196 protein-coding genes, 7 tRNA genes, 7 pseudogenes and 1 riboswitch (2 of these 211 running past the window's edge) are annotated in these 230,686 nt (G+C 71.9%); of the genes and pseudogenes, 145 read left to right on the forward strand and 65 right to left on the reverse strand.

Features of this window, described 5'->3' with window-relative positions:
- The 5 genes in view from U5640_RS36725 to U5640_RS36745 are tightly spaced (at most 60 nt apart) and all read right to left on the reverse strand, a layout consistent with a single transcriptional unit that may run on beyond the window.
- A protein-coding gene (locus U5640_RS36725) for an FAD:protein FMN transferase (protein WP_340385545.1) crosses the window boundary here: on the reverse strand, nt 1-630 show its 5' portion. 111 nt of this gene lie to the left of the window's left edge; 630 of the gene's 741 nt are visible here — the first part of the coding sequence; it begins with the start codon at nt 628-630; the stop codon falls past the left edge of the window.
- Between the two features lie 55 nt (nt 631-685).
- On the reverse strand, nt 686-1,825 hold the full coding sequence (locus tag U5640_RS36730; RefSeq protein ID WP_340382441.1) for an FMN-binding protein: 1,140 nt from the start codon (nt 1,823-1,825) through the stop codon (nt 686-688).
- Between the two features lie 59 nt (nt 1,826-1,884).
- The gene (locus tag U5640_RS36735) at nt 1,885-3,267 is read right to left on the reverse strand and encodes a ferredoxin reductase family protein (RefSeq protein ID WP_340382443.1); all 1,383 of its coding nucleotides are present in this window, start codon (nt 3,265-3,267) and stop codon (nt 1,885-1,887) included.
- A gap of 60 nt (nt 3,268-3,327) precedes the next feature.
- Complete coding sequence (locus U5640_RS36740; RefSeq protein ID WP_340385547.1) at nt 3,328-3,771, reverse strand: FMN-binding protein; 444 nt, start codon at nt 3,769-3,771, stop codon at nt 3,328-3,330.
- A gap of 55 nt (nt 3,772-3,826) precedes the next feature.
- Complete coding sequence (locus tag U5640_RS36745) at nt 3,827-5,179, reverse strand: ferric reductase-like transmembrane domain-containing protein (RefSeq protein WP_340382445.1); 1,353 nt, start codon at nt 5,177-5,179, stop codon at nt 3,827-3,829.
- Between the two features lie 151 nt (nt 5,180-5,330).
- Between U5640_RS36745 and U5640_RS36750 the strand changes: the two genes are divergently transcribed.
- Nucleotides 5,331-6,071, forward strand: coding sequence for a response regulator transcription factor (locus U5640_RS36750; protein WP_340382447.1), 741 nt, complete (start codon nt 5,331-5,333; stop codon nt 6,069-6,071).
- Nucleotides 6,068-7,525 carry an ATP-binding protein gene (locus U5640_RS36755; RefSeq protein ID WP_340382449.1) on the forward strand — a complete coding sequence of 486 codons (1,458 nt, stop codon included), beginning with the start codon at nt 6,068-6,070 and terminating at the stop codon, nt 7,523-7,525. Before U5640_RS36750 ends, U5640_RS36755 begins: the two co-directional genes overlap by 4 nt.
- Nucleotides 7,526-7,527: 2 nt before the next feature.
- On the opposite strand, the gene U5640_RS36760 is transcribed toward U5640_RS36755, so the two are convergent.
- The gene (locus U5640_RS36760) at nt 7,528-8,112 is read right to left on the reverse strand and encodes a pyridoxamine 5'-phosphate oxidase family protein (protein ID WP_340382452.1); all 585 of its coding nucleotides are present in this window, start codon (nt 8,110-8,112) and stop codon (nt 7,528-7,530) included.
- 154 nt (nt 8,113-8,266) lie between these two features.
- The gene (locus U5640_RS36765; protein ID WP_340382454.1) at nt 8,267-9,136 is read right to left on the reverse strand and encodes a hypothetical protein; all 870 of its coding nucleotides are present in this window, start codon (nt 9,134-9,136) and stop codon (nt 8,267-8,269) included.
- A gap of 188 nt (nt 9,137-9,324) precedes the next feature.
- On the opposite strand from U5640_RS36765, the gene argH reads away from it, so the two are divergent.
- From argH to U5640_RS36785, 4 genes are all read left to right on the forward strand, one after another.
- Nucleotides 9,325-10,755, forward strand: a complete 1,431-nt coding sequence (argH, locus tag U5640_RS36770) for an argininosuccinate lyase (protein WP_340382456.1) — start codon at nt 9,325-9,327, stop codon at nt 10,753-10,755.
- Between the two features lie 151 nt (nt 10,756-10,906).
- Entirely contained in the window at nt 10,907-11,878 is a 972-nt protein-coding gene (locus U5640_RS36775) for an aldo/keto reductase (RefSeq protein ID WP_340382458.1), read from the forward strand.
- Nucleotides 11,879-11,988: 110 nt separating this feature from the next.
- Nucleotides 11,989-12,555, forward strand: coding sequence for a TetR/AcrR family transcriptional regulator (locus tag U5640_RS36780; RefSeq protein ID WP_340382460.1), 567 nt, complete (start codon nt 11,989-11,991; stop codon nt 12,553-12,555).
- Nucleotides 12,552-14,063 (forward strand): MFS transporter, encoded by a 1,512-nt coding sequence (locus U5640_RS36785; RefSeq protein ID WP_340382462.1) that lies wholly within the window; start codon nt 12,552-12,554, stop codon nt 14,061-14,063. Before U5640_RS36780 ends, U5640_RS36785 begins: the two co-directional genes overlap by 4 nt.
- Before the next feature lie 58 nt (nt 14,064-14,121).
- Here U5640_RS36785 and U5640_RS36790 read toward each other — a convergent pair whose 3' ends face one another.
- Entirely contained in the window at nt 14,122-14,793 is a 672-nt protein-coding gene (locus tag U5640_RS36790; protein ID WP_055631585.1) for a lysophospholipid acyltransferase family protein, read from the reverse strand.
- Between the two features lie 360 nt (nt 14,794-15,153).
- On the opposite strand from U5640_RS36790, the gene U5640_RS36795 reads away from it, so the two are divergent.
- The 3 genes from U5640_RS36795 to U5640_RS36805 all read left to right on the forward strand — a co-directional run bounded on the left by U5640_RS36795 (nt 15,154) and on the right by U5640_RS36805 (nt 17,470).
- Complete coding sequence (locus tag U5640_RS36795) at nt 15,154-16,341, forward strand: glycerophosphodiester phosphodiesterase (RefSeq protein ID WP_340382464.1); 1,188 nt, start codon at nt 15,154-15,156, stop codon at nt 16,339-16,341.
- Between the two features lie 67 nt (nt 16,342-16,408).
- On the forward strand, nt 16,409-16,927 hold the full coding sequence (locus tag U5640_RS36800; RefSeq protein WP_340382466.1) for a sigma-70 family RNA polymerase sigma factor: 519 nt from the start codon (nt 16,409-16,411) through the stop codon (nt 16,925-16,927).
- Between the two features lie 45 nt (nt 16,928-16,972).
- The gene (locus U5640_RS36805) at nt 16,973-17,470 is read left to right on the forward strand and encodes a GNAT family N-acetyltransferase (protein WP_340385550.1); all 498 of its coding nucleotides are present in this window, start codon (nt 16,973-16,975) and stop codon (nt 17,468-17,470) included.
- Here the strand turns inward: U5640_RS36805 and U5640_RS36810 are convergent.
- Nucleotides 17,460-17,876, reverse strand: coding sequence for a hypothetical protein (locus U5640_RS36810; protein ID WP_340382468.1), 417 nt, complete (start codon nt 17,874-17,876; stop codon nt 17,460-17,462). The two genes, U5640_RS36805 and U5640_RS36810, sit on opposite strands and share 11 nt — an antisense overlap.
- A 1-nt stretch (nt 17,877) precedes the next feature.
- Nucleotides 17,878-18,237: a hypothetical protein gene (locus U5640_RS36815; RefSeq protein WP_340382470.1), complete on the reverse strand. Its 360-nt coding sequence runs from the start codon at nt 18,235-18,237 to the stop codon at nt 17,878-17,880.
- Between the two features lie 395 nt (nt 18,238-18,632).
- Between U5640_RS36815 and U5640_RS36820 the strand changes: the two genes are divergently transcribed.
- From U5640_RS36820 to U5640_RS36855, 8 genes are all read left to right on the forward strand, one after another.
- Nucleotides 18,633-19,649, forward strand: a complete 1,017-nt coding sequence (locus tag U5640_RS36820; RefSeq protein ID WP_340382472.1) for an ATP-binding cassette domain-containing protein — start codon at nt 18,633-18,635, stop codon at nt 19,647-19,649.
- Nucleotides 19,646-20,383, forward strand: coding sequence for a methionine ABC transporter permease (locus tag U5640_RS36825; protein ID WP_340382475.1), 738 nt, complete (start codon nt 19,646-19,648; stop codon nt 20,381-20,383). The genes U5640_RS36820 and U5640_RS36825 overlap by 4 nt, the downstream gene beginning before the upstream one ends.
- Nucleotides 20,384-20,452: 69 nt before the next feature.
- Nucleotides 20,453-21,283: a MetQ/NlpA family ABC transporter substrate-binding protein gene (locus U5640_RS36830; protein ID WP_340382477.1), complete on the forward strand. Its 831-nt coding sequence runs from the start codon at nt 20,453-20,455 to the stop codon at nt 21,281-21,283.
- A gap of 177 nt (nt 21,284-21,460) precedes the next feature.
- Nucleotides 21,461-22,099, forward strand: coding sequence for a GNAT family N-acetyltransferase (locus U5640_RS36835; protein WP_340382479.1), 639 nt, complete (start codon nt 21,461-21,463; stop codon nt 22,097-22,099).
- A 94-nt stretch (nt 22,100-22,193) separates the two neighbouring features.
- Nucleotides 22,194-23,405, forward strand: a complete 1,212-nt coding sequence (gene cbiE / locus U5640_RS36840) for a precorrin-6y C5,15-methyltransferase (decarboxylating) subunit CbiE (RefSeq protein ID WP_340382482.1) — start codon at nt 22,194-22,196, stop codon at nt 23,403-23,405.
- Nucleotides 23,406-23,772: 367 nt separating this feature from the next.
- Nucleotides 23,773-28,089, forward strand: coding sequence for a nicotinate-nucleotide--dimethylbenzimidazole phosphoribosyltransferase (gene cobT, locus U5640_RS36845; RefSeq protein ID WP_340382484.1), 4,317 nt, complete (start codon nt 23,773-23,775; stop codon nt 28,087-28,089).
- Nucleotides 28,090-28,358: 269 nt separating this feature from the next.
- The gene (gene cobA / locus U5640_RS36850; protein WP_340382486.1) at nt 28,359-29,585 is read left to right on the forward strand and encodes a uroporphyrinogen-III C-methyltransferase; all 1,227 of its coding nucleotides are present in this window, start codon (nt 28,359-28,361) and stop codon (nt 29,583-29,585) included.
- Nucleotides 29,586-29,713: 128 nt separating this feature from the next.
- The gene (locus U5640_RS36855; RefSeq protein WP_340382488.1) at nt 29,714-30,532 is read left to right on the forward strand and encodes an RNA methyltransferase; all 819 of its coding nucleotides are present in this window, start codon (nt 29,714-29,716) and stop codon (nt 30,530-30,532) included.
- A gap of 68 nt (nt 30,533-30,600) precedes the next feature.
- On the opposite strand, the pseudogene U5640_RS36860 reads toward U5640_RS36855, so the two are convergent.
- Together U5640_RS36860 and U5640_RS36865 are read right to left on the reverse strand one after the other, a co-directional pair.
- Nucleotides 30,601-31,362 (reverse strand): annotated as a pseudogene (locus U5640_RS36860) (transposase family protein); the annotation flags it as partial.
- Between the two features lie 16 nt (nt 31,363-31,378).
- The gene (locus U5640_RS36865; protein WP_340385552.1) at nt 31,379-32,833 is read right to left on the reverse strand and encodes a serine/threonine-protein kinase; all 1,455 of its coding nucleotides are present in this window, start codon (nt 32,831-32,833) and stop codon (nt 31,379-31,381) included.
- Between the two features lie 587 nt (nt 32,834-33,420).
- Here U5640_RS36865 and U5640_RS36870 point away from each other — a divergent pair.
- The 3 genes from U5640_RS36870 to U5640_RS36880 all read left to right on the forward strand — a co-directional run bounded on the left by U5640_RS36870 (nt 33,421) and on the right by U5640_RS36880 (nt 35,307).
- A complete protein-coding gene (locus U5640_RS36870) occupies nt 33,421-33,600 on the forward strand; it encodes a hypothetical protein (RefSeq protein WP_067250166.1) in 180 nt (59 codons plus the stop codon).
- Nucleotides 33,601-33,969: 369 nt separating this feature from the next.
- Entirely contained in the window at nt 33,970-34,902 is a 933-nt protein-coding gene (locus U5640_RS36875; protein ID WP_340382493.1) for an aminoglycoside phosphotransferase family protein, read from the forward strand.
- Between the two features lie 96 nt (nt 34,903-34,998).
- Nucleotides 34,999-35,307: a zf-TFIIB domain-containing protein gene (locus U5640_RS36880; RefSeq protein WP_079062138.1), complete on the forward strand. Its 309-nt coding sequence runs from the start codon at nt 34,999-35,001 to the stop codon at nt 35,305-35,307.
- A 71-nt stretch (nt 35,308-35,378) separates the two neighbouring features.
- On the opposite strand, the gene U5640_RS36885 is transcribed toward U5640_RS36880, so the two are convergent.
- The 5 genes from U5640_RS36885 to U5640_RS36905 all read right to left on the reverse strand — a co-directional run bounded on the left by U5640_RS36885 (nt 35,379) and on the right by U5640_RS36905 (nt 35,856).
- Nucleotides 35,379-35,450, reverse strand: a tRNA-Val gene (locus tag U5640_RS36885).
- A 43-nt stretch (nt 35,451-35,493) separates the two neighbouring features.
- Nucleotides 35,494-35,565: transfer RNA gene (locus U5640_RS36890), tRNA-Val, on the reverse strand.
- A 34-nt stretch (nt 35,566-35,599) separates the two neighbouring features.
- Nucleotides 35,600-35,671, reverse strand: a tRNA-Val gene (locus tag U5640_RS36895).
- Between the two features lies 1 nt (nt 35,672).
- Nucleotides 35,673-35,746 (reverse strand) — tRNA-Cys (locus tag U5640_RS36900).
- Nucleotides 35,747-35,783: 37 nt separating this feature from the next.
- Nucleotides 35,784-35,856: transfer RNA gene (locus U5640_RS36905), tRNA-Gly, on the reverse strand.
- 246 nt (nt 35,857-36,102) lie between these two features.
- Between U5640_RS36905 and U5640_RS36910 the strand changes: the two genes are divergently transcribed.
- The 3 genes from U5640_RS36910 (at nt 36,103) to U5640_RS36920 (ending at nt 38,893) form a co-directional block, all read left to right on the forward strand.
- Nucleotides 36,103-37,146 carry a chorismate-binding protein gene (locus tag U5640_RS36910; RefSeq protein WP_340382497.1) on the forward strand — a complete coding sequence of 348 codons (1,044 nt, stop codon included), beginning with the start codon at nt 36,103-36,105 and terminating at the stop codon, nt 37,144-37,146.
- The gene (locus U5640_RS36915; RefSeq protein ID WP_340382499.1) at nt 37,143-37,964 is read left to right on the forward strand and encodes an aminodeoxychorismate lyase; all 822 of its coding nucleotides are present in this window, start codon (nt 37,143-37,145) and stop codon (nt 37,962-37,964) included. Before U5640_RS36910 ends, U5640_RS36915 begins: the two co-directional genes overlap by 4 nt.
- Nucleotides 37,965-38,068: 104 nt before the next feature.
- Nucleotides 38,069-38,893 carry a GNAT family N-acetyltransferase gene (locus U5640_RS36920; RefSeq protein ID WP_340382501.1) on the forward strand — a complete coding sequence of 275 codons (825 nt, stop codon included), beginning with the start codon at nt 38,069-38,071 and terminating at the stop codon, nt 38,891-38,893.
- 37 nt (nt 38,894-38,930) lie between these two features.
- Here U5640_RS36920 and U5640_RS36925 read toward each other — a convergent pair whose 3' ends face one another.
- Nucleotides 38,931-39,473: a DsbA family protein gene (locus U5640_RS36925; RefSeq protein WP_340382503.1), complete on the reverse strand. Its 543-nt coding sequence runs from the start codon at nt 39,471-39,473 to the stop codon at nt 38,931-38,933.
- 222 nt (nt 39,474-39,695) lie between these two features.
- Here U5640_RS36925 and U5640_RS36930 point away from each other — a divergent pair, with 222 nt between their 5' ends.
- Complete coding sequence (locus U5640_RS36930) at nt 39,696-40,133, forward strand: hypothetical protein (RefSeq protein WP_340382505.1); 438 nt, start codon at nt 39,696-39,698, stop codon at nt 40,131-40,133.
- Nucleotides 40,134-40,281: 148 nt separating this feature from the next.
- Nucleotides 40,282-40,449, forward strand: a complete 168-nt coding sequence (locus tag U5640_RS36935; protein ID WP_340385723.1) for a hypothetical protein — start codon at nt 40,282-40,284, stop codon at nt 40,447-40,449.
- A 629-nt stretch (nt 40,450-41,078) separates the two neighbouring features.
- Here U5640_RS36935 and U5640_RS36940 read toward each other — a convergent pair.
- Nucleotides 41,079-41,639, reverse strand: a complete 561-nt coding sequence (locus U5640_RS36940) for a CGNR zinc finger domain-containing protein (RefSeq protein WP_340382507.1) — start codon at nt 41,637-41,639, stop codon at nt 41,079-41,081.
- Between the two features lie 307 nt (nt 41,640-41,946).
- Entirely contained in the window at nt 41,947-42,360 is a 414-nt protein-coding gene (locus U5640_RS36945; protein WP_004002642.1) for an SsgA family sporulation/cell division regulator, read from the reverse strand.
- A gap of 191 nt (nt 42,361-42,551) precedes the next feature.
- Here U5640_RS36945 and U5640_RS36950 point away from each other — a divergent pair, with 191 nt between their 5' ends.
- The 7 genes from U5640_RS36950 to U5640_RS36980 all read left to right on the forward strand — a co-directional run bounded on the left by U5640_RS36950 (nt 42,552) and on the right by U5640_RS36980 (nt 51,899).
- Nucleotides 42,552-43,013 carry a TIGR02611 family protein gene (locus U5640_RS36950; protein ID WP_340382920.1) on the forward strand — a complete coding sequence of 154 codons (462 nt, stop codon included), beginning with the start codon at nt 42,552-42,554 and terminating at the stop codon, nt 43,011-43,013.
- A 78-nt stretch (nt 43,014-43,091) separates the two neighbouring features.
- Nucleotides 43,092-43,163 (forward strand) — tRNA-Val (locus U5640_RS36955).
- 2,073 nt (nt 43,164-45,236) lie between these two features.
- Nucleotides 45,237-46,526, forward strand: a complete 1,290-nt coding sequence (locus tag U5640_RS36960) for an extracellular solute-binding protein (RefSeq protein WP_340382922.1) — start codon at nt 45,237-45,239, stop codon at nt 46,524-46,526.
- 14 nt (nt 46,527-46,540) lie between these two features.
- Nucleotides 46,541-47,497, forward strand: a complete 957-nt coding sequence (locus U5640_RS36965; RefSeq protein ID WP_340382924.1) for a sugar ABC transporter permease — start codon at nt 46,541-46,543, stop codon at nt 47,495-47,497.
- Entirely contained in the window at nt 47,494-48,366 is an 873-nt protein-coding gene (locus U5640_RS36970; protein WP_340382926.1) for a carbohydrate ABC transporter permease, read from the forward strand. Before U5640_RS36965 ends, U5640_RS36970 begins: the two co-directional genes overlap by 4 nt.
- 65 nt (nt 48,367-48,431) lie before the next feature.
- The gene (locus U5640_RS36975; protein WP_340382928.1) at nt 48,432-49,046 is read left to right on the forward strand and encodes a hypothetical protein; all 615 of its coding nucleotides are present in this window, start codon (nt 48,432-48,434) and stop codon (nt 49,044-49,046) included.
- Nucleotides 49,047-49,163: 117 nt separating this feature from the next.
- Entirely contained in the window at nt 49,164-51,899 is a 2,736-nt protein-coding gene (locus U5640_RS36980) for a Tat pathway signal sequence domain protein (RefSeq protein WP_340382930.1), read from the forward strand.
- Nucleotides 51,900-51,906: 7 nt separating this feature from the next.
- On the opposite strand, the gene U5640_RS36985 is transcribed toward U5640_RS36980, so the two are convergent.
- Nucleotides 51,907-54,228 carry a hypothetical protein gene (locus tag U5640_RS36985; protein ID WP_340382932.1) on the reverse strand — a complete coding sequence of 774 codons (2,322 nt, stop codon included), beginning with the start codon at nt 54,226-54,228 and terminating at the stop codon, nt 51,907-51,909.
- A 102-nt stretch (nt 54,229-54,330) separates the two neighbouring features.
- Here U5640_RS36985 and U5640_RS36990 point away from each other — a divergent pair, with 102 nt between their 5' ends.
- Together U5640_RS36990 and U5640_RS36995 are read left to right on the forward strand one after the other, a co-directional pair.
- Nucleotides 54,331-54,777, forward strand: coding sequence for an SRPBCC family protein (locus U5640_RS36990; protein WP_340382934.1), 447 nt, complete (start codon nt 54,331-54,333; stop codon nt 54,775-54,777).
- Nucleotides 54,778-54,816: 39 nt separating this feature from the next.
- Nucleotides 54,817-54,888: transfer RNA gene (locus tag U5640_RS36995), tRNA-Val, on the forward strand.
- A 54-nt stretch (nt 54,889-54,942) separates the two neighbouring features.
- On the opposite strand, the gene U5640_RS37000 is transcribed toward U5640_RS36995, so the two are convergent.
- Entirely contained in the window at nt 54,943-55,668 is a 726-nt protein-coding gene (locus U5640_RS37000) for a 3'-5' exonuclease (protein ID WP_340382936.1), read from the reverse strand.
- A gap of 215 nt (nt 55,669-55,883) precedes the next feature.
- Here U5640_RS37000 and U5640_RS37005 point away from each other — a divergent pair, with 215 nt between their 5' ends.
- From U5640_RS37005 to thrS, 3 genes are all read left to right on the forward strand, one after another.
- Nucleotides 55,884-56,450 (forward strand): DUF4365 domain-containing protein, encoded by a 567-nt coding sequence (locus tag U5640_RS37005; protein ID WP_055633424.1) that lies wholly within the window; start codon nt 55,884-55,886, stop codon nt 56,448-56,450.
- Complete coding sequence (locus U5640_RS37010) at nt 56,447-57,673, forward strand: hypothetical protein (protein WP_340382938.1); 1,227 nt, start codon at nt 56,447-56,449, stop codon at nt 57,671-57,673. Before U5640_RS37005 ends, U5640_RS37010 begins: the two co-directional genes overlap by 4 nt.
- 130 nt (nt 57,674-57,803) lie before the next feature.
- The gene (thrS, locus tag U5640_RS37015; RefSeq protein WP_340382940.1) at nt 57,804-59,780 is read left to right on the forward strand and encodes a threonine--tRNA ligase; all 1,977 of its coding nucleotides are present in this window, start codon (nt 57,804-57,806) and stop codon (nt 59,778-59,780) included.
- Between the two features lie 28 nt (nt 59,781-59,808).
- Here thrS and U5640_RS37020 read toward each other — a convergent pair whose 3' ends face one another.
- On the reverse strand, nt 59,809-60,477 hold the full coding sequence (locus U5640_RS37020; protein WP_340382942.1) for an ion channel: 669 nt from the start codon (nt 60,475-60,477) through the stop codon (nt 59,809-59,811).
- A gap of 67 nt (nt 60,478-60,544) precedes the next feature.
- Between U5640_RS37020 and U5640_RS37025 the strand changes: the two genes are divergently transcribed.
- Nucleotides 60,545-61,102, forward strand: coding sequence for an HIT domain-containing protein (locus U5640_RS37025; protein WP_340382944.1), 558 nt, complete (start codon nt 60,545-60,547; stop codon nt 61,100-61,102).
- A 120-nt stretch (nt 61,103-61,222) separates the two neighbouring features.
- Here U5640_RS37025 and U5640_RS37030 read toward each other — a convergent pair whose 3' ends face one another.
- Nucleotides 61,223-62,875 (reverse strand): hypothetical protein, encoded by a 1,653-nt coding sequence (locus U5640_RS37030; protein WP_340382946.1) that lies wholly within the window; start codon nt 62,873-62,875, stop codon nt 61,223-61,225.
- 186 nt (nt 62,876-63,061) lie between these two features.
- Nucleotides 63,062-65,257 (reverse strand): elongation factor G-like protein EF-G2, encoded by a 2,196-nt coding sequence (locus U5640_RS37035; protein ID WP_340382948.1) that lies wholly within the window; start codon nt 65,255-65,257, stop codon nt 63,062-63,064.
- Between the two features lie 292 nt (nt 65,258-65,549).
- Here U5640_RS37035 and U5640_RS37040 point away from each other — a divergent pair, with 292 nt between their 5' ends.
- The 15 genes from U5640_RS37040 to U5640_RS37110 all read left to right on the forward strand — a co-directional run bounded on the left by U5640_RS37040 (nt 65,550) and on the right by U5640_RS37110 (nt 80,749).
- Nucleotides 65,550-66,290: a CDP-alcohol phosphatidyltransferase family protein gene (locus tag U5640_RS37040; protein ID WP_340382950.1), complete on the forward strand. Its 741-nt coding sequence runs from the start codon at nt 65,550-65,552 to the stop codon at nt 66,288-66,290.
- Complete coding sequence (locus U5640_RS37045; RefSeq protein ID WP_340382952.1) at nt 66,287-67,207, forward strand: phosphatidylinositol mannoside acyltransferase; 921 nt, start codon at nt 66,287-66,289, stop codon at nt 67,205-67,207. The genes U5640_RS37040 and U5640_RS37045 overlap by 4 nt, the downstream gene beginning before the upstream one ends.
- Nucleotides 67,204-68,376, forward strand: a complete 1,173-nt coding sequence (locus U5640_RS37050; protein WP_340382954.1) for a glycosyltransferase family 4 protein — start codon at nt 67,204-67,206, stop codon at nt 68,374-68,376. Before U5640_RS37045 ends, U5640_RS37050 begins: the two co-directional genes overlap by 4 nt.
- 68 nt (nt 68,377-68,444) lie before the next feature.
- Nucleotides 68,445-68,987 carry a hypothetical protein gene (locus U5640_RS37055; protein ID WP_340382956.1) on the forward strand — a complete coding sequence of 181 codons (543 nt, stop codon included), beginning with the start codon at nt 68,445-68,447 and terminating at the stop codon, nt 68,985-68,987.
- A gap of 129 nt (nt 68,988-69,116) precedes the next feature.
- The gene (gene pdxS, locus U5640_RS37060) at nt 69,117-70,022 is read left to right on the forward strand and encodes a pyridoxal 5'-phosphate synthase lyase subunit PdxS (protein ID WP_067250098.1); all 906 of its coding nucleotides are present in this window, start codon (nt 69,117-69,119) and stop codon (nt 70,020-70,022) included.
- Between the two features lie 5 nt (nt 70,023-70,027).
- Nucleotides 70,028-70,633 (forward strand): pyridoxal 5'-phosphate synthase glutaminase subunit PdxT, encoded by a 606-nt coding sequence (gene pdxT, locus U5640_RS37065; RefSeq protein ID WP_340382959.1) that lies wholly within the window; start codon nt 70,028-70,030, stop codon nt 70,631-70,633.
- Nucleotides 70,634-70,710: 77 nt separating this feature from the next.
- Nucleotides 70,711-71,463 carry a YebC/PmpR family DNA-binding transcriptional regulator gene (locus U5640_RS37070; protein WP_067250093.1) on the forward strand — a complete coding sequence of 251 codons (753 nt, stop codon included), beginning with the start codon at nt 70,711-70,713 and terminating at the stop codon, nt 71,461-71,463.
- A gap of 105 nt (nt 71,464-71,568) precedes the next feature.
- A complete protein-coding gene (ruvC, locus tag U5640_RS37075; RefSeq protein WP_340382962.1) occupies nt 71,569-72,099 on the forward strand; it encodes a crossover junction endodeoxyribonuclease RuvC in 531 nt (176 codons plus the stop codon).
- Nucleotides 72,096-72,701, forward strand: a complete 606-nt coding sequence (ruvA, locus tag U5640_RS37080) for a Holliday junction branch migration protein RuvA (protein WP_340382964.1) — start codon at nt 72,096-72,098, stop codon at nt 72,699-72,701. Before ruvC ends, ruvA begins: the two co-directional genes overlap by 4 nt.
- Nucleotides 72,702-72,737: 36 nt before the next feature.
- On the forward strand, nt 72,738-73,805 hold the full coding sequence (ruvB, locus tag U5640_RS37085) for a Holliday junction branch migration DNA helicase RuvB (RefSeq protein ID WP_340382966.1): 1,068 nt from the start codon (nt 72,738-72,740) through the stop codon (nt 73,803-73,805).
- A gap of 181 nt (nt 73,806-73,986) precedes the next feature.
- Complete coding sequence (yajC, locus tag U5640_RS37090) at nt 73,987-74,511, forward strand: preprotein translocase subunit YajC (RefSeq protein ID WP_340382968.1); 525 nt, start codon at nt 73,987-73,989, stop codon at nt 74,509-74,511.
- 130 nt (nt 74,512-74,641) lie between these two features.
- Nucleotides 74,642-76,432 carry a protein translocase subunit SecD gene (gene secD / locus U5640_RS37095; protein ID WP_340382970.1) on the forward strand — a complete coding sequence of 597 codons (1,791 nt, stop codon included), beginning with the start codon at nt 74,642-74,644 and terminating at the stop codon, nt 76,430-76,432.
- Nucleotides 76,433-76,435: 3 nt separating this feature from the next.
- Nucleotides 76,436-77,539: a protein translocase subunit SecF gene (secF, locus tag U5640_RS37100; protein WP_340382972.1), complete on the forward strand. Its 1,104-nt coding sequence runs from the start codon at nt 76,436-76,438 to the stop codon at nt 77,537-77,539.
- Nucleotides 77,536-78,084 carry an adenine phosphoribosyltransferase gene (locus tag U5640_RS37105; protein WP_340382974.1) on the forward strand — a complete coding sequence of 183 codons (549 nt, stop codon included), beginning with the start codon at nt 77,536-77,538 and terminating at the stop codon, nt 78,082-78,084. The genes secF and U5640_RS37105 overlap by 4 nt, the downstream gene beginning before the upstream one ends.
- A 169-nt stretch (nt 78,085-78,253) precedes the next feature.
- Nucleotides 78,254-80,749 (forward strand): bifunctional (p)ppGpp synthetase/guanosine-3',5'-bis(diphosphate) 3'-pyrophosphohydrolase, encoded by a 2,496-nt coding sequence (locus tag U5640_RS37110; protein ID WP_340382976.1) that lies wholly within the window; start codon nt 78,254-78,256, stop codon nt 80,747-80,749.
- 80 nt (nt 80,750-80,829) lie between these two features.
- Here U5640_RS37110 and U5640_RS37115 read toward each other — a convergent pair whose 3' ends face one another.
- Both U5640_RS37115 and U5640_RS37120 read right to left on the reverse strand, forming a co-directional pair.
- A complete protein-coding gene (locus tag U5640_RS37115) occupies nt 80,830-82,059 on the reverse strand; it encodes a DUF349 domain-containing protein (protein WP_340382978.1) in 1,230 nt (409 codons plus the stop codon).
- A gap of 142 nt (nt 82,060-82,201) precedes the next feature.
- Nucleotides 82,202-83,023, reverse strand: coding sequence for a peptidylprolyl isomerase (locus U5640_RS37120; protein WP_340382980.1), 822 nt, complete (start codon nt 83,021-83,023; stop codon nt 82,202-82,204).
- Between the two features lie 153 nt (nt 83,024-83,176).
- Here U5640_RS37120 and U5640_RS37125 point away from each other — a divergent pair, with 153 nt between their 5' ends.
- The 18 genes from U5640_RS37125 (at nt 83,177) to nusB (ending at nt 101,834) form a co-directional block, all read left to right on the forward strand.
- The gene (locus U5640_RS37125; protein WP_340382982.1) at nt 83,177-83,887 is read left to right on the forward strand and encodes an MBL fold metallo-hydrolase; all 711 of its coding nucleotides are present in this window, start codon (nt 83,177-83,179) and stop codon (nt 83,885-83,887) included.
- A 12-nt stretch (nt 83,888-83,899) separates the two neighbouring features.
- Nucleotides 83,900-85,162, forward strand: a complete 1,263-nt coding sequence (hisS, locus tag U5640_RS37130; protein ID WP_340382984.1) for a histidine--tRNA ligase — start codon at nt 83,900-83,902, stop codon at nt 85,160-85,162.
- 283 nt (nt 85,163-85,445) lie between these two features.
- Complete coding sequence (locus U5640_RS37135; RefSeq protein ID WP_340382986.1) at nt 85,446-86,111, forward strand: vitamin K epoxide reductase family protein; 666 nt, start codon at nt 85,446-85,448, stop codon at nt 86,109-86,111.
- A 91-nt stretch (nt 86,112-86,202) separates the two neighbouring features.
- Nucleotides 86,203-87,558 carry a replication-associated recombination protein A gene (locus U5640_RS37140; RefSeq protein WP_340382988.1) on the forward strand — a complete coding sequence of 452 codons (1,356 nt, stop codon included), beginning with the start codon at nt 86,203-86,205 and terminating at the stop codon, nt 87,556-87,558.
- A 298-nt stretch (nt 87,559-87,856) separates the two neighbouring features.
- Nucleotides 87,857-88,471: a 30S ribosomal protein S4 gene (rpsD, locus tag U5640_RS37145; protein WP_055633391.1), complete on the forward strand. Its 615-nt coding sequence runs from the start codon at nt 87,857-87,859 to the stop codon at nt 88,469-88,471.
- 156 nt (nt 88,472-88,627) lie between these two features.
- Nucleotides 88,628-89,068: a DUF948 domain-containing protein gene (locus U5640_RS37150; RefSeq protein ID WP_067250056.1), complete on the forward strand. Its 441-nt coding sequence runs from the start codon at nt 88,628-88,630 to the stop codon at nt 89,066-89,068.
- Nucleotides 89,069-89,077: 9 nt separating this feature from the next.
- Complete coding sequence (locus U5640_RS37155) at nt 89,078-89,422, forward strand: hypothetical protein (RefSeq protein ID WP_340382993.1); 345 nt, start codon at nt 89,078-89,080, stop codon at nt 89,420-89,422.
- On the forward strand, nt 89,422-92,094 hold the full coding sequence (alaS, locus tag U5640_RS37160; protein ID WP_340382995.1) for an alanine--tRNA ligase: 2,673 nt from the start codon (nt 89,422-89,424) through the stop codon (nt 92,092-92,094). Before U5640_RS37155 ends, alaS begins: the two co-directional genes overlap by 1 nt.
- 8 nt (nt 92,095-92,102) lie before the next feature.
- Nucleotides 92,103-92,567, forward strand: coding sequence for a Holliday junction resolvase RuvX (gene ruvX / locus U5640_RS37165; RefSeq protein ID WP_340382997.1), 465 nt, complete (start codon nt 92,103-92,105; stop codon nt 92,565-92,567).
- A gap of 123 nt (nt 92,568-92,690) precedes the next feature.
- Nucleotides 92,691-94,520 (forward strand): endolytic transglycosylase MltG, encoded by a 1,830-nt coding sequence (gene mltG, locus U5640_RS37170; RefSeq protein WP_340382999.1) that lies wholly within the window; start codon nt 92,691-92,693, stop codon nt 94,518-94,520.
- Nucleotides 94,501-95,355 carry a shikimate dehydrogenase gene (locus U5640_RS37175; protein WP_340383001.1) on the forward strand — a complete coding sequence of 285 codons (855 nt, stop codon included), beginning with the start codon at nt 94,501-94,503 and terminating at the stop codon, nt 95,353-95,355. The genes mltG and U5640_RS37175 overlap by 20 nt, the downstream gene beginning before the upstream one ends.
- Before the next feature lie 193 nt (nt 95,356-95,548).
- Complete coding sequence (gene aroC / locus U5640_RS37180) at nt 95,549-96,733, forward strand: chorismate synthase (protein WP_340383003.1); 1,185 nt, start codon at nt 95,549-95,551, stop codon at nt 96,731-96,733.
- On the forward strand, nt 96,730-97,245 hold the full coding sequence (locus tag U5640_RS37185; RefSeq protein WP_340383005.1) for a shikimate kinase: 516 nt from the start codon (nt 96,730-96,732) through the stop codon (nt 97,243-97,245). Before aroC ends, U5640_RS37185 begins: the two co-directional genes overlap by 4 nt.
- Nucleotides 97,242-98,339 carry a 3-dehydroquinate synthase gene (gene aroB, locus U5640_RS37190; protein ID WP_340383007.1) on the forward strand — a complete coding sequence of 366 codons (1,098 nt, stop codon included), beginning with the start codon at nt 97,242-97,244 and terminating at the stop codon, nt 98,337-98,339. Before U5640_RS37185 ends, aroB begins: the two co-directional genes overlap by 4 nt.
- A gap of 167 nt (nt 98,340-98,506) precedes the next feature.
- A complete protein-coding gene (locus U5640_RS37195; protein ID WP_340383009.1) occupies nt 98,507-99,415 on the forward strand; it encodes a Pro-rich N-terminal domain-containing protein in 909 nt (302 codons plus the stop codon).
- Between the two features lie 91 nt (nt 99,416-99,506).
- Nucleotides 99,507-100,619, forward strand: a complete 1,113-nt coding sequence (locus U5640_RS37200; RefSeq protein ID WP_340383011.1) for an aminopeptidase P family protein — start codon at nt 99,507-99,509, stop codon at nt 100,617-100,619.
- Between the two features lie 211 nt (nt 100,620-100,830).
- A complete protein-coding gene (efp, locus tag U5640_RS37205; protein WP_055634988.1) occupies nt 100,831-101,397 on the forward strand; it encodes an elongation factor P in 567 nt (188 codons plus the stop codon).
- A gap of 2 nt (nt 101,398-101,399) precedes the next feature.
- A complete protein-coding gene (gene nusB / locus U5640_RS37210) occupies nt 101,400-101,834 on the forward strand; it encodes a transcription antitermination factor NusB (protein ID WP_340383014.1) in 435 nt (144 codons plus the stop codon).
- A 142-nt stretch (nt 101,835-101,976) separates the two neighbouring features.
- Here nusB and bldD read toward each other — a convergent pair whose 3' ends face one another.
- Complete coding sequence (gene bldD / locus U5640_RS37215; RefSeq protein WP_020128858.1) at nt 101,977-102,477, reverse strand: transcriptional regulator BldD; 501 nt, start codon at nt 102,475-102,477, stop codon at nt 101,977-101,979.
- A 253-nt stretch (nt 102,478-102,730) separates the two neighbouring features.
- Between bldD and pyrR the strand changes: the two genes are divergently transcribed.
- The 14 genes from pyrR (at nt 102,731) to U5640_RS37285 (ending at nt 119,383) form a co-directional block, all read left to right on the forward strand.
- A complete protein-coding gene (pyrR, locus tag U5640_RS37220; protein WP_340383020.1) occupies nt 102,731-103,297 on the forward strand; it encodes a bifunctional pyr operon transcriptional regulator/uracil phosphoribosyltransferase PyrR in 567 nt (188 codons plus the stop codon).
- Nucleotides 103,298-103,383: 86 nt separating this feature from the next.
- A complete protein-coding gene (locus U5640_RS37225) occupies nt 103,384-104,364 on the forward strand; it encodes an aspartate carbamoyltransferase catalytic subunit (protein WP_067250022.1) in 981 nt (326 codons plus the stop codon).
- 6 nt (nt 104,365-104,370) lie between these two features.
- The gene (locus U5640_RS37230; protein WP_340383023.1) at nt 104,371-105,657 is read left to right on the forward strand and encodes a dihydroorotase; all 1,287 of its coding nucleotides are present in this window, start codon (nt 104,371-104,373) and stop codon (nt 105,655-105,657) included.
- Nucleotides 105,654-106,244 carry a hypothetical protein gene (locus tag U5640_RS37235; protein ID WP_340383025.1) on the forward strand — a complete coding sequence of 197 codons (591 nt, stop codon included), beginning with the start codon at nt 105,654-105,656 and terminating at the stop codon, nt 106,242-106,244. The genes U5640_RS37230 and U5640_RS37235 overlap by 4 nt, the downstream gene beginning before the upstream one ends.
- Nucleotides 106,241-107,395, forward strand: a complete 1,155-nt coding sequence (gene carA / locus U5640_RS37240) for a glutamine-hydrolyzing carbamoyl-phosphate synthase small subunit (protein ID WP_340383027.1) — start codon at nt 106,241-106,243, stop codon at nt 107,393-107,395. The genes U5640_RS37235 and carA overlap by 4 nt, the downstream gene beginning before the upstream one ends.
- Nucleotides 107,388-110,696, forward strand: coding sequence for a carbamoyl-phosphate synthase large subunit (gene carB / locus U5640_RS37245; RefSeq protein ID WP_340383029.1), 3,309 nt, complete (start codon nt 107,388-107,390; stop codon nt 110,694-110,696). Before carA ends, carB begins: the two co-directional genes overlap by 8 nt.
- A 64-nt stretch (nt 110,697-110,760) precedes the next feature.
- Nucleotides 110,761-111,867, forward strand: a complete 1,107-nt coding sequence (locus U5640_RS37250) for a quinone-dependent dihydroorotate dehydrogenase (RefSeq protein ID WP_340383031.1) — start codon at nt 110,761-110,763, stop codon at nt 111,865-111,867.
- Nucleotides 111,864-112,706, forward strand: coding sequence for an orotidine-5'-phosphate decarboxylase (gene pyrF, locus U5640_RS37255; RefSeq protein ID WP_340383033.1), 843 nt, complete (start codon nt 111,864-111,866; stop codon nt 112,704-112,706). The genes U5640_RS37250 and pyrF overlap by 4 nt, the downstream gene beginning before the upstream one ends.
- A gap of 312 nt (nt 112,707-113,018) precedes the next feature.
- Nucleotides 113,019-113,342, forward strand: a complete 324-nt coding sequence (locus U5640_RS37260) for an integration host factor (protein WP_003977346.1) — start codon at nt 113,019-113,021, stop codon at nt 113,340-113,342.
- Nucleotides 113,343-113,402: 60 nt separating this feature from the next.
- On the forward strand, nt 113,403-113,960 hold the full coding sequence (gmk, locus tag U5640_RS37265; RefSeq protein WP_340383146.1) for a guanylate kinase: 558 nt from the start codon (nt 113,403-113,405) through the stop codon (nt 113,958-113,960).
- Between the two features lie 50 nt (nt 113,961-114,010).
- On the forward strand, nt 114,011-114,283 hold the full coding sequence (gene rpoZ, locus U5640_RS37270) for a DNA-directed RNA polymerase subunit omega (protein WP_067250001.1): 273 nt from the start codon (nt 114,011-114,013) through the stop codon (nt 114,281-114,283).
- A gap of 143 nt (nt 114,284-114,426) precedes the next feature.
- Nucleotides 114,427-115,629 (forward strand): bifunctional phosphopantothenoylcysteine decarboxylase/phosphopantothenate--cysteine ligase CoaBC, encoded by a 1,203-nt coding sequence (coaBC, locus tag U5640_RS37275; RefSeq protein WP_340383148.1) that lies wholly within the window; start codon nt 114,427-114,429, stop codon nt 115,627-115,629.
- Between the two features lie 239 nt (nt 115,630-115,868).
- Nucleotides 115,869-117,077 (forward strand): methionine adenosyltransferase, encoded by a 1,209-nt coding sequence (gene metK / locus U5640_RS37280; RefSeq protein ID WP_067249997.1) that lies wholly within the window; start codon nt 115,869-115,871, stop codon nt 117,075-117,077.
- A 152-nt stretch (nt 117,078-117,229) separates the two neighbouring features.
- Complete coding sequence (locus U5640_RS37285; RefSeq protein ID WP_340383151.1) at nt 117,230-119,383, forward strand: primosomal protein N'; 2,154 nt, start codon at nt 117,230-117,232, stop codon at nt 119,381-119,383.
- A 143-nt stretch (nt 119,384-119,526) separates the two neighbouring features.
- Here the strand turns inward: U5640_RS37285 and U5640_RS37290 are convergent, their stop codons facing one another.
- Nucleotides 119,527-120,078 (reverse strand): hypothetical protein, encoded by a 552-nt coding sequence (locus U5640_RS37290; RefSeq protein WP_340383153.1) that lies wholly within the window; start codon nt 120,076-120,078, stop codon nt 119,527-119,529.
- Between the two features lie 235 nt (nt 120,079-120,313).
- Between U5640_RS37290 and fmt the strand changes: the two genes are divergently transcribed.
- Nucleotides 120,314-121,246, forward strand: coding sequence for a methionyl-tRNA formyltransferase (gene fmt / locus U5640_RS37295; protein ID WP_340383155.1), 933 nt, complete (start codon nt 120,314-120,316; stop codon nt 121,244-121,246).
- A gap of 76 nt (nt 121,247-121,322) precedes the next feature.
- Nucleotides 121,323-122,750, forward strand: a complete 1,428-nt coding sequence (locus U5640_RS37300; protein ID WP_340383157.1) for a transcription antitermination factor NusB — start codon at nt 121,323-121,325, stop codon at nt 122,748-122,750.
- A gap of 34 nt (nt 122,751-122,784) precedes the next feature.
- Here U5640_RS37300 and U5640_RS37305 read toward each other — a convergent pair.
- Both U5640_RS37305 and U5640_RS37310 read right to left on the reverse strand, forming a co-directional pair.
- Nucleotides 122,785-122,886, reverse strand: a pseudogene (locus U5640_RS37305) (IS5/IS1182 family transposase); the annotation flags it as partial.
- Nucleotide 122,887: 1 nt separating this feature from the next.
- A pseudogene (locus tag U5640_RS37310) lies at nt 122,888-123,019 on the reverse strand (AbfB domain-containing protein); the annotation flags it as partial.
- A gap of 380 nt (nt 123,020-123,399) precedes the next feature.
- Between U5640_RS37310 and U5640_RS37315 the strand changes: the two are divergent.
- From U5640_RS37315 to U5640_RS37325, 3 genes and pseudogenes are all read left to right on the forward strand, one after another.
- Nucleotides 123,400-123,858: a hypothetical protein gene (locus U5640_RS37315; protein ID WP_340383159.1), complete on the forward strand. Its 459-nt coding sequence runs from the start codon at nt 123,400-123,402 to the stop codon at nt 123,856-123,858.
- 74 nt (nt 123,859-123,932) lie between these two features.
- A pseudogene (locus U5640_RS37320) lies at nt 123,933-125,924 on the forward strand (S8 family serine peptidase); the annotation flags it as partial.
- Between the two features lie 24 nt (nt 125,925-125,948).
- Nucleotides 125,949-126,140, forward strand: a complete 192-nt coding sequence (locus U5640_RS37325) for a hypothetical protein (protein ID WP_340383161.1) — start codon at nt 125,949-125,951, stop codon at nt 126,138-126,140.
- Nucleotides 126,141-126,969: 829 nt separating this feature from the next.
- Here U5640_RS37325 and U5640_RS37330 read toward each other — a convergent pair.
- The 6 genes from U5640_RS37330 to U5640_RS37355 all read right to left on the reverse strand — a co-directional run bounded on the left by U5640_RS37330 (nt 126,970) and on the right by U5640_RS37355 (nt 134,253).
- Nucleotides 126,970-127,908: an alpha/beta fold hydrolase gene (locus U5640_RS37330; RefSeq protein ID WP_340383163.1), complete on the reverse strand. Its 939-nt coding sequence runs from the start codon at nt 127,906-127,908 to the stop codon at nt 126,970-126,972.
- Nucleotides 127,909-128,416: 508 nt separating this feature from the next.
- Complete coding sequence (locus U5640_RS37335; RefSeq protein WP_340383165.1) at nt 128,417-129,013, reverse strand: TetR/AcrR family transcriptional regulator; 597 nt, start codon at nt 129,011-129,013, stop codon at nt 128,417-128,419.
- A 110-nt stretch (nt 129,014-129,123) separates the two neighbouring features.
- On the reverse strand, nt 129,124-129,954 hold the full coding sequence (locus tag U5640_RS37340; RefSeq protein ID WP_340385554.1) for an ABC transporter ATP-binding protein: 831 nt from the start codon (nt 129,952-129,954) through the stop codon (nt 129,124-129,126).
- Nucleotides 129,955-129,965: 11 nt separating this feature from the next.
- Nucleotides 129,966-131,711, reverse strand: a complete 1,746-nt coding sequence (locus U5640_RS37345) for a dipeptide/oligopeptide/nickel ABC transporter permease/ATP-binding protein (protein WP_340383167.1) — start codon at nt 131,709-131,711, stop codon at nt 129,966-129,968.
- The gene (locus U5640_RS37350; RefSeq protein ID WP_340383169.1) at nt 131,708-132,649 is read right to left on the reverse strand and encodes an ABC transporter permease; all 942 of its coding nucleotides are present in this window, start codon (nt 132,647-132,649) and stop codon (nt 131,708-131,710) included. The genes U5640_RS37345 and U5640_RS37350 overlap by 4 nt, the downstream gene beginning before the upstream one ends.
- A 53-nt stretch (nt 132,650-132,702) precedes the next feature.
- Nucleotides 132,703-134,253: an ABC transporter substrate-binding protein gene (locus U5640_RS37355; protein ID WP_340383171.1), complete on the reverse strand. Its 1,551-nt coding sequence runs from the start codon at nt 134,251-134,253 to the stop codon at nt 132,703-132,705.
- A 784-nt stretch (nt 134,254-135,037) separates the two neighbouring features.
- Between U5640_RS37355 and U5640_RS37360 the strand changes: the two genes are divergently transcribed.
- The 4 genes and pseudogenes from U5640_RS37360 (at nt 135,038) to U5640_RS37375 (ending at nt 140,872) form a co-directional block, all read left to right on the forward strand.
- Complete coding sequence (locus U5640_RS37360; protein ID WP_340383173.1) at nt 135,038-137,560, forward strand: hypothetical protein; 2,523 nt, start codon at nt 135,038-135,040, stop codon at nt 137,558-137,560.
- A gap of 47 nt (nt 137,561-137,607) precedes the next feature.
- Nucleotides 137,608-137,733 (forward strand): annotated as a pseudogene (locus tag U5640_RS37365) (LacI family DNA-binding transcriptional regulator); the annotation flags it as partial.
- Between the two features lie 35 nt (nt 137,734-137,768).
- On the forward strand, nt 137,769-139,979 hold the full coding sequence (locus U5640_RS37370) for a Mu transposase C-terminal domain-containing protein (RefSeq protein ID WP_340383175.1): 2,211 nt from the start codon (nt 137,769-137,771) through the stop codon (nt 139,977-139,979).
- A 284-nt stretch (nt 139,980-140,263) separates the two neighbouring features.
- On the forward strand, nt 140,264-140,872 hold the full coding sequence (locus U5640_RS37375) for a hypothetical protein (RefSeq protein ID WP_340383177.1): 609 nt from the start codon (nt 140,264-140,266) through the stop codon (nt 140,870-140,872).
- Nucleotides 140,873-141,100: 228 nt separating this feature from the next.
- Here U5640_RS37375 and U5640_RS37380 read toward each other — a convergent pair whose 3' ends face one another.
- The gene (locus tag U5640_RS37380; RefSeq protein ID WP_340383179.1) at nt 141,101-141,496 is read right to left on the reverse strand and encodes a helix-turn-helix transcriptional regulator; all 396 of its coding nucleotides are present in this window, start codon (nt 141,494-141,496) and stop codon (nt 141,101-141,103) included.
- Between the two features lie 152 nt (nt 141,497-141,648).
- Between U5640_RS37380 and U5640_RS37385 the strand changes: the two genes are divergently transcribed.
- From U5640_RS37385 to U5640_RS37395, 3 genes are all read left to right on the forward strand, one after another.
- Nucleotides 141,649-142,470 carry a hypothetical protein gene (locus U5640_RS37385; protein ID WP_340383181.1) on the forward strand — a complete coding sequence of 274 codons (822 nt, stop codon included), beginning with the start codon at nt 141,649-141,651 and terminating at the stop codon, nt 142,468-142,470.
- A gap of 225 nt (nt 142,471-142,695) precedes the next feature.
- On the forward strand, nt 142,696-143,622 hold the full coding sequence (locus U5640_RS37390) for a hypothetical protein (RefSeq protein WP_340383183.1): 927 nt from the start codon (nt 142,696-142,698) through the stop codon (nt 143,620-143,622).
- Nucleotides 143,619-145,664, forward strand: a complete 2,046-nt coding sequence (locus U5640_RS37395) for a hypothetical protein (protein WP_340383185.1) — start codon at nt 143,619-143,621, stop codon at nt 145,662-145,664. Before U5640_RS37390 ends, U5640_RS37395 begins: the two co-directional genes overlap by 4 nt.
- A 96-nt stretch (nt 145,665-145,760) precedes the next feature.
- On the opposite strand, the gene U5640_RS37400 is transcribed toward U5640_RS37395, so the two are convergent.
- The 7 genes from U5640_RS37400 to U5640_RS37430 form a co-directional block, all read right to left on the reverse strand.
- On the reverse strand, nt 145,761-146,510 hold the full coding sequence (locus U5640_RS37400; RefSeq protein WP_340383187.1) for an SDR family oxidoreductase: 750 nt from the start codon (nt 146,508-146,510) through the stop codon (nt 145,761-145,763).
- Entirely contained in the window at nt 146,507-147,478 is a 972-nt protein-coding gene (locus tag U5640_RS37405; protein ID WP_340383189.1) for a fumarylacetoacetate hydrolase family protein, read from the reverse strand. Before U5640_RS37405 ends, U5640_RS37400 begins: the two co-directional genes overlap by 4 nt.
- A gap of 125 nt (nt 147,479-147,603) precedes the next feature.
- Nucleotides 147,604-148,542 carry a VOC family protein gene (locus tag U5640_RS37410; RefSeq protein ID WP_340383191.1) on the reverse strand — a complete coding sequence of 313 codons (939 nt, stop codon included), beginning with the start codon at nt 148,540-148,542 and terminating at the stop codon, nt 147,604-147,606.
- Nucleotides 148,543-148,556: 14 nt separating this feature from the next.
- Nucleotides 148,557-149,555, reverse strand: a complete 999-nt coding sequence (locus U5640_RS37415) for an amidohydrolase family protein (protein WP_340383194.1) — start codon at nt 149,553-149,555, stop codon at nt 148,557-148,559.
- Nucleotides 149,552-150,724: an FAD-dependent oxidoreductase gene (locus U5640_RS37420; RefSeq protein ID WP_340383196.1), complete on the reverse strand. Its 1,173-nt coding sequence runs from the start codon at nt 150,722-150,724 to the stop codon at nt 149,552-149,554. Before U5640_RS37420 ends, U5640_RS37415 begins: the two co-directional genes overlap by 4 nt.
- Before the next feature lie 190 nt (nt 150,725-150,914).
- Nucleotides 150,915-151,877 (reverse strand): cyclase family protein, encoded by a 963-nt coding sequence (locus U5640_RS37425; RefSeq protein ID WP_340383198.1) that lies wholly within the window; start codon nt 151,875-151,877, stop codon nt 150,915-150,917.
- Complete coding sequence (locus U5640_RS37430) at nt 151,874-152,860, reverse strand: fumarylacetoacetate hydrolase family protein (RefSeq protein ID WP_340383200.1); 987 nt, start codon at nt 152,858-152,860, stop codon at nt 151,874-151,876. The genes U5640_RS37425 and U5640_RS37430 overlap by 4 nt, the downstream gene beginning before the upstream one ends.
- A gap of 152 nt (nt 152,861-153,012) precedes the next feature.
- Between U5640_RS37430 and U5640_RS37435 the strand changes: the two genes are divergently transcribed.
- Nucleotides 153,013-153,978, forward strand: coding sequence for a LysR family transcriptional regulator (locus tag U5640_RS37435; RefSeq protein WP_340383202.1), 966 nt, complete (start codon nt 153,013-153,015; stop codon nt 153,976-153,978).
- A gap of 653 nt (nt 153,979-154,631) precedes the next feature.
- On the opposite strand, the gene U5640_RS37440 is transcribed toward U5640_RS37435, so the two are convergent.
- The gene (locus U5640_RS37440; RefSeq protein WP_340383204.1) at nt 154,632-155,924 is read right to left on the reverse strand and encodes an MFS transporter; all 1,293 of its coding nucleotides are present in this window, start codon (nt 155,922-155,924) and stop codon (nt 154,632-154,634) included.
- A 380-nt stretch (nt 155,925-156,304) separates the two neighbouring features.
- Here U5640_RS37440 and U5640_RS37445 point away from each other — a divergent pair, with 380 nt between their 5' ends.
- Nucleotides 156,305-156,955, forward strand: a complete 651-nt coding sequence (locus U5640_RS37445) for a carbonic anhydrase (RefSeq protein WP_340383206.1) — start codon at nt 156,305-156,307, stop codon at nt 156,953-156,955.
- Nucleotides 156,956-156,981: 26 nt separating this feature from the next.
- Here U5640_RS37445 and U5640_RS37450 read toward each other — a convergent pair whose 3' ends face one another.
- Nucleotides 156,982-159,126 carry an MMPL family transporter gene (locus tag U5640_RS37450; RefSeq protein ID WP_340383209.1) on the reverse strand — a complete coding sequence of 715 codons (2,145 nt, stop codon included), beginning with the start codon at nt 159,124-159,126 and terminating at the stop codon, nt 156,982-156,984.
- Between the two features lie 127 nt (nt 159,127-159,253).
- On the opposite strand from U5640_RS37450, the gene rpe reads away from it, so the two are divergent.
- The 6 genes from rpe (at nt 159,254) to U5640_RS37480 (ending at nt 165,500) form a co-directional block, all read left to right on the forward strand.
- Nucleotides 159,254-159,940 carry a ribulose-phosphate 3-epimerase gene (rpe, locus tag U5640_RS37455; RefSeq protein ID WP_340383211.1) on the forward strand — a complete coding sequence of 229 codons (687 nt, stop codon included), beginning with the start codon at nt 159,254-159,256 and terminating at the stop codon, nt 159,938-159,940.
- Between the two features lie 149 nt (nt 159,941-160,089).
- Nucleotides 160,090-161,133, forward strand: coding sequence for a sugar-binding domain-containing protein (locus U5640_RS37460; RefSeq protein WP_340383213.1), 1,044 nt, complete (start codon nt 160,090-160,092; stop codon nt 161,131-161,133).
- 285 nt (nt 161,134-161,418) lie between these two features.
- Nucleotides 161,419-161,727, forward strand: coding sequence for a barstar family protein (locus tag U5640_RS37465; protein WP_340383215.1), 309 nt, complete (start codon nt 161,419-161,421; stop codon nt 161,725-161,727).
- A 194-nt stretch (nt 161,728-161,921) separates the two neighbouring features.
- Nucleotides 161,922-163,361, forward strand: coding sequence for a GuaB1 family IMP dehydrogenase-related protein (locus tag U5640_RS37470; RefSeq protein ID WP_340385557.1), 1,440 nt, complete (start codon nt 161,922-161,924; stop codon nt 163,359-163,361).
- Between the two features lie 200 nt (nt 163,362-163,561).
- A complete protein-coding gene (locus U5640_RS37475) occupies nt 163,562-165,037 on the forward strand; it encodes an amino acid permease (RefSeq protein ID WP_340383217.1) in 1,476 nt (491 codons plus the stop codon).
- 10 nt (nt 165,038-165,047) lie between these two features.
- A complete protein-coding gene (locus U5640_RS37480) occupies nt 165,048-165,500 on the forward strand; it encodes an Lrp/AsnC family transcriptional regulator (RefSeq protein ID WP_055638498.1) in 453 nt (150 codons plus the stop codon).
- Between the two features lie 93 nt (nt 165,501-165,593).
- On the opposite strand, the gene U5640_RS37485 is transcribed toward U5640_RS37480, so the two are convergent.
- A complete protein-coding gene (locus U5640_RS37485) occupies nt 165,594-166,334 on the reverse strand; it encodes a GntR family transcriptional regulator (protein WP_340383222.1) in 741 nt (246 codons plus the stop codon).
- Between the two features lie 222 nt (nt 166,335-166,556).
- Here U5640_RS37485 and U5640_RS37490 point away from each other — a divergent pair, with 222 nt between their 5' ends.
- The 8 genes from U5640_RS37490 to U5640_RS37525 all read left to right on the forward strand — a co-directional run bounded on the left by U5640_RS37490 (nt 166,557) and on the right by U5640_RS37525 (nt 175,968).
- Complete coding sequence (locus U5640_RS37490) at nt 166,557-167,702, forward strand: extracellular solute-binding protein (protein ID WP_340383224.1); 1,146 nt, start codon at nt 166,557-166,559, stop codon at nt 167,700-167,702.
- The gene (locus U5640_RS37495) at nt 167,699-168,595 is read left to right on the forward strand and encodes an ABC transporter permease subunit (protein ID WP_340383225.1); all 897 of its coding nucleotides are present in this window, start codon (nt 167,699-167,701) and stop codon (nt 168,593-168,595) included. The genes U5640_RS37490 and U5640_RS37495 overlap by 4 nt, the downstream gene beginning before the upstream one ends.
- Nucleotides 168,583-169,395 (forward strand): ABC transporter permease subunit, encoded by an 813-nt coding sequence (locus U5640_RS37500; protein WP_340383227.1) that lies wholly within the window; start codon nt 168,583-168,585, stop codon nt 169,393-169,395. The genes U5640_RS37495 and U5640_RS37500 overlap by 13 nt, the downstream gene beginning before the upstream one ends.
- Nucleotides 169,396-169,398: 3 nt before the next feature.
- Nucleotides 169,399-170,472 (forward strand): ABC transporter ATP-binding protein, encoded by a 1,074-nt coding sequence (locus U5640_RS37505; protein ID WP_340383229.1) that lies wholly within the window; start codon nt 169,399-169,401, stop codon nt 170,470-170,472.
- Between the two features lie 78 nt (nt 170,473-170,550).
- Entirely contained in the window at nt 170,551-172,017 is a 1,467-nt protein-coding gene (locus U5640_RS37510; RefSeq protein WP_340383231.1) for an HAD-IA family hydrolase, read from the forward strand.
- Between the two features lie 55 nt (nt 172,018-172,072).
- Entirely contained in the window at nt 172,073-173,215 is a 1,143-nt protein-coding gene (locus U5640_RS37515) for an MFS transporter (protein WP_340385559.1), read from the forward strand.
- A gap of 226 nt (nt 173,216-173,441) precedes the next feature.
- Entirely contained in the window at nt 173,442-174,221 is a 780-nt protein-coding gene (locus tag U5640_RS37520) for a carbon-nitrogen hydrolase family protein (RefSeq protein WP_340383233.1), read from the forward strand.
- Between the two features lie 43 nt (nt 174,222-174,264).
- Nucleotides 174,265-175,968 carry an NAD(P)/FAD-dependent oxidoreductase gene (locus tag U5640_RS37525; protein WP_340383235.1) on the forward strand — a complete coding sequence of 568 codons (1,704 nt, stop codon included), beginning with the start codon at nt 174,265-174,267 and terminating at the stop codon, nt 175,966-175,968.
- Between the two features lie 6 nt (nt 175,969-175,974).
- Here the strand turns inward: U5640_RS37525 and U5640_RS37530 are convergent, their stop codons facing one another.
- Nucleotides 175,975-176,721 carry a DUF5995 family protein gene (locus U5640_RS37530; protein WP_340383237.1) on the reverse strand — a complete coding sequence of 249 codons (747 nt, stop codon included), beginning with the start codon at nt 176,719-176,721 and terminating at the stop codon, nt 175,975-175,977.
- Nucleotides 176,722-176,912: 191 nt separating this feature from the next.
- Here U5640_RS37530 and U5640_RS37535 point away from each other — a divergent pair, with 191 nt between their 5' ends.
- Complete coding sequence (locus U5640_RS37535; protein WP_340383239.1) at nt 176,913-177,371, forward strand: thioesterase family protein; 459 nt, start codon at nt 176,913-176,915, stop codon at nt 177,369-177,371.
- On the opposite strand, the gene U5640_RS37540 is transcribed toward U5640_RS37535, so the two are convergent.
- Complete coding sequence (locus U5640_RS37540; RefSeq protein ID WP_340383241.1) at nt 177,331-178,542, reverse strand: MFS transporter; 1,212 nt, start codon at nt 178,540-178,542, stop codon at nt 177,331-177,333. The two genes, U5640_RS37535 and U5640_RS37540, sit on opposite strands and share 41 nt — an antisense overlap.
- Before the next feature lie 126 nt (nt 178,543-178,668).
- Here U5640_RS37540 and U5640_RS37545 point away from each other — a divergent pair, with 126 nt between their 5' ends.
- From U5640_RS37545 to U5640_RS37590, 10 genes are all read left to right on the forward strand, one after another.
- The gene (locus U5640_RS37545) at nt 178,669-179,934 is read left to right on the forward strand and encodes an ROK family transcriptional regulator (protein WP_340383243.1); all 1,266 of its coding nucleotides are present in this window, start codon (nt 178,669-178,671) and stop codon (nt 179,932-179,934) included.
- Nucleotides 179,935-180,090: 156 nt separating this feature from the next.
- A riboswitch (FMN riboswitch) is annotated at nt 180,091-180,221 on the forward strand.
- A 148-nt stretch (nt 180,222-180,369) separates the two neighbouring features.
- Nucleotides 180,370-180,978, forward strand: a complete 609-nt coding sequence (locus U5640_RS37550) for a riboflavin synthase (RefSeq protein ID WP_340383245.1) — start codon at nt 180,370-180,372, stop codon at nt 180,976-180,978.
- Nucleotides 180,975-181,616 carry a nicotinamide riboside transporter PnuC gene (gene pnuC / locus U5640_RS37555; RefSeq protein WP_340383247.1) on the forward strand — a complete coding sequence of 214 codons (642 nt, stop codon included), beginning with the start codon at nt 180,975-180,977 and terminating at the stop codon, nt 181,614-181,616. The genes U5640_RS37550 and pnuC overlap by 4 nt, the downstream gene beginning before the upstream one ends.
- A complete protein-coding gene (locus tag U5640_RS37560; RefSeq protein ID WP_340383249.1) occupies nt 181,613-182,902 on the forward strand; it encodes a bifunctional 3,4-dihydroxy-2-butanone-4-phosphate synthase/GTP cyclohydrolase II in 1,290 nt (429 codons plus the stop codon). Before pnuC ends, U5640_RS37560 begins: the two co-directional genes overlap by 4 nt.
- A 24-nt stretch (nt 182,903-182,926) precedes the next feature.
- Nucleotides 182,927-183,412: a 6,7-dimethyl-8-ribityllumazine synthase gene (gene ribH, locus U5640_RS37565; protein WP_067249912.1), complete on the forward strand. Its 486-nt coding sequence runs from the start codon at nt 182,927-182,929 to the stop codon at nt 183,410-183,412.
- Nucleotides 183,413-183,446: 34 nt separating this feature from the next.
- On the forward strand, nt 183,447-183,719 hold the full coding sequence (locus U5640_RS37570) for a phosphoribosyl-ATP diphosphatase (protein ID WP_055636932.1): 273 nt from the start codon (nt 183,447-183,449) through the stop codon (nt 183,717-183,719).
- A gap of 49 nt (nt 183,720-183,768) precedes the next feature.
- A complete protein-coding gene (gene hisG / locus U5640_RS37575) occupies nt 183,769-184,623 on the forward strand; it encodes an ATP phosphoribosyltransferase (protein ID WP_340383254.1) in 855 nt (284 codons plus the stop codon).
- Nucleotides 184,624-184,661: 38 nt separating this feature from the next.
- Nucleotides 184,662-185,144 (forward strand): PH domain-containing protein, encoded by a 483-nt coding sequence (locus U5640_RS37580; protein ID WP_340383256.1) that lies wholly within the window; start codon nt 184,662-184,664, stop codon nt 185,142-185,144.
- Between the two features lie 206 nt (nt 185,145-185,350).
- The gene (locus U5640_RS37585) at nt 185,351-186,715 is read left to right on the forward strand and encodes a hemolysin family protein (RefSeq protein WP_340383258.1); all 1,365 of its coding nucleotides are present in this window, start codon (nt 185,351-185,353) and stop codon (nt 186,713-186,715) included.
- On the forward strand, nt 186,712-187,797 hold the full coding sequence (locus tag U5640_RS37590) for a hemolysin family protein (protein ID WP_340383260.1): 1,086 nt from the start codon (nt 186,712-186,714) through the stop codon (nt 187,795-187,797). The genes U5640_RS37585 and U5640_RS37590 overlap by 4 nt, the downstream gene beginning before the upstream one ends.
- 131 nt (nt 187,798-187,928) lie before the next feature.
- On the opposite strand, the gene U5640_RS37595 is transcribed toward U5640_RS37590, so the two are convergent.
- Together U5640_RS37595 and U5640_RS37600 are read right to left on the reverse strand one after the other, a co-directional pair.
- Entirely contained in the window at nt 187,929-189,794 is a 1,866-nt protein-coding gene (locus U5640_RS37595; RefSeq protein WP_340383262.1) for an AAA family ATPase, read from the reverse strand.
- A gap of 443 nt (nt 189,795-190,237) precedes the next feature.
- A complete protein-coding gene (locus U5640_RS37600) occupies nt 190,238-190,879 on the reverse strand; it encodes a hypothetical protein (protein ID WP_340383264.1) in 642 nt (213 codons plus the stop codon).
- 149 nt (nt 190,880-191,028) lie between these two features.
- Between U5640_RS37600 and U5640_RS37605 the strand changes: the two genes are divergently transcribed.
- The 6 genes and pseudogenes from U5640_RS37605 (at nt 191,029) to U5640_RS37630 (ending at nt 197,143) form a co-directional block, all read left to right on the forward strand.
- The gene (locus U5640_RS37605) at nt 191,029-192,459 is read left to right on the forward strand and encodes a peptidase C39 family protein (RefSeq protein WP_340383266.1); all 1,431 of its coding nucleotides are present in this window, start codon (nt 191,029-191,031) and stop codon (nt 192,457-192,459) included.
- Between the two features lie 47 nt (nt 192,460-192,506).
- Nucleotides 192,507-192,647 carry an SCO1431 family membrane protein gene (locus tag U5640_RS37610; RefSeq protein ID WP_340383268.1) on the forward strand — a complete coding sequence of 47 codons (141 nt, stop codon included), beginning with the start codon at nt 192,507-192,509 and terminating at the stop codon, nt 192,645-192,647.
- Between the two features lie 94 nt (nt 192,648-192,741).
- Nucleotides 192,742-193,398: a TetR/AcrR family transcriptional regulator gene (locus U5640_RS37615; RefSeq protein ID WP_340383270.1), complete on the forward strand. Its 657-nt coding sequence runs from the start codon at nt 192,742-192,744 to the stop codon at nt 193,396-193,398.
- A gap of 189 nt (nt 193,399-193,587) precedes the next feature.
- Nucleotides 193,588-194,760, forward strand: a complete 1,173-nt coding sequence (locus U5640_RS37620) for an acyl-CoA dehydrogenase family protein (RefSeq protein ID WP_340383272.1) — start codon at nt 193,588-193,590, stop codon at nt 194,758-194,760.
- A 150-nt stretch (nt 194,761-194,910) separates the two neighbouring features.
- A pseudogene (locus U5640_RS37625) lies at nt 194,911-196,036 on the forward strand (hypothetical protein).
- 3 nt (nt 196,037-196,039) lie between these two features.
- Entirely contained in the window at nt 196,040-197,143 is a 1,104-nt protein-coding gene (locus tag U5640_RS37630; protein ID WP_340383274.1) for a phosphotransferase family protein, read from the forward strand.
- A gap of 46 nt (nt 197,144-197,189) precedes the next feature.
- On the opposite strand, the gene U5640_RS37635 is transcribed toward U5640_RS37630, so the two are convergent.
- Nucleotides 197,190-197,624: a hypothetical protein gene (locus U5640_RS37635; RefSeq protein WP_340383276.1), complete on the reverse strand. Its 435-nt coding sequence runs from the start codon at nt 197,622-197,624 to the stop codon at nt 197,190-197,192.
- A gap of 240 nt (nt 197,625-197,864) precedes the next feature.
- On the opposite strand from U5640_RS37635, the gene U5640_RS37640 reads away from it, so the two are divergent.
- From U5640_RS37640 to fxsA, 4 genes are all read left to right on the forward strand, one after another.
- Nucleotides 197,865-198,305 carry an Lrp/AsnC family transcriptional regulator gene (locus U5640_RS37640; RefSeq protein ID WP_067249881.1) on the forward strand — a complete coding sequence of 147 codons (441 nt, stop codon included), beginning with the start codon at nt 197,865-197,867 and terminating at the stop codon, nt 198,303-198,305.
- A 122-nt stretch (nt 198,306-198,427) separates the two neighbouring features.
- Complete coding sequence (locus U5640_RS37645; protein ID WP_340383278.1) at nt 198,428-200,044, forward strand: amidohydrolase; 1,617 nt, start codon at nt 198,428-198,430, stop codon at nt 200,042-200,044.
- Nucleotides 200,045-200,612: 568 nt separating this feature from the next.
- Nucleotides 200,613-201,545: a polyprenol monophosphomannose synthase gene (locus tag U5640_RS37650; RefSeq protein ID WP_340383280.1), complete on the forward strand. Its 933-nt coding sequence runs from the start codon at nt 200,613-200,615 to the stop codon at nt 201,543-201,545.
- A gap of 46 nt (nt 201,546-201,591) precedes the next feature.
- A complete protein-coding gene (fxsA, locus tag U5640_RS37655; protein ID WP_340383282.1) occupies nt 201,592-202,137 on the forward strand; it encodes an FxsA family membrane protein in 546 nt (181 codons plus the stop codon).
- A gap of 296 nt (nt 202,138-202,433) precedes the next feature.
- On the opposite strand, the gene U5640_RS37660 is transcribed toward fxsA, so the two are convergent.
- From U5640_RS37660 to U5640_RS37675, 4 genes are all read right to left on the reverse strand, one after another.
- Entirely contained in the window at nt 202,434-202,808 is a 375-nt protein-coding gene (locus tag U5640_RS37660) for an RNA polymerase-binding protein RbpA (protein WP_055637205.1), read from the reverse strand.
- 278 nt (nt 202,809-203,086) lie between these two features.
- Complete coding sequence (locus U5640_RS37665) at nt 203,087-204,445, reverse strand: MFS transporter (protein WP_340383285.1); 1,359 nt, start codon at nt 204,443-204,445, stop codon at nt 203,087-203,089.
- 54 nt (nt 204,446-204,499) lie between these two features.
- A complete protein-coding gene (locus U5640_RS37670; protein ID WP_340383287.1) occupies nt 204,500-205,267 on the reverse strand; it encodes a glycerophosphodiester phosphodiesterase in 768 nt (255 codons plus the stop codon).
- Nucleotides 205,264-205,968: a hypothetical protein gene (locus U5640_RS37675; RefSeq protein ID WP_340383289.1), complete on the reverse strand. Its 705-nt coding sequence runs from the start codon at nt 205,966-205,968 to the stop codon at nt 205,264-205,266. The genes U5640_RS37670 and U5640_RS37675 overlap by 4 nt, the downstream gene beginning before the upstream one ends.
- A gap of 64 nt (nt 205,969-206,032) precedes the next feature.
- Between U5640_RS37675 and U5640_RS37680 the strand changes: the two genes are divergently transcribed.
- Complete coding sequence (locus U5640_RS37680; protein ID WP_340383291.1) at nt 206,033-207,532, forward strand: PLP-dependent aminotransferase family protein; 1,500 nt, start codon at nt 206,033-206,035, stop codon at nt 207,530-207,532.
- 235 nt (nt 207,533-207,767) lie between these two features.
- Here the strand turns inward: U5640_RS37680 and U5640_RS37685 are convergent, their stop codons facing one another.
- Together U5640_RS37685 and U5640_RS37690 are read right to left on the reverse strand one after the other, a co-directional pair.
- Nucleotides 207,768-209,336, reverse strand: a complete 1,569-nt coding sequence (locus tag U5640_RS37685; protein ID WP_340383293.1) for a hypothetical protein — start codon at nt 209,334-209,336, stop codon at nt 207,768-207,770.
- A 52-nt stretch (nt 209,337-209,388) separates the two neighbouring features.
- On the reverse strand, nt 209,389-209,583 hold the full coding sequence (locus U5640_RS37690) for a hypothetical protein (protein ID WP_055638461.1): 195 nt from the start codon (nt 209,581-209,583) through the stop codon (nt 209,389-209,391).
- Nucleotides 209,584-209,859: 276 nt separating this feature from the next.
- Here U5640_RS37690 and U5640_RS37695 point away from each other — a divergent pair, with 276 nt between their 5' ends.
- The 5 genes from U5640_RS37695 (at nt 209,860) to U5640_RS37715 (ending at nt 215,530) form a co-directional block, all read left to right on the forward strand.
- Nucleotides 209,860-210,267 (forward strand): ankyrin repeat domain-containing protein, encoded by a 408-nt coding sequence (locus tag U5640_RS37695; RefSeq protein WP_340383295.1) that lies wholly within the window; start codon nt 209,860-209,862, stop codon nt 210,265-210,267.
- Between the two features lie 330 nt (nt 210,268-210,597).
- On the forward strand, nt 210,598-212,019 hold the full coding sequence (locus tag U5640_RS37700) for a HEAT repeat domain-containing protein (RefSeq protein WP_340383297.1): 1,422 nt from the start codon (nt 210,598-210,600) through the stop codon (nt 212,017-212,019).
- 228 nt (nt 212,020-212,247) lie between these two features.
- Nucleotides 212,248-213,375, forward strand: a complete 1,128-nt coding sequence (locus U5640_RS37705; RefSeq protein ID WP_340383298.1) for a glycosyltransferase family 1 protein — start codon at nt 212,248-212,250, stop codon at nt 213,373-213,375.
- Nucleotides 213,376-213,446: 71 nt separating this feature from the next.
- Complete coding sequence (locus U5640_RS37710) at nt 213,447-214,610, forward strand: glycosyltransferase (RefSeq protein WP_340385561.1); 1,164 nt, start codon at nt 213,447-213,449, stop codon at nt 214,608-214,610.
- Complete coding sequence (locus tag U5640_RS37715) at nt 214,607-215,530, forward strand: SGNH/GDSL hydrolase family protein (RefSeq protein WP_340383300.1); 924 nt, start codon at nt 214,607-214,609, stop codon at nt 215,528-215,530. Before U5640_RS37710 ends, U5640_RS37715 begins: the two co-directional genes overlap by 4 nt.
- Before the next feature lie 141 nt (nt 215,531-215,671).
- Here U5640_RS37715 and U5640_RS37720 read toward each other — a convergent pair whose 3' ends face one another.
- The 5 genes from U5640_RS37720 to U5640_RS37740 form a co-directional block, all read right to left on the reverse strand.
- Nucleotides 215,672-216,541, reverse strand: coding sequence for a biotin-dependent carboxyltransferase family protein (locus tag U5640_RS37720; protein ID WP_340383302.1), 870 nt, complete (start codon nt 216,539-216,541; stop codon nt 215,672-215,674).
- Entirely contained in the window at nt 216,538-217,164 is a 627-nt protein-coding gene (locus U5640_RS37725) for an allophanate hydrolase subunit 1 (RefSeq protein WP_340385563.1), read from the reverse strand. The genes U5640_RS37720 and U5640_RS37725 overlap by 4 nt, the downstream gene beginning before the upstream one ends.
- A 2-nt stretch (nt 217,165-217,166) precedes the next feature.
- Nucleotides 217,167-217,925 (reverse strand): 5-oxoprolinase subunit PxpA, encoded by a 759-nt coding sequence (locus U5640_RS37730; protein WP_340383304.1) that lies wholly within the window; start codon nt 217,923-217,925, stop codon nt 217,167-217,169.
- A gap of 93 nt (nt 217,926-218,018) precedes the next feature.
- A complete protein-coding gene (locus tag U5640_RS37735; RefSeq protein WP_340383306.1) occupies nt 218,019-218,873 on the reverse strand; it encodes a putative hydro-lyase in 855 nt (284 codons plus the stop codon).
- Nucleotides 218,870-220,171: an MFS transporter gene (locus U5640_RS37740; RefSeq protein ID WP_340383308.1), complete on the reverse strand. Its 1,302-nt coding sequence runs from the start codon at nt 220,169-220,171 to the stop codon at nt 218,870-218,872. The genes U5640_RS37735 and U5640_RS37740 overlap by 4 nt, the downstream gene beginning before the upstream one ends.
- Nucleotides 220,172-220,314: 143 nt before the next feature.
- Between U5640_RS37740 and U5640_RS37745 the strand changes: the two genes are divergently transcribed.
- From U5640_RS37745 to U5640_RS37760, 4 genes are all read left to right on the forward strand, one after another.
- Nucleotides 220,315-221,028 carry a GntR family transcriptional regulator gene (locus U5640_RS37745; protein WP_340383310.1) on the forward strand — a complete coding sequence of 238 codons (714 nt, stop codon included), beginning with the start codon at nt 220,315-220,317 and terminating at the stop codon, nt 221,026-221,028.
- 94 nt (nt 221,029-221,122) lie between these two features.
- Entirely contained in the window at nt 221,123-222,649 is a 1,527-nt protein-coding gene (locus U5640_RS37750) for a hypothetical protein (RefSeq protein WP_340383312.1), read from the forward strand.
- A gap of 76 nt (nt 222,650-222,725) precedes the next feature.
- Nucleotides 222,726-223,604, forward strand: a complete 879-nt coding sequence (locus U5640_RS37755) for a hypothetical protein (RefSeq protein WP_340383314.1) — start codon at nt 222,726-222,728, stop codon at nt 223,602-223,604.
- Nucleotides 223,605-223,685: 81 nt separating this feature from the next.
- Nucleotides 223,686-228,326: a hypothetical protein gene (locus U5640_RS37760; protein WP_340383316.1), complete on the forward strand. Its 4,641-nt coding sequence runs from the start codon at nt 223,686-223,688 to the stop codon at nt 228,324-228,326.
- A 56-nt stretch (nt 228,327-228,382) separates the two neighbouring features.
- Here the strand turns inward: U5640_RS37760 and U5640_RS37765 are convergent, their stop codons facing one another.
- Nucleotides 228,383-228,841 (reverse strand): hypothetical protein, encoded by a 459-nt coding sequence (locus U5640_RS37765; RefSeq protein WP_340385565.1) that lies wholly within the window; start codon nt 228,839-228,841, stop codon nt 228,383-228,385.
- Nucleotides 228,842-229,261: 420 nt separating this feature from the next.
- On the opposite strand from U5640_RS37765, the pseudogene U5640_RS37770 reads away from it, so the two are divergent.
- Nucleotides 229,262-230,686: pseudogene (locus tag U5640_RS37770) on the forward strand (nitrate- and nitrite sensing domain-containing protein) (it continues 1,498 nt past the right edge of the window).

The following is a 230,686-nucleotide window of genomic DNA, read 5'->3' on the forward strand; positions in this document are numbered from 1 at the left end:
ACCCATCGCGAACGCCGCCGTGGCCCAGCAGTCCGCCCAGGTGAGGCGAGGCGCGACCACCGTGACGGCGACGAGGTCGGTCACCGCGGACCGCCCCGTGCGCGGGTCGACGATGTGCGCACCCCGCTCGGCGGTGCCCGAGGTGGCGACGGCCAGCTCGTCGGCCCCCGCCGCCGACACGACCGCAGCGAGACCACCCGGCCGCAGCGGGTCGGACACCCCGACCCGCCAGGGCCGCTCCGCCCCGGGCACGCCCAGCAACTGCACGTCCCCGCCGCCGTTGACGCTGACGCCGCTCACCCCCGGCACCCCGGAGATCAGCCGCGCCGCCCGCTCCGTGGCCCAGCCCTTGACGATCCCCGTCGGGTCGAGCCGGCCCTCGTACCGCATGCTGAACCAGCCGTCGCTGGCCCGCTCCGCCTCGGCGCCCAGCTCCAGCACCTCGGCCACCTCGGGATCGCACTCCCCGACGGTCAGCTCGCCCCGCGCCATCCGGGAGACCTGGCTGTCCTCGCGGTAGGTGCTGAACACCTCGTTCACCCGGTGCAGCGAGCCCACCGCCGCGTCGAGCGCCGCGCGCACCGCCTGTGGTTCCCCGCCGCGGATGTCGAAGGAGAAGACCGTCCCCATGACCTCCTCCGCGTGACGCACCGCGGCGGGAGCTGCTGCCGACTCGGCCACGGTGTCAGTCACCGGCCTGGTCCAGCGCCGACTGCAGGGACTGCTTGTAGCCCTCGCTGGTGTAGGTGGCCCCGGACACGGTGTCGATGTCGGCGCTGCCGGCCTTCACCGCGGCCTGGTTCAGCTTGGGGACGGAGAGTTCGGTCTTCTGCGTGCTGGTCCCGCCCGAGGGCGCCTGGACCGCCTCCGCCTTGGTGATCTTGCCGCCCGCGACGGTGATCCGGACCTGCACCGGGCCGTACTGCGTCTGCGCCACCGCGCCGGTGAAGGTACCGGAGGCCTGCGCCGCACCCGAGCCGGCGCCCGCGCCGGAGCCGGACCCCGAGCCCGAGCCCGAGCCCGAACCCGACCCCGACCCGGAGGCCGACCCCGAACCCCCGCTCGCCTTCGCCTTGTCCAGCGCCGACTGGAGCGACTTCTTGTAGCCCTCGCTGGTGTAGGTCGCGCCCGAGACGGTGTCGATGTCGGCGCTGCCGGCCTTCACCGCCGCCTGGTTGAGCTTCGGGACGGCGAGTTCCGTCTTCTGCGTGCTGGTCCCGCCGGACGGCGCCTTGACCGCGTCCGCCTTGGTGATCTTGCCGTCGGCGAGCGTGATCCGGACCTGGACGTCGCCGTACTGCGTCGTCGCCGCGTCCCCGGTGAAGGTGCCCGAGGCCTGCACGGCGCCCGAACCGGAGCCCTGGGAGGAGCCCGCGCTCGCGTTCGCCTTGTCGATCGCCGACTGGAGCGACTTCTTGTAGCCCTCGCTGGTGTAGGTCGCGCCCGAGACGGTGTCGATCTGCACGCTCTGCTTGGCGACGACGGCCGCGTTCAGCTTCGGGATCGCCAGCTCGGACTTCTGGGTGCTGGTGCCGCCCGACGGTGCCTTGACGGCCTCCGCCTTGGTGATCTTGTTGTTGACGACGGTGATCCGGACCTGGACGTCGCCGTACTGCGTCTTGACGGCGTCACCGGTCATCGTGCCCGTCACGGGCGCCCCGGCTCCGCCCTGGGCCGCCTCCTGCGCCGCCGTTCCGCCGGCCGCCCCCGCCGCCTGCGTGGACGTCGGGTCGGTCGTCGGCTTCAGCGACAGCAGCAGCACGATCCCCGACACGGTGGCGGCACTGGCCAGCACGACCCGCCGAAGAGGGTGGCTCTTCCTCATCTGCTCCTGAGCTCCTGATTCCTGTAGAAGGCCACGTCACGGGCCGGGAGTCGTGCCGGTCACATCTCGAACGACTCGTGATGGATACGGCGGGCCGGGACCCCGGCGCCGCGCAGTGCCTCGTACACGCCCTGGGCGAAGCCGTTCGGCCCGCACATGAACACGTCGTGGTCGTCGATGTCGGGGATCTTGCGCTGGAGGGACTCCGCCGAGATGTCGGGGCGTTCCCCGTCGGGGCTGTTGACCGCGTACATCAGCCGCGCCCCGCGCTCGTCGGCGATCTTCGCCAGCTCGTCCCACAGGGCCAGGTCCTGGGTGCTGTTGGCCCGGTAGAGGAGCGTGATGTCACCGGGCGCGCCCGGCAGCGTCTCGAACAGCGTCCGCATCGGCGTGATGCCCACACCGCCCGCGACCAGCAGCACCTTGCCGCGGCTGCGCCGGGAGGCGGTCATCGCGCCGTACGGGCCCTCGGCCCACACCTTGGTACCGGGCCGCAGTTCGCGCAGCGCCGCGGTGTGGTCGCCGATCGCCTTGACCGTGATCCGCAGCAGCTCGGGGCGCGGGTTCGCCGACAGCGAGTACGGGTGGGAGCTGAACCGCATCCCCGGCGCGAGGAACCGCCACCGGAAGAACTGCCCCGCCTCCGCGCCGATCCGGTGCAGCTTGCGGCCGCCGATCAGGACGGACACGATGCCCGGCGTCTCCTCGATGACCGCCTCGACGTACATACGGTGCCGCAGGTTCAGCCGGAGCGGGGTGAGGATGCGGTACCAGATCACCAGCGCGGTGACCGAGCCGTACAGCCCGTACCAGACGGTCTTGGCGGTGGGCTCGACGGCGAACTCGTTGCCCGTGGTGAGCTGGTGCCAGAAGGTCAGGAACACCGCGGCGTACGTCAGCAGGTGGATGTGGTACCAGGTGTCGTACGGCATCTTCCGCCGGACCGGGCCGATCGACACCAGGCCGATGACCAGCAGCAGACCGGTGCCGATCGCCGCCTTGCCCATGTCGGGAAGCTGGTTGATGGAGTCGATCGTCTGCTGGACGATGTCACCGAGCGACTTGCCGGCCTGGAGCGCGTACCCCCACATGATGAGGAACACGTGCGCGAACGTCAGACACAGCGTGTACCGGCCGCTCATCGCGTGCCAGCGCGCCACCCGGTCCGAGCCCACCCGGCGCTCCAGCGCCGGCACCCGGGCCATCTGGAGCACGACGAGCGCCATCAGATAGCCGGCGAGCAGACCGGTGATCCGCCCCGCGTTGAGAATCTTGCTGTCGTTGTCCGCGATGTTCGGCGTATTGCTCCACCACAGCCACAGCACGCCCGCCGCGCCCGCCCATACGGCGAGCAGCAACGGAACGGCGGGGGATCGGCGCGGGCGGATGCGGCGCATCGTCTGGCGGCGGGCGGCGCGTCCGCCTGCGATCGTGGTGGTCACGGTTCCTCCGTGGGGACTTGACCCTGGCGCCCAGAGATACGTGCCTCGACCGCTTTGTGTTCAGAGCCCCGCCGAGTCCAGTGCGGACTGGAGTGACTGGCGGTAACCGTCACTCGTGTACGTCGCCCCGGAGACGGTGTCGATGTGCGCGCTCTGCGCCTTCAGCGCCTCGCTGCGCAGCTGGGGGAGGGCGTACGAGTTGATCTGCTGGTCGCGCGGATTGTCCTGGGGGTAGGTCACCGCGGTCACGTCCGTGATCTTCCCGTTCTGTACGGTGATCCGGACCTGGACCGGCCCCCAGCGGGTCTGCACCGCGTCGCCGGTGACGGTCGCGCTTCCCTTGCCCGGGGAGACCGAGCTGCCGGCGGAGGGCACCGGGGACGCCACGGCCGGCTCGGGCGCCGTGTGCGGCTTGAGCGCCAGCAGCATCACCACCGCGGAGACGGTGGTCGCGCTCGCCAGCATGATCCGGCGCAGGGGGCGGTTCTTCTTCAGCGGGTGCACGGCCACGACCTCACCACTCTCACGACTCCTACGGCTCTCACAGCACTCACGGCTCTCACAGCTCGAACGACTCGTGGTGGATGCGCCGGTCCGGCACCCCGGCGGCGCGCAGGGCCTCGTACACGTCCCGGGCGAAGCCGTGCGGCCCGCACAGGTAGACGTCGTGCCCGGCCAGGTCCGGCACCGCCGCGCGCAGCGACCCGGCGCCCAGGTCCGGGCGCTGTCCCCCGGGCCCGTTGAGCGCGTACAGCACCCTCGCCCCGCGCCAGCGGCCGATCGCCTCCAGTTCCGATCCCAGCGCGAGGTCCTCCGCCGAACGCGCCCGGTACAGCACGGTGACCTCGCCGGGCAGCGTCTCGAACAGCGCCCGCAGCGGGGTGATGCCCACCCCCGCCCCGATCAGCAGCGCCTTCGGCGCCCCCCGCCGGTCGGCGGTCATCGCGCCGTACGGCCCCTCGGCCCACACGCGCGTGCCCGGCCGCAGCAGCGCCACGCGCGCGCTGTGCCCGCCGAGCGCCTTGACCGTGATCCGCATCCGCCCGGCCCGGGGCGGCGCCGACAGCGAGTACGGCGTCGAGGTCCACGCCAGCCCCGCCCCGAGGAACCGCCACCGGAAGAACTGCCCGGCCACCGCGCCGAGTGCGTCCAGCCGCCGCCCCCGTACGACGACGGAGTACACGCCGGGAGCCTCACGCTGCACGGACTCCACCCGCAGCCGGTGCCGCAGGTTCAGCCGTACGGGGACCAGGACCCGGAACCACAGCACCAGCCCCGCCGCCCCGAGGTAGAGCGCGTACCAGGCGGCCGTGGCCACCGGCCTGCCGTTGAGGTCGTTGCCGAGGGCCAGCTGATGACCGAAGGCGAGGAAGACGGCCGCGTAGGTGAGCAGGTGGACGTAGTACCAGAACTCGTAGCCCGTGCGGCGGCGCACGGCCCGCGCCGAGGTCACCCCGACCGCGAGGAGGAGCACCGTGCCGGCGGTCGCCTTCAGCATCTCGGGGTAGTCCAGGACCACCGTCAGTGTCTCGTGGACGATCGACCGGCCGTCCTGGGCCGCGTACCCGGCGAGGATCAGCGCGATGTGCGCCACCAGCAGACAGATCGTGTAGCGGCCCGCCATCGCGTGCCAGCGCGCCACCCGGTCGGAGCCGATCCGGCGCTCCAGCAGCGGCACCCGCGCCATCAGGGCGACGACCACCGCGCAGGCGTACCCGCACAGCAGCCCGGCGATCCGCCCGGCCCCGGTCAGCCAGCCCGCCGCCCCGACGACCGAGCCGGTGCCGGACCACCACAGGGCGAGCACGGCGGCGGCCCCCGCCCACAGCACGGCGAGCACCGGGCCCGCGGGGGAGCGCGGGGGAACCGGCGCCACCGGGGGTGCCGCCCGCCGCTCGTACATGGTGGTCATGAGGAGGTCCTTTCGCCGGTCGGGCAGCCCACTGTGCGGGGCGAACCTCTCAGACCGCTCTGAGCGGCCGCCCCGGCCGGCCGACTCAGAGGAAACTCAGAGCGGTCGCAGAGCCCGTTCCGCCCGGCCGGGAGCGATCCTGGAAGCAGCCATGAACACCACCCGCTCCGGCCGCCCCGCCCTCACCCGCCCCGACGGCACCCCGCTGCGCGTCCTCGTCGTCGACGACGACCCCGACCTCGCCGAGGTCCTCTCCGGCGCCCTGCGCTACGAGGGCTGGCAGATCCGCACGGCCGGCGACGGCGCCTCGGCCCTCACGGCGGCCCGGGAGCTGCTGCCCGACGCGGTCGTGCTCGACGTCATGCTCCCCGACACCGACGGCTTCGCCGTGCTGCGGTCCCTGCACGCGGTGAAGCCGGACGTCTGCGTGCTGTTCCTCACCGCCCGGGACGCGGTGGAGGACCGGATCGCCGGCATCACGGCGGGCGGCGACGACTACGTCACCAAGCCCTTCAGCCTGGAGGAGGTCGTCGCCCGGCTGCGCGGACTGCTGCGCCGCGCCGGCATGGCCCGCCAGCAGGAGGAGGGCCCGAGGCTGGTCGTCGGCGACCTGGTCATGGACGAGGAGGCCCGCGAGGTGACCCGTGCGGGCGAGCTGATCGAGCTCTCCCCGACCGAGTTCGAACTCCTGCGGTTCCTGATGCGCAACCCGCGCCGGGTGCTCAGCAAGACCCAGATCCTCGACCGGGTCTGGTCCTACGACTTCGGCGGCCGCGCCCATGTCGTCGAGCTGTACATCTCCTACCTGCGCAAGAAGGTCGACGCCGGCCGCGAGCCGATGATCCACACCGTGCGCGGGGCCGGGTACGTGCTGAAGCCGGCCGCGTCATGAGCCGTCTGCTGCCGCGCACCCTGCGCGCCCGCCTCACCGCCGGTCTCGTGGTCCTGCTGGCGCTCGGCTGCGCGGCGGTCGGCGTGGCCGCGGTCGTGGGCCTGAACGGCTTCCTCACCGGCCGCCTCGACGAACAGCTCGCCGAGGTCGGCAACCGCTTCCCGGCCAGCCTGGAACACGGCGGCGTACCGCCCGTGGGCCACGACGACCACGACGGCGACGAGCACGGTGACACCCGCCGCCAGTCGGCGGGCACCCTCGGCGTCCGGCTGCTGGACGGCAAGGTGACCAACGCGGCCGTGGTGCCCTCCTCCGGTGCCGCGACCGCGGACCTCACGGTCGCCCTGACCGCCGCCGACCGGCGCGCCCTCGCCGCAGTCCCGGTCGACGGCCACTCCCACACCGTCCACCTGTCCACGCTCGACGAGTACCGGGTCCGGGCCACCGGGGGCCTGGACGGGGACGTCCTGATCACCGGTCTTCCGATGGAACCGGTGGAGTCGACGGTCCACCGCCTGGCACTGGTCGCGGGGATCGTCTTCGGCGTGACCCTGGTCATCGCCGGTGTGGCCGGAGCCCTGTGGGTCCGCTGGTCGCTCCGCCCGCTGAGCCGGGTCGCGGCGACGGCCACCAGGGTCAGCGAACTGCCCCTGGCCTCGGGCGAGGTGGCCCTGCCGCCCCGGGCGCCCGAGCCGGATCCCCGCAGCGAGGTCGGACGGATGGCCGGGGCCTTCAACCGCATGCTGGGCCATGTCGAGGACGCCCTCACCAAACGTCACGCCAGCGAGGAGAGGCTGCGCAGCTTCGCCGCCGACGCCAGCCACGAACTGCGCACCCCGGTCGCCTCGGTGCGCGGTCACGCCGAACTGGCCCTGCTCCACCCCGGCCCGGTCCCGCCGGACGTGACCCGGGCGCTGGAACGCATCGCGGCGGAGTCCTCCCGGATGGGCGAGATGGTCGACGACCTGCTCCTGCTGGCCCGTCTGGACGCGGGCCGCCCGCTGGAGCGCCGCCCCGTGGACCTCACCCGGCTCGTCCTGGACGCGGTGACCGACGCGAGGGCGGCGGGCCCCGGCCACCGCTGGACCCTGGAGCTGCCCGAGGAGCCGGTCACCGTCACCGGCGACGCGCACCGCCTCCACCAGGTCCTCGCCAACCTCCTGGCCAACGCCCGCCTGCACACCCCCGAGGGCACCCAGGTCACGGTCACCCTGGAGACGGACCCCGCGGCGACCCGCCTCAGCGTCCACGACGACGGCCCCGGCATCCCCGAGGACCTCCAGCCGAGGATCTTCGACCGCTTCACCCGAGCCGACCACCGCCGCACCAAGACGGGCACCGGCCTCGGCCTGTCGATCGTGTCAGCGGTGGCGGAGGCCCACGGGGGACGGGTGACGTTGACGAGCAGCCCCGGCTCGACGACCTTCACCGTCGAACTCGGGGCGATGACCTAGGCTCACGGGGTGGGCGGCAGGGGCAGTGGCAGTCCGGGCAGGCCGTCGATGCTGCTGGCGATGTGCTCCTTCTTGCCGAAATAGGCGTCCAGCGAGGCGTCGTCCTCCCGCGCGAACCGCTTGCCGTGCAGATCCCGGTCCTGTTCGTACGTCATGAAGGGCACCGCGTATCCGCAGGTGTCCCGGACCAGTTCGGCGTGGACGACGATGATCGCCCGCAGTCCGTGCGGGGTCGGGTCGATGCCGGGGAAGTGGCGCAGGAGTTCCTTGAAACGGGGGTCGTCCCGGAACACCGGCTCCCCGCGGCCGTGCACCCGCACGATGTTCGGCGGCCCCTGGAACGCGCACCACATCAGGGTGATCCGTCCGTTCTCCCGCAGGTGGGCGACGGTCTCCGCGTTGGATCCGGCGAAGTCGAGGTAGGCCACGGTGCGTTCGTCGATCACCGCGAACGAGCCCTTGAGGCCCTTGGGGGAGAGGTTGACCGTGCCGTCGCCGGACAGCGGAGCGGTCGCGGTGAAGAAGAGCGGCTGCTCCTCGATGAAGGTGCGGAGCCTGCCGTCGATGCGCTCGTAGGTCTTTCCCATGGCTGACGATTATTCGGGAACGTGTTCACCCGCGAAAGCGCGCACCCGGGGCATCGGTCCGGGAAGGTGTTCGTCCGGGCGGAGTGCCCGGACACACCGCGGCGGCCGCCCCGGCCGGCGCTTCCTCGGGGCGGCCACCACGCCTGTCACGTCGTCACTTGTTCAACGTGCAGGCGGCCAGCGAGTTCAGCCCGGTGGGCTTGGCGGCGGTACGGCCGATGGAGATGGCGATACGGTCGATCGTCGACGAGCGCTTGTCCTTCAGCGGGCCGAGGATCGCGTTCTGGACGAAGTTCGGGCCGCCCTGGCCGACCGTGTTCTTCAGGCGGGTGTTGGCTTCCTGGATCTGGGTCTGCAGCAGCGCGAGGTTGCGGTCGACCTCGGCCTTCGCGGTGGCGGGGATCGCCGGCAGCTTCGAGGCGACGTCCGGGCAGGTGATCGTGCCGACCGCGCCCGCGTTGCCCGCGTTGCCGTTGTTGGCGCCCGCGTTCGCGTTGTTGCCCGCGTTGCCCTTGTTGCCGTTGCCCGCGTTCGCGTTGTTGCCGGCGTTCGCGTTGCCGGCGGCCGCGCCGCCGCCCGCGTTCAGGGCGCAGGGCGCGAGGGCGTCCAGACCGGTCGGCTTGGCAGCGGTGCGGCCGATCGCCGTGGCGATGCGGTTGACGGTCGCCACGCGCTTGTCCTTGAGGGGGCCGAGGATCGCGTTCTGGACGAAGTTCGGGCCGCCCTGGCCGACCGTGTTCTTCAGGCGGGTGTTGGCTTCCTGGATCTGGGTCTGCAGCAGCACGAGGTTGCGGTCGACCTCGGCCTTCGCGGTGGCGGGGATCGCCGGCAGCTTCGAGGCGACGTCGGGGCACACGATCGTGCCGGGGCCGGCGGCCAGCGTCTGGGCGTTGGTGCTGCTGCTCTTGGACGACTCTCCGGCGAGGGCCTGGTTCACGACCACCGCACCGGTCAGGGCCAGAGCGGCGGCGCCGCCGATGATCGCCACACGACGCTTGTTGTACTTGGGAAGAGCCCTGGACATGCGGATGCCTCACTTGGGTCAGGAGTGGTTTACAAACGCGGCGCCAGCGTTCAGGCGTGAGTACGGGCAAGCGGTTGCCGTTGTTCAAGGTGACTTCAAAAGTCTTGAGAACCCTCCAAAATTGACGAATCATGCAATGCACTGCATACTCATGCATGACCTTGAGTGCAGCGGTGAGGAGCAACGCAGTGAGCAGCAACAGCGGTGACGTCCGGCTCTGGGGCGGCCGGTTCGCCGACGGTCCCGCCGAGGCCCTGGCCAAGCTGTCCGCGTCCGTCCACTTCGACTGGCGGCTCGCGCCCTACGACATCGCCGGTTCGCGGGCCCACGCGCGCGTGCTGCACAAGGCGAACCTGCTCACCGAGGACGAGCTGACCCGCATGATCGCGGGCCTCGACCAGCTGGAGGCCGACGTCGCCGCCGGCACCTTCGTCGGCACCATCGCCGACGAGGACGTGCACACCGCGCTGGAGCGGGGTCTCCTGGAGCGTCTCGGCCCCGACCTCGGCGGCAAGCTGCGCGCCGGCCGCTCCCGCAACGACCAGGTCGCCACCCTCTTCCGCATGTACCTGCGTGACCACGCCCGGATCATCGGCGGCCTGGTCGCCGACCTGCAGGACGCCCTCGTCGGCCTGGCGGAGGCCCACCCGGACGTGGCGATGCCCGGCCGCACCCACCTCCAGCACGCCCAGCCGGTCCTCTTCGCCCACCACGTCCTGGCCCACGTCCAGTCCCTCTCCCGGGACGCCGAACGGCTGCGCCAGTGGGACGCGCGCACGGCCGTGTCGCCGTACGGCTCGGGCGCCCTCGCCGGCTCCTCCCTCGGCCTGGACCCGGAGGCGGTCGCGGCGGACCTCGGCTTCGAGCACGGCAGCGTCGGCAACTCCATCGACGGCACGGCCTCCCGTGACTTCGTGGCGGAGTTCGCCTTCATCACGGCGATGATCGGGGTGAACCTCTCGCGGATCGCCGAGGAGGTCATCATCTGGAACACGAAGGAGTTCTCCTTCGTGACCCTGCACGACGCCTTCTCCACCGGCTCCTCGATCATGCCGCAGAAGAAGAACCCGGACATCGCCGAGCTGGCGCGCGGCAAGTCCGGCCGTCTGATCGGCAACCTCACCGGCCTCCTGGCCACCCTCAAGGCGCTGCCCCTCGCCTACAACCGGGATCTCCAGGAGGACAAGGAGCCGGTCTTCGACTCCTGCGACCAGCTCGAGGTCCTGCTCCCCGCCTTCACCGGCATGATGGCCACCCTCACCGTCCATCGCGAGCGCATGGAGGAACTGGCCCCGGCCGGCTTCTCCCTCGCCACCGACATCGCCGAGTGGCTGGTCAAGCAGGGTGTCCCCTTCCGGGTCGCCCACGAGGTCGCCGGCGAGTGCGTCAAGGCGGCCGAGGCCGAGAACAAGGAACTGGACGAACTGACGGACGACCAGTTCGCGAAGATCTCCGCCCACCTGACCCCCGAGGTCCGCACGGTCCTGAACGTCCCCGGCGCGCTGGCCTCCCGCAACGGCCGGGGCGGCACCGCCCCGAGCGCGGTCGCCGTCCAGCTGGCCGAGGTGAAGGCGGACGTCGCGGCCCAGCACGCCTGGGCGACCGCCAAGCAGGTGTGACGGCAACCCCGTAAGGGCGCGGGGGACTGTGCGAACAACCACGACGCACCCGCACCCGCCACCCCACCGCACCACCCGAGCCCGGAGGCGCGGGGCGTCGCGGGTTACGTTGGTCAGCAGCCGTACCGGAGCCGACCCGACGGAGCCCGCGATGCCCTTCGCACGACTGGCGACAGCGACCACCCCCACCTGCCACATCGGCCTCGGCCTCGCCGCGGTCGGCCGCCCCGGCTACATCAACCTCGGCCGGGACGAGGACCTGGGGGAGGACCGCAGCGTGGAGACGCTGCGCGCCCGCACCCACGACCTCCTCGACGCCGCCTACGCCCAAGGCGTCCGCTACGTAGACGCCGCCCGCTCCTACGGCCGCAGCGAGGAGTTCCTCGCCGACTGGCTCAAGGCGAGGCCGGACGTCGACGATGTCGTCGTGGGCAGCAAATGGGGCTACACCTACACGGCCGGCTGGTCGACCGACGCCGAGACGCACGAGGTGAAGGACCACAGCGTGCGGACCTACGACCGGCAGCGCGCCGAGACCGCCGGCCTCCTCGGCGACCGCCTCGACCTGTACCAGATCCACTCGGTGACCCCGGACAGTCCCGCGCTCACCGACAAGGAACTCCACGCCAGGCTCGCGGAAGCCGCCGCCCAGGGTGTCACCGTGGGCTTCTCCACCAGCGGCCCCGCCCAGGCGGACGCGATCCGTGCCGCCCTCGCCGTCACGGTCGACGGCGAGCCCCTCTTCCGTACCGTCCAGTCGACGTACAACGCCCTGGAGACCTCGGCCGGACCCGCCCTCGCCGAGGCCCATGACGCGGGTCTCACGGTGATCGTCAAGGAGGGCATGGCCAACGGCCGCCTCGCCGGCCCCCACGCCCCGGACCTGCTGAGGACCGTGGCCGCCGAGACGGGCCTCGGCTGCGACGCGGTCGCCCTGGCGCTGGTGCTGCGCACCCCGTGGGCAGGCGTGGTCCTCTCCGGTGCGGCCACCGCGGCCCAGCTCGCCTCCAACCTGCACGCGGCGGTCGTGGACCTGGACGAGGACCAGCTCGCCCGGCTCGCCGCGCTGACCGAGGACCCGCAGACGTACTGGAACCGCCGGGCCGCCCTGCCCTGGCACTGACCCCGGCGCCCCCCGCCGACGGCACCGAACCGCACCTGACTCACGCCCCCACGTGAGTCAGCCATGCCTCCAGTGAGACAATGATGTCTCAAATGGTCTAGGGTTGTCTCATGGCCGTCGACCGTGACCACGTACTCCGCAGCGCCGCCGCCCTGCTGACCCGCAAGTCCACCGCCACCATGGACGAGGTCGCCAAGGCCGCCGGGATCAGCCGCGCCACCCTGCACCGGCACTTCGCCGGCCGCGACGCGCTCGTCCGCGCCCTGGAGTCGCTCGGCATCGAGGAGTGCGAGACCGCGCTGGACGCGGCCCGCTTGGACGAGGGCCCGGCGAGCGACGCCGTGGAGCGACTGGTGCGCGAGATCGAGCCCGCCGCCGGACTCCTCGCCTTCCTCTACACCGAGAACCAGCTGTTCGAGGGCGAGGAGGTGCACCAGGGCTGGACCCGCATCGACGACCGCATCTCCGCGCTGTTCCGGCGCGGACAGCTCACCGGTGAGTTCCGTATCGACCTCACGCCCGCCTGGCTCACCGAGGCGCTCTACGGCCTGCTGGCCTCCGGCGCCTGGCTGGTGCAGTCCGGCAAGGGCGCCCCCAGGGACTTCCGTCCCATGGTCGTGGGCCTGCTGCTCGGCGGCGCGCTACGACAACCCGCACAACCGAGAGAGGAATCATGACCAGCACCCTGCAGCCGGCGGCCACGACCGAGGCGGTGAAGCGTCCGGACCGTTGGCTCGCGCTCTCCGTCCTCGTCCTCGCCGTGCTGCTGGTGGCCGTCGACGCGACCGTCCTCGGCCTCGCGACCCCGTACATCAGCGAGGACCTCCACCCCACCGGCACCCAGCTCCTGTGGATCGGCGACGTCTACTCCTTCGTCATCGCCGGCCTGCTGGTCTCCATGGGCAGCCTCGGCGACCGCGTCGGCCGCAAGCGGATCCTGCTCGGCGGCGCCACGGCCTTCGGACTGATCTCCGTCCTCAACGCCTACGCGACGACCCCGGAGCTGATGATCGCCGCCCGCGCCCTGCTCGGCGTGGCCGGCGCGACCCTCATGCCCGCCACCCTCGCCCTCATCCGCAACCTCTTCCACGACCCCCGCGAACGCAGCCTCGCCGTCGGCATCTGGGGCGCCACCGCCTCGGCGGGCACCGCCGTCGGCCCCATCGTGGGCGGGTTTCTCCTCGAACACTTCTGGTGGGGCTCGGCCTTCCTGATCAACGTGCCGGTGATGCTGGTCCTGGTCCTGGTCGGCCTCAAGACGCTCCCGGAGTCCAGGAACCCCGACCCGGGCCCCTGGGACCTGATGAGCGTGGCGCTGTCCCTGATCGGCATGATCGCCGTCGTGTACGCGGTGAAGGAGGCCGCGAGCCACGGCCTGACCTGGGAACCCCTGGCGGCGGCCGCGCTCGGCCTCACCGCGCTGTACGGCTTCGTACGCCGTCAGCTCACGCTGCCCGAGCCGCTGCTCGACATGCGCCTGTTCCGCAGGCGGGGCTTCAGCGGCGCGGTCCTGGCCGACATGCTGACCGTGCTCGGCATGTCCGGGCTGGTCTTCTTCCTCTCCCAGTACCTGCAACTGGTGCAGGGCCGACGCCCCCTGGAGGCGGGCCTGGCCGAACTCCCCGCCGCGGTGGGCGCGGTGGTGGCCGGTCTGCTGGCCGGCCGCGCGGCGCGGCGCCTCTCGGTGCGCACGGTCGTCTCCGGCGGCCTGGCGGCCATCGGTCTGGCGCTCGCGGCCCTGACCCTGATCGACACCACGACCGGCTACCCGGTCCTCGGCGCGGCCCTCCTCGTGGTCGGCGCCGGCGCCGGCTTCTCCTTCACGGTGACCGCCGACGTCATCCTGTCCTCGGTCCCCAAGGAACAGGCGGGAGCGGCCTCCGCGGTCTCCGAGACGGCGTACGAACTCGGCGCGGCCCTCGGCATCGCCGTGCTCGGTTCGATCGTGACGGGCGTGTACCGGGGTTTCCCCGCTCCGCCGGGCACACCGCAAGGGGCCCACGAGAGCCTGGGCGGCGCGGTCGAGGCGGCGTCGGGGATGCCCACGGCCGACGCGCAGGCCATGCTCACCTCGGCCAGGGAGGCCTTCGTGAACGGCCTGAGCATCGCATCGGGCGCAGGCGCGGCGGTCCTGCTGGCGACGGCGGCGGCAGCTTGGTACCTACTGCGCGGGCAGCGTCTCTAGGGGCGCGGGGAACTGGGCGACCGGCCCCCACCCGCAAGACGGCCGACCGCCGGAGGCGTTACGCCGCCTTCGCCTTCGTCGCATACATGTCCACGTACTCCTGCCCCGACAGCCGCATGACCTCGGTCATCACGGAATCGGTCACGGCCCGCAGCACATACCGGTCCCGGTCCATCCCGTCATAGCGGGAGAACTCCATCGCCTCACCGAAGCGGACCGTCACCCGCCCGGGCCGAGGCATCCCTGCCCCGCCCGGCTGCAGCTTGTCCGTGCCGATCATCGCGAACGGGACGACGGGCGCCCCGGTCATCAGCGTCAGCCGCGCGATACCGGTGCGCCCCCGGTACAGCCTGCCGTCGGGGGAGCGGGTCCCCTCGGGGTAGATCCCGAAGACCTTCCCCTCCTCCAGCACCCGACGCCCGGTCATCAGCGCGGCCACACCCCCGCGGCCGCCGTCCCGGTCCACCGGGATCATGCCGACGCCGGTGAAGAACCACGCCATCAGCCTGCCCTTGAGGCTCTTGCCGGTGACGTACTCGTCCTTGCCGATGAAGAAGACCTGCCGGTCGCAGACGAGCGGCAGGATCATCGAGTCGATGAAGGTCAGGTGGTTGCCGGCCAGGATGACCGGACCGTCGCCCGGGATGTGCTCCACGCCCTCGACCCGGGGGCGGAACATCAGGCGCATGACCGGTCCGAGCACTGCCTTGATGAGCGCGAAGCGGGACAACGGGCCCTCCGATGCCAAGGAAAAACGGTATGAGTCTGTGCAGGTGAGGACGATACTCGCGGCCCCCCGGGTGATGCACATCGGGTTCACCGAGGCCTTACGCACTGTTGACGTACGTTTACCTGGATGGCGGCACCGTCACCCGCCCGTCACCTGCGCGGAACGGGCGGGGTGACCGCGCGAAACGTGCCCCTGCGGACCGCCTTCCCCCTCCCCCGCGCGGGCATTCCGACGTCCCGTCACCTCCGGGTCCGCAGCTGCCATCCACCGTCACCCGCGTGTTGGGGCCGACGTCTCCCGACCGTCATGTCCACGCCCCTACGATCGGGCGCACGAAGGACCGACGGCAGGAGGGCCGCAATGGGATCGCAGGACGCGTGGGAGCCGAACGAGCGGATGACGACGGGCGGGACGACCGGACGCCGGGCGCTGCTCGGCGCGGCCGTGCTCGGTGCCACGGGAAGCGTCTTGGGCCTGGCCGGCACCGCCCGCGCCGCCGGGGCGGGCCGCTCCGCCAGGGGCGGGCTCCACAGCCTCCCGGTGCCGACCATCATCGGCCACCGGGGCGCCAGCGGCTACCGCCCCGAGCACACCTTCGGCTCCTACGAGCTGGCCCTCGACCTCGGCGCCGACATCGTCGAGGCCGGCGACCTGGTCCCCACCAGGGACGGCCATCTGGTCTGCCGCCACGAGCCCGAGATCGGCGGCACCACGGACGTCGCCGACCGCAAGGAGTTCGCCGACCGCAGGACCACCAAGGTCCTCGACGGTGTCTCCACCACCGGCTGGTTCACCGAGGACTTCACGCTCGCCGAGCTGAAGACCCTGCGCGCGATCGAGCGCATCCCGGCCAACCGCCCGCACAACACGCTCTACAACGGCCGCTGGGAGATCCCCACCTTCGAGGAAGTCCTGAAGTGGCAGGACGAGCAGACCCGCAGGCGCGGCAGGCAGGTCTGGATCTACCCCGAGACCAAGCACCCCACCTACTTCCGCAAGCTGGGCCTGGGCCTGGAGGAGCGGGTGGCCAAGCTGCTGCACAAGCACGGCAAGGACCGGAAGAACTCGCCGGTCATCGTCCAGTCCTTCGAGCCGAGCAGCATCCAGCGCCTGAACAAGCTCGTCGACAACCCGCTGGTGGTTCTGCTGTCCGCCGCGAACACCCGCCCCTGGGACTTCGTCGAGGCGGGCGACCCGCGCACGGTCGCCGACCTGATCACCCGGACCGGGCTGCGCGAGATCGCCGGCTACGCCCAGGGCATCGGCCCCACCCTCGACCTGGTCATCCCGAAGGACGCGAGCGGCAACCTCACCACCCCCACCACCCTGGTGAAGGACGCCCACGCCGTCGGCCTGATCCTGCACCCGTACACCATGCGCAACGAGAACCCGTTCCTCCCGGCGAACTTCCGCAAGGGCACGGACGCGGACGCGTACGGCGATGTCTTCGGCGCCTTCCGCACCTACTTCGCGACCGGCATCGACGGGGTCTTCACCGACAACGCCGACACGGGCGTCCTGGCCCGTGAGGACTTCGTCAACGGCTGAGTCCCCGTTGGAGTGACATCCGGCCGTGCGGGCAACCAGCCGCCCGCGCGGCCGCATCGTCCGGCACATGACGCACGACCCGCTCACCGGCCTGCTCACCGACCTGCGCCCCCTGCTCACCGCCGAGACCGCCGCCGAGGCCCACGCCACCGGCACCGAACCGGGAGACCTGGAACAGGCGGTCTGGCTCCGCCTCCTGGAGCGCCTCGCCACCGACGGCCCCCCGCTCGACCCGCCGGGCTGGCTGCGCCGGGCGGTGCGCGCGGAGGCCCGCCGCACCCGCCGCTCCGCCCGCTTCGAGCAGCCGTACGGGACCGAACCGGCCGACGACCGCGACCGCGGCCCCGAGCAGCTCGCCCTCGCCGCCGCCCGCCGCCGCGCCCTGCGCGAGGCGGTGCGCCGCCTCCCCGGCCGCTGCGCCCCTCTCCTCGAGGCGCTCCTGTCCCCGGAGGACCCCACCTACCGCCAGATCGCCGGTGAGTTGGGTATCTCACAGGGCAGTATCGGCCCGGAACGTTCCAGATGTCTGGCATGTCTGAGGCGTTTGCTCGCACCGGAGGTTGCGGCCCGGCAACTGCGGGGATAGGAGTGAAGGACCCAAGGCGATCAGGTGAGCGGGAGGCGTGCGCACATGGGCATGAGCGTGACCATCTCGGTGGCGACCGAGCAGGATGCCGAGCAGATCTTCGTGCTGCAGTACCTGTGTTTCCAGAGCGAAGCCGCGCTGTACGGCAACTACCGCATCGCCCCGCTCGTCCAGACCCTGGACTCGGTCAAGGAGGAACTCGCCTCCGACTGCGTCTACGTGGCACGGCTCGGCGACGAGGTGGTCGGCTCGGTCCGCGGTCACATCACCGAGGACGGCGCCGCCTCCATCGGCCGTCTCTGCGTCCACCCCCGCCTCCAGGGGCACGGCATCGGCGCCCGTCTCCTGCGCGCCGCCGAAGCGGCCCTCTCCGAGGAGCGCGGCGCCAAGAAGTTCCGCCTCCACACCGGCCACCGCAGCGAGGGCAACCTCCGCCTCTACCGCAGGGTCGGCTACGAGACGGTGGGCACGGCCGAGGGCACGGACGGCGTCCCGATGATCGTCCTGGAGAAGGTGGCCGGCGAGTACGCGGCTACGGCTTAGCCGTACGGGCCCGGCGCAGCCAGTACAGCGCGGAGAGCGGCAGCAGCACCGGAATGAACACGTAGCCCATTCCGTAGTCGGACCAGACCGTCGCGTCCGGGAAGGCCGACGGCTCGATCAGGGTCCAGGTGCCGACCACCAGCACGCCCGCGAGTTCGGCGGCACAGCACAGCTGCGCCGCCCTGCGCGCCGTCTCCCCGCCCCGCACCAGCGAGTACGTGATGAACCCGTACACCAGGCCCGCGACCGCCGACAGCGAGTAGGCGAGCGGCGCCCGGTCGAACTCCGTGGCGATCTGGTACGCCGAGCGCGACACCGCCCCGACCACCATCACGCCGTAGAACCACACCAGCACCAGGCCGGGCCCGCCGATCAGGCGGGCCGGCTTCTCCTGAACGGCCGTCATCTCAGCCTCCCCAGATGTCGTAGAGCCGCACTTCCAGGACCGCGAGCACGACCGCCGACGCGGCGACCGTCACCGAGCCCCACCGGGTCCGCTCGGACAGCGACATCAGACCCGCCGCCGGCACGCACGCGAAGGCGCCCAGCAGATACGCCACGAAGATCGTCGTGCCCTGTACCGGCTTCTGGCCCCAGGCCAGCAGCACGACGCCGATCACCAGCTGCATCAGCGCCAGCACCGAGACCACGGCCATCCCCATGAAGTGCCAGTCCTTCGTCGGCTGGTCACGATGGGCCGCCCAGCCGCACCAGGCGGCGAGCAGCAGCGCGGCGACGCCGGTCACCAGCGTCAGGACATCAAGCATGCAGCGACCTTATTACGCCGTAATCGACACCCCGCGCCGGGCCCCGGGCCGTCCGGGCCGTCCGGGCCGTCCACGGCAGGGTGTCCACGCATGTCCAGCATGCGGACAGGCGTTTCTTTGTCAGTACCGTACGTCTGCTTTACTGATGCACATGACCACGACGAGCAGCCGCACCCCTGCGACCGAGGCGAACCTGACGCCCGGCGTGCGCTGTATGTGTCGTATGTGTCGCATGTGCGCCTGCTAGCCGGCCCCCGCACCACCCCGAGCCTCCGCTCCGCGCACCCGTCCTCCCCGGGAGTCCCCGGCCAAGGACGTGCCGCGTCCTGAACGAACGCATCCGTGCGCCCGGGCACACCCACGCCCCGCGCACTCGACAGTGACGGAAAACCCACGTGATCACCACCACGGCCTTGACCAAGGTCTACCGCTCACGCGGCCGTGAAGTCACCGCCCTCGACGGTGTCGACCTGCACGTCCGCGAAGGCGAGGTGTACGGCGTCATCGGCCAGTCCGGCGCCGGCAAGTCCTCGCTGATCCGCTGCGTCAACCTCCTGGAGCGCCCCACCGCCGGCACGGTCACCGTCGCCGGCCAGGACCTCACCGCCCTCGCCGGCCGCGGACCGCGGGCCGGCCGGGAACTGAGGCAGGCCCGCAGCCGGATCGGCATGGTGTTCCAGCACTTCAACCTGCTGTCCTCGCGGACCGTCCAGGACAACGTCGAACTCCCGCTGGAGATCCTCGGCGTCTCGGGCAAGGAGCGCTCCCGCAAGGCGCTGGACCTGCTCGACCTCGTCGGACTCGCCGACAAGGCACGCTCCTACCCGGCCCAGCTCTCCGGCGGCCAGAAGCAGCGCGTCGGCATCGCCCGCGCCCTCGCCGGCGACCCCAAGGTGCTGCTGTCCGACGAGGCGACCAGCGCCCTCGACCCGGAGACCACCCGCTCCATCCTGCAGCTGCTGCGCGACCTGAACCGGCAGCTCGGCCTCACCGTGCTGCTCATCACCCACGAGATGGACGTGGTCAAGTCGGTCTGCGACTCCGCCGCCCTCATGGAGCGCGGCCGGATCGTGGAGTCCGGCACGGTCGGCGAACTGCTCGCCACCCCCGGCTCCGAACTGGCCGCCGCCCTCTTCCCGGTCGGCGGCGAGGCCACCGGCGAGGACCGCACCGTGGTCGACGTCACCTTCCACGGCGAGAGCGCCACCCAGCCGGTCATCTCCCAGCTCTCGCGCACCTACAACATCGACATCTCCATCCTCGGTGCCGCCATCGACACCGTCGGCGGACTGCAGGTCGGCCGGATGCGCATCGAACTGCCGGGCCGCTACGAGGACAACGTCGTACCGATCGGCTTCCTGCGCGAACGGGGCCTGCAGATCGACGTACTGCTCGCGGAGGGCGCCAAGTGACCTGGTCGGAGACGCAGCCCCTGCTGGCGCAGGCCTGCTGGGACACCCTCTACATGGTCGGCTGGTCGACCCTCATAGCCGTCGCGGGCGGACTCCCGCTCGGCCTTCTTCTCGTCCTCACCGACAAGGGCGAACTCCTGCAGAACGTCGTCGCCAACAAGGTCATCGGGCAGATCGTGAACATCGCCCGCTCGATGCCGTTCATCATCCTGATGGTGGCGCTGATGGGCTTCACCCGCACCGTCACCGGCACGACCATCGGCCGCGAGGCCGCCATCGTCCCGCTCGCCATCGGCGCCGTACCGTTCTTCGCCCGCCTGGTCGAGACGGCCGTCCGCGAAGTGGACGGCGGACTCGTCGAGGCCGTGCAGTCGATGGGCGGCAACACCTGGACCGTCGTCCGCAAGGTCCTCGTCCCCGAGTCGCTGCCCTCGCTCATCTCCTCCACGACCACCACGGTCGTCGCCCTCATCGGCTACTCCGCCATGGCCGGCACGGTCGGCGCCGGCGGCCTCGGCGACATCGCCATCCGCTACGGCTACCAGCGCTTCGAGACCGACCTGATGTGGATCACCGTCGCGATCCTCGCCGTCGTCATCTCCCTCATCCAGTTCGCCGGCGACTGGGCCGCCCGCTCCCTGCACCGCCGCGGCGGCCGCTCCGGCCCCGCCCCGAAGCTGCGGCTGCTCAGGACCGGGGAGCCGGCCGCCACCGACGTCGGCAAGGTCGCCTGAGCGCCCCTCCCCCTGAACTCCCCGCACACCCACCGCGGGGCCGCACCACCCCTAGGAAAGGCACTTTTCGTGCGTAACACCGCCAAGATCACCACCGCCGTGCTCGCCGCCGGAGCCCTCACCCTCGGGCTCACCGCCTGCGGCTCGGACAAGGACTCGGCCGGCGCCGGCGCCCGGCTGACCGTCGCGGCCACCCCCACCCCGCAGGGCGAGATCCTCACCTACATCAAGGACAACCTCGCCAAGAAGGCCGGCCTCGACCTCGAGGTCAAGGAGTTCACCGACTACGTGACCCCCAACACGGCCGTCCAGCAGGGCGAGGTCGACGCCAACTACTTCCAGCACCAGCCGTACCTCACCGACTTCAACAAGAAGAACGGCACCGACATCGTCGCCGTGCCCGGTGCCACCGTGCACCTGGAGCCGCTCGGCCTGTACTCCCAGGGCGTCAAGAAGCTCGACGACCTGAAGAAGGGCGCCACCGTCGCCCTGCCGAACGACACCACCAACGAGGCCCGCGCGCTGAAGCTGCTGGAGGCCAACGGCCTGATCGAGCTGAAGTCCGGAGTCGGCTACGACGCCACCCCCAAGGACGTCACCGCCAACCCCCGGAAGCTCGTGTTCAAGGAGCTGGAGGCGGCCCAGCTGCCCCGCTCCCTGGCCGACGTCGACGCCGCGGTGATCAACGGCAACTACGCACTGGAGGCCGACCTCAGCCCCGCCGAGGACGCCCTCGCCGCCGAGTCCGCCAAGGACAACCCGTACGCCAACTTCCTCGCCGTGAAGAAGGGCGACGAGGGCGACCCGCGGATCCGGAAGCTGGCCGAGCTGCTCACCTCGCCCGAGGTGAAGAAGTTCATCGAGGACAAGTACGACGGCGCCGTCGTCGCCGCGTTCTGACCGTCCGCGCCGCACACCACCGCAACCCACGGGGTCCGCTCCCTCACGAAGGGTGGGGACCCCGTGGTGCCGCTGGGCCCCCTCATGCTGCATGCTGGGCAGTTCAGCGGGTCCTGACGGTCCGGTAGGTACAGGACCGTCCGGGCACCGAGGTTTCGAAGGCTACGGAGCGGCTTCATGACGAGCACCTTCCCCACCATCTCCATCAGCACGGAGCGGTTGGTGCTGCGGCCCTTCGACGAGGACGACGTGCCCGCCCTGGCCGAGATGATGAACGACGAGCAGATCGGCGCCTGGACAGACGCCCCGCAGCCCTACAGCCAACAGGCGGCCCACCGCTGGATCACCGAGGACGCACCCGACGAACGCACGGCCGGACGCGGCCTCTCCCTCGCCGTCACCGAGTTCCTCACCCAGCGGCTCGTCGGTGTCATCCAGCTCGCCAGGACCGACTGGCACGTCCGGTCCACCGAACTGTCGTACATCGTCGCCTCCTGGGCCCGCGGCGAGGGCTACGCCTCCGAGGCCGCGCTCGCCACCGCCCAGTGGCTGTTCACCGACCAGAAGTTCGAACGCATCGAGCTGCGCACGGCCGCCGACAACACCGCCTCCCAGCAGGTCGCGCAGAAGATCGGCTGTATCAGCGAGGGCGTCCTGCGCGGCGCCTGCATAGCCCGGGCCCGCGCCGAGGACGAGACCTGGACCGAGGTGCGCACCGACTACATCGTGTGGAGCCTGCTGCCCGAGGACATCGAGGGCGCGGGCGACCAGCTCGCCGAGGGCGGCGGCTTCACCTCGTACACCGACTGGAACTGACCCCGGCCCGACGATCGGGCGGCAGCCCGCCCCGTCCGACCGGGTACCCTCACGGAGCCCGCTGCCTGCGCGAACCCCCGGGAGACTGAGGACGATGGCCGACCGCGTCACCGTGATCGGCTGGGACGGCTCGCCGCTGACCGCAGCGGCCCGCTCGGCACTCGGCGCCGCCACGCTCGTGGCCGGCGCCGCCCACCACCTGGCGCTGCCCGAGGTCCCGCCCGCCGCCGAGCGCATCCGTCTGGGCAGCGTCTCCCTCGCCGCGCGCCGGATCGCCGGCCACCGCGGCACCGCGGTCGTCCTCGCCGACGGGGACCCGGGCTTCTTCGGCGTCGTACGCACCCTGCGCGCACCCGAGTTCGGCCTGGAGGTCGAGGTCGTCCCGGCCGTCTCCTCCGTCGCCACCGCCTTCGCCCGCGCCGGCATGCCCTGGGACGACGCCGAGGTCGTCGTCGCCCACCGGCGCACCCTGCGCCGCGCCGTCAACGTCTGCCGCGCCCACCCCAAGGTCGCCGTCCTCACCTCGCCCGGCGCCGGCCCCGCCGAGCTCGGTCTGCTCCTGGAGGGCGTGCACCGCACCTTCGTGGTCTGCGAGGAACTCGGCACCGACCGCGAGCGGGTCAGCGTCCTCACCTCCGACAAGGCCGTCGACCACACCTGGCGCGACCCCAACGTCGTCATCGTCATCGGCGGCCCGGTGACCGTCGGCGACGGCGGCGGCTGGCTCGCCGGACGCGACCCGGCCGCCGGACCGCGCGGCTGGGCCCTGCCCGCCGAGGCCTACGGCGGCGACCTCGGCGAGGGCGAGTCGGACCTGCTGCGCGTGGCCCAACTCGCCCGGCTCGGCCCCCGCGTCGGCGACCTCGTCTGGGACATCGGCTGCGGCAGCGGTGCCTTCGCCACCGAGGCCGCGCGGGCCGGCGCGGCCGTCCTCGCCGTCGACCACGACCTGCACGCCTGCGCCCGCACCGACGCCGCCGCCCGCCGCCACGGCGTCCAGCTCCAGATCGTCCGCGGCACCGCCCCGCACGTCCTGGAGAACCTGCCCGAGCCGGACGTCGTCCGGGTCGGCGGCGGGGGAGCGGCCGTGGTCTCCGCCGTCGCCGACCGCCGCCCGCAGCGCATCGTGACCCACGCGGCGACCCGCGACACCGCCGAACGCGTCGGCCGCGACCTCACCGAGCACGGCTACCTCGTCGAGTGCGCGCTCGTGCAGTCCGTCCAACTCGACACGCGGCGCTGGACGGAGACCGAACGGAGCGTCGCGTTCCTGCTCAGCGGGGTTCTTCCGGACCGCCGGACGTGACCCGATTCGCGCTCCCCGTGATCCTGTTGTCGTACCGCTCGCGGTAGGCTGAACGATCGTCGTACCGCTTCCGTTCGCCCGGCTGTTCGTCGGCCAATGTCCGGAAAACGCATCCCTTTTGGGGTGAGCCGTGGTACGGCAGAACCGGAGGGCGCGCAACGTGGCGCAGTCCACAGCGGAGCGACGGAGATCGACCTGTCGCGAGGCGGCGACGGCCGGGACAATGCCACTGAATGGCTTTGTCGCTTTTTCGGGCGGTCGTTCGTGCCGCTGGGCACGGACGCTCGTTCTTCACTACGGGGCGATCGGTGCGCCGTTCCGGGTGAGCTGGTCGTAGGAGCACTAAACCGATGGGCGAGGGGTACGCATGACCGACACCGGCCAGGTCCCGGGCGAGGGGCTGCCGGAGAACGCAGGCACGGTGGAACAGCCGGGCGCCTCCGCGCACGGCGCGTACACCTACCTCTCCGAGACCACCGCCGAGGACGAAGACCTGTTGCTGCTGCCGGGCGCCCAGAGCGCCTGGGGCAACGAGGTGGCGCCACCCGCGCCCGAGCCGGTCGTCGAGACGGTCCACGAGCCCGGCCCGCACGAGCTCTCCGGCCGCGACAGCGGCTCGGTCGACCTCAGCGGCGTACGGCTGCCCGGCCCCGCCGCGCCTCCGCAGCCGGCCCCGCGCCGGCCCCTCCACCTGGGCCCGCCCATCCCCGACGCCTCCGCCAGCCCCGTCCGCTCCCTCGCCGACCGCGGCCCGGCCGGCGCCCCCGTGCGCCAACCGGCCCAGCCCGTGACCGGCCCCGAGTACCTGGACGTCCCGCCCCTGCGCGAGACGCCCCCGCAGGGGGCCGCGCCCTGGGGAGCCGCGGCCCAGGCTCCTTCTCCCGTTCATGCCGCCGCTCCCGTCGAGGCCCAGGAACCCGCGGTGCTCGGAGTCGCCGACGCCGTCGTGGCGCGCGTGGCGACCGAGGCGATCGCCACGCAGGGGGCACTCCAGGCCGAGGCCGCGTACGGCGGAAGCGGCGGCGGTGCCGGCGACGTCACGCCCGCCCCGGCGGCACCGGCCGAGCCCGGCCCGTTCTCCCCGACCGCGACCGGGGTCGTCGACCCCGGCCAGCTGCTCGGCGCCGCGCTGATCGCCGAGGGCGAGCAGGATGTCGCCGACGAGGTGCTGGAGACGGGGCCTGCCGAGCCGGTGGCCGCGCCGCCCGTCGAGGCGACGCCCGCCCCCGAGCCGCCCGCGGCCGTCGTCGCGGAAGCGGTACCGGCGGACGTGCCTGCGGCGAGCGGGCCGACGGTCGCGGCGGAGGTCGCGGAGGCGGTGGTCAAGGCCGCGCAGGAGCCGCAGGCACCCGAGGTGAGCGTGTCCGAGGCGGCCCCGGCTGCCGAGGCGGAGCAGTCCGCGGCGGTGACCGAGGTTGTTGCCGAGTCAGTGACCGAGTCCGTGACCGAGGCCGTACAGGCTCCGGAAGAGGCCGTATCCGACGTCGCGGCGGTTGCCGAGGCCGTCGAGGCCACCGACGCCGCAGTTGCCGAGGTCGCGGAGACGCCCGCGCCCGAGCTGGACGAGACTCCCGCGGCGCCCGAGCCCGGGCCCCAGCCCGAGGTGGCGCAGGCGGAGGAGGCGAGCCACGTCGGGACGCCCCAGGCGGCCGAAGCACCCGCATCCGCACCCGAGGCCGAGACCGTCGAGCCGGTGTCCGAGGTGCCGGTCACGGACGCGCCTGCGGTGCCGGAGGAGGTACCCGCCCCGGTCGAGGCACAGGTCGCCGATGCTGCCGGGGCCGCCGAGACCGTGGTGGAGTCTCCTGCGCCCGAGGTTCCGTCTCCCGAGACCGAGGTCCCGTCTCCCGAGACCGAGGTCCCGTCTCCCGAGACCGAGATCCCGTCTCCCGAACCGGTCGAGGCCCCTGTTCCTGCGGTCGAGGCCCCGGTCGCGGTCGCGGCCCCCGTGTCCGTCGAGCCGGTGCAGGAAGAAGCCGTGGTGGTGGAGCAGGACTCCCCGGTCACCGAGGAGCCCGCCGAGGCGGCGCAGCCCGCCGAAGCCGGTGAGACGCCCGCCGCCTCCCAGCCCGTCGAGGCGCCCGCCGCCCCCACCGCCCCCGCCGAGGCCGAAGCGGCGCAGCCCGCGGAGCCGGTCGAGTCCGCCGTGACCCCGCCCGCCGCACCCGAGGAACCGCAGCCGCAGCCCGAGCCCGTCGCAGAGGTCCAGCCCGCCGCCGGGCAGGTGGACACGGCCCCCGAGCAGGCGGAGGCCACCGAGCCGGCCCCGAACGCGCAGCCGGAACCGCAGCCGGAACCGCAGGAAGCCGCACAGCCGGAACCGCAGGAAGCCCCGCAGCCGGAACCGCAACCGGCCGCCCACCCGGAACCGCAGGAAGCGACCACGGAGCAGACGGCAGCCCCCGAGCTGCGGCTCGCCCCCGCCGCCGCCCATCAGCCGGACACGGTGTCTCAGGGCTCGGACGCTCCGGCCCCTGCCCCCGCACCGGCTTCCGAACAGGAGACCCCGACCGCCGTGGCCGTGGCGGCGACCCCGGCGGAGACCCCCGCGGAGCCCCAGGCGGTCCCCGTGCCCCCCGCGCCGCAGCCGGACCAGTCCGTGGGCCCGTCCGCACCGGTCGAGGGGACCGCGCCGACGGCTCCGCTCCTCGCCCCGGTGCCGTCGCAGGCCGCGCCCCTCCCCACGGAGGACCGGCAGCCCGCCGCGGCACCGGCGGAGGTGCCCCCCGTCGCCGTGACTCCCGAGCAGCCCGCCGCTCCCGCTCCCACCGTCCCCGCCCCCCGCGCGGCCGACCCCGCTCCCGCCCCGGCGACCCCGGACCCGGAGCCCCCGGCCGACGCGCAGGCCGACCCCGACCCCGAGGTCGCGCAGAGCCCGGAGGACCTGGAAACCAGGGCCGCCGACCAGGAAGAGAGCCCGGCCACCGTGGAAGAAGCCAGAAAATCCACCGGCCCCGCCGCGCCCGGGTACGACGACGCCGAGCGCGAGGCCGTCCTGAAGGTCATGCGCGAGCGCCGTGACATCCGCAACGGCTTCCGCGGCGACCCCATCCCGCACGAGGTGCTGCTGCGCGTCCTGGAGGCCGCCCACACCGCTCCCTCCGTCGGCCACTCGCAGCCCTGGGACTTCGTCGTCATCCGCTCCGCCGAAACGCGGCGCGCGATGCACGAACTGGCGACGCGTCAGCGCGACGCCTACGCCAAGTCCCTCCCCAAGGGCCGGGCGAAGCAGTTCAAGGAACTGAAGATCGAGGCCATCCTCGAGACCCCGGTGAACATCGTGGTCACCGCCGACCCGACGCGCGGCGGCCGGCACACCCTGGGCCGGCACACCCAGCCCCAGATGGCGCCGTACTCCTCGGCGCTCGCGGTGGAGAACCTCTGGCTCGCGGCGCGCGCCGAGGGCCTCGGCGTCGGCTGGGTCAGCTTCTTCGACGAGCGCGAGATGGTCCGCGCCCTCGGTCTGCCCGAGCACCTCGAAGTGGTCGCCTACCTCTGCGTCGGCTACGTCGACGAGTTCCCGTCGGAGCCCGAGCTGATGCAGGCCGGCTGGGCCAAGCGCCGCCCGCTCTCCTGGGTCGTCCACGAGGAGACGTACGGCCGTCGCGCGCTGCCCGGCGAGGAGCCGCACGATCTGCTCGGCGAGACCGTCGCCAGCGTCCGCCCGCTGGACGCCAAGGCGCTCGGCGAGGCCTGGGAGCGGCAGAAGCGGATGACGAAGCCCGCCGGGGCGCTCGGCATGCTGGAGATCATCTCCGCCCAGCTGTCCGGACTGTCCCGGCAGTGCCCGCCCCCGATCCCGGAGCCCGCGGCCGTCGCGATCTTCGCGGGCGACCACGGTGTCCACGCCCAGGGCGTCACCCCCTGGCCGCAGGAGGTGACGGCCCAGATGGTCGCCAACTTCCTCGGCGGGGGAGCGGTCTGCAACGCCTTCGCGAGCCAGGTGGGCGCGGAGGTCTGCGTCGTGGACGTCGGTGTGGCCACCGACCTCCCGGCGACCCCCGGCCTCCTGCCCCGCAAGGTGCGGGCCGGCACGTCCGACATGACCACGGGTCCCGCGATGACCCGCGAGGAGGCCAAGCAGGCCATCGAGGTGGGCATCGAGACCGCCCGCGACCTGGTGGCGGCCGGCAACAAGGCTCTGCTGACAGGTGAGATGGGCATCGCCAACACGACCGCCTCGGCGGCGCTGATCTCCGTCTTCACCGGCGCGGACCCCTCCGAGGTCACCGGCCGGGGCACCGGCATCAACGACGAGACCCTCGCCCGCAAGACCGAGGTGGTCCGCCGCGCCCTCGAACTCCACCAGCCGGACCCGGCCGACCCGATCGGCGTCCTCGCCGCGATCGGCGGTTTCGAGCACGCGGCGATGGTCGGCCTCCTGCTGGGCGGCGCGTCCCTGCGGACACCGGTGATCCTGGACGGCGTCAGCGCCGGCGCGGCCGCCCTGGTCGCCCGGGCGATCGCCCCCGAGGTCCTCGCCGCCTGCATCGCGGGCCACCGCAGCGCGGAGCCGGGCCACGTTGCCGCCCTGAACAAGCTGGGCCTGCGCCCGCTGGTCGACCTGGACCTCCGCCTCGGCGAGGGCACGGGCGCCCTCCTGGCCCTTCCCCTGGTCCAGAGCACGGCCCGGGCCATGCACGAGGTCGCGACCTTCGACTCGGCGGGAGTCACCGAGAAGTAGCAGAGGGGGGCCGGCCGTCCCGCGGCAGCCGGGTCGCGAAGCGGCGGACGGTCCCCCCGGCACCACGGCCGTGCGGTTCCGGACGGCCCCTCGCCGGCCGACCGTGGTGGTGGGCAGCCTTCCGCCGGGGCGGAACGGGCCGGCACCACCACCCACGACCCGCGCCCGGCGATGACGCCCAGCCACCGGACACCCGACCCACCACAGCCCGTCGCAGCATAAAATCCGCACGTCAGGGCCACCCACGCCGCAAAGGGAGCCGCACCCTCATGGCCGAACACCCCGCCTACCCCGTAGGCCTCCGCCTCACCGGCCGCAGGGTCGTCGTCCTCGGCGCCGGGCAGGTCGCCCAGCGCCGCCTCCCCGCTCTCATCGCGGCGGGCGCGGACATCCACCTCGTGTCCCCCGAGGCGACCCCCTCCGTAGAGGCGATGGCGGACGCCGGTGAACTCACCTGGCACAGGCGCCCCTACGCCGAAGGCGACCTCGCGGACGCCTGGTACGCCCTGATCGCCACCGACGACCCCGAGGCCAACACCCACGCCTCGGCCGAGGCGGAGCGCCACCGCGTATGGTGCGTCCGCTCCGACGACGCCGACCGCGCGACCGCCTGGACCCCGGCCACCGGCACCAGCGAGGGTGTCACCGTCGCCGTCCTCACGACGGACGCCAGGGGCCGCGACCCCCGCCACACCGCCGCCATCCGGGACGCCGTCGTGGCGGGCCTGCGCGACGGCACGCTCGTCGCCCCCCACCACCGCACCCGCACCCCCGGCGTCGCCCTCGTCGGCGGCGGCCCCGGCGACCCCGACCTGATCACGGTCCGCGGCCGCCGCCTCCTCGCCGAGGCCGACGTCGTCATCGCCGACCGCCTCGGCCCGCGCGACCTCCTCGCCGAACTCCCCCCGCACGTCGAGGTGATCGACGCGGCGAAGATCCCGTACGGCCGTTACATGGCCCAGGAGGCCATCAACAACGCGCTGATCGAGCACGCGAAGCAGGGCAAGTCGGTGGTCCGCCTCAAGGGCGGGGACCCTTATGTGTTCGGCCGCGGCATGGAGGAGCTCCAGGCGCTCGCCGAGGCGGGCATCCCCTGCACCGTCGTGCCCGGCATCTCCAGCTCCATCTCCGTCCCGGGCGCGGCCGGCATCCCGGTCACCCACCGCGGCGTGGCCCACGAGTTCACCGTCGTCAGCGGTCATGTGGCCCCCGACGACGAGCGCTCCCTCGTCGACTGGGCGTCCCTGGCCAAGCTCACCGGCACGCTCGTCGTCCTCATGGGCATCGACAAGATCGGGAAGATCGCCGAGACCCTGGTCGCGCACGGCAAGCCCGCCGGCACGCCCGTGGCCCTCGTCCAGGAGGGCACGACCGCCGCCCAGCGCCGCGTCGACGCGACCCTGGCGACGGTGGCCGAGACAGTGCGGACCGAGGAGGTCAAGCCGCCCGCGGTCGTCGTGATCGGCGAGGTGGTCGCCGTGGGCCCGCGCGCCTAGGGCCTGCCGTTGGATCATGCCGCGCGTCGCGGAACCGGGGCGCCCCCGACCGAGCTTGGCGTAACCCCGGGTAACACAACCCGTTCACAGCCGTTGGCACGACACCCAGGACAAGGCAGTATCACCCTGTGGCCGATCTCATCACCGTTGACGACCCCGACGACCCGCGCCTGCGCGACTACACCGGTCTGACCGACGTGGAGCTGCGGCGCAAGCGCGAGCCCGCCGAGGGCCTGTTCATCGCGGAGGGCGAGAAGGTCATCAGACGGGCCAAGGACGCCGGGTACGAGATGCGCTCGATGCTGCTCTCCGCCAAGTGGGTGGACGTCATGCGCGATGTCATCGACGAGCTCCCGGCCCCGGTCTACGCCGTCAGCCCGGAGCTCGCCGAACGCGTCACCGGTTATCACGTGCACCGGGGCGCCCTCGCCTCCATGCAGCGCAAGCCGCTCCCGACGGCCGCCGAACTCCTGCAGACCGCACGCCGGGTCGTGATCATGGAGTCGGTCAACGACCACACGAACATCGGCGCGATCTTCCGCTCCGCCGCGGCCCTGGGCATGGACGCGGTCCTGCTCTCCCCGGACTGCGCCGACCCCCTCTACCGCCGCAGTGTGAAGGTCTCGATGGGGGCGGTCTTCTCCGTCCCGTACGCCCGGCTCGACACCTGGCCCAAGGGCCTGGAGTCGGTCCGCGAGGCCGGCTTCACCCTCCTCGCCCTCACCCCGGACGAAAAGGCGCGCTCCCTCGACGAGGCCGCCCCGCACCGCATGGACAGGGTGGCCCTGATGCTGGGAGCGGAGGGGGACGGCCTGTCCACCCAGGCCCTGGTCGCCGCCGACGAATGGGTCCGCATCCCCATGTCCCACGGCGTCGACTCCCTCAACGTGGGCGCGGCGGCGGCGGTCGCCTTCTACGCCGTGGCGACGGGCCGCCCGCGCGGCTGAGGGCCCCTCAAGCGTGTTGCAGAAGGCTGGGAGTTTGCAGGTCGGAGCTGCTCTGGGAGCGGTCTGATCACGCTGCGAGTGTGCATGCGGGCGACGGCTTGCACTGCGTGGTGGAGTCCGTTGCCGCGCTGGCGGCAGTCGCGGAGGACCTTGCAGTGCTTCATGCGAGCGAAGGCGTGCTCAACGCGGGCTCGGACTTTGCGGTGCTCTGCGTTGTCCTCCTCCTCGCCGGGCAGCAGGGTCCGTCCGGGGCGTTTGCGGTGCGGGACGACGAGCCCGGTGTTGATGTACGCGCCGTCGCCGAGGACGGTCACCCCTTCGCAGTGCGCGGCCAAGCCGGAGTCGCGCCATGCCTTCGCGTCCGCGGTGTTGCCGGGGACCGGGCGGGCCGCGGCGACGACCAGCTTGGTGTCGGCATCGATGATGACCTGCACGTTCGCCGAGAACCGGGAGTTACGGCTCGAGGCGCCGACCTTGCGGTCTCGGACCGGGATCAGCGTGCCGTCGACGATCCACAGCCGTTCGGCCACGTCTGCCGGAGCCGGAGCCGGCTCGATGGCCAGCAGCGGCCGCAGCCGTTGGATGACCCGGCACACCGTCGCCGGCGAGCATCCGAACAACGGGGCGAGCTGCCGCATAGTGAGGTTCGTGCGGTAGTACACGGCGACCAGCAGCACACGATCGGCCAGTGGCAGGCACCACGGACGGCCGCCACCGGGCCCGTCCCCGCCCCGTTCCCGGACCACCTTCAGCAGCCGCTCGAACTGCCGCATCCGCAGTCCCGTGAACGTCTCCACCCACCACGGCTGAGCCCTCAACACCCCACGCATGCAGGGGAAATGCCCGCTACCCAGCCTTCTGCAACACGCTTTGGTCCGCGTCGCCGCGGGGAGCGGGAACGTACCCCTGCGCGTGCGGAGTCTGCTGCCGTACGACGCCGTCCTGGCCGCCGAGGCCACGGGCGGGCCCCTCGCAGCCCTGGACGACGGCGATGCCCAGCGCGACCAGCAGCGTCACGACCACGAAGACGAACAGCCGTTGGCGCAGCAGCCGCGGATTGGCGGGCCGGCGCCCGGTTCCCGTGTTCCTCGGCCCGGGCCGTCCGGCCCCGCTGCGCGGCGCGGGCCGGCTGCCGCTGCCTGCGGGACGGCCGCCGCGCGAGGCGGGTACGGGACGGCTCCCGGAGCGTGACGAGGAAGCGCCGCCACCGCGAGAGGCGCTGCCGCCGCGTGAGGGGGCTCCACCCCGAGAGGGAGCCGATCCCCGGGAGGGTGCTCCACCCCGAGGCGGAGGAGTACCGCCCCCGGTCCCGGATCCCGGTCCGTGCCCCGGCCCTTGTCCGGCGCCCGTCCCGGTGCCGGACGGGCCCGGCTGGCGCAGGGTGCGCTCCGGGTAGCTGGAGTGGCTGAGCCGGCCGGTGGGCCGGTCCGCCTCCGCCGCTCTCGGCACGGGCGGCCGGGCGTCGCCCGTGCCCTGGGCCTCGCGGGCGGCGATCTCCTTCAGCCGCAGCGAGAGATCGAGGGTGCTGGGCCGTTCCTCGGGGTCCTTGGCCAGACAGGCCCGGATCAGCGGGGCCAGCGCGTCGGCCACGCCGTGCAGCTGGGGCTCCTCGTGCACCACGCGGTAGAGCATCACCTCGGAACTGCCGTGTCCGAAGGGGGAGTCGGCCGTGGAGGCGTAGGCGAGGGTGGCACCGAGCGAGAAGACGTCGGTGGCCGGGGTGACGGCGGCCCCCCGCACCTGCTCGGGCGCGAGGAAGCCGGGCGAGCCGACGGCCGTACCGACATGGGTGAGGGTCGAGGCCCCGGTCGCCCAGGCGATACCGAAGTCGATGATGCGGGGGCCCTTGGGGGACAGCAGGATGTTGGACGGCTTGAGGTCCCGGTGGACGACCCCGGCCTCGTGGACGGCGACGAGCCCCTCGGACAGCGCGGCCCCGATCGCCGCCAGCTCGGCCGCCGCGACCGGCCCCTCGTCGTTGACCTTGTCGTGGAGGGAGGGACCGGGAACGTACTGGGTGGCGAACCACGGCCGTTCGGCGTCGAGATCGGCGGCGACCAGGCGGGCCGTGCAGCCGCCCCGGATCCGCCGTGCGGCCGACACCTCGCGCGCGAACCGTGACCGGAACTCCTGGTCCTCGGCCAGATCGGGCCGGATCACCTTCAGGGCGACGCGCTGCCCCTTCTTGTCGGAGCCCAGGTAGACGACGCCCATCCCGCCCGCACCGAGCCGTCGGTGAAGCCTGAACGAGCCGACGACGCGCGGGTCCTCGCGCCTCAGGCGCATCATCGCCATGTTCATCCCCGCTGCCCGGTCCGTGTGACGTGGCACAGCTTACGTTTCCACGGCCGTTCGCGCGCAGAGGCCGCGCCCTCCGGTCCCGATCGATTGTCCGCGCCGGGCGGGAGACATGAGGAGTGGTCAGAGAGCCTGGGACCAGGCGCCCCTTGGCCGCGCAGTGACCTCAACCAACCTTCGGCGAAGGGAGATTGGATCAGTGAAGGGGGACGGGAGGGAGCGGGCGGTGGACTCCGCGGGAGCGGTGCGCGCCTACCCGTTGGTAGCCGGGCGGGCGGGCCGCAGGGGGGAGGCGCCGGTCCGCCGAGGGGTGGTGGAAGTGAGCGAAGTCACGCCCGCCGGGGAGAAACCGGCCCGCAGCGGGCACCCCCTCCGGGAAGACCCCGAGACCTGGGACCTCGTCTCCAACCAGCGGAGTACTCCCCACCTCGTGGCTCATCCTCCGGGAGGCCCGGCAATCGGTACGAGGGCATGACGTGCTCCGCCCGCCGCACGCCTAGATTTGAAGTCAAGCGGCGGGTGCAGCACTCGTCCCCCGAGGTCAGACACCCGCCGCTGCCAGAACGACCAAGACGGTCAGGAGAGGGACCATGGCCCACACGGCACCGCGCACGCAGTTCCGCACCCGCACGCGCCGTACGGGCCGTCGCCACCCGCTGGTGGCGACGCTGATGGCCCTTCCCCTGGCGGCCCTGCTCCTCGTCGTCTTCGACGGCTGGGAGACGGTGGCCACACAGGCGTCGTCCGTGGGTGTGATGCTGGGGCGCTGAGCGGCGACCCCAGGCCCGGAAGAGCGGTCCGGGCGGGGACATCCATCCATGAAACCCCGTGGGGACGGGGGTGCGGCGGACGGCACAAGATGCCGGCGCAGCTGGGGAGCTGCGCCGGCATTGTTCTGCCCGGACATCACCGGGGACGCGCCGGGACACCGATCGTGGACCCGACCGGATGTGCTCCGACGCCCCCTTTCCACGAGTCCCAGTGCCTGCCCGACTGCGCGCTCACGCCGTTCGCCGTCCAGCCCGGCCGGAGACTGCTCCCGGAGCGCCGCGCGGCTGACCCCGCGCATCGACGGCTCCCTCGGCATACGCCCCGATGGCTACCCTCACCCCAAAGCCCCGTGCCGCCCAGGGAGCCCCGTGACCGCCACCCCCTTGCTCGCCGCCCTCACCACCCGGGCCAGGGCCACGGCACACCCACGCTCCCCCCGTCCCCACCGCTGCGCCTGCCCCGACGGCACCCTCGCCGACCGCCCCGACGCCACCGTCGTACGCCATGCGGACACCGTCGCGAAGGCGCACGCCCCCACCACCCGCGCCGCCGATCTCGCCCCGCGTCTGGCCCTGGCCGCCCGGCACCCGGACCTCCTCCTCCCGCCCCTCACCCCGACACCCGTCCCGCTGCACGGCCGCCTCGTCACCTTCTGGCCCTACGGCACCCCCGTGGACCCCGAAGACCCCGACTCCGCCCCCTGGGAGGAGGCCGCCACCCTGCTGGCCCGTCTCCACCGCAGCCCCGCCCCGCCCGGCCTCCCGCCGATGCGGGGCCCGGTCAAGGCCGCCCAGGCCGTGGCCCGCCTCCGTGCGGCCGCCCCGCCCGCCGCCACTCTCGCCCCGGTCCTGCGCGCCTGGTCCACCCTGCCCGCCTGGGCCCGTGCCGAGGCCCCCCTGCCCGACACCGCCACCCTCTGCCACGGCGACCTGCACCTCGGCCAGCTCGTCCGCCATCCCGCACCCGACGGCCCCTGGCGCCTGATCGACGTGGACGACCTGGGCGGGGGAGTCCCCGCCTGGGACCTCGCCCGCCCCGCGGCCTGGTACGCCTGCGGCCTGCTGCCGCCCGAGGAGTGGACCCGTTTCCTGCACGCCTACCGCGCGGCCCGGGGCCCGGCGGTGCCGGCGGCCGGCGACCCCTGGCCCGCGCTCGACGTCCCCGCCCGCGCCCTCACCGTCCAGACCGCGGCCCGCGCGGTGACGAAGGCCGCGGCCGCGGGCCGGCCGCTGGACGAGGTCGAGCAGTCGCTCGTCGACGCATGTGCCCGAATGGGTTCGGTACCTCCGCAGTTGCCGTGAAGCTCCGCGAAGTAGGGTGCAACCGACCGCAGCCGGACAGAGTCTGTCCTGGCGGTACGCGAAACAGGACCGACCGGCGAGGAGTTGAGCCGAATCATGCAGTGCCCGAAGTGTCACGGACAGATGCAGACGTACAACCGCAATGGTGTGCAGATCGAACAGTGCGCCAACTGTCGGGGGATCTTCCTCGACTACGGCGAGCTGGAGGCCCTGACCCGTCTGGAGTCCCAGTGGACCCAGCCGGCACCCCCGCCGCCGGCCCCGCAGGCGTACCCGCCCGCGCCGCCGGCTCCGGCCTGGGGCGCCCCGCACGGCGGCCACGGCGGTCATGGCGGCCACGGCGGTGGGCACTACGGCGGACACCACCGTCACAAGAGCTTCGGCCACATGCTGTTCTCCAGCTGAGCCGGACCATCGGCGCCGCGCACACAGCGAAGCCCCCGGCCGTACGAGACGGACGGGGGCTTGCCGGTGTGTGGACGATACTGGGATTGAACCAGTGACCTCTTCCGTGTCAGGGAAGCGCTCTCCCGCTGAGCTAATCGTCCTCGGGACCGCGACCACTCCGAGGAGCGGATCACGAACACTGCGTGCGCGATACTGGGATTGAACCAGTGACCTCTTCCGTGTCAGGGAAGCGCTCTCCCGCTGAGCTAATCGCGCGGGACGGATCCAGTGCCTCACGGCGAAGATCCAGTGGACGATACTGGGATTGAACCAGTGACCTCTTCCGTGTCAGGGAAGCGCTCTCCCGCTGAGCTAATCGTCCTTGGAGGTGGAGACGGGATTTGAACCCGTGTAGACGGCTTTGCAGGCCGTTGCCTCGCCTCTCGGCCACTCCACCAGGAGTGTAGGGGACCGGGAGTCCCCACTTTCCTTCGAGCGGACGACGAGGCTCGAACTCGCGACCTCAACCTTGGCAAGGTTGCGCTCTACCAACTGAGCTACGTCCGCTTGTCGTTTCCGTTCCGCTCTCGCGGCCCGGCGACGAGTTGAACTCTAGCGGATTCCTGGGCCAGTACAAAAACGCGTTTGTGCAGCGTGCGCCCCTGCGGCCCCGCCCGGACCCGCGCCGGACACGTCCCGGTCGGCCCGGCGTCGTACCCCGGACCTGCTCGGGGTCGTACTGCGGACCTGCTCAGGGCCCCGTCGGCGACATCCCCGGACCGCCCCGCCGGCACCCGACCTAGACTCGACACCGTGCTCGACCTCTCTCCTCTCGCCCGCTTCGGCGGCCGTGTCGCCACCGGCCTCCTGGACGTCACCGACGACCCCGCCGCCCTCGAGTCCACCGGTTTCTGGGCGGTCTGCGCGGACTTCGAGGGCCGTGTCGTCTGCGCCCGCTTCGCCGACGTACGGGACGCACCGGTGCCGGCGCCCGTGCCGGGGGAGTGGCGCGGGCCCGCCGCGGGGGACTGGACGTCGTCGCTCGACCGCGCCGCGTACACCGCGGGGGTGCGCCGGATACGGGAGCACATCGCGGCCGGCGAGGTCTACCAGGCGAACCTCTGCCGTGTCCTCACCGCACCGGTCGCGCCCGGCGCCGACGTCGACGCGCTGACCGCGCTGCTGGCCCGAGGCAACCCTGCACCCTTTGCAGGAACGATCCGCCTGCCCGGTCACGGCGTGGAGATCGCCACTGCCTCCCCCGAACTCTTCCTGCGCCGCGACGGCCGCGTCGTCGAGTCCGGCCCCATCAAGGGCACCGGCCGCACCGAGGCCGACCTCCTCGACAAGGACTACGCCGAGAACGTGATGATCGTGGACCTCGTCCGCAACGACATCGGGCGCGTCTGCGCCACCGGCAGCGTCACCGTCCCCGACCTGTGCGCGGTCGAGAAGCACCCCGGACTCGTCCACCTCGTCTCCACGGTCCGCGGTGAACTGCGCGACGGCGCGGGCTGGCCCCACCTCCTCGACGCCGCCTTCCCGCCCGGCTCGGTCACCGGCGCCCCCAAGTCCAGCGCGCTGCGGATCATCGACGCGCTGGAGACGGCGCCGCGCGGACCGTACTGCGGCGGCATCGGCTGGGTGGACGCCGACCGCGGCACCGCCGAGCTGGCCGTCGGCATCCGCACCTTCTGGATCGACCGCGCCGAAGGCGTGCTGCGCTTCGGCACCGGCGCCGGCATCACCTGGGGCTCCGACCCCGAGGCGGAATGGCAGGAGACCGAACTGAAGGCGGCACGCCTGCTCGCGATAGCGTCGGGCACGTACGAGGTGAGGGAAGGGACCCTGAGGTGAAGATCTGGCTCGACGGCACCCTGCAGGACGGCGAGGCCGCCCGCGTCTCCGTCTTCGACCACGGACTGACCGTGGGCGACGGCATCTTCGAGACCGTGAAGGCGACGCACGGGCGCCCCTTCGCCCTGACCCGCCACCTCGACCGGCTGACCCGCTCCGCGCGGGGCCTCGGCCTGCCGGACCCCGACCTCGACGAGGTCCGCGCGGCCTGCGCCGCCGTGCTGGAGGCCAACCCCATGCCGCTCGGCCGGCTGCGCCTCACCTACACCGGAGGCCACGGCCCCCTCGGCTCCGACCGCGGCGACCGGGGACCCACCCTCCTCGTCGCCCTCGGCGAGACCACCCGCCGCCCCGACTCCACCGCCGTGATCACGGTCCCCTGGACCCGTAATGAGCGCGGCGCGCTGACCGGTCTCAAGACGACCTCGTACGCCGAGAACGTCGTCGCCCTGGCCCGCGCGCACGAGGCCGGCGCCTCGGAGGCCCTCTTCGCCAACACCGTCGGCCAGCTCTGCGAGGGCACCGGCTCGAACGTCTTCGTCGTCCTGGACGGCGAGATCCACACCCCGCCGCTCACCTCGGGCTGCCTCGCGGGCATCACCCGCCGGCTGACCGTGGAGTGGACCGGCGCCAAGGAGACCGACCTTCCGCTCGACGTGCTGGAGCACGCCGACGAAGTCTTCCTCACCTCCACCCTCCGCGACGTCCAGGCCGTCCACCGCGTCGACACCCGCGAACTCCCCGGCGCCCCGGGCCCGGTGACCGCCAAGGCGATGCGCATCTTCGACGAGCGGGCCGGGGACGACCTGGACCCGTAGGGCGCGGGCGGGGCGCCGCCCGGAACGACGTACGGCGCGGAGCGGGACCGCAGCGCGGTAAAACGGGCTGACTCCGGGGCCCGCGCACGGGTAGAAACCCCCTGATGACCACGACCCTGCGGCCGACCGAGCCGCTTCAGCGCGCTGCCGACGGAGCCCTCTCCCGCCACTTCCGGGTGTGCGTGAACAGCCGCCCCGTCGGAGCGGTCCGGCTCTCCACCGATCCCCTCTTCGGGCTCGCCGTCGCCCACCTCGACGACCTCCACATCGAGGAGCCGGACCGGGGCCGGGGCCGGGGCGCGGTGGCCGCGCTCGCCGCCGAGGAGGTGGCCCGCGGCTGGGGCTGCCGGCAGATCGAGATCAGGGTGCCGGGCGACTCCGTGGCCGGGCTGCGGCTCGCGACGGCCCTCGGCTACGTCCACCGCAACCGCGGCATGGAGAAGCGGCTCGCCACCGTGGCGCCCGCACTGCCGCGGGGCAGCCGGGCCCGGCCCATGACGGAGGCCGAGTACGGCCCCTGGGCCCGGCGCGGCACCGAGGAGTACGCGCAGGACTGGATCGACCGCGGGGTGCCCGCCGAACCCGCCCGGGCCAAGGCCCGCGCGGACTACGCGCGCTCCCTGCCGCAGGGCCTCGCGACGCCGGACGTCCGGATCAGCGTCCTGGAGCACGAGAGCGTCCCCGTCGGCGACCTCTGGCTGGCCTTCACCGGCGACAAGGCGTTCGTCTACAACGTCGAGGCCTACGAGGAGCATCGCGGCCGGGGCCACGGCCGCTCCCTGATGCTGCTGGCCGAGGCCCAGACACTGGCCGCAGGCCGACCGGTGCTCGGCCTCAACGTCTTCGCGGGCAACGCCCCCGCCGAGCACCTCTACGCCTCACTGGGGTACGTCACCGTCGGCTACTCGATGTACAAGAACCTGCTCTGAGGCGCCGGCTCCCTCCGGTGGCCCCGGACGGCCTGCCTCACGCGCTCCCGGCCAGCAGCCGGTCCGCGATCTCCTCGATGCGCGCGCGGAGCCCTTCCTGGCTCTTGCCGCCGTCGAGCCGCTCACCGCCGATGACATAGGTCGGGGTGCCGGTGACACCGATCGCCTTGCCCTCGGCCTGGTCGGCGTCCACGATCAGGATGTGCCGGCCGTCGATCAGGGCCGTGTCGAACTCCTCGGCGTCCAGACCGAGTTCACCGGCGATCTCGACCAGGAAGGGTTCCCCCCGACGGTCCAGTTCCTCGACCCGCTCCAGGACGGCCTCGACGTACGCCCAGCCCTTGCCCTGCTCCAGCGCCTCCTCGGCGGCCTGCGCGCCGGCGAAGGCGTGCCGGTGCTTCTCCAGCGGGAAGTGCCTGAGGCGCGGCTGCAGCCGGTCGCCGTACCGCTCACGCAGGGCGCGCAGATCGCCGAGGGCGCTGCGGCAGTCCGGGCACTGCACCTCGCACCAGACGTCCAGGACGACGGCGGCAGGGGCGGACGCGGGCTCGGACACGAAGGCCGGGGAGGAGTCGCTCATGGCGCCAGTCTCCCAGTCGGCGCCCGCCCGCCCCAAACCCGGACCTCCCTGGTGCCGACCGGGACCTGCGGAGGAGTCGACCCGGAGATGTCCCTGATGTCCCGCTCGGAGCATGGCCCGGGAGGGGGCCCGAGGTGCAGGATGGAAGGGACGAAGCGCCTGCCTGCGTGAGGCGTGCAGTCATGGTGTCCCTGCCCGAGTGAGCCCCGCCTGGAGGACCGGATGATTGCCGAGACCGTCTGTTCCGCCGTCGCCGTGGCCGGTCTGGGCATCGCGGCGGTCACGGCCTATCGCAGGCGTTTCCTGTCGGCCGCCCGCATCGCCGCCTACGCGCTCGTGCCGCTCGGGCTGGTGATGACCGGTGTCGTCCAGTGGCTCGCCGACACCGCCTTCAGCCCGACCGCCTGGGCCGGTTTCGGGGTGCTCGGCTGTGCCTGGGCGCTGTTCGCGACCACCCGCGCGGTGGAGCGCCGCCGGGGAGGTGGCCGCGGCACCCGGAAGGAGCGCAGGGCGGCGGCCCGCTCCGCCCGCCCCGACGCCGTGGCCCCCGGGGCCTCGGCCCCCTCCCTGGGCCCGGCGGCCCCCCGCCCGGCGTCGCGCCCCGCTGCCACCGACGACTTCAGCGACATCGAGGCGATTCTGAAGAAGCACGGCATATGAAGCCCGCGCGCCTCTGACTCCGGTCGAAACGACACAGTCGGCCCGACCCCGCGCGGAAACGATCACGGCCTGAAACCGACGTCACGGAATACGGCGAACACCCGCTCAATCCGGGCGCGCTGATCGCGCGGAACGGCCGGTCTGCGCCATGATCGGCCCCGAGATGCTGGACACCAGACAAGGCGACCCCGCGCCGCCTCAGGACGAGCCCCGCGGGTGCCTCTTCGCCCTTTCCCAGCCACCGCTGATGATCTTCCTAGCGGTGATCGGCTGTCTTCTGCTCATTGCGTCGCTGCACGACCTGCTGCTGCTCTGAGCCGTACCCGCGGTACCCGGCGCCACCCGCCGGGCCCGCGTCGGCACCGAGACGCCTGCGAGCAGGCGGTCTTTGACACCAGGGGTCCCGGACCGGCCGTCCCTGACCCCAGCCGTCCCGGCGCCCGGCCGTCCCCGGCACCAGCTTGGCCGGGACCCCAGCCGTCCCGGATCGGCCGTCCTCGACGACACCAACCGTTCCTGACACCAGCCCTTCCGGACCGGCCGTTCCCGACTCAAGCTCTTCCGGACCGGCCGTCCCTGACATCAGGTGTCCCGGAGCGGCGTCCTCGACGACACCGGCCGTCCCTGACACCAGCCCTTCCGGACCGGCCGTTCCCGACTCAAGCTCTTCCGGACCGGCCGTCCCTGACATCAGGCGTCCCGGACCGGCGTCCTCGACGACACCGGCCGTCCCTGACGCCGGCGGTCCCGGACCGGGCGTCCCGGACCGGCCTCCTCGACGACCCCGGTCCTTCCTGACACCGGCGGTCCCGGACCGGCGATCCCCGGCACCAGCCCTGCCGGACCAGCCGTCCCCGCACGCCAGCGCTCCCGGACCGGCCGTCCCCGGCACCAGCCGTCCTCGACACCCGGCGCCCCTGCACCGGGAGTCACCCACCGGTCCTCTCAGCCGGCCGCTTCCTTGCGGCGGGCCCGGTAGGCGGCGACGTGGAGGCGGTTGCCGCAGGTGCGGCTGTCGCAGTAGCGGCGGGAGCGGTTGCGGGAGAGGTCCACGAAGGCGCGCCGGCAGTCGGGGGCCTCGCAGCGCCGCAGCCGTTCCTGCTCCCCGGACACCACGAAGAAGGCCAGCGCCATGCCGCAGTCGGCCGCGAGATGGTCGGCGACGGACGCGCCCGGCGCGAAGTAGTGGACGTGCCAGTCGTAGCCGTCGTGATCCGTGAGCCGGGGTGTGGTGCCCGCCGCGGCGACCAGTTCATTGATCAGCCCGGCGGCCGTCCGCGCGTCACGGGCCGCGAAGATCCCCGCGAACCGCCCCCGGATCTTGCGTACCGCGGAGAGGTCGAACTCGGACAGCACCCCGACGTCACTGATGTCGTGCTTGTGTACGAACTCCGCGAGGGCGGCGACATCCGGCAGCGCGTCCGGGGTGGTCTCGTCCTCCGGCGCGGTGTTCACCAGATCCACCACGGCATCAAGCGCACACCGGGTGTCGTGGGTGATCAGCACGTTTCGCTCCCTGGCCTGGTGGTCGGGCGGGCGCCCTCCGATGCTGGCCGATGGTAGCCGCCCCGAGCGCGGAAGCCACGGGGCTCCCGCCGCGGACTGCCCGCCCAGGGGCCGGGACCGCCGCCCGGAGCGACCGCGGCGCTGCCCCCGGACCGCACGGCGAGCGGGCCCCGGCCCGGTCCCGCACGCGCCGACGCCGCCCCACGGGGGACCGTGGCGCGGCGTCGACGTATTCCCTGTGCGATTGTTTCAGCCCGAGCCGTCTCCCCGAGTGGACGGCGCCGGGCAGCTCGGTATGAGCCCCGTCCTAGCTTTCCGCCAGGATGTGCGAGAGCTCTTGATCGAGATCGAAGTGCCGGTGTTCCGTGCCGGGAGGCACGGCCGCGTCCGTCCGCTTCAGGAAGGACTCCAGGGCCCGCGCCGGGGCCTCGAGCAGGGCCTCGCCCTCGGGAGAACTGAGGGCGATGCAGACGACGCCCTGACCGTGACTGCGTGACGGCCAGACGCGGACGTCGCCGGTGCCGGTCGGCCGGTGCAGGCCTTCGGCGAGGAGGTCGCGGGCGAACACCCACTCGACGGTTTCCTCGGCTCCGGTGTGGAAGGTGGCGTGCACGGCGTAGGGGTCGGCCGTGTCGTACCGCAGGCCTGCGGGGACAGGCAGGGAGGACTCGCTCGACACAACGAGGCGCAGGTGCAGCTCGCAGCTGACCGTGGTGTTCATAAGCGCCAGGGCCTTTCGCTCAGTGTGCGCTCGGGGATTCGCACGTCGGCGAAATCGACATGCCACCTACGGTGGCGTTGTAAACCCCTCTGAGTGTTTTGCGTGTCTTTACGTAACTCTTCCGGCCGAGAGCCTGTTCGCGAAGTACCACCATTCCGGTGACTGGAATCTCTCGGGTAGGGTCTGGCTGTATGAATACGGGGAGTAACGAGCCTGGCGAGGTAGCCGTGGCGGCGAACGGAGCGAAGTCGGGTGAGGCGGCGGAAGGGCCTCAGGACCAGGGGCTCGGCTCCCGGGCGCCCGAGTTCGTCAAGGCGCGCCGCCTGCTGCACCTGAGCTGGCAGGTCGGTGTCTTCGTGCTCGGCCTGGCCGTGGTGGTCGCCGGCATTATCATGCTTCCGCTGCCCGGACCCGGCTGGATCGTGATCTTCGGCGGTATGGCGATCTGGGCGACCGAGTTCGTCTGGGCCCAGCTGGTGCTGCGCTGGACCAAGCGCAAGGTCACCGAGGCGACCGCGCGCGCTTTGGACCCCAAGGTGCGCCGCCGCAACATCATCCTCACGTCGATCGGCCTGGTGATCATCGGCGTGCTCATGGGTGTCTACGTGTGGAAGTTCGGTTTCGAGATGCCGTGGAACATCAAGGACCAGTGAGCGGCCGCGAGGGCGGGGGAGCCGGGCTGCCGTGGTCACAGGCGGCGCCTGACATGGGGTAATGTTCTTCCTGCGTCCGGGCGATTAGCTCAGTGGGAGAGCGCTTCGTTCACACCGAAGAGGTCACTGGTTCGAACCCAGTATCGCCCACACCGGATCGTTGGCCCGTCTGCGACAGAGCAGACGGGCCAACGTCGTCTCCGGCCACGCGAGCACCTCGGGGCGCCTCCCGGCGGCCCCGTGCCTCCCTGCACCGGAGGTCGGCGGGCCAGCCTGCGCCCCACGTCAAGGGCCCGTACGGCCGCCTGCGAACATCAGACGGCGTCGGTCCGCGCGGCACGGCCTCGGCAGAAGCCCGGCTCAGCGGCGCGCAGCGGCAAGCACGACCACCACGCAGACAGCCTGAGGCTCCTCCACCCATCGTCCGGCCGACCAGGCCCCGGGTAACCAGCCCACCGCCCGCAGCCGCCTCGACCCCGGCCCCAGCCCGGCTCGAGCTCCCGCCCCGGCCCCGACATCCAGCCGCTGCCGACGTCCCAGCGGGCCCCGGCCCCAGCCGGGTCCTGCCCCCCGGACCCCGATGGCACGGCGGTGGCCTGCGGTGCAGGGGCCCAACCCCCAGCCGGGCTCCTCTCGCGCGGTCCCGATGCTCGGCTGCGGCCTGCGCGGTCCATGGGGCGCAGCGCCAAGTGCAGCCGGACTCGGCCTCCTGCCCTGCGGCCCTGATGCTCGGCCGTGGCCTGGGCCCCCAGGGGCACAGCCCCAGCCCCGGCCGGCGGCAGGCTCTTGCCTCGCGACCCCGCGCGGCTGTGGCCTGCGGTGCAAGGGGCGCAGCCCCAGGTGCAGGCGGGCTCGGGCTACTGCCTCGTGGCCCCGGCGCGGGCGCGGGCGCGGGCTCGGGCTTCTGTCTGAGAGGCCCCGACGCCTGGCCGTGCCCTGCGGTCCGGCGGGGCCGGCTTTCAGCCGGGCACATGTTTCGCCGGCCCGATGCTCGGCCGTGGCCTGGGCTCACGGGGGCACAGTCCGAGCCCCAGCCGACTGCGGGCTCGTGCCTCGCGACCCCGATGTTGGGCTGTGACCTGCGGTCCAGGGCTCCAGCCTCCAGCCGGGCTTCTGTTTCGCCGGCCCTGATGCTTGGCAGTGGCCTGGGTCCCCGGGGCAGAGCCCGAGCCCCAGCCGGCCGCAGGCTCTTGCCTCGCGACCCCGCGCTCGGCTGTGGCCTGCAGTCCTTTGAGGGCACAGTCCCAGCAGCCGCAGCCGCAGCCGCAGCCGCAGCCGCAGCCGCAGCCGCAGCCGCAGCCGCAGCCGCAGCCGCAGCCGCAGCCGCAGCCGCAGCCGCAGCCGCAGCCGCAGCCGGACCCGGGCTCCTGTGTCGCACGCTCGGCTGTGGCCTGTGGCCTGTGGCCTGTGGCCTGTGGTCCAGGGCCCCGGCCTCCAGCCGGGCTACCGTCTCGCGGCCCCGACGCTCGGCCGTGGCCCGGGCCCCCGCGGGCACAGTCCGAGCCCCCAGCCCACCGCGGGCTCCTGCCCCGCGTCCCCGAGGCTCACCCCTGGCCGGCGGCCCGGCGAGCCCCACCCGGCCCCACCCGGCTCCGGCCCACGGCCCGTCCCCTGAGCCCCGCCCCGCCGCCCAGCCCTATCGCCCCCGGCGCGCACCCGGCCCCCTCTCCCCACCGCAACAAGTCGCCCGCCCCCAGCGCCCGCACCCCCACCCCCTCACCCACCCCACCCCAAGCGTGACCGTAAGCAATCACCCCTCCCCCTCACCCCCTCCCACCAGCCCCCGCCCACTCACCACCCCCACAAGCCGCAAAACCCCAGTCCGGCACCCCCACCTCCGCACACTCCACCCCCTCCACGCCCCCCACCCCCTCCATCAGCCGCGTCCCTAAACCCCCTCGCCCCACCCCCCTCCTCCGCCTCACCCCCCACCTCTCCCCTCACCCACCCCTTACCTCCACCCAGGCGGATTCGCGCCGTCGAGGGCATCCGCCTCCCACCCACCCCCCGTCCGACATCCCGAACGCAACCCACCTCACCTGCAACTTCCGCACCACAGGCCCGACTTGACCGACCGTCGGCCCCCTCCGTCGCCCCGCCGCCGCGTAAGAAATTCCTGTCCGAATCATTGACGCTCCCTCAACCCCCTCGTACCTTTTGCCAGCAAGCGCTTTCTTGAAACGATTCACGCAGCGGCCGCGATGCCGCGGGGAGGGCCGGACTGTGGGGACGAGCGGGAATGTTGAGAGGCGAACGATCCTGAAGGCGGCCGGGGTGACTGCGGCGACGCTGGGGCTGGCCGCGACGACCGGGTGCGGTGGCGGCAGTGGCAGTTCCGGGGACGGTACGGTGACGCTGCGTTATGCGTGGTGGGGTGGCGAGCCGCGCACCATCGCCATCAAGAAGAGCATCGCGCTCTTCGAGAAGAAGTACCCGAAGATCAAAATCAAGCCTGAATTCACCGACTACGCGGCGTTCTGGGAGAAGTTCCAAACCCAGGCGTCCGGTGGAAATCCGCCGGACGTTTTCCAGAATGCGGTCGGTTTCCTGCGCAAGTACGACAAGCGCGGGGTTCTCATGGATCTCAAGTCCCAGGCGGACGCCGGGAACCTCAGCCTGGAGAACTTCCGCAACGGTGTCCTGGCGAACGGTCAGGTCGACGGCAAGCAGCTCGGCATTCCGGTCGGCGCCAACACCATGGCGCTCGTCATCGACCTCAACGCCTTCAAGAAGGCCGGCGTGGAGGCGAAGTTCGGCTGGACCTGGAACGACTACTTCGACGCGCTGCAGACGATCCAGGACAAGCTGAAGATCGCCGGTGACACCGGCTACTTCGGCATCATGTACCTCTACGACCTGTATCTGCGTCAGAACGGCAAGGCGTTCTTCACCGACTCCGCGCTCGGCTTCACCGAGGACGATCTGACGCAGTGGTGGGAGGACGGCTACAAGCGCGTGAAGTCCGGGCTCGTCGCCGACCCGAAGAAGATCGAGCAGGTCAGCCCCAAGTCGGGTCTCTCGGCCGGGCTCGCCGCCTCCGAGTTCACCTGGGACAACTTCTCCATCCGTTACCAGGGCGAGGGCGATTCGGACTACGGGCTCGCGCCGATCCCCACCACCGACGGCAAGGACACCGGCCAGTACCTCGGCTCGCTGATGCTCAGCGGCTTCTCCGGGACCAAGCACCCCAAGGAGGTCGCCCAGTTCATCGACTTCATGGTCCACGACCCGGAGGTCGGCAAGATCATGGGGTACGACCGCGGCATCCTCTCCACCACCGAGCAGTACGACGCCTTCGTGCCCACCGACGACAACAACAAGGGCGTCAAGGCGTACGAGGAGGAGGTCGCCAAGGCCGGCGTGCTCGGGAAGATCACCCCGCACCCGTCCGGCGCCGATGTCGTCGAAGCGGCCTTCCTGCGCCTCGGCGCCGAGGTCGCCCAGGGCAAGACCAAGCCGGCCGACGCCGCCAAGGCCCTGTTCAGCGAGGCCAAGGCCGCGTTCGCGGGCTGAGGGGACGTACCACCATGACGCTCGTCAAGGAAGCGCCCGCGCGCCCGGCCGGGAAACGGTCCGCCGTCCCCGCCGCCGGGCGGCGCGGGCGGCGCCGCGAGAACCTCGCCGGATATCTCTTCATGTCGCCGTGGATCGCGGGATTCCTGCTGCTCACGGCGGGGCCCATGATCGCGTCGCTGTACTACGCGTTCACCAGCTACAACCTGTTCACGCCCCCCCAGTGGGTCGGGCTCGACAACTTCACGACGATGTTCCAGGACCCGCGCTGGCAGAAGTCGGTCGAGGTGACCCTGAAGTACGTCGTCGTGGCCACCCCGCTGAAGCTGCTGCTGGCGCTCGGTGTGGCGCTGCTGCTCGCCCAGAAGCGGCGGGGGCAGGGCCTGTACCGGGCAGCGTTCTACATGCCCTCGCTGATCGGCGCCAGCGTCTCCGTCGGGTTCGTGTGGCGGGCGCTGTTCTCGGACGACGCGATCGTGGACCGTACGCAGAAGATCTTCGGTCTGGACGTGGGAGGCTGGATCGGCAACCCGGACTACGTCCTCTACGCGCTGGTGGCCCTGAGCATCTGGCAGTTCGGTGCGCCGATGGTCATCTTCCTGGCCGGTCTCAAGCAGGTCCCGCAGGAGCTGTACGAGGCGGCCGAGATGGACGGGGCCGGCCCCTTCCGGCGGTTCTGGAACATCACGCTGCCGATGATCTCCCCGGTGCTGTTCTTCAACGTGCTGCTGGAGTCCATCCACGCGTTCCAGGTGTTCGGCTCCGCGTACGTCGTCTCCGACACCCGGTGCGGGCCCGCCGACGCCACCCTCGTCTACACCTGTTACCTCTACCAGAAGGGCTTCAAGGAGGCCCAGATGGGCTTCGCCGCCGCGATGGCCTGGACGCTGGTGGTCGCGGTGGCGCTGGTCACGGCGGTCCTGTTCTGGTCGCAGAAGAAGTGGGTGCACTACGAGGAGGCCGTCAAGTGACCACCGCCACCAGCCCTGTCGCGCGCACCGCGAACGAGCGGCGGCGCGGCGGCTCGATCGCCTGGCACGTCGGCGCGCTCGCCGTCCTCGCGGTCGTCCTGTATCCGGTGATCTGGGTGCTCGGCGCCTCGTTCAAGCCGAGCAAGGACATCGTCGCCAGCCTCGACCTGCTGCCCGCCGAACCGGTCTGGGCGAACTTCTCCGGCCTCGCCGACGGCATCTCCGGCATCTCCGTCAGCAGTTTCTTCGTCAACTCGCTGACGTACGCCGCCCTCGCCGTGGTCGGTGTCGTCCTGTCCAGCTCGCTGACCGCCTACGCCTTCGCCAAGATCCGGTTCGCCGGACGAAACCTGCTGTTCACGCTGATGATCGGCACCCTGCTGCTCCCGTACCACGTCCTGCTCATCCCGCAGTACGTGCTGTTCCGCAAGCTGGAGCTGATCGACACCCTGGTGCCGCTCGTGGCGGGCAAGTTCCTGGCCGTGGAGGCGTTCTTCGTCTTCCTGATGGTGCAGTTCATGCGCGGGCTGCCGCGCGAGCTGGACGAGGCCGCCCGGCTCGACGGCTGCGGGCACCTGAGGATCTACTGGTCCGTCGTGCTGCCCCTGTGCCGGCCCGCCCTCATCACCAGCGCCATCTTCACCTTCATCAACGCCTGGAACGACTTCATGGGGCCGTTGATCTACCTCAACACCCCGTCCAAGTACACCGTTTCACTCGGTCTGATGATGTTCCGCGACCAGGAGGGCATCTCCGACTACGGCAGCATGATCGCGATGTCGCTGGTGGCGCTGGTGCCGGTCATCGCCTTCTTCATGGCCTTCCAGCGCTATCTCATCGACGGTATGGCCACGTCCGGCCTGAAGTGAACCGAGTGGACCGAGCGAACCGAGTGGACCGAGTGGACCGAAGCGAAAGGGCCGAGGCGGTCGCCATGGCGCAACCACGGGTGAGGGCACAGGGGAAGGCGCGGGTGAAGACGCGTGGGGAGTCCGTGTTCGGCGAGCGCTTCGCGCTCTTCGCCGAGACGCTGCTCACCGGCGTGTGGACCGCCGTGGCCTGCCTCGGCGTCGTCACCTACCCCGCGGCCCTCGCGGCCGGCACCCGGCACCTGCGGCGTCGTGTCCGCCACGAGGGCGGCGGGCTGCGGGAGTTCGTCGCCGACTTCCGCTCCGCCCTGCGCGGCGGCTGGCTCGTCGGACTCGCCGGCTGGGGGGCGGCGGCCGCCGTCCGGGTGGACGTCCAAGCCGCGCGGGCCGGGATCCCCGGCGGGCCGCTCGTCGGCGCCGTGGGGCTGTTCGCGCTGCTCGCTCTCGTGGTGACGCTGCTGCGGGCCGCGGCGGTGTGGGAGCCGGGCCGGTCCTGGCGCCCGCTGCTCGCCGAGGCGGGCCGACGGACCGCGCAGGACCCGGCCGGATCGTTTCTGCTCGTGGCCGGACTGGCCGTGGTGGTCCTGTCCGGCCGGCTGGTCGCCCCGCTGGCCGTCCCGGTGCTGGGGGCGGTCGTGGCCGCGGCCGTCGCCGTGGAGGAGCGCCGGCGCACTCGCTGAACCCCCGGGGCCGGCGCCGCTCCCGTGGTCGCCGTACTCGCCCTGTCATGCCCCTGACTAGTTGACCAGTTGACCAGTCGACCAGTTGTCCCCGTCAGACTCGGGAAAGGAAAGACCATGTCTCCCATCCCCCGCAGGTCCCTCCTCAAGGCGGCGGCCGTCGCCGGCGCCGCCGCCCAGTTCTCCTGGGCGCTCGGGACCAAGGACGCCGAGGCCGCGCCCCGGGCCGCGGCGGCCGACGCGGATCCGGTGACCCTGGACTGGCTGGAGGACGGCGGTCTCGGCGCCGCCCCCGGCTCCACGCTCGGCGTGCCCTGGCCGATGGGCGCCTTCCGGGAGGATCAGACCTTCGCGCTGACGGACGCCGACGGCAAGGACGTGCCCGTCCAGTCCTGGCCCCTCGCGTACTGGCCGGACGGCTCCCTCAAGTGGACCGCGCACGCCGTCAGCAAGGGCAGCGGCAAGCTCACCCTCGCGGCCGGCACCCCCGCCGCCCCCGACAAGAAGGTCACGGTCGACAGGAGCGGCGGCACGATCGACGTCTCCACCGGTGTCATCACGGTGCGGATCGGCAAGGACGGCGCCTCGCTCATCAAGTCCGTCCGACGCGGCTCCACCGAGATCGCCAGGAACGGGCGGCTGGTCCTGATCCGCCAGCCCGAGATCGAGGACGAGGACCAGGGTACGGTCAGGACCGAGCGCTTCGAGGGCGCCGTCGGCGAGGTCACCGTCGAGCAGGACGGCCCGGTCCGCGCGGTCGTCCGCATCGACGGCAAGCACCGCAGGGGCAGCCGCAGCTGGCTGCCGTTCTCCATCCGCCTGTACTTCTACGCGGGCGCCGACTCCTTCCGCATGGTCCACACGATCACCTACGACGGGAACCAGGAGCCCGGCAAGGCCTCCGGCGACTTCGTCCGCGGGCTGGGGGTCCGCTTCACCGTGCCGATGCGCGACGCGTCGTACGACCGCCACGTCCGCATCGGCGGCGAGGGCACCGGTCTGCTGAGGGAGGCGGTCAAGGGCGTCACCGGTCTGCGCCGCGACCCCGGTGCCGCCGTGCAGGCCGCCCAGTACGCGGGGCAGAAGCTGCCCGACCCCGCCACCTGGGACCAGCGGGTCACCACCCGTCTGCAGTACATCCCCGAGTGGGGCGACTACACCCTCTCCCAGCTCTCCGCCGACGGCTTCACCCTGCGCAAGCGCACCAAGAAGGGGCACGGCTGGATCGGCGCCGGCGGCGGCGGGCGGGCCTCCGGCTTCGGGTACGTCGGCGGGGCGAGCGGGGGATTCTCCTTCGGGCTCCGGGACTTCTGGGAGCGGCACCCCTCCCAGCTCGACATCCGCGACGCGCACACCGATGCCGCCGAGGTCACCCTCTGGCTCTGGTCCCCCGAGGCCCAGCCCATGGACCTGCGCTTCTACCACGACGGCATGGGCCAGGACACCTTCGCCGAGCAGCTCGAAGGCCTCAACATCACCTACGAGGACTACGAGCCGGAATTCGGCACCCCCTACGGGATCGCCCGTACCTCCGAACTGCTCTTCTGGGCCAACGAGTCCACGCCGACACCCGCGAAGCTCGCCGAACAGGTCGAGGCCGTACGGGTGCTCCCGCAGCTCGCGGCTCCACCCAGGCAGCTCATCAGGGCGAAGGTCTTCGGCCCCGGCCTGTACTCCGAGCCCGACCGCTCCACCCCCGCCAAGGCGAAGATCGAGGACCACCTCGACTTCCTCTTCACCTACTACAAGGACCAGGTGGAGCAGCGCCGCTGGTACGGCTTCTGGGACTACGGCGACATCATGCACACCTACGACACCGTCCGGCACCAGTGGCGCTACGACATCGGCGGCTACGCCTGGGACAACTCCGAGCTGTCCCCGGACCTCTGGCTCTGGTTCGCGTATCTGCGCTCCGGCCGCGCGGACATCTTCCGCTTCGCCGAGGCGATGACCCGGCACACCGGCGAGGTGGACGTCTACCACATCGGCCAGTGGGCGGGCCTGGGCACCCGGCACGGCGTCCAGCACTACGCCGACAGCGCCAAGCAGCAGCGCATCGCCAACACCACCTACCGCCGCTACTACTACTTCCTCACGGCGGACGAACGCGTCGGCGACCTCATGCACGCCAACGTCGACTCCGACGAGACCTTCCTCGCCCTGGACCCGCTGCGCAAGATCCGCACCGAGCCGTACACCCCCGACCGGCACGCCCTGTCGATCGGCTTCGGCACCGACTGGAGCGGCCTGGTCTCGGCCTGGCTCACCGAGTGGGAGCGCAAGGGCCCCAAGTGGGAGAAGGCCAGGGCCCGCGTGCTGTCCACCATGGAGACGATCGCCGCCCAGCCCAACGGATTCGTCCAGGGCAGCGGCCTGTACGACCTCGACACCGGCAAGTTCGCCGTGGCCACCACCCCGGTGGTCGGCGTCTCCCACCTGTCCGCGGTCTTCGGCCTCAACGAGCTGTGCGCCGAACTCATCCACCTGGTCGACATGCCGGCCTTCAACGCGGCCTACTTCGACTACTGCCGCTACTTCAACGCCACCAAGGCCGAGCAGGCGGCCCGCTACGGCTCCAACTTCGGCACCCTGCTGCTGTTCCAGGGCCACTCCCGCCTCGACGCGTACGCCGCCGTGCAGACCGGCGACGAGGCGCTCGCCAAGCGGGCGTGGACGAAGTTCTACAGCTCCGACGGCTACACCGAGTCCTCGCCGTGGCGGACGGAACCGGTGAGCGGCCCCGCCGCCCTGGTCGCGGGCAGCGAGGCCGCCTGGGTGTCCACCAACGACACCGCCCTCTACGGCCTCGCCGCCATCGAGAACCTGGCCCTCCTCGGCGACAAGATGCCGTAACCGGGGCTCAGTTCATCCGCCCCAGGACCTCCCGCACCTTCCGGACGTTCCGCAGCCGCCGCTCGTACGTCGCCCCGAGTGCGAGCAGCAGCAGCCCGGCCAGGGCGGGAGGCACCCAGCGGGGGAGCGCGTCGGCGGCCTGGACGAGATACGGGGCGAGTTCGTGCAGCGCGTCCAGGACCAGCACCGAGCCGCCCAGTACCAGGAGCGACTGGAGCCGGTGGCGGGCGCCCAGCAGGGTGACCAGCAGCGCGGCCGCGCCCAGCAGCAGGGGGCGCGTCCACTCCGGGTCGCCCCAGGCCGCGGCCAGGCTCGGCACGAGGGTGGCCGCGAGTCCGGGGCCGTACGCCGTCCAGGACGACGCCTCGCGGTCCCGGCGCCGGCGCAGGACGCCGACCAGCAGCGCGGGGGCCGTGGCCGGCAGGGTGTACGCCTCCGGGACACCGACGTGCCAGGCCGCCAGCCGCACCCAGGCGGCCAGCACGAAGAGGACCACGGCCGCGTACCCGACACGGCGCCGGTCCGGACGCACGGCCGTGCCCGCGGCGATCACCGCGCACAGGGACAGCACCAGGGCGAGCAGAGGCAGGTCGGGGAGGGCCAGGCCGACGGCGACCAGGGCCGCCACGGCACCGGTGATCTCCACCGCGAGCGTGGTGGCGGCGTCGGCGGGCCGGGGCGCCAGCAGGGCCGCCGTCGCCGGGACCACCAGGACCAGCAGGGCGATGTGCTCGGGTCGCCACCCGGCCGAGGCGCCCACCGCGCAGGCCAGCGCCGTGGCGTGGCCGAGGGAGGCGGCGGCCGGCACCGGGCCGGACCGTCCGCGCAGGGCGGCGACCGCGAAGAGGGCGGTCAGCGAGGCCAGGACGGTCAGCGTGGCCGGCTCGGCGGCCAGGGACAGCAGGCCGAGGCTGAGCGAGGTCGCCACGGCGAGACCGGCGGCCTGCGGCGTGCCCCGCCCCAGGAGGGCCGCGACCAGCAGCCCGAGCAGCGTCAGACCCGCCGCGTAGGGCAGTTCGAGCGCGGCCGGGAGGGCGATCGCCGCCGCCCACGCCGGCACGAGCGCACAGGCACGCCACCGCGCGTCGCCGCGGACCGCGAGCAGCGCGGCGACCACGACCAGCACCAGGGGAGCGGTGGCCGCGTGCGGCGGCCAGAACGCGTCGACCGTCACGGCAGCCCGCGCGTCCTCGGGCGCTCCCGTCCAGACACGGGCCAGCCAGGCCGCGGGCCCCAGCAGCGCGACACCCGCCGCGGGCACCGCCCACAGCACGGCGCCGCCCTGCACGACGTACGAGGCCAGCGCGAGCCCCCGGTGGACCGGCGCCGTGCCCCGTGCGGCCGCGAGCAGCGCGACCCCGCAGGCCAGGCACGCGGGCACCACCCACGCACCGGGCAGCGACATCCGCAGCACACCGCCGGCCCCGGTGACCAGGCACAGCCCGGCCGCCGTCGCCGTGCCCAGGGCGAGCCCGGTCACCGGTGCGCGCCGTGCGACACCCAGCGCGATCGCCGCCGCGAGCAGGAGGAGCGCCGCCGCACGGGCGGCTGCGCCCGGACCGGACGCGTCGAGCGCGAGCAGGGCGGACGCGAGCACGCCGCAGCCGCCCACGGCGAACGCGCCGACCAGCGCGACCGGCCGCAGGGGCCGCGCCGATACCCGCAGCGCGACCAGGGCGTCGCCCGCCGCCGTCAGCAGCAGCGCCGCCGTCACCGCGTACGTCCCGCCGTCCGCCGCCAGCACCCAGAGGGGCAGCGGGAGTTGACCGGCCACCAGGGCGGCCGGACGGGGCAGCCGCAGCCCGCCGAGGGCCGTGCCGTACGCCGCCCAGAGCGCCATGAGCACCGTGGAGGCCAGAGCCGTGTACGTGACGCCGTCCGCCGTCGCGAACGCGGCCTCGTGCAGCGCGTAGGCGTCCAGGACCGTGAGGGCGAGGCCGAGCCCCGCGACCGACTCGGCGGTCGAGTCCAGCCCGCGCCGCAGCAGCGCCACCGGCGCGCCCAGCACGGCCAGCGTGACCCCGGCCAGCACCAGGGAACGGCCCGTGATCCCCAGATGACCCCAGCTGACCAGGGTGAACACCATGGCCGCCACGGTGAGCAGCACGCCACCGAGCAGCAGCAGGACGTTCTGGACACCGGGTGCGGTGGCCTCCGGGTGACCCGGGCGAGGAGAGGGGGACGGCGGGGCGGGCAGCGGCCGTACCGGCTGGAGCACGGAGACCAGCCAGGCCCGTCGGGCCAGCAACTGGGCGCGCCGGGCGTCCAGTCGGTACAGCTCGGCGTCGAGGATCCGCAGTACCTCGGCCGGGGGCGGAAGGGACGTCATGCCAGGAGTGTGGGTCGCGTCACTCCCGGACGGCATGCGTACGGGTACTCACAACGTACTCAAATGCCGTCCGGCGGGCCCCCGTACCGGCACACTCACCCCATGGATCGCACCCGCTACCGCTTCCTCAGCCTGTGGGCGCTGCCCGCGCCGCCCGCCGCCGTGTACGCCGAGCTGGAGCGGATCGAGGACTATCCGCGCTGGTGGCGCCAGGTCCGCGAGGTGAACCGGCTCGACGGCACCACCGGGACCCTGCGCATCCGCTCGTTCCTGCCGTACGACATCACCTGCACCGTGCGCGAGACGCGCCGCGACCCGGCGGCGGGCCTCCTGGAGATCGCGGTCTCCGGCGACATCGAGGGCTGGGCCCGCTGGACGCTCACCGCGGGCGGCCCCGGCACCCTCGCCCGCTACGAGCAGGTGGTCGAGGTGCACAAGCCGCTGCTGAGACGGTTCGCCCTGCCCGGGCGCCCGCTGTTCCGGGCCAACCACCGGCTGATGATGCGGGCCGGGCGGCGCGCACTGGCCGCCCGTCTGCAAGCGGTTTGAAGGAAGCGTGCGGGGACCTGTATTGTTCAGTGCGTTCCCGGGCGATTAGCTCAGTGGGAGAGCGCTTCGTTCACACCGAAGAGGTCACTGGTTCGAACCCAGTATCGCCCACCGGGAAAGAGCCGGTCCGCCTGTCGCGGGCCGGCTCTTCGCGTATCCACCCCCCTAGGCCGCCGCCGGCAGCTCCGGGCGGACGGGCCAGGACGTGTCCACCGTCTCCGGGTTCCCGCTGCGCGCGAACCACGCCTGCAGACCGCGCGCCTGCGCCGCGAACCACGTCGTCTGCAGCGCGTGCAGCTCCGCGGGGGAGAGCCGCTCCAACCGCGCCGAGAAGCGCCGGCCCACGGCCCGCACGACCTCCAGCGCGGCCAGCGCGTCCGCCGCCGCGTCATGCGCGTCGGCCAGTGACACGCCGTAGTGCCCGCACAGGTCGGTCAGCGTGCGCCGGCCCTTGCGGTAGCGGTCCAGGTGCTTGTCCAGCACCCGGGGGTCCAGCACCCGCAGCGGCGCCGGTTCCAGCCAGTGCCCGAGCGACGAAGCCCGGTGCCGACGCAGCTCGCGGTCCAGCAGGGTCAGATCGAACGGCGCGTTCATCACGACCAACGGCCGTCCCGCCGCCGCCTGTTCGGCGAGCAGCTCGGCTATCTCGAACATCACCGGCGCCGGCCAGCGGCCGTTGCGCTGGAGATGGTCGTCCGTCAGCCCGTGCACCGCCGTCGCCTCGGCGGGCACCGGCACGCCCGGGTTCACCAGCCAGCGGCTCACCCGCGGCCGTGCCCCCGGCGCGTCCTGGACGACGAGGGCGGCCGACACTATCCGGTCGGCCTCCACGTCGACGCCCGTCGTCTCCGTGTCGAATGCGGCCAGCGGGCCCTCGTACCAGTACGACATACCAACACAACCCCTCGTTCACCCACGGCAGCTGACGCACCGTCTTCTGCCCGTTTGGTGATACCCGGGCTGTTTGCGCCGTACGCCGGAAGGACACAACAGGAGTACGGGTCTTTGCAGTTCAGCGGCCCGCGGCGGGATTCTCACCGGGGTTCACCCGGCATGTCGTTCGGCCCGGTTCCGGGCATCTCTCTTGTCGTGGAAGGCAGTTGGTCATGGCGATAGCGCAGCCCGAGCGGGGCGGGCTGCTGCCCGAACAGACGGGCCCCCATCGCGGCACACTCGCCACCACCGCCTGCATGGAGACACTGCAGGTCGGGTACTTGCACGCGGTCGCGGCGGCCGCCGGCTGCTCGCTGTCCCAGCCGTTCCCGGACAACGGCATCGACTGGCACGTCAGTCACAGCGCACCCGGGCACACCGTGGACGACGAGGTCACCATCAAGGTGCAGCTCAAGGCCACCTACCAGATACCGCCCGGTCCGCCGGGCCGGTTCTTCTCCTTCACCCTCGACAACGACCACCTGCGCAAGCTCGCCCGCACCCCGGTGTCGGTGCACAAGATCCTGGTCGTGATGATCGTGCCCCGCTCGCAGGACCAGTGGCTGCGCGCCGGACACGACCGCCTCGACCTGCGGCACTGCTGCTACTGGGTCAATCTGGCCGGCCACCCGATCACCGGGCGGACCCGGACCACCGTGCGGATACCGACCTCACGCATCTTCGACGACCGGGCCCTGTGCGAGATCATGACGCGGGTCGGGACGGGAGGCAGACCATGACCCACCGGCCCCTCGACGAGCCTGTGAGGGCGGTACGCCCGCACCCGGAGGTCTGCTGGGACCGGGCCCCCGAGCCCGGCGAGGTCGACCCGGCCGTCCTCGGCGCCCTGCTGCGCCGCCACGGCTGGCAGCGGCGCGGCGGCGCCGCCGGACGCTACGGCCGCTGGACCCCACCCGGGCCCGGCGCGGGCGGCACGAGTCTCCTCGTCCCCGAGAGCCGGGCCTTCCCCGACAGCGACGACCTGCTCGGCGAGGCGCTCCAGGCGCTCGCCCGCAGCGGCACGCCCTCCGCGCGCGAGGTGCTCGTCGCTCTCGCCGTGCCCAGCGACGAGATCCGCTGGTGGCGCGACACCCCGCACGGACCCGCCGGGGCCGCGCCCTGGACGGTCGAGGAACAGCTGCGCGGCGCCGCCCGCCAGATGCTCCTCGCCGGCGCGCTCGCCACGCGCGCGCGGGCCGGCTACTACGGTGCCCGGCACCGCAGGGCCGCCTCCGCGCTGCTCGACCAGGTCCTGGTCGGCTCCGGGGCGGGCGGCCGCCGACTGACCGCCTTCGTGCCGGCCGCATCGATCCGCCCCCTCGCCGTCCGTCTCCACCAGGCCCTCTACGCCGTCCGCGAGGCCATCGACTACCAACGGGCCACCGGCGGCATGGACGCCTTCGACGGCGCCGTGGAGGCCGGGGCGAGCCGTGAGCTCACCGACGCGTTGATCGCCCTCGTCCGCGGCACCGAGGGCGCCCGGGTCGGGGTGGAGTGGTCCCCGGCCGCCGGAGTGCCCGAGGACTGCGCCGCCACCGACGAGCCCGTCGAGTTCTCGCCCGGCGACCTGCCCGTGCTGCGCGAGGCCGGCGCCCGCTATCTGCGCGAGGAACCCGCCGTGTCCGTGCGGATCACCGGCACCGTGGTCCGGCTGCGCAGGTCGGGGCCGCGCGGCGAGGGCAGCGTACGGCTGCGGGTGCTCGCCGGCGCCGAGATCCCGCACGTCCGGATCACCCTCGACGAGGAGGACTACCGCACCGCCGGACAGGCCCACCTCGTCGGCCTGCCGGTGCGGGTGCAGGGGCGGCTGGAGAGCCGGGGCGGCTTCCGCAGGCTCACCGGTGCCTGCGGCGTCGTACCCGTCCAGGTCGACGACGCCGAACGGGACCGGCTGATGAAGTCCCTCCAGGAGCACCTCGACTTCTTCGAGGAGGCGTGCGGCGGGGAGGACGACGGGGACTGAGGCCCCCGCGGCCCGCGGTGGCCGCGGGGGCCGCTGACCGTTTCGCGGTCGGCGGGTGCGGGTCGGTACGATCCCGTCATGCGCGCGCTCCCGGTATGGCGCCGCACCCACCTGCAGTCAGGAGAGACCGGTGTCAGACGTCCGTGTGATCATCCAACGCGATTCCGAGCGGGAAGAGCGCACGGTGACGACGGGCACCACGGCCGCCGACCTCTTCGCCGGCGAGCGTTCCGTCATCGCCGCGCGCGTGGGCGGCGAGCTCAAGGACCTGTCGTACGTGCTCTCCGACGGCGAGCAGGTCGAGGGCGTCGAGATCTCCTCCGAGGACGGCCTGAACATCCTGCGCCACTCCACCGCGCACGTGATGGCCCAGGCCGTGCAGGAGATCTTCCCCGAGGCCAAGCTCGGCATCGGCCCGCCGGTCAAGGACGGCTTCTACTACGACTTCGACGTCGAGAAGCCGTTCACGCCCGAGGACCTCAAGGCCGTCGAGAAGAAGATGCAGGAGATCCAGCGGCGCGGCCAGCGCTTCGCCCGCCGGGTCGTCACCGACGAGGCCGCCCGCGAGGAGCTCGCGGACGAGCCGTACAAGCTGGAGCTGATCGGCCTCAAGGGCTCCGCCTCCTCGGACGACGGCGCGGACGTCGAGGTCGGCGCCGGTGAGCTGACGATCTACGACAACCTCGACGCCAAGACCGGCGAGCTGTGCTGGAAGGACCTCTGCCGCGGTCCCCACCTGCCCTCCACCCGCCTCATCCCTGCGTTCAAGCTGATGCGCAACGCGGCCGCCTACTGGCGCGGCAGCGAGAAGAACCCCATGCTCCAGCGCATCTACGGCACCGCCTGGCCGTCCAAGGACGAGCTGAAGGCGTACCTCGACTTCCTCGCCGAGGCCGAGAAGCGCGACCACCGCAAGCTGGGCGCCGAACTCGACCTGTTCTCCATCCCCGAGCAGATCGGCTCCGGCCTCGCCGTCTTCCACCCCAAGGGCGGCATCGTCCGCCGGGTGATGGAGGACTACTCGCGCCGCCGCCACGAGGAGGAGGGCTACGAGTTCGTCTACACCCCGCACGCGACGAAGGGGAAGCTCTTCGAGACGTCCGGGCACCTGGACTGGTACGCCGACGGCATGTACCCGCCCATGCAGCTCGACGAGGGCGTGGACTACTACCTCAAGCCCATGAACTGCCCGATGCACAACCTGATCTTCGACGCGCGGGGCCGCTCCTACCGCGAGCTGCCGCTGCGCCTGTTCGAGTTCGGGACCGTGTACCGGTACGAGAAGTCGGGCGTGGTGCACGGTCTCACGCGCGCGCGGGGCTTCACCCAGGACGACGCGCACATCTACTGCACCCGTGAGCAGATGTCGGAGGAGCTCGACAAGACGCTCACCTTCGTCCTCGGCCTGCTGCGCGACTACGGCCTGACCGACTTCTACCTGGAGCTGTCCACCAAGGACCCGGAGAAGTTCGTCGGCTCCGACGAGGTCTGGGAGGAGGCCACCGAGACCCTCCGTCAGGTCGCCGAGAAGCAGGGCCTGCCGCTGGTGCCCGACCCGGGCGGCGCCGCGTTCTACGGGCCGAAGATCTCCGTCCAGACCAAGGACGCCATCGGCCGTACCTGGCAGATGTCGACCATCCAGCTCGACTTCAACCTGCCCGAGCGCTTCGACCTGGAGTACACCGGGCCGGACGGCGCCAAGCAGCGCCCGGTGATGATCCACCGCGCCCTGTTCGGCTCCATCGAGCGGTTCTTCGCCGTGCTCCTGGAGCACTACGCGGGCGCCTTCCCGGCCTGGCTGGCGCCGGTCCAGGCGCTCGGCATCCCGATCGGTGACGGGCACGTGGAGTACCTGGAGAAGTTCGCCGCGGCCGCCCGCAAGCAGGGGCTGCGCGTCGAGGTCGACTCCTCCTCCGACCGGATGCAGAAGAAGATCCGCAACGCCCAGAAGCAGAAGGTGCCCTTCATGGTCATCGCGGGCGACGAGGACATGTCGAACGGCTCGGTGTCCTTCCGCTACCGCGACGGCTCGCAGGAGAACGGCATCCCGTTCGACGAGGCCATCGCGAAGATCGCGAAGGTCGTCGAGGAGCGCGCGCAGGTCTGATCCGGCCGGACACGGGCCCCCGGGGAGTTCAGCTCCCCGGGGGCCTCTCGCCGTCCGGGCGCTCCCCCTCCAGCGCGAACACCTGGACCAGCCACGACGAGAACGAGCCCGTCACCGCGCCCAGCAGCGCGAGCCCGCACGCCATCAGGCCCACCGCGATCGCCCGGCCGCCGGCCGTGACCGGGACGACATCGCCGTAGCCGACCGTGGTCAGCGTCGCGCAGGCCCACCACAGGGCGTCCCCGAAGCTGTGCATCTCGGTGCCGGGCGCCCCCCGCTCCCGGTCGTAGACGGCGAGCGAGCACGCGAAGCCGAGCAGCACCGTCGTCAGCCCGGCATACGTGATCACGCGCGCGTACAGCGACAGGCGGGGCTCCCCGTGCCGGTGCTGGACGGCCTCGTACACCTTGACCACCCGCAGCGGGCGCAGCAGGGGCAGCACGACGACCACCGTGTCCAGCTTGTGCGTGGTGACGAACCGCAGCCCCTGTCCGCTGAGCCGCCAGCGCACCCCGTAGTCGGCGGCGAACAGCGCCCAGGTGAAGGAGAGCACCGCCGTGCACAGGTCCCGCCAGACGCCCGGCAGCCCCTGGGCGAGTACCAGGACCGCGTACATGGCGAGGAACAGCAGCGACGCGAAGGCGAGGGGGATCTCGGTGCGCTGCTCCCAGCGGGCCTGACGGCTGACTTCGTCCATCGGCCCAGCTTCGCCTGCCGGGCTTTTCCCGCAACCCCGGCGACACGCCGCGAACGGGCGAAGCCATATGCTGCCTTGCATGACGAGTGAGCCGGAGCAGCAGATCGGAGTGGGGACGCAGGACGCGTTCCAGCGCCTGTGGACGCCCCACCGGATGGCCTACATCCAGGGTGAGAACAAGCCGACCGGCCCGGGGGCCGGCGACGGCTGCCCCTTCTGCTCGATCCCGGCGAAATCCGACGAGGACGGACTGATCGTCAAACGCGGCGAGCACGTCTACGCGGTGCTCAACCTCTACCCGTACAACGGCGGCCACCTGATGACCGTCCCCTACCGGCACGTCGCCGACTACACCGAGCTGACCGGACCGGAGACCGTCGAGCTGGCCGAGTTGACCAAGCAGGCGATGACGGCCCTGCGGACCGCGTCCGGCGCACACGGCTTCAACATCGGCATGAACCAGGGGACCGTGGCGGGCGCGGGCATCGCCGCCCATCTCCACCAGCACCTCGTGCCCCGCTGGGGCGGGGACACGAACTTCATGCCCGTGGTCGGCCACACGCGCGTCCTGCCGCAGCTGCTGGCGGACACCCGGAAGATGCTGGCGGAGGCCTGGCCGGCGTGAGTGCCGGCCCGTCCGGCATCTGAGGACGAGCCCCTTCAGGGCCGAAGCGGGGGTCCGGGGGCGCAGCCCCCGGGCCGGCCGGCCGGAGCACCCGCACGGCTCGGCGCGACCGCCGGAGGCTCACGCGTCGTACGTGTCGGCCTTGCGCGGGGACACTTCCTGCACGCCGCCGCTCAGCACCGACGAGCGCGAGCTGAACTTCTCCAGGTCCACGTCGTGCTCCTTGAGGACCCGGAACGCGGCCCGGTGCACCGCGCGCAGCACCGGCGTGGCCGTGCGCAGCGCGTCGTCGGCCATGAAGCGGTGCCGCCAGGGCTGGTCGGCCCAGGCGTGCCGCAGGCCGAACGGCTCGGGCAGGCCGATCGAGCCGCCGAGCCACTTCAGCAGCGGCGGGTACCAGCTGATCGTGGCCCGTGCGGCCAGCCGGACCACCTCGTCGGCGGTGATCAGGGGCAGCTTGATCGTCCGCGTCTCCCAGAAACGGACGGTCTTGGCCACCTCCTTGGTGGGGGCCTCGGGCTTGCTGCTGAACAGACCGTTGACCGGGCCCAGCGCATGGCCGGTGACCTCGATGCGCAGGGTCTCCTTGAGCACGGTCACGGTGACCATCATGGTGAGGACCAGGTTGCCGTTGTACAGATGGGGCCACTGGACGCCCAGGTAGTGCCGGTCGCCGCCGTCGAACTGATTGGCGTTGCAGATGTCCTCCACGGCCCTCGGCTTGACCTGGTAGGCCTCGACGTCGGTCCCTTCGGGCCGGGTGACCTCCTTGGCGCCCTCGCCGACATGCGTGACGATCCAGTGCCGTACCTGCGGCTCGGGGAAGCCACCGGTCTTCAGCCGCTGGCGGTGCAGCACGGTCAGCTCCTCGTGGATGGCCCGGACGACCGTCCAGCTGCGGAACTCGTGGACGCCCTTCACCGGGTCGACCGGTGTCAGCTCCTCCGCCAGGGACCACGAGCCCCAGCGGGTGCCCATGCCGAGTATTCCCTTGGGGCCGGCGTAGAAGACCGAGTTGGACTGCTGCTCGGCGCTGAGCCGGGCCAGGGACTGGCGCAGCTGCTCGGCCGCGGCCTGGTCGGGGCTGGTCGGCACCGCCTCGGGGACCTTCGCGCCGATGCTGCCGCCGGACAGCAGGCCGCCCCAGCGCTCGCGCAGGTCCTTCGCTGTGCGCTCGCAGACCCGCTTGGCCAGGAACCAGCCGGCCACCGGGGCCACGACACAGCCGCGCGTGTACCACCCCCAGAAGCCGGTGAACGGCATCCGGACCAGGAAGATCACGGCGAGGGCGGCGACCGCGACGAGCAGTCCGGTGCCGAGTCCGGAGATCCGCTTGTTGTCCGTCCTCGCCATGCCCGCCCGGAGCTGGAAGACGAGCAGCCACACCAGCAGTCCGGGCAGGAAGAGCACCCCGCACAGCAGCATGATGCCGGTCAGCGTGATGTCGCGCTGGCGGCGGATGCGGGAGGCCGCGAGGCAGTGCTCGACGACGACCTGGGGCTCGCTGCCGAAGGACTGGATCAGCGGCTTGCGGCCGACGCCCAGCATGCGGTCGATCACCGCCTGGGAGTACGCCTCACCGAAGTTGGGGCGGAAGATCTTCGCCCACTTGCGGCCCTCGTTGACCGTCGACTGGTGCCATTCGTTGTCGGCCTTCTTGATCTCCTCCATCGGCGTGTCCCGGTACGCCGCCGAGGCGAGCGCGAGCGTCGGGCCCTGCCCCGCTCCGCCCGTCCGGGGCACCTGTGGCCCGAAGAAGTCCTCCACGGTCATTCCCGCCCCCACTCGCCGCGATCCCGCTCCTGCGGCCTTCCCGACTTCCGTACTCCGCACACCTGTTGATCAGGTCATCAGCGTATCCCCAGCCACCGACATCCGTCGGCGGACGGCCGAAGCCGCCCGCCGAACCGGAGGATCACCTTCCCCTCTGTTCACTTGCGACTGACGTCGCCTCAACCGTCAACCGGCCGCCGCCTGTTGCCGCACCTTCTCGGCCACCTGCGCGGGCATCGGCTCGTGGCGGGCGTACGCACGGTGGAAGCGCGCCGTGCCGTGCGACAGCGAGCGCAGGTCCACCGCATACCGGCCGATCTCGATCTCGGGCACCTCGGCCCGTACGAGAGTGCGCCCGCCGGCCGTCTGCTCGGTGCCCAGGACCCGCCCGCGCCGCCCCGACAGATCGCTCATCACCGCGCCCACGTAGTCGTCCCCGACCAGCACGCTCACCTCGGCGACCGGCTCCAGCAGATGGATCCGCGCGTCGGATGCCGCCTCGCGCAGCGCCAGCGCGCCCGCCGTCTGGAACGCGGCGTCGGAGGAGTCCACCGAATGCGCCTTCCCGTCGAGCAGCGTGATCCGCACGTCGACCAGCGGATGCCCGCCCACGACCCCCTTGGCCGCCTGCGCCCGCACGCCCTTCTCGACCGACGGGATGAACTGCCGCGGCACCGCGCCCCCGACGACCTTGTCCACGAACTCGATGCCCGCCCCGCCCGGCAGCGGCTCCACCTCGATCTCGCAGATCGCGTACTGCCCGTGCCCGCCGGACTGTTTCACGTGCCGCCCGCGCCCGGCCGACCGGTCGGCGAACGTCTCCCGCAGCGAGACCCGGTGCGGTACGACGTCCACCTGGACGCCGTAGCGGGCGCGCAGCCGCTCCAGGGCCACGTCCGCGTGCGCCTCGCCCAGGCACCACAGCACCACCTGGTGGGTGTCCTGGTTCTGCTCCAGGCGCATCGTCGGGTCCTCGGCGACCAGCCGGGCCAGGCCCTGCGAGAGCTTGTCCTCGTCGGGCTTGCTGTGCGCCTGGATGGCGAGCGGCAGCAGCGGGTCGGGCATCTGCCAGGGCTCCATCAGGAGCGGGTCGTCCTTCGCGGAGAGCGTGTCACCGGTCTCCGCGCGGCTGAGTTTCGCCACGCACGCGAGGTCGCCCGCGATGGCGTGCGTCAGCGCCCGCTGCTGCTTGCCGAACGGCGCGGACAGGGCACCGACGCGCTCGTCGACGTCGTGGTCCTCGTGCCCGCGGTCGGCCATGCCGTGCCCCGAGACGTGCACCGTCTCGTCGGGGCGCAGGGTGCCGGAGAAGACCCGCACCAGCGAGACCCGGCCGACGTACGGGTCGGACGAGGTCTTCACCACCTCCGCGACCAGCGGCCCGGCGGGGTCGCACGGCTTCAGTTCGCGCGGCCTGCCGTCGACCGTGGTCACCTGGGGCGCCTCGCGCTCCAGGGGTGTCGGGAAGCCCCGGGTGATCAGCTCCAGCAGCTCGACCGTGCCGATCCCCTGCCGGGCGCCCTCGGCTGCGGGAGCGGCCGCCAGGACGGGGAAGAACGTGCCGCGCGCCACGGCCCGCTCCAGGTCCTCGATCAGCGTCTTGACGTCGACCTGCTCACCGCCGAGATAGCGGTCCATGAGGGTCTCGTCCTCGCTCTCGGCGATGATCCCCTCGATCAGCCGGTTGCGGGCCTCCTCCAGCTCCGCCAGCAGGTCCTCGCCCGGTTCGGACTCCTTGCGCTCGCCCGAGGAGTAGTCGAACAGCTTGCGCGAGAGCAGCCCGGTCAGCCCGGTCACGGGCGCGTGCCCGTCGGGCGCCTGGGGGCCGTGCAGCGGCAGGTACAGCGGGAGCACGGCGTCCGGGTCGTCGCCGCCGAACGCCTGGGCCAGCAGCGGGGTCAGCTCCCCGAAGTCCGCGCGGGCGGCCTCCAGGTGCGTGACGACGATGGCGCGCGGCATGCCGACCGCCGCGCACTCCTCCCACACCATGCGGGTCGAGCCGTCCACGCCGTCCGAGGCCGAGACGACGAAGAGGGCCGCGTCCGCGGCGCGCAGACCGGCCCTGAGCTCTCCGACGAAGTCGGCGTATCCGGGGGTGTCCAGCAGGTTGATCTTGATGCCGTCCCACTCGACCGGCACCAGGGAGAGCTGTACGGAACGTTGCTGCCGGTGCTCGATCTCGTCGTAGTCCGAGAGGGTGCCGCCGTCCTCCACGCGGCCCGCCCGATTCACGGCTCCCGCCGTCAGCGCGAGAGCCTCCACCAATGTCGTCTTGCCCGATCCGGAGTGGCCGACCAGCACCACATTCCGTACGGACGCGGGATGGTCGGCCGCCGTAGCCCTGCCGGCGGCTCCGGGGTGGTTGTGTGCCTTGTCGCCCATTTCTTGCCTCCCGTGCACGGTGAGGTCCTTGGGGGCGCGGGCACGACGGCCCCGCGTGCGATGGCGGCTCCGGCGACGCCCGCGGTCCTTCGAGCTTTCCACTCCCGTCACCGCGCGTCCATACGGCGGACCGCAACCCGGCGGGACGGCCGCGACCGGGCCGTGACCCGGATGCCGTCGTGCTGTGACACGGGGTGCGGGTGCCCGGCCGTCGCACACACGCGCGCGTGGCTACGATGGGCCAGCCGGTGGCCAGCAGGGGCCGCGCGGCCAACCGAACCTCGGGAAGGCCATGCTGAACAAGTACGCGCGTGCGTTCTTCACGCGTGTCCTCACGCCGTTCGCCGCATTTCTGATCAGGCGGGGCGTCAGCCCCGACACGGTCACGCTGATCGGCACCGCCGGTGTGGTCGCGGGAGCGCTGGTCTTCTACCCCAGGGGAGAGTTCTTCTGGGGCACGGTCGTGATCACGCTCTTCGTGTTCTCCGACCTCGTCGACGGCAACATGGCCCGCCAGCTCGGCCGGTCCAGCCGCTGGGGCGCCTTCCTGGACTCCACCCTCGACCGGGTGGCCGACGGCGCGATCTTCGGCGGCTTCGCCCTCTGGTACGCGGGCAACGGCGACGACAACGTCCTGTGCGCCGTCTCGATCTTCTGTCTGGCCAGCGGCCAGGTGGTGTCCTATACGAAGGCCCGTGGCGAATCGATCGGCCTGCCGGTCGCCGTCAACGGGCTCGTCGAGCGGGCCGAACGCCTGGTGGTCTCCCTGGTCGCGGCCGGGCTCGCGGGGCTGCACACGTTCGGCGTGCCGGGCATCCAGTACCTGCTGCCCGTCGCCCTGTGGATCGTGGCCGTCGGCAGCCTGGTCACGCTGATCCAGCGGGTCGTCACGGTCCGGCGGGAGTCGGCCGAGGCGGAGGCCGCGGCGGCCGCGGAGACCACCCCGGTCACGGTCACGGACACCGCGGAGACCACGCAGGCCACGGAGGACGCCGACCCCACGCAGACCCGGGGGAGCGAGGCCGCGAAGTGAGCCCCCGGGAGCGGCTGACCGACGCGCTGTACGGTCTCGGCTGGAGCACCGTGAAGAAGCTCCCCGAGCCGGCCGCGGTGCGCCTCGGGCAGACCGTCGCCGACCTGGCCTGGCGCAAGCGCGGCACGGGCGTACGGCGACTGGAGAGCAACTACGCGCGCGTGGTGCCGGACACGAGTCCCGAGCGGCTCGCCGAGCTCTCGCGCGCGGGCATGCGCTCGTACCTGCGCTACTGGATGGAGTCGTTCCGGCTGCCCGCGTGGAGCGAGGCGCGGATCAGGGCCGGCTTCGACCCCAAGGACGTCCACCACCTCACCGACGGCATCGCCTCCGACCGGGGCGTCGTCCTCGCCCTGCCCCACATGGCGAACTGGGACCTCGCCGGCGCCTGGGTCACCACCGAGCTCCGGACCCCGTTCACCACGGTCGCCGAACGACTCAGGCCGGAGTCCCTGTACGACCGTTTCGTCGCCTACCGCGAGGGCCTCGGCATGGAGGTCCTGCCGCACAGCGGCGGCAGCGCCTTCGGCACCCTGGCCCGGCGGCTGCGCGACGGCGGGCTGGTCTGTCTGGTCGCCGAGCGCGACCTGTCCGCCTCGGGCGTCGCGGTGGACTTCTTCGGCGACATCGCGACGATGCCCGCGGGGCCGGCCCTGCTCGCCCAGCAGACCGACGCCCTGCTGCTCCCCGTCACGCTCTGGTACGACGACTCGCCCGTCATGCAGGGCCGCGTCCATCCCCCGATCGAGGTACCCCGGTCAGGTACGCGGGCCGAGAAGACGTCTGTCATGACACAGGCCCTGGCAGACGCCTTCGCCTCGGGCATCGCCGACCATCCGGAGGACTGGCACATGCTTCAGCGGTTGTGGCGCGCGGATCTCGACCCCGCGCGTCGGGGTCCCGGGGGGACCGCATGAGGATCGGCATCGTCTGCCCGTACTCCTGGGACGTGCCGGGCGGCGTCCAGTTCCACATCCGCGACCTCGCCGAGTACTTCATCCGGCTCGGTCACGAGGTGTCCGTCCTCGCCCCGGCGGACGACGACACCCCGCTGCCGCCGTACGTCGTCTCGGCCGGCCGCGCGGTCCCGGTGCCGTACAACGGCTCGGTGGCCCGGCTCAACTTCGGCTTCCTCAGCGCCGCGCGCGTACGCCGCTGGCTGCACGACGGCTCCTTCGACGTCATCCACATCCACGAGCCGACGTCCCCCTCCCTGGGCCTGCTGGCCTGCTGGGCGGCGCAGGGCCCCATCGTGGCGACCTTCCACACCTCCAACCCGCGCTCGCGCGCGATGATCGCCGCGTACGCGATCCTCCAGGCCGCCCTGGAGAAGATCAGTGCGCGGATCGCGGTCAGCGAGTACGCCCGCCGCACGTTGGTGGAGCATCTCGGCGGGGACGCGGTCGTCATCCCCAACGGCGTCGACGTCGACTTCTTCGCCCGGGCCGAACCCAAGGCCGAGTGGCAGGGCGGGACGATCGGCTTCGTCGGCCGGATCGACGAGCCCCGCAAGGGCCTGCCGGTGCTGATGAGGGCACTGCCGAAAATCTTCGCCGAGCGGCCCGGCGCCCGGCTGCTGATCGCCGGCCGAGGCGACGCGCAGGAGGCGGTGGCCGACCTCCCGAAGGAACTGCGCGCGCGGGTGGAGTTCCTCGGCATGGTCAGCGACGAGGACAAGGCCCGCTTCCTGCGCAGCGTCGACCTGTACGTCGCCCCCAACACCGGCGGCGAGAGCTTCGGCATCATCCTCGTCGAGGCCATGTCGGCGGGCGCGCCCGTCCTCGCCTCCGACCTGGACGCCTTCGCCCAGGTCCTCGACCAGGGCGCGGCGGGCGAGCTGTTCGCCAACGAGGACGCGGACGCGCTGGCCGAGGCGGCCGTACGGCTCCTGGGCGACCCGCAGCGCCGCGCGGAGCTGCGGGAGCGGGGCAGCGCCCACGTCCGCCGCTTCGACTGGTCGACCGTCGGCGCGGACATCCTGTCGGTGTACGAGACGGTCACCGCGGGCGCGGCGGCGGTGGCCGCCAGCGACGACGACCGAAGCGGCCCGGGCCTCAGGGCCCGCCTGGGCCTGGCCCGCGACTGATCGCCCGGGGTGTCGGCGCGCGACCGTGCGGGTCCGTGCGGGAGGGGGTGCCGATAGCCTTGCCGACCGTGACCGCAACCCTCATCTGGGCCCTCGTCGTCCTCGTCGCGATCGGCCTGTACCTGAGCTGGACGGCGGGCCGCCTGGACCGCCTGCACTCCCGCATCGACGCCGCCCGGGCGGCGCTGGACGCGCAGCTGCTCCGCCGGGCGTCCGTCGCCCAGGAGCTGGCCACCTCGGGGGTCCTCGACCCGGCCGCCTCGATCGTGCTGTACGAGGCGGCGCACGGCGCACGGCAGGCCGAGGAGGAGCAGCGGGAGGTCGCCGAGAGCGAGCTGAGCCAGGCCCTGAGGGCCGTCTTCGCGGACAGCCAGCAGGTGGAGGCGGTGCGCGAGGCGCCCGGGGGAGAGGCGGCGACCCATGAGCTGACCGAGGCCGTCCGCCGGGTCCCCATGGCCCGCCGCTTCCACAACGACGCCGTCGGTGCCGCCCGCCGTCTGCGCGAGCACCGCAAGGTCCGCTGGTTCCGGCTGGCCGGCCACGCGCCGTTCCCGATGGCCTTCGAGATGGACGACGAGGCGCCCGCCGCCCTCGCCGACCGCGCGGCCTGACGCCGCTCCTCGACGCGTCCGGGCCGAAAACGATCCACCGCCTTCCCATTGGCCCTTGCTGCGGACTGTTCCCCTCCCGTTTCCTCGGTGATTGCACAATCCCCTCTTCCCTTTCCAGTGAGGTCACCCGTGTCCACCACCGAGAACCAGGCTCCCGAGACCGGCACCGCGCGCGTGAAGCGCGGCATGGCCGAGCAGCTCAAGGGCGGCGTGATCATGGACGTCGTCACGCCGGAGCAGGCGAAGATCGCCGAGGACGCGGGCGCCGTCGCCGTCATGGCCCTCGAGCGGGTCCCGGCCGACATCCGCAAGGACGGCGGCGTGGCCCGGATGTCCGACCCCGACATGATCGAGGGCATCATCGAGGCCGTCTCGATCCCGGTCATGGCCAAGTCCCGCATCGGCCACTTCGTCGAGGCCCAGGTCCTGCAGTCCCTCGGCGTCGACTACATCGACGAGTCCGAGGTCCTCACCCCGGCCGACGAGGTCAACCACTCCGACAAGTGGGCCTTCACCACGCCGTTCGTCTGCGGCGCCACCAACCTGGGCGAGGCCCTGCGCCGGATCGCCGAGGGCGCCGCGATGATCCGCTCCAAGGGCGAGGCCGGCACCGGCAACGTCGTCGAGGCGGTCCGCCACCTGCGCCAGATCAAGAACGAGATCGCCCGGCTGCGCGGCTACGACAACAACGAGCTGTACGCCGCCGCCAAGGAGCTGCGCGCCCCGTACGAGCTGGTCAAGGAGGTCGCCGAGCTCGGCAAGCTCCCCGTCGTGCTGTTCTCCGCCGGTGGCGTGGCCACCCCCGCCGACGCCGCGCTGATGCGCCAGCTCGGCGCCGAGGGCGTCTTCGTCGGCTCCGGCATCTTCAAGTCCGGCGACCCGGCCAAGCGCGCCGCCGCCATCGTGAAGGCCACCACCTTCTACGACGACCCGAAGATCATCGCGGACGCGTCCCGCAACCTGGGCGAGGCCATGGTCGGCATCAACTGCGACACCCTCCCCGAGGCCGAGCGCTACGCCAACCGCGGCTGGTAGTCCCGATGAGTACTCCTGTCATAGGCGTCCTGGCCCTCCAGGGCGACGTACGGGAGCACCTGATCGCCCTGGCCGCGGCCGATGCCGTGGCCAGGCCGGTCCGGCGCCCCGAGGAACTCGCCGAGGTGGACGGCCTGGTCGTCCCCGGCGGCGAGTCCACCACGATCTCCAAGCTGGCCGTCCTGTTCGGCCTGATGGAACCCCTCCGCGCGCGCGTGCGGGCCGGGATGCCCGTCTACGGCACCTGCGCCGGTCTGATCCTGCTCGCCGACAAGATCCTCGACCCGCGCTCGGGCCAGGAGACGATCGGCGGCATCGACATGATCGTGCGCCGCAACGCCTTCGGACGCCAGAACGAGTCCTTCGAGGCGGCGGTGGACGTGCGGGGTGTCCCGGGCGACCCCGTGGAGGGCGTCTTCATCCGCGCCCCCTGGGTGGAGTCCGTCGGCGCCGCCGCCGACGTGCTCGCCGAGCACGACGGGCACATCGTCGCGGTCCGCCAGGGCAACGCGCTCGCCACGTCCTTCCACCCGGAACTGACCGGCGACCACCGCGTGCACTCCCTGTTCGTCGACATGGTGCGCGCGAACCGTACGGCGGAGTCCTTGTAGGATCTCGGGGGGTCCCCCCGGGTCCTCGGGGCCCGGGGAGTTCGTTATGTGGATGGTTACGCGAAGGAGACAGGCAGATGTCCGGCCACTCTAAATGGGCTACGACGAAGCACAAGAAGGCCGTGATCGACGCCAAGCGCGGCAAGCTCTTCGCGAAGCTGATCAAGAACATCGAGGTCGCGGCGCGCATGGGCGGTGTCGACCTGGAGGGCAACCCGACCCTCTACGACGCCGTGCAGAAGGCCAAGAAGCAGTCGGTGCCGAACAAGAACATCGACTCCGCGATCAAGCGCGGCGGTGGTCTCGAGGCCGGCGGTGCCGACTACGAGACGATCATGTACGAGGGTTACGGCCCGAACGGTGTCGCGGTGCTCATCGAGTGCCTCACCGACAACCGCAACCGCGCCGCCTCCGACGTCCGCGTCGCCATGACCCGCAACGGCGGCTCCATGGCCGACCCGGGCTCGGTGTCGTACCTCTTCCACCGCAAGGGCGTCGTCATCGTCCCCAAGGGCGAGCTGGGCGAGGACGACGTCCTGGGCGCCGTCCTGGACGCGGGCGCCGAGGAGGTCAACGACCTCGGCGAGTCCTTCGAGGTGCTCAGCGAGGCCACCGACCTGGTCGCGGTCCGCACCGCCCTGCAGGAGGCCGGCATCGACTACGACTCGGCCGAGGCCAACTTCGTCCCGACCATGCAGGTCGAGCTGGACGAGGAGGGCGCCAAGAAGATCTTCAAGCTCATCGACGCCCTCGAGGACAGCGACGACGTGCAGAACGTCTTCGCCAACTTCGACGTCAGCGACGAGGTCATGGAGAAGGTCGACGCCTGAGCCGACGCTCACGCTCGAACGGGCCGACGGGACACACCCGTCGGCCCGTCGCGTTGTCAGTGGTACCGGATAGCCTGCACAAACAGGTGGTCGAGGGGAGGGCGTGTGCGGGTACTGGGGGTGGACCCGGGACTGACCCGGTGCGGTGTCGGCGTCGTCGAGGGGGTGGCGGGCCGCCCGCTCACCATGCTCGGCGTGGGAGTCGTCCGCACCCCCGCCGACGCCGAGCTCGGCCGGCGCCTGGTGGCCGTCGAGCAGGGCATCGAACAGTGGCTCGACGAGTACCGCCCCGATTTCGTCGCCGTGGAGCGGGTCTTCAGCCAGCACAACGTGCGTACGGTCATGGGCACCGCCCAGGCCAGCGCCGTCGCCATGCTGTGCGCCGCCCGCCGCGACATCCCCGTCGCCCTGCACACCCCCAGCGAGGTCAAGGCCGCCGTCACCGGCAGCGGCCGCGCCGACAAGGCCCAGGTCGGCGCCATGGTCACCCGGCTGCTCCGGCTCGCCGCGCCCCCCAGGCCCGCCGACGCCGCCGACGCCCTCGCCCTCGCCATCTGCCACATCTGGCGCGCCCCCGCGCAGAACCGACTCCAGCAGGCCGTCGCCCTGCACACATCGAAAGGCCGTACGGGATGATCGCCTTCGTGAGCGGACCGATCGCCGCCCTCGCCCCCGACTCCGCGGTGGTCGAGGTGGGCGGCATCGGCATCGCCGTCCAGTGCACGCCGAACACCCTCGCCGGCCTGCGGACGGGCCAGCAGGCCAGACTGGCGACGTCCCTGGTGGTCCGCGAGGACTCCCTCACGCTGTACGGGTTCGTGGACGACGACGAGCGCCAGGTCTTCGAGCTGCTCCAGACCGCGAGCGGGGTCGGACCCCGGCTCGCGCAGGCCATGCTGTCGGTGCACGCGCCCGACGCGTTGCGCCGAGCCGTGTCCACCGGTGACGAGAAAGCGCTGATCGCCGTCCCCGGCATCGGCAAGAGGGGCGCCCAGAAGCTGCTGCTGGAGCTGAAGGACCGTCTCGGCGAGCCGATCGGCGCCCCCGTGGTCGGCGCCCCGGTCACCCAGGGCTGGCGCGACCAGCTGCACGCCGCCCTGATCGGCCTGGGCTACGCCACCCGCGAGGCCGACGAGGCCGTGGCCGCGGTCGCCCCGCAGGCCGAGGCCGTAGACGGCACCCCGCAGGTCGGCCTGCTCCTCAAGGCCGCCCTCCAGACGCTCAACCGCGCCCGCTGACCCCGCACGCCGACCCACACCCCCCGAGGCACATCAATGAACTGGGACGACCCGACCGACACCGACGCCGAGCGGCTGGTGGGCTCCGTCGCCGACCGCGAGGACCAGGCCGTCGAGGCCGCCCTGCGCCCCAAGGACCTGGGTGAGTTCATCGGCCAGGAGAAGGTGCGCGAACAGCTCGACCTCGTCCTGCGCGCCGCCCGCGCGCGCGGCGCCACCGCCGACCACGTGCTGCTCTCCGGCGCCCCCGGCCTCGGCAAGACCACCCTCTCCATGATCATCGCCGCCGAGATGGGCGCCCCCATCCGGATCACCTCCGGCCCCGCCATCCAGCACGCCGGCGACCTCGCCGCGATCCTCTCCTCCCTCCAGGAGGGCGAGGTCCTCTTCCTCGACGAGATCCACCGCATGTCCCGGCCCGCCGAGGAGATGCTCTACATGGCCATGGAGGACTTCCGCGTCGACGTCATCGTCGGCAAGGGCCCCGGCGCCACCGCCATCCCCCTCGAACTCCCGCCCTTCACCCTGGTCGGCGCCACCACCCGCGCGGGCCTGCTGCCGCCCCCGCTGCGCGACCGGTTCGGCTTCACCGCGCACATGGAGTTCTACGAGCCCGCCGAGCTCCAGCGCGTCGTCCACCGTTCCGCCCATCTGCTCGACGTCGAGATCGACCCCGCCGGCGCCGCCGAGATCGCCGGCCGCTCCCGCGGCACGCCCCGGATCGCCAACCGCCTGCTGCGCCGGGTCCGCGACTACGCGCAGGTCAAGGCCGACGGTGTGGTCACCCGCGACATCGCCTCGGCCGCCCTCGCCGTCTACGAGGTCGACGCCCGCGGCCTCGACCGCCTCAACCGCGCGGTCCTCAAGGCGCTGCTGAAGCTGTTCGGCGGCGGCCCGGTCGGTCTCTCCACGCTCGCCGTCGCCGTGGGCGAGGAACGTGAGACCGTGGAAGAGGTGGCCGAACCGTTCCTCGTGCGCGAGGGACTGCTCGCCCGCACCCCGCGGGGACGAGTGGCCACCCCGGCCGCCTGGGCGCACCTCGGCCTCACCCCGCCCCGCACCGCCACGGCAGGAAACGGACAACAGGACCTGTTCGGGACCTGAGCGGTTCATCGGCGGGGGCAATGGCGGGGCCAGGAACCCAGGTGCCATGCTGAGCGTTGTTCCATGCACGCGGACTCGCTTAGACTCCGCCGATGCCGCGTTTGTCGGCAGCACACAACCAACCAACCCCCATCCATCAGGCCGCTCAGCCATCGCGGTCGCATGAAGGAAGTTCCAACCCGTGAGTCCTTTGACCCTCCTGCCGTTCATCGTGCTCATCGGGGCCATGTTCCTGATGACCCGGTCGGCCAAGAAGAAGCAGCAGCAGGCCGCCGACATGCGGAACCAGATGCAGCCCGGCAGTGGCATCCGCACGATCGGGGGCATGTACGCGACGGTCAAGGAGGTCAGTGACGACACGGTCCTCCTCGACGCGGGCCCGGGCGTGGAACTGCTCTTCGCGAAGAACGCGATCGGGGCCGTCCTGACCGACGACGAGTACAACCGCATCGTCCACGGCATCGAGCACGACCTGAAGTCCGACTCCGACGTCGTCCCCGACGACGCCTCCTCCCTCACCGACCCCGCCGACGCCGACGAGTCCGCCGACGAAGCTGCCGCCGCCTCCGACGACAAGTCCGTCGACCTCGGCAAGAAGGGTGCGTCCGACGAGGACGCGGTGAAGGCCGACGAGCCCGAGGCCCAGCAGGCCGAGGCCGACGAGGAGCCGAAGAAGACCGACGGCGACTCCGACGCGAAGAAGTAGTCACGCCCCCGGAGCCCACGGATCACATCCGTGCGCCCCGGGGCGTGCGCATCTCGCACGGGATCCCGACTACATGTCATGGCCGCCGTCCTGACCAGGCACGAGGCGGCCCGAGAGGGAGTACAAGAAGGTGGCAGCACCTAAGAAGGGCCGGAGCGCGAGCGCCCAGAGCAAGCCAGGGCGCTCGCTGGCCCTGATCCTGATCGCCATCGTGGGGCTCACCGGGGGCATGTTCGCCACCGGGCAGACGACCCCGCGACTCGGCATCGACCTTGCCGGCGGCACCAGCATCACGCTGGAGGCGAAGGCCGACCAGGGGTCCGCGATCAACAAGGCCAACATGGACACCGCGGTGGAGATCATGAACCGCCGTGTCAACGGGCTGGGCGTCTCAGAGGCGGAGGTGCAGACCCAGGGCGACCGCAACATCATCGTGAACATCCCCAAGGGCACCAACTCCAAGGAAGCCCGCGCGCAGGTCGGCACCACCGCCAAGCTGTACTTCCGTCCCGTCCTGGCCCAGGAGGCCACGGGCACCGCAGCGGGCACCGCCTCGCCGAGCGCGTCCGCCACGGGCTCCTCCAGCGCCTCGCCGAGTTCGACCGCGAGCCCGTCCGCGGGCGCCTCCGGCTCCGGCGAGAAGGCGAGCTCCTCGTCCTCCCCGTCGGCGAGCGCCACCTCGCAGGGCCGCGCCGTCACCGACGCGCTCAAGGCCGACGGCACTCCGTCGGCGTCCGCGAGCGCCAGGACGAAGGCGTCCCCCAGCCCGTCGGCCTCGGCCGGCGGCACCGCCTCCGCGGGCGACGCCGCACTCCAGGCCAAGTACGCGGCTCTCGACTGCACCAAGGAAGAAGCCCGCATCCAGGCGACGGAGGGCGTCAAGCCCGGCGATGCGACCGTGGCCTGCGGTCAGATCGACAAGGTCTGGTACAAGTACCTGCTCGGCCCGGCCGCTGTCGACGGCACCGACGTCAAGAAGGCCTCGGCCGTCTTCGACACCCAGGGCGCGGCCGGCTGGCAGGTCAACATGACCTTCACCGGCAAGGGCACCAAGAAGTTCGCCGACATCACCGGCCAGCTCGCGCAGAACCAGCAGCCGCAGAACGAGTTCGCCATCGTGCTGGACGGCGACGTCGTCTCCAGTCCGTTCGTGCAGAACGCCATCACCGGCGGACAGGCCCAGATCTCCGGCAGCTTCAAGCAGGAGGAGGCCCAGAGCCTCGCCAACATGCTGTCCTACGGCGCGCTCCCGCTCACCTTCGACGAGCAGAGCACGACCACCGTGACGGCGGCCCTCGGCGGCGACCAGCTGCACGCCGGTCTGCTCGCGGGCGCCATCGGCCTCGCCCTGGTCGTCCTCTACCTGGTGGCCTACTACCGCGGCCTCGCGCTCATCGCGCTGGCCTCGCTGCTGGTCTCGGCGGCCCTGACCTACGTGCTCATGGCGCTGCTCGGCCCGGCCATCGGCTTCGCGCTCAACCTGCCGGCGGTCTGCGGCGCCATCGTCGCCATCGGTATCACGGCGGACTCGTTCATCGTGTACTTCGAACGAGTCCGGGACGAGATCCGCGAGGGGCGCACCCTGCGCCCCGCCGTCGAGCGGGCCTGGCCGCGCGCCCGGCGCACCATCCTGGTCTCCGACTTCGTGTCGTTCCTCGCCGCCGCGGTGCTCTTCATCGTCACGGTCGGCAAGGTCCAGGGCTTCGCGTTCACGCTGGGCCTGACCACCGTCCTCGACGTGGTCGTGGTCTTCTTCTTCACCAAGCCGCTGATGACGCTCATCGCTCGGCGGAAGTTCTTCGCGGACGGCCACAAGTGGTCCGGCCTCGACCCGAAGAGCCTGGGTGCCCAGCCGCCGCTGCGCCGCACCCGCCGTCCCGGCGGCCCTGTCGCCGGCCCCGTCGAGACGAAGGAGGCGTGAGCGATGTCCAAACTCGGTAACCTCGGCGCGCGGCTGCACCGTGGCGAGATCAGCTACGACTTCATCGGGCACCGCAAGCTCTGGTACGGGATCTCGATCCTGATCACCATCACGGCCGTCCTCGGCCTGGCGGTGCGCGGCCTGAACATGGGCATCGACTTCCAGGGCGGCGCCGTCTTCACCACGGCGAAGAAGAGCGGCATCTCCGTCTCGCAGGCCGAGGAGGCGGCCAAGGCGGCCTCGGGTCACGAGGCGGTCGTGCAGAAGCTCGGCGACGGCTCGGTGCGCATCCAGATCGCCGGCATGGACATCAAGCAGTCCGACGAGATCAAGAACGACCTCGCCAAGGACTTCAAGGTTGACGCGGAGACCATCAACGCCGACCTCGTCGGTCCCAGCTGGGGTGACCAGATCGCCAACAAGGCCTGGCAGGGCCTGGCGATCTTCATGGTCCTCGTCGTGATCTACCTGGCGATCGCCTTCGAATGGCGCATGGCCATCGCGGCGCTCGTGGCCCTGATCCACGACATCACCATCACCGTCGGCATCTACGCCCTCGTCGGTTTCGAGGTCACGCCCGGTACGGTGATCGGTCTGCTCACGATCCTCGGTTACTCGCTGTACGACACGGTCGTCGTCTTCGACTCCCTCAAGGAGCAGACGAAGGACCTCACCAAGCAGACCCGCTTCACCTACAGCGAGGTCGCCAACCGCTCGATCAACGGCACCCTGGTCCGTTCCATCAACACCACGGTGGTCGCGCTGCTGCCGGTGGCGGGCCTGCTGTTCATCGGCGGCGGTTTCCTCGGCGCGGGCACGCTCAACGACATCTCGCTGTCGCTGTTCGTCGGTCTCGCGGCCGGTGCCTACTCCTCGATCTTCATCGCCACCCCGCTCGTCGCCGACCTCAAGGAGCGCGAGCCGCAGATGAAGGCCCTCAGGAAGCGCGTCCTCGCCAAGCGGGCCCAGGCCGCCGCCGACGAGGAACTGGCCGACGTCCGCGGTGACCTCGGGGGCGACCCCGAGGACGCCACCCCGGCGGTCGTCGGACCGCGCGACCAGTCCGCGCCGCGCAGCCGGCGCAGGCCTTCGGGGAAGCGCCGATGACCGACGTCGTCGACACCACGGCGCTGCTGCTCAGCCGTATCCGCGATGTGGCCGACTACCCGGAGCAGGGGGTGATGTTCAAGGACATCACCCCGCTCCTGGCGGACCCGGTGGCGTTCACCGTGCTCACCGACGCCTTCGCGGCGATCGCCGAGCGCACCGGTGCCACCAAGATCGTCGGCCTGGAGGCCCGGGGCTTCATCCTGGGCGCCCCGGTCGCCGTCCGCGCCGGCCTCGGCTTCATCCCCGTACGCAAGGCGGGCAAGCTCCCCGGAGCCACCCTCAGCCAGGCCTACGACCTGGAGTACGGCTCGGCGGAGATCGAGGTGCACGCCGAGGACCTCACCGCCGACGACCGGATCCTGATCGTCGACGACGTGCTCGCCACCGGCGGCACCGCCGAGGCCGCGATCCAGCTCATCCACCGCGCGGGCGCCGAGGTCGCGGGCGTCGCCGTCCTGATGGAACTGAGCTTCCTCGACGGCCGCCCCCGCCTGCGGGCCGCGCTGGGCGAGGCCCCGCTGGACGCCCTGCTGACCATCTGAACACCGCTGCGCCGCGAGGGGCGGGCCCGGAGGAATCCGGCGCCCGCCCCTCGCGTTGCACGGGTTGACGGTCCTCACATCGGCCTGAAGGCGATGCCGGAGCCCAGGATCGCTACGATGGGTCCTCCGGAGCCTGACCGGGGACCCGGATCGCGCACGAGGAGTCCTCTTGCCTGACGAGGCCCAGCACCTGACAGCCGCCAAGCCCGAGTCCGCCTCGGCACCCGCGGCCAAGCCGGCGCAAGCCGACGCCGGCGGCCCGGTCGAGCACGACCGTTCCGCGCCCGTCGACAGGCCGGCCGAGCAACCGCGCCCCAAGCCGGCCCCGCCCGAGCGCTCCGCGACCGCGCAGCCCCCCGCCCGCTCCGGCTCCTCCAACCGCGTCCGCGCCCGTCTCGCCCGCCTCGGCGTCCAGCGAGCCAACCCCTACAACCCGGTCCTGGAGCCGCTGCTGCGCATAGTGCGCAGCAACGACGCCAAGGTCGAGACCGCGACGCTGCGCCAGATCGAGAAGGCCTACCAGGTCGCCGAGCGCTGGCACCGGGGCCAGAAGCGCAAGAGCGGCGACCCGTACATCACCCACCCCCTCGCGGTGACCACGATCCTCGCCGAGCTCGGCATGGACCCGGCCACGCTGATGGCGGGCCTGCTGCACGACACCGTCGAGGACACCGAGTACGGCCTCGACGACCTGCGCCGCGACTTCGGCGACGTCGTCGCCCTGCTCGTCGACGGCGTCACCAAGCTGGACAAGGTCAAGTTCGGCGAGGCCGCGCAGGCCGAGACCGTGCGCAAGATGGTCGTCGCCATGGCCAAGGACCCACGCGTCCTGGTCATCAAGCTCGCCGACCGCCTGCACAACATGCGCACCATGCGCTACCTCAAGCGCGAGAAGCAGGAGAAGAAGGCGCGCGAGACCCTGGAGATCTACGCGCCCCTCGCCCACCGCCTCGGCATGAACACCATCAAGTGGGAACTGGAGGACCTCGCCTTCGCGATCCTCTACCCCAAGATGTACGACGAGATCGTCCGGCTGGTGGCCGAGCGGGCACCGAAGCGTGACGAGTATCTGGCCATAGTGACCGACGAGGTCCAGTCGGACCTGCGCGCCGCCCGCATCAAGGCGACCGTCACCGGCCGCCCCAAGCACTACTACAGCGTCTACCAGAAGATGATCGTCCGCGGCCGGGACTTCGCGGAGATCTACGACCTGGTCGGCATCCGCGTCCTGGTGGACACCGTCCGCGACTGCTACGCGGCGCTGGGCACCGTCCACGCCCGCTGGAACCCGGTTCCGGGGCGGTTCAAGGACTACATCGCGATGCCCAAGTTCAACATGTACCAGTCGCTGCACACGACGGTCATCGGGCCCAACGGCAAGCCCGTCGAACTCCAGATCCGTACGTTCGACATGCACCGCCGCGCCGAGTACGGCATCGCCGCGCACTGGAAGTACAAGCAGGAGGCCGTCGCCGGAGCCTCCAAGGTGCGCACCGACGTGCCGAAGGCCGGCAAGGGCAAGGACGACCACCTCAACGACATGGCGTGGCTGCGCCAGCTCCTCGACTGGCAGAAGGAGACCGAGGACCCGAGCGAGTTCCTGGAGTCCCTGCGCTTCGACCTGTCCCGCAACGAGGTCTTCGTCTTCACCCCGAAGGGTGACGTCATCGCGCTGCCCGCGGGTGCCACCCCGGTCGACTTCGCGTACGCGGTCCACACCGAGGTCGGCCACCGCACCATAGGAGCGCGGGTCAACGGCAGGCTCGTACCGCTCGAGTCGACGCTGGACAACGGCGACCTCGTCGAGGTCTTCACCTCCAAGGCCACCGGCGCGGGTCCCTCGCGCGACTGGCTGGGCTTCGTCAAGTCGCCCCGGGCCCGCAACAAGATCCGGGCCTGGTTCTCCAAGGAACGCCGCGACGAGGCGATCGAACACGGCAAGGACGCCATCGCGCGGGCCATGCGCAAGCAGAACCTGCCGATCCAGCGCATCCTGACCGGCGACTCCCTGGTCACCCTGGCGCACGAGATGCGCTACCCCGACATCTCCTCGCTGTACGCGGCGATCGGCGAGGGCCATGTGGCCGCGCAGAACGTCGTCCAGAAGCTGGTGCAGGCGCTCGGCGGCGAGGAGGCGGCCACCGAGGAGATGGACGAGGCGGTCCCGCCGTCGCGCACCCGCGGCCGCAAGCGGCGCAGCAACCAGGACCCCGGGGTCGTGGTCAAGGGCGTCGACGACGTCTGGGTCAAGCTGGCCCGCTGCTGTACGCCCGTCCCAGGCGACCCGATCATCGGGTTCGTCACCCGCGGTAGTGGTGTATCGGTTCACCGCAGCGACTGCGTCAACGTGGAGTCACTGTCCCGGGAGCCGGAGCGCATCCTGGACGTCGAGTGGGCGCCCACGCAGTCCTCGGTCTTCCTGGTCGCCATCCAGGTCGAGGCACTGGACCGCTCCCGGCTGCTGTCGGACGTCACCCGTGTACTGTCCGACCAGCACGTCAACATCCTCTCCGCGGCCGTCCAGACCTCCCGCGACCGGGTCGCGACCTCCCGCTTCACCTTCGAGATGGGCGACCCGAAGCACCTCGGTCACGTCCTGAAGGCCGTACGGGGCGTGGAGGGCGTGTACGACGTCTACCGGGTGACCTCGGCCCGTCGCCCGTAGCAGCGCATGAGGAAGGCCCCCGTACATCGTGTACGGGGGCCTTCCTCATGCCGTCGGCGGTAGCAGCCGCCGTATCCGGGTCAGCCGCCGAACTCCTGCAGACCCTTGAGCGCCTGGTCCAGCAGGGCCTGGCGGCCCTCCAGCTCGCGCTCCAGCTTGTCGGCGCGGGAGGCGTTGCCCTGGGCGCGGGCCTGGTCGATCTGCGCCCGCAGCTTGTCCACCGCGGCCTGGAGCTGGCCGGTCAGACCCTCGGCACGCGCGCGTGCCTCCGGGTTGGTGCGGCGCCACTCGGCCTCCTCGGCCTCCTGGATCGCCCGCTCCACGGCGTGCATCCGGCCCTCGACCTTCGGCCGGGCGTCCCGCGGCACATGGCCGATGGCCTCCCAGCGCTCGTTGACCGAGCGGAACGCGGCACGCGCCGCCTTCAGGTCCGTGACCGGGAGGATCTTCTCGGCCTCCTCGGCCAGCTCCTCCTTGAGCTTGAGGTTCTCCGTCTGCTCGGCGTCCCGCTCGGCGAAGACCGAACTGCGCGCCGCGAAGAACACGTCCTGGGCGCCGCGGAAGCGGTTCCACAGGTCGTCCTCGTGCTCGCGCTGGGCGCGGCCCGCGGCCTTCCAGTCGGCCATCAGCTCGCGGTAGCGGGCCGCCGTCGGACCCCAGTCCGTCGAACCCGACAGCGCCTCGGCCTCCGCGACCAGGCGCTCCTTGATCCGGCGGGCGTCCTCGCGCTGCGCGTCCAGCTGCGCGAAGTGGGCCTTGCGGCGCTTGGAGAACGCCGAGCGCGCGTGCGAGAACCGGTGCCACAGCTCGTCGTCGGACTTGCGGTCCAGGCGCGGCAGACCCTTCCAGGTGTCCACCAGGGCCCGCAGCCGCTCGCCGGCCGCCCGCCACTGGTCGGACTGCGCGAGCTGCTCCGCCTCGGCGACCAGCTCCTCCTTGGCGTGCCGGGCCTCGTCGGACTGCTTGGCCCGCTGCTGCTTGCGCTCCTCGCGGCGCGACTCGACCGCCCGCACCAGCTTGTCCAGCCGGGCCCGCAGCGCGTCCAGGTCACCCACCACGTGATGCGCGTCGACCTGCTCGCGGATGTGGTCGATGGCGACCTGGGCGTCCTTCGCCGACAGATCGGTCGTCTGCACTCGCTTCTCGAGGAGGCCGATCTCGACAACCAGGCCCTCGTACTTGCGCTCGAAGTAGGCCAAGGCCTCCTCGGGGGAGCCCGCCTGCCAGGAACCGACGACCTGCTCGCCGTCGGCCGTACGCACGTACACGGTCCCCGTCTCGTCGACGCGGCCCCACGGGTCGCTGCTCACAGCGCCTCCTCCACATGATGCCTCCGAGGGGCTACGGCGCCCCCGGGCATCGTCCACAGTTTCGTCACGGCCAACATAGGCGACCGGCGGGGCGCCTGTCCGCATCCAGCGCGACCGAATTCCGCAGTTGGCCGCCCTGGAGTCAGGACTTCGTGACCGTCGCCTTGTTGATCACCACGGTCGCGTTCGGGGCACCGTCACCGGCGCCGGTGTTCTCACCCGCGGCGGCGATCTTCTTCAGGACCTTCATGCCCTCGGCCGACACCGTACCGAACGGGGTGTAGCTCGGCGGGAGCGAACTGTCCTGGTAGACGAGGAAGAACTGGCTGCCGCCGGTGTGCGCCTGACCGGTGTTGGCCATGGCGACCGTGCCCGCCGGGTAGGTGTTGGCCTTGAGGCTCTTGTCCTTCAGGTTCTCGTCCGGGATGGTGTAGCCCGGTCCGCCGCTGCCACTGCCCGTGGGGTCGCCGCACTGCAGGACGTAGATCCCGTTGGTGGTCAGCCGGTGGCACTTCGTGTGGTCGAAGTAGCCCTTGCCGGCGAGGAAGTCGAAGGAGTTGACCGTGTGCGGGGCCGCGGACGCCTTCAGCGCTATGTCGATGTCACCGCAGGTCGTGGCCAGCTTCATCGTGTAGTCGGCCGACTTGTCGATGGTGACCGCCGGTTCCTTCTTCCACGACAGCTTCTTCACCGTGCCCGCGGCGGCCTTCTCGCACGGGTCCTTCGCCGCGCTCGGCGACGCGGCCGGGCTCGCCTCCGCGCTCGTGTTCGACTTGTCGTCCTTGTCGCCCTTGAGCACGCCCGTCGTGTACAGCGTGAGGCTGCCGATCACGATCACGCCGAGCACCGACGCGATCACCGAGTTGCGCACGCGCGCCTTGCGTCGCGCGGCCGTGCGGCGCTGCTGCTGCCGCAAGAACTTCTCCCGGGCGAGCTGACGCTTGCGCTGTTCCTGGGTGACCACCGGATTCTCTCCTCGTGCGTCTCGTGACATCGACCGCTTGCGTGTGCCCCGTACCGTATATGGGTTCGCTGAGGAAACGGCAGCGCCGGTACGCTCTGACAGCGGCTGTCGCCGCGCAGAAGCCTCCCGTAATCGACACAACCAAGGACGATCGTGCTCATTGCCGGGTTCCCCGCCGGGGCCTGGGGGACGAACTGTTATCTCGTCGCCCCCGCCGCCGGTGAGGAGTGCGTGATCATCGACCCGGGCCATCAGGCGGCCCCCGGAGTCGAGGAAGCGCTGAGGAAGCATCGGCTCAAGCCCGTCGCGGTCGTCCTCACACACGGCCACATCGACCATGTGGCCTCGGTCGTCCCGGTCTGCGGCGCGCACGACGTGCCGGCCTGGATCCACCCCGAGGACCGGTTCATGATGAGCGACCCCGAGAAGGCGCTCGGCCGGTCCATCGGGATGCCGCTGATGGGCGAACTGACCGTGGGGGAGCCGGACGACGTCCGCGAGCTGACCGACGGCGTCGAGCTGGACCTGGCGGGTCTGCGGTTCTCCGTCGCGCACGCGCCGGGCCATACCAAGGGGTCGGTGACCTTCCGGATGCCCGAGACGACCGAGATCCCCTCGGTCTTCTTCTCCGGGGATCTGCTGTTCGCCGGCTCCATCGGACGCACCGACCTGCCCGGCGGTGACATGGCCGAGATGCTCGACTCGCTGGCCCGCGTGTGCCTGCCGCTCGACGACTCGACCGTGGTCCTGTCCGGCCACGGCCCCCAGACGACCATCGGCCAGGAGCGCGCCACCAACCCGTATCTGCGGCAGGTGGCCGCCGGCGGCCAGGGAGCGTCCGACGCTCCCCGACGAGGAATGTGACGAGAGACTTCCGTGAGCACCTTTCAGGCCCCCAAGGGCACGTACGACCTGCTGCCGCCCGACTCCGCCCGCTACCTCGCGGTCCGCGAGGCGATCGCCGCACCGCTGCGCAACTCCGGCTACGGCTACATCGAGACGCCCGGCTTCGAGAGCGTGGAGCTCTTCGCTCGCGGTGTCGGTGAGTCCACCGACATCGTGACGAAGGAGATGTACGCCTTCGAGACCAAGGGCGGCGACAGGCTGGCCCTGCGCCCCGAGGGAACCGCCTCGGTCCTGCGCGCGGCGCTGGAGGCCAACCTGCACAAGGCGGGCAACCTTCCCGTCAAGCTCTGGTACTCCGGCTCGTACTACCGCTACGAGCGCCCCCAGAAGGGCCGCTACCGCCACTTCTCCCAGGTCGGCGCCGAGGCGATCGGCGCGGAGGACCCGGCCCTGGACGCCGAGCTGATCATCCTGGCCGACCAGGCGTACCGCTCGCTGGGCCTGAGGAACTTCCGCATCCTGCTCAACAGCCTCGGCGACAAGGAGTGCCGTCCGGTGTACCGGGCCGCGCTCCAGGACTTCCTGCGCGGCCTGGACCTCGACGAGGACACCCTGCGCCGCGCCGAGATCAACCCGCTGCGCGTCCTGGACGACAAGCGCGAGTCGGTCCAGAAGCAGCTCGGTGACGCCCCCCTCCTGCGGGACTACCTCTGCGACGCGTGCAAGGCGTACCACGAGGAGGTCCGTGAGCTGATCACAGCCGCCGGTGTCGCCTTCGAGGACGACCCGAGGCTGGTCCGCGGCCTGGACTACTACACCCGGACGACCTTCGAGTTCGTCCACGACGGTCTCGGCTCCCAGTCCGCGGTGGGCGGCGGCGGCCGCTACGACGGACTGTCGGAGATGATCGGCGGCCCGGCCCTGCCGTCCGTCGGCTGGGCCCTCGGCGTCAACCGCACGGTCCTGGCGCTGGAGGCCGAGGGCGTCGGACTCGACCTGCCGTCCCCCACCGCCGTCTACGCCGTCCCGCTCGGCGAGGAGGCCCGCCGGGTGCTGTTCGCCAAGGTCACGGAGTTGCGCAAGCTCGGTGTCGCGGCCGACTTCTCCTACGGTGCCAAGGGCCTCAAGGGCGCCATGAAGAACGCCAACCGCAGCGGTGCCCGCTACACGATCGTGGCCGGCGAGCGCGACCTCGCCGAGGGCGTCGTCCAGCTGAAGGACATGGAGTCCGGCGAGCAGACGGCGATCGGCGTGAACGAGATCGTGGCGGAGCTGGAGTCCAGGCTCGGCTGAGGCCCGCGGAGCGAGGGGTGTGCGGGGCCGCGCGGCCCCGCACACCCCTCGCTCGGTCCAGCGGCCCGCACCGCGTCGCTGACGGTCGCGCGGACGTCAACGCGGCGGGCGTCCACCGCGCGTTCGTTCGCCAGTGCAGTCATGCCGTCGGACGCGGCCGGAACAGCGCGGTCCGGGACCGCCCCGGGCTTCCTTATGTCCATCGAACGGTGGATACCCGGCCGGGTGCGGCACAATGGCCCCTGCCCGAAGATGGTCCAACTCTCAAACACGGATCGGCGTGATGAGCAAGACGACAGTCAAAGACGTCACCACGGAGTCCGAGCCCGAGCCCGCCCGGGACGCCGCGGCCGCGCCCCGGACGGCGGGCGGCAGCCGTGCGTTCGCGATCCTGCTGCTGATCACCGGCGCGGCCGGTCTGCTCGCCGCGTGGGTCATCACGGTCGACAAGTTCAAACTGCTCGAGGCCAAGGTCGCGGGCACGACCTTCACCCCCGGCTGCAGCCTGAACCCGGTGGTCTCCTGCGGCAGCGTGATGGAGTCCAAGCAGGCCGCCGCGTTCGGCTTCCCCAACCCGATGCTCGGCCTGGTCTGCTACGGCATCGTCATCTGCGTCGGCATGAGCCTGCTGACCGGGGCCCGCTTCCCGCGCTGGTACTGGCTCACCTTCAACTTCGGCACGCTGTTCGGCGTCGCCTTCTGCACCTGGCTGCAGTTCCAGTCCCTGTACCGGATCAACGCCCTGTGCCTGTGGTGCTCGCTGGCCTGGGTCGCCACGATCACCATGTTCTGGTACGTGACCTCGTTCAACATCCGCAACGCCTTCCTGCCCGCGCCACGCTGGCTGAAGAGCTTCTTCGGCGAGTTCACCTGGGTCGTGCCCGTGCTGCACATCGGCATCATCGGCATGCTGATCCTGACCCGCTGGTGGGAGTTCTGGACCAGCTGACGGTCCGGCCGACCGTCCTGCAGGTGGTCCTGCCGATGGTCCGGCCGACAGCCCTGGCCGCGTTGTCGGTGCGGTGATTTAGGGTTTCAGCGTGGAGCCCGACCTGTTCACCGCCGCAGCAGAAGAACGCCAGGAGAAGGACCCCGCCGGGAGCCCCCTGGCGGTCCGGATGCGCCCGCGCACCCTGGACGAGGTCGTGGGCCAGCAGCACCTGCTGAAGCCGGGCTCACCGCTGCGCCGCCTGGTCGGCGAGGGCGCCAAGGGCCCGGCCGGGCCCTCCTCGGTGATCCTCTGGGGCCCGCCCGGCACCGGCAAGACCACCCTGGCGTACGTCGTGTCCAAGGCGACGAACAAGCGGTTCGTGGAGCTCTCCGCGATCACCGCCGGCGTCAAGGAGGTCCGCGCGGTCATCGACGGTGCCCGCCGCGCCACCGGGGGGTACGGCAAGGAGACCGTCCTCTTCCTCGACGAGATCCACCGCTTCAGCAAGGCCCAGCAGGACTCCCTCCTCCCGGCCGTCGAGAACCGCTGGGTCACCCTGATCGCGGCGACCACGGAGAACCCGTACTTCTCGGTGATCTCCCCGCTGCTCTCCCGCTCGCTGCTGCTCACCCTCGAACCCCTCACGGACGACGATCTGCGGGGGCTGCTGCGCAGGGCCCTGACCGACGAGCGCGGCCTCAAGGGCGCCGTCACCCTCCCCGAGGACACCGAGGCGCACCTCCTGCGCATCGCCGGCGGCGACGCCCGCCGCGCGCTGACCGCCCTGGAGGCCGCCGCCGGGGCCGCCCTCGACCAGGACGAGAGCGCGATCAGCCTGACCACCCTGGAGCAGACGGTCGACCGGGCCGCGGTGAAGTACGACCGCGACGGCGACCAGCACTACGACGTCGCCAGCGCGCTGATCAAGTCCATCAGGGGTTCCGACGTGGACGCCGCCCTGCACTACCTGGCCCGCATGATCGAGGCGGGGGAGGACCCCCGGTTCATCGCCCGCCGGCTGATGATCTCCGCCAGCGAGGACATCGGCCTCGCCGACCCGAACGCGCTCCCCACGGCCGTCGCCGCCGCCCAGGCCGTCGCCCTGATCGGCTTCCCCGAGGCCGCGCTCATCCTCAGCCACGCCACCATCGCCCTCGCCCTCGCTCCCAAGTCCAACTCCGCGACCACCGCGATCGGCGCCGCCCTGGACGACGTACGCAAGGGACTGGCCGGATCCGTTCCGCCGCATCTGCGCGACGGGCACTACAAGGGCGCCGCCAAGCTCGGCCACGCCCAGGGGTACGTGTATCCGCACGACCTGGCGGAGGGCATCGCCGCCCAGCAGTACGCCCCGGACGCCATCAAGGACCGCGAGTACTACACCCCCACCCGGCACGGCGCGGAGGCCCGGTACGCCGACGCCGTGGAGTGGACCAGGAAGCACCTCGGTCGAAAGCGGTCCTGAGCACCCTGTAAACTCGGTCGGAGCGCTGCGTCCCGCGCTGTCAGAACGGGACAGTCAGCCGGAACCGGTCCCCGGACCGGTTCCAGGAGCGTCGCGCACCGTCGATCGGTGTCGCGGGCAGCCCACCACCACCCGCCGCACGGCGGGAGCGGTCGGTGGGCCACTCGCGTGCTGCACGTATGTGCCCAGACCAGGGGAGCGGCTGCCCGGCCGGTCCCTCGCGGACCTCATGGGTTTCCCCGGCTGCGGATGCGACCTCCCTTAACTCTGACAAGCCGAAACCAGAAATGAGAGACAAGTGGCGAACCAGTCCCGCCCCAAGGTCAAGAAGTCGCGTGCCCTCGGTATCGCGCTGACCCCGAAGGCCGTCAAGTACTTCGAGGCCCGCCCCTACCCGCCGGGTGAGCACGGCCGTGGCCGCAAGCAGAACTCGGACTACAAGGTCCGTCTGCTGGAGAAGCAGCGTCTGCGCGCACAGTACGACCTCTCCGAGCGCCAGCTGGTCCGCGCCTACGAGCGTGCCTCCAAGGTGCAGGGCAAGACCGGTGAGGCCCTGATCATCGAGCTCGAGCGCCGTCTCGACGCCCTGGTGCTGCGTTCGGGCATCGCCCGCACCATCTACCAGGCCCGTCAGATGGTCGTGCACGGCCACATCGAGGTCAACGGCCAGAAGACCGACAAGCCCTCGTTCCGCGTCCGTCCCGACGACGTCGTGATGGTCCGCGAGCGCAGCCGTGAGAAGACCCTCTTCTCCATCGCCCGCGAGGGCGGCTTCGCCCCCGACGGCGAGACCCCGCGCTACCTCCAGGTGAACCTCAAGGCCCTGGCGTTCCGCCTGGACCGCGAGCCGAACCGCAAGGAGATCCCGGTCATCTGCGACGAGCAGCTCGTCGTCGAGTACTACGCCCGTTGATCCTCCAGCGGTCGTAGGGACTCCAGCGCCCCGGCCCGCCGTCTCCCCGGAGGCGGCGGGCTTTCGCATGCCCCGGTAATGCGGTACGGAGCCCCGCCCCCGGCGCGATAGGCTCGGCCCCGGAGATAGATCCCAACGCTGCAAAAGAGGTGCCAGGTGTCCGGTGGAGAGGTGGCCGGAATCCTGGTGGCCGTCTTCTGGGCGATCCTGGTCTCCTTCCTCGCCGTCGCGCTGGCGAGGCTGGCCCAGACGCTCAGGGCGACCACCAAGCTGGTCGCGGACGTGACCGACCAGGCCGTCCCGCTGCTGGCCGACGCCTCCGCGGCGGTGCGCTCCGCGCAGACCCAGATCGACCGGGTCGACGCCATCGCCTCCGACGTCCAGGAAGTCACGTCGAACGCCTCCGCGCTCTCCACGACCGTCGCCTCCACCTTCGGCGGCCCCCTGGTCAAGGTCGCCGCGTTCGGCTACGGCGTGCGCCGGGCCCTCGGCGGCCGCCGGGAGGACGTGCCCGCCCGGGAACCCCGGCGTACCGTGATCGTGGGCCGCACCGTCTCCCGGCGGGAGAAGCGCGGCGCCCGTGGAAAGAGGGACTGAGAACCAGCCATGTTCCGCCGAACCTTCTGGTTCACCACCGGTGTCGCCGCCGGTGTCTGGGCCACCACCAAGGTCAACCGCAAGCTGAAGCAGCTCACCCCGGAGAGCCTCGCCGCGACCGCGGCCAACAAGGCCCTCGAGACGGGGGCGCGCCTGAAGGACCGTGCGGTGGGCTTCGCGCTCGACGTCCGCGACAACATGGCCCAGCGCGAGGCGGAACTCCAGGACGCCCTCGGTATCGACGAGGACCCCGCGCTCCCCGCGCCCCGGCGGTTCGCCGCCATCGAGAACAGCACCCACCCGAGGTACGTCCAGACCACGACGTACTCGTACGACCGGAATGAGGACCACTGATGGAGTCGGCCGAGATTCGCCGCCGCTGGCTGAGCTTCTTCGAGGAGCGCGGGCACACCGTCGTCCCTTCGGCGTCGCTCATCGCGGACGACCCGACTCTGCTCCTCGTCCCCGCCGGCATGGTGCCCTTCAAGCCCTACTTCCTCGGTGAGGTCAAGCCGCCCTTCGCCCGCGCCACCAGCGTGCAGAAGTGCGTGCGCACCCCCGACATCGAAGAGGTCGGCAAGACCACCCGCCACGGCACGTTCTTCCAGATGTGCGGCAACTTCTCCTTCGGCGACTACTTCAAGGAAGGCGCCATCAAGTACGCCTGGGAGCTGCTCACCGGCGACCAGGACAAGGGTGGTTACGGTCTGGAGCCGGAGAAGCTCTGGATCACCGTCTACCAGGACGACGACGAGGCCGAGCGCATCTGGCACGAGGTCGTCGGCGTGCCGAAGGAGCGCATCCAGCGTCTCGGCATGAAGGACAACTACTGGTCCATGGGCGTCCCCGGCCCCTGCGGCCCCTGCTCCGAGATCAACTACGACCGCGGCCCCGAGTTCGGCGTCGAGGGCGGCCCCGCCGTCAACGACGAGCGGTACGTGGAGATCTGGAACCTCGTCTTCATGCAGTACGAGCGCGGCGAGGGCATCGGCAAGGACAACTTCGAGATCCTCGGCGAGCTGCCGAGCAAGAACATCGACACGGGCCTGGGCCTGGAGCGTCTCGCCATGATTCTGCAGGGCGTGCAGAACATGTACGAGATCGACACCTCCATGGCCGTCATCAGGAAGGCCACCGAGCTGACCGGCGTGGCCTACGGCGACGCCCACGACTCGGACGTCTCCCTGCGCGTGGTCACCGACCACATGCGCACCTCGGTGATGCTCATCGGCGACGGCGTCACGCCCGGCAACGAGGGCCGCGGTTACGTGCTGCGCCGCATCATGCGCCGCGCCATCCGCAACATGCGCCTCCTCGGCGCCACCGGCCCGGTCGTCAAGGAACTCATCGACACCGTCATCGGCATGATGGGCCAGCAGTACCCCGAGCTGGTCACCGACCGCGAGCGCATCGAGAACGTCGCCCTCGCCGAGGAGGCCCGCTTCCTCAAGACCCTCAACGCCGGTACGAACGTCCTCGACGGTGCCGTCAGCGAGACCAAGGCCGCCGGCTCCACCGTCCTCGCCGGCGACAAGGCGTTCCTGCTCCACGACACCTGGGGCTTCCCGATCGACCTCACCCTGGAGATGGCCGCCGAGCAGGGGCTGTCGGTGGACGAGGACGGCTTCCGCCGCCTGATGAAGGAGCAGCGGGAGCGCGCCAAGGCCGACGCCCAGGCCAAGAAGACCGGCCACGCCGGGGCCGGCGCCTACCGGGAGATCGCCGACAGGGCCGGCGAGACCGACTTCATCGGTTACTCCGACACCGAGGGCGAGTCCACGGTCGTCGGCATCCTCGTCGACGGCGTCTCCTCCCCGGCCGCCTCCGAGGGCGACGAGGTCGAGATCGTCCTGGACCGCACCCCGTTCTACGCCGAGGGCGGCGGTCAGATCGGTGACACCGGCCGGTTCAAGGTGGCCTCCGGTGCCGTCGTCGAGATCCGCGACACCCAGAAGCCGGTGCCGGGCGTCTACGTCCACAAGGGCGTCGTCCAGGTCGGCGAGGTGGCCGTGGGCGACCTCGTCCACGCCACGATCGACTCGCGTCGGCGCACCGCCATCGCCCGCGCCCACTCGGCCACCCACCTCACCCACCAGGCCCTGCGCGACGCGCTCGGCCCGACGGCCGCCCAGGCCGGTTCCGAGAACCAGCCCGGCCGGTTCCGCTTCGACTTCGGCTCGCCGTCGGCCGTTCCCACGGCCGTGATGACCGACGTCGAGCAGAAGATCAACGAGGTTCTCGCCCGCGAACTCGACGTGCGCGCCGAGGTCATGGGCATCGACGAGGCCAAGAAGCAGGGCGCCATCGCCGAGTTCGGCGAGAAGTACGGCGAGCGGGTCCGCGTGGTGACCATCGGCGACTTCTCCAAGGAGCTGTGCGGCGGCACGCATGTCCACAACACCGCCCAGCTGGGTCTGGTGAAGCTGCTCGGCGAGTCGTCGATCGGCTCGGGTGTGCGCCGTATCGAGGCCCTCGTGGGCGTCGACGCCTACCACTTCCTCGCCCGTGAGCACACGGTCGTCGCCCAGCTCCAGGAGCTGATCAAGGGCCGTCCGGAGGAGCTCCCGGAGAAGGTCTCCGCCATGCTCGGCAAGCTGAAGGACGCCGAGAAGGAGATCGAGAAGTTCCGCGCGGAGAAGGTCCTCCAGGCCGCCGGCGGTCTCGCCGAGTCCGCCAAGGACGTGCACGGCGTCGCCCTGGTCACCGGGCAGGTGCCGGACGGCACGACCCCGGACGACCTGCGCCGGCTGGTCCTCGACGTGCGCGGCCGCATCCAGGGCGGACGGGCCGCCGTGGTCGCCCTGTTCACCGTGAACAACGGCAAGCCGCTCACGGTCATCGCCACCAATGAGGCCGCCCGCGAGCGCGGTCTGAAGGCCGGCGACCTGGTGCGTACGGCCGCCAAGACCCTCGGCGGCGGCGGTGGCGGCAAGCCGGACGTCGCCCAGGGCGGCGGCCAGAACCCGGGCGCGGTCGGCGAGGCCGTCGACGCGGTCGAGCGCCTCGTGGCCGACACGGCCAAGTGAGCGAGCCCATGCGCAGGGGCCGTCGACTCGCGATCGATGTCGGGGACGCCAGGATCGGGGTCGCCTCGTGCGACCCCGACGGGATCCTCGCCACCCCCGTGGAGACGGTCCCCGGCCGGGACCTCCCGGCGGCCCACCGGCGGCTCAGGCAACTCGTCGAGGAGTACGAGCCGATCGAGGTCGTCGTCGGTCTCCCCCGCTCCCTGAAGGGGGGCGAGGGCCCGGCCGCGGTAAAGGTTCGCGGCTTCGCGCAGGAGCTGGCGAAGGGCATCGCCCCGGTCTCCGTACGCCTGGTGGACGAGCGGATGACGACCGTGACGGCCAGTCAGGGCCTGCGCGCATCGGGGGTGAAGGCCAAGAAGGGCCGGTCGGTGATCGACCAGGCAGCCGCTGTGATCATCCTTCAGCAGGCCCTGGAATCCGAACGGGTGTCAGGTAAAGCACCGGGCGAGGGCGTCGAAGTGGTCATCTGATCGCGATACGGTAACGTTCCGCGCGATGCGGCGGTGTTCGAACAGCCGCCGCACAGAGAGAGGCGGAACGGTGACGGACCTGGGAAGGCCGCGTGATCGCCGCCTCGCGGCTCTAGGGGATCGATGACTGAGTATGGCCGGGGCCCAGGCTCCGAACCGTGGCATCCCGAGGACCCGTTGTACGGGGACGGCGGATGGGACGGGCAGCAGCAGGCCCACCCGGGCCATCAGCCTGCCTACGGCGGCCAGCCGCAGCACCACCACTACCCGCAGCAGCCGCAGCAGCCGGGATACGGCGACTGGGGCAACGGACAGGCGCAGCAGTACGACCAGCAGGCGTACGGTCAGCAGCAGTATCCGCAGCAGCCCTACGACCCCCAGCAGCCCTACGACCCCCAGCAGTACCAGCAGCAGTACGTCCCGCAGGGGCCCGCGCAGGTCCCCGGCCAGGGGCAGCAGGGGTACCACGAGGGCTACCAGGAAGGCGGCTGGGACGGCACCGGCACGCACGCGCACATGCCGTACGCCGCCGACCCCGGTGACCCGTACGGACAGCAGCCCGCCGCGTACGGCGCCGAGCAGCCCGACTTCTACGGCACGCCCGACGCCTACCCGCCGCCGGAGCCGCCGGCCCGGCGGGGCCCCGAACCGGAGCCGGAGCCCGAGGGGGCGACGGAGCCGGAGGGCGAACGGGAACCCGACTGGGACCCGGGCTCCGACCAGGGCGAGCACGCGTTCTTCGCGGGCGGGGGCGCCGACGACGAGCACCAGGACGACGACGAACCCGACGGCCGCGGGGGCCGCAGGGGGCGCGCCGGCAAGGACGTCACGGCAGGCAAACCGGGCAAGGGAAAGCCGGGCAAGGGCAAGAAGAAGAGCCGCAACGGCGTCGCCTGCCTGGTCGTCGTACTGGTGTTCGCCGGTGGTATCGGCGGCGTCGGCTATGCCGGTTACCACTTCTACAAGAATCGTTACGGCGCACCCCCGGACTATTCGGGCAACGGTACGAATCAGTCGGTCAGTATCCAGGTGCCCGAGGGGACGGGCGGCGCGGGCATCGGCCGGCTGCTGAAGGACGCCGGGGTCGTCAAGAGTGTCGACGCCTTCGTCTCCGCGGCCACGAACAATCCCAACGGGGACAAGATCCAGGCGGGCGCGTACATTCTGAAGAAGGAGATGTCCGCGAAGGCCGCCGTCGAGATGATGCTCGACGGGGACAGCCAGGCCAATGTGATGGTGGTGCCCGGCCAGCGCAATGTGAAGGTCTACGCGGTCATCGACCAGAAACTCGACCTCTCCGCCGGCACCACCCGCAAGGTCGCCGAGAAGGAATGGAAAACCCTCGGACTGCCCTCCTGGGCGAACGACAACAGCAAGATAAAGGACCCCCTGGAGGGCTTCCTCTTCCCGGGGACCTATCCCGCGGCCAAGGGCATGAAGCCCGAGGCGGTGCTGAAGGCGATGGTGGCCGGCGCCACGAAGAAGTACGCGGCGTACGACCTGGAGGCCAAGGCCAAGTCGTTCAAGCTGGACAGCCCGCTCCAGTTGGTCACGGTCGCGAGCCTGGTCCAGGCCGAGGGCAAGACCGAGGACGACTACCGCAAGATGGCGGAGGTGATCTACAACCGCCTCGACCGCGCGAACCCCGAGACGTACGGATTCCTCCAGTTCGACTCGACCTTCAACTACCTGAGGGGCGAAAGCAACATCGAGATCAGCGAGTCGGAGATCAACAGCAACAAGGACCCGTACAACACCTACACGAACAAGGGCCTGCCGCCCGGACCGATCGGCAACCCCGGCGATGTCGCCATCAAGGCGATGCTGAATCCGACCGACGACGGCTGGTACTACTTCGTGGCGACGGACGGGGTGAGCAAGACCGAATTCGCCAAGACGCACGCGCAATTCCAGAAGCTCAAGGAAAAGTTCAATGAGAGCACGGGCAACTGAAGCCCGCCGGGCCGCCGTTCTCGGCAGTCCCATCGCCCACTCCCTCTCTCCGGTGCTGCACCGCGCCGCCTACGAGGCGCTCGAACTCACCGCATGGACGTACGACCGCTTCGAGATCGATGAAGCCGCACTGCCCGGCTTCGTCGAGGGGCTCGGCGCGGAGTGGGCCGGGCTGTCCCTGACCATGCCGCTCAAGCGGGCCGTGATCCCGCTGCTCGACGAGATCAGCGAGACGGCCGCGTCCGTGGACGCGGTCAACACCCTGGTGTTCACCGAGGACGGCCGGCGCGTCGGCGACAACACCGACATCCCCGGCATGGCCGCCGCGCTGCGCGAGCACGGCGTCGAACAGGTCGACTCGGCCGCGATCCTCGGCGCCGGAGCCACCGCGTCCTCCGCGCTCGCGGCGCTCGCCCGGGTCTGCTCCGGCGAGATCGTCGCCTACGTCCGCAGCGCGGCCCGCGCCGACGAGATGCGCCAGTGGGGCGAGCGCCTGGACGTCGAGGTCCGCATCGCCGACTGGTCCGAGGCCGCCGACGCCCTGCGCTTCCCCCTCGTGATCGCCACCACCCCGGCCGGGGCGACCGACGCCCTGGCGGCCGCGGTGCCCGGGCGGCCCGCCACCCTCTTCGACGTGCTCTACGACCCCTGGCCGACCGAGCTGGCCGCCCGCTGGTCCATGTTCGGCGGCGCCGTCGTCAGCGGCCTCGACCTCCTCGTCCACCAGGCCGTGCTCCAGGTGGAACAGATGACCGGCATCACCCCGGCACCGCTGGAGGCGATGCGCAAGGCGGGAGAGCACGCGCTCGCCTCCCGGCAGACGGCCCGGCCGTGACGGCGGCCGGCGCCGGCGACTGAGCCGCCGTGCCCGCGGCCGTTTCGTCCGCCCAATGGACCGTGCGCCCGATCCGTGCCCCGGACGTGGGAGGATCGAGGTGGCTGGCCGGAGCCGCGCACCCGGCCGGACCGAGGACGTACGCGAGGACGCGCGTAGGGCAGTACCGGGGCGCGAGCACTGAGGAGCATCGTTGAGCAGGCTGCGTTGGCTGACCGCGGGAGAGTCCCACGGTCCCGCACTTGTCGCGACGCTGGAGGGCCTTCCCGCCGGCGTGCCGATCACCACGGAGATGGTGGCCGACCATCTCGCGCGGCGGCGGCTCGGCTACGGACGCGGCGCGCGGATGAAGTTCGAGCGCGACGAGGTCACCTTCCTCGGCGGCGTCCGGCACGGCCTCACCCTCGGCTCCCCGATCGCGATCATGGTGGGCAACACCGAGTGGCCCAAGTGGGACCAGGTCATGTCGGCCGACCCGGTCGACCCCGAGATCCTCGCCGGCCTCGCCCGCAACGCCCCGCTGACCCGCCCCCGCCCCGGCCACGCCGACCTCGCGGGCATGCAGAAGTACGGCTTCGACGAGGCCCGCCCGATCCTGGAGCGCGCCTCCGCCCGCGAGACCGCCGCCCGCGTCGCCCTCGGCGCCGTCGCCCGCTCGTACCTCAAGGAGACCGCCGGCATCGAGATCGTCTCGCACGTGGTGGAGCTGGCGGCCGCCAAGGCCCCCTACGGCGTCCTGCCGACCCCCGCCGACGTGGCGAAGCTGGACGCCGACCCGGTGCGCTGCCTGGACACGGACGCCTCGAAGGCGATGGTCGCGGAGATCGACCAGGCCCACAAGGACGGCGACACCCTCGGCGGCGTCGTCGAGGTCCTGGCGTACGACGTCCCCGTCGGCCTCGGCTCGCACGTGCACTGGGACCGTCGCCTCGACGCCCGGCTCGCCGCCGCGCTCATGGGCATCCAGGCCATCAAGGGCGTCGAGGTCGGCGACGGCTTCGACCTCGCGCGCGTGCCCGGCTCCAAGGCCCACGACGAGATCCTCACCACCCCCGAGGGCATCCGCCGCTCCTCCGGCCGCTCCGGCGGCACCGAGGGCGGTCTGACCACCGGCGAGCTGCTGCGCGTGCGGGCCGCGATGAAGCCCATCGCCACCGTGCCGCGCGCCCTGCGGACGGTCGACGTGACCACCGGCGAGCAGGCCCAGGCCCACCACCAGCGCTCCGACGTGTGCGCGGTCCCCGCGGCCGGCATCGTCGCCGAGGCGATGGTGGCGCTCGTCCTCGCGGACGCGGTCGCGGAGAAGTTCGGCGGCGACAGCGTCCCCGAGACCCGCCGCAACGTCCGGTCCTACCTCGACCACCTGCACATCCGATGAGCGGGCCCCTGATCGTCCTGGTCGGCCCGATGGGCGTCGGCAAGTCCACCGTCGGGCAGCTGCTCGCCGAGCGGCTCGGCGCCGGCTTCCGGGACACCGACGACGACATCGTCGCCGCGCAGGGCCGCAGCATCGCGGAGATCTTCGTCGACGAGGGCGAGGAGGCGTTCCGCGCGATCGAGAAGCAGGCCGTGCGCCGCGCCCTCGCCGAGCACACGGGCGTCCTGGCCCTCGGCGGCGGCTCGGTCCTCGACGCGGACAGCCGCGCCCTCCTCGCGGACCGGCGCGTGGTCTATCTGTCGATGGACGTCGAGGAGGCGGTCCAGCGCACCGGTCTCAACGCGGCCCGCCCGCTGCTCGCGGTCAACCCGCGCAAGCAGTGGCGCGAGCTGATGGAGGCCCGCCGCGGCCTGTACGAGGAGGTCGCCACCGCCGTGGTGGCGACGGACGGCCGTACCCCCGAAGAGGTCACCCGAGCCGCCCTGGACGCACTGGAGTTGAAGGAAGCATGAGCAGCAGTGAGGCGGTGACCCGGATCCGGGTCGGCGGCAGCGCGGGCTCCGAGCCGTACGAGGTCCTGGTGGGCCGTCAGCTCCTCGGCGAACTCGCCGGGCTGATCGGCCCCCGGGCCAAGCGTGTCGCCGTGATCCACCCCGAGGCCCTCGCCGAGACCGGTGACGCGCTCCGCGCCGACCTGGCCGGACAGGGCTACGACGCCGTCGCCATCCAGGTGCCCAACGCCGAGGAGGCCAAGACCGCCGAGGTCGCCGCGTACTGCTGGAAGGCGCTCGGCCAGTCCGGCTTCACCCGCACCGACGTCGTCGTCGGCGTCGGCGGCGGCGCCACCACGGACCTCGCCGGGTTCGTGGCCGCCACCTGGCTGCGCGGGGTGCGCTGGATCGCCGTACCGACCACCGTGCTCGCCATGGTGGACGCGGCCGTGGGCGGCAAGACCGGCATCAACACCGCCGAGGGCAAGAACCTCGTCGGCGCCTTCCACCCGCCGGCCGGGGTGCTGTGCGACCTGGCCGCACTGGACTCCCTCCCGGTCCACGACTACGTCTCCGGGCTCGCCGAGATCATCAAGGCCGGTTTCATCGCCGACCCCGCCATCCTCGACCTCATCGAGTCCGACCCCGAGGCCGCCCGCACCCCGGCCGGTCCGCACACCGCCGAACTGATCGAACGCTCCATCAAGGTCAAGGCGGACGTCGTCTCCTCCGACCTCAAGGAGTCGGGCCTGCGGGAGATCCTCAACTACGGCCACACCCTCGCGCACGCCATCGAGAAGAACGAGCGCTACAAGTGGCGGCACGGGGCGGCCGTGTCCGTCGGCATGCACTTCGCCGCCGAACTGGGCCGCCTCGCGGGCCGCCTGGACGACGCGACGGCCGACCGCCACCGCACCATCCTGGAGTCCGTCGGCCTGCCCCTGCACTACCGCCACGACCAGTGGCCCAAGCTGCTGGAGACCATGAAGGTCGACAAGAAGTCGCGGGGCGACCTGCTGCGCTTCATCGTGCTCGACGGGCTCGCCAAGCCGACCGTCCTGGAGGGCCCCGACCCGGCCGTCCTCCTCGCCGCCTACGGCGAAGTCGGCCAGTAAGTCCCGAGGGACCCCTTCCGCCCGATTCGCCTTCCGCACCGGGCACTTCGGACCGCCCCCGGCCGTTCACCGAACGACGGCCGGGGGCGGTACCGTTCAGAATCGAAAACGGGGCGCACACCCCCGCAGTCAGCGCCCATTGCCTGTACGAGACGGAGTGGCACCGGATGCAGCACGCAGTGGGTTCTCCGCTGCCGCCGCCCCACCAGCCGGGGCACGGTCCGGCCGACGGCTGGTCGCCGGCCGCACAACACCCGGGCCCGCACCGGCCGGGCAGCCCCCCGCACCAGCCGGGCGGCGCCCCCCACCACCAGCCGGGCTACCTCGGCGCCCCGCCGCCCTCCGGGCCCGTCCCGCCCGCGCCCCGGCCTCCCGTGCCGCCCGTGCCGCCGCCCTCGGCCCCGCAGCACGTCCCCGTGCCGCACGGCACCGACGTCACCGGCCATGTCCCGCTGCCGCCCGGCGGCCCCGTCGCGATGCCCACGGTGGCGCCGACCGCACCCGGGCCGGACCTCGCGACCACCACCGTCGCGGTGCTGCTCATCGGCCCCGCGGGCGCCGGGAAGACCAGCGTCGCCAAGTTCTGGGCCGACCACCGCCGGGTGCCCACCGCCCACGTCAGCCTGGACGACGTCCGCGAATGGGTCCGCTCGGGCTTCGCCGACCCGCAGCGCGGCTGGAACGACCACTCCGAGGCCCAGTACCGCCTGGCCCGCCGCACCTGCGGCTTCGCCGCCCGCAACTTCCTCGCCAACGGCATCTCCTGCATCCTCGACGACGCGATCTTCCCCGACCGTCCCGTCGTCGGCCTCGGCGGCTGGAAGCGCCACGTGGGCCCCGGCCTCCTCCCGGTCGTCCTCCTGCCCGGCCTGGAGGTCGTCCTGGACCGCAACGCCCAGCGCTCCGGCAACCGCCGCCTCACCGACGAGGAGGTCGCCCGTATCCACGGCCGCATGGCCGGCTGGTACGGCTCCGGCCTCCCGATCATCGACAACTCCCACCTCGACGTCCCCTCGACCGCCAAGGTCCTCGACGACGTCCTGTCGAGGGCGATCGCCAGCCCGCCGAAGTGGTGACGGACCACCCGCACCGGACCGGCACCGGACCGCGCACCCCACTCGGCCCTCCCAACCGGCACAAAACCCCCACCCCTCATACGCTCGACTCATGTCAGAGATGTACGCGTCACGCCGCAAGCGACTGAGGGACCGCTGCAACGCCGGCGGCAGCACAGCCGCGCTCATCTCCCGCCCGGCCAATGTGAGGTACCTCGCGGGCGCCGCCCCCAAGGCGGCCGTCCTGCTCCTGGGCAGACGCGAGGAGGAGGACCTCCTCGTCTGCCCCGGCCCGCCCGACGACCGTCCCGGCGAGGCCCGTCCCGACGAACGGCTCAGGACGCGCTCCCTGCCCCGGGCCGGCGGCGACCCCGCCGTAGCCGCCGCGGACATCCTCACGGCGGAGGGCGGCGACTCCCTCGCGGTCGAGGAGCACCACCTCACGGTGGCCCGCCACCGCGCCCTGCGCTCGGTCGCGCCCCGCCTGCGCCTCGCGGACCTCGGCAGCGCCGTCGAACAGCTCCGCGTCGTCAAGGACGAGGAGGAGATCTCCTGCCTCCGGGTCGGCGCCGAGATCGCCGACCAGGCCCTCGGCGAACTCCTCGAGTCGATCCTCGTCGGCCGGACCGAGCGGCACCTCGCCCTCGAACTCGAGCGCAGGCTCGTCGACCACGGCGCCGACGGCCCCGCGTTCCCCACCTCGGTGGCGACCGGCCCGAACGCCGGCCGGCCGGGCCACCGCCCCACGGACCGACGGGTCGAGGAGGGCGACTTCCTCTCGGTCTGCCTCGGCGCCGCCTATCGCGGCTACCGCTGCGAGATCGGCCGTACCTTCGTCATCGGTACGTCCCCCGCGGACTGGCAGATCGAGCTGTACGACCTCGTCTTCGCAGCCCAGCGCGCCGGGCGCGAGTCCCTGGCCCCCGGCGCGGCCTACCGTGACGTGGACCGTGCCGCCCGCCAGGTACTGGACTCCGCGGGGTACGCACAGGCCCTCCCGGCACTCACCGGGCACGGGGTCGGACTCGAAATCGACGAGGACCCGCAGTTGACTCCCGCGGCCATGGGTAAACTGGACGCTTGCGTGCCGGTCACCGTCGAACCGGGGGTCCACCTCCCGGGCCGGGGCGGTGTCCGGATCGATGACACGCTCGTCGTACGCCCCGAGGCGGACGGCGGACCCGAGCTACTCACCATCACGACCAAGGAGCTGCTCGCGCTCTAGCGACACCAGGGAAGTTCAGGCACATTCCCACGCCGCCCGGCACGCACTCTCGCCGCACCGGCCGAAGGCCCCAGTAGCTCCGCTACGAGGACCTTCACCCGGCGCACCGAGAGCACGCACCGAACGACGCGGGAGCGCACCCGCCCTTCCCCGGCGCCGCTGAGGTGCGTGCCCCGGGGTCGTCCACGTCAGTCCAGGAGATTCCGCAACCGTGGCTTCCACGAACGACCTCAAGAACGGCCTGGTGCTCAAGCTCGAAGGCGGCCAGCTCTGGTCCGTCGTCGAGTTCCAGCACGTCAAGCCCGGCAAGGGCCCGGCCTTCGTGCGCACCAAGCTCAAGAACGTGCTGTCCGGCAAGGTGGTCGACAAGACCTTCAACGCCGGCGTCAAGGTCGAGACGGCCACTGTCGACAAGAGCGACATGCAGTTCTCGTACATGGACGGCGAGTACTTCGTCTTCATGGACATGGAGACCTACGACCAGCTGCACATCGACCGCAAGACCGTCGGCGACGCCGCGAACTTCCTGGTCGAGGGCTTCGAGGCCACCGTCGCCCGGCACGAGGGCGAGGTGCTCTTCGTCGAGCTGCCGGCCGCCGTCGAGCTGACCGTCGCCGAGACCGAGCCGGGCCTCCAGGGCGACCGCTCCACCGGTGGCACCAAGCCCGCCACCCTGGAGACCGGTCACCAGATCCAGGTCCCGCTCTTCATCACCACCGGTGAGAAGATCAAGGTCGACACCCGCAGCAGCGACTACCTCGGCCGGGTGAACAGCTAACCGTGGCTGCCCGCAACACGGCCCGCAAGCGCGCCTTCCAGATCCTCTTCGAGGGCGACCAGCGCGGAGCCGACGTCCTCACGGTCCTCGCGGACTGGGTCCGGCACTCCCGGGCCGACACCCGGCAGCCGCCGGTGAGCGAGTACACGATGCAGCTGGTCGAGGGCTACGCGGACCACGTGAAGCGGATCGACGAGCTGATCGCGCAGTACTCCGTCGGCTGGACCCTCGACCGGATGCCGGTCGTCGACCGCAACATCCTGCGGCTCGGCGCCTACGAGCTGATCTGGGTCGACGAGACCCCGGACGCCGTCGTCATCGACGAGATGGTGCAGCTGGCCAAGGAGTTCTCCACGGACGACTCCCCGTCGTTCGTCAACGGCCTGCTCGCCCGGCTGAAGGAGCTCAAGCCGACGCTCCGCCGCGACGGGGCATAGACGGTCACGACACCAGCGTCGGAGGGCCCACAGCGCATGCTGTGGGCCCTCCGACGCTGGTACGGCACAAAAAGCCGGGGTGGCCGGAACCCATAGGTTCCGGCCACCCCGGCGGCACGTTTCTGCTGGGCCGCGGAGCGGCTCAGCCCTCCTCGTGGGAGACCGCGCGGCGCGCGTCCGCGTCCAGCACGCCCCAGCTGATCAGCTGCTCGGTCAGGACCGAGGGCGACTGGTCGTAGATGACGGCGAGGGTGCGCAGGTCGTCCTGGCGGATCGACAGCACCTTGCCGTTGTAGTCACCGCGCTGGGACTGGATCGTCGCCGCGTAGCGCTGCAGGGGACCCGCCTTCTCGACCGGCACATGGGCCAGTCGCTCCAGGTCCAGGACCAGCTTCGGCGGCGGCTCGGCCGCCCCGCCCGGGGTGGTGCCCGGCAGCAGTTCCTGCACGGGGACGCCGTAGAAGTCCGCCAGCTCGGCGAGGCGCTGCACGGTCACGGCGCGGTCGCCGCGCTCGTACGAACCGACCACGACCGCCTTCCAGCGTCCCTGGGACTTCTCCTCGACACCGTGGAGGGAAAGGCCCTGCTGGGTGCGGATCGCCCGGAGCTTGGCCCCGAGCTGTTTGGCGTATTCGCTGGACATATAGCTCCCCGGCACTGGGTCGACGCGGTCGGCATGGGTTCCGTACCGCGCGGCTGGTAACTCATTGTGAGGTTACGCAGCGTGATTCTTCTGCGTCAAGCCGAATGGTCCACACCGACTCTTCCGTGGTATCGATGGCCGATTACTCCATAGGGGTGATCAGGGCCGTCCCGGCGGGCTGCTACGGTGGATGGCGCAAACCCGACGTCCTTTAAGATCCGTCCCGTGAGGCGGAGAAGGAGGTCCGTTCCGTATGGACAGGCTCGACTCCCACACCTCCGATGCGCGGCCCGTGCTCGAAGGCCCCGACATCGCGCGGGTCCTCACCCGCATCGCCCACGAGATCGTCGAACGCGCCAAGGGCGCCGACGACGTGGTGCTCCTCGGCATCCCGACCCGCGGCGTGTTCCTCGCCCAGCGGCTCGCCGCCAAGCTCGAGGAGATCACCGACCGCAAGATCCCGGTCGGCTCGCTCGACATCACCATGTACCGCGACGACCTGCGCATGCACCCGCCGCGTGCGCTGGCCCGCACCGAGATCCCCGGTGACGGCATCGACGGCAAGCTGGTCGTCCTCGTCGACGACGTGCTCTTCTCCGGCCGCACCATCCGCGCCGCCCTCGACGCCCTGAACGACATCGGGCGCCCCCGCGCGGTCCAGCTCGCGGTCCTCGTCGACCGCGGTCACCGCGAACTGCCCATCCGCGCCGACTACGTCGGCAAGAACCTCCCCACGTCGCTGCGGGAGACGGTCAAGGTCCAGCTCGCCGAGGAGGACGGTCGCGACACCGTGCTGCTCGGTGTGAAGCAGACCCCGTAGCGGACGGAGCCCGGCACGCCCCCTCGGCGTGCCCTCGCCTGCCCGGAATCTCCCCAATTCGTGAACTGCCTTACGGAGCCTGACAGATGCAGCGTCATCTCATCTCGGCCGCCGACCTCTCCCGCGACGACGCCGTCCTGATCCTCGACACCGCCGAGGAGATGGCCCGGGTGGCCGACCGGCCCATCAAGAAACTGCCGACCCTGCGCGGCCGCACGATCGTCAACCTCTTCTTCGAGGACTCCACGCGCACGCGTATCTCGTTCGAGGCCGCCGAGAAGCGTCTCTCCGCGGACGTCATCAACTTCTCCGCCAAGGGCTCCAGCGTGTCCAAGGGCGAGTCCCTGAAGGACACCGCCCAGACGCTGGAGGCCATGGGCGTCGACGCCGTGGTCATCCGGCACGGCGCCTCCGGGGCCCCCTACCGCCTCGCCAACTCCGGCTGGATCGACGCCGCCGTCGTCAATGCGGGCGACGGCACCCACCAGCACCCCACCCAGGCCCTGCTCGACGCCTTCACCATGCGCCGGAGGCTGGTCGGCCGGGACGCCGGGCTCGGCCGCGACCTCGCCGGCAAGCGGATCACCCTCGTCGGTGACGTGCTGCACAGCCGGGTCGCCCGTTCCAACGTCGACCTGCTGCACACCCTCGGCGCCGAGGTCACCCTCGTCGCCCCGCCCACGCTGGTGCCGGTCGGCGTGGAGCACTGGCCCTGCGAGGTGTCGTACGACCTCGACGCCGTCCTGCCCAAGTCGGACGCCGTGATGATGCTCCGCGTCCAGCGCGAACGCATGAACGCCGCCTTCTTCCCGACCGAGCGCGAGTACTCGCGGCGCTACGGCCTCGACGGCGACCGCATGGCGCGGATGCCCGAGCACGCCATCGTGATGCACCCCGGCCCGATGGTCCGCGGCATGGAGATCACCGCCGAGGTCGCCGACTCCGACCGCTGCACCGTCGTCGAACAGGTCGCCAACGGCGTGTCGATCCGGATGGCCGTCCTCTATCTGCTCCTGGGCGGCAACGAACCCGCCGTCAGCCACGCCCGTACCACCGAGGAGAAGTAAGAACCCATGAGCAAGATCCTGATCCGTGGTGCGAAGGTGCTCGGCGGCGAGCCGCAGGACGTGCTGATCGACGGCGCCGTCATCGCCGAGGTGGGCACCGGCCTGAGCGCCGAGGGCGCCGAGGTCGTCGAGGCCGCCGGCAAGGTGCTGCTGCCGGGCCTGGTCGACCTGCACACCCATCTGCGCGAGCCGGGCCGCGAGGACTCCGAGACCGTGCTGACCGGCACGCGCGCGGCGGCCTCCGGCGGCTACACCGCCGTGTTCGCCATGGCTAACACCTTCCCCGTGGCCGACACGGCCGGCGTGGTCGAGCAGGTCTACCGGCTCGGCCAGGAGCACGGCTACTGCGACGTACAGCCCATCGGCGCCGTCACCGTCGGCCTCGAGGGCCGCAAGCTCGCCGAGCTGGGCGCCATGCACGAGTCGGCCGCCGGCGTCACCGTCTTCTCCGACGACGGCAAGTGCGTCGACGACGCCGTGATCATGCGGCGCGCGCTGGAGTACGTGAAGGCCTTCGGCGGGGTCGTCGCCCAGCACGCGCAGGAGCCCCGGCTGACCGAGGGCGCCCAGATGAACGAGGGCGTCGTCTCCGCCGAGCTCGGCCTCGGCGGCTGGCCCGCGGTGGCTGAGGAATCGATCATCGCCCGGGACGTCCTCCTCGCCGAGCACGTCGGCTCGCGCGTCCACATCTGCCACCTGTCGACCGCCGGGTCGGTCGAGATCGTCCGCTGGGCCAAGTCCCGCGGCATCGACGTCACCGCCGAGGTCACCCCGCACCACCTGCTCCTCACCGACGAGCTGGTGCGGTCCTACAACCCCGTCTACAAGGTCAACCCGCCGCTGCGCACCGAGCGTGACGTGCGGGCCCTGCGCGAGGCCCTCGCCGACGGCACGATCGACATCGTCGCCACCGACCACGCCCCGCACCCGCACGAGGACAAGGACTGCGAGTGGGCCGCCGCCGCCATGGGGATGGTGGGCCTGGAGACCGCGCTGTCGGTGGTCCAGGAGACCATGGTGGAGACGGGCCTGCTGGACTGGGCCGGGGTCGCCGACCGGATGTCCGCCGCGCCCGCGCGGATCGGCCGGGCGCGGGGCCACGGGCGTCCCGTCTCGGCAGGTGAGCCCGCCAACCTCACGCTCGTCGACACGGCATACCGTGGGTCCGTCGACCCCGCGGGCTTCGCCTCGCGCAGCCGCAACACCCCGTACGAGGGGCGTGAGCTGCCGGGCCGTGTCACGCACACCTGGCTCCGGGGCAAGGCCACGCTCGTCGACGGGAAGCTCACGTGACATCTTCAGCACCCCTGGTGCCGGCCCTCACCGCCCTCGCGGCCGGGAAGGAATCGGCCCAGGTGACCGACTGGGCCGCGCGCATCGGCTGGGTGGTCGGCCTCGGACTCTTCGTCGCGCTCGTCTACTGGCTGATGCGCGAGGGCTGGAAGTGGCGGGGCACCCTCCAGGGCGACCTCCCGCCGCTTCCCGCCGCGCCGGACGAGCCCGGTGCGGCGAGACTGACGATGAGCGGCCGCTACCACGGCTCCACCACCGCGGGGCAGTGGCTCGACCGCATCGTGGCGCACGGCCTGGGCACCCGCAGCCGCGTCGAGCTGACGCTCACGGACGCGGGCCTGGACGTCGTACGCCCCGGCGCGACCGACTTCTTCGTCCCCGCCGGAGCACTGCGCGAGGCCCTGCTCGGCAAGGGCATCGCCGGCAAGGTCCTCACCGAGGGCGGACTGCTGGTGGTGACCTGGCAGCACGGCGACAAGCTGATCGACTCCGGTTTCCGCTCGGACCACGCGGCCGAGCACACCGAGTGGGTCGAAGCCATCAACTCCATGATCAAGAAAAACACGACGGAAGGCGCCGAACGATGACGACCTCCACCAGGGGAATCGCTTCTGCGAAGAAGGTGACTCCCGCCGTACTCGTCCTGGAGGACGGCCGGGTCTTCCGCGGCCGCGCCTACGGGGCCGTGGGGGAGACCTTCGGCGAAGCGGTGTTCTCCACCGGTATGACCGGCTACCAGGAGACCCTCACCGACCCGTCGTACGACCGCCAGATCGTGGTCGCGACCGCCCCCCAGATCGGCAACACCGGCTGGAACGACGAGGACGACGAGTCCAGCCGCATCTGGGTCTCCGGGTACGTCGTGCGCGACCCCGCGCGCGTGCCCTCCAACTGGCGCGCCCGGCGCTCCCTCGACGACGAACTGGTTGCCCAGGACATCGTCGGGATCTCCGGCATCGACACCCGCGCCCTCACCCGCCACCTCCGCGAGCGCGGCTCCATGCGGGCCGGCATCTTCTCCGGCGAGGCGGTCGGCGCCGAGACCGAGCTCCTCGCGCGCGTGCAGGCCCAGCCGCACATGAAGGGCGCCAGCCTCTTCGAGGAGGTCGCCACCAAGGAGACGTACGTCGTCCCCGCGATCGGCGAGAAGAAGTTCACCGTCGCCGCGGTCGACCTCGGCATCAAGGGCATGACCCCGCACCGCATGGCCGAGCGCGGCATCGAGGTGCACGTGCTGCCCGCCACCGCGACCGCCGACGACCTCTACGCCGTGAACCCCGACGGCGTGTTCTTCTCCAACGGCCCCGGCGACCCGTCCACCGCCGACGGCCCGGTCGCCCTCATGACCGCCGTCCTGGAGCGGAAGACCCCGCTCTTCGGCATCTGCTTCGGCAACCAGATCCTCGGCCGCGCCCTCGGCTTCGGCACCTACAAGCTGAAGTACGGCCACCGGGGCATCAACCAGCCGGTCCAGGACCGTACGACCGGCAAGGTCGAGGTCACCGCGCACAACCACGGATTCGCCGTGGACGCGCCGCTCGACCGGGTCAGCGAGACGCCCTTCGGCCGCGCCGAGGTCTCCCACGTCTGCCTCAACGACGACGTCGTGGAGGGGCTCCAGCTGCTCGACCAGCCGGGCTTCTCCGTCCAGTACCACCCCGAAGCGGCAGCCGGCCCGCACGACGCCGCCTACCTGTTCGACCGCTTCGTATCCCTGATGGAGGGCCAGCGTGCCTAAGCGCACCGATATCCAGTCCGTCCTGGTCATCGGCTCCGGCCCGATCGTCATCGGCCAGGCCGCCGAGTTCGACTACTCCGGCACCCAGGCGTGCCGCATCCTGCGGGCCGAGGGCCTCAGGGTCGTCCTGGTGAACTCCAACCCGGCGACGATCATGACCGACCCGGAGATCGCCGACGCCACCTACGTCGAGCCGATCACCCCCGAGTTCGTCGAGAAGATCATCGCCAAGGAGCGCCCCGACGCCCTCCTGCCCACCCTGGGCGGCCAGACGGCCCTCAACACCGCCATCTCGCTGCACGAGAACGGCGTCCTGGAGAAGTACGGCGTCGAGCTGATCGGCGCCAACGTGGAGGCCATCCACAAGGGCGAGGACCGCGACCTGTTCAAGGAGGTCGTGGAGGAGGTCCGCAAGAAGATCGGGCACGGCGAGTCCGCCCGCTCGGTCATCTGCCACACCATGGACGAGGTCCTCGCCGGCGTGGACACGCTCGGCGGCTACCCGGTCGTCGTGCGCCCCTCCTTCACCATGGGCGGCGCCGGCTCCGGCTTCGCCCACGACGAGGAGGAGCTGCGCCGCATCGCCGGGCAGGGCCTCACGCTCTCGCCGACCACCGAGGTGCTCCTGGAGGAGTCCATCCTCGGCTGGAAGGAGTACGAGCTGGAGCTGATGCGCGACAAGCACGACAACGTCGTGGTCGTCTGCTCCATCGAGAACTTCGACCCCATGGGCGTGCACACCGGCGACTCGATCACCGTCGCGCCCTCCATGACGCTCACCGACCGCGAGTACCAGATCCTCCGCGACATCGGCATCGCCGTGATCCGCGAGGTCGGCGTGGACACCGGCGGCTGCAACATCCAGTTCGCGGTCAACCCCGAGGACGGCCGGGTCATCGTCATCGAGATGAACCCGCGCGTGTCGCGCTCCTCCGCGCTCGCCTCCAAGGCGACCGGCTTCCCGATCGCCAAGATCGCCGCCAAGCTCGCCGTCGGCTACACGCTCGACGAGATCCCCAACGACATCACGCAGGAGACCCCGGCCTCCTTCGAGCCCACGCTCGACTACGTGGTCGTCAAGGCGCCGCGGTTCGCCTTCGAGAAGTTCCCGCAGGCCGACTCCACGCTGACCACCACCATGAAGTCGGTCGGCGAGGCCATGGCCATCGGCCGCAACTTCACCGAGGCCTTCCAGAAGGCGCTGCGCTCGCTGGAGAAGAAGGGCAGCCAGTTCACCTTCGTCGGCGAGCCCGGCGACAAGACCGCGCTCCTCGAAGAGGCCGTGCGCCCCACCGACGGCCGCATCAACACCGTCATGCAGGCCATCCGCGCGGGCGCCACCCCGGAGGAGGTCTTCGACTACACGAAGATCGACCCCTGGTTCGTCGACCAGCTCTTCCTCATCAAGGAGATCGCGGACGAGCTGGCCGCAGCCGAGCGCCTGGACGCCGACCTGCTCGCCGAGGCCAAGCGGCACGGCTTCTCCGACCAGCAGATCGGCGAGATCCGCGGCCTGCGCGAGGACGTGGTCCGCGAGGTCCGGCACGCGCTGGGCGTCCGCCCGGTCTACAAGACGGTCGACACCTGCGCCGCCGAGTTCGCCGCGAAGACCCCGTACTTCTACTCCTCCTACGACGAGGAGAGCGAGGTCGCGGCCCGCGAGAAGCCCGCGGTGATCATCCTGGGCTCCGGCCCGAACCGCATCGGCCAGGGCATCGAGTTCGACTACTCCTGCGTCCACGCCTCCTTCGCGCTGTCCGACGCCGGGTACGAGACCGTGATGGTCAACTGCAACCCGGAGACCGTCTCCACCGACTACGACACCTCCGACCGTCTGTACTTCGAGCCGCTCACGCTCGAGGACGTGCTGGAGATCGTCCACGCGGAGGCGCAGGCCGGCCCGATCGCCGGTGTCGTCGTCCAGCTCGGCGGCCAGACCCCGCTGGGTCTCGCCCAGGCGCTCAAGGACAACGGCGTGCCGATCGTCGGCACCCCGCCCGAGGCCATCCACGCGGCCGAGGACCGGGGCGCCTTCGGTCGCGTCCTCGCCGAGGCGGGCCTGCCGGCCCCCAAGCACGGCACCGCCACCACCTTCGCCGAGGCCAAGGCCATCGCCGACGAGATCGGCTACCCGGTCCTCGTCCGGCCGTCGTACGTCCTCGGCGGCCGCGGCATGGAGATCGTCTACGACGAGACCCGGCTGTCCTCCTACATCGCCGAGTCGACCGAGATCAGCCCCACCCGGCCGGTCCTCGTCGACCGCTTCCTCGACGACGCCATCGAGATCGACGTCGACGCGCTCTACGACGGCGAGGAGCTGTACCTCGGCGGCGTCATGGAGCACATCGAGGAGGCCGGCATCCACTCCGGCGACTCGGCGTGCGCCCTGCCCCCGATCACCCTCGGCGGCTTCGACATCAAGCGCCTGCGCGCCTCCACCGAGGCCATCGCCAAGGGCGTCGGTGTACGCGGGCTGATCAACATCCAGTTCGCGATGGCCGGCGACATCCTCTACGTCCTGGAGGCCAACCCGCGCGCCTCCCGCACGGTTCCCTTCACCTCGAAGGCGACCGCGGTGCCGCTGGCGAAGGCCGCCGCCCGCATCTCGCTCGGCGCGACCATCGCCGAGCTGCGGTCCGAGGGGCTGCTGCCGGGCACCGGTGACGGCGGTGAGCTGCCGCTGGACGCGCCGATCTCCGTCAAGGAGGCCGTGATGCCGTGGACCCGCTTCCGCGACACCTCCGGCCGCGGCGTGGACACCGTCCTCGGCCCGGAGATGCGCTCCACCGGCGAGGTCATGGGCATCGACTCCGTCTTCGGCACGGCGTACGCCAAGTCGCAGGCCGGCGCCTACGGGCCGCTGCCCACCAAGGGCCGCGCGTTCATCTCGGTCGCCAACCGCGACAAGCGCTCGATGATCTTCCCGGCGCGCGAGGTGGTCGGCCACGGCTTCGAGCTGCTCGCCACCTCGGGCACCGCCGAGGTCCTCCGGCGCAACGGCATCAACGCCACGGTGGTGCGCAAGCAGTCCGAGGGCACCGGCCCGAACGGCGAGAAGACCATCGTCCAGCTCATCCACGACGGCGAGGTCGACCTCATCGTCAACACCCCGTACGGCACCGGAGGCCGCCTCGACGGCTACGAGATCCGTACGGCGGCCGTGGCCCGCTCCGTGCCCTGTCTGACGACGGTCCAGGCGCTCGCCGCGGCCGTCCAGGGCATCGATGCGCTGAACCACGGCGACGTGGGCGTCCGCTCGCTCCAGGAACACGCGGAACACCTGACCGCGGCCCGCGACTAGCAGCCCTGAGGGGGACACCGGAAACGGTGTCCCCCTCTTCATGAGGGCTCTTCATGAGGGAACCATGTACAAGATCTTCTTCAATCTCGTCTTCAAGCGGATGGACCCCGAGCAGGCGCACCACCTGGCCTTCCGCTGGATCCGGCTGGCCGTCCGCGTCCCCGTGCTGCGCACCTTCGTGGCCGCCGCCCTCGCGCCCCGCCACGAGGAGCTGCGCACCGAGGCGTTCGGACTGCGGATGCACGGCCCGTTCGGGCTCGCCGCGGGCTTCGACAAGAACGCCGTCGCGATCGACGGCATGTCGATGCTGGGCTTCGACCACGTCGAGATCGGCACGGTCACCGGGGAACCCCAGCCGGGCAACCCCAGGCAGCGGCTCTTCCGGCTCGTGCGGGACCGCGCACTCATCAACCGGATGGGCTTCAACAACGAGGGCTCGCTCGCCGTCGCCGCGCGCCTGGCGTCCCGTACGCCCGTCTTCCGCACGGTCGTGGGCGTCAACATCGGCAAGACCAAGGTCGTCCCCGAGGAGGAGGCCGTCGGCGACTACGTGAAGTCGACCGAGCGGCTCGCCCCGTACGCCGACTACCTCGTGGTCAACGTGTCCTCGCCCAACACACCCGGGCTGCGCAACCTCCAGGCGACCGAGGCGCTGCGGCCGCTGCTGAGCGCCGTGCGCGAGGCCGCCGACCGCACGGTCACCTCGCGGCGCGTCCCGCTGCTGGTGAAGATCGCCCCGGACCTCGCCGACGAGGACGTGGACGCGGTCGCCGACCTCGCGGTGGAGCTGGGCCTGGACGGGATCATCGCCACCAACACGACCATCGCGCGCGAAGGGCTCGGTCTGCGGTCCGACCCCGCGCTGGTCCAGGAGACCGGCGGCCTGTCCGGGGCCCCGCTCAAGGCCCGCTCCCTGGAGGTGCTCAGGCGGCTCTACGCGCGCGTGGGCGACCGGATCACCCTGGTGGGCGTCGGCGGCATCGAGACCGCCGAGGACGTCTGGCAGCGCATCCTGGCCGGTGCCACGCTGGTCCAGGGGTACAGCGCCTTCGTCTACGAGGGCCCTTTCTGGAGCCGCGCCCTTCACAAGGGGCTCGCCGCACGGCTGCGCACGAGCCCGTACGCCACCCTCGCCGACGCGGTCGGCGCCGACGTGAGGAAGCCCGCATGACCCTCGAACCCTTCGGCGCGCGCCTGCGCCGGGCGATGGACGAGCGGGGCCCCCTGTGCGTCGGGATCGACCCGCACCGCTCCCTCCTGGTCGAGTGGGGGCTCGACGACGACGTGGCCGGTCTGGAGCGGTTCAGCCGCACGGTCGTCGAGGCGGTCGCCGGCCGGGTCGCCGTGCTGAAGCCGCAGAGCGCGTTCTTCGAGCGGTTCGGCTCGCGCGGGGTCGCCGTCCTGGAGAAGTCGGTCCAGGAGGCGCGGGCCGCCGGCGCCCTGGTCGTCATGGACGCCAAGCGCGGGGACATCGGCTCGACCATGGCCGCCTACGCCGAGTCCTTCCTGCACAAGGACGCGCCCCTGTTCTCCGACGCGCTGACCGTCTCCCCGTACCTCGGCTACGGCTCGCTCGGCCCGGCCGTCGCCCTGGCCCGGGAGAACGGCGCCGGGCTGTTCGTCCTGGCGCTCACCTCCAACCCGGAGGGCGGCGAGGTGCAGCACGCGGTGCGTGCCGACGGCCGGGACGTCGGCGCGACCATGCTGGCGCACCTGGCCGTCGAGAACGCGGGTGAGGAACCCCTGGGCTCCTTCGGGGCGGTCGTCGGGGCGACCCTGGGCGACCTGTCGTCCTACGACCTCGCCGTCAACGGGCCGCTCCTGGCGCCCGGCGTGGGGGCCCAGGGGGCGACTCCGGCCGATCTTCCCCGGGTCTTCGGGAGCGTGCTGCGCAACGTCGTGCCGAACGTCAGCCGGGGAGTGTTGCGCCACGGTCCCGACGTGAGCGCGCTGCGTGACGCCGCGGACCGGTTCGCGGACGAGATCCGCGTCACGTTGGAGTCCTCCTGACGGCCGGTCCGGGGGCGTCTCAAACCTCCGACGAGTGCTTCGTGGCCGATTTGAGGCTGGATACATTCTCAAATCCGGGGCACTATGTCTGAAATATCCCGTCCTGACAGAGGCTGACCAGGACTTTTCCTCTGTTCTCGCTGACTCAGGCGGAGTTGGCCGCTAGTCTCCGAGCAGTGGGGGTCCCTCCCACGCTTTTGAAGCAGTGGGGGTGAACGGGCAGAGCGTGTTGCTCGTAGCTCCCTAGGTGTGGGGCGACTAGGTTCCTCACCGGTCCGTATCCGACAGTTCGACATCCGAGGTGACGTAGGCGTGGCTCTTCCGCCCCTTACCCCCGAACAGCGCGCAGCCGCGCTCGAAAAGGCCGCCGCGGCTCGCCGGGAGCGGGCCGAGGTCAAGAATCGACTCAAGCACTCCGGCGCCTCCCTGCACGAGGTCATCAAGCAGGGTCAGGAGAACGACGTCATCGGCAAGATGAAGGTCTCCGCCCTGCTCGAGTCCCTGCCGGGCGTGGGCAAGGTCCGTGCCAAGCAGATCATGGAGCGACTCGGCATCTCCGAGAGCCGCCGCGTACGCGGTCTCGGTTCCAACCAGATCGCCTCCCTGGAGCGTGAGTTCGGCAGCACCGGGTCCTGATCCCGGGTACTGCCGGGAAGGGAGTCCCGGGCACTCCGGGATTGCTGGAATAATCGCTGCATGAGTGAACGTCCGCGGCTGACCGTGCTCTCCGGCCCCTCCGGGGTCGGCAAGAGCACGGTCGTCGCCCATATGCGCAAGGAACACCCCGAGGTCTGGCTCTCGGTGTCGGCGACGACCCGGAAGCCCCGCCCCGGTGAGCAGCACGGGGTCCACTACTTCTTCGTCACCGACGACGAGATGGACAAGCTGATCGCCAACGGCGAACTCCTCGAGTGGGCCGAGTTCGCCGGCAACCGCTACGGGACGCCGCGAGGCGCCGTGCTGGAGCGGCTGGAGGCGGGCGAGCCCGTCCTCCTGGAGATCGACCTCCAGGGCGCCCGGCAGGTCCGGGAGTCCATGGCGGACGCCCAGCTGGTGTTCCTGGCTCCCCCCTCCTGGGAGGAGCTGGTGCGCAGACTCACCGGGCGGGGCACCGAGCCGCCCGAGGTCATCGAGCGACGGCTGGACGCCGCGAAGATCGAACTCGCGGCCGAGCCGGAGTTCGACGTGACCCTGGTCAACACCTCCGTCGAGGACGTGGCGCGTGAGCTGCTAGCCTTGATGGATGTCGTGTGATCGTGAAGGTCACACTCACTGATCCTTTCCCATCCATCGGAAGGTAGAGCGTGTCCTCTTCCATCTCCGCGCCCGAGGGCATCATCAACCCGCCGATCGACGAGCTCCTCGAGGCCACCGACTCGAAGTACAGCCTCGTGATCTACGCGGCCAAGCGTGCCCGCCAGATCAACGCGTACTACTCGCAGCTCGGCGAGGGCCTCCTCGAGTACGTCGGTCCGCTCGTCGACACCCACGTGCACGAGAAGCCGCTCTCGATCGCGCTCCGCGAGATCAACGCGGGTCTGCTGACGTCCGAGGCCGTGGCGGACCCCGCCCAGTAAGGCCGTCCCACGGACGCAGTAGTAGTACTTTCAGCTTGCAGCTGACTTTTCCACAGGCCCGGCAGTGCTCCTGCCGGGCCTGTGGTGTGTGATGGAGTCGTGCGCCGGAGCCGCGGCGCGCTTCCGAGGTCCGGGGAGAGACGGTGGACAAGCCCAAGGTCGTTCTGGGGGTCAGCGGCGGCATCGCCGCCTACAAGGCCTGTGAGCTGCTGCGAAGGCTCACGGAGTCCGGCCATGACGTACGGGTCGTGCCCACCGCCTCCGCCCTGCACTTCGTCGGCGCCGCCACCTGGTCGGCCCTCTCCGGCCACCCCGTCTCCACCGAGGTCTGGGACGACGTCCACGAGGTCCCGCACGTCCGCATCGGCCAGCACGCCGACCTGGTCGTGGTCGCCCCGGCCACCGCCGACCTGCTCGCCAAGGCCGCCCACGGCCTCGCCGACGACCTCCTCACCAACACCCTGCTCACCGCCCGCTGTCCGGTCGTCTTCGCCCCCGCGATGCACACCGAGATGTGGGAGCACCCCGCCACCCAGGAGAACGTGGCGACGCTGCGCCGCCGCGGCGCCGTCGTCGTCGAGCCTGCCGTCGGCCGGCTCACCGGTGTCGACACCGGCAAGGGGCGGCTGCCCGACCCCGCCGAGATCTTCGAGGTCTGCCGCCGTGTCCTGGCCCGGGGCGTGCGCGAGCCCGACCTCGCCGGCCGCCATGTCGTGGTCAGCGCCGGCGGTACCCGTGAGCCCCTCGACCCGGTCCGTTTCCTCGGCAACCGCTCGTCCGGCAAGCAGGGGTACGCCCTCGCCCGCACCGCCGCCGCCCGCGGCGCCCGGGTCACCCTGGTAGCGGCCAACACCGGGCTGCCCGACCCGGCGGGCGTGGACGTCGTCCAGGTCGGGACCGCCGTCCAGCTGAGGGAGGCCGTGCTCAAGGCGGCCGCCGACGCCGACGCGGTCGTGATGGCCGCCGCGGTGGCCGACTTCCGGCCCGAGACCTACGCCACCGGGAAAATCAAGAAGAAGGACGGACAGGATCCCGATCCGATCGTCCTCATACGTAATCCGGACATCCTCGCGGAGATCTCCGCCGACCGTGCCCGCCCCGGACAGGTGGTCGTCGGTTTCGCCGCCGAGACGGACGACGTGCTCGCCAACGGCCGCGCGAAACTCCGCCGCAAGGGGTGCGACCTGCTGGTCGTGAACGAGGTGGGGGAGCGCAGGACCTTCGGCTCCGAGGAGAACGAGGCCGTCGTCCTGGGGGCCGACGGCACCGAGACCCCGGTACCGCACGGACCCAAGGAGGCCTTGGCCGAAATCGTGTGGGACCTGGTGACGCCACGCCTGACCTGACTGTTTGATGCGCTCGCCGTTCCCTCGTACGCCGCTCGATTCGGGCGTGGCGACCCTGGCCAAGCACGCTCGGCATTCGGCAGAATGCCCGTGCCGCAGGTCACAGCGCTCCCGAGAGGCGAGACGGGTGGGCCGGTGGCCGGGCTCGACCGATAAACTGTCCCCGGACGACGCCGGGCGCAGCTCCCGTCGCGTCCGCCAATGATCAGCCAGCAGCCGCTGCAACCCCAGGGAGCGTTGTGTCCCGTCGCCTGTTCACTTCGGAGTCCGTGACCGAGGGTCACCCCGACAAGATCGCTGACCAGATCAGCGACACCATCCTCGACGCACTCCTGCGCGAGGACCCGACGTCCCGCGTCGCCGTCGAGACCCTGATCACGACCGGTCTGGTGCACGTGGCCGGAGAGGTCACCACCAAGGCCTACGCGCCGATCCCGCAGCTCGTCCGCGAGAAGATCCTCGAGATCGGCTACGACTCGTCCAAGAAGGGCTTCGACGGCGCCTCCTGCGGTGTCTCGGTGTCCATCGGCTCGCAGTCCCCGGACATCGCGCAGGGTGTGGACACGGCGTACGAGTCCCGGGTCGAGGGCGACGACGACGAGCTCGACAAGCAGGGCGCCGGTGACCAGGGCCTGATGTTCGGCTACGCCTCCGACGAGACGCCGACCCTGATGCCGCTCCCGATCTTCCTGGCGCACCGCCTGTCCAAGCGCCTCTCGGACGTCCGCAAGAACGGGACCATCCCCTACCTGCGCCCCGACGGCAAGACCCAGGTCACCATCGAGTACGACGGCGACAAGGCCGTCCGCCTCGACACGGTCGTCGTCTCCTCGCAGCACGCGAGCGACATCGACCTGGACTCCCTGCTGGCGCCCGACATCCGCGAGTTCGTCGTGGAGCCCGAGCTGAAGGCCCTCCTGGACGACGGCATCAAGCTCGACACCGAGAACTACCGGCTGCTGGTCAACCCGACCGGCCGCTTCGAGATCGGCGGCCCGATGGGCGACGCCGGCCTCACCGGCCGCAAGATCATCATCGACACCTACGGCGGCTTCGCCCGCCACGGTGGCGGCGCCTTCTCCGGCAAGGACCCGTCCAAGGTGGACCGCTCGGCGGCGTACGCGATGCGCTGGGTCGCCAAGAACGTGGTCGCCGCCGGTCTGGCCGCGCGCTGCGAGGTCCAGGTCGCCTACGCGATCGGCAAGGCCGAGCCGGTCGGTCTGTTCGTCGAGACCTTCGGCACCCACAAGGTCGAGACCGAGAAGATCGAGAAGGCCATCGACGAGGTCTTCGACCTGCGCCCGGCCGCGATCATCCGCGACCTCGACCTGCTGCGCCCGATCTACGCCCAGACCGCCGCCTACGGCCACTTCGGCCGTGAGCTGCCCGAGTTCACCTGGGAGAAGACCGACCGCGTCGAGGCGCTGCGCAAGGCCGCGGGGCTGTAGGACCGCACCTGCCCCACCTGCCGCATCAGGACTACACCGGCTCCCGGGTCCATCTCAGCGATGGACCCGGGAGCCGGTCCCGTTTCCGCGGGGGCAGCCGTCGGGGTCTCGGGGTGGGCGCGCTGTCAGTGGGGTGCGGTAAGAATGCAGGGGTGAGCAGCGAGAACGGGCCGGAGGCCGGAGGCGGGGAGGGCGCGCCGCCGGAGCAGCTCGCGCTGATCCGGGAGACCGTGCGCAGGGCCAGGGAGCCGCGGGCCAAGCCGCGGACCTGGCGGGGGGCCGCGCTGGCCGAGGAGCTGCCGGTCGCACGGGTGCTCGTCGACAAGGGCGTGCTCCACCTCGACCGGTACTTCGACTACGCCGTGCCCGCCGAACTGGACGCCGACGCCCAGCCGGGGGTGCGGGTACGGGTGCGGTTCGGCGCGGGCCGCGGCCGGGTGCGCGAGGGACGGCGCGAGGGCGGGGGACTCATCGACGGGTTCCTCGTCGAGCGGCTCGCCTCCTCCGACTACTCCGGGCCGCTCGCGGCCCTCGCCCAGGTCGTGTCGCCCGAGCCGGTGCTCGGTCCGGAGCTGCTGGGGCTGGCCCGAGCCGTCGCCGACCGCTACGCCGGGAGCCTCGCCGACGTGCTCCAGCTCGCCGTACCGCCGCGCAACGCACGCGCCGAACAGCGGCCCTCGCCCGCCCCGCTGCCCCCGCCCCCGGCGCCGGAGGCCGGATCCTGGACCCGGTACGAGCGGGGGGCCGCGTTCCTGGAGTCACTGGCCTCGGGCGGCGTGCCGCGCGCCGTGTGGAACGCGCTGCCCGGCCCCGGGTGGAGCGAGGAGCTGGCCCGGGCCGTCGCCGCGACGCTCGCCTCGGGGCGCGGGGCCCTGGTGGTCGTACCGGACGGGCGGGCCGCCGCCCGGGTCGACGCCGCCCTGACGGCCCTGCTGGGAGCGGGGCGGCACGCGCTGTTGCAGGCGGACGCCGGGCCGGAGAAGCGCTACCGGGAGTGGCTCGGCGTCCGGCGCGGGAGCGTACGGGCCGTGGTCGGGACCCGAGCCGCGATGTTCGCCCCTGTGCGCGACCTCGGGCTGGTGGCCCTCTGGGACGACGGGGACGACAGCCACAGCGAGCAGCACGCGCCGCAGCCGCACGCGCGCGAGGTGCTGTTGCTGCGCGCCGCGCAGGACCGGTGCGGGTTCCTGATGGGCGGCTGGAGCTGCACGGTCGAGGGCGCGCAGCTCGTCGAGAGCGGGTGGGCGCGGCCGCTGGTCGCCGCGCGGGAGCAGGTGCGGCAGGTCGCGCCGCTGGTGCGGACCGTGGGGGACCAGGACCTGGCGCGGGACGAGGCCGCGCGCGCCGCCCGGCTGCCGACCCTCGCCTGGCAGGCGGCCAGGGAGGGGCTGCGCCACGGGCCGGTGCTGGTCCAGGTGCCGCGGCGCGGTTACGTCCCCCGGATGGCGTGCGCGCAGTGCCGGGCCGCCGCGCGGTGCCGGCACTGCTCCGGGCCCTTGGAGGCACGGGACGGCGGGGCGCTGTGGTGCGGGTGGTGCGGACGGGAGGAGAGCGCGTGGCACTGCCCTGAGTGCGGGTCGTACCGGCTGCGGGCCCAGGTCGTGGGGGCGCGGCGGACCGCGGAGGAGCTGGGGCGGGCGTTCCCGGCCGTCCCGGTGCGCACGTCCGGGCGGGAGCACGTCCTCGACACGGTGCCCGGGGCGCCCGCGCTGGTGGTGAGCACCCCGGGGGCCGAGCCGGTGGCCGAGGGCGGGTACGCGGCGGCGCTGCTGCTCGACGGCTGGGCCGTGCTGGGCCGGCCCGATCTGCGCGCCGGGGAGGACGCGCTGCGGCGCTGGATCGCGGCCGCGGCGCTGGTCCGGCCGCAGGGGGAGGGCGGGACCGTGGTGGTCGTCGCCGAGCCGACGCTGCGGCCCGTGCAGGCGCTGGTGCGGTGGGATCCCGTGGGCCACGCGCTGCGGGAGCTCGCCGAGCGGGCCGAGCTGGGATTCCCGCCGGTGTCGCGGATGGCGTCGGTGGCGGGGACGGGGGAGGCGGTGGCCGCCTTCCTGGGGGCGGTCGAGCTGCCCGCCGAGGCGGAGGTGCTGGGGCCGGTCCCGTTGCCGGTCACCCCGCCGGGGCGGCCGCGGAGGCCGGGGGCGCCGCCCGCGGGGGAGCACTGGGAGCGGGTGCTGGTGCGGGTGCCTCCGGGGCGGGGCGCGGCGCTGGCGGGCGCGTTGAAGGCGGCTCAGGCCGCTCGGACGGCGCGGGGGGCGGAGGAGCCGGGCCGGGTGTGGGTACGGGTCGATCCCGCGGACATCGGGTGATGGGCAGCGGTGACCGGCAGTGGTGGCGGGCGCGGGGCTCGGCGCGCTGATGCCACCGGGCGAGCGAGCCCGGCGCGCTGCGGCCCCCTCACGCGCGGCTGCCCTCTCGGAAGGGGGTCGAGAGGGCAGGAGCGGTGAGGGCCTCAGCCGTTGCGCGGGCCGGGGAAGGCGGTCGGTCTCACCTCGTCGCGCAGGGCCGGGCTGCCCGCCGTCGGCTGGGTCGGCATGGAGCGGGCGGCGGGGACGGTGGGGACCGCCGGCAGGCCGGTGTTCACGCTGACCGTGCGGGGGCCGGCCGGCTCCGCCGGGGTGCGCTCGGCCTCGGCGGGTGCCTGCGCGGCCGCCGCGGCCCTGCGGGCGCCGTAACGGCGGTGGACCGCCTGCTTGGTGACTCCCAGCGCGGAGCCCACCGCGTCCCACGAGAAGCCGAGCGAGCGGTCGAAGTCCACCGCCGCGGTGACGAGGGTCTCCACGCTGTCGCGCAGTTCCTGGGCGAGACGGACCGTCGGGGCGGGGGCTCGTCCGTAGACGACGAAGCCCGTGGCGGGGCCGGAGCGGCGCGGGCGGTAGACGTTGCCCAGTTGGGCGGTGAGGGTGCGCAGCGCGTCCACCTGCCGGCGGACCCGCTCGATGTCCCGCACCAGCAAGTGCAGGCTGGCCCGGGCCTGGGCGTCGTGGGTTGCATGGTCGGCCATGAACAAGCCTCTCGAACCGGCGTTGGGGAGAAGGTCAACTCTTTCTTGACCAACGCGGGTGCGCTCCGCTGGTCACGGTGTGGGGGCGTATGGGCATATGCGGGCGCTCCCGGTGCCGGTCCGCGCCCCCTTCCTTCTCCCTCCCGCGCACCGGTGAGGGAGGTGGGGGCCGAGGGACGGGGTCCTAGACTTGTGCGTTGCCCGTGGTTGGTTTTGTCGAGAGGCCCGTCCCTTCATGAAGCTCGTCTTCGCCGGTACCCCCGAGGTCGCCGTTCCCGCCCTGGACGCCCTGATCGCCTCCGGGCGGCACGAGGTGGCCGCCGTGGTGACGCGGCCCGACGCGCAGGCCGGGCGGGGGCGCAGGCTGGTGGCCTCTCCCGTCGCCCAGCGGGCCGAGGAGGCGGGCATCGAGGTGCTGAAGCCCGCCCGGCCCCGGGACCCGGAGTTCCTGGAGCGGCTGCGGGAGATCGCGCCGGACTGCTGCCCCGTCGTCGCCTACGGGGCCCTGCTGCCCAAGGCGGCGCTCGACATCCCGGCCCACGGCTGGGTCAACCTGCACTTCTCGCTGCTCCCCGCCTGGCGCGGCGCCGCACCGGTGCAGCACGCGGTGATGGCGGGGGACGAGATCACCGGGGCGTCCACCTTCCTGATCGAGGAGGGGCTGGACTCCGGCCCCGTCTACGGGACCGTCACCGAGGCGGTGCGGGCCACCGACACCAGCGGGGACCTGCTGACCCGCCTCGCCTTCGCGGGCGCGGGACTGCTCGCGGCCACCATGGACGGCATCGAGGACGGCAGCCTGAAGGCCGTGCCGCAGCCGGCGGACGGGATCACCCTCGCCCCCAAGATCACCGTCGAGGACGCGCAGATCGACTGGGCCGCCCCCGCGCTGCGGGTGGACCGTGTCGTGCGCGGGTGCACGCCGGCCCCCGGCGCCTGGACGACGTTCCGGGGTGAGCGGCTCAAGCTCATCCATGTGCAGCCGGTTCCCGGGCGGGACGACCTCGCTCCCGGTGCGCTGGCCGTCGGCAAGAACAGCGTCCACGTGGGGACGGGGTCGTACGCCGTGGAGCTGCTGTGGGTCCAGGCCCAGGGCAAGAAGCCGATGCGGGCCGCCGACTGGGCGCGCGGGGTGCGCATCGGCGAGGGCGAACGGGTCGGGGCGTAACGCTCCTGCGCCGGTCCGGTGTGCACGTCGTACGCTGGACGCCCCCTTCCTTCCCGCAATCCGGAGCACCTTTTTCGTGAGCGACCAGTCCCCCCGTCCCCGCAAGCCCGCCCGGCCCTATCGCCGGCCCCAGAAGGACCCGGTCCGCATGCTCGCCTTCGAGGCGCTGCGGGCCGTGGACGAGCGGGACGCCTACGCCAACCTGGTGCTGCCGCCGCTGTTGCGCAAGGCGCGGGAGAAGGAGGGGCCCGACACGTTCGACACGCGCGACGCGGCGCTCGCCACCGAGCTGGTGTACGGCACGCTGCGGCGGCAGGGGACGTACGACGCCGTCATCGCCGCCTGTGTGGACCGGCCGCTCCGGGACGTCGACCCCCCGGTGCTCGACGTCCTCAGCCTCGGCGCGCACCAGCTGCTCGGGACGCGGATCCCGACGCACGCCGCGGTGTCCTCCGCGGTCGAGCTGGCGCGGGTGGTGCTCGGGGACGGGCGGGCCAAGTTCGTCAACGCCGTGCTGCGGAAGATCGCCCAGCACGATCTCGACGGCTGGCTGGAGCGGGTCGCCCCGCCGTACGACGACGATCCCGAGGAGCATCTCGCGGTCGTGCACGCGCATCCCCGCTGGGTCGTCTCCGCGCTGTGGGACTCGCTCGGCGGCGGGCGGGCCGGGATCGAGGAGCTGCTCGAAGCCGACAACGAGCGGCCCGAGGTCACCCTGGTCGCCCGGCCCGGGCGGGCCACGCCCGAGGAACTGCTCCGAGAACAGGCCGCCGTACCGGGGCGCTGGTCGCCGTACGCCGTCCGGCTCACCGAGGGCGGGGAGCCCGGGGCCGTCGACGCCGTACGGGAGGGGCGTGCGGGCGTGCAGGACGAGGGGAGCCAGCTCGTCGCGCTCGCCCTCGCCGCCGCGCCCGTGGAGGGCCGGGACGAGAGGTGGCTCGACGGGTGCGCCGGGCCCGGTGGCAAGGCCGCGCTGCTCGCCGCCCTGGCCGCCGAGCGCGGGGCCGTGCTGCTCGCCTCCGAGAAGCAGCCGCACCGGGCGGGGCTCGTGGCCAAGGCGCTGCACGGCAATCCGGGGCCCTATCAGGTCATCGCCGCGGACGGCCTCCGGCCGCCGTGGCGGCCCGGCTCCTTCGACCGGGTGCTGATGGACGTGCCGTGCACCGGCCTGGGCGCCCTGCGGCGGCGGCCCGAGGCCCGCTGGCGGCGCCGGCCCGAGGACCTCGAAGGATTCGCGCCGTTGCAGCGCGGGCTGCTGCGGACCGCGCTGGAGGCCGTGCGGGTCGGCGGCGTCGTCGGCTACGCCACCTGCTCACCGCATCTCGCGGAGACCCGGGCGGTCGTCGCCGACGTGCTCAAGCAGTTCCCGCAGACCGACCTCGTCGACGCGCGGCCGCTGCTGCCGGGCGTACCGGCGCTGGGCGACGGTCCCGACATCCAGCTGTGGCCGCATGTGCACGGCACCGACGCCATGTACCTGGCGCTCATCCGCCGGACCGGTTGATCACGGCTGTGTCACGTGATGCCGCTCCAGGGACCCGGTTGACGCGGCGGGCCCGAGCCGCGCTCAGGTCGTGAGCGCGGCCGGGCAACGTGGGCGAGATCCACAACGGCCGTCCCGCCGGGTTCGGCACCGTCCGCTCAGTACCAGACGGAGAACGGGGCGTCGGCCCTGCCGACCGCGGTGGTGATCGGGTCGATGCGCAGCACGTAGTCGTAGTGCCGGATGTAGCGGTCGGGGTAGTTGTGAGAGCGGAACGACGACCAGGACGGGTCGGCGAGTGCGTCGTCGCCGGCCGGGTGCGCGGCAACGGTGTTCCTGAGCGTGACCGAGCGCGGCTACTACCGGTGCCACCAGGGCGAGAGTCTGTCCGGGATGTGTGGGAAATTCCGTCGCCGCAGGTCAGGCCTGATGGTGTGCGACGCCCCCAAACGCGGCAGCCCCGAATCCCAAACGCCTTTGCAGCGTTTTCGCAGCTCATGACGTGTGTGCAGGGTGCAGTGCAGTGCCCGAATTCGGTGCAACCTGTGCACGCCGGCGGGGAAGGCAGGCCACGGCGCGCGGCACACAGTTGGCACAGTCGGAGTGAACCCGTCACCCATGGGACGGCCCTCAAATTGCTACTTGAGTAGCTAGACGACAGCCTGACGGCATGGCAACCTCCCACGCCCCGTCGGCCGCCGACCGCCGCGTCCTCCTGCTCCTCCTGGACGACCAGGATCGCCTGATGCTGTGCGGCGGATGCTGCGGCGGCTGGACGGTCCCGCAGACACTTCTCACCGCCGACGCCGATTTCAAGGACGGGGCCGCTCAGTATCTCGCCGAGCGATTTCATATCTCGAACCCGCGCTTCGGATCCATCCATGGAGTTCACGAAACGCGGGAGGACGACTGCTGGGAACACGACCAGCGAACCGTTTCCAGCGTTTTCATCGTGCGGATCAGCGCGAAAGAGTCGGAATCGTTTCAGGGGATGTCTCCGTCACACACCCGATGGAAAATCAGCGAGCTGAGAACTCGCCACCGCGATGTCTCACCTGAAGGCGTGGCCCTTCTGGCTTCCGGATACGTGGAAGGTTGGCTTCCCGACGGCCCTATTTCGCTCTACTGACCTGGAGTCCCCATGTCTCTGCACGCAATTGAGATCATCCTGACTCGAACCGTACGCGGGGTCGAACTGAAGGCCGCGCGTCGGATCAGTGGCATGCCGATGGCATCGTCGCACGACGGAAAGAGCATCGCCGTTCTCGTATCTGCACGCTGTCGATCGGCGGCCTGCCCCTGCTGAACGACGGCAGCAGCGCCACCGCCGAGCTGTACACCCGCCTGATCGACACCGACGGCGTCCAGCTCGTCATCTCCGCCGGCAACGACGGCCCCGGCGCCAACACCATCGGCGACCCGGGCCTGGCCGACAAGGTCGTCTCGGTGGGCGCCGGTATCTCCAAGGAGACCCTCGCCGCCAACTACGGTTCCGCCGTCGCGAACAAGTACCAGCTGTTCAGCTGGTCCTCGCGCGGCCCGCGTGAGGACGGCGGCTTCACCCCGACCCTCGTGGCCCCCGGCGCCGCGGTCAGCACGTTCCCGGCCTGGATGCCCAGCGCGATGGACGGCGCCCCCGGCTGGGAGCTGCCCCCCGGCTACGCCATGTGGAACGGCACCTCGATGGCGTCCCCGCAGGCGGCGGGCGCGAGCGCGCTGCTGCTGAGCGCCGCGAAGCAGCAGGGCCTCGCCCTCACGCCCGTGAAACTGCGCACCGCTCTGACCTCGACCGCCCGGCACATCAAGGGAGTTCAGGCGTACGAGGAGGGTGCCGGCCGCATCGACGTCGTCGGCGCCTGGAAGGCGGTCAAGGCGGGCGCGACCGCCCACGACTACACGGTGAAGGCCCCGGTCGTCACCGCGCTCGACCAGCAGCTGAAGACGCCGGGCTTCGGCACGGGCGTCTACGACCGCGAGGGCGGCCTGAAGGCCGGGCAGAAGAAGACGTACGACATCACCCTCACCCGTACGTCCGGGCCGTCCGGTTCGCTCCCGCACATCCTGCGTCTGGTGAACAACAAGACGAACACCTTCTCGATCGTCGGCCCCCGCATGGTGAACCTGCCGCTGAACCAGCCGGTGACGGTGAAGGTGCAGGCCGCTCCGAAGGAGGCGGGCATCAAGAGCGCGATCCTTCAGGCCGACGACCCGAGGACGCCGGGCGTCGACAAGCAGATCCTGAACACCGTCGTGGTCTCCACGCCCCTCCGCTACACCTTCACCGCCCCGGGCTCGGTGCAGCGCAACAACTACCGGTCGTACTTCGTGAGCGTCCCGGAGGGCGCGAAGACGCTTCAGGTCACGTTCGGCGGGCTGCAGGAGGGCAGCCCGACGCGGATCAGGGGCGTCAACCCGTACGGTGTCCCCGTTCCCGACGACGACCCGCAGACGAAGGACATCGCCGCGTACGCGGACCCGATGCCCGGCGTCTGGGAGATCACGATCGAAACGGGCTCGAAGACGGCGCTGCTCGACACCCCGTACCAGCTGGCCGTCTCCGCGTTCGCCGCCTCCTTCGACCCGGCACGGGTGACCGTGCCGGAGGCCAAGGTCGGCACCCCGTTCGACGCCTCCTGGACGGTGACCAACACGATGGAGGCCGTCGACGGCGCCCTGAAGGGCGGCACGCTCGGCTCGTCGAAGACCGAGCGGCCGACCATCAAGAATGGCGAGACGCAGAAGCGCACGATCGAGGTGCCCGAGGGCGCTACGTCGCTGGACGTCGCCATCGGCAAGGTCTCCGACGCGAAGGCCGACCTCGACCTGACGGTCTACGACGCCCAGGGCAAGGTCGTCGGCCAATCCGCGGACAGTGACTCCGAGGAGGCCGTCTCCCTCGCGAACCCGGCCGCCGGTACGTACACCGTCGAGGTGGCCGGATACGCCGTACCGTCGGGCTCGACCGCCTACGACTACCGGGATGTGTTCTTCTCCCCCGCCCTCGGCAAGGTCGCCGTGGACGAGTCGACGCCGGTGAAGCTCGGCACGGGCGACTCAGCGAAGGTGCCGGCGACCGTCACCGTCACGAGTACTGTGGCCGAAGGCCGCGAACTCGTCGGTGAAGTACAGCTGTTGAACACGCGCGGCACGACCGTGGGCGTGGGCGACGTGACCATCGAGAAGGTCACGCAGTAAGCCGTAACGACACGGTAGGGGCGGGTGTCCGGTTGCTCGGGCACCCGCCCCGATGCGATGTACGCCGCCCTCGTCACCGCCGACCGCCACGAGCGGTGCGCCCCCGGAGCCTCCGTGGATCTGTCGGCGCTGCTCGACCATGGTGTCAGCCTGCGCTCCCGTGGCGGTGCGGGTGCCGCGACGCTGGGCAAGACGGTGCCCTGCTCACCAGCATGAGTGCCGGAGTGCTCCGGTGCACCGCCCCCCTCCCGGCTGTCTGTCCACGTGGTCAGGAGCCCGACACGACGTTCCCGAACATGCTCTTGTCCCCTCTGCCTTTCGGCATCAGGTAAGTCATTGGCCCAGGAACCCCCTTCCGAGTTCCTCCCGACTTGGCCGGGGATACAAACAGAGCGCCTCGTGGCGCACAACGTCCGCTCTACCACCCAACGCCGCGGGACCACCGTGAAGAGGGGCACTGCCGGAGGCGATGCCCCCACCTGAGTCCAGGTCGAGCGGAATCCTCCGTCGCGGCGCTGTACGACCTCCACGGTGATGCCGGTGGTCTCCCGGGCCCAGGCGTGGAAGTCGGCGCCGCGGTACCCCTGGTCCGCCCACACGTGCCGCAGACGCGACAAGGCATCGACAGCCCGGGAGAACAGCACCACGGCGCCGTCGCGATCGCCGACGCTCGCCGGGCTCACACAAGCCACCAGGACAGTGCCGCGGGTATCGACGAGCAGGTGGCGCTTGATGCTCGCTGACCTTCTTGCCACCGTCGTACCCGTGCAGGCCACCGCGCTCACTGGCCCGTACGCTCTGACTGTCCACGATGGCCGCGCTGGGTGTGGGATCACGGCCGAGTTGCACCCGCTCGCGCTCGCGCAGCGCCGTCAACATCCGCTCCCACACACCTGCTTGCTGCCATCGCCGCCAGTAGTGGTAGACGGTCTGCCACGGCGGCAGGTCATGCGGCAACAGCCTCCAGGCACAGCCGGCCCGCAGCCAGGACGCCAACGCGTTGAGGATCTCCCGCCGGGTATGTCTCGCCGGTCGTCCACCGGGCTTAACCGCCGGAACCAGCGGACAGAGGATCTCCCACTCCGGATCGGACAGATGCGGTCGGTCGCGCGTGTTGATGGACATGATCGGCGATCAGCTGGGCCAGGTGAGCGCGGATAGGCCCGGCAAGCCAGTGCCCCATGGCCTCGATGCGTACCAGACGGGCCCCGGGGACGAGTTCGGCGATGCGTAGCCCGTTTTCCGGTGGGATCCATCGGTCCTGTGTTCCGTGAATGACCAAGGTGGGTGTACGCAGCCGTGGCAGGATCGCTTCTCGGCTTCCCGACGCAAGCACGGCGGCGAGCTGGCGGTTGGCGCCGGTCGGGTCGGGGTTGCGCCTGTGGGCGCGGAGCAAGATGTCACGTGCCTCGGCCTCGTCGAACGGCAAGCCGTCTCCCGCGCAACTGCGAGCCACTGTCAGGTGGAACTCCAGGTGTTGATCCAGATCGACCGGGTCGTCACCAAGGGCGGTGAGCAGGGCGGTGACCTCCGGATCCGGGTCTGGAGGGCCCGGGGACGAGGACAGGGAGATCAGCGAGCGCACGCGGGTGGGATGCAGCGCTGCCAGCGTTTGGGCGATCATGCCTCCCATGGAGAATCCGCAGACGTGTGCGGAGGACAGTCCCAGGTGCTGGAGCAGGCCGACGACGTCGTCGGCCATGTCCGAGAGCAGGTAGGGGACGGTAGGCGTGTCTCCGACGGCCAGGGCACTGGTCAACGCTTCCAGGTCGGGCGTGTACTCATGGAACATCGTCGACAGACCGGTGTCGCGGTTGTCGAAGGTGATGACCTGCAACCGGTGTTCGGTGAGTGCGGTGAGGAAGTCCCTCGGCCAGGCCACCAACTGCTCCCCGAGTCCGTTGATGAGGACGAGTGGCGGATCTGCGGGATCACCGAGTACGTGGTGTTCGAGGGCGACATCCCTGAGCTGTGCCCGGCTCATCGCATGGTCCTTCCGGCCGTGGCCGAAGGCCCGGGGGAGGTTGCGGGCCCTGCGGTGGACGTGGCGCCTTCACTCGGGGCCGTCGGCGTGTCGGCTGACGCGCCGAGTGGGTTGACTGTCATCGGTTCTTCCCTTGTGACTCATCGGATGGCTGCCACCGGTCATGTGGCGAGGAGGAGGAGGAACTATGCGCAGGTGGAAGCGTGGGTGGGCCGGCAGCCAGGTCCCTGCCGGTCCGACAGATCGCGCAGGAACCGCAGCAAACAGAGGTGGCCAGTTGGGCGGGCGAGATGCCGGGGCGCCTGTCGCGCGGGTACCACATCGCTCTAGTGCCGCCGAGGTTGCCCGTCCGCGTGGCCTGCTTGCTCATGGCGAGATCTGCTCACCGGAACGGTTCGGAGCGGCAACGGAGACCTCGGCGACTGCATCGGCCTTTGGAACAGCCCGAGCATGGCCCTTGATCATGCTTCCCCACCCGTGGAAACCAAGATCCTCGACAGTGTGGAGCTCACGGGCGAGCAGCCTCGCACAAGAGCCGCAGCTGTCTGATGACGGCCACCGGGTTCACCGTCTCCGGGCTGAGGAGCCATTGGTTCTCCGCGCCCTCGGCGACGGCCAGAACGAGCGCCGCGAAAGCCTCCGGGTCGGTGTCCGCGCGGAGTTCCCCGGCTACGAGCGATCGTCGCACGGCGTCAGCCATCACGGCCCGCAGTGCCGAGTACCGCTGGGCCACCCACTCCTTGGCCGGATGCTCCTCACCCGACGCCTCCGCTGTGAGGATGTGCGCCAGCTGGACCATCGCCCGGTTCTCGAGCACGTGGGCCGTGAGCTCCTCCATGTCCTCCAGTAGTTGCAGCAACGTCCGATCGGTTCCAGGCTGGAGCACATGCAGCTTGGTGTCCCGCTGCTCCATCAGCGCCAGCAGGACGGCTTGCTTGTTCGGGTAGTAGTGCAGCAGACCGGCCCGCGTCAGCCCGGACGCCTCCGCGATGTCGTTCAGGCTGCCGGCGCGGAATCCCCGCGCGGAGAACACCCCCAGCGCCGCCTTGAGGATGCGTTCACGCCCATTGCCGGAACCGCTGCGGTTGCGGCCGTTGCTGATCATTTCGCTCCAAGGGTCGGACCTGATCAAAGGATCTGATCAAAGAGAAGTGTGCAGGGTGCAGGACCGGTCTGTGGTGTGGATGGTCTTCCTCTGCCATGGCACCCGCACCCTCAGGTGCGCGGCCGGGCGAGTCGGCGTTCGCGCTGAAGTACCGGATCGGCCACGAGTGCGGCCATCCGCAGGCGCTGGGTGTACGGGTGTTGCGGCCGGTCACAGACCTGGTCGGCGTCGCCCTCCTCGACGACCTCGCCGTGCAGCAGTACCGCGATCCGATGGCTCATTCTGTGTACGACCGCCAGGTCGTGGCTGATGAAAAGGTAAGCGCAACCGGTGGTCTGCTGGATTTCGAGGAACAGGTCGAGCACTGTCGACTGGGTGGACAGGTCCAGTGCGCTGGTGGGTTCGTCGCAGATGATCAGCTTGGGCTGCAGGGCGAGCGCCCGCGCGATGGCGATGCGCTGTCGCTGGCCGCCGGAGAACTCCCTCGCCAGCCGCTGCCCGGCGTCGGCGGGCAGGCCGACCCGGTCCAGCAGCCGGCGCACTCGGTCGCGGCCTGCCTGCCGGCCCTGCCCGAGCAGTGGTTCGGTCAGGATCTCCTCGATGGTCATGGACGGGTTGAGCGAGGAGTAGGGGTCCTGGAAGACGACCTGGATGTCCTGGGCGGTGCGGCGGCGCTCCGTGGCGCTCAGCGCGGTCAGTTCGACACCGTCCAGCCTGATCGATCCGCCGGTCACCGGCGCCAGGCCGAGGGCGGCGCGGCCGACCGTGGTCTTGCCGGAGCCAGACTCGCCCACCAGACCGAGAGTTTCCCCGGGCCGGATGTGCAGGGAGATCCCCTTGAGCACCTCGGCGGGCCGGGACCGCCATCCCCGCCCCGGGTAGGCGACTCGCAGGCCCGAGATGCACAGCAGCGAGTCGTCGTTCACGCCGGTCTCGTTCATACCGATCTCGTTCACGCCGGCCTCGTCCAGGGCTCGCGGACGACGGAGCCGTCCAATATCGAATCGAACAGCATCCGCGTGCACGCCTCCCGTGGTCCCCTGAAAAGGCCCAGGGTGTCATTGGTCTCCACGACGGCTCCCTGGCTCATCACACTGACGCGGTCACAGATGTCGGCGACGACACCGAAGTTGTGCGTCACCATCAGCACGGCCATGCCGCGTTCCTGCTGGAGAGCGCGCAGCAGGTCGAGTACTTCGGCCTGCACGGTGACGTCCAGGGCGGTGGTGGGTTCGTCCGCGATGATCAGGTCCGGTTCGGCAGCGACGGCACCGGCGATCAGCACGCGTTGCGCCATGCCGCCGGAGATCTGGTGAGGATAGGAGTCGAAGACCCGCCCGGGGTCCTTGATGCCGACCAGGCCGAGCAGTTCGGTGAGGTCCCGGCGGGCCGCGGCCTTGCCGATGTCCTTGACGGCTCGCAGGCCGTGGCTGAGCTGCACGCCGACGGTGAACGACGGGTCGAGGTTGGTCATCGGCTCCTGTGGCACATATCCGATGCGCCTGCCGCGCACCTCTCGTAGGACTTTCCTGTCGCGTAGGTCCAGGCCGTCGAATGTGATGGCACCTCCGAGGACGAGCGCTTCGCGCGGAAGAATGTCGAGGACCGAGAAGGCGATCTGCGACTTGCCCGACCCAGACTCTCCCACGAGGCCGAGAACCTCGCCGCGGTGCACATCGAGGCTGACACCGTGGACGACGGTCTTCAGCTGTCCGTCCTTGGTGGGATAGCCGACGACGAGGTCACGCACGCTCAGCAGCGCGTTGGCGGCTTCGGGTTCGGCGCTCCTCATGGGGATGGCAGAGGCAGCAGAGGTGGTGCGGTCGGCCCGCAGCCGCGCGCTTTCCTTCGGCGTGAGTGGTTTGGCCTGGGTCGACGCGGTCTGCAGGGCGTCGCGCAGGGCGTTGCCGAGCAGCACCAGGCACAGCGTGGTCACGGTGATCAACAGAGCGGGCCAGACGACGTTGAGGCGGGCGATGTACATGTTGTTGAACGCGTCCTGAAGCATGCCGCCCCACGAGGGCGAGGTCGCGTCGCCGAGACCCAGGAACTCCAGGGCGGCCTGGATGGCGATGCCCGCGCTGAGGATGAACGAGCTTTGCACGACGACCGGCGCGAGAACCGCGCGCAGTACATGGCGGGACATGATCCGCACGTCCGACAGCCCCGCCACCTTCGCCGCGTCCACGTACAGCTCCCGCCGTACCCCTACCACCAGGCTGCGCACCAGCCGGTAGTAGGACGGAGCGATCAGTACGCCGAAGACCGCCATCGCGGTCAGGGCCGAGGGTCCGATGACGGGGTAGAGCGCGAGCAGCAGTACGAGGCCGGGAAGGGCCATGATCGTGTTGGAGACCCAGGAACTGACTGTGCCGAACCACCCGCCGAAGTAGCCCGCGACAAGTCCCGCGCTGACTCCGAGCGCCAGCGACACCAGCAGCATCAGCGACGATGCCGTGAGCGTGCCGAGTGTTGCGTGCATCAGCCGGGACAGCACGTCTCTGCCGGACTGGTCGCCGCCGAGCAGGTAACCGCCGGTCAGCGGAGGCGCGTTGGTCAGCTCCAGTTGTGCCGTGTTGGGATCGTGCGGGGCGAGGACGGGGGAGAGCAGACCGAACAGCACGATCAGCAGGAGGACCGCGAAACTCAGCAGTCCCAGCGGATCGCGCAGCAGGCGCTTGGCTGTTGTGACCGTCATGACAGGCGTGCCTTCGGGTTGAGCCAGCCGACCAGCAGGTCGATGGTGATGTTGACGACGAGCACGATGACGATGCTGAACAGCACCGATCCCATGACCGCCGGGATGTCGCCCTGGAGGGCGGAGTCGTTGGTGAGCAGTCCCATCCCTGGGAGTGCGAACACCCGCTCGATGATGATGACGCCGCCCATCAGGGCGACCGTCTGCAGGGAGAGGGTCGCCATGCCCGGGCCGGCGGCGTTGCGCAGCACATGACGGTAGATCACCGCCCGCTCGGGGATGCCGCGGGAGCGCAGCGTACGGACGAAGTCCTTGTCCAGGACGTCGATGACGGCTCCGCGGAACTGCTGGGCGGTGCCGGCGACCGAACCGATCAGCCCCGCCAGGATGGGCAGTACCAGGGAGTGGGCCCAGCCCACCGGGTCGGCGTCGGGTGAGACGTATCCGGTGGCGGGGAACAGCTTCAGGCTGACCGCGAAGGAGGAGACCAGCACGATCGCGACCACGAAGTTCGGAATCGCGGCACCTGCGGCACCCGTCACCTGCAGGAAGCGATCGAGACGGCCACCGCGTAGGGCGGCGGCGACCCCGACAACTGCGCTTAGGGCCATGGTGAGGAGCAGGGTCGGCAGGATGATCGCCAAGGTGACGGGGACCCGGTTGGCCAGCATGTTCGTCACCGGCTCGCCGGTGAACCAGCTCGCGCCCAGATCGCCGTGCAGCAGCCCTCCCAGCCATTTGCCGTACTGGAGGGCGACGGGCTGGTCGAGACCGAGTTCGGTGACTTTCGCTCTCACCTGGTCCTGGGTCGCGCTCTGGCCGAGGACGCGCCGGGCGATACCGGGACCGTCGCTGAAAACCGTGGCGTAGGTGACTGCGGTCACGAAGATTGTGAGGACGATGCCGGACAGCACCTCCCGCACGACGAACCTGAGCATGGTTGCTCCCCTTCCGAAGCGCTCGGACTCTCTGTCAAGTGCCGGAACAAACGTCAGGACAGCGGCTTGAAGCTCTGCAGGTACGGGACGACGCTGCCGAGATACGGTTGTGCGGAGGTGCGCTTGTCCATGCCGAAGAAGTCGGTCGGCAGGACCCACGGACAGAACCAGGCCTGCTCGATCAGGAACTTGTTGATCGCCCGGGCGTTCTCGGCCGCTGCGGCGCCGTCCAGGGCCTGCGCCTTGTCGAGCAGGGGCTGCAGTTCGGGGTCGGAGGCGTGGTTGACGTTCCAGACCGCCTCGGGCACCACGATCTGGTCGATGTCCCACAGGGGTGTGCGCGACTCGATGAACATGACGAAGATCGGGTACTTGCCGCTGAACAGTTCGGTGAACATCTGGTTGGCGGCGATCTTGATCTGCTTGACCTTGATGCCCAGCAGACCGAGCTGCTGCACGATGATCGGTGTGAAGGACTCGAACCCGGGGATCACGGGGAAGTCGAAGGTGAAGCCGTCTGCGTAGCCGGCCTTCTTCATCAGCTTCTTCGCCCCCGCGACGTCGTAGGCGTAGTAGTCGAGCTTGTCGGCCAGATACGCCTCGCTGCCCTCGTGGAATATCTGGTTGGTGACCTTGCCCTGGCCTTGGAAGAAGGCCTTCAGGATCGCCTCGCGGTCGAAGACCATGTTGATGGCCTGGCGCACCTCTACGTGCTTCAGCGCGGGAATGACCTTGCCGTGGGGGTCGCTGAGCCACAGACCGGCCCAGTTGACCTGGTCCTTCTGCAACACCAGTCCGGCGCTGGCAGCCTCCGCCATGGTCTGCGAGGTGAGCGGGGCACCGTTGATCTGCCCCGACTTGAGGGCGTTGAGGCGCGCGGTGATGTCGGGCATCTCCCGCAGGACGACCTTGTCGTAGGGGTACGCGGCCTTGTTCCAGTAGTGCTCATTGCGCACGAAGGTGTAGGTCGATCCCATGGTGGTGGCCGCCGTGTCCAGCTTGTAGGGGCCGGAGCCGACCGGTGTGGTGTCACGGTTCTTCGCCTTGTGCGACGCCGGGCTGGACAGGATGCCCGGAGCCAGACAGAGGAATGTCGGCAGCAGGCCCTTGGGCTTCGGCGTGGTGAGCACGACCATGGAGGCGTCCTTGACGGTGACCGTGACATCTTCCAGTCGGCCGGCATCGGGACCGCCGCCGTTCTTCATGTGCTCCAGCGAAGCCTTGACCGCTGCGGCGTCCACCGGTGTGCCGTCGGTGAACTTCATCCCGGAGCGGATGGTGAGCGTCAACCGGGTCTTGTCGTCGTTGAAGCGGTAGCTCTCGGCCGCGTTGGGGGAGACGCTCCCGTCTGCCTCGTACCTGAGCAGGGTGTCGAAGCACGCCTGCCAGGGCAGCACGCCCGAGAAGCCGCTCACCTGCTGGGCCGGGTCGAACGAACCGTATGCGACGTCGAGCGCCAGTGTCAGCGTCTTCGCCGTGCCCGCGCCGCCCGTGCCGGTTCCCGGGCCGACGCTGGTGCAGGCGGTCGCCGATTCCGCGAGCAGGGCTCCGAAGCCGAGCCCCATCATGCCTTTGCCGAACGCGCGGCGATCCATGCCCACCATGAAATTCTCCTTTGCATTGCGAAACGAATCGGAAGGTGGAGGGGGTAGACCGGCCGGGCAGGACGGCAGCGCGAGCCGTCGGCTGTCGCCGGGATGTGGCCACGCCGGTGCCCGAGGCACCGCAGGGCAGTTCCGGTCGCGGTTTGGATACCCGGCGTCGGCCGCGCGCCCTGCGGCTCGGTTGCCGTCCCTGCGTCACGGAGCGTCAGTTCGGGTTTGTGATGCCGGGACGTTCTGGCACGGGAGTTCGTCGCTCCGGCCAATACCGGAGTGAAGCGTGGACGGCTCGCCGGGCGGCGCCTCCACGGACCTGTAGGCCGTATCAAGGGCTCGCACACAGCCGATCCGGTCGGTGCGAGATGTGCCGGTAACGTAGCCGCCACGGTGGGGTCAGGCAAGACTCTCTGAAACGTTTTTTATCGTGCCGACCTTAAAGTGACCACACTTCGGGCGCTGCACGGCACGCAACGAAACAGGCGGCCTTCGGTCACTTCGGACCGGCGTGAACCTTCTTCACCCATAGCTATCACCTCCATGATCCGAGTGCAGTGAGCCGGATTTCGCCAGGCATGACCAGGCGAACCTTCACTGCGGCGTCCGTCAGCGGCCGACCGTCCCAGCGATCGTTCTAAAACGATTCACATCATTCGGAAGCGGCTTGGAGTCGGTGGCGAAATAACTGGATCAACTACCTACCAACTAGTTGGCCGGGTGTGCTCTACTGTGCCCGACCGGCAGGCCGCAGGCAAGAGCCGGTTTCAGCGAACACCACCGGAGCCCTCCCATGACCGACGTCACTGCAGCCTTGGCCTCCCCCGACGGCGCCGCCCCGTCCCCGCCCCCCGCGCGCGGCACCCATGCGGTCCTGCGTGAGTCCTCCTGGAAGGCGCACTGGATCGGGCCACAGCTGCCACAACCCGAGTCCGCGGGACTCGCTCCGCCGGCTACCCGCGCCCCTTTCGGCCGTTACCTCTTCCGCACGTCGTTCGACCTCGCCGCCGTGCCGCACTCCATCCCGGCCCGGATGACCGCCGACGCGCGCTATGTCGTCCATCTCAACGGACGCGAGGCCGGACGCGGTCCCGTGCGCTCCCAGCCACGGCGCCTGCACTACGACGACATCGACCTGGCGCCGCTCGCGCTGCCGGGCGAGAACACACTGGTCGTCGTGGTCACCTACTACGGCCACGCCAACTCCCTCTGGCAGCCCGCCGCCGCGAACGCGACCCTGGGGCGCGACGCCGTGCTCGTGTTCGAAGCGGATCTCGGTGACCGGCTGCTGGTGACGGACGGCAGCTGGCAGGTGCTGGACCCCGGCGCCTGGCACCTGGCCGCGGCAGAAGGCATCCACGGAGTGCCCGTCGAGTGCCTCGACGCCCGCAGGCTGCCGCCCGACTGGCAGACCGGCGCGCCCGACGCCCCATGGCGCCCCGCATCCGTCATTCCGGCCACCCATCTCGGCGCACTGGCCCGCAGCAGGCCGCCCACCGACCCGTACGGTCCCCTCCTGCCCCGTCCGATCGGATCGCTCGGCGGAGCCCGGTGCACCCCGACCGCCGCCGCGGTGGCCCCGTGTGCCGAGGGTCCCGACCATCCGCACCCGGTCGCCCGGGTCCGCGCCCACCTGGCAGGCACGGACCGACCGCCCCCCACGCCCATCGTGTTGCCGGTGGAACTCGACCTCGGCCCGGACAGGTCACAGCACCTGGTCGTCGACATGGGACGGATCGTCTGCGGCTTCGTCACCGTCGACCTGGAGGCACCTTGGGGGACCCGGATCGATCTGATGTACCGGGAGTCGCCGTACACGCCGGGGGTACCTGATCCGATCTCCTCTCCGAACACCGGCGCCCGCTATGTCGCGCGTGGCCACGGGGATCGCTTCGAGGCCCTCGAAGTCAACGGCTTCCGCTACCTCCATGCCCTGATCAGCGGGGACGGCCCGGTCCGCGTCAACGATGTCGAGGTGCGTGAACACCTCTACCCGCGGGCGGGGAACGCGTACTTCCGCAGTAGCGACCCCGAGCTGGACGCCCTCTACACGGCCGGGATGCGGACCGTGGAGCTCAATTCCCACGACGCCTTCATCGACTGCCCGACCCGTGAGCAGCGCGCCTGGGTGGGGGACGGCGTGGTACACCAGATGGTGCACCTGACCACTTCCACCGACTGGCGACTCGCGTGGCGGTACGTCGAAATGGGGAACTCACCGCGTTCGGACGGCATCCTGCCGATGAGCGTGGTCGGCGACATCGAACAGGGCGGGGGTACGACCATCCCGGACTGGTCGCTGCACTGGCTGCACGGCGTCCACAACCTTTACCGCTACACCGCCGACCGGGACCGGCTGGCCGAACTCGCCCCCGCCGCACGGCGGGTCCTGGCCTGGTACCTGCCCTACCTCACCGCCGACGGCGTGCTCAGCAACGTACCCGAGTGGAACCTGGTGGACTGGTCAAGCGTGTTCGCCAATGACGCGAGTTCTGTCGTCACCGCCCTGTGGGCGCGGGGCCTCGCCGAATACGCCGACATCAGCGCCCTGCTGGGCAACCACGCTGACGCAGCCTGGGCGGCCGGTCTGTGGGAGCGGGTCCGTACCGGTTTCGAGGTCTTCTGGGACGAGCTCCGCGGCACCTACCTGGACCACATCGTGGAGGGCTCACCCCAGCCCGCGACGTCCCAGGCGGCCGGCGCCGCCGCCATCGCCTCCGGACTCGCTCCCGCCGAGCGCCATCAACGGATCATCGACCGCATCATGGACCCGTCCCGTCTGGTCATCCGCTCCTGGATCGGCGGCGATGGCGGCTACGACGAACGCAAGATGGCGGACGAGCGGCGCGGTGTCCGGCGCATCGACTGGGACACGGAGGAAGAGGTCGTCCGGGCCCAGCCCTTTCTCAGCTACCTGGTCCACGACGCGGCAGCCATCGCCGGGAGAACTGCCGATCTGGTCCGCGCGATGCGCGACTGGAGCGTCTTCCTCCATGACGGCTACGACACCTTCGGCGAGTGCTGGGGATGGGGATCACCTGTCCACGGCTGGAGTTCGACCCCAACCCGTGACCTGGTCACCCATGTCCTCGGTGTCACCCCCGCCGAGCCGGGCTTCACCCGTGCCCGCATCGCACCCGCCTACGGCCTGCTGGAACGGGCCGAGGGTGCGGCTCCGACTCCGGTCGGCCTGTTGTCGGTGGCCCTCGACGGCACGGGCATCGAGGTGGACAGTCCGTTGGCGTACGTGCTGGTGATGCCCGACGGGCGGGAGCGGGAGTACGGCGCCGGGCACCTCCGGTTGGCCTTCGGCTGAGCGGCCACGGAGTCACCTTGTCAGCGTCCGTACCCGCAGGGAGCAGCATGGCGAAGCGCATCGCGGAAAGGGACCGGCCGACCCTGACCTGTATCGCCAAAGCGGCCGGAGTGTCCGTGGCGACCGTGTCGAAGGTGGTCGACGGCCGCCGCGATGTCTCCCCGGGAACCAGGCTCGCGTCGCGCGGCTGCTCCTGGAGCACCACTACGTGGCGCGCGGCATCGGCGGTGCGCAGAAACCGGTACACATCGTCGACCTGGCCTTCGACCGGCTGCCCGACCTCACCAACCTGGCGATCGTGCAAGGGGTGACGGAGGTGGCCGCCGAGACCGGAGTCGACGTCGTCGTCGGAGCGGCACCTGACGACCCGTACCAGGCGGAAGGGCTCGACGGACTGGTCGACGGACGCGCCGTGCGGGAGCGGACTCCCGGCGCACACCAGGACCCACGCGTCCTGGAAGTGCTGCTGACGCTCATGGCGGAAGAGGTCCGGCAAGGGAGTAACACGTCAGCCGAGGAGTACCGGCGGTTGGTCGGTCGCATGCTGGATATGCGATACGGCATCGGCGCGGTACCCCTGCCATCACGCTCCACGTTCCAGCGGCTGGTGAAAATGATCCGGGACCAGCACGGCGACGCACGTGGCATCACCCTGATCGACAAGAAGGGAATCAGGCTCTCCCGCCCTGGCGAGCGCGTCCTCGTCGACACGTTCGAGCTGCCACTTCCCGCGCACATGGCCGGCCCTTCCCTGCGATCAGTGCGGATGACGGTCGCGATGGACGAACTGACGCACATGATCTGCACGTTGACGGTTCACATGCCCCACGACGCAGTGGACGGCCCGGCTCTGCTGGCCCGCCTGTGCGGTCCGCCTGCCCTTCGAACTGCGTATGTCAGCAGTGATGAGCACGCGCCCGTACCGCTGATCCTGCCTGAATCACTGGTTCTCGACGGTTCACAGATGCGCCGGTGGCGCGAGTTCCAGAACGAGTGCCGCGCCATGGGCATCCGGATCGAGAAGCGACGTCCGGTGGAAAAGACGGGTGGAGAGCGGATCATCAGCAGACTCGTCACCGTCTTCAGCGCGGAGCTGACGACGCTCGCGGGAGACCCCCCACACGACGACGTCTCTCGCATCAGCTGGTTGCAGGACCGGGCCGAGCAATGGGTGGAATCGGTCTGGCAACACCAGCCCCAATGGAAACTGCAGGCACCAGGTGGCCTGCGCCGACACGCGACGCCCTCTTCGGCGTACGAAGCCTGCGTCGCCAGGCTGGGGTGGGTACATCTGCCCCTGGGCAGGCGCGCGAGGATGCACCTTCTGCCCAGCGTGACCCGTCAGGTGACGGAGAAGGGCCTGTTCGTCAAGGGGCATCGCTACTCCCACGTCGAACTCGCCTCGCTGCGGTCAACTCGCCCTGTCAAGGTGCGATTTGACCCGTACGACCTCCGTCAGGTGTGGGTCCGCACGAGAACGGATGTCTGGTTGGAGGCACCCCTGGCCATCGGCGTCTCGGGGCAGCCGCCCTCCAGGCGGACCTGGAGGGCGGTCGGCACTTCGCACCGATCCCTGCCCGATGTCCCCACTCGAAAGCCGTCGGCCGAGCTGGACTCGGCCCAGGAACGGCTTTCCTACCACGCTCAACTCCCCATTCTCCGCACGCCCTTGCTCCAAGAGGTAATCCGGCTCAGCGCCCGACTTGCCCTCTTGAACCGGACTACCACGGGCGGGAGACAAGGCCTGTTGATCACTGGACCGCCTCGCAGCGGAAAGACCACCGCGCTGCAGGAACTGGGCCGGCATTTCGCTGATGCGACCATCGCCGACCTTCCCCTCGGCCAGGCTGTCTACCTCCGCCTCCACCCGGCCGACAGCGACCGGACAGCACTCCTCCGGCTGGGAAAACTCATCGGCTTCCCTCCTCACCCAGGCAGGATGAGCACAGTCGAGGCCTCCGAGGCGGTCCAGGAAGCCCTGACCTCATCGAAGACCGGTCTGGTCCTGGTGGACGACATCTTTCCGGAAGCCACAACTTCCCCTAGTACACCCCCGGTTGAGGCTCTGAATTACCTGGCAGATCAGGTGCCTGCCCTGTTCGTCTACGCCGCCTCAGACACGGCGGAGAACGCGTTCGCGCCAGCGCACGGGGCAGGTCAGGGACGTCTGGCTCGCGTGCAGGCAGCCCCCGTACCGTACGGGCCGGATTGGCAATGCCTGGTCGAATCCCTCGACAAGGCCCTTCGCCTACGCCGTCACCAGCCCGGCTCTCTGCTCCAACTGGCACCCGCACTGCACCGCAGGACGGGTGGCTGGGCAGGCACCCTGGCCCACCTCGTGCGCTCCGCCTGCATCGACGCGATCCTCTCCGGGCGGGAGGAGATCACCGAACAGGACGTCCGCTCCATGACCGTGTGAACGACGCGGCATCCCAGAGCCGTTGAGCGGGGCAGGCAGCCCAAGAAGCCAGGTTTCATGAGCAACCCCGGATCCGGATGACGCTTGAGACTTGCAATCGTGCACCACCCGGATGCCTCCCTGCTCTCTGCCCTGCTCCGCCCGGCGACTAGGCAGGTGGCAGAAGGTCTGCCTGGGCGCAATACCGATCGCGCACGAGCCATCCCTGCCCGGGTCTGACCGTGTCTGTCCTCCTCTGCCATACGGGCAGACGGCCCGCCTGACTCACCTCTACTGTGGGTGCCATGAGTCGGCTCGAAGGCCACCTGCCCTCGGCAGACTGGGTGGCTCAGGACCTGGAGCAGATGCTCCGCGAGTGCGACGCGCTCATCGAGTCCCACGAAGAGCAACTGCGCCGGCTGCGCGATTCAATCGCCGAGCTCGAAGGGGAGCTTGAGCATGCCCGCGGAAACCGCGAGGCGGCAGCCCGCGTCCTGGAGTCCCTGCGCGCGGCCGTACGAGAAGGCCAGCAGCTGCGCGCCGCCCGAGCTCAGTCGCCGAGTCCGCACCTCCGCGTCGTCCCCGATCCGGAGAGTCCGCCCATGGCACCCACCGATTCCGAGACAGATACGCCCGCGGCCCCGCAGCTCCCTCCCGGAAATCCGGTCGTACTCGTCAGGGGGGAGCGATCCGTGATCCTCATGAAGGTGATCTCGACAGACGGTCAGCGCGAGTGGAGCGCGCGAGCGGTCACCGACGCCCTCGGCGATCCCTCGGACGCCGTCCGCCGAAACCGTTCCGTTCTGGACAACCTCTGCAGGCTCGGCGCACTGGCCAAAACCGAGAGGCCCAACAGCACCGGCACGGGAATGAACGTCTTCTACCGGCTCGCGGCCCCCTGGCGGGCCGCTTGATCCCATGCCGACGCGGGCCGTAAGTCCGAGACCCAGCTACAACTCCACAGCAATAGTCCGCCGCCGCGTTCTAGCCTCCTGGTTGGTAGCCCTGGGCCTCGACACGGCGGCGGTCAGCGCCCAACAGGTCGCCGCTCTCGACGCTACCGGCTTGCCGTAGCGCGCACCGGGCGTTCGGCCAACTCAACCCTGAAGGGTCGAACAGCCATGCCCGAGTGCCCTTTACGTTCAAGGACGGCGTTCGTCACGCTCCGCCGTCTCCACGCCTCGCTGCCGGGTGATCCCCTCGGCCTGAGGCTGTACCTTCCGCCCGCTCTCGTCCCGCGGCCACTCCAGGTGATTGGGCCAGAGCGGCTCCCCGAGAGCACCCTCCAGATTCGCCACGGTCAACAGATCAGGCCACACGGTCCCGGCCAGCACGTTGGCGATCACCTGTCGATTGACGTCACTCGCCTGGGCCAGCGCATTGGCGCTGATCTTCTGACGCTCCATGACCTCCGCGAGCGCCCGGGCCACCACCTGGGCCACCTGCGCCCCGAGGTGGTGATCCATCACGGCGTACGGCCAAGGGCCGTCGACGACGTATGCATACGGCTTTTTGGCACGTCGATTTCCTCCAGGCATGTGAACAGTGTGACGGAGGCGCCGCCAGGATGCGCCCCACCCTCAGCCATGCTACTCAAGTGGCAAGATCTTGTGAGGGCCAACGCCGACGTTCGTATCCGGGAGATTCCCTACGGCCGCATGAACAGGGCTTGTGAGGAAGGAGCCGAGCGGTGACGAGCAGCCGCCGGAACGCCCCCGCTCCGGCCACGAAGCCCCTCCCGACGGACCGGGTCCTGGCTCATGAGCATCTGGCGATCACTCGTGCCTCGTGCGCCGCCAAGGACACCTTCACCGCGCGCGATCTTGAGCAGGTCACAGACGTTCCCGCCCGCCGCTGCGGGCTGGTCATGGCCTTCGTGCGCGCGTACGGACTCATCGAGCAGGCACCAGGGCGAAGCGCCTACCGGCCGACGGAGGCGGGGAAGAAAGTTGCCCAGGCATGGGAAGCGAGCGAGGAGAAGGGTCTGCGCGCACTGCGGGAGGCCTGGCAGAAGTCCTGGTTCGCTCGAGGCGCAAGCCACCGCCTGGCACAGGGTGCCGCGCTGCGGGTCGGTCTCGTGAGCAAACTGATGCGCCTCTCCCAGGCCGACGAGGCGCAGCACCGCAAGGTGGAGATCCTGGTCGACTTGATGGTCGCCGTCGGCATGTTGCGTCCCGAGGACGGTGGTTACCTGCGCTGGAACGAGGGCGCCACCATCCCGAAGCCGCGTGCTCGGTCACGAGCAGAAGCCTCGGACTCCGTAGCGGACGGTGCGCCCGTCGATCCCTCGGACGAGAGCGCGGAGCCTGCTGCTTCCATTCCCTCGCCACGCCCGCACGCCGACCTGCCGGCTTCCGGCACCGCGCACAAGGACCTGATCCGCCTGCTCAGCCCGCCGATCCTGCTGGCCGATCTGGCTCGCCTGTCCGCGGAGGACATGGTCGCCCTCCACGGCCATCTCCGCGGACTGGCCGCGATCCTGGCCAAGTTGAGGGGATCGTCCATGACGTAGACGACCGCACAAACAGAGCAGGTCCGGCAGCGCCGCATCCCTTGGCCGGGTGGCACTGCCGGACCCCCGCTTCCACCACTCCACGCGCGGCACAGCCGCGCTCGAGGGGCTTCGGCATGCCCTCACACAAGGTGAGGGGCACCGCCCACGTTAACGGGCGGGCGCCCCTTCGCGGCAAGACTGTGCCGCGCGCCTGTTCGCGCGGCCGGAAACGGGAAGGTGCCCGTGGCCAGGATAGAAATCAAGAACGCTCTCCTGTCCGTCGCCCGTATCTGGCGGCAACGCGCCGCCTCCGGCGAACTCAGCCTCGAGACCGTCATCCTCTACACCCAGATCGCCGAACGTCTCCAGCGCTTCGCCGAGGCACAAGGCGTGACCCACCTGGACGACGTCTCCCCCCAACTCGCCTCGTACTTCATCGAAGCTCCGGGCCATGACCGGCACCAGGGCATCATCCTCAACCCGGCCGGCAGCACCCGCCGCCAGCGCCGCTCCGCCCTGGAGTCGCTCTTCAAGGAAGCGCGTGCACTCCGCATCACCAAGGCGGCACCGCTCGTCGACCTCCCTCCGATCCCACGAGACCCTCGCAAACAGGGAACCCAACTGACCGACGCTGACATGCAGTTGCTCCGCTTCCACGCGGAACGCGGTATGCCCGCCACCCGGCACGCCGCCCTCCTGGCACTGCTGCTGGCCGGCCTGCACACCGCGGAGATCGCCGCCGCGACCACGGACGACCTCGACCTCACCGAAGCCGAGATCTGGACGGACGGCGCCACCCGGACACGTGGCCGCTGCTGCCTCCTCGACGAGTGGGGCGTGCGGGTGCTGTGGCTGCGCCACTCCCATCTCGTACGCGGTGGGGAGACTGGATCGCCGCCGCGTTTGGTCACCATGGCCTCGTCCGCCTACCGCTCTCAGGCCAGCGTCTGCTCCGGATTCGGCGACATCGCCCGGCGCAGCGGACTGGCCACCCGCGACCGCAGGGTCGAGCCCAAGGACGTCACCCGCTATGTCGCCCGCAGGATCTTCTCCGAGACCGGCCAACTCTCCGAGGTCGCCCGCCGCCTGGGCTTGTCCTCCCTCGACACCGCGGCCGCGCTCGCCGGCCATCGGTGGAACTCTGAGGGCGAAGGCGGTGAGGTGGCGTGACCACGCCCAAGAAACGCTCCCGCCGACCCAAGGGGAAGAGCACCAAGGCCCGCGACTGGCTGTTGGGCCCGATCCCCGACGACGTCTTCGGTTCCGCCTCAGACCCCGCGCCTCAGCCGGGCCCTCAAGCGCCCCCGCTGGCGATCGACGAGCGGTTCGACTTCCTCCTGAGCAATCCCGATCTGTTCGAGGCGGTCCGGCAGGCCCTGCCGGTTCGCGAACCCGGCAGCGTCGGACGCCCGCCGGAGTACCCTCCCTACATCTACTTCGTCTTTCTGTGCTCGATATCCATCTTTCAGTCGGCCCGCAGCACAGCACGACATCTCCAACGCGAACTCTGGTGGAACACGGTACGCGAAGCTGTACGAAAGCACCTGGGGTCCGAGGAAGCCAATTCCCTCAAACCGCTCGGCCCCAGTCTCAGCCAGTGGAACTACTTCTTCGCGAACCATCTAAAAAAACATATGGCTGCCGTTCGTGACGCCAGCCGGGAGTTATGGATTCGCCAAGCTCTCGACATGGGAATGATGGCGGAATCGAGGTCACGCGGAAGCTGGATCCGTCCCGAGCGCGATCAGGTTATCCACGGCGACGCAACAGTCGCCAAACCACCCTCCAAACAAACCCGGCATGTAACCTTGGACAAAAAAACGGGCGAGAAGCGGCGCCGCAGGGTGGACCCAGACGCCAGTTACACCACCGAAGGCGGAGGCCGGAAGGTCTACGGAAATAAGTTCCTCTCCCTCGCCGTCCGCGTGGCCCGTACCCCGCACAGCCGAGTCATCCTCGCGCTGGAATCCATCCGCCACAAGACGAAAAGCCGCGACCCCGAACGGGAAGACGAAGGGACCGCCGTGGTCAGACTCATGCATCACCTGCTGAGCAGGGCACCCGGTGTCCGCGCGTTCACCTACGACACCGCTCTCCGCGGCGTCCATCGAGCCCCTCTGATCGCGGACGGAATCGTAATTTTCACGCGTCAGCACGGCGGACTGGAGCCTCACTCCCTACAGCGTTACGAAAAATGTTACGGAGAAAACGAAAAGTGCAGTCATGACCTCTACACCGCGGAGGGAAGGGTTTGCCAGCGCCACATCACCGTGGACGGGGAAACCTACTACACACCCCTTCCCGTCGAAGAGTTGGAGCGCCGAAAGCAGAAGAAGAGTCGCTTCTACCATCGCCTCGTCATCCCCTGCTCACGTGGCGACCACAAGTTGCGTATTCGCGTGGATGAAACCAAAGAAGACCGTGAAATCGACCCGTCCAGCAAAAAGCCGCGCTTCAACCGGGCCGAACATCTGAGGCAGATCCCACCCGACACCCCCGCCGGTCGCCGACTCCTGGGCTTCCGGCAGGACAGCGAGTCGAACCATTCCCGCTTCGACCAGGCCTACCCACACGAACGAGTCCCCGCCTACGGCGCCAACGCCGGCCTGCTGATCTACATCGGCTTCGCCTGGGTCAACAACTCCATCACTCGAGCCCTGGGTCAGAAGCCACTCGGTCTCGCAGCATGGCCCACCTCTCCACCCGGTCGCAAGCCCCTGCTGAACCGCCCGCACCGCCCGGCCGGACCTACCCCGCCCGGCGGCCAAGACGACCAACCCTCCAGCCACCGCCATGCCAGCCGCTACACTGTGGGCGGTGGCACAGCTGCACGGCAGCCATGCCGCCGCACCTCTGCCGGGAACACGTCTGACGCCCGTCCCATCTGGGCATTAATTTCAGACACATTTTCCGACAGATCCCAGTCTGTCCCGCTCCACTTCCCGGGCATGGCACTTCCGCGCCCGGAACGCGAACGCCGTCGCCGGCTACCTGAACAAGGACGGGTCGCGCTGTTCGACTGCTCCGAGCGGGCATGGCTGAACCAGATGATCGGCCAGCAGAACCCGGCCGACGACCACGGCAAGATCCGCGACGAGCACAGCGGAAAGCTGCTCGCCATCGCGAACAGCTCCACGGCTGTCGGCGCGTTCGCCGTCCAGGGCTCGGACGACGGCACCGCCGACAACCGCCGGCGCATCGTCCGGAACTGACGGTCCGATCAGCCCCCGACGGGGCCGACGGGAACCGCTCGCTCACGGGCTTCCGCCTTGTCTCCTCCCAGCGGTACGTGCCGGGGCCGAGAACGGTCAGGTGTCCCGGCGCAGGGCGTCCGAGATCGGCTTGGCGCCCCCGTGTGCGGTGAGGCCGCCGTCGACCGGGATCTCGGCTCCCGTGATGAAGGACGCCTCGTCGGAGAGGAGGAACGTGACGAGCGGCGCGATCTCGAAGACGGTTCCGGTGCGGCCGAGCGGCGTCCCGCCGAGGTTGGCCTCGCGGAACGCGGGCGGCGCGGAGGCGGTCATCTCGGTCTCGATGAAGCCGGGATGGATGGTGTTCACCCGGATGCCCCGCGGCCCCAGTTCCATGGCGGCGGTGGCCGAGAGGCCGCGCAGCGCCCACTTGCTGGCGGTGTACGCGACCGGGTAGTGGGCGGTCAGCGCCGCCGACGAGCCGACGTTCACGATGGACGCCCCCGGACGCATCAGGGGCGCCAGGTGCTGGATGCCGAGGAGCGGCCCGGTGACGTTGACGGCGTGGACCCGGGCCATGTCCTCGGGGCGCACGTCGTCGATCCGGGCGCGCCAGGTGACGCCGGCGTTGTTGACCAGGCCGTGCACCTGCCCGTACGTCTCCCGCAGGTAGACGGCGAGCGCCTCCCAGTCCTGCTCGCTGGTGACGTCCAGGCGACGGCAGCCGGGTGCCTCGGTCCTGTCGGTGGCGATCACCCGGGCGCCCTCACGGCTCAATGCCTCGGCCTCCGCGGCGCCCTGGCCGCGCGCCGCCCCCGTGACCACGACGACCTTGCCCAGCAGCCGCTGGGGACGCGGCTCGCTCACGGCCGCTCCCGCGAGCGGCGCCGGCCGACCGGAACCGGCAGGACGTCCCCGCCGGCCACCACGGTGTTGGACGTGCTGCCGATGCCCTCGACGGTGAGGGTGACGGTGTCTCCGGGCTTCAGCGGCGGCGGGTCCTGCCTGCCCCGGACGCCCCACAGCTCGGCGAGGCAGCCGCCGTTGCCGCAGGTGCCCGAGCCGAGGACGTCACCGGGACGCACCCAGGTGCCGCGCGAGGCGTAGGCGACCATCTCCTCGAACGTCCAGCTCATGTTGGACAGCAGGTCCTCGCCGACCACCTCGCCGTTGATCTCGGCGGTCAGCCCGAGCCGCAGGAAGCCGTCGGCGTCGCGGTGCTTCTCCAGTTCGTCGGCGGTGACGAGGTACGGGCCCAGGGTGGTGGCGGTGTCCTTGCCCTTGCAGGGGCCGAGGCCGACCTTCATCTCGGCGGCCTGCAGGTCGCGGGCGGACCAGTCGTTGAGGACGGTGTAGCCGACGATGTGGTCGCGGGCCTGCTCGGGCGTGAGGTCGCGGCCCTCCTTGCCGATCACCGCGGCGACCTCGAGTTCGAAGTCGAGGACGCTCGACCCCGGGGGCACGGGGATGTCGTCGTGCGGGCCGTACACGGCGTAGGGGTTGGTGAAGTAGAACGTCGGGGCGGCGTACCACCGCTCCGGTACTCCGGCGGCCCCGTCGACGGACCGCCGTACGCCCTCGACGTGTTCCTCGAAGGTGACGAAGTCCCGCACGGTCGGCGGTTGGAGGGGGGACAGCAGCCGTACCTCGGAGACGTGGGGGCCGGCCGGGAGGCCGGGTGGCGCGGAGCCCGCGCCGAGCAGTCCGGGCAGACCGCCCGCCGCGCCGAGCAGGCCGGTCAGGGAGCGGACACCGGGCAGGGGACGGAGGGTGCCGTCCTCCGCGACGACGGCCACATGGTGGCGGTCGTGGTACTCGTACGAGGCGAAACGCATGGTGGGGTCCTGTCGGCGGGGGGCGGACACGAGGGGCCGGGGGCGCGGCGGGGAGTCAGGGCATGACAGGGCTGCCACGCCCCCGGTGACGGGGGCCCACCGCCGGGACCGGCGGGCCGTTCCGGTCAGACCGGCGGGGCCACGAACACGCCGCGGTCGACGTCGTTGAACGACTCCTTGGCGATCAGTTCGTTCATCGGGTTGGCGGTGCCCCACTGGTCGGTGACCTCGGGCCGGGAGAAGTCGTAGACGTGGGGGTGCCAGGTGTCCTCGTCCAGCTCCTCCAGCTCGGTGGTGTACTCCACCGTGTTGCCGTGCGGGTCGAGGAAGTAGGTGAAGGTGTTGTCGCCCGCCATGTGCCGGCCCGGACCCCACACTTTCTGGAAGCCGGCCCGCATCACGCGGCCGGAGCCCCTCATGTACTCGTCCAGGCCGCGCATCTCGAAGGAGACGTGGTGCAGGGAGGTGTGCGGGCCCTTCGCGAGCGCCATGGAGTGGTGCTGGTTGCTGATCCGCAGGAAGTGCATGACCTCGCCCATGTGCGGCGAGCTCAGGGTGTCGGAGAGACGGAAGCCGAGGTGGGTCTCGTACCACGCGCGGGTCCTGTCGAGGTCCGGCGAGTTGAGCACGACGTGCGAGAGCTTGACCGGGATGGCCTCCTTCTCCTCGATCCTGCGGTGCCGCCGTACCTCGACGTCCGCGGAGACCTCGATGGTGCGGCCGTCCACGTCGAAGAAGCGGAAGCCGTAACCGCCGCCGGGGGTCTCGACCTTGCCCGGCCTGGAGATCAGCTGCACGCCCCCCGCGAGCAGCCGTTCGGCGAGGGTGTCCACGTCGGCCGCGCTCCCGGCGCCGTAGGAGACCAGGTCGAGCCGCTTCTCGTCGGCCTTGCGCAGCCGGACGACGTACTGCTCGGGGCTGCCCTCGGCGGCGAGGAAGGAGATGCCGGAGTCCTCGGCGACCTTGGTCAGGCCCCAGACGCCGGCGTAGAAGTCGAGCTGCTTGTCGTAGTCGGGCACGGCGAGGTCGACGTGCCGGAGATGGGTGAGCAGACGGCTGGTCATGTGGGGGGCCTTCCTCAGGAGAGTTTCAGCAGGGCGACGGCGTTGCCGCCGCGGACGGCGTGGAAGTCGGGGTCGGGCAGCTGGGCGGCGCGCAGGGCGGCGACCGGGTCCTCGGCGCCCATGTCGAAGGCGTGGTCGGAGCCGAGCAGGACCCGGTCCGCGCCCGCCGCCCGTACGAGTTCCCGCAGGACGTGCGGGTTGTGGACGAGGGAGTCGAAGTAGAGGCGTCCGAGGTAGCTGCTGGGCGGGTGGGCGCAGCCGGCGGCGGCGTCGGAGCGGGCGGACCAGGCGTGGTCGGAGCGGCCGATGTGCGTGGGCAGGTAGCCGCCGCCGTGGGCCGCGATCAGCTTCAGACCCGGATGCCGGTCCAGCACGCCGGAGAAGATCAGGTGCGACAGGGCGACCGCGTTCTCCACCGGCTGGCCCACGACGTTGGACAGGTACCACTGGTCGAGGCGCTCGTCGAGCGTGCAGCCGAAGGGGTGCAGGAAGAGGATCGCGCCGGTCTCCTCGGCCCGGGTCCAGAACGGTTCGTAGGCCGGGTCGGAGAGTTCGCGGCCGGGTGCGTGGCTGGAGATCTCGACGCCCAGCAGTCCCAGGTCCAGGGCGTGTTCGAGGGCCCGCACGGCTTGCCGCGGATGTTGCAGGGGGGCGAGCCCGAGCCCGCGCAGGCGCTCGGGGGCGTGGGCGCAGTGGGCGGCCGTCGCCTCGCCCGCGAGCCGGTACACCTTCTCCGCCGTCTCCTCGTCCGCCCAGTAGTGGTAGTGCGACGGGGACGGGCTGACGAGTTGGATGTCCACGCCCTGGGCGTCCATCGCGGCCAGCCGGGCGGTGACGTCGATCATCCTCGGCGCGCGTTCGCGGACCATCGGGCCGCTGACGGCGAGCGCCGCCGGGCCGTTGCGGCGGAGGTCGAGAGCCCGGGCCTCGGCGAGGCCCGGCAGGTCCGCCACCAGGGCGTCGACCTCGGGCAGCAGGACGTGCGCGTGCACGTCGACCGTGGGCGCCGTCACGGCAGCTCCTTCAGCAGGTTCATGGTGCGGCCGATCAGGCCCGGCACGTCGGCGTCGCGCACCCCGTCCAGCTGCCACTGTCCGATCTGCACGGACGCCTCCACGACGGTCCGCACCCGTGCGACGCGGCGCTCGTGGAAGCTCTGGAACAGCTCGTCGTCCCAGGGCCGGCCGCTGGTGAGCAGCTCGGCGAGAACGAGGGCGTCCTCCAGGGACATCGCGGCACCCTGGGCCATGGTGGGCGGGCAGCAGTGGGCGGCGTCGCCGATCAGCACGACGCGGCCGCGGTGCCAGGAGCCGTCGACCAACAGGCGGTCGAACCAGGTGTAGTTGACCTTTTGCGGGTCGGTGATGTGCTCGACGATCTCCGGCCAGTACCCGCCGTAGCCCTGTGCGGCGCGGCGCATCTCGTCGGCGTAGGAGGCCGGGTCGATCGAGGCACGGTCACGGCAGGCTTCGACGACGAAGGCGTAGAGGGTGTTCTCGCTGGTGGGGGTGTAACCCGCGATGTAGGCCCGGCCGCCGTAGGCCAGGTCGGAGCGCTCCACGCCGGCGGGGCGCGGAGCCGCGATGCGCCAGATGGCCATGCCGGTCGGCTCGGGTTTGTCGGTGATGCCGATCGCGGCGCGGGTGGCGGAGCCCAGGCCGTCGGCGCCGACCACCAGGTCGTAGCGGCCCTCGGTGCCGTCACTGAAGCGCACCGAGACGCCGTCGGCGTCCTGCTCCAGGGCCTCGGCGGTGGTGCCCAGGCGGACGGTGGCGCCCGAGGCGCGGACCGCGTCGATGAGGATCTGCTGCAGCTGGGGGCGCTGCATGCCGAGGGTGGCGGGCAGGTCGTCACCGCCGGTCCTGATGTCCTCGGCGACGTGCAGCACCGTGCCGTCGGGGGCGGTGATGCCCAGCGTGCCGAAGGCGTATCCGCAGGCGCTCACCTGTTCCCAGACGCCCAGCTCACGCAGGACACGCAGGGCGTTGCCCTGGAGGGTGATGCCGGAGCCGGTGGTGGCGTTCCAGTCGGGTCTGGCCTCGACCAGGTCGACGGCGATGCCGGCGCGGCGCAGCAGGATGGTCACGGCGTTGCCGGAGGCGCCGCCGCCGACGACGAGGACGGTGGGGGTCGCCGCGCGCGCGTGCGGTCGAGAGGGGGGCGAGGTGGGGTTGTCTGCCATGGTCGGGGATACCTCCCGAGGTTCGGCCGCGCGGCTTCGGGCGGCTGGTGTGCGGCTCGCCCGCCGCGAAGGCGGGCCAGGGGACTCTGGTGCCTCACCCGTCGGCGGGTGGAGCGGTGGGGGCCGGATGCGCCGCTGCCGTCCGGGGAAGGACGCATCCGGCCGGGTCCGCGCGCCCTGCTTGACCGGGCTACTTCACGGCGACGGGGTTGACGGGGGAGCCGACGGCGCCGGTGATGGGCAGCGGGGCGGCGGTGAGCCAGAACTCGTACACGCCGTCGTCCGCGCAGTCCGCGGCGAGCGCTTCGAGGTCCCACATCTCGCCGACGAGCAGGCCCATGTTGGGGATGACGATCTGGTGCAGTGGCTGGAAGGCGCCCTCGAACTCGTTGGGCCGGACCTCGAATCCCCAGGTGTCGGTGGCGACCGCGGCGATCTCGGTACGGTGCAGCCAGCCGGCGGTGGTGAACGACAGGCCGGGCGCGGACCCGCCCGCGTACTCGCCCCACCCGTCGCGGCGGACGCGGGCCAGCTGTCCGGTGCGTACGACCACGAGGTCGCCGCGGCCGACGTCCACGCGGTGCGCCTCGGCCGTCGCGGTCAGGTGCTCCTCGGTGATCGCGAACCCGTCGGGCAGCTCTCCCCCGCCCTCGCCGAGGACGCGGCCCACGTCGAGAAGGACCCCGCGCCCGGCGACGTACGGCGCCATGTGCTCGATGCCGGTGACCAGGTCGCCGTCGGAGGTGACCACCTTGTCGGCCCGGCGCCCGTTCCAGGCGAACCCGTGGTCGAAGATGTGCCCGAGCCCGTCCCACTGGGTCGAGCACTGCAACGGCATCGCGATCACGTCGTCCGCCCCGCCGATCCCGTGCGGGAAGCCCTGGTTGCCGAGGGCGGCGTCGGTGCCCGTGTCGAGCATGGTGTGGACCGGGTTGGTGCGGCGGCGCCAGCCCTTCTGCGGGCCGTTCATGTCGAACCGCTGCGAGAGCGAGAAGCTGACGCCCCGCCGGACGAGGGCGGCGCCCTCGCGCCGCTTGGCCTCGGTGAGGAAGTTGAGGGTGCCGAGCACGTCGTCCTCGCCCCAACGCCCCCAGTTCGAGTACGCCTTCGCGGCCTCGGCGATCGCGCCCTCCGGATCCCTGGGGTCGATCATGAGCCGGGCTCCTCGGCGACACAGCGGGTGCGCTGGGTGCCCAGCCCGGTGACGGAGCCCTCCATGACGTCGCCGTCGCGCAACAGCCTGCCCCAGTGCATCCCGTTGCCGGCCGGGCTGCCGGTCAGCACCAGGTCGCCGGGCAGGAGCCGGGAGGTCTGCGAGATGTACGACACCACCCGCGCGACGCCGAAGAGCATGTCCTTGGTGGACTCGTCCTGCATGGTCTCGCCGTTCAGCTTCAGCGTGACGCGCAGGTCGCCCGGGTCCGCGATCGATCCGGCGGGGACGATCCACGGGCCGAGCGGCGTGAAGCCGGGGGCGTTCTTGCAGCGCAGCCAGTCGGTGCCGATGGCCTTCATGTCCCGGCGGAAGACGGTGGCGCGGTCGGTGAGGTCGTTGGCGATCGTGTAGCCGGCGACGTACTCCAGGGCCTCCTCGACGGAGACCCGGTGGGCGGGCTCGCCGATGACGGCCACCAGCTCCAGCTCCCAGTCCGGCTGCTTCGCCCACGCGGGGAGGACGACGTCGTCGTACGGACCGGTGATCGCGCCCGGCAGGCCGATGAACACGTACGGCAGGTCCTCGGCCGCCCTACGGTCCATGATCGCCGCGATCTCGGCGCGTGCCTCCTCCACCGTGCGTGCGTCGTCGGGGGCGCGGTGGGCCACCTCCAGGTCGATCACGTGCTGGCGGTAGTTGGCGCCGGACTGGAAGATCTGCCGGGGCTCGACCGGCGCGTGCACCCGCAGGCCGTCCAGGGGGCGCCACTCCAGGGCGTCTTCGTCCGCGAGGGTGTGCAGGACCGGGAGTGCCTCCTCCCACCGCTCGAGCACGGCACGCACATCGACCGGCTCCCAGGCCAGGGCCCGGCTCAGGTCCAGCACCCGGTCCCGGACCACCAGGCCGGGGAACGGGCGCCCGTCCGCGGCGGAGAGCGTTCCTAGCGCGAACGGGCCGGCGAATTGCGTGCGTGTTGCCATCAGATGTCCTCCCGCTGAGTTGCGGTCTACTCTGACCCTGATCGCCGGATCGGGGAAATGAATCCTATGGATAAGCTTCATCCATGCTGTAGATGCCTTTGCCGTGAAGATCTTCGCTGTGAAGATCTTTTCCGTGTGCCGGGTGGTGTCCGATGAACCTGTCCCGACTCGACCTCAATCTGGTCGTCGCCCTGCGCGCCCTGCTGGAGGAGCGCAACGTCACCCGGGCCGGCGAACGCATCGGTCTGAGCCAGCCCGCGATGAGCGCGGCCCTGTCCCGGCTTCGCCGGCACTTCGACGACGAACTGCTCGCCCGGACCGGCAACGCCTACGAGCTGACCCCGCTCGGGGTCGCCCTCCGCGATCGCAGCGCCACCGCGTGCGACCTGCTGGAGCGCGTCTTCGCCAGCCAGGCGGACTTCGACCCGGCCGCGGAGACCCGCGAGTTCACCCTGCTCGCCTCCGACTACGGCGCCGCCGTCTTCGGTGCCGCCCTCGCCCGCGCCCTGCACCGGGAGGCCCCGGGCGTCCGGCTCACCTTCCAGCACCCGGCGCCCTCCGTCGTGGAGAACACCGGGACCGTGCTCAGCACGGTCGACGGACTGCTGATGCCGCACGGCGTCATCGACGGCTTCCCCGTCGTCGACCTCCACCAGGACCGCTGGCTCTGCCTCGTCGCCGACGACAACCCGGAGGTCGGCGAAGAACTCACCCTCGACCAGCTGGGCCGCCTGCCCTGGGCCGTATACCAGCGCCCCTACGACGCTCCGGCCGCACGCCAGCTCAGCATGCTCGGGATCAGCCCCCGGGTGGAGGTCTCCGTGCAGACCTTCCAGCTGTTGCCCTACATGATCGAGGGCACCCGCCGGGTCGCGATGATCCAGGAGCGCCTGGCCCGCGGAGCGGTCCGTTCCGCCGCGGTACGGGTTCTGCCCTGCCCCTTCGAGGCCGTACCGGTACAGGAGGCGCTGTGGTGGCACCCGGTGCACGCCCAGGACGCGGCCCACATCTGGCTGCGGCACAAGGCCGCGGAGGTGGGCGCGACGCTGACGGGCCGCGCCGCGCAAGAGACCGTCTCCGCCGCGCTGGGTCCGGGGATGGTGCCGGGTCCGATCTGATCCGGGGTGGTGCCGGATCGGATCTGCCCCGGGGGCGGCGGCCTGGGACGCGGCCGGGGCCGCGACGGCGCACCCGCGCGGGCCGTCCCACGGCGGTGCCCGCGCCGCTCCGCGCCGCATCGGGCGGCAGCAGCACCGTCAGCCGCCCCGCTCCGCGCCCGCCGCGCCCGCCGCCCCCGCCGCGCCCGGCCCGGCCCGCCCCGCTCCGCGCCCGCCGCTCCGCGCCCGCCGCCCCGCTCCGCTCCGCCCCGCTCCCGGCCCGGCCCGCCCCGCGCCCGGCCCGGCCCGCTCCGCTCCGCCCCGCTCCCGGCCCGGCCCGCTCCGCTCCGCCCCGCGCCCGCTCCGCGCCCGGCCCGGCCCGCCCCGCTCCGCGCCCGGCCCGCCCCGCTCCGCTCCGCGCCCGCCGCGGCTCGCCCCGCCCCGCTCCGCGCCCGCCGCGGCCCGCCCCGCTCCGACCTCGTCCGGTACGACATGAGAGCTCCGGTCCCGCACGGGAGCGGGCCGGGGCACCTACGGGAGCGGGGGCTCGGGAGACGCATAAGAGCGGGGGCTCGGGGCACGTACGGGAGCGCTGGCTCGGGGGACGCACGGGACGTGGGTCCGGGCACGCACGGTCTCGGTGTGGTCCGGGCCGTCCGCCGGCTTCCGCGGACTCAGGCCACCTGCTCCGGGAGGGGCCGGGGCTCGGCGGCGCCGGTGCGGCGCCGGGCCGCCAGGAGGCCGGCCGCGACGAGGGCGGCGGCCAGCCCCAGCACGCCCACCGCACCGGCGAGACCGCCGACCGCCGACCCCACGGCCAGCAGGACGAGCGGGCAGACGAACTCCCCGCCGAAGAAGGCCGCCATCCACAGCCCCGTGCCCCGGCCGCGGTCCTCGAACGCCAGGCGCGACATGGCGCTCGTGAGCAGGGCCGGCAGCAGCATGCCCGTGCCCACGCAGTTGATCACCGCGCCGACGACGAGCAGCGGCGCGGTTCCCGCCAGGGACATCACCCCGAAGCCGACCGCGCAGACCGTGAGGACCGCGGGCAGCATCGGGTCCGGGGAGCGCTTGAGCCGGGCGAAGGTGACCGCTCCGCGGACGGTGGCGGCGCTCGCGAGCGCGGTGGCCAGTCCGATCACACCGGTGTTCTCCACCCCGAGGTCGTCGAGCAGGTACGCCATCTCCACCGGGACGGTGTAGAAGACCATCGCCCCGAAGAAGGTCAGGGCGCAGATGCCCGCCGACTGCCGCCAGGGGAAGGCGCGGCGGGCCCGGACCGTCGCCGTGCCGGCCGGGGAGGCGTCGCTGGCCGCCCGGGCGGCCGGGGCGGGCAGGGCTGACGCCATCAGCGGGGCGAGGACCAGGCTCACGGCGTAGACCCAGAAGGGCGCCTTCCACCCCGCGGAACCGGCGGCACCGCCGACGGCGAAGAAGACGGTGGCCGACGCGGAGGCGCACATGGTCTGCAGGGCGAGGTACTTCACCCGCCGCCGGCCGGTGTAGTAGTCGCCGATGAGCGTGGTGCAGCACGTCATGATGGCGGCCTCGGCGACCCCCACCAGGGCGCGGCCGGCGATGATGGCGCCCAGCGAGTCCAGGTAGAGCGGGGTCGTTCCGAACACGGCGTACAGCACGGTCGCCACGATCAGCAGGCGCTTGCGGCCCAGCCGGTCCACGATCACCCCGGCGAACGGGGCCAGCAGCGCCAGCGACAGCGCCGGGACGGTCAGGGCGAGGGGGACCAGTGCCTCGGCACCCGGTACCGACGCGAAGTGGTCCTGCATCTTCGGCAGCACCGGGGCGATCAGCACCGCCCCCAGGATCGGCAGACAGCTGCCCGCCATCAGCAGGGTCACCCGCAGCAGATGCGCCGGACCCGAAACGGCGACAGAGGACGGGACCGCATCATCGACCGCGGGCGGAGGCGGCGGGACGGAACCAAGGCGCGGGACGGAACCAGGCATGGCGTCTCCATGGGACGGCGTACGGAAGGCGTACGGAAGCGGGCATGCCTTCACGGGCACCGACGGCGCACGGCATGCCGGGGAGGGCCGCACGCGGCCGCCGATCCGGACAGCGGGGGTGCGGGCAGGGACGACTATGGGCTGCCCGACGCCCCCGCCACCATCCTCTGGGCGATCCGAATCGCGTATCGGGGTCATCCACTCGGTGGATGGCTCGGAGGCGCCGCTGACGGCACTGAGGGCCGCTCCCCGGCCCCGCCCCGGCCCCTGCTCACCGCCCCGCCCCGGCTCCCGGTTAACCGCCGTGAGCGGCCGCCGTACCGCACCGGTGTGGCCCACCTCGCCCTCTCCCCGGCCGCCCGGCGCCTTAGGGTGGCCCCATGCCACGCACATCCCCCGCCGTCGCCCTCGACGCTCTCCTCTCCGGGAACGAGCGATTCGTCGCGGGCGCACCCAGCCATCCCAACCAGGACGCCGCCCGCCGGGCCGAGCTCGCGCCCGGCCAGGAACCCTTCGCCGTCATCCTGGGGTGTTCGGACTCCCGGCTCGCCGCGGAGATCATCTTCGACCAGGGGCTGGGCGACCTCTTCGTCGTCCGGACCGCCGGGCATGTGCTCGGGGCGGAGGTGCTGGGCAGCGTGGAGTACGCCACGGCCGTGCTCGGCTGCCGCCTGGTCGTCGTCCTCGGCCACGACTCCTGCGGAGCCGTCGCGGCGGCCCGGGAGGCCGTGGCGAACGGTCTGCCCTCGACCGGCTTCGTCCGGGACGTGGTCGAGCGGGTCACCCCCAGTGTGCTGGCCGCCCGGGCCGCCGGACTGACCTCCGACAGCGACATCGTCGACGAGCACATAAGGCACACCGTGCAGCTGCTCCTCGACCGTTCCCGCACCCTCTCCGACCAGGTGGACACCGGGGACGTGGCGGTCGTGGGCATGGCCTACCGGCTCGCCGAGGGCAGCGCCCGCATCCTGGTCGCCCACGGGAACACCGGCATCCCGGTGGCGGTGGCGGGGGCCGAGCAGGCCTCCTGAGGAGCGCGCCCGGGCGGGGCGGCCGTTCAGCCGCCGGACCGGGTGGCGGGCTCCGGCGCGCCCTCGGTCACCGCCCGGCCGTCGTCCCGGGCCAGCCGGTGCGGCCACCACACCCGGGGACCCACGTCCAGGAACAGCGCCGTGACCAGCACGGACCGTACGACGAAGGTGTCCAGGAGGACGCCCAGGGCGACCGCGAAGCCGATCTCGGCGAAGCCCACCATGGGCAGGGTGCCGAGGGCGGCGAAGGTGCCCGCGAGCACCAGGCCCGCGGAGGTGATGACCGAGCCGGTCGCGGCGAGGCCCGTCAACACGCCCGTGCGGGTGCCCTGCCGCAGCGCCTCCTCCCGGATACGGGTGGTCAGGAAGATGTTGTAGTCGATGCCCAGGGCAACCAGGAACACGAAGACGAACAGCGGGAAGTCCGTCGACTCGCCCGCGTAGTCGAACACGTGCCGGAAGGCCAGCGCGCTGATGCCGAGGGCCGCCGTGAAGGACAGGATCACCGTCCCGACAAGCAGCAGCGGGGCCAGCAGGGCGCGCAGCAGACCGCACAGGATCAGCAGGACCACGCCCAGCACCAGCGGGATGATCAGGATGTTGTCGTGGGTGGTGGCCCGGTCCGCGTCCAGCAGGGCCGCCGTGCCGCCGCCCACCTTCGCGTCGGCGTCGGGCACCGCGTGCACCGCGTCCCTCACCCGCTCCACCGTCTGCTTCGCGGCCTCGCTGTCGGACGGGGCGGTCATCGTCGCCTCGAACAGCACCTTGCCCTCGTGCAGGGGTTTCGTGCCCGGCGGCAGCCCGAGCGAGGTCGGCACCACACCGTCGGTGGCGGCCACCGCCTCGCCCACCTGACGGGCCTGGGCCTGGTTGGAGACGATCACGAGGGGGTCGCCGCTGCCCGCCGCGAAGTACTTCTCGGACACCTTCTGGCCGGTGATCGAGTCCGGTTTCCCGGTGAAGGCGTTCGCGTTGCTGATGCCGGCCGCGCGCAGCTGGATCAGACCGAGCGAGCACACCGCCAGCACCAGCGCGGTCACGATCCAGATCGCGCGCGGGCGGCGGGCGATGCCGGCACCGGTACGGGCCCAGAAACCGCGCACCGTCGGATCGGCGGAGCCGAAGTGGGGGATCGCCGGCCAGAAGATCCAGCGGCCGCAGATCACCAGCAGGGCCGGGAACAGGGTCATCATCGCCAGCAGCGCGACCGCCACGCCGATCGCCGCCACCGGTCCGAGGCCGGCCGTGGAGTTCATCTCGGCGGCCGTCAGGACCAGCATGCTCAGCACCACCGTGGCGCCCGACGCCAGCACCGCCGGGCCCGCCCGGTGCAGGGCCAGCGCCATCGCCTCGTGGCGGTCCTCGTGTCTGCGCAACTCCTCCCGGTAGCGGGCCACGAGCAGCAGGGCGTAGTCCGTCCCGGCCCCGAAGACGAGGACCGTGAGAATACCGGCGCTCTGACCGTTCACGGTCAGGCCCGCGTAGTGGGCCAGGAAGTAGATCAGCGCCTGCGCCGTGAACAGCGCGACCACCACCCCGATCAACGGGACCAGCAGCAGGGTCGGACTGCGGTAGGTGATCAGGAGCATCACGACGACGACGCCCATGGCCGCCACCAGCAGCGTGGAGTCGATGCCCTCGAAGGCCTTGGCGAAGTCCGCGGAGGTGCCGCCCGGACCGGTGATGTGCACGGCCAGCCCGGCGCCGCCCTTGCCGACGACGTCCCGGATCGAGTCCACGGCCGGCGAGATGCGCGACCAGCCCTTCTCGTCCATGGTGATCGGCACGTAGATCTGCGCGGCGCGCGGATCCACCGGACGGTCGAACACCGGCCCCCGCGTCTCGGCGCCCCGGATCCCGTGGTCCGTGAGCTGCCTGAGCCGCGCCGAGTCCGCCACGATCTGCGCCCGGTCCCGTGCCGTCAGCCCGTCGTCGCGGGCGTACACCACGATCGCGGGGATCTGCTCCGGCCGGAACCCCTTGGAGAGCTCCAGCACCTGCGTCGACTCGGCCGACCCCGGCAGCCAGGACGCGGCGTCGTTGTCCTGGGCCCCGGTGAGCTTGGAGGCGAACGGCGCCATGAAGAACAGCACGACCAGCCACACCGCGAGCACCAGCCACTTGGCCCGCCGCCCGCAGACGAGGTGAGCAACCCCGCGGTCACCCTTCATGCCGACCCCACCGGTCCAGGCGCGCGGGGAACTGCGCGACCAACCCGATCCACCACAAGGCACCCGCACCCGACAACGAACCGGGACCCATGCGGCTCACCCCCGGAGGGCATGGCAGGCTTGGGGCATGGCCGCGCAGATCAACCCCAGCATCCTGTCCGCCGACTTCGCCCGCCTCGCGGACGAGGCCAAGGCGGTCGAAGGAGCCGACTGGCTTCACGTCGACGTCATGGACAACCATTTCGTCCCGAACCTCACGCTCGGTGTGCCGGTCGTAGAGTCCCTGGCCCGTGCGACGGACACTCCGCTGGACTGCCATCTGATGATCGAGGCCCCCGACCGCTGGGCCCCGCAGTACGTCGAGGCGGGTGCCTCGTCCGTCACCTTCCACGTCGAGGCGGCCGCCGCACCGGTGCGGCTCGCCCGCGAGATCCGTGCGAAGGGCGCCCGTGCCTCCATGGCGCTCAGGCCCGCGACGCCCATCGAGCCGTACGAGGACCTGCTGCCCGAACTCGACATGCTGCTGATCATGACGGTCGAACCGGGCTTCGGGGGCCAGGCGTTCCTCGACATCATGCTCCCGAAGATCCGCCGCACCCGCGAGTTGATCAGCAAGCACGGCCTGGAGCTGTGGCTCCAGGTGGACGGCGGCGTCGCGGCCTCGACCATCGAGCGGTGCGCCGAGGCGGGCGCGGACGTCTTCGTCGCCGGATCGGCGGTGTACGGCGCCGCGGACCCCGCCGAGGCGGTCCGCGCCCTGCGCGCCCGGGCGGACGCGGCCACCGCGACGGCGAGCTGGGCCTGCGCCCACTGAACCACGGCCCTCTGAACAGCGGGCTGACACCATGCGTAGCCCACTGAATACGCAACCCGTGCGGCCATGGGGCCACAGCTACGTGAACGGCTCCCATCAGGGCTGATCCAGTGCGCCGGATCTGCAAGGATGAACGGCGTATCCAGAGTGTGAACAGCAGTGAGGAGATCGCCGTGTCGGGTATGTCGGCGGGCCGGTCAGCCATGCGGATGGGACCCGCAGAGCTGGTGCAGGCGGCGGCCATGGCCCGCCGCTTCTACCTCGAGGGCAAGTCCAAGATCCAGATCGCGGAGGAGTTCGGCGTCAGCCGCTTCAAGGTGGCCCGGGTCCTGGAGACCGCCCTCGAACGGGATCTCGTACGGATCGAGATCCGTGTCCCGGCCGAGCTGGACGCCGAGCGCTCCGACGCGCTCCGCGCCCGCTACGGCCTGCGGCACGCGGTGGTCGTCGAGTCGCCGGCGGAGGCCGCGGACTCGCCCGACCCCGAGAACCTGGGAGAGGTGGCCGCCGACCTGCTCGGCGAGCTGGTGAACGAGGGGGACGTCCTGGGCCTGGCCTGGGGCCGCTCCACCATCCACATGGCGGCGGCCCTGGACCGGCTGCCACCCTGCACGGTGGTGCAGCTGACGGGCGTGTACGACGCGGGGACCGCCGAGCGCGGCTCCGTCGAGGCCGTCCGCCGCGCCGCCCAGGTGTCCGGCGGCGACGCGCACCCCATCTACGCGCCGATGCTGCTGCCGGACGCGGCCACCGCGGCCGCGCTGCGCAACCAGACCGGGATCGCCCGGGCCTTCGAGTACTTCGACAAGGTCACGGTCGCCTGCGTCTCCATCGGCTCCTGGGAGCCCGGCATCTCCACGGTGCACGACATGCTCAGCGACGACGAGCGGGCCCACTACGCCTCGCTCGGTGTCGCCGCCGAGATGTCCGCGCACCTCTTCGACGCCGAGGGCCGCCGGGTCGGACGGGACCTGGGCGAGCGGTGCATCACGGTCAAGGCCGACCAGCTCCGCCGTGTCCCCGAGGTGGTGGCGATCGCGGGCGGGCAGCGCAAGGCGGCGGCGATCGACGCGGTGCTGCGGTCCGGACTCGTCACCAGCCTGGTCACGGACACCTCCGCGGCCGACTACCTGATGACGGCGGGACCGGCCCCGAAGCCGGCACTCAACCGGGCGGACCCGGACGGGGTCTGAGGGGCGTCACCGTCGTGCGGCGGGGGCGGACGCGGCAGCACGAGCAGCGGGCTGCCGAGCTCCGTCCCCGCGACGCTCCCGTCGCGCGGTCGAAGACGACCCGGGCCGTGCCGTTGGTGCCGTTGCGGCCGCTCGACCACCCGCGCGCGACCGGCACGAAGTTGAGTACGTCGTCACCGCCCATGCCGCCGACATGGATGTCGATGCGGGTTCGGCGCGTTGTCAGCGGGGTGGAGGAGAGGTCTACTACAGAGACGATCACGACTCGCTCAGGACGGTGCCTGGATGACGGAGCACGTGCTCACGCTGGACCTCGACGGGGTCGTCGACAAGGCGGCCCTGATGGACCGCTGTGTCCGGGACCTCGAACTGCCCGACCGGTTCGGCCGTAACTGGGACGCCCTCGCCGACAGTCTCACCGACCTGCCGGACGGGCCCGAGTCCGGGCCGGTGCTGGTCGTCGTACGGAACTGGCAGCCGTACGCGAAGGCGCGGCCGGAGGAGTGGGAGATCGCGCAGGAGGTGCTCTCCTCGGCGGTGAACCGGGTGCCGGAGCTCTCCGTGGTGCTGGCCCTCGGGGGAGCTCCCCGGTGATCGTGCGGGGGCTCTCGGGGGGGCTCCCGGAGGACCTCTCGGGGGGCTCGGAGGATCCTCCTAACCGTCTCCGAGCAGCTTGGACGTTCCGTCCGGGCATCGCATTACGGTCGTCATGGGACAATGAAGTACGTGCTCTTCCCCCTGGCTGACCTGTCAGGGGGTCACCTCTGAACGACCGGGATGTGCAGCACGTGCGTTTCCTCAACGACATCCAGCCCGCTTACGACCTCACCTACGACGACGTCTTCATGGTGCCGAGCCGCAGCGCGGTAGGGTCGCGGCAGGGGGTGGACCTCTCCTCCCCGGACGGCACGGGCACCACGATCCCGCTGGTCGTCGCCAACATGACGGCCGTCGCCGGACGCCGGATGGCCGAGACGATGGCCCGGCGCGGCGGACTCGTCGTGATCCCGCAGGACATCCCGAACGACGTCGTGACCGATGTGATCACCTGGGTGAAGAGCCGGCACCTGGTGCTGGACACGCCGATCGTGCTCGCTCCGCACCAGACCGTCGCGGACGCCCTGGCGCTGCTGCCCAAGCGCGCGCACAACGCGGGCGTCGTCGTCGACGGGGAGCACCGGCCGGTCGGTGTCGTCACCGACCAGGACCTCAGCGGCGTCGACCGCTTCACCCAGCTCGAGGTCGTCATGTCCCGCGACCTGCTCCTCCTCGACGCCGGCATCGACCCCCGCGAGGCCTTCAACATCCTCGACGCGGCCAACCGGCGCTACGCGCCCGCCGTGGACGAGGACGGCCGCCTCGCCGGCATCCTCACCCGCAAGGGCGCCCTGCGCGCCACGCTGTACACGCCGGCCGTCGACGCGCGGGGCAGGCTGCGCGTCGCCGCCGCCGTCGGGATCAACGGCGATGTCGCGGGCAAGGCCAAGGAGCTGCTCGACGCGGGTGTCGACACGCTCGTGATCGACACCGCGCACGGCCACCAGGAGTCGATGATCAGCGCGATCCGCACGGTCCGCGCGCTCGACCCGCAGGTGCCGATCGCGGCGGGCAACATCGTCTCCGCCGAGGGCGTCAGGGACCTGATCGAGGCGGGCGCGGACATCGTCAAGGTCGGTGTCGGCCCCGGCGCCATGTGCACCACCCGGATGATGACCGGCGTGGGCCGGCCGCAGTTCTCGGCCGTGCTGGAGTGCGCCGCCGAGGCGAGGAGGCACGGCAAGCACGTCTGGGCCGACGGCGGTGTCCGCCACCCGCGGGACGTCGCCATGGCGCTGGCCGCCGGGGCGTCCAACGTGATGATCGGGTCGTGGTTCGCGGGGACGTACGAGTCGCCGGGCGACCTTCAGCACGACGCCGACGGGCGGCCGTACAAGGAGTCCTTCGGCATGGCCTCGGCACGGGCCGTCCGTAACCGCACGGTGGAGGAGTCGGCGTACGACCGGGCGCGCAAGGCGCTGTTCGAGGAGGGCATCTCGACGTCGCGGATGTTCCTCGACGCGGGCCGGCCGGGGGTCGAGGACCTGGTGGACTCGATCATCGCGGGTGTGCGGTCCTCCTGCACCTACGCGGGTGCGGGCTCGCTCGCGGAGTTCGCCGAGAAGGCCGTGGTCGGTGTGCAGAGCGCCGCCGGCTATGCGGAGGGCAAGCCGCTGCACGCCAGTTGGTGAGGCCCCGCAGCAACGAAAGTGCACCTCGGTGCCATCAACGCAACGATCTTGCGCGGGTGCGCAAGGTTGCGTCATTACGACCGCTGCCGCCCTGCTCATAGGGTCGAGCGCGGTACGTGGCGTGGCAGGGACCCCGCTCTGTGGGTTCCCGCCCGCACGGTCTTTGTCGCGCCGAGAGGCAGCGACGAAGGAGTCAGCGCGTGCTCGACCACAGCGCACCCCCGAAAGACCGCACCCCGTCCGCACCTGTGTCCCCGGGGTTCGCCGCGCGGCTCGTGCGGCGCAAGCCCGTGGAACGGCTGGTCGCCGAGGGCGGCCAGGGCGAGGGAGGGGCGCTGCGGCGGTCCCTCGGGCTGTGGCAGCTCACCATGATCAGCATCGGGGCGACCCTCGGCACGGGCATCTTCGTCGTCCTCGGCGAGGCCGTGCCGAAGGCCGGACCGGCCGTCACCCTGTCCTTCGTGATCGCCGGTCTCACGGCGCTCTTCTCCGCCCTGTCCTACGCCGAGCTGGCCGGCACCATCCCGGTCGCCGGATCCTCGTACTCGTACGCGTACGCGACGATGGGTGAGCTGATCGCCTGGGTGTGCGGCTGGTGTCTGGTCCTGGAGTACGGCGTGTCGGTGGCCGCCGTGGCCGTCGGCTGGGGCGAGTACCTCAACGAGCTGCTCGACGGGACCGTCGGGGTGACCGTCCCGGACGCGTTGTCGGCACCGCCGGGCGACGGGGGCGTGTTCAATCTGCCCGCGCTGATCGTCGTCCTGCTGGCCATGGCGTTCCTGCTCGGCGGCGCGCGGGAGTCCGCGCGGGCCAACACCGTCATGGTCGCCGTGAAGATCGCCGCGCTGGTGCTGTTCTGCGCCATCGGCGTGCAGGGCTTCCGCTCCGGCAACTACGCGCACTTCATGCCGCTCGGCATGGCGGGCGTCAGCGCGGCCGGGGCCACGCTGTTCTTCTCGTACATCGGCTTCGACGCCGCCTCCACCGCCGGCGAGGAGGCGAAGAACGCCCAGCGCGACCTGCCGCGCGCGATCATGCTGTCGCTCGTCATCGTCACCGCCCTGTACGTGCTGGTCGCGGCCGTGGCCGTGGGCGCCCGGCCCTGGCGGCGGTTCGGGGACTCCGAGGCCGCGCTGGCGCAGATCATGCGCGATGTGACGGGGCAGTCGTTCTGGGCGACCCTGCTGGCGTTCTGCGCGGTCGTCGCCATCGCGAGCGTGGTCCTGACCGTGCTCTACGGCCAGACGCGCATCCTGTTCGCCATGTCCCGGGACGGTCTGGTGCCCAAGGTGTTCTCGCGCGTCCACCCGAGGACCGGCACGCCCCGCGCCAACACGCTGATCGTGTCCCTGTTCTGCGGGGTCCTCGCCGCCGCGATCCCGCTCGGCCAGTTGGCCGACGCCACCAGCATCGGCACGCTGTTCGCGTTCGCGCTGGTCAATGTGGCCGTCGTGGTGCTGCGCCGGACCCGGCCGGAGATGCCCCGCACCTTCCGGGTGCCGCTGTCGCCGGTGCTGCCCGCGCTGGGCTTCGCCTTCTGCGTCTGGATGATGGGCAGCCTGGCCGCCGTGACCTGGGCCGTCTTCGGTGTCTGGATGGCCGTCGGGCTCGTGGTCTACTTCGTGTACGGCCAACGCCGCTCCCGCCTCGCCACACCCGCTCCGCTTGAGAAGTGAACCACCCACCGTGCTGAACGATCTCGACGAACGCATCGTGCACGCCCTCGCCGAGGACGCCCGCCGCTCCTATGCGGACATCGGGCACCTGGTCGGTCTGTCCGCGCCCGCCGTGAAGCGGCGCGTGGACCGGCTCCGGGCGACCGGCGCCATCACCGGTTTCACCGTACGGGTGGATCCGGCGGCGCTCGGCTGGGAGACCGAGGGGTTCGTCGAGATCTACTGCCGGCGCAACACCTCGCCGGAGACCATCCAGCGGGGCCTGGAGCGCTACCAGGAGGTCGTGGCCGCCTCCACCGTCACCGGCGAGGCCGACGCGGTCGCGCAGGTCTTCGCGGCCGACATGCGGCACTTCGAGCGGGTCCTGGAGCGGATCGCGGGGGAGCCCTTCGTGGAGCGGACCAAGTCCGTGCTGGTTCTGTCGCCCCTGCTGCGCCGCTTCTCGTCGGGCTCGCCCACCTGACGCGTTCCCCCTGCCGGCAGAGCGCGCCGAGCGCTCCGGAATCCCGGCCCGCGTCCCGGTCCGCCGGGCGCCCTGCCCCGGCGCAGTGGGCCGTCAGTCGGCGGTCTTGCGGGCCAGCGCGTTGTTGCCGATCGAGTTGTGGACGCTGAAGCTCACCGCGTCCGAGCGGTAGCGGTCGTCGGACCACTCCACGGGGCGGCCGTCGTGGGTCGTGGTGACCCGGCGGACCCGCAGCAGCGGGCTGGTGCGGCGCACCCCGAGGAGTTCCGCGTCCTGGGCGCCCGCCGCCACCGCGTCGATGACGTGCTCGCCGTACGCGAAGACCAGACCGGTGTCGTCCAGGAGCCGCTGGGTCACCGAAGGGCAGTCCGGCTCGATCGGCTCGACGGCGGGGGAGATCCAGTCGGCGTACACGGTCCGCTCCAGCAGCACCGGCTCGCCGTCCAGTCCGCGCACCCGCAGGACGTGCAGCACCGGGGTGCCGAGGGGGAGTTGGAGGCGGACGGCGTCCTCGTGGCCGGCCGGCTCGTACCGCTGGGCCACCACCTGCCCGGTCGCCTCGCGGCCCATCGCCCGCGCCCACTCGGCGAAGCTGCGCAGTTCCGCGAAGCTCTGGCTGCGGCGGCTGGCCAGCACCACCCGCCGGGCGCCCTGACGGGAGCCGATGAGCCCCTCGGCGGTCAGCGCCGCCACGGCCTGGCGGACCGTCCCGCGCGAGACTCCGTAGCGGGCCGCGAGGTCGGTCTCGGCGGGCAGCCGCGCGCCCACCGCGTACTCCTCGCGGTCGATCGCCCGGCGCAGTGCGTCGGCGATCTCCTCGTGTCGGGCCGGCATGCTTCCCCTTCGCTCCAGCTGCTGTGCACAGCCTGACCAGCGTAGTCGACATCGAAACGTGATGAACGACAGCCCGGAGTGTCCGCGAAATAAGGGATCAGGGTTTCATCGGAGTTTACCGGGGGGACATCAGCGGCGTGGTTACTGGGGCCAACTTGTTCAGACAAGTTAGCCCCGTCTCCTGATCTCCCGCACCCTCGCGCGTCGTCCCCTGGAGAAGCCGTGACCGTGTCCCTGCCGAGAACCGCAGCCCTCGGTGTCATCGCCGCCCTCGCCCTGAGCGCCTGCGGCGCCGCCCCCGACAACTCCACGACCACCGCCGACGGCAAGAACGCCGCCACGGCCACCTCCGCCGCCGACTTCGGGGGCCTCGACGCCCTGGTGAAGGCGGCGAAGAAGGAGGGCAAGCTCAACGCCATCGCGCTGCCCCGCGACTGGGCCAACTACGGTGCCCTCATCGACGGCTTCGAGAAGAAGTACGGCATCAAGATCGCCGTCGAGAACCCGGACGGCTCCAGCCAGGACGAGATCAACGCCGTGACCTCCCGCAAGGGCCAGGACCGCGCGCCGGACGTCCTCGACCTCGGCAGCTCCTTCGCCCTGAGCGCCGCCCAGCAGGGGCTGCTCGCCCCGTACAAGGTCGCCTCGTTCGCCGACATCCCCGAGGGCCAGAAGGACGCCCAGGCCCGCTGGTACAACGACTACGGCGGCTACATCTCCATCGGCTGCGACGCCAAGCGCGTCAAGACCTGCCCGACCACGTTCGCCGACCTGCTGAAGCCGCAGTACAAGGGCCAGGTCGCCCTCAACGGCAACCCCACCAAGTCCGGCTCCGCCTTCGGCGGCGTCTACGCGGCGGCGCTCGCGAACGGCGGCTCCTTCGACGACATCCAGCCCGGCCTCGACTTCTTCGCCAAGCTGAAGAAGAACGGCAACTACACGCCCGTCGAGTCCACCCCGGCCACCGTCGAGAAGGGCGAGACCCCGATCAGCATCGACTGGGACTACCTCAACGCGGGGTACGCCGACGAGTTCAAGTCCAAGGGCGTCGACTGGAAGGTCGCCGTCCCGACCGACGGCCAGTTCTCCCAGTTCTACTCCCAGGCCATCAACAAGGACGCCCCGCACCCGGCGGCCGCCCGCCTGTGGCAGGAGTACCTGTACAGCGCCGAGGGCCAGAACCTCTGGCTCAAGGGCTACGCCCGCCCCGTCCTGATGACCGCCCTGGAGAAGGCCGGCACCCTCGACAAGACGGCCGCCGCCAAGCTGCCCGAGGTCTCCGGCACGCCGGCCTTTCCGACCGAGGACCAGCAGAGCAAGGCCAAGACGGTGCTCGGCCAGGGCTGGGCGAAGGCCGTCTCCGGATGACGGCCACCGCCGTACGGGTCGACACGGCGCCCGCCGCTGCGGTGAAGCGGCGGCGCCGGTCGCTCGGCTGGCTCGCGGTCGTCCCGCTGCTCGCCTTCACCGCGCTCGCCTTCGGGCTGCCCGCCCTGGCCATGCTCGACGGCGCCTTCACCGCCAAGGACCCGGCCACCGGCGCCACCTCCTACACCACCGGCAATCTGACGGCCTCGCTCCAGGGGGCGTACCTGACCGCCCTGCTCGGCAGCGTCAAGCTGTCGGCGGTCTCCGCCGTCCTCGGCGCCCTGTGCGGGCTGCCGCTCGCCCAGGCCGTCGTCACCTCCCGGTTCCGCGCCCTGCGCGAGGCCGTGCTCACCGCCTCCGGAGTACTCGCCAACTTCGGCGGCGTCCCGCTGGCCTTCGCCTTCGTCGCCACCCTCGGCAACGCGGGCGTGCTCACCCGGCACCTGGGCCTCACGGACAAGGGCTGGGACCTCTACAGCTTCTGGGGCCTGGTGATCGTCTACCTGTACTTCCTGATCCCGCTGATGGTCCTCACCATCACCCCGGCCCTGGAGGGCCTGCGCACCCAGTGGCGCGAGGCCGCCCAGAACAACGGCGCGACGCCCGTGCAGTACTGGCGGCACGTGGCCCTGCCCGTGCTGCTGCCCTCGCTGCTCGGCGGGCTCGTGCTGCTGTTCGGCAGCGCCTTCGCCGCGTACGCCACCGCCGCCGCGATGGTCGGCAGCTCCATCCCGCTGGTCACCCTCCAGATCGCCGACGCCATCTCCGGCAACGTCCTGGTCGGCCAGGAGAACGTGGCGCTCGCCCTCAGCCTCGACATGGTCCTGGTCGCCGGTCTGGTCATGGCCGTGTACCTGCCCCTGCAACGGAGGAGCGCGCGATGGCTCGCCTGACCCTGTGGCGGTGGGGCGTCCTCGGCCTCGCCGGACTGTACTTCCTGGTCCCGCTCGCCGCGTCCGTCGTCTTCACCGTCGACGTGCCCGGCCGGGGCGTCACCTTCGACGCCTACACCCAGATCTTCTCCACCGACGGCTTCACCTCCAGCCTGCTGCTCTCGCTGGAACTGGCCGCCGCCACCATCGCCGTCGTCCTGCTGCTCATGGTGCCCGCCATGGTCGCGCTGCGGCTCGGCGCGCCCCGGCTGCGGCCGGTCGTCGAGGTGGTGTGCTCGCTGCCGCTGGTCGTCCCGCCGATCGCGTTCGTCGCCGGCATCGGGACCGTGCTCAAGTGGGGGCCCGAACACCTCTCCCGCACCCCGCTGTTCCAGACCTTCGTGGCGATCCAGAACCCGGACTTCCCCGTGGTGCTCGTCCTCGCGTACGTCGTGATGGCGCTGCCGTTCGTGTACCGGGCCCTGGACGCCGGACTGCGCGCCGTCGACGTCCGCACCCTCGTCGAAGCCGCCCGCAGCTGCGGCGCCGGCTGGCCGCAGGCGCTGGTCCGGGCCGTCCTGCCCAATCTGCGCGGGGCCCTGCTCAACGCCTCCTTCCTCACCCTGGCCCTGGTGCTCGGCGAGTTCACGGTGGCCCAACTGCTGGGCTTCCAGCCCTTCGCCGTGTGGATCGTGAACGTCAGCGGCTCCCAGGCCCAGCTCTCCGTCGCCGTGTCCGTGCTGAGCCTGCTCGTGACATGGGTCCTGCTCCTCGCGCTCGCCGGTGCCGGCGGGCGTACCCGAACCGCATCCCGGGGATGAACCATGACCGTGACCGCGCCCGACAAGACGGCGACGACCGCAGCCACCGTGGAATTCCGCGGCCTGCGCAGGGAGTTCGGGCCCACTGTCGCCCTCGACGGACTCGACCTGACCGTCCGCCCCGGTGAACTCCTCGCCCTGCTCGGCCCCTCCGGCTGCGGCAAGACCACCGCGCTGCGCATGCTCGCCGGTTTCGAACACCCCGACTCCGGTGAGGTGCTGATCGACGGCGAGGACGTCACCCGGGTTCCGGCCCACCGCCGCGACGCCGGGATGGTCTTCCAGTCGTACAGCCTCTTCCCGCACCTCGACGCGCTCGACAACGTGGCCTTCGGACTGCGCATGCGCAAGGTCCGCACCGCCGAACGGCGGTCCCGCGCCGCCGAGTTGCTGGAGCTGGTCGGTCTCGCCGACAAGGGCGGCCGCTTCCCGCACCAGCTCTCCGGCGGCCAGCAGCAGCGCGTCGCCCTGGCCCGCGCCCTCGCCCTGCGCCCGCGTGTCCTGCTCCTCGACGAGCCGCTGTCCGCGCTCGACGCCAAGGTGCGGCTGAGCCTGCGCGAGGAGATCCGCCGGCTCCAGCAGGACCTCGGCATCACCACCCTGTTCGTCACCCACGACCAGGAGGAGGCCCTGTCCATGGCGGACCGGGTCGCCGTGATGCACGCCGGACGACTCGAACAGTGCGCCCCGCCCGCCGAGTTGTACGGCCGGCCCGCGACCGCCTTCGTCGCCGAGTTCGTCGGCACCATGAGCCGGATACCCGGCCGGCTCGCCGACGGCGGCGTCGAGGTGCTCGGGCAGCGGCTGCCCGTCGACGGACCCGTGCCGACCGGCCCGGACGTCGACGTGCTGGTGCGGCCCGAGGCGGTCGGTGTGCGCGCCGACGGCGACGGGTCGGGCCGGGTGGTCGCCACCTCCTTCCTGGGTGCCGCCGTCCGCGTCACCGTCCGGCTCGCCGACGGCACCGAGGCGAAGGCCGACCTGCCCGCACACGAGGCCCGCGGCCTCGGCGCGGGGGCAGCCGTCACCGTGTCGCTCCCCGAGCGGCCGGTCCTGGTCGCCGAACGCACCCCCTGACCCCCTCCCCGCGTCCCCCCACCGCGCACAACACCGCGCAGAACCCGTATCCCCCCACCGCACAGAAAGAGAGTGACCGTGACGCGACTCCCGCTCCAGGCCGTCCTGTTCGACATGGACGGCACGCTCGTCGACACCGAGCGGCTGTGGTGGGAGGCGGTCGAAAGGGTGGCCGGCCGGACCCTGACCGAAGCGGACCAGCCGGAGGTGCTCGGCCGGCCCGTGGAGCACACCGCCGACTGGCTGGCCGCCACCACGGGCCGGCCGGCCGCGGACCTCGCCGCCACCCTCCACCGGGAGTTCGCCGACCGGGTGCGCACCGGCATCGTGCCCCGCCCCGGCGCGCTCGCCCTGCTCGACGCCCTGGCCCGGGACGGCGTGCCCACCGCCCTGGTCACCGCCTCCCCGCGGGCCGTCGCCGACACCGTCCTCGACGCGCTCGGCGCCCACCGCTTCGCGATCTCCGTGACCGCCGACGACACCGAGCACACCAAGCCCGCCCCCGACCCCTACCTCGCCGCCTGCCGCGCCCTCGGCGTCCACCCCTCGGCCTGCGTGGCCGTCGAGGACACCGAGACCGGGGTCGCCTCCGCAGAGGCGGCGGGCTGCGCCGTCCTCGCGGTGCCCTCGCTCGCCCCCATCGGTGCCGCCCCCGGCCGGACCGTGCTGACCAGCCTGGAGGGCGTGACCCCCGAGCGGCTGCGCACGCTGACCGCGCCCCGGCTGCGGGTCATGACCTGGAACCTCTGGTACGGCGGCACCAAGGTCCACGACCACCGGGCCAAACAGCTCAAGGCGATCATCGAGACCGAGGCGGACGTGGTCGGCCTCCAGGAGACGTACGGCACCGCCGCCGGGGAACTCGCCGAGGCGCTCGGCTGGCACCACCACCGGGCCGGGGAGAACCTCGGCGTGATCAGCCGCCACCCGATCACCGCCGTCCTCGGCGACCCCGGCGTGGGCTTCTACGGCGCGGCCGGGGTCCGGCTCGACGTGGAGGGCACCGAGGTCGACGTGTGGACGGTCCACCTCGACTACACGCCGTACGGCCCCTACGAGGCGGCCTTCGACGGGCTGCCGGCGGCCGAGCTGATCGCCCACGAGGAGGTGCGGCTCGCCCAGATGAAGGACGCCCTCGACCGGCTCGACCCCGCGCTGCCGGTCGTCCTCGTCGGCGACTTCAACAGCCCCTCCCACCTGGACCGGCCGGACGTCGCGTGGCCGGTGACCGGCGCCGCCGAACGCGCGGGCCTCGCCGACTCCTACCGCGAGGCCCACCCCGACCCGCTACGGGACCCGGGACACACCTGGTCCCCGGTGCACACCGAGCACGAGGACGGCAGCGGCCGCCCCGAGCCCCAGGACCGGATCGACTTCGTGCTCCACCGGGGCCTGCGGGTGCTGGACTCCCGGACGTACGTCAGCGGCGATCCCCGGCCCTGGCCGGACGTCGAGGACAACGACTGGCCCTCCGACCACGCGGCGGTGATCACCACCTTCGCGGTCCCCGTGAAACCGCTGGGCACCGCGCCGGACGGTGTCTAACATCGGTGGCATGACCTGGCGACATTGATCCACCACCGGCCCCGGCACCCGTCGACTGACCGCCACGCTCTACGCGTACGCGTTCCTCGACGAGTTCGTGCTGCTCTACCCGGTGTACGCGCTGCTGTTCGCGGACACCGGGCTGTCCGTCGGACAGATCTCCTGGTTGTTCGTCCTGTGGTCGCTCACGGGCGTCCTGCTGGAGATCCCCTCCGGCGCCTGGGCGGACGCCGTCTCGCGCCGGCTGCTGCTCCGGCTGGGCCCGCTGCTGGGCGGCGCCGGCTTCGCCCTGTGGGTGCTCTTCCCGTCCTTGTGGGCCTTCGCCGCCGGATTCGTCCTGTGGGGCATCCGCGGAGCGCTCGGTTCCGGTGCGCTGGAGGCGCTGGTCTACGAGGAACTGGAGCGGCTCGGCGCGGCGGACCGGTACGCGGCCGTCATGGGCCGGTCCCACGCGGCGGGCCAGGTGGCCGTGATGGCGGCGATGGGCCTGGCGGGCCCCGTCTTCGCGGTGGGCGGCTATCCCGCGGTCGGCGCGGCGAGCGTCCTGGCCTGTCTGCTGTGCGCCGCGACGGCGACCCGCTTCCCGGAGCACCGGGCCGCCACCGACCACGAGGAGAGCTGGGCGGCGACCTTGCGGACCGGGCTCGCCGACGCCCGCCACGACCGTTCGGTGCGCGGCGCCCTGCTGCTCGTCCCGGCCGTGGCCGCGGTGTGGGGCGCCCTCGACGAGTACACCTCCCTGCTGGTGCGGTCCACCGGTGTGCCCGAGGCGGCCGTCCCCTACTGGCTGATGCTGATCTGGACCGCGGTCACGGCCGGCAGCCTGCTGTCCGGCCCCGCCGAACGGCTCGGCAGGACCGGATTCGCCGCACTGCTCACCGGCTCCGCGCTCGCCCTGGCCCTCGGCGCGCTCACCGGCAGCCCGGCGGGCGTCGCCCTCGTCGCCCTGGCCTTCGGCGGCTTCCAGCTCGCGACCGTCGTCGTCGACGCCCGGCTCCAGCGGCGCATCGAGGGCACCGGCCGGGCCACCCTCACCTCGGTCGCGAGCCTCGGCACCGAGGTCCTGACCATCGGCGTCTACGGCGCGTACGGCGCGCTGGGCTCGACGTTCCCGCACGGCACGGTGTTCGCGCTGGGTGCGGTGCCGTACCTGGTGACGGCCCTGGCGGTGGCGGTGGGCCGGCGGAGACGCCGGTGAGGCGCGGTGCGGGGCGGCGAGGTGAGGCCGAGCCGGCACCGTCGAGGACGCCGGCTGCGGGCGCGCAACGAATCGCCGCGCCGCCGCCGGCGTACGCAACGAATCGCTCCCGGGCGCGCAACGGCTCCTCCTTGTCCGGCCGGAGCGCCCGCCCGTACCGTCTAGGAGGCCCCCGAATCGCTGCGGGCGCCCCCTCGAACCCCCTTCCGCCCGGTGAGGACCCCGCATGCGCACAGCCCTGCTCCAGAGCTCCGGCCGCCCCGGCTCGGTCGTCGAGAACCTCAAGGTCCTCGACGACGCCGCGGGCCGGGCCGCCGCCGCGGGCGCCGGGCTGCTGGTCGCCCCGGAGCTGTTCCTCACCGGCTACGCGATCGGCGACGACATCGCGCGCCTCGCCGAGCCCGCCGACGGCGACTCCGCGGACGCGATCGCCGAACTGGCCGCCCGGCACGGGGTCGCCGTCGCCTACGGCTACCCCGAGCGGTCCGGGAGCACCGTGTACAACGCCGCGCAGCTGATCTCCGCCGACGGCGCCCGGCTCGCGAACTACCGCAAGACCCACCTCTTCGGCTGCTTCGAGCAGGACCACTTCGTCCCCGGGGAGCAGCCCGTCGTCCAGGCCGAGCTCGGCGGGCTCACCGTCGGCCTCCTGATCTGCTACGACGTCGAGTTCCCGGAGAACGTCCGGGCCCACGCCCTGGCCGGCACCGACCTGCTGCTCGTCCCGACCGCGCAGATGCACCCGTTCCAGTTCGTCGCCGAGTCGATGATCCCGGTGCGCGCCTTCGAGAACCAGCTGTACGTCGCCTACGTCAACCGGGTCGGCCACGAGGGCGAGTTCGAGTTCGTCGGGCTCTCCGCCCTCGCCGGTCCCGACGGGGTGGCCCGGGCCCGCGCCGGACGCGGTGAGGAGCTGGTCCTCGCCGACGCCGACCCCGTCGCCCTCGCCGCCTCCCGCGAGGCCAACCCGTATCTGCGGGACCGGCGTCCCGAGCTCTACGTCTGAGCCCCCGCACTTTCCCGTCGTACGCCGCAAGGAGCCCCACCCCATGACGTCCATGGTGCCCAACGCCGTCGAGCACACCGACGAGCCGCAGCAGCCCCCGATCACCATGTTCGGCCCGGACTTCCCGTACGCCTACGACGACTTCCTCGCCCACCCGGCGGGTCTCGGCCAGATACCGGCGACCGAGCACGGCACCGAGGTCGCGGTCATCGGCGGCGGACTGTCGGGCATCGTCGCCGCGTACGAGCTGATGAAGATGGGCCTGAAGCCCGTCGTGTACGAGGCCGACCGCATCGGCGGCCGGCTGCGGACCGTCGGATTCGACGGCGCCGGCGCCGAGGGGCTCACCGCCGAGATGGGCGCGATGCGCTTCCCGCCCTCCTCCACGGCCCTGCAGCACTACATCGACCTGGTCGGGCTCAGGACCAGCCCCTTCCCCAACCCCCTTGCCGAGGCGACCCCTTCGACCGTCGTCGACCTCAAGGGCGAGTCCCACTACGCCGAGACGATCGACGACCTCCCGCAGGTCTACCGCGATGTCGCCGAGGCCTGGAGCAAGTGCCTCGAAGAAGGCGCCGACTTCTCCGACATGAACCGCGCGATGCGCGAGCGGGACGTGCCGCGCATCCGGGAGATCTGGGCGAAGCTCGTCGAGAAGCTCGACAACCAGACCTTCTACGGCTTCCTCTGCGACTCCGAGGCCTTCAGGTCGTTCCGGCACCGGGAGATCTTCGGCCAGGTCGGTTTCGGCACCGGCGGCTGGGACACCGACTTCCCCAACTCCATCCTGGAGATCCTCCGCGTCGTCTACACCGAGGCCGACGACCACCACCGCGGCATCGTCGGCGGCTCCCAGCAGCTGCCGGTGCGCCTGTGGGAGCGCGAGCCGGAGAAGATCGTCCACTGGGCGTACGGCACCTCGCTGGCGAGCCTGCACGAGGGCGGCGCGCCCCGGCCGGCCGTGACCCGGCTGCACCGCACCGCCGGTGACCGGATCACGGTGACCGACGCGAACGGCGACATCCGCACCTACCGGGCGGCGATCTTCACCGCCCAGTCCTGGATGCTGCTGTCGAAGATCGACTGCGACGACTCGCTGTTCCCGATCGACCACTGGACGGCCATCGAGCGCACCCACTACATGGAGTCCTCGAAGCTCTTCGTGCCCGTCGACCGGCCGTTCTGGCTCGACAAGGACGAGGAGACGGGCCGGGACGTCATGTCGATGACGCTCACCGACCGGATGACGCGCGGCACCTACCTGCTCGACGACGGTCCGGACCGGCCCGCCGTCATCTGTCTCTCCTACACCTGGTGCGACGACAGCCTGAAGTGGCTGCCGCTGTCCGCGAACGAGCGGATGGAGGTCATGCTGAAGTCGCTCGGCGAGATCTACCCGAAGGTCGACATCAGGAAGCACGTCATCGGCAACCCGGTGACCGTCTCCTGGGAGAACGAGCCCTACTTCATGGGCGCGTTCAAGGCCAACCTGCCCGGTCACTACCGCTACCAGCGGCGCCTGTTCACCCACTTCATGCAGGACCGGCTGCCCGCCGACAAGCGGGGCATCTTCCTCGCGGGCGACGACATCTCCTGGACGGCGGGCTGGGCCGAGGGTGCCGTCCAGACCGCGCTCAACGCGGTCTGGGGCGTGATGCACCACTTCGGCGGCGCGACGGACGCGACCAACCCGGGACCGGGTGACGTGTACGACGAGATCGCCCCGGTCGAGCTGCCGGAGGACTGAACCCCCTCAGTCCCGCAGAGGCGTGAGCAGCATGCGCCCGGCGAAACCCACCGCCGTGTCGAGGCGGTCGGCGAACTCCTGGGCGACGTCGGGCAGCCGGCGCAGCGCCCACAGCGCCCGGGCCGCCGTCCAGGTGGCGTCCCTGGCCCGCTCCAGGCTCCAGGAGCCCAGCAGATGGGTGAGCGGATCGGCGATCTGCAGCAGGTCGGGGCCGGGCATGAGCTCTTCGCGAAGGTGCTCCTCCAGCGCCACGAGCAGGTCCCCCACCTGTTCGTACTCGTCCGCCAGATCGGCCGGTTCGCAGCCGAGGTCACGGCAGGCGTCCACGACGGCGAGCGCCAGGTCGTGCCCGATGTGGGCGTTGATGCCGGCGAGCGCGAACTGCAGGGGCCGTACGCCGGGATGGCGGCGCATCTGGAACAGCGGGCGCCAGCAGGCGGGCGGACGCCGGTCGGTCGCGGCCGCGTCCACCGCGGCCAGATAGCGTTCCGCGAACCGCAGGTCCAGCGTGCGCGTGGCCCGTGCGTCCGGGAAACGGCCCGTGTCGATGCGCAGGTCCACCTCCTCGGTCACGGCGAGGTACACCCGGTTGAAGACCGCGATCCCGTCGTCGGCCGGCAGGGCCGCGTCCAGGGCCCGCATCCGGGCGATCACGTCGTGCACCGTCGCGTCGAGCGCCGGGTCGACGGCCGGGGCGGGGGGTGGGACGAGGACCGTGTCCAGGGACGGGGCGCACTGTTCCGATGGCGGCATGGGGGGAAGGGTGGCAGCCGGGGGCCGCCGCGCGCCCCGGTGCGCCCGACGCTTCCCCGGAACGGGGGAACGGGCCCGCCGCGCCGGGCGCCGGGGTGAAGGGAAGCGCCGGGAGGATCGGAAGGTGAGCGACCGCTTAGCAACCCCGTACGATGGTGTGGTTGTCTCATACATGCACAGGAGTCCCGCCCGTGACCGTCGAAGCCCCGATCGCCCCCGACCTCTCGTACGGCCGGCTGATCCCCGTCACCGTCCACTTCGACGACCTCGACGCGCTCGGCATGCTGCACAACGCCCGCTATCCGCTGCTGGTCGAGCGTGCGTGGACCGCGTTCTGGGAGGCGAACGGCGTCCGCTTCGAGGGCGACTGGGCGGCCGCCGGGGACGCCTGCAACGTGGTCAAGGAACTGCTCATCGCCTACGACGCCCCGGTCACCCGCAGCGGCCCCTACGCCGTCCACCTGTGGCTGGAGCGGCTCGGCACCACCGGGCTGACCTACGGCTTCCGTCTCTGCTCGGCCGACGGCGTCACGACGTACGCCCGCGGGACCCGGGTCCTCGTGCGGCTCGACGCCGCGACGCTGCGGCCGACGCCGTGGAGCGAGGGCTTCAGGGCCGCGGGTCGGGCACTGCTGCGGTCCGCGGACTGACCTTCGCACCACCGCGCTCGCCGCCGCGCAGCACGCCCGCGAACGCCGCGAGCCCGCACGCCAGCAGCGTCACCACGCCGAACGACACCACCAGGCTCGTCGCCTGCGCCACCCCGCCGATCAGGCTGGGCGCGATCAGCCCGGAGGTGTACGTGATCGTCGCGACGCCCGCGATGGCCTGGCTGGGGTTCGGTCCGCTGTGCCCGGCCGCGGCGAAGCACAGCGGTACGACCACGGCGATCCCGAGGCCCATCAGCCCGAAGCCGGCCATCGCCGCCGCCGGATGCCAGGCGCACACGATCAGCAGTCCGCCCAGCGCGGCCAGCGCCCCGCCCGCCCGCACGGTGCGCACCGGGCCGAAGCGGTTCACCACCGCGTCGCCCGCGAGCCGGGCCACCGCCATGGTCAGCATGAAGCCGGTCGTGCAGGCCGCCGCGAGCGCGGCCGAGGCCTCCAGCTGATCGCGCAGATAGACGGCCGACCAGTCCAGGCTCGCCCCTTCCGCGAACACCGCGCAGAACCCGACCGCCCCGATCAGCAGGGCCGAGCGGGGCGGCAGCGCGAAGCGCGGCGGCGGCTCCTCGTCCTCCTGCGGGCGCATGTCCGGCACCCCACGGCAGGCCAGCAGGCCGAGCGAGGTCAGGACGGCGGCCGCCAGCGCGTGGTGCACACGCGCGTCCGCGCCCAGATGCGCCGCGAGCGTGCCGCCCGCCGAGCCGATCAGCGCCCCGGCGCTCCACATGCCGTGCAGCCCCGACATGATCGACTTCCCCAGCAGCCGCTCGACCTCCACGCCGAGGGCGTTCATCACCACGTCGGCCATGCCCGAGGTCGCGCCGTAGGCGAACATCGCCAGACACAGGGTCAGCAGGTTCGGCGCGAGCGACGGCAGGGCCAGGGAGAGCGTCCACAGGGAGATCAGCAGGCTCAGCGCCGTCCTGGTGCCGAGGCTGTGCGCGAACCGGCCGGCCAGCGGCATCGAGCAGGAGGCGCCGAACGCGGTGAAGGCGAGGGCGAACCCCAGCTGGCCCGCGCTCACCCCCGCGTGGTCCTGGATCCACGGCACCCGGGTGGCGAACGAGCCGGTCACCGCGCCGTGCACGGTGAACACGGCCGCCACGGCGTACCGGGCGCGCCGTACCGAGGACGGTGCCTGGACCACTTCGCTCATTCTTCCGCCCCTCCCGGCCGCGCACCGCTCCGGCGCGGCGCCGCCGTAAACTATCAGGAACCCTGCCTGATAAAAAGAGAGCGCTCTCGGACCGGCGTCCGTCCGGCCCGTGGGAGGATTCCCCGCATGCCCGCATCGCCGCGCACCGCCCGGGCCATCAACGACCGGCTGGCCCTGCACCTGCTGCAGGACGAAGGCCCGTTGACGGCGGGACGGCTGAAGGAGCTCACCGGCCTGTCCCGGCCGACGGTCGCCGACCTCGTCGAACGTCTGACGGCCGCCGGACTCATCGAGGTCGCCGGGGAAGCGGGGGAGCAGCGGCGCGGCCCGAACGCCAAGCTGTACGGCCTGGTCGCCGACCGTGCCCAGCTGGCCGCGCTGGACGTGCGCACCGAGGGGGTCGCCGTCCGCGTGTCCGACCTGGTCGGCCGGGTCCTGGCGGAGGCCTCCGTGCCGATCGCCGGTGACATCGGCACGGGTCCGGCCGTGGAGCAGGCGGTCACCCTCGTCGAGCGGACCGTGAAGGAGGCCGGCGTCAACCGGCTGCACACCGTCGGCATCGGCGCGCCCGGGCTGATCGATCCGGCCGCGGGAGAACTGCGCAACTCCATCGGCCTGCCCGAATGGCACCGCCGTCTGGTGGCGGCCCTTCAGGAACGCTTCCCGCACGCGCGCGTGAGCGTCGAGAACGAGACCAACCTCGCCGCCCTCGCCGAGCAGCGGGAGGGCGCCGCCCGGGACCGGGACACCTTCGTCCTGCTCTGGCTCGGCCACGGCACCGGCGCCGCCGTGGTCCTCGACGGCACCCTGCGCCGCGGCGCCTCCGGTGGCACCGGGGAGATAGGTTTCCTTCCGGTCCCGGGGACGGGTGCGCTGCCCTCCGCCGCGGACTGTGAGGGAGGTTTCCATTCCCTGGCCGGCTCGGCGGCGATCACCGCACTGGCGGCGCAGTACGGGCTGACGGCCCGGCCGGAGGGGGAGGAACCGTCCGGGGCGGCGGTGGTCCGGGCGGCGCTGGAGCGGGGCGGCTCCGAGGGATCGCCGCGGTTCCTCGACGCCCTGGCCGACCGCGTCGCGCTCGGGGTCGCCTCGGTCGTCGCCGTCCTGGACCCCGGGTGCGTGGTTCTCGGGGGTGAGACCGGGCGGGCGGGAGGGCCGGAGCTGGCGGGGCGGGTGGCCGAGCGGCTGCGGCGGATGACGCCCCTGCCCACCGAGGTCCGGCCGAGCCTGCTGGGCGGCACGGCGGTCCTGCGCGGAGCGCTGCTCACCGCCAGGCAGTCCGCCCAGGAGGAACTCTTCGGGACCGCTGAGACTGGGAGGCCCGGCGACGGGCAAGGGCCGTCGTCACCGTCGCCGGACGCGCCCCCGACCCTAAGAGGACTAGACCAGTAGGGTCAATAGGTCTGGACCAGGTGCCGCCTGTCCGGTGCCCGCTCCGGGTGCGTGCCGGGTGTGCAGTGCGTGCGCCCTCCGTGCCTGTGAGCGAGCCCACACGCTTCGCCCGTATGGACGACGATCGGGCGTGGCACACTGACCCTGTACCTAAAGCAGCGCACTCCGGGGTCGGTGAAAGTCCGAACCGGCGGTTACAGTCCGCGACCCGGCCACTTCCAGTGGCCGGTTGACCAGGTGAAATTCCTGGACCGACGGTTAAAGTCCGGATGGGAGGCAGTGCGCGGCGGGCGGGCATTCGTGCGCGCCGCCGTATGTGTACTCGTCCAGGCGGACGAGTCTGTCGGCGTCGCCTCCGATGTCCCCGCTCGTGTCTGCTGTCGTCATCGACAGGCCCCGGAGTCCGTGCCCGAATGAGGCAGGAGGACCCGGGAAGTGTTCACCGGAATCGTCGAAGAACTGGGTGAGGTCACCGCCGTCGAGAATCTCGGCGACGCCTCCCGTTTCCGGCTCCGCGGCCCCGTCGTCACCGACGGCGCGAAGCACGGCGACTCCATCGCCGTGAACGGGGTCTGTCTCACCGTCGTCGAGCACGAGGGCGACGAGTTCACCGCCGACGTCATGGCCGAGACCCTGGACCGCTCCAGCCTCGGCGCCCTCACGGTCGGCTCCCGCGTCAACCTCGAACGCCCCACCGCCGTCGGCTCCCGCCTCGGGGGGCACATCGTCCAGGGACACGTGGACGGCACCGGCCGGGTCCTGGAGCGCAAGCCCTCCGAGAACTGGGAGATCGTCAAGGTCTCCCTCCCGGCCGAGCTCGCCCGGTACGTCGTCGAGAAGGGCTCCGTCACCGTCGACGGCATCAGCCTCACGGTCGTCGAGGCCGGCCCCGACTTCTTCACCGTCAGCCTCATCCCCACCACCCTCGCGCTCACCACGCTCGGCCTCAAGCAGCCCGGCGACCCGGTCAACCTCGAGGTGGACATCGTCGCCAAGTACGTCGAGCGCCTGCTGACCACCACCCAGCAGGGAGCGGGCCGGTGAACTGGCTGAACTCCGAGGCGTTCGTCGCGTTCGACCAGCACATCATCTGGTCGGACATGATCGGCAACATCCTCGGCCTGATCACCCTCGCCCTCGGCTGGCGCCGCTCCCTGCTGACCTGGCCGGTCCAGTTCCTCTCCGGCCTGGTCCTGTTCATCGCCTTCTACGGCCACCTGGCCGGCAGCGCAGGCAAGCAGGTCGTCGTCATGGTCGTCGCCCTGTACGGCTGGTGGCAGTGGAACCGCGACAAGGGCCGGTCGGGCGACGGACACATCGTCCCGCGCTTCGCCACCTGGACCGAACGCGCGGCCATGCTCGGCGCCGCCGCCCTCGGCACGGTCGCCGTGGCCCTGCTCTTCAAGGCCTACCCGTCCCTGTCCTGGGACCCCTGGCCCGACGCCTACATCTTCGTCGGCACCGTCGTCGCCATGTACGCCCAGGCGCGCGGCATGGTCGAGTTCTGGATCGCCTGGCTCCTCGTCGACCTGGTCGGCGTACCCCTCAACTTCGCCAACGGCTACGCCTTCTCCGGCTTCGTCTACGTCATCTACGGCGCGCTCGTCCTGTGGGGCATGCGCGACTGGTGGCTGCGCTCCCGCGAGGCCGCGCGCCCCACCCTGGAAGGAGCGCCGGCATGAGCACGGCACCGATCCTGTACAGCACCGACGGCCTCGACGACCTCAGCCTCGACCCCGTCGAGCAGGCCGTCGCCGACATCGCGGCCGGCCGCCCGATCGTGGTCGTCGACGACGAGGACCGCGAGAACGAGGGCGACCTCGTCATCGCCGCCGAGAAGGTCACCCCCGAGATCATCGCGTTCATGATGAGCGAGTGCCGCGGCCTGATCTGCGCCCCCATGGAGAGCGACGAACTCGACCGCCTGAACCTCCCCCAGATGGTGCAGGACAACACCGAGTCGATGAAGACCGCCTTCACCGTCTCCGTCGACGCCTCCGGGGCGCACGGCGTGACCACCGGGATCTCCGCCGCCGACCGCGCCACCACCCTCCGGCTCCTGGCGAGCGGCGACGCGGAACCGGCCGACTTCGTCCGCCCCGGCCACATCTTCCCGCTGCGCGCCCGCTCCGGCGGGGTCCTGACCCGCAACGGCCACACCGAGGCCGCGGTCGACCTCGCCCGTCTCGCGGGACTGCGCCCGGCCGGCGCGATCGTCGAGATCGCCGGTGAGGACGGCCGGATGCTCCGGCTGCCCGAACTGATCCCGTTCGCCCGCAAGCACGGCCTGACGATCATCTCGATCGAGGACCTGATCGCCTACCGCCGCAGCGCCGAGCCGACCGTCCGCCGCGAGGCCGAGACCCGGCTGCCCACCGTCCACGGCACCTTCACCGCGTACGGCTACCGCTCCACCGCCGACGGCGTCGAGCACGTCGCCCTCGTCCACGGCGACCTCGGCGACGGCGAGGACGTCCTCGTCCGGGTCCACTCCGAATGCCTCACCGGCGACATCTTCGCCTCCCAGCGCTGCGACTGCGGCCCCCAGCTCGACGCCTCCCTGGAGCGCATCCAGAGCGAGGGCCGGGGCGTCGTCGTCTACCTGCGCGGCCACGAGGGGCGCGGCATCGGCCTGCTGTCCAAGCTGCGGGCCTACGAGCTCCAGGAGCAGGGCCACGACACCCTCGACGCCAACCTCGAACTGGGCCTGCCCGCCGACGCCCGGGACTACGGGGCGGGCGCGCAGATCCTCGCCGACCTCGGCGTGCGCAGCGTCCGTCTGATGACCAACAATCCCGACAAGAGCGACGCGCTCGTCCGGCACGGCCTGAAGGTCACCGACCGGGTGCCGATGCCCGTCCAGGCGGGCGAGCACAACATCCGCTACCTGCGCACCAAGCGGGACCGGATGGGACACGACCTGCCCTGGCTGGACACGGCCCCCGTGTCCCCCTGCGGCAACCAGTAAGCAAGAAACACCTCGAGGAGAGACGTGAGCGGCAAGGGCGCACCGGAACTGTCCGTACGCAATGTGGGTGACCTCAGGGTCGCCGTCATCGCGGCCCAGTGGCACGAGAAGGTGATGGACGGTCTGGTCGACGGCGCGCTGCGCGCCCTGCACGACCTGGGCATCGACGAGCCGACCCTGCTCAGGGTCCCCGGCAGCTGGGAGCTGCCGGTCGTCGCCAAGGTCCTCGCGGGCCGCGGCTACGACGCGATCGTCGCCCTCGGCGTCGTCATCCGCGGCGGCACCCCGCACTTCGACTACGTGTGCGGAGGTGTCACCCAGGGGCTCACCCAGGTCTCCGTCGAGACCGGCGTCCCGATCGGGTTCGGCGTCCTCACCTGCGACACCGAGGAGCAGGCCCTGGACCGGGCCGGTCTGGAGGGCTCCCACGAGGACAAGGGGCACGAGGCCGTGACCGCCGCCGTGGCCACCGCGGCCACCCTCCGCTCAGTATCTGAACCCTGGAGGTAGGGGACCCGGCATTACGGCTAGGGTGGGACGCACCATGTCCAAGAAGACGTTCGAGGAGCTCTTCGCCGAGCTCCAGCAGAAGGCCGCCACCGGCGACCCCGCCACCTCCCGCACCGCCGAACTCGTCGGGAAGGGCGTCCACGCCATCGGCAAGAAGGTCGTCGAAGAGGCCGCCGAGGTCTGGATGGCCGCCGAGTACGAGGGCAAGGAGGCGGCCGCCGAGGAGATCTCGCAGCTGCTCTACCACGTCCAGGTGATGATGGTCGCCCGCGGGATCTCGCTGGACGACGTCTACGCCCATCTGTGACACCCGACTCCGACCGACACCCACCCCACACGCGAAGGAAGCCGACCTCATGCTGCGCATCGCCGTCCCCAACAAGGGTTCCCTGTCCGGACCTGCGGCGGAGATGCTGCATGAGGCCGGCTACCGCCAGCGCCGCGAGTCCAAGGAACTGCGGATCGTCGACCCGGCCAACGAGGTCGAGTTCTTCTACCTGCGCCCCCGCGACATCGCGATCTACGTCTCCTCCGGAAAGCTCGACATCGGCATCACCGGACGCGACCTGCTGATCGACTCCGGTGCCGACGCCGAGGAGATCCTCCCGCTCGGCTTCGCCCGCTCCACGTTCCGCTTCGCCGCCAAGCCGGGCACGGCCCACGGCGTCGAGGACCTCAAGGGCCGCACCGTCGCCACCTCCTACGAGGGCATCGTCGAGGGGCACCTCACCGAGCACGGCATCGACGCCTCCGTCGTCCACCTCGACGGCGCCGTCGAGACCGCGATCGAACTGGGCGTCGCCGAGGTCATCGCCGACGTCGTCGAGACCGGCACCTCGCTGCGCAACGCGGGCCTGGAGGTGTTCGGCGAGCCCATCATGAAGTCCGAGGCCGTCGTGATCCGCCGCACCGACGCGGAGGCCGACGAGGCCGAACCCAAGGTGCAGCAGTTCCTGCGCCGCCTCCAGGGCGTCCTGGTCGCCCGGACCTACGTGATGATGGACTACGACTGCCGCGTCGAGCAGTTGGAGAAGGCCGTCGCGCTGACCCCGGGCCTGGAGTCGCCGACCGTCTCCCCGCTGCACAACGAGGGCTGGGTCGCCGTCCGTGCCATGGTCCCCGCCAAGGAGGCGCAGCAGATCATGGACGACCTGTACGACATCGGCGCCCGGGCCATCCTCACCACGGCGATCCACGCCTGCCGCCTCTGACCTCGTCTTCGACCACGACCACGACCTCCACCGGGAACATGTCCGATCTTCCGGGCAGCGAGCTGCCCACCCTTCCCGTCACCTTCCGGCCGGGCCGCACCCGCGCGGTGCTGCTCTCGGCCGGGGTGGTGATCTTCCTCGTCATCTCCGGCGTCGCCATGCTGCTGGAGAAGCTCGGCCCGGGGGAGCGGCTCAGCTTCGTCGTCACCGGTGCCCTGATCTTCTCGGTGCTGGCCCGGCTCGCGCGCGTCCGGGTCGTCGCCGACGACAGCGGCGTCACCGTGGTGAACATCGCGAGCGGGCGGCGGCTCGACTGGGCCGAGATCATCCAGGTGAACCTCCGTCCGGGCGACCCCTGGGTGTTCCTGAACCTCACCGACGGCACCAGCCTGCCTGCGCTCGGCATCCAGCCCGGCATCGACAAGCAGCAGGCCATCGCGGACGCCAGGGCGCTGCGCGCCCTCGTCGAGGCCCGCTCGGTCCGCGACCCCGAGACGCCCACCGGACAGGATCGGGACTGACTCGGGGTCGTCGCCCCTGCCGCTCATGGCCCTGTCTTGATTAATCTGGTGACGGAGGCGTTCCCGTTGTGCCTCCACCCCTGTGGTGCCCTGCCGGTGCACAGGGGTTTCCTGCTACCCGAGGAGTGACCCTCTCCGGCGATGGACGGTTCGTCCTGTAGTACCTGCGCCGCCCCCATCCGGCACGTTCCGGAGGCGGCGGCATCATGACCATCCCTCTGCTGCTCCTGGCAGCCGCGTTCCTGCTCATCCTGGCCAACGGCTTCTTCGTGGCCGCCGAGTTCGGCCTCGTCACGGTCGAGCGGCCGGAAGCGGAGAAGGCCGCCGCCGAAGGCGACGAACGAGCCGGTACGGTCGTGGAGTCCCTCAAGGAGCTGTCCTTCCAGCTCTCCGGCACCCAGCTCGGCATCACCATCACCTCGCTCGTCGTCGGCATGCTCGCCGAACCGGCGCTCGCGGAGCTGCTGCACACCCCGTTCACCGCGATCGGCCTCCCCGAGGGCGCCGTCTCCGGTGTCGCCGTGGTCGTCGGCATGCTGCTCGCCTCCGCCGTCCAGATGGTCGTCGGTGAACTCGTGCCCAAGAACTGGGCGGTGTCCAGGCCCCTCCAGGTCGCGCGGTTCGTCGCCGGCCCGCAGCACGCCTTCTCCCGCCTCTTCCGGCCGGTGATCTCGGCGCTCAACACCGTCGCGAACCGGCTGGTGCGCGCCCTGGGCGTCGAGCCGACCGAGGAGCTGGCCTCGGCCCGCACCCCCGGCGAACTGGTCTCCCTGGCCCGCCACTCCGCCCAGGCCGGTGCCCTCGAACAGGACACGGCGGACCTGTTCGTGCGCACCCTGTCGCTGGCCGAGCTGACCGCCCAGCATGTGATGACCCCCCGGGTGAAGGTCAGCGCCCTGCAGTCCTCGGCCACCGCCGAGGACGTGGTCAACCTGACCCGGGCCACCGGCCTGTCCCGTTTCCCCGTCTACCGCGAGAAGATCGACGAGATCGTCGGCATGGCCCATCTCAAGGACGCCCTGGCCGTCCCCGTCCAGGACCGGCTGCGCACCCCCGTCGCCCGGATCGCCCGTCCGGCGCTGCTGGTGCCGGAGACCCTGCCCGTCCAGCCGCTGCTGGCCCGGCTGCGCAGCGAGCAGCCCATCGCCGTCGTCGTCGACGAGTACGGCGGCACCGCGGGCGTGGTCACCCTGGAGGACATCGTCGAGGAGATCGTCGGCGAGGTCCGCGACGAACACGACGGCCAGGACACCCCCGAACTGGCCGCCGCCCCGCCCGAGGAGGGCAAGCCCGCCTGGGACGTCGACGGCAGCTGCCGGGTCGACACCCTCCAGCGCATAGGCCTGGAGGTGCCCGAGGGGCCGTACGAGACGGTCGCCGGCCTCGTCGCCGACCTGCTCGGACGCATCCCGGCCGTCGGCGACCGGGCGGAGCTTCCCGGCTGGCGGCTCTCCGTGCGCCGGGTCGGCCACTACCGGGCCGAGCGCATCCGGCTGGTCCACGTCGGCCGGCTCGGTCAGGCCGCGGCGGCGCAGGTCGCGGAGGCCCAGGTCGCGGAGGCCGCCCGATGAGCGTCGTCCAACTCCTCTTCGCCGCGCTGCTCGTCCTGGCCAACGGCTTCTTCGTGGGCGCCGAGTTCGCGCTCGTCTCCGTGCGCCGCAGCCAGATCGAGCCCCTGGGCACCGCGCGCGCCCGGCAGGTCCTCCACGGTCTGGAGCGCCTGCCGCAGATGATGGCCGCCGCCCAGTTCGGCATCACCCTGTGCTCCCTCACCCTCGGCGCGGTCGCCGAGCCGACCGTGGCCGAGCTGCTGGAACCGTTCTTCGAGTGGATCCACCTGCCGCACGGCATGATCCACCCGCTGGGCTATGTCATCGCCCTGGCCGCCGTCGTCTTCTTCCACCTGGTCATCGGCGAGATGGTCCCGAAGAACCTCGCGATGGCGGCCCCCGAGAAGGCGGCCCTGTGGCTCGGCCCGGGCCTGGTCGCCTTCGCCCGGGTCTGCCGTCCCATCACGGTCGCCCTCGGCGCCTGCGCCCGGGCCGTCCTGCGGCTCTTCCGGGTGGAGCCCAAGGACGAGGTCGAGGCCGTCGTCACCAGTGAGCAGCTCAACCGGCTGCTGGAGGACTCCGGACAGGCGGGCCTCCTCGCCCCCGAGGAGCAGGAACGCCTGGAGGACGCGCTGGAACTGGGCTCGCGTCCAGTGACCGACGTCCTCCTCAAGCGGGAGTCGCTGATCACCGTGCCCCCGTCGGTCACTCCCGGCCAGATCGTCGAGCTCACCGCCCGCACCGGCTACTCCCGCTTCCCCGTCGCCGCGGAGAACGGCGCCTTCATGGGCTACGTCCATGTGAAGGACGTCCTCGACGTGGAGGACTCCGAGCGGGCGGTGCCCCAGCAGCTGTGGCGCCCGATGACGACCCTGCGCTCGGACCTGCCCCTGGACGACGCCCTGACGGTGATGCGCCGCGCGGCCACCCACCTCGCCCAGGTCGCGGACGCCTCCGGCAAGGTCCTGGGCCTGGCCGCCCTGGAGGACGTCCTGGAACTCCTCGTCGGCGAGGTGACCGACCCGGCCCACCGGGACGTCCCCGCGGTCCGGCTCACGGAGCCACGGGCCAGCGGCGAACCGGAGGAGGCGATGGCCGGCTAGGGCCTGTCGTTTGGATCAGGTCGGCTGGGCCGACGTAGCCTCTGGACGCGCGGCATGATCCAAACGACAGGCCCAAGGGCGCCACACGCCCTCGGGCCGCCGCTGCCCCGCCGCGGCGGCCCGCCGCCCCGCTACAGCGCCGACGGATCCTGCGGCCCCCGCCCCGACAGCACCTCGCCGTACGCCTGCATCAGGTCCGGGAGCCGCAGGGTCGACAGGTCGTCGCGGGTCAGCGCCGTGGCGTACGTCGACAGCCGCAGGTCCCGGTAGGCGCAGCTCTTCTCGTACAGCGTCCGCAGGAACCGCCCGTTGCCCAGCTCGTCGATCCACCCCTGGTCGACGACGTGCCCGGCGATCGAGCGCAGCTCGTCCAGCGCCTCCTCGTCCCACACGTCACCGTTCTCCGCGGCCAGCACCTCGCCGATGGAGGTGAGTTCGAGGGGGCGGTACGAGGGGAAGTCGACGCGGGTCGTGAAGCGCGAGGAGAGCCCGGGGTTGGCGGTGAGCAGCCGGTCCATGCCCTCCGGGTAGCCGGCCAGGATCACCACCAGGTGGTCCCGGTTGTCCTCGGCCCGCTTCAGCAGCACCTGGAGGGCCTCGTCACCGTAGGCGTCGCCCTTGCCGTACCCGGAGTTGGAGAGCGAGTACGCCTCGTCCACGAAGAGGACACCGCCGAGGGCGGAGTCGATCAGTTCATTGGCCTTGACGGCGGTCTGGCCGAGGTACTCGCCGACCAGGTCGGCCCGCTGGGCCTCCACCAGATGGTCGCCGCCGAGCAGACCGAGGGCGTAGAAGACCCGGCCGAGGATGCGCGCCACCGTGGTCTTGCCGGTGCCGGAGGGGCCGGAGAAGACGAAATGCCGTTTGGGCGGCTGGACCGGAAGGCCCTGCCCGGCCCGCAACCGGGCCATGTTGAGCTGCGCGGATAGCGCCTTGACCTGGCGTTTCACCGGTTCCAGGCCCACCATGCGCTCCAGTTCGGCGAGCGCCTCCTCGAGTAAGCCCGGGTCGGTGGGACCGGCCGGCAGCGGGGAGCCCACCGCCGTCTTCGCGCGGACCGTCGGATCGGCGACCGACGGCAGCGGCCCCACGGGCGGCAGGTCCGCGGGATCGGTGAGCTTGAGGTCGCGGCCCTCGGTCCCGAACAGCGGGTCGAGGGCGTCCGGACCGTCCCCCACGTCCTGCCCGATCCCGGTGAGGGTGATCGCCGCGAGGTCGGAGGGGTCGTCGTAGCCGTCGCCCTCGGCGATCGCGGCGAGCCGGGCGGAGGTGTCCATGAACGCGGGATCGACCCGGTGCACCGCCCGGTACAGGGGGAGCGCGGCGGCCGAGCGGCCGGTGCCCTCGTGCGCCCGGGCCAGCCAGTACCGCAACTCCTTGCGCTGCGGCTGCTCGCTGCGGCAGCGCATCAGGGCGGCGGAGAGCAGCGGTTCGGCCTGGCCGTACATCTCCAGCCGGACCCGGGCCATCCCGCCGAACAGCCCGGCCTCGATGCCGAGGAGCGGGTCGTCCAGGAGCGGGTCGGTGTGCCGGACGAGCTGCTCCCAGTCCTTGACCAGATAGGCGCGGCAGGCGTGCAGGAACCGGACCTGGTGGTCGGTGTCGACCGGCGGGAGCCCGGCGAGCGCCCGGTCCAGCTCGGGCACATGCCGCCCGTCCAGCCAGTGCGAGGCGTGCGCGAGCAGCAGATCACGCGGGCTCTCCAGCACCGGCTGCACCCACCAGCCCAACCAGTACCAGGAGTTGAGCGTCCGGCGGTGCCGGCTGCGCTGCTCGCCGAAGCGGTCCCGGTGCCGGAACATCCGCAGCAGCGCGGTCGTCGTGTCCACGCGCAGCGCGTGCAGCCCGAGCCAGCCGTCGGCCATCCCCGGATCGATCCGTACCGCGGTGCGGAACTCCTCTTCCGCCTGCGGATACGCGCCCATGGTGTAGGCGTCCACGCCTCGTAGCCAGGCGAGGTCGGCCGGGGCCTCCAGGCCCTGCGTGCCGAAATCCATCACGTCCCCCACAAACCGTGCCCCCGTCGGTTTGCCGCCGGGCCCACGCCCGCCGGCTTCCTTGGTCGAACCGCTGTGCCGCGGACCGGAGTTGCAAGGTGCGCGCAGCAGCTGTCCGTAGGTCGCACCGAGGGCATCGTACCTGCGGAGGAGTGCCTGCCGAAGGGTGCCGCCCAGGCCGTTCGACGAGGTGGGAGTGGACGGGGCGCATCCCGGTGCGGTGACCCTCGGTGAGCGTCCGGCGCCGTGGCGCGTCCGGAAGAGGGAGGTGCGAAGAGGCCCGAGGGCAGAACGAAGCCCCCGATCACGGGGGAACAACCGGGGGCTTCGCGACTTGGGGCGGCTGCGAGGGCCGCACATTGAGAACGTAAGACCTGTACGGGCCGCCGGTCAAGCGAAGTTGAGGCACTTGGCGAAGTTCGGGCGGGGGGCTTTTCACAGGTTCACCACATCGCGGGTGGTCCTTCACACTGGGTGACATCCGGGTGCCCCGCGGGCTGTCCCGACGGTCCCCGCAGCACCTCGTACCCCTCGCTCAACTGCCGTACCAGCAGCCCGGCATGGGGGCGCGAAGGGTCGTCCGAGAAGTGGTGCGCCTCCGCCCGGACCCACCCGTCCCAGAACTCCCGCTGCTCGTCGCCGTCCCGCGCCCGCCCCCGTGCCCAGGCCTGCTCGGGCGCCATCTCCAGCCACAGCAGGCAGGCCAGGTGCGGACGCAGGGCGCGGCGTCCCGCGCCGACCCCCTCGATCAGGACGACGGGGGCCGCGGGCAGCGGCCGGGGCGGGCCGAAGCGGTGCGCGCGCCAGTCGTACGGGGCGTAGCGCGCGCTCTCGCCGCGGCCGAACGGCTCGATCACCTCGGTCAGCAGCCGCCCGGTCCAGGCGAACAGTTCCGCGTGGCTGGCGATGTCGTCGAGGTGCAGCACCGGAGCGCCGCCGAGCGCCTCGGCCAGCCGGCCCGCGAAGGTGGACTTCCCGGAGCCCGCGTGTCCGTCGACCCCGATCAGCCGGACCGGGCCGCAGGACGGCGGGAGCTGACGGAGCCGGGCGGCGAGCCGCGGGACGGCGGTGTCCGGCGGCGTCACGGGACGGGATGCGGGAGAGGGGCGGGCACGGCCCGGAAGTCTAGTGCGACACGGGTGACCTCGGAGGCTGCGGTGCTGGTGGGCGTGGCCGCCCGCGCTCATAGTGGGCGCACAGTCGTGCACCGGACATCCTGGGGGTCCCTCCGCCCATGAGCAGCTCAGACCGCCCCTCCCGCAGAACCGTTCTTGCCGCCACGGTCGCCGCCGTGGTGGCGGGCGGTGCGCTCCCGGCCCGTGCGGCCCCGGCCCCCGGTGCGACCCCGGGGGCCGCGGGCCCTGCCGAGGCCGCCGACGCCCTGGCCGCCGACGCCGAGGCCATGGCCCTCGACGCGGGGTCCGCCCCCGCCCGCCCCGTCGACCTCCGCTCCTGGCTGACGTACGCCGACTGGAGCACGGGCTCCGCGCAGGGCACCCGTGCCGTCGCGGGCGCGCGGCCCGGGCTGGTGCTCGGTGGCCCCGTCGGCACCCTGGCCTTCGCCGATCCGCACGCCAGGACCACCGCCGACTGGGAGTACGCGACCTGGACGTCCCCCGTGCACCGGCTCGCCGTCCCCGCCACCGAGGTGATCGCCTCCTGGAACGCGAGCACGCCGGCCGGCACCTGGCTCCAGGTGGAGCTGCGCGCCACGTACGGGGACGGCACCGACACCCCCTGGTACGTGATGGGCCGCTGGGCCTCCGGCGACCAGGACGTCCGGCGGGCCTCCGTCGACGGACAGACCGACGGCCGCAGCACCGTGTGGACCGACACCCTGGCCGTCGACGACGCCACGACGGGCCTGCGGATCGGCTCGTACCGGATGCGGCTGACCCTGTACCGCCGCCCGGGCACGACGCTCACCCCGACCGTGTGGCGGCTGGCGGTGATGGGCTCCGCCGTGCCGGACCGCTTCACGGTCCCGGCCTCGGCGCCCGGCCTCGCGCGCGAGCTGACGGTCCCGCGCTACTCGCAGGAGATCCACCAGGGTCAGTACCCGGAGTACGACAACGGCGGCGAGGCCTGGTGCAGCCCGACCTCCTCCCAGATGATCATCGAGTACTGGGGTGGCCGGCTCACGCCCGCGCAGCTCGCCTGGGTCGACCCGTCCTACGCCGACCCCCAGGTGTGCCACGCCGCCCGCTCCACCTACGACCACCAGTACGCGGGCTGCGGCAACTGGCCCTTCAACGCCGCCTACGCGGCCACCTTCGACGGCCTGCAGAGCGTGGTCACCCGGCTGACCTCGCTCACCGACCTGGAGACGCTGATCGCGGCGGGCATTCCGGCCGTGACGTCCCAGTCCTTCCTCGCGGAGGAGCTCACGGGCGCGGGGTACGGCACGGCCGGCCATCTGATGGCCGTGATCGGGTTCACGGCCGGGGGCGATGTGATCGCCAACGACCCGAACTCGGCGGACGACGCCTCCGTGCGGCGCGTCTACGCCCGGCGGCAGTTCGAGAACATCTGGCTCAGGACCAAGCGCCACAACGCGGCGGGCAAGACCGTCTCCGGCAGCGGGGGCGTGTGCTACCTGTACTTCCCGGTGCGTCCGGACGCGCGCCAGTGCGCGGCGCTGGAGGCGGTCGGCGTCGCCGTGTGAGCAAGGTCTCGGCTGCCCCCGCCCCGGCCGGTGGCACAGTGGACGGCATGACCGCACACGCAGCTCCCGCCCTCCGCACCCGAACCGGCGGCCCGCGCGAGGACGGCCCGAAGATCGTCGAGCAGGCGCTGGGCTGGGTCCTCGCCGTCGTCGTCGCGATGCTGGTGACCCGCCTCGGACTGCTCTGACCTCCGCTGATCGGCCCTCGCCGGGGTGGGCTGGGCGGCTGTTCGACCTGACATACTGACGTGGTCCCGCCGACCGTTGGAGACCAGGTCGAAATTGAATATCAGCCAACAGCGCGACGCCGTCCGTCCCCGGGCGCGGGGAACCGAGCGCTCACTCGCGCGCCGCGCCGAACTCATCACCATCGGGCGCAAGTTGTTCGCCGACACGTCCTACGACGCGCTCTCGATGGACGACATCGCCCGGCAGGCGCACGTCGCCAAGGGGCTGATCTACTACTACTTCCAGTCCAAGCGCGGGTACTACCTGGCCATCGTCCAGGACTCCGTCGCCGATCTGGTCTCCTTCGCCGCGAGCGGACTGGAACTGGCCCAGGTGGACCGGGTCCAGCGCACGATCGACGGCTACCTCCGGTACGCCGAGCACAACCAGGCCGCCTTCCGCACGATCGTGAGCGGCGGGGTCGGTTTCGACACCGAGGTGCACGCCATCCGGGACGGGGTGCGCGCGGCGATCGTCGCGACCATCGCCGAGGGCGCCTACGGCGACGGTGACGTCCCGGCGCTGCCGCGGATGGCCCTGCTCTCCTGGGTGTGCAGCGTCGAGGGCGCCACCCTCGACTGGATCGACGGCCCCGAACTCTCCCGCGACGTCATGTGCGACCTGCTGGTGAAGACCCTGGGCGGCACCCTCCGCGCGATCGAGGAACTCGACCCCGCCTTCCCGGCACCGAAGCCGGCCCGCAGGGACTGAGCGCACCCGCCGAGGGGGGCGGAGGCCCACGCTCTTCCGCCCCGGTCGTACGCCCTTCCACCCCCCGCTCGTACGCCGGTCCGCCCGGCCGTCCGCCCCGGTCGCGGAGTCGCCCCGCCGTGCGGAGGTCGCGCCCCGCGGGCATACTCACAGCGCGAAGCCGCAGGCCGGCAGCTGAGGAGGTGCGGCATGGGCGAGCCCGCTCCGACACCGGTGGACCGCCTCCTGCCCACGCGGGAGGCACGGGAACTGCTCGCCCTCGTCCGGGACATCGCCCGTCGGGAGATCACTCCGACGGCCGCCGAGGAGGAGGCCGCGGGACGCTTCCCGCGCGAGCTGTTCACCCTCCTGTCCGCGTCGGGGCTGCTCGCCCTGCCGTACGACTCCCGGTACGGCGGCGGCGACCAGCCGTACGAGGTCTACCTCCAGGTCCTGGAGGAACTCGCCGCGGCCCGGCTCACCGTGGGGCTCGGGGTCGGCGTCCACACCCTGGCCGCCTACGCGCTGGCCGCCCACGGCACCGACGCCCAGCGCGCCGCGCATCTGCCGGGCGTGCTCGGCGGCGGGCTGCTCGGCGCGTACTGCCTGTCCGAACCCGCCTCCGGCTCGGACGCGGCCGCGCTGCGGACCAGGGCCGTACGGGACGGCGGCGACTGGGTGATCGACGGCACCAAGGCCTGGACCACCCACGGCGGGATCGCCGACTTCTACACCGTCCTGGCGCGCACCGGCGGCGAGGGGCCGCACGGGATCACCGCCTTCCTCGTGCCCGGTGACGCCGAGGGGCTGACCGCCGCGCCACCCGAGCGGAAGATGGGGCTCAAGGGCTCGCCCACCGCCCAGCTCCACTTCGACGGCGTCCGGGTGGGCGACGACCGCCGCCTCGGCGCGCAGGGCGAGGGCTTCGCGATCGCCCTGGCCGCGCTGGACTCCGGGCGCCTCGGCATCGCGGCCTGCGCGGTCGGCCTCGCCCAGGCGGCCCTGGACCAGGCCGTCGCCCACGCCACCGAGCGCCGGCAGTTCGGCCGGCCCCTCGCCGACTTCCAGGGCCTGCGCTTCCTGCTCGCCGACATGGCCACCCGGGTCGAGTCGGGCCGCGCCCTGTATCTGGCGGCGGCCCGGCTGCGGGACGCTGGCCGGCCGTTCGCCCGGCAGGCGGCGATGGCCAAGCTGCACTGCACGGACGCCGCGATGCAGGTCACCGTCGACGCCGTCCAGGTGCTCGGCGGCTACGGCTACACCGCCGACTTCCCCGTCGAGCGCCATCTGCGCGAGGCCAAGGCCCTCCAGATCGTCGAGGGCACCAACCAGATCCAGCGGATGGTCATCGCCCGGCATCTGCTGGGCCCGCAGCCGCGCTGAACCGCCCCGGCCGCAGGTCGCGGTGGAGGGGCGGGCCCCGCTCCGCTTTCGGCCGGTACCGACCCTGGCCGCAGCGGTGCATCTGACGTACCGTCAGCCGCGATGCAGCTGGCGTACCGTCACATACCTTGCCTGCGGACAGGAGCGCCCATGGCCGACGACCGCCCCGTGCCGCTCGACGAGTACCCCGTCCATCAGGTGCCCCTGTCGATGAAGCACGTGGCGACCGGGGACCGCAACGCCTACGACCGCTGCATCTTCCATGTCCTCGACCACCGGGGCAGCACCCTGCTCGTCGCCGGCCTCGGCGTCTACCCCAACCTCGGCGTGATCGACGCCTACGCGACCCTCCGCCGCGGGGACTCCCTGCACGCCGTCCGCGCCTCCGACGCCCTCGGAGAGGACCGGATGCGTCTGGAGGTCGGCCCGCTGCGCATCCGCGTCGAACGCCCCCTGCGCGACTTCGTGCTCAGCTGCGCCGCCGATCCCGACGACCCGGACGGACTGTCGTACGAGATCCACTGGTCGGCCGACTTCCCGGCCCTGTGGGAACCGCACCACCAGCAGCGGCGCGGCGGCCGGCTCACCCTGGAGGGCAAACGGTTCGTGCAGGCCGGCCGGTGCGTGGGGTGGCTGCGGGCGGGCGGGGAGACGACCCGGCTGACGGCGGGTGCCTGGACCGGTACCCGGGACCGCAGCTGGGGCGTGCGCCCGGTGCCCGGGGAGGAGGGCGGCCGGCTGGCGCGGGAGCATCCGACCGAGGGCTTCCACTGGATCTGGTGCCCGGTCCGCTTCGACGACCGCTTCCTGATGGTCATCACCCAGGAGGACGCCGACGGCCACCGTTCCCTCAACGAGGCCACCCTCGTGCGCCCCGGCCGGCGGGACCGCCAACTCGGCTGGCCCCAGGCCGAGATCACCTACCGGCCCGGCACCCGTCATCCCGAGCGCGCCCTCGTCCACCTCGCGGACGTCCGCAAGCCGCTGGAACTGGAGGCGGAGATCCTCACCTCCTCCCCCCCTCGCGATCGGCGCCGGCTACCCGCCCGCCGACGACTGGCAGCACGGCACCTGGCAGGGCCCGCGCTGGACCGACCGCCGCACCTACGACCTGACCGTCCCCCACCCCCGGGCCGCCTACGGGGTGACGGACCACGCGGCCCGCTTCCGGCTCGACGGCCAGACCGGCTACGGCATCTTCGAGCACGGCTCCTTCGGCCGGCACGACCCGAGCGGCTTCACCGGCTTCGACTCGGTCGCGCCGCAAGGAGGGTGAGTCATGACGACGGCACCGCGACCGCGCACCACCACCCGGGACCCCGACGAGCTGACCCGCCGGCTCACCGACTGGCTCGGCACCCGGCTGCCCGGGGCCCGGGCGACCGGAGTGACCGTGCCCGCCTCCAACGGCCTGTCCAGCGAGACCCTGCTCTTCGACCTCGACCACCCCGAACCACCGCTGCGGCGCTGCGCGTTGAGACTCGCGGCGGACCCGGCGGCGTACACCGTCTTCCCCGTGTACGACATGGTCCGGCAGTACCGCACCCTGCGCCTGGTGGCCACGCACACGGACGTGCCCGTACCGCGCGTGCTGTGGCTGGAGGAGGACCCGGCCCCGCTCGGCGCCCCCTTCTTCGTCATGGAACGCGTCGAGGGGCGGGTACCGCCCGATGTCATGCCGTACACCTACGAGGGGAACTGGCTGCACGCCGCGAGCGACGCGGACCGCGAGCGCCTGGAGGGCGCGACGATCGGCCTGTTGGCTCGGCTCCACGACCAAGCGCCCGTCGACGAGGCCGAGTTCCTCGCGTTACCCGGTGAAGGCGACGCCCTGCGTCGGCATGTCACGGCCCAACGCGCCTACTACCACTGGGTGGTCGCCGGACTCGCCCCGTCACCGCTGATCGAGTCCGCCTTCGACCGGCTGGAGGACCTGTGGCCGAAGGAAGCGGCCCCGTCCGTCCTCAGCTGGGGCGACGCACGCATCGGCAACATCGTCTACGACGGGTTCGCCCCCGCCGCCGTCCTCGACTGGGAGATGGCCGCGCTCGCCCCGCGCGAGGTCGACCTCGGCTGGACCGTCTACCTGCACCGCTTCTTCCAGGACCTGACAGCTGCCTCCGGACAGTGCGGACTGCCCGGCTTCCTGCGCCGCGACCGGGTGGAGGAGCGCTACGCGCGGCTCACCGGGCACACGCCGCGCGACATGGACTTCCACACGCTGTACGCGGCGCTGCGGCACGCGATCGTCATGCTGCGGATCGCCTACCGCCAGGCGTACTTCGGCGAGGTGGCCGTGCCGGCGGATCCGGACACACTGATCCTGCACCACGGCAGCCTGCGGGCCATGGTGCAGGGCAGCTACTGGGAGACGGGCTCCTGAGGGACGCGCTCGGGGGAGTCGGACCCCGGAGCGGAGGCGTCGCGGCTCAGGCGGCCTGGCGGCGCATCGCCGGTACGCGCATCGGGCGCGAGCCCGGGCCGCCGACGTGCGAGAAGGGCTGCATACGCCAGTCGAGCCCCTGAGGGAGCGTCAGCACGACCGCGATGTCCTGCTCCTGGGCCGACTCGGACTCGTCCGCAGACCGGGCCTCGGACGCCGAACGCCCGGTGCCGGCGCAGACCGTGAGCCCGAACGGGTTCCACGGCGAGGCGCACAGCGCGTGCTCCGGCAGGACCTGCTCGTCCTCCAGCAGCGCGATGGACTGTGTGCAGTCCGGGCAGACCACCCGGAACATCTCGAAGGTGTCGTACGCGTCGAGCTCGTCGGCGTCGAACGCGTCGGGTTCGACGCCCTCCGGCTCGGGCTCGACCACGGACAGCCGCTTGGGCGCGGTGCGACCAGGGCGCTTAGGACTCTGCATGGGATTCTCCCCCTCGGGCTGGGCCGCAAGGCACTGAGGCCTCGACCACAGCAAGCACTTCCCAGACCGTCTCGGCGGTAATCACGAGCCCCTCACGAAGCCCCTGCGTGTGCTGTGGTCTTCGTCACATGCCATCCGCAGGTGCCAACGCATCGCGGCCGTCCGGCAGATCACGAACCGGGTGTGAGCTGGACGGCACGGGTATCCGCGGAGATCACACGCACGGTAGGTTCTTGCGCCATGGAGGAGCTGGACCGCCACATCGTGCAGCTGCTCGTCAAGGACGGGCGGATGAGTTACACCGACCTGGGCAAGGCCACGGGCCTGTCCACGTCGGCCGTGCACCAGCGGGTGCGCCGGCTGGAACAGCGCGGTGTCATCCGGGGGTACGCGGCCGTCGTCGACCCCGAGGCCGTCGGGCTGCCCCTGACCGCCTTCATCTCGGTGAAACCGTTCGACCCCAGCGCCCCCGACGACATCTCCGACCGGCTGGCCGGCGTGCCCGAGATCGAGGCCTGTCACAGCGTCGCGGGCGACGAGAACTACATCCTCAAGGTGCGGGTGGCCACCCCGCACGAGCTGGAGGAGCTGCTCGGCCGGATCCGCGCCCTCGCCGGGGTGTCGACCCGGACGACCGTCGTCCTGTCCACGCCGTACGAGGCGCGCCCGCCGCGGATCTAGTGCCGTGACCGGGAAGCCGCCGGGCGCAGGGTGGACGGCGGGCACGGGCTCGGGAGGCCGGGCGGCTCCTTCGCGGTGCCCCAGGTGTCCAAGCGCTCCCGTGGCGCGAGAAACTGTCGGTCATGAGTGAGCGCACGCCCGAGCCGAAGACCGTCCTCCTCCGCCGCGGAGAGGTCCACAGCCCCGCCGACCCGTTCGCGACCGCGATGGTCGTCGAGCGCGGACAGGTCGCCTGGGTCGGCTCGGAGGGCGCGGCCGACGCCTTCGCGGACGGCGTCGCCGAGGTGGTCGACCTGGACGGCGCCCTCGTCACCCCGGCGTTCACCGACGCGCACGTCCACACCACCTCCACGGGCCTCGCCCTGACCGGCCTCGACCTGTCGTCCGCCCCTTCCCTCAGGGCGGCCCTCGCCCTGGTACGGGACTTCGCCGCCGCCCGCCCGCGGGACAAGGTGCTGCTCGGACACGGCTGGGACGCCTCCCGCTGGCCCGAGGGGCGCGCCCCCCGCCGGGCCGAACTGGACGAGGCCACCGGCGGCCGGCCGCTCTACCTCAGCCGGATCGACGTCCACTCGGCCGTGGTCACCACCGCCCTGCTCGAGCTGGCCCCCCGCACCCGCACCGAGCCCGGCTTCGCGGACGGCGAGCCGCTCACCCGCGATGCCCATCACACGGCCCGCGCCGCCGCGTTCGCGGCCGTGACGCCCGCGCAGCGCGCCGAGGCCCAGCGGACCGCCCTCGCGCGCGCCGCCTCGCTCGGCATCGGCTCCGTCCACGAGTGCGGCGGCCCCGAGATCTCCTCCGAGGACGACTTCACGGACCTGCTGCGGCTCGCCGCCGAGGAGAGCGGCCCGCGGGTCGTCGGCTACTGGGCCGAACGCGACGTCGACCGGGCCCGGGAGCTCGGCGCGCTCGGCGCCGCCGGGGACCTGTTCGTCGACGGCGCCCTCGGCTCCCACACCGCCTGCCTGCACACCCCGTACAACGACGCCGCCCACACCGGCACCGCCTACCTGACCGCCGCCGAGGTCGCCGCCCATGTGGTCGCCTGCACCGAGGTCGGCCTCCAGGCGGGCTTCCACGCCATCGGCGACGCCGCCGTGACCGCCGTGGTGGAGGGGGTCCGGGCGGCCGCCGAGAAGACCGGCCTCGCCCGGATCCGCGCCGCCCGCCACCGCCTCGAGCACGCCGAGATGCTGACGCCCGAGACCGTGGCGGCCCTTGCCGAGCTGGGCCTGACCGCCTCCGTGCAGCCCGCCTTCGACGCCCTGTGGGGCGGCGACGACGGCATGTACGCCCAGCGGCTGGGCGTGGAGCGGGCCCGCACCCTCAACCCCTTCGCGGCCCTGCTGCGGGCCGGGGTCCCGCTGGCGTTCGGCTCCGACAGCCCGGTCACGCCGCTCGACCCGTGGGGGACGGTCCGTGCCGCCGCCTTCCACCGGACCCCCGGCCACCGCGTCTCCGTACGCGCCGCCTTCACCGCCCACACCCGAGGCGGCTGGCGGGCGATCGGCCGCGACGACGCCGGGGTCCTCGTCCCCGGCGCCCCCGCGGACTACGCGGTCTGGCGCACCGACGCCCTGGTCGTCCAGGCACCCGACGACCGGGTGGCCCGCTGGTCCACCGACCCCCGTTCCGGCACCCCCGGTCTGCCCGACCTCACCCCCGGCACGGACCTGCCCGTGTGTCTGCGCACGGTGGTGGCCGGAAGGACGGTGTTCGTACGGCCGGGCGAGTGATCTCCGGGGCCGGTGCGGGGAAGATCACCCGTCCGCACGCCGAGGTGTGTCCCCCGCCACCTCCCCGCTGACCAGGGCATTGACCGCAAAGCCGCAGGTCGAACCGCTGTTGACAGCCGATGGCCGAAGGCGGGTAGGTTCGGCCGGGTCCACCACCGGACGCCCCGCCGCAGAACGTCCGCGCACTCGCGGCGGCGCCGCTGGGTCAGGGACGGTGTGCCGCACCGGGGCACCGCCACTGGCAGCCAGGCTCAGCGCCAGCGCCGCAGCGAGGGAACGTTCCGTCCGGCCGGGGAGGTGTGACCCGGGTGGGGCCCGGGCGCTCAGTAGACAACGGCTTTCGGTCGACCCGCAGCCAGCGGGCCCCAGGTCGGCCCGAAGGGCGCCGGGCCCCCATCCGCAGCACGCTTCGACGCATCCGGTCGGGGTACGTTCGTACATACAAGGTCAAAAGTTTCTTCTTACCCCGCTCTTGGGGAATCGACACCACCATTCGATCGTCCTGTCACGTCATCGCAGGCGGTGGCCACTATGGTGGTGGCCTGCGTACGGACACGAAGGGGCAGCAGTGAACGACGGCGACGGGACCCTCGCGGCACAGAGGCGGGGGAGGCAGTTCGGCCCGCTCGGCACCGCCTTGGTGATCATTCCGACCTACAACGAGGCGGAGAACATCAAGGGCATCGTCGGCCGGGTGCGCGAAGCCGTTCCCGAGGCCCATGTCCTCGTGGCCGACGACAACAGCCCCGACGGCACCGGCAAGCTCGCGGACGAACTCGCCGCCGCGGACGACCAGGTCCGGGTCCTGCACCGCAAGGGCAAGGAGGGCCTCGGCGCCGCCTACCTCGCCGGCTTCCGCTGGGGCCTGCAGAACGGCTACGGCGTCCTCGTGGAGATGGACGCCGACGGCTCCCACCAGCCCGAGGAACTGCCCCGCCTGCTCACCGCGCTCAAGGGCGCCGACCTGGTGCTGGGCTCCCGCTGGGTGCCGGGCGGCCGGGTGGTGAACTGGCCCAAGTCCCGCGAGTTCATCTCCCGCGGCGGCAGCCTCTACTCCCGCCTCGCCCTGGACCTGCCGCTGCGTGACATCACCGGCGGCTACCGGGCCTTCCGGCGCGAGACCCTGGAGGGCCTCGGCCTGGAGGAGGTGGCCTCCCAGGGCTACTGCTTCCAGGTCGACCTCGCCCGCCGCGCCATCAAGGCCGGTTTCCACGTCGTCGAGGTCCCCATCACCTTCGTCGAGCGTGAACTCGGCGACTCCAAGATGAGCCGGGACATCCTCGTCGAGGCGCTGTGGCGGGTCACGGCGTGGGGCGTGGGAGAGCGCGTGGGCAAGATCACGGGCCGGGGCGCCGACCAGTCCGAACCGGCGCGGACGCGGGCCGAGGACTCCGCCCCGGCCACCCCGGCTTCGGTCCCGGCGGCCAAGGCCTCCGCCCCGGCCGCCCCCGGCGCTCCGGAGCCCGGCGGGGCGGCCGTGGAGCCCCCTCACGAGGGCTGATCGTCCTCTTATGCCGCTCTGAGCCGGGTCCGGGCACACTGGGAGTATGACGACTGGCGCTCCGATCCCGACCTACCCCGTTTCCGGCTCCGACTCCGCTCCCACCCGCCCCCGGCGCTCGCGCCTGCGGACGTTCCTGCCGCTCGGGCTCGCCGCCTGGCTGGTGCTGGAGATCTGGCTGCTGTCCACGGTCGCGGCCGCGACGAGCGGGTTCGTGGTCTTCCTGCTGCTCGTCGCCGGTTTCGCCCTCGGTTCCGTGGTCATCAAGCGGGCGGGCCGCCGCGCCTTCAGCAACCTCAACGAGGCCCTCCAGCGAGGCGGATCCCCCTCGAAGGGCTCGGGCAACGGGCTGATGATGCTCGGCGGCCTGCTGCTGATGATCCCCGGCCTGCTCTCGGACGCCGCCGGCCTGCTCCTGCTGCTCCCGCCGGTCCAGAAGGCGATCGGTGCCTACGCCGAGCGCAAGTTCCTGGCCGCCGCGGCCCCCGGCTCCCTGGGCGACGCCTTCCAGCAGGCCCGCATCCACCGCCCGGACGGCAAGGTCGTCCAGGGCGAGGTGATCAGGGACGAGCAGAAGGACGAGCAGAAGTAGACGGGCACGGGTGGAGGCGCGGAAGAGCGTGACACAACGACCGCGGAAGAGCGTGACACAACGACCGCGGAAGAGCGTGACACAACGACCGCGGAAGAGCGTGACACAACGACCGCGGAAGAGCGTGACACAACGACCGCGGAAGAGCGTGACACAACGACCGCGGAAGAGCGTGACACAACGACCGCGGAAGAGCGTGACACAACGACCGCGGGCGCCGTACGTATCTCACGTACGGCGCCCGCGGTCATGTGCGTGCGCTGAAATCCCGGCTCGCTGAAATGCCGGCTTTTCCGCTAGGCCGACTTGCGGCTGTCCCGGGGATGCACCGCAAGGTTCATCGCCCCGGACCGCAGAACGGCCAGACGCTCCTCGAGGACCTCTTCGAGTTCCTCGCGGGTCCGCCGCTCCATCAGCATGTCCCAATGCGTACGCGCGGGCTTGGCCTTCTTCTCCTCAGGGCCGTCGCCGTCCACGAGGAGTGCGGTGGCACCACAGACCTTGCACTCCCACTCCGGCGGGATCTCCGCCTCGACCGAGAAGGGCATCTCGAACCGGTGCCCCTTCTCGCATGCGTACTCCACGGCCTGGCGCGGGGCCAGGTCGATACCGCGGTCCGTCTCGTAGCTGGTCACCACGAGGCGCGTGCCGCGAAGAGCTCGCTCACTCATGAATCGTGCCTCCCGGGCTTGTCGCCCACAGGACAGGTGTCGCTGTCGTCGTCGTCCGGTCAACGTCCGGTCGGCGGTAAAGATTCCCGTTCCGAGTCCCGTTCCGGGTCCTGCGTCGCCGTCGTAGCCGCAGCCTTGTCATCCAGTGCAGTACCCACCGGCGCCCGGTTTGTCACATCTGCAAGGAGATGTCACCCAGCGTTTCGGCATCTTTGACGCGCAGTAACGGTACGCCTGGCAGGCCAAACGCGTACACTACCGCCCTTTCGCCTTGAGCGCTAAATCTTCTCGGGCACCGGATTTCCGGCGGCCCCGATCGCCCGCCGCACCGGAACCCGCGCGAGCAGCACGAACCCTATGACGAAGAAGGCCACCAGGGAGATGATCGCGTCCCGGTAACTTCCGGTGAACTGGTAGGTGATCCCGAACAGCAGCGGCCCGAGCCAGCTCATCCCGCGGTCGCTCATCTCGTACGCGGAGAAGTACTCGGCCTCCTTGCCCGGCGGCACGAGATGGGAGAACAGGGACCGGGACAGCGCCTGGCTGCCCCCGAGGACCAGGCCGATCGCGGAGGCGAGCAGGAAGAAGCCCACCGGGGCCCCGGCCGGCAGGAAGTACCCCGCCCCGAGGGTCAGCGTCCACGCCACCAGCGAGCCGAGGATCGTCCGCTTCGCGCCGTACGTCCGGGCCAGCCGCCCCATGCCCAGGGCGCCCGCGACGGCCAGCACCTGGACCAGCAGGACGGCGCCGATGAGGGTGGACTGGCCGAGACCGAGTTCCTCGGAGCCGTAGACCGACGCCTGCGAGATCACCGTCTGGATGCCGTCGTTGTAGATGAGGTAGGCGAGGAGGAAGGAGAGGGTGAGGGGGTGGCGGCGCATGTCGCGGATCGTCGCCACGAGCTGGCGCAGCCCCGGAGCCGTCGCCTCCCGGGGGACGGCAGGCCCGGTGCGGCCCCGGTCGCGCAGCCGCCGCAGCGGGATGATCGCGAACCCGCCCCACCACACACCCGCCGAGGCCAGACAGATGCGCACGGCCGTCGACTCCGAGACGCCGAAGGAGTCATGGGCGAGATAGAGGACCAGGTTCACGATCAGCATCAGCGAACCGGCCGCGTAGCCGAAGGCCCAGCCGCGCGAGGAGACCGCGTCGCGCTCCTCGGGCGGGGCGATCTGCGGGAGGTAGGAGTTGTACAGCATGGTGCCGACCGACATGGACGCGTTCGCCACGACCAGCAGCGCCCCGCCGAGCAGATAGCGGTCGCCGCCGAGGAAGAACATGCCGGTGGTCGCCGTGGCCCCCACGTAGGCGGTGACCCCCAGCAGCCGCTTCTTGCGCCCGGTGCGGTCGGCCGCGGCGCCCACCAGCGGCATCACGACCACCGCGAGGATCACCGACAGGGACACGGAGTACGCGAAGAACGACCCGGCCCGCACCGGTATGCCGAGCGGGTGCACATACCCGTCGGTGTCCGCCGCCTCCTTGGCCACGGACGTCAGATAGGGCCCCAGGAACACGGTGAGCACGCTCGCCGAGTAGACGGAGCACGCCCAGTCGTAGAAGTACCAGCCGCGCTGTTCGCGCCGCCGCTCGGCGGCCTCGTCGGACGCCGCCGTCCGCACGGTGTCGGTGCCCACCCGTGCCCTCGCTTCCCGCTGGTGCGAAGGCGTGCGATGACGGTGTGCGGCGGGTCAGACCCAGACGCCCCGGTCCTCCATGACCTTGCGCAACGTGTCGATGTGATCGGTCATGATGCCATCGACTCCCAGGTCCAGGAGCCGGTGCATGGCGTCGGCATCGTTGATGGTCCACACGTGCACCTGCAACCCCCGCGCATGCGCGACCCGGACGAAACGCCGGTCCACCACCTGGATGCCCGACTGGGTCTCGGGGACCTGCGCGGCCACCGCCGAGGGCCGCAGCGCCGCGGGCACCCCCCAGGACCGCAGCCGCAGGTTGAGCACGCCCCGGGTGCCGTACGACGTCGCCAGGCGCGGCCCGGCCAGCCGCTGGGCGCGCACGACCCGGGCCTCGGAGAACGAGCCCACGCAGACCCGGTCCCAGGCGCCGGTGCGCGCGATCAGGTTGAGCAGGGGGTGCAGCGCCGGTTCCGCCTTGATGTCCACGTTCCAGCGCACCTCGGGAAAGCTCTCCAGCAGCTCCTCGAAGAGCGGCACCGGCTCCTTGCCCGCCACGCGCGCGTGGCGTACGTCCGCCCACGGCAGGTCGGCGATCCGGCCGGCGCCGTCGGTGACCCGGTCCAGCGTCCCGTCGTGGAAGGCGACAAGCTTGCCGTCCCGGGTGGCGTGCACATCGGTCTCGAGGTAGCGGTACCCCGTCTCCACCGCGCGCCGGAACTGCGCCACGGTGTTCTCCAGACCGTCCGCGGCCCCGCCGCGGTGCGCGAACGGGATGGGCCCCGGATGGTCGAGGTAGGGGTGGCGTATGAGGGTGGTCACCTGCGCAGTATCGCCCCATGGGGTGTCCCCGTGGCAACGACCGCGCTGCCGTCGGATGCCTTCGGAACGGCGAACGCCCGCAGGAAGAACTGGGCGAGGGGCCCGATGGACAGCGCGTAGAGCAGGGTGCCGACGCCGACGGTGCCGCCGAGCGTGAATCCGGTCACCACGACGGCCACCTCGATCGCCGTCCGCATCAGCCGGATCGAGCGGCCGGTGCGCCGGTGCAGGCCGGTCATCAGGCCGTCGCGCGGGCCCGGCCCGAAGGCGGCGGTGATGTACAGGCCGGTGGCCACGCCGTTGAGCAGCACGCCGGCCAGCAGGAGAGGAACGCGCACGGCCAGGGCGTGCACCTCCGGGACCAGGGCCAGAGTGCCGTCCATCGCGAGCCCGACCACGAAGACGTTGGAGACGGTGCCGAGTCCGGGGCGCTGGCGCAGCGGGATCCACAGCAGCAGCACCACCGCGCCCACGGCGATCGACACGACACCGATCGTCAGACCGGTGAGCTCGGCCAGGCCCTGGTGCAGGACGCCCCACGGCTCCAGGCCGAGGCCCGCCTCGACGAGCAGCGCGGCGCTCGCGCCGTACAGGGCGAGCCCGGCGTACAGCTGGAGCAGTCGGCGGACCAGAGGTCCCCTCGCGGACCGGTGTGGCGTGGACAAGGGAGGCTCCCTGGTGGTGGTAGTGGCCTGACGCATGACACTCTGTGGCTGGGAAGGAATCGGCATCCATGGCCAATTCAGGGAAGGTGGACTGGTAACCATGGCGCAGTGGACCTCCGCGGTGGGGGCCGCCCAGCTCGCACGGCTGCTCAAGTCCCAGCAGGACCGCCCGGCCGGCCCCGGTACCCGGCGTCCGCCCGCCTACCGGGCGCTCGCCGACGGGATCCGGCTGCTCGTGCTGGAGGGCAGGGTGCCGGTGGCCGCGCGGCTGCCCGCCGAACGCGAACTGGCCCTCTCCTTCGCCGTGAGCCGGACGACCGTCGCCGCCGCCTACGAGGCGCTGCGCGCGGAGGGCTTCCTGGAGTCCCGGCGCGGGGCGGGCAGCTGGACGGCGGTCCCGGCCGGCAATCCGCTGCCCGCGCGCGGACTGGAACCCCTGCCGCCGGAGGCCCTCGGCTCGATGATCGACCTGGGCTGCGCGGCCCTCCCGGCACCCGAGCCGTGGCTCACCCGCGCCGTCCAGGGCGCGCTCGAGGAACTGCCCCCGTACGCCCACACCCACGGCGACTATCCGGCGGGCCTGCCCGTGCTGCGCGCGATGATCGCCGACCGCTACACCGCGCGCGGGATCCCGACGATGCCCGAGCAGATCATGGTGACGACCGGTGCCATGGGCGCGATCGACGCGATCTGTCATCTCTTCGGCGGGCACGGCGAACGCATCGCCGTCGAGTCGCCCTCCTACGCCAACATCCTCCAGCTCATGCGCGAGGCGGGGGCCCGGCTGGTGCCCGTCGCCATGGCCGAGGGGCTCACGGGCTGGGACCTGGACCGCTGGCGCCAGGTGCTGCGCGAGGCCGCGCCGCGGATCGCGTACGTCGTCGCCGACTTCCACAACCCGACCGGGGCCCTGGCCGACGAGGACCAGCGGCGGCGGCTGGTGGAGGCCGCCCGGTCGGCCGGGACCGTGCTGGTGGCCGACGAGACGATGACCGAGCTGTGGCTCGACGACGACGTGGAGATGCCCCGGCCCGTGTGCGGCTTCGACCCCGCCGGGTCGACGGTGATCACGGTCGGTTCGGCGAGCAAGGCGTTCTGGGCGGGGATGCGCATCGGCTGGGTACGGGCGGCCCCGGACGTCATCCGCAGCCTGGTCGCGGCCCGCGCCTACGCCGATCTGGGCACCCCCGTCCTGGAACAGCTCGCGGTGAACTGGCTGTTCAGCACCGGAGGCTGGGAGCAGGCCGTCGATCTGCGGCGGGCCCAGGCCCGGGAGAACCGGGAGGCGCTGGTCGGGGCGCTCCGGCGGGAGCTGCCCGACTGGGAGTTCGCCGTCCCGAAGGGCGGGCTGACGCTCTGGGTGCGGGCCGGGGGCCTGTCCGGCTCGCGCATCGCCGAGGCGGGCGAGCGGGTCGGGGTCCGCGTCCCGTCCGGCCCGCGCTTCGGGGTCGACGGCGCCTTCGAGGGATTCGTCCGCCTCCCGTTCACGGTGGGCGGCGCGGTGGCCGACGAGGCGGCGACCCGCCTGGCGGCGGCGGCGAAGATCGTACGGAGCGGGGGGACGGCGGGCACCGAGCCACCGCGCACGTTCGTGGCCTAGGGGACCGGCCGGGCCACGGCCACTGCCCGCTGGCTACGGCCACCTGTGCTGCCGGGGCGGCGTCCACCTCCGGTCGTGCCGTTGGGGTGGCGTTCGCCTCCGCTGGCTGCGGGTCATCGTGCCGCCGGGCCCTCCGTCGACGGGGGTGAGTGAGACCCACCCCCGCCCCCCTCTAGGGGGTGTTGCGAACCCCCAGAGCACGCACCGGACACCGCGGGCACCGCACAGGACTTTCCTAGGCCTCGGCCACGGCAGCCGCCTCCACGGGGAGTGCCACCGGCTCCGCGTCCGCGGGAGTGCTCCGTGGCGGCAACAGCTCCAGCACCGCCTGCCGCTGCGTCTCACTCGTCGCGTCGTCGTACGGATCCGGGGTGGCCGGCACCTGAAGCCGGTGCACCGGCCCCGCTCCCAGCCGCGCGTACCCCCGCCCCGGCGGGACCTGCTCCACGGGCGTGGTGTGCGGGGGAGCGCCGAGGACCGCGGCGAGCCGACCCGCCGAGGCGGGCCCGAGCACGACCCGCGCGCGCGTGTGCTGCCGTACGGCGTCGCTCAGCAGGTCGAGGCTGTCGAACTGTTCGGCCACGACCACGGTGACCGAGGCCGCGCGGCCGTGCCGCAGCGGAACCTGGAGCAGGGACTGCGGGTCCGCGCGGCCGTCCGCCTCCGCGAGCGGGGTGAAGGCGGTGGGCCGGTCGAGGAGGATCCACAGCGGACGCCGGGTGTCCTCCGGCGGGGTCTGCCCCGCCTGGCGGGCCTGGTTGGCCGCGATCAGACGTCGCTCGGTCTCCTGGGCCGCCCACTCCAGTCCGGTCAGCGCCCCCGCGAGCGCGACCTCGACGCCCAGGACGCCGTCCCGGCCGGTGAGGCAGGCGTACTCGCCGGTGCCGCCGCCCTCGACGACCAGGACGTCGCCGTACTGGAGGGCCTGGAGCGCGAGGGAGCGCAGCAGGGTGGAGGTGCCGCTGCCGGGCTGGCCGACCACCAGCAGATGCGGCTCGGTGGAGCGGGCGCCGGTGCGCCAGACGACCGGGGGGACGTCGCGCTGTTCCGTGCCGTGGGTGAGCGGGAGCGTGCGCTGGACGCGGGTGGGGTCGGTGAAGCCGAGGACGGCCTCGCCGGGCGCGGTCACGAAGCGCTGGGCGGCGATGTCGGTGGGGAGCGGGGCGAGGACCCCGACCGTGAGTTCGTTGCCCTCCTCGTCCCAGGTGAAGAGGTACTCGCGGCCGCGCCCGGACTTCGCGGTGAGCAGCAGTTCGACCCGCGCGCGGTGCTCGGCCTCGCCGTCCGGGAAGTAGGCCGGGTAGCGGATCACGAGCTGGGTGACGCGGCCGGCGCCGTCGAACTCGTACGCCGGAAAGGCCTTCTCCCACTCGCCGCCGTGGGCGTAGAGGGGAGAAGGGTCCTCGGCCGTCGAGAAGTACGGGACCAGGGCCTCGTACAGCGACTGGAGCCGCTGGGTCTGCGACTCGTCGGGGCCCTCGGGATCCGGTGGGGTGCGGTCCCGGCCCTGCCAGGCCGCCGCCGCCATCAGGGTGATGACGGCGAGCAGCGGGCCGTACGGCACGAGCACCACGACGAGGATCACCGAGGCCGCCAGGAACAGCAGCGGGCCGCGCCTGTCCTTGGGCGTCTCGGCCCATCTGCGCAGGCCGGCCGAGGCCAGCCGGCGCAGACCGCGCGTGATCGTGATCAGTGGTTGGAGGACGTCGGTGGCGCTGTCGGCCGCCGTCCGGGCCAGATCCCGGCTCCGGGCGAGCTGCGCGTTGCCTGTGCTCAGGATGCGGGGGAGGGGGCGCCGGGCCACTGCTGTCTCCTGATCGTGCGTACGGAAGGAACGGTCGGCGGGAGGGGCGGCGTCAGAACTTGATGCCGCCGAGCAGGCCGGCCAGGCTCTCGCCGCCCGCCTTGATGCTCGGGGCGATGGCCGTGCTCGCCAGGTAGAAGCCGAACAGCGCCGAGACGCAGGCGTGCGACGCCTTCAGTCCGTCCTTGCGGAAGAAGAGGAAGACGATGATGCCGAGCAGGACGACGCCTGACATGGACAGGATCATTGGGGATCTCCTGGTTCGCGTGGGGACAGTCACCATGAGTACTTCCAGGATCACAGGATGTATCCATACGATAAAAGGTGCAACTGGATGATTTTCCGTGCATTCCACCCCGATGGCGGAGCATTTGCTGGGCTGCCTGAGCAGGAGAATTGCGGCGAACGGGTCGCTCCGTGATCTTTGCCTCGGACGGGACCGCCCATGTGCGGCACGAGCCAGTACCCTGGCGATTCACCTGAACGGTTGAGTCGAGCTGTGAACGAGAGGCGGTCCAGGCCGATGACTGAAGCCCCCGACCCCGAGGTCGTGGAGCTGGCCACCAAGATCTTCGATCTGGCCCGGCAGGGGCGGACCGAGGAGCTCGTGGCATACGTGGACGCGGGCGTTCCGGCGAACCTCACCAACGACCGCGGCGACTGCCTGGTGATGCTCGCCGCCTACCACGGCCACGCCGACGCGGTACGGGCCCTGCTGGGCCGTGGCGCCGAGGCCGACCGGATCAACGACCGGGGGCAGACCCCGCTCGCCGGGGCCGCGTTCAAGGGCGAGACGGACGTGATCAAGGTCCTGCTGGAGGCGGGCGCCGACCCGTCCGCGGGCACCCCCTCGGCCGTCGACACGGCCCGGATGTTCGCCCGGGTCGAGTTGCTCGAGCTGTTCGCGGCCCCGCGGGCCGGCGGCTCCTAGCCGTCCACCGACGGCTTGCGATCAGGTCATACGAAGTTTTTGAGCAGGTAAACGGACGACCACGGGGGAGGCGGTACAAGGCCGCCGGAAATATCGGTCGCGGCAGGCAGAAGCGCCGGGTCATCATGACGACGTGATTCACGGACGTGAGGGCTGGGCAGGTGTTGCCGCACCGCGCGGGCCGTGATGCGGTCCGCATGGGCCACCGACGAGAGGCAGAGGAAGATGGTCTACAGCAAGCAGGAAACGGCGGGCGCCCCGACGTGTTGTCACGCGGCCAGGTAGTGCACGTCCCCGGTTGCGTCGACGCTTGATGTGAGGCTGTTTCCCATGTTCGATCCGGTCATAGCGCCCAGCGGTACCCTGCTCGGCCTCCTCCAGAGGGGCCGAGGCGACGGTACGCTGCACGCGCTCACCGCCCCGCGCGCCGAAGCGCTCGCGGCACTGAACCACTGTGTGTTGCGCGATCCCCGCCACGACTGGCAGGTGGAGAACCGCTCCCTCTACTACGCACGTCTCTACCTCGACCTCAGCGGCGAGCTGGACGAGATCGAGGCGCACCTCTTCGACGTCGAGGACGCCTTCGACACCGAGGAGTCGCGCACGGGCCTGACCCTGGCCGTCCTCGGCCATCTGGCCTCCTACGGCCGGCGGGACGCCCTGGAGCTGCTCCGCCGGTACGCCACCACCGGCACCAACTGGGCCTGGGCCCTGGACGAGCTGGCCCTGCGCGACGACGACGCCGGACTGCGCGCCCTGGCCGCACCGGTGCTCGCGCGGTTCGCCACCGACGCCGAGGGCGAGGCCGAACTGGCCGCCGCCGTCCGGGACGCCTTCGAGCCAAGGCCCTGGCGCCTGTGGGCCGAGGACCCCCGCGAATACGTCTCCACGCGCGTGCGTACCGCCCAGGAGGCCGGCTGTTTCGACCGCTGGCAACGCCAGATGAGTCCCACCGGACCGCGCCCCGGCTGGAGCGTCCGGGCCGTCTTCGAATGGGCGCAACAGGGCCTGGAGCGCGGCGCCGCCCTGCATGTCCCCGCCGCCCGCTGCCTCACCGCCGTGGCGGGCCCCGAGGACCGCCCGGAGATCGTGCAGGCCGCCAAGGACGGCACCGACGGGGCCCGCTGTACCGCCCTGCGCTATCTCGCCGACTGCAACGACCCCGACGCCCTGACCCTCGTCGAGCGGGCCGTGACCACCGGCTCCACCGCCGTCGTGGACGCCGCCGTCGACGCCTTCGAACGCATGCGCAGCATCGCCGCCGTCGAACGGGCCCGCGGCTGGGCCCACCGGCCCGACGCCCTGGGCGCCGCCGCCGGACGCATGCTCGCCTGTCGCGGCGGCACCAAGGACAGCGACCTCGTCCTGGGCGCCCTGCGCGAGGCCGTACGCGGCGAAGGCTGCGACGCCCCCACCCTGTGGACCCTCGTCGACGGCGCCGGACGCCTCGGCATCGTCTGCGCCGCCCCCGTGCTGCGCCACATCTACCGCGAGACGGCCTCCTCCCATCTGCGCGGGCGCTGCGCCCGCGCCCTCGCCGCCACCGACCCCTCGTTCGCCACCGGCTTCGCCGTCGAATGCCTGTGGGACTGCGAGGAGGCCACCCGGGAGATCGCCGCCCGGCACGCCGAGACCGGCGACGCCCGGGTCGTCGAACGCCTCCGGCGGCTCGCCGCCGACCCCGCCGAGGAGGCCGAGGTCCAGACGGCCGTACGCAGCCGCATCGGACCGGATCCGGCGTCCGCGATGTAGCCACAGGGACCGGCCGGGCGCCGCCGGAGCGGCCGACGTGCGCCCGCCCGGTGAACGCCGGATGACCCAGGGGTCAGGCGGGCGTGGACACTGTCCGACCTGCTGGGGAACCGGCGGCGCGGGCCGTTCGGCGTGCGCCGGCGCACGCAGCGCAACGCTCATGGGACGTTTGTCGGCAGGAAAGATCCACGTTGACGCGGCCACGTCCAGGGCGGCGACAACACCGGTATGCGTGTCGTCATCGTGACCGAATCCTTTCCCCCCGACGTGAACGGCGTGGCCCACTGCGCGCTCCAGACCGCCCGGCACCTCGTAGATCGCGGTCACTCCCCGCTCGTCGTCGCACCGGCCACCGCCGCCGGTACCGGGCCCGACGCCTCGGCGCCGTGCCCCGTCGTCCGTGTCCCCTCCCTCCCGCTCCCCGGCTACCCCCAGGTCCGCGTCGCCCTCCCCAGCCGGCGTGTCGCCGCGGCCATGGCCGAGCACCGCGCCGACGTGGTCCACCTGGCCAGCCCCTTCGTCCTCGGTGTGCGTGGCATGACGGCCGCCGCGCGGCTCGGCATCCCCGCCGTCGCCGTGTACCAGACCGACCTGGCCGGGTACGCACGCACGTACATGGGCGCCGGCGAGGCCACCGCCTGGCGGCGCATCCGCTCCGTCCACGCCGCCGCCGACCTGACCCTCGCGCCCTCCAGCGCCGCCCGGCACGACCTGGAGACGCATGGCATACCCCGGGTCAAGCTGTGGCAGCGGGGCGTGGACACCGTCCGCTTCCGCCCCGAGCACCGTGACGAGAGTCTGCGCCGCGAGCTCGCCCCCGACGGCGAACTGATCGTCGGCTACGTCGGCCGGCTCGCCCCCGAGAAGCAGGTCGAACTGCTGTCCGGAGTGTGCGGTCTGGACGGCGTACGGGTCGTGGTGGTGGGCGACGGGCCGAGCCGCGCCCACCTCGACGAGGCCCTGCCCGGCGCCGTCTTCCTCGGCCGCCGCACCGGCGACGAACTGGCCCGGATCTTCGCCTCGCTGGATGTCTTCGCGCACACGGGCCCCTTCGAGACGTTCTGCCAGACCGTGCAGGAGGCCATGGCCAGCGGTGTGCCGGTCGTCGCGCCCGCCGCCGGCGGCCCGCTGGACCTGGTCGCCCACGGCCGCACCGGCCTGCTCTTCCCGCCGCGCGACACGGCTGCCGTACGGGACGCGGTGGCGGCCCTCGCCGCCGACCCGGCGCTGCGCAGGGCGTACGGGGCCGCGGGGCGCGCCACGGTCGAGGGGCGCACGTGGGCCGCCGTCGGCGACCAGCTCATCGGCCACTACGGGGACGTGCTGTCCGCGCGACGCCTGGTGGTGGCGGCATGACCGGCGGACCGGCCGACGGCGGCGTGGGCAGTGGTGCGGGTGGTGGCGTGGGCGGTGGCGTGGGCGGTGGCGTGGGCGGCGGGCCGCTGCGGATCGTCCGCCTGGCCAACTTCGTGGCCCCCGCCTCGGGCGGGCTGCGCACCGCGCTGCGCGAACTGGGCAAGGGCTACCTCGCGGCGGGCCACGAACCCGTCCTGATCGTGCCGGGCGAGCGGGCGAGCGACCGCGACACCGAACAGGGGCGGGTGATCACCCTGCCCGGACCGCTGCTGCCCGGCACCGGCGGCTATCGCGTCCTCACCGACAGGCGCCGTCTCGCCCGCCTCCTGGAAGACCTCGCGCCGGACCGCCTGGAGGTCTCCGACCGTACGACACTGCGCTGGACCGGCAAGTGGGCGCGGCGCGCCCGGGTCCCGGCCGTGATGGTCTCCCACGAGACCGCCGACGGGGTGCTGCGCACCTGGGGCCTGTCCGAGGCCACCGCCCGGCGCGCCGCCGACGCGCTCAACATCCGTACGGCGCACACCTACGCGCGCGTGGTGTGCACCACCGAGTTCGCCGAACGGGAGTTCGTCCGGATCGGCGCGCGGAACGTGGTGCGTGCCCCGCTCGGCGTCGACCTCGTCGCCCGCCGTCCCTCGCTGTACGACGCGGGTGTCCGGGCCCGCCACGCGCGCGAGGACGAGATCCTGCTGGTCACCTGCACCCGGCTGTCCGTGGAGAAGAAGCCCGGTACCGCGCTGGACGCCCTGGAGGCGCTGGTGGCGCGGGGTGCGCGGGCGGTGCTGGTGATCGCCGGGGACGGGCCGCTGCGGCCGCGCCTGGAGCAGCGCGCCCGCGAACGCGGCCTGCCGGTGACCTTCCTCGGGCATGTCGCCGACCGGGACGCCCTGGGCGCGCTCCAGGCCAGTGCCGACGTGTGCCTGGCGCCGGGGCCTGCGGAGACCTTCGGGCTGGCCGCCCTGGAGGCGATGGCCTGCGGGACGCCGGTCGTCGTGAGCGCGTCCTCGGCGCTGCCCGAGGTGATCGGCGAGGCGGGCGCGGTCGCCGCCGACCGGGGCGGTGCCTTCGCCGACGCCGTGGAGAGCCTGCTGGAGCGCTCCGTGCCGGACCGCCGGGAGGCGGCACGCGCGCGGGCGGAGTGCTTCGGATGGGGGACGGCCGTGGAGGCGTTCCTCGCGGCGCACGACGCGACGGTACGGGTGCGTTCCGTCGTGACCGGAGGGGTCGGATGAGACGCCTCCGTTTCGTCGCCCTCGGCGACTCCCTCACCGAGGGGGTGGGGGACCCGGCCGGCGACGGGTGGCGCGGCTGGGCCGCGCTGCTCGCCGACGGGCTCACCGAGGAGGCCGCGGGGCTCTCCCGGTCTGCGGGGGCTGCGGGCGCCGGGGGGTGCGCGGGGCCGGCGGCGTCCGGCGGGGCCGTGGAGTTCACGAACCTCGCGGTCAGCGGCGCGCAGACGCGGGACGTGCTGGAACGGCAGCTCCCGGCCGGGCTCGCGCTGCGGCCCGACCTGGTGTCGGTCGTCGTGGGCGTCAACGACACGCTCCGCTGCACCTTCGACATCCACGCCGTCGCCGCCCGCCTCGACACGGTGTACGCCGCCTTCGCCGAGCAGGGCGCGGTGCTGCTCACCGCGTGCCTGCCCGACCCGGGGGCCATGCTCGGCCTGCCCGGAGCCCTCGCCCGTCCGCTGGCCCGGCGGCAGCGCGCGGTCAACACCGTCGTGCACGCGCTGTCCGAACGGTACGGGGCCGTCCATCTGCACGCGGCGGAGGGCGCCTGGCTGACGGACCGCGAGATGTGGAGCGCGGACCGGCTGCACCCGGGCGAACGGGGGCACCGGCAGCTGGCCGTGCGCTTCCACGCGCTGCTGGCCGAGGCGGGCCTCGCCACCGGACCCGCGCCCTCGCCCGAGCCGGAGCGCCCGGCGCCGACGACCTCCGCGAGCCTGTGGTGGCTGGCGACGGCGGGCACCGGCTGGGTGGCCCGGCGCTGCACCGACCTGCTGCCCCAGCTGCTCGGGCTGGCCGCCGACGAGATGCGCCACCGCGCGCGGGGGACGAGCGCCCGGCTCGACCTGCGGGCGTCGGCGGCGGTCTCCGCGGCACTGGCGGCGCTGTCCGCGACGGAACCGCAGCCGGACGCCGCCTAGGGCGCCGCCTGGAACGCCGCCTGGAACGCTGCCCCGGGCGACGGCACCGGACGCGGCGGTGACGTGGTGACCGGTGTCCGCACCGGCCTCGTCACCGCTTTCGTCTCCGGCGCCGCCACCGCGCTCTCGTCACCGGCGCCCTCACCGCCGTCGTACCGCCACGAAGCGGACCGGGGTGCCCGGTACCGCCTGGGCGGCGGCCGGGAGATCGGCCGCGCGGACGACCCCGATCACCGGGTAGCCCCCGGTGGTCGGATGGTCGGCGAGGAAGACCACCGGCTGGCCGTCGGGGGGCACCTGGACGGCGCCCAGCACCATGCCCTCGCTGGCCAGCTCGCCGGGCAGGGCCCGCTCCAGCACGGGCCCCTCGGTACGCAGACCGATGCGGTTGCTCGCCGGGGACACGCGGTACGCGCGCGTGGTGAAGACACCGACCGCCTCCGGCGTGAACCAGTCCGCGCGCGGGCCGAGCGTGACGCGCAGGACGAGTTCGGCCGGGGGAGCGGCCTGCGGGGCGACGTCCACGCGCGCGTGCGCCGCCGGTTCCGGGCCCAGGGGCAGGACCGTACCGTCCGTGAGGGGCGCGGGACCGAGCCCCGAGAGCAGGTCGGTGGAGCGGCTGCCGAGGACCGGCTCGACGGTGACGCCGCCGGACACACCCACGTAGCCGCGCAGACCGGACACGGCCGGCCCGACGTCGAGGACCGCGCCGGCGGGCACCCGGACCGGCGCGCCCCAGGCGACCGGACGCCCGTTCACCGTGACCGGGCAGGGCGCGCCCCCGACCGCGACGGTGACGGCGCAGCGGGGCCGCAGGGCGCAGCCGTTGACGGTGGTCTCCAGGACCGCCGCCCCGGGCGGGTTGCCGACGAGCCGGTTGACGAGGGCCGCGGCGGGCGCGTCGAGCGCACCGGAGCGCGGGACGCCGAGGTGGGCGTGACCGGGCCGCCCCTGGTCCTGCACGGTGGTGAGGGCCCCCGCGCGGACGACCGAGAGAGCGCGGTCCGTCACCCGGCACCCACCGCCTCCACGGCGACGAACCGCACGCGCGTACCCGGCGAGAGCAGCGCGGCCGGCACCCGCGCGTGGTCCCACAGCACCACGTCCGTGCTGCCGATCAGCTGCCAGCCGCCCGGCGACGCACGCGGGTACACGCCCGTGTACGGCCCGGCCAGCGCCACCGAGCCGGCCGGCACCGCCGTGCGCGGCGTGGCCCGGCGCGGGACGTCGTGGCTCGCGGGCAGGCCCGTCAGATAGCCGAAGCCGGGCGCGAAACCGCAGAACGCGACCCGGAACTCGGTCCCCGCGTGGATACGGGCCACCTCCCGCGCGGAGACACCCCACTGGGCGGCGACGTCCGCGAGGTCGGGGCCGTCGTAGCGCACCGGCAGCTCGACCACCTCGGCGGCCCGCGGGGGAGAGGGAGGGATCTCGGCGGCCGTCAGCTCCGACGTCAGACGGACCGGGTCGGGCACGCCGTCCAGGAGCACCGTCCGGGCCGCCGGGACGATCTCCCGGACCGTCAGCAGCCCGGCCGCGCGACGGCGTACCAGCTCGGCGTGCAGGGACTCCGCCGCGGCGCCCGAGTCCACCTCGACCAGAAGGGCGTCGTCGCCGACCGGCAGGACACGCAGGCTCATGCGAAGGCCTCCACGCGCACCCCGGACTCCTCCAGCCGCCGCCTGACCCGGCGCGCCAGCTCCACCGCGCCCGGCGTGTCGCCGTGCAGGCACAGGGAACGCGCGCGTACCTCGATGATCGATCCCGCTGCGGAGGCGACCGTACCGGCACGGGCCAGGCTCACCGACCGCTCCACGACGGTCGCCGGATCGGTGACCACGGCGCCGTCCAGGCCACGCGGCACGAGCGTGCCCTGGTCGGTGTACGCCCGGTCCGCGAACGCCTCCGTGACCGCCGGTAGACCCGCCTTCCGCGCCGCGTCCAGCAGCCGCGAGCCGGGCAGCCCCAGCACGGGCAGCGCGGCATCGGCGAGGAGCACCCCCTCGACCACCGCGGCGGCCTGCTCCTCGTCGAGCACCACCCGGTTGTAGAGCGCGCCGTGCGGTTTGACGTACGCCACGCGCGCGCCCGCCGCCCGCGCGAAGACCTCCAGGGCGCCGATCTGGTACGCCACCTCGGCGGCCAGTTCGGCGGGCGGCACGTCCATGGCGCGCCGCCCGAAGCCGGCCAGGTCGCGGTAGGAGACCTGGGCGCCGATCGTCACGCCCCGCTCGGCCGCCAGCTCGCACACCCGCCGCATGGTGGCCGCGTCCCCGGCGTGGAAGCCGCAGGCCACGTTGGCGCTGGTCACCACGGACAGCAGCTGCTCGTCGTCGGTGAGCCGCCAGCGGCCGAAGCCCTCTCCGAGGTCGGCGTTCAGATCGATCGCGCTCATGGTTCCTTCCTGATGTCAGGCTGTCTGCTGTCCAGCCTTCTGCTGTCCGGCTGTCCGGCTGTCTGCTGTCCTGATGTCCGGCCGTGTCCCGTCTCAGGCCACGCGGTACTGCTCGTCGCGCGTGTCGGTCAGGAACATCTGGCCCGGCGCGTGGGTGAGGGCGAACGGCGGGCGCGAGGCCATCACCGCGGCCTGCGGGGTGACCCCGCACGCCCAGAACACCGGGATGTCGTCCGGTTCGGCGGCCACCGCATCGCCGAAGTCGGGCCGGCCGAGGTCGTCGATGCCCAGCCCCGCGGGATCGCCGCAGTGTACGGGGCTGCCGTGCACCGCCGGGAGCAGACTGCTCTCCCGGATGGCGGTGGCCAGGTGCCGGGGCGGCACCGGGCGCATCGACACCACCATCGGGCCGTGCAGTCGGCCCGCCGGACGGCACTGACGGTTCGTCACATACATCGGGACGTTGCGCCCCTGTTCGACGTGGCGGATCGGGACGCCCGCCCCGGACAGCGCCCACTCGAAGGTGAAACTGCACCCGATCAGGAACGACACCAGGTCCTCGCGCCAGTACGCGCGCACGTCCGTCGGCTCGTCCACCAGCTCTCCGTGCTCCCACACCCGGTAGCGCGGCAGATCGGTCCGCAGATCGGCGCCCTCGGCCAGGACCGTCGTCCTGGAACCGGCGTCGGTGACGTCGAGGACCGGGCACGGCTTCGGGTTGCGCTGGCAGAACAGCAGCATGTCGTACGCCCAGTCCGCGGGCACCGAGATCAGGTTGACCTGGGTGTGGCCCGCGGCGACCCCGGCCGTGGGGCCGGCGAGGCCCTCCCGGAAGCGGGCCCGGGCGCTCTCGGGGCTCCACGCGTGCGCGTGCCGGTCCACGAGGGTCAGCGGGGTGTCGCCCGCGGCGGCCGAGGGGCGGTCCTCGGTGAGGATCGGACGGTTCACTCCAGTTCCTTTCCACGCGTCTCCGGCAGCCCCAGCAGCGCCAGGGCGGCGATCCCGTAGCCGATCGCGCCGAAGACCAGCGCGCCGCCCACACCCCAGCTGTCGGCCAGATAGCCGACCGTGGTGGGGAAGACGGCGCCCACGGCGCGCCCGGTGTTGTACGTGAAGCCCTGTCCGGTGCCGCGCACGGCCGTCGGGTACAGCTCGCTCAGGTAGGACCCGAAGCCGCTGAAGATCGCCGACATGCAGAACCCGAGCGGGAAGCCGAGGACCAGGAGCAGGGTGTTGGCGCCGTCGGGGATGTGGGCGTACACCAGGATGCACAGGGCCGACAGCAGGGCGAACAGCCAGATGTTGCGGCGCCGGCCGAGCCGGTCGGTGAGATGGCCGCCGGTCAGGTAGCCGAGGAAGGCGCCGGAGATCAGGAAGCTCAGATAGCCGCCCGTGCCCACCACCGACAGTCCCCGCTCCGACTTCAGGTACGTCGGCACCCAGGTCGCCAGCGTGTAGTAGCCGCCCTGGACGCCGGTGGACAGCAGCCCGGCGAAGAGCGTGGTCCGCAGCAGACGGCCCTTGAAGATGGCCGGGAACGATCCCTTCACCGCGCTTCGCTCGCGCGCGGCGGCCGCCTCCGGCGCGTCCTTCACCCGGCGCCGCACCCACACCACGAGCAGCGCGGGCAGCGCGCCGGTCCAGAACATCACGCGCCAGGCCACGTCGTCGTCGAAGAACGAGAAGACGAGCGTGTACACGAGCGCCGCGAGGCCCCAGCCGACGGCCCAGGAGCTCTGGACCGCGCCGAGGGTACGGCCCCGGTGCCGGGCGCTCGCGTACTCGGCGACCAGGATCGCCCCGACCGCCCACTCGCCGCCGAAGCCGAGTCCCTGGAGCGCCCGGAAGACGAGCAGCGTCTCGTAGTTCGGCGCGAAGCCGCAGGCGACTGTGAACACGGCGTAGGTGATCACCGTGATCATCAGTGCCCTGACCCGGCCGATCCGGTCGGCCACGATGCCCGCGGCGGCGCCGCCGATCGCCGACACGACCAGGGTGACGGTGGTGAACAGGCCGGTCTGGCCGTTGTCCAGGCCGAAGTACGCCGTGAGGGCGACCATGCTCAGCGGCAGCGTGAAGTAGTCGTAGGAGTCCAGGGCATAGCCGCCGAACGCGCCGGCGAAGGCCCGGCGGCCACGCGGGCCGAGGGCTCGCAGCCAGGCGAACGCCCCGTCGTCGGGGGCCTGTGCGGCGGTGGCGGGGCGTTGGTCGTGGCTCGGGGCCCGGGGTGGAGGGGTCGTGCTCATGAGGCACCTCGCTAAGCGATGACGAAGGGTGCGGGGGGGGAGTGAGCCGTGCCGTTGTCGTGGACAGGAAGGTAGAGGATCGTTGAACGATCCTTCAATACCCCTGTTGTTTCGTTCTCGTGTTCTGCGGTTGAATTCCGGGCATGGCAGAGCAGCTGGCGGGACTGGCCGACGACCGCGCCCTCCTGGGGCGCACCAGCACGGCCGAACGGGTTTCGGACATCCTCAGGAGCCGTATCGCGGAGGGCTTCTTCCCGCCGGGCACCCGGCTGTCGGAGGACAGCATCGGCGGCGCGCTCGGGGTCTCCCGCAACACGCTCCGCGAGGCGTTCCGGCTGCTCACGCACGAACGGCTGCTCGTCCACGAGCTGAACCGGGGCGTGTTCGTCCGGGTCCTGACCGTCGAGGACGTCGAGGACATCTACCGCACGCGCGGGCTCGTCGAGTGCGCCGTCGTACGGGGCCTGGGCGAGCCGCCGTACGCCCTGGACGGACTGCGCGCGGCCGTCACCGAAGGGCAGGTGGCCTCTCTCGAGAATGACTGGAAAGTGGTGGGTACCGCCAACATCCACTTCCACCGCGAACTGGTCGCCCTGGCCGGCAGCGCCCGCACCGACGAGCTGATGCGGAGCGTCTTCGCGGAGCTGCGCCTCGCCTTCCACCTGGTCGACGACCCGCGCCGCCTCCACGAGCCCTACCTCACCCGAAACCGCCAGATCCTGCAGGCGCTGGAGGCCGGCGACCGGATCGGGGCGGAGCGGCTGCTCGAGGGGTACCTGCGGGACTCCCTGGCCCGGGTCGTCGAGGTGTACCGGCGCCGTGTGGGTGAAGCCGCCGCGGGCGGGGACGGCGCCTGAGACCGCCCCGCGGGCCTCTGACGGCGGCTCCCGCCCGCGGTCGCATCTGCGGTCGTTTGGGTCGTTGTCAGACCGAGGACCTACTCTGTGCACCGTGACTTCGCCTGCATCGACGGACCGTGTTCCGCCCCAGCCCGGCGCGGCGCCGCGCCCGGCTCCGGGCCCGGCCGCCGACGAGGGCCTGGCGCGGCGGCTGCGCGCGCTCGCCTGCACCGCGCCCCTCCACGACCTCGACGCGCGCAAGGGCAACCTCGCCGGTGAGTACTCGGTCTACGGCATGGCGGAGATCGCCCTCGCCGCCATCGACCTCGTCACCCTGAACATGGACTTCGACACCGGCGCCGACCACGACCAGATCGTGGCCCGCCTCGTCCCGCGCATCGCCGCACAGGCCCCCGGCCGGCCCGTCGCCGAGCACGAGCGCGTGGCCCGCTGGGTCCTGGAGAACCTGATCAACGTCGGCAGCGTCGACCGCGGCTTCCGCGCCGTGTACGGCACCTTCGCGGCGGACGGCACCTATGTGCGCCGCGACTACGACTTCAAGCTGCTCGAAGAGGTCCCCGGCTACGGCGGCACGGTCTACCTGCGGACCACGGACGAAGCGGTCAACGTCCTCGTCGGAGCCCTCGACACCGACGTCACCAGCGCCCAGATCGCGGCCGAGGTCAAGCTGGAGGTCCTCATCCGCCGCGGCCGCCTCGCCGACGCCCAGCTCGCCGCCGAGCAGGCCCGCTACCGCACCGTGCAGTACTCCGAGACCCTCCGCAGGGCTTTGGAGGCCACCCGGCGCAACGTCCGCGCGGTAGACTGGCTCAACGCCGTCCCCGACATGATCGCCGAGGCCCTCGACCACGTGGCCGACCGCTACCGCCACGAGAACGCGATCCTCACCAACATCCGCAAGGCCCGCGACGAGATCGAGGACGCCGAGAACAAGCGGCGCGCCGCCGAACTCGTCGACATCGTCAAGGACTGCATCCGCCGCCACACCCAGCTCCAGTCCCGCCTCCTGGAGGCCGGCCCGCTCTTCCGCGCCGAACAGGACCGGCAGGCCTTCGCCGCGCCCATGACGTCGTCGGGGATCGACCTCTACGGCCATCTCGTCACCCCCGTGCTCCCGCTTCCGCTGGAACAGGCGGCCCGGGTCACCGGCGCGTTCTTCGCGCGCGGGACGGGATTCAGGACCCCGGCGACCGTCCGGCTGGGCGACCTCGTCGACCTGCTGCTGACCCCACCGGTGGAGCGCGAGCACCTCGGCGCGGAGATGCCGGAACCCGACCTCATCGCGACCCCGGACGACAGCCGCTTCAGCGAGGAACAGTTGGCCGCCGCGACGGAGCTGCTCGACCTGCCGGCGGACGCGCCCCGCAGACTTTCCGGGCTGCTGGCCGAGGCCCGGCGGACCGATCCCGACCTGCCCTACCTGGTGGCGCTGCTGGCCGTGCACGCGGCGAGTCCCGCCGTCGGCACCGCCTACCGGCAGGGCGAGGAGAAGCTGCTGTTCGCCGTGGACGACGGGACGGAGCTGGACGACCCCGAGTTCGGCGGCGCCGACCTCATCGTCGGCACCGCCCTGCTGGACGCCGCCGGGATGGCGGCCGACCGCACGGAGGCGGCGTGAGCCGCCCCGGACTCCCCACGCGGCGAGACCCGCGTCACCACGTGAACCACCCCGAGAACACCGAGGAGCCGAACCCGTGAGCGAGCACGTCGAGTGGAGTGAGCCGGACGCCGGACCCGCCCCGGTGTCCGCGCCCCTCACCCCCGCCGACGCCGCCGACGCGGCGCGGCTCGTCGCCTTCGGCCTGCAGCCCAGACTGCAGCCCGCGCGCGACCAGGAGTACGCCGACCTGCTGCGCCGCCACCGCGAGGACCCGGCGTTCGCCCGGCTCGCCGACGCCGTCGCCGCCGGACTGGGACTGATCGTGCTGGAGGTGTCCCCCCGCGCGGGCATGGCCGTGACCGCCGCCGAGGACTCGGTGTTCGCCGTCCGGATGGGGGACTACGCGCGTCGCACGTCCGCCGACGGCGGCGACCGCTTCCTGCACGGACTGGCCCATCTCGCCGTCGCCGCGCTGGCGTTCCCCCGCCCCGAGGACCTCGCCGACGACGGCTACATCGGATGGGTCAGCGTCAACGGCGTCGACTCCTTCGTCCGCCAGGCCTGCCGTCGGCTGGAGGAGCGCGCCGAGGAACAGGGCGAGAACACCGACCCGGCCACCGACGCCCCCGGCCTGGAGGCCGCCTGGCGGATCTGGGCCAGACGCAGCGCCACCGGAGCCACCAAGGACGCCCGCAGACTCGCCGGGTCGACCACCGGGATCGTCGGCAAGGCCGTCGCCTTCCTCACCGACTCCGGCTTCCTCCAGCGCACCGGCGACGACAACGGCGGGACGTACCGCACCACGGCCCGCTACCAACTCCAGGTCCGCGACATGGCGGGCAGCGCGGCCCTGGCCGAGCTGCTGGAACTGGGCGTCGTCCCGGTCACCGACGGCACGGCGACCCTGCTGCCCCCCGACGAGACGGACGACCTGGAGCTGGTGGCCGACGCCGGACTGCCGTTCCACTCCTGACGGCCGCCCGCCCGGCGGCCGTCCGCCACACCCGCAGCCCCCGAACCCCCCTGAACTGACGAAGACTTACGAGAGTCCGCCATGTACGAGCTGTCCCGGGTCCGCCTCTACTCCATCGGGCCCGCCGGTGCGCGCTATGCCGACACCGTGCTTGACCTGCGGGGCGTCGGTGACGTCGTGCCCGACCCCGCCCCCACGCAGGCGGAGTTCTTCGAGGAGGAGCCCGTCGGCCCGCCGCGCCGGCCCGCGCCCGCCGGCGTGCTCTTCCTGGAGAACGGCGGCGGCAAGTCCGTCCTGCTCAAGCTGATCTTCTCGGTGATGCTGCCGGGCCACCGCAACACCCTCGGCGGCGCCAGCTCCGGCGTGCTGCGCAAGTTCCTGCTCGCCGACGACTGCGGGCACGTGGCCCTCGAGTGGCAGCACGTCCTCACCGGCGAGTGCGTCGTCGTCGGCAAGGCGAGCGAGTGGCGGGGCCGGCAGGTCTCCAGCGACCCGCGGAAGTTCGCCGAGGCCTGGTACTCCTTCCGGCCCGGCCCCGGGCTCAGCCTGGACAACCTCCCCGTCGCCGAATCCACCGCCGTACGCCCGCCCGTCGAGGGCGCCTCCGGGGCCCAGGGGCGACGGCGCACCATGAAGGGGTTCCGGGACGCCCTCACCGAGTCGGGCAAGGCGTACCCGCACCTGGAGGTCCACTGGGAGGAGATCCACGACCGGTGGGTCGACCACCTCACCGAACTCGGCCTCGACCCCGAACTCTTCCGCTACCAGCGGGAGATGAACGCCGACGAGGGCGAGGCCGCCGGCCTCTTCGCGGTCAAGAAGGACGCCGACTTCACCGATCTGCTGCTGCGCGCGGTCACGGACACCCGCGACACCGACGGACTCGCCGACCTCGTCAGCGGCTTCGGCAACAAGCTCGGCCGACGCGCCGAGCTGATCGCCGAACGTGACTTCACCGCAGGCTCGGTGGATCTGCTCGGCCGGATCGTGGAGGCCGCGGAAGGCCGCTCACGCGCGCGTGACATCCACACGGGCGCCGAGCGCCGTACCCGCACCCTGGCGCGCCGGCTGTCCGCGCGCGGCGTACAGGAGCGGCTGCGCGCCGCCGACCTCGCCCAGCGCGTCACGGCCGCCGCCTACACCGTCACCCACTCCGAGGGGGGCCGCGAGCGCAGCGCGCTGATCGCAGCCGAGCTCGCCTTCCGGCACGCCTCGCTGGCCCTCGCCGCCGCCGAGAAGTCCGCCGCCGCCCAGAAGCGCGAACTCGCCGACGCGCGCACCCTGCACTCCGCCTGGCAGGCCGCCGAGGCCGTCCTGCGCCACCGGGCCGCCGCGGACCGCGTCGCTCGCGTGTCCGCCGCGATCCAGGAGGCCGAGCGCGACGCCGCCCCGGCCCTCGCCGCCCGCGCCAGGGCCGCCGTCGACCTCGTCCGCGCCCTGCACACGGCCGCCGAGAGCGCGGAAGCCCTCGCCAACGAGGGGGAGGAACGCTCGGCCGCCCTCCAGGAGGTCGGCGAGACCGCCCACCGGGACGCCACCTCCGCCGCGACCGAGGCGCAGCGCGCCCGCAGCGAGATCGGGCATCTGCGCCAGCGACTGGCCGAGGTGGAGCAGGAGACAGCCGAGGCCGTCCGCGCAGGCTGGCTGGACGACAGCGCGCCCGACGCCGACCCCGCCCGCGCGGCCCTCGCCGCCAGCGACGCCGAGAAGACCGCCGTGGCCGCCTGGGACACGGTCCGGGAGGCCTCCCGGCGGGCCGGAGAGCACGCCCGCGAGGCCGCCTCCGCCGAGTCCCGTGCCGAGCTCACCGCGGCCCGTGCGGCCGACGCGGCCGCGGCCGCCCAGCGCACCTACGAGGCCGAACGCCGGCTCGCCGAGACCCTGGCCGCCGAGGCACGGCTCGCCGAACTGCTCGGCCTGACCGGCGGCACCGTCCGCGGCCCCATTCCCCAGCCGCGGCAGGACACGGACGAGGACGCGGCCCCGGCCGACGGCGCCCCCCTCACCCCCGAGGACCTCGACCGCTGTGCCGACGACCTGCGCGCCCTGCTCGACGACGCCGTCTCCTCCGCCGAACGCCAGCTCTTCGACCTGCGCACCGCAGCGGCCGACGACGCGCGCATCCTCGGCGCGCTCGGTGACGGCGGGCTGCTGCCGCCGGGCCCCGATGTGCTGGCCACCGTCGAGTTCCTCGGCGAGCACGGCATCCCGGCGCTGCCCGGCTGGCGCTACCTCGCCCAGGCTGTCGACCCCGCCGACCACGCGCGTGTGCTCGCCGCCCGCCCCGAACTCGTCGACGGTGTGATCATCACCGACCCCGCCTCGCACGCCCGCGCGCGGGACGCCCTCGGCGACGCCGCACTGCTGCCGCGCTCCGCCGTGGCGGTCGGCACGGCCGCCGCGCTGCTCGCACCGACCCCGGCCGCCGACACGCACAGCGGTGACGTCTTCCTCGTCCCGCCGAACCCGGCCATGCACGACGAGCACGCCGCCGACGAGGAACGCCAGGCGCTGCGCGCGCGGGCCACCGAGCGGGACGAGGACATCCGCCGGCTCGCCGCACGACTCGGCAAGGACCGGGAACTGTCGGCCCGCCTCGCCTCCTGGCGCACCGGCTGCCCCGCGGGACGGCTCGCCGAACTCGACCGGGCCGCCGCCGATGCGCGCGCCTTCGCCGAGGAGTCCGAGGCCGAACTCGCCGAGGCCCGCGCCGTGCGCGCCGAGGCGGAGGAGGCCGCGGCCGAGGCCGCCCAGGTCCGCGACGAGAAGCAGGAGGCCGCCCAGAAGGCCCGGCGCGCCGCCGACGCCCTCGCCGGGCTCGCCTTCCGGCTGCGCGAGCGCGCCGGCTGGCAGGTCAAGCTGCGTGAACTCGCCGACGAGGCCACCGAGTCGGAGGCGCGGGCCCAGGCCTGTCTGGAACGCGCCCGTGCCGCCGACGAGGACCGCCGCGCCGCACAGCGCGCCGCCGACGACGCCCGCCGCACCGCGCGTGCGCTGCGCGCCGAGCGCGCCGAGATCGCCGGCGCCCCCGACGACGTACCGCAGGACGACGCCGACGCGCCCGCGTCCTCCCTGCCGGCCCTGCGCGAGGCCTACCGGGCCGCCTCCCAGGTCTACGAGAAGGTGGGCGTCGGCGCCGACCTGCGGGCCGAACAGGCGCGCGCGGAGAGCGACGAGAGCGCCGCCCGCGCCGAACTGGACCGGCTGAGCAACAAGGTCCGCACCCGTGCCGAGCAGCTCCTGCAGTCGCCCGACGGTTCCGACGGGCCGTCCCGGCAGGCCGCCGCCGCCCGCGCCGAGGAGCTGGTCCAGCTCCTGGAGACCCGGATGTCCACCGCCAGCGAGCAGCTCGGGCGGCTGCGCGGCGAGGCCGAACGGCACGCTCCCGAGGACGGCGAGGCCCACACCGAGCTGTCCGAGGAGCTCCAGCCGCGCGACGCCGAGCACGCCCAGGCCCTGCTGCGCACCGCGACGGCCGAACTCGCGTCCCGGGTCGAGGCGTTGGAGCAGGCCCGCGCGGCGCACGCCGAACTGCTCGACGCGCACCGGGCCGCCGAGGACGCGGCCGGCGGCTTCGACGAGATCGCCGCGATGCTCCGCGACCTGATGCGTGAGCAGACCCGTGAGCACGCCGAGGAGGAGCAGGAGGCCCCGGAGCCCTATCCGGGGACGCTGGAGGAGGCCCGCCAGTCGGCCGCCGAGACGCGCCGCTCGCTGCGCGGCTGCGCCGCCGACCTCTCCGCCGCCGAGTCCGCCGTGCGCGAGGCAAGTGACGTGCTCGTCCGGCACGCCAACTCCACGCGCTACGAGCAGGTCCGTACGCCCGCCCGGCAGCAGATCCGCGAGCTGCCCGCCTCCGCGCTGCCGGAGCACGCGCAGCGCTGGGCCGACGCCTTCGCCCCCCGGCTCCGGGTGCTCACCGACGAGTTGCAGCAGCTGGAACGCAACCGGGACTCGATCGTGGACCGGCTGCGCGGACTCGTCGAGTCGGCTCTTGCCACGCTGCGCTCGGCCCAGCGGCTGTCGCGCCTGCCCGAGGGGCTGGGGGAGTGGTCCGGCCAGGAGTTCCTGCGCATCCGTTTCGAGGAGCCCGACCAGGCCTCGCTCACCGAGCGGCTCGGCGAGGTCATCGACGACGCCACCCGGGCGGCCGTCAAGAAGAACTCCGACCTGCGGCGTGACGGCATGTCACTGCTGCTGCGCGGGGTGGGCGCCGCACTCCAGCCCAAGGGCGTCGCCGTCGAGATCCTCAAGCCGGACGCCGTGCTGCGCGCCGAGCGGGTTCCCGTCGGGCAGATGGGAGACGTGTTCTCGGGCGGCCAGCTGCTCACCGCCGCCATCGCCCTGTACTGCACGATGGCGGCCCTGCGCTCCAACGACCGGGGCCGGGACAAGCACCGGCACGCCGGCACACTGTTCCTCGACAACCCCATCGGCCGGGCCAACGCGACCTACTTGCTGGAACTCCAGCGGGCCGTGTCGGACGCGCTCGGAGTCCAGCTGCTCTACACCACCGGCCTGTTCGACACGACGGCGCTGGCCGAGTTCCCGCTCGTCATCCGGCTGCGCAACGACGCCGACCTCAGGGCCGGCCTGAAGTACATCAGCGTCGAGGAACACCTGCGCCCGGGCCTGCCCCAGCCGCCCCAGGCGGGTGAGGCCGTGCACAGCGAGATCACCGCGACCCGGATGTACAGGCGCGCGACCACCAGCGCCCCGTAGGGGACGCGGGGCGGTCGGCGCGCAGATGACCGGCCTCAGGGCTCTGGGGACGGATCTCAGGGGTGCGACAGCTGCCCCGCGCCGCCCTGACGGCGTATCCGCTCCTGTGCCCGCTCCGCGGCCCGGGCCTGACGGCGTGCCCGGCGGCGCTCACGGCGCAGCGAGCGGGCCGTGCTGTTCGGCGCCGACACCACGCCGTTGCGCTGGTTCCACACCTGACGGGTCACCCAGACGTCCAGCACGGACCAGGTGGCCACCACGGTGCTGACCACACTGCTGATCACCATCGGGAAGGCCAGCCAGGACTCGGCGAGGGTGCACAGCAATGCCACCATGGCCTGAAGCAGCGTCAGGGAGATGATCAGGACCGCGCGCACGGCCGCGGTCCGTACCGGGTCCGGGAGCCGACGCCGCCGCGCGGGCTCCTCGACCCACAACGGCCGGTAGGACGCCCGCTGTTGTGTCGTGGTCGCCGCATCGCCTTCGGCTGCTCTGCTCCGCTCCGCCGTGCCCATCACCGTGTCACTCCCCACCGCCGGCAGACCGCTCACCTCCGGGTCGAAGACCCGGCTCCCCTGTGGCTGCCCGGCTTGCTCTGTTTTACGCCGACGAGAGACTGCCTGCGGCTCCTGTGGCCGATTTCGCCCCCGATTCCCAATGATGAAGACGCACGAGAGGCCGCGAAGATTCCCCAGTTCCGAAAAATTCTGGCCAAGTCGCAGACGGGGCCGATCGGATCCGGTCTTCTTGTGAAGGCGGGTTTCGGGGTCGCAATCCCCCGTATTGCCCGGACAATTCCCCATGTCCGGGCTCCGGTACGGAAGTTCGGCTTCCGGACCGCTCTTCGAGTTAACCGTGCGTCGGTAGTAGGCTCGCGCCGTTTGTTGACGCACATGCGTACCCCCTGACGGAGGGGGTTCGAGCTGGGGGAGGCCATGCGCTTTCGCGGGAAGTCGATCCGCCGGAAGATCGTGGCGCTGCTTCTCGTGCCGCTGGTGTCCCTGACCGCGATCTGGGGCTTCGCCACGGTACTGACGGGCCGTGAGGCGAGCCGTCTGTTCACCGTGTCGTCCCTCGTGGAGAAGGTCGGCTACCCGATCGAGGACACGGTCCGCGTCGTTCAGCAGGAACGCCGCCAGACCCTCGTCTACCTCGCCGACCCCCGTGCCTCCGACGCGCTCTCCGCGCTCCGCCGCACCAGGACCGCCACCGACGAGGCGCTCGCCGAGATCCGCCGCAACGCCCGGGAACTCGGAGGTCCGTGACGTCCTGGACCCCGACGACTCCGAAGGCCTGACCGCGGTCCTCGACGCCTTCGACGGGCTTGACTCCCTGCGCGGCAGCGTCGAGGAGGGCACCGTCACCCGGGCCCAGGCGCTGGACCTCTACAACCAGCTCATCGACCCCTGCTACGCCCTCCTGGCCAAGCTGGACGTCGTCGACAGCGTGGAGATGGACAAGCAGTACCGCGCGCTCGTCAGCGTCGCCCTCGCCCGCGAGCTGCTCTCCCGCGAGGACGCCCTGCTCGGCTCCGCCCTGGTCGCCGGCCGCCTCACCCGCGACGAGATCCGCGACGTCTCCGACTTCCGCTCCCAGCGCGACGTCGTCTACGACATCAGCCTCGCCCAGCTGCCCACCGCGGAACGCGACCGCTACGAGAGCTTCTGGAAGAACGCCACCACCGCCGCCCTGCGCTCCGCCGAGCAGTCCGTCGTCACCTCCGGCCCCGGCGACCCGCCCAAGGGCGTCAGCGCCAGGAAGTGGGACACCGCCGCCGGAGACGTCCTCAAGGAGCTGGGCACCCTCGACGAACAGGCCAACGACCGCTACCAGGACCGCGTCCGGCCCGTCGCCATCGAGGTCATCGTCAAGGCGGCCTTCGCCGGTGTCTTCGGACTCGTCGCCCTGATCGTCTCCCTCGTGCTGTCCGTGCGCATCGGACGCGGCCTCATCCGCGACCTGCGCCAGCTGCGGGTGGAGGCCCACGAGGCGTCCGGTGTGCGGCTGCCCAGCGTGATGCGCCGCCTCTCCGCGGGCGAACAGGTCGACGTGGAGACCGAGGTGCCGCTGCTGGAGTACGACAAGAACGAGATGGGCGAGGTCGGCCAGGCCCTCAACACCCTGCAGCGCGCGGCGGTCGAGGCCGCCGTGAAACAGGCCGAGCTGCGCGCCGGAGTCTCCGAGGTCTTCGTCAACCTCGCCCGCCGCAGCCAGGTCCTGCTGCACAAGCAGCTCACCCTGCTCGACACCATGGAGCGCCGCACCGAGGACGCCGAGGAACTCGCCGACCTCTTCCGGCTCGACCACCTCACCACCCGCATGCGCCGCCACGCCGAGGGCCTGGTGATCCTCTCCGGCGC

Origin of the sequence: Streptomyces sp. SS7, from assembly GCF_037993025.1 — a bacterium.
Lineage (GTDB): Bacteria > Actinomycetota > Actinomycetes > Streptomycetales > Streptomycetaceae > Streptomyces.

What these genes read in the sequence shown, in the direction of transcription:
- U5640_RS36730 (WP_340382441.1), bottom strand. Translation starts at nt 1,825, where the DNA reads ATGAGGAAGAGCCACCCTCTTCGGCGGGTCGTGCTGGCCAGTGCCGCC.
- U5640_RS36745 (WP_340382445.1), bottom strand. Translation starts at nt 5,179, where the DNA reads ATGACCACCATGTACGAGCGGCGGGCGGCACCCCCGGTGGCGCCGGTT.
- U5640_RS36750 (WP_340382447.1), top strand. Translation starts at nt 5,331, where the DNA reads ATGAACACCACCCGCTCCGGCCGCCCCGCCCTCACCCGCCCCGACGGC.
- U5640_RS36755 (WP_340382449.1), top strand. Translation starts at nt 6,068, where the DNA reads ATGAGCCGTCTGCTGCCGCGCACCCTGCGCGCCCGCCTCACCGCCGGT.
- U5640_RS36760 (WP_340382452.1), bottom strand. Translation starts at nt 8,112, where the DNA reads ATGGGAAAGACCTACGAGCGCATCGACGGCAGGCTCCGCACCTTCATC.
- U5640_RS36765 (WP_340382454.1), bottom strand. Translation starts at nt 9,136, where the DNA reads ATGTCCAGGGCTCTTCCCAAGTACAACAAGCGTCGTGTGGCGATCATC.
- U5640_RS36775 (WP_340382458.1), top strand. Translation starts at nt 10,907, where the DNA reads ATGCCCTTCGCACGACTGGCGACAGCGACCACCCCCACCTGCCACATC.
- U5640_RS36780 (WP_340382460.1), top strand. Translation starts at nt 11,989, where the DNA reads ATGGCCGTCGACCGTGACCACGTACTCCGCAGCGCCGCCGCCCTGCTG.
- U5640_RS36785 (WP_340382462.1), top strand. Translation starts at nt 12,552, where the DNA reads ATGACCAGCACCCTGCAGCCGGCGGCCACGACCGAGGCGGTGAAGCGT.
- U5640_RS36795 (WP_340382464.1), top strand. Translation starts at nt 15,154, where the DNA reads ATGGGATCGCAGGACGCGTGGGAGCCGAACGAGCGGATGACGACGGGC.
- U5640_RS36800 (WP_340382466.1), top strand. Translation starts at nt 16,409, where the DNA reads ATGACGCACGACCCGCTCACCGGCCTGCTCACCGACCTGCGCCCCCTG.
- U5640_RS36805 (WP_340385550.1), top strand. Translation starts at nt 16,973, where the DNA reads ATGGGCATGAGCGTGACCATCTCGGTGGCGACCGAGCAGGATGCCGAG.
- U5640_RS36810 (WP_340382468.1), bottom strand. Translation starts at nt 17,876, where the DNA reads ATGACGGCCGTTCAGGAGAAGCCGGCCCGCCTGATCGGCGGGCCCGGC.
- U5640_RS36815 (WP_340382470.1), bottom strand. Translation starts at nt 18,237, where the DNA reads ATGCTTGATGTCCTGACGCTGGTGACCGGCGTCGCCGCGCTGCTGCTC.
- U5640_RS36835 (WP_340382479.1), top strand. Translation starts at nt 21,461, where the DNA reads ATGACGAGCACCTTCCCCACCATCTCCATCAGCACGGAGCGGTTGGTG.
- cbiE (WP_340382482.1), top strand. Translation starts at nt 22,194, where the DNA reads ATGGCCGACCGCGTCACCGTGATCGGCTGGGACGGCTCGCCGCTGACC.
- cobT (WP_340382484.1), top strand. Translation starts at nt 23,773, where the DNA reads ATGACCGACACCGGCCAGGTCCCGGGCGAGGGGCTGCCGGAGAACGCA.
- cobA (WP_340382486.1), top strand. Translation starts at nt 28,359, where the DNA reads ATGGCCGAACACCCCGCCTACCCCGTAGGCCTCCGCCTCACCGGCCGC.
- U5640_RS36865 (WP_340385552.1), bottom strand. Translation starts at nt 32,833, where the DNA reads ATGAACATGGCGATGATGCGCCTGAGGCGCGAGGACCCGCGCGTCGTC.
- U5640_RS36870 (WP_067250166.1), top strand. Translation starts at nt 33,421, where the DNA reads ATGGCCCACACGGCACCGCGCACGCAGTTCCGCACCCGCACGCGCCGT.
- U5640_RS36880 (WP_079062138.1), top strand. Translation starts at nt 34,999, where the DNA reads ATGCAGTGCCCGAAGTGTCACGGACAGATGCAGACGTACAACCGCAAT.
- U5640_RS36920 (WP_340382501.1), top strand. Translation starts at nt 38,069, where the DNA reads ATGACCACGACCCTGCGGCCGACCGAGCCGCTTCAGCGCGCTGCCGAC.
- U5640_RS36925 (WP_340382503.1), bottom strand. Translation starts at nt 39,473, where the DNA reads ATGAGCGACTCCTCCCCGGCCTTCGTGTCCGAGCCCGCGTCCGCCCCT.
- U5640_RS36930 (WP_340382505.1), top strand. Translation starts at nt 39,696, where the DNA reads ATGATTGCCGAGACCGTCTGTTCCGCCGTCGCCGTGGCCGGTCTGGGC.
- U5640_RS36935 (WP_340385723.1), top strand. Translation starts at nt 40,282, where the DNA reads ATGATCGGCCCCGAGATGCTGGACACCAGACAAGGCGACCCCGCGCCG.
- U5640_RS36945 (WP_004002642.1), bottom strand. Translation starts at nt 42,360, where the DNA reads ATGAACACCACGGTCAGCTGCGAGCTGCACCTGCGCCTCGTTGTGTCG.
- U5640_RS36950 (WP_340382920.1), top strand. Translation starts at nt 42,552, where the DNA reads ATGAATACGGGGAGTAACGAGCCTGGCGAGGTAGCCGTGGCGGCGAAC.
- U5640_RS36965 (WP_340382924.1), top strand. Translation starts at nt 46,541, where the DNA reads ATGACGCTCGTCAAGGAAGCGCCCGCGCGCCCGGCCGGGAAACGGTCC.
- U5640_RS36975 (WP_340382928.1), top strand. Translation starts at nt 48,432, where the DNA reads ATGGCGCAACCACGGGTGAGGGCACAGGGGAAGGCGCGGGTGAAGACG.
- U5640_RS36980 (WP_340382930.1), top strand. Translation starts at nt 49,164, where the DNA reads ATGTCTCCCATCCCCCGCAGGTCCCTCCTCAAGGCGGCGGCCGTCGCC.
- U5640_RS36985 (WP_340382932.1), bottom strand. Translation starts at nt 54,228, where the DNA reads ATGACGTCCCTTCCGCCCCCGGCCGAGGTACTGCGGATCCTCGACGCC.
- U5640_RS36990 (WP_340382934.1), top strand. Translation starts at nt 54,331, where the DNA reads ATGGATCGCACCCGCTACCGCTTCCTCAGCCTGTGGGCGCTGCCCGCG.
- U5640_RS37000 (WP_340382936.1), bottom strand. Translation starts at nt 55,668, where the DNA reads ATGTCGTACTGGTACGAGGGCCCGCTGGCCGCATTCGACACGGAGACG.
- U5640_RS37005 (WP_055633424.1), top strand. Translation starts at nt 55,884, where the DNA reads ATGGCGATAGCGCAGCCCGAGCGGGGCGGGCTGCTGCCCGAACAGACG.
- U5640_RS37010 (WP_340382938.1), top strand. Translation starts at nt 56,447, where the DNA reads ATGACCCACCGGCCCCTCGACGAGCCTGTGAGGGCGGTACGCCCGCAC.
- U5640_RS37020 (WP_340382942.1), bottom strand. Translation starts at nt 60,477, where the DNA reads ATGGACGAAGTCAGCCGTCAGGCCCGCTGGGAGCAGCGCACCGAGATC.
- U5640_RS37025 (WP_340382944.1), top strand. Translation starts at nt 60,545, where the DNA reads ATGCTGCCTTGCATGACGAGTGAGCCGGAGCAGCAGATCGGAGTGGGG.
- U5640_RS37030 (WP_340382946.1), bottom strand. Translation starts at nt 62,875, where the DNA reads ATGACCGTGGAGGACTTCTTCGGGCCACAGGTGCCCCGGACGGGCGGA.
- U5640_RS37035 (WP_340382948.1), bottom strand. Translation starts at nt 65,257, where the DNA reads ATGGGCGACAAGGCACACAACCACCCCGGAGCCGCCGGCAGGGCTACG.
- U5640_RS37040 (WP_340382950.1), top strand. Translation starts at nt 65,550, where the DNA reads ATGCTGAACAAGTACGCGCGTGCGTTCTTCACGCGTGTCCTCACGCCG.
- U5640_RS37050 (WP_340382954.1), top strand. Translation starts at nt 67,204, where the DNA reads ATGAGGATCGGCATCGTCTGCCCGTACTCCTGGGACGTGCCGGGCGGC.
- pdxT (WP_340382959.1), top strand. Translation starts at nt 70,028, where the DNA reads ATGAGTACTCCTGTCATAGGCGTCCTGGCCCTCCAGGGCGACGTACGG.
- U5640_RS37070 (WP_067250093.1), top strand. Translation starts at nt 70,711, where the DNA reads ATGTCCGGCCACTCTAAATGGGCTACGACGAAGCACAAGAAGGCCGTG.
- ruvA (WP_340382964.1), top strand. Translation starts at nt 72,096, where the DNA reads ATGATCGCCTTCGTGAGCGGACCGATCGCCGCCCTCGCCCCCGACTCC.
- ruvB (WP_340382966.1), top strand. Translation starts at nt 72,738, where the DNA reads ATGAACTGGGACGACCCGACCGACACCGACGCCGAGCGGCTGGTGGGC.
- secF (WP_340382972.1), top strand. Translation starts at nt 76,436, where the DNA reads ATGTCCAAACTCGGTAACCTCGGCGCGCGGCTGCACCGTGGCGAGATC.
- U5640_RS37105 (WP_340382974.1), top strand. Translation starts at nt 77,536, where the DNA reads ATGACCGACGTCGTCGACACCACGGCGCTGCTGCTCAGCCGTATCCGC.
- U5640_RS37135 (WP_340382986.1), top strand. Translation starts at nt 85,446, where the DNA reads ATGAGCAAGACGACAGTCAAAGACGTCACCACGGAGTCCGAGCCCGAG.
- U5640_RS37155 (WP_340382993.1), top strand. Translation starts at nt 89,078, where the DNA reads ATGTTCCGCCGAACCTTCTGGTTCACCACCGGTGTCGCCGCCGGTGTC.
- alaS (WP_340382995.1), top strand. Translation starts at nt 89,422, where the DNA reads ATGGAGTCGGCCGAGATTCGCCGCCGCTGGCTGAGCTTCTTCGAGGAG.
- ruvX (WP_340382997.1), top strand. Translation starts at nt 92,103, where the DNA reads ATGCGCAGGGGCCGTCGACTCGCGATCGATGTCGGGGACGCCAGGATC.
- mltG (WP_340382999.1), top strand. Translation starts at nt 92,691, where the DNA reads ATGACTGAGTATGGCCGGGGCCCAGGCTCCGAACCGTGGCATCCCGAG.
- U5640_RS37175 (WP_340383001.1), top strand. Translation starts at nt 94,501, where the DNA reads ATGAGAGCACGGGCAACTGAAGCCCGCCGGGCCGCCGTTCTCGGCAGT.
- U5640_RS37185 (WP_340383005.1), top strand. Translation starts at nt 96,730, where the DNA reads ATGAGCGGGCCCCTGATCGTCCTGGTCGGCCCGATGGGCGTCGGCAAG.
- aroB (WP_340383007.1), top strand. Translation starts at nt 97,242, where the DNA reads ATGAGCAGCAGTGAGGCGGTGACCCGGATCCGGGTCGGCGGCAGCGCG.
- U5640_RS37195 (WP_340383009.1), top strand. Translation starts at nt 98,507, where the DNA reads ATGCAGCACGCAGTGGGTTCTCCGCTGCCGCCGCCCCACCAGCCGGGG.
- U5640_RS37200 (WP_340383011.1), top strand. Translation starts at nt 99,507, where the DNA reads ATGTCAGAGATGTACGCGTCACGCCGCAAGCGACTGAGGGACCGCTGC.
- bldD (WP_020128858.1), bottom strand. Translation starts at nt 102,477, where the DNA reads ATGTCCAGCGAATACGCCAAACAGCTCGGGGCCAAGCTCCGGGCGATC.
- pyrR (WP_340383020.1), top strand. Translation starts at nt 102,731, where the DNA reads ATGGACAGGCTCGACTCCCACACCTCCGATGCGCGGCCCGTGCTCGAA.
- U5640_RS37225 (WP_067250022.1), top strand. Translation starts at nt 103,384, where the DNA reads ATGCAGCGTCATCTCATCTCGGCCGCCGACCTCTCCCGCGACGACGCC.
- U5640_RS37230 (WP_340383023.1), top strand. Translation starts at nt 104,371, where the DNA reads ATGAGCAAGATCCTGATCCGTGGTGCGAAGGTGCTCGGCGGCGAGCCG.
- carA (WP_340383027.1), top strand. Translation starts at nt 106,241, where the DNA reads ATGACGACCTCCACCAGGGGAATCGCTTCTGCGAAGAAGGTGACTCCC.
- U5640_RS37250 (WP_340383031.1), top strand. Translation starts at nt 110,761, where the DNA reads ATGTACAAGATCTTCTTCAATCTCGTCTTCAAGCGGATGGACCCCGAG.
- pyrF (WP_340383033.1), top strand. Translation starts at nt 111,864, where the DNA reads ATGACCCTCGAACCCTTCGGCGCGCGCCTGCGCCGGGCGATGGACGAG.
- gmk (WP_340383146.1), top strand. Translation starts at nt 113,403, where the DNA reads ATGAGTGAACGTCCGCGGCTGACCGTGCTCTCCGGCCCCTCCGGGGTC.
- U5640_RS37290 (WP_340383153.1), bottom strand. Translation starts at nt 120,078, where the DNA reads ATGGCCGACCATGCAACCCACGACGCCCAGGCCCGGGCCAGCCTGCAC.
- fmt (WP_340383155.1), top strand. Translation starts at nt 120,314, where the DNA reads ATGAAGCTCGTCTTCGCCGGTACCCCCGAGGTCGCCGTTCCCGCCCTG.
- U5640_RS37315 (WP_340383159.1), top strand. Translation starts at nt 123,400, where the DNA reads ATGGCAACCTCCCACGCCCCGTCGGCCGCCGACCGCCGCGTCCTCCTG.
- U5640_RS37330 (WP_340383163.1), bottom strand. Translation starts at nt 127,908, where the DNA reads ATGAGCCGGGCACAGCTCAGGGATGTCGCCCTCGAACACCACGTACTC.
- U5640_RS37335 (WP_340383165.1), bottom strand. Translation starts at nt 129,013, where the DNA reads ATGATCAGCAACGGCCGCAACCGCAGCGGTTCCGGCAATGGGCGTGAA.
- U5640_RS37340 (WP_340385554.1), bottom strand. Translation starts at nt 129,954, where the DNA reads ATGAACGAGACCGGCGTGAACGACGACTCGCTGCTGTGCATCTCGGGC.
- U5640_RS37345 (WP_340383167.1), bottom strand. Translation starts at nt 131,711, where the DNA reads ATGACGGTCACAACAGCCAAGCGCCTGCTGCGCGATCCGCTGGGACTG.
- U5640_RS37350 (WP_340383169.1), bottom strand. Translation starts at nt 132,649, where the DNA reads ATGCTCAGGTTCGTCGTGCGGGAGGTGCTGTCCGGCATCGTCCTCACA.
- U5640_RS37355 (WP_340383171.1), bottom strand. Translation starts at nt 134,253, where the DNA reads ATGGTGGGCATGGATCGCCGCGCGTTCGGCAAAGGCATGATGGGGCTC.
- U5640_RS37360 (WP_340383173.1), top strand. Translation starts at nt 135,038, where the DNA reads ATGACCGACGTCACTGCAGCCTTGGCCTCCCCCGACGGCGCCGCCCCG.
- U5640_RS37375 (WP_340383177.1), top strand. Translation starts at nt 140,264, where the DNA reads ATGAGTCGGCTCGAAGGCCACCTGCCCTCGGCAGACTGGGTGGCTCAG.
- U5640_RS37380 (WP_340383179.1), bottom strand. Translation starts at nt 141,496, where the DNA reads ATGCCTGGAGGAAATCGACGTGCCAAAAAGCCGTATGCATACGTCGTC.
- U5640_RS37405 (WP_340383189.1), bottom strand. Translation starts at nt 147,478, where the DNA reads ATGCGTTTCGCCTCGTACGAGTACCACGACCGCCACCATGTGGCCGTC.
- U5640_RS37410 (WP_340383191.1), bottom strand. Translation starts at nt 148,542, where the DNA reads ATGACCAGCCGTCTGCTCACCCATCTCCGGCACGTCGACCTCGCCGTG.
- U5640_RS37420 (WP_340383196.1), bottom strand. Translation starts at nt 150,724, where the DNA reads ATGGCAGACAACCCCACCTCGCCCCCCTCTCGACCGCACGCGCGCGCG.
- U5640_RS37425 (WP_340383198.1), bottom strand. Translation starts at nt 151,877, where the DNA reads ATGATCGACCCCAGGGATCCGGAGGGCGCGATCGCCGAGGCCGCGAAG.
- U5640_RS37430 (WP_340383200.1), bottom strand. Translation starts at nt 152,860, where the DNA reads ATGGCAACACGCACGCAATTCGCCGGCCCGTTCGCGCTAGGAACGCTC.
- U5640_RS37435 (WP_340383202.1), top strand. Translation starts at nt 153,013, where the DNA reads ATGAACCTGTCCCGACTCGACCTCAATCTGGTCGTCGCCCTGCGCGCC.
- U5640_RS37440 (WP_340383204.1), bottom strand. Translation starts at nt 155,924, where the DNA reads ATGCCTGGTTCCGTCCCGCGCCTTGGTTCCGTCCCGCCGCCTCCGCCC.
- U5640_RS37445 (WP_340383206.1), top strand. Translation starts at nt 156,305, where the DNA reads ATGCCACGCACATCCCCCGCCGTCGCCCTCGACGCTCTCCTCTCCGGG.
- U5640_RS37450 (WP_340383209.1), bottom strand. Translation starts at nt 159,126, where the DNA reads ATGAAGGGTGACCGCGGGGTTGCTCACCTCGTCTGCGGGCGGCGGGCC.
- rpe (WP_340383211.1), top strand. Translation starts at nt 159,254, where the DNA reads ATGGCCGCGCAGATCAACCCCAGCATCCTGTCCGCCGACTTCGCCCGC.
- U5640_RS37465 (WP_340383215.1), top strand. Translation starts at nt 161,419, where the DNA reads ATGACGGAGCACGTGCTCACGCTGGACCTCGACGGGGTCGTCGACAAG.
- U5640_RS37485 (WP_340383222.1), bottom strand. Translation starts at nt 166,334, where the DNA reads ATGCCGGCCCGACACGAGGAGATCGCCGACGCACTGCGCCGGGCGATC.
- U5640_RS37495 (WP_340383225.1), top strand. Translation starts at nt 167,699, where the DNA reads ATGACGGCCACCGCCGTACGGGTCGACACGGCGCCCGCCGCTGCGGTG.
- U5640_RS37500 (WP_340383227.1), top strand. Translation starts at nt 168,583, where the DNA reads ATGGCTCGCCTGACCCTGTGGCGGTGGGGCGTCCTCGGCCTCGCCGGA.
- U5640_RS37505 (WP_340383229.1), top strand. Translation starts at nt 169,399, where the DNA reads ATGACCGTGACCGCGCCCGACAAGACGGCGACGACCGCAGCCACCGTG.
- U5640_RS37520 (WP_340383233.1), top strand. Translation starts at nt 173,442, where the DNA reads ATGCGCACAGCCCTGCTCCAGAGCTCCGGCCGCCCCGGCTCGGTCGTC.
- U5640_RS37525 (WP_340383235.1), top strand. Translation starts at nt 174,265, where the DNA reads ATGACGTCCATGGTGCCCAACGCCGTCGAGCACACCGACGAGCCGCAG.
- U5640_RS37530 (WP_340383237.1), bottom strand. Translation starts at nt 176,721, where the DNA reads ATGCCGCCATCGGAACAGTGCGCCCCGTCCCTGGACACGGTCCTCGTC.
- U5640_RS37540 (WP_340383241.1), bottom strand. Translation starts at nt 178,542, where the DNA reads ATGAGCGAAGTGGTCCAGGCACCGTCCTCGGTACGGCGCGCCCGGTAC.
- U5640_RS37545 (WP_340383243.1), top strand. Translation starts at nt 178,669, where the DNA reads ATGCCCGCATCGCCGCGCACCGCCCGGGCCATCAACGACCGGCTGGCC.
- U5640_RS37560 (WP_340383249.1), top strand. Translation starts at nt 181,613, where the DNA reads ATGAGCACGGCACCGATCCTGTACAGCACCGACGGCCTCGACGACCTC.
- U5640_RS37570 (WP_055636932.1), top strand. Translation starts at nt 183,447, where the DNA reads ATGTCCAAGAAGACGTTCGAGGAGCTCTTCGCCGAGCTCCAGCAGAAG.
- hisG (WP_340383254.1), top strand. Translation starts at nt 183,769, where the DNA reads ATGCTGCGCATCGCCGTCCCCAACAAGGGTTCCCTGTCCGGACCTGCG.
- U5640_RS37580 (WP_340383256.1), top strand. Translation starts at nt 184,662, where the DNA reads ATGTCCGATCTTCCGGGCAGCGAGCTGCCCACCCTTCCCGTCACCTTC.
- U5640_RS37585 (WP_340383258.1), top strand. Translation starts at nt 185,351, where the DNA reads ATGACCATCCCTCTGCTGCTCCTGGCAGCCGCGTTCCTGCTCATCCTG.
- U5640_RS37590 (WP_340383260.1), top strand. Translation starts at nt 186,712, where the DNA reads ATGAGCGTCGTCCAACTCCTCTTCGCCGCGCTGCTCGTCCTGGCCAAC.
- U5640_RS37595 (WP_340383262.1), bottom strand. Translation starts at nt 189,794, where the DNA reads ATGGATTTCGGCACGCAGGGCCTGGAGGCCCCGGCCGACCTCGCCTGG.
- U5640_RS37605 (WP_340383266.1), top strand. Translation starts at nt 191,029, where the DNA reads ATGAGCAGCTCAGACCGCCCCTCCCGCAGAACCGTTCTTGCCGCCACG.
- U5640_RS37610 (WP_340383268.1), top strand. Translation starts at nt 192,507, where the DNA reads ATGACCGCACACGCAGCTCCCGCCCTCCGCACCCGAACCGGCGGCCCG.
- U5640_RS37620 (WP_340383272.1), top strand. Translation starts at nt 193,588, where the DNA reads ATGGGCGAGCCCGCTCCGACACCGGTGGACCGCCTCCTGCCCACGCGG.
- U5640_RS37630 (WP_340383274.1), top strand. Translation starts at nt 196,040, where the DNA reads ATGACGACGGCACCGCGACCGCGCACCACCACCCGGGACCCCGACGAG.
- U5640_RS37635 (WP_340383276.1), bottom strand. Translation starts at nt 197,624, where the DNA reads ATGCAGAGTCCTAAGCGCCCTGGTCGCACCGCGCCCAAGCGGCTGTCC.
- U5640_RS37640 (WP_067249881.1), top strand. Translation starts at nt 197,865, where the DNA reads ATGGAGGAGCTGGACCGCCACATCGTGCAGCTGCTCGTCAAGGACGGG.
- U5640_RS37645 (WP_340383278.1), top strand. Translation starts at nt 198,428, where the DNA reads ATGAGTGAGCGCACGCCCGAGCCGAAGACCGTCCTCCTCCGCCGCGGA.
- fxsA (WP_340383282.1), top strand. Translation starts at nt 201,592, where the DNA reads ATGACGACTGGCGCTCCGATCCCGACCTACCCCGTTTCCGGCTCCGAC.
- U5640_RS37660 (WP_055637205.1), bottom strand. Translation starts at nt 202,808, where the DNA reads ATGAGTGAGCGAGCTCTTCGCGGCACGCGCCTCGTGGTGACCAGCTAC.
- U5640_RS37675 (WP_340383289.1), bottom strand. Translation starts at nt 205,968, where the DNA reads ATGCGTCAGGCCACTACCACCACCAGGGAGCCTCCCTTGTCCACGCCA.
- U5640_RS37680 (WP_340383291.1), top strand. Translation starts at nt 206,033, where the DNA reads ATGGCGCAGTGGACCTCCGCGGTGGGGGCCGCCCAGCTCGCACGGCTG.
- U5640_RS37690 (WP_055638461.1), bottom strand. Translation starts at nt 209,583, where the DNA reads ATGATCCTGTCCATGTCAGGCGTCGTCCTGCTCGGCATCATCGTCTTC.
- U5640_RS37695 (WP_340383295.1), top strand. Translation starts at nt 209,860, where the DNA reads ATGACTGAAGCCCCCGACCCCGAGGTCGTGGAGCTGGCCACCAAGATC.
- U5640_RS37700 (WP_340383297.1), top strand. Translation starts at nt 210,598, where the DNA reads ATGTTCGATCCGGTCATAGCGCCCAGCGGTACCCTGCTCGGCCTCCTC.
- U5640_RS37705 (WP_340383298.1), top strand. Translation starts at nt 212,248, where the DNA reads ATGCGTGTCGTCATCGTGACCGAATCCTTTCCCCCCGACGTGAACGGC.
- U5640_RS37715 (WP_340383300.1), top strand. Translation starts at nt 214,607, where the DNA reads ATGAGACGCCTCCGTTTCGTCGCCCTCGGCGACTCCCTCACCGAGGGG.
- U5640_RS37730 (WP_340383304.1), bottom strand. Translation starts at nt 217,925, where the DNA reads ATGAGCGCGATCGATCTGAACGCCGACCTCGGAGAGGGCTTCGGCCGC.
- U5640_RS37740 (WP_340383308.1), bottom strand. Translation starts at nt 220,171, where the DNA reads ATGAGCACGACCCCTCCACCCCGGGCCCCGAGCCACGACCAACGCCCC.
- U5640_RS37745 (WP_340383310.1), top strand. Translation starts at nt 220,315, where the DNA reads ATGGCAGAGCAGCTGGCGGGACTGGCCGACGACCGCGCCCTCCTGGGG.
- U5640_RS37760 (WP_340383316.1), top strand. Translation starts at nt 223,686, where the DNA reads ATGTACGAGCTGTCCCGGGTCCGCCTCTACTCCATCGGGCCCGCCGGT.
- U5640_RS37765 (WP_340385565.1), bottom strand. Translation starts at nt 228,841, where the DNA reads ATGGGCACGGCGGAGCGGAGCAGAGCAGCCGAAGGCGATGCGGCGACC.